We start from the raw sequence: 227,753 nt of genomic DNA on the forward strand, positions 1-227,753 counted from the left end.
GAGAAGAGGTTCCAGGGGGTCACGACGAGCGCCGCCACGGTGCTGATCATGCCGCCGACCTTGAAGGTGATCTTCTGTGGCCAGACGTTGGCCAGGTCGTACGCCGGTGAGACGAAGTTGGCGACGATGTTGACGCCCATGGTGGCGATGGCGAAGGTGAGCGCCGCCAGGACCAGAACCCAGGTGTTGCCGACCTTGGCCACCAGCTCCGCGGGGTCGGTGATCGCCTCGCCGAACACCTCCAGCGAACCGGCCGTGACGATCACCGAAACGACCACGAACGCCGTCGAGTTGATGGGCAGGCCCCAGAAGTTGCCGCGCTTGACGGTCCGGTAGTCGGGGGCGAAGCGCGAGAAGTCGCAGAAGTTGAGCATCAGCGTGCCGTAGGTGGCGAGGATCAGGCCGATCGCGCCGAACCACTGCCGCCACTGCTCGCCGACGGACACCGGGTGCGGAGTGGTCGTCAGCGAGATCGTCCAGCCCGCCTTGGCGAGGACCCACACCGCCAGCGCGATCATCACCAGCCAGATCGCCGGGCCGCAGAAGTCCTGGAACTTGCGCACCGACTCCATGCCCTGGCTGATGATCGCCGCCTGGATCAGCCACAGCGCGATGAAGGAGACCCAGCCGAGCGCGTCCAGGCCGAGGAAGGAGCTGTGGGTCCAGGACTCCAGGCCCGGCCAGGCGGCCAGCAGCATCACGTTCACGGCGACGGACGCGAGGTAGGTCTGGATGCCGTACCACATGATGGCGATGACGGCCCTGATCAGCGCCGGGATGTTGGCGCCCCAGACGCCGAAGCTGATGCGGCTGACCACGGGGAACGGGACGCCGTGGCGCTGGCCGATGCTCCCCATCCAGTTCATGCCGATGTAGATGAGCACGAAGCCGACGAGCAGGGAGGTGAAGACCTGCCACACATTCATGCCGAGGACCAGCAGACCGGCCGCGAAGGTGTAGTTGCCGAGGTTGTGGACGTCGGACATCCACATGGCGAAGAGGTCGAAGACCTTCCAGTTGCGCTTGCCCGCGGGCGCGAGGTCTTCGTTGGTGAGCCGGGGATCGGGGACGAACGCTGGTGCGCCGGTGACTTCGGCACGGTCGGCGAGGGACACGGGGCCTCCAGGAGCCAGGGGACGGAGGACTGCTTGTGGAGGGTGTTTGGTATACCAAACTGCGGACATAGTCCTCCCGTCAACCATTCCGACGGATGTCGCTCCTGTTAACGCTTCGTAAAACAGACCCGGAGTCGGCGAAGATGGCCCCATGAGCTCCACGACGAAGATCGAACCCCTGGGCGCGGTCCGCGAGCGCGTACTGGCCGACCTGCGGCAGGAGATCATCGCGGGCCGTCTGCGCCCCGGCGACCGACTGGTCGAGCGGGAGCTGGCCGACCGCTTCGGCGTCTCCCGGGTACCGGTCCGCGAGGCGATCCGCGCACTGGTCGCCGAGGGGTTCGTCCACTTCGAGACGCCCCGCCGTGCGGTCGTACGGCGGCTGACCCCGAACGACGTCAAGGAGCTCTTCGAACTGCGCGAGGCGTTGGAGGTGTACGCGGCGGGACTGGCCGCGTCCCGTGCGACGCCGGATGACCTGGCCGAGGCGGAACGGCTCCTCGACCAGGCCGCCGCCGCGACGGAGGCGGGTGACGCGGAAGCGATCACGGACGTCAACAGCCGGCTGCACGACCGCATCGTGGCCATGGCGGGCAACAGCCTGCTGATCGAGGCCCTGGAACCGGTCGCGGGCCGTCTGCGCTGGATGACCCGGCGGAACGAGGAGTGGCCCCAACTCCTCGTGGAACACCGTGAGTTGTATGAGGCGATCGCCTCCGGCGACCCGAACCGCGCCCGTGCGCACGCCCTCGCGCACGTGCGCACCAACTACCGGTCGACGGTACGGCAGCTGTTCGGCGATGCGGCGGCCGAAGAAGCCCTCCGGACGCCCGTGGGACACGAGTAGGCCCCCGGTCCTGGGGCACGAGTGGGCCTCCGGCCCTGGGGCACGAGTAGGCCCCGGCCCCGGGGCACCACCAGCCCCCGCCCTTAGGGCACGGCTAGGCCCCGGAACCTGCCCGCAGGACGGCGAAGACAGCATGGACACGGCTGCCGTCGGGCGTGCCCCAGGCGCCGGCGACATGGCCAACGGCTCCCTGGGGCGGGACGGCCGGGGTCGCGGGGCGCAGGATCCGGTGCAGGCGGAGGGTCGCGCCGCCCGTGAGGGACAGCTCGGTGCCGTCCTGGTCGTCGGTGACCGCGGGGACGTCGGGCGCGGAAGGCAGACCGTCACCGGTGTAGGAGCGCGTGACCTCCCGGTCCGGGGTGTCGGTGACGCTCTGCGCCTGGGCCTGGGCCCGCCCCTCCACCAGGGCCAGCAACTGGGCGACCAGCACCGGGTCGTGGCAGCCGTCGTAGGCCCAGCGCTTGCCCAGCACGCCATGCTCCATGGTGCCGACCAGGGCGTGCTCCGCGCCGTCGAGCGGTGCGCCGCGGTAGGTGAGCGGCACCAGGTAGGAGATCGGGGCGGGGCCGGAGGCATCGGTGGCCACCATGAACTCGATACCCACCTCGCCCTCCGGGTCGTCCAGCCGGAAGCCGCCCGCCTTGGTCAGCTCCGGCCGGCTCCCGCCGCCCTCGTACCAGGGGCGGGTGGGCAGCCAAGCGGTGAGCAGCTCCAGCTTGGTCGGCTTGAGAGTGGTGTGGTGAATGAGTGCCATGTGACACAGTCTCCTTACTCGTACGCGTACTTGTCCGTCGCCGCCACCAGCGCCTCGGTCACCCCCGGCGCCCCGGCGTCGTGCCCGGCCTCGTCGACCACGGCCAACTCGCTGCCGGGCCAGGCGTGGTGGAGCCGCCACACGATGCCCAGCAGGTTGCCGAAGTCGAGGCTGCCCTGCACCAACGTGCCGGGAATGCCCTTGAGCGAAGGCGCGTCCCGCAGGACGACACCCTCGTCGTTGCCCTCGCCCAGGAAGTGGTCGTTGCCGAAGTAGTGCGTGACGATGCGGGCGAACCCCATGCGGAACACCGGGTCCTCGAACCACTCCACCGAGCGCGGCGCCGCCGGGATCGTCGCCGTCTCCCAGTCCGTCCAGGCCCGCGCCGCCCGCGCCCGCACCGCGGGGTCGGGCGACTCGATCAGCCGGTTGTAGGCGGCGGCGAGGTTGCCGTCCCGCTCAGCGGGCGGCAGCTCGCCGACGAAACGCTCGAAGGCCTCCGGGAAGATCCGCCCCAACCCCCTGGTCAGCAGGGCCACTTCGGCGTTCGACCCGGTCGCGGCCCCGGTCAGCACCAGCTCGGACACGACACCCGGGTGCGTCTGCGCATACCGCAGCCCCAGCACCGACCCCCACGACAGGCCCCACACCAGCCACCGCCCGATCCCCAGCCGCCGCCGCAGCAGCTCCAGATCGGCGAGGACATGAGCGGTCGTGTTGACGCTCATGTCCGTCTCGTACGCGCTCGCATGCGGCGTCGAACGCCCGCAGCCGCGCTGGTCGAGCAGCACGATCCGGTAGGCGGCGGGATCGAACAGCCGCCGGAAGTACGGGGTGCAGCCGGAGCCGGGCCCGCCGTGCAGCACGAGCGCGGGCTTGCCGTGCGGGTTGCCGCAGGTCTCCCAGTACACGCGGTTGCCGTCACCGACGTCGAGCAGCCCGTGGTCGTACGGTTCGATCTCCGGGTAGAGGGCCATCCGGGCACCGTAACGTCGCCACGGACGTCCCGTCGCCTCAATTAGAGCCGGATGCGCGGGGCAGCACCCCGGCCGCGTCGGCCGCCGTACGCAGCACCTCCCGCACCATCGCGGGTGTGAGCCGGCCGGTGAAGGTGTTGCGCTGGCTGACATGGAAGCACCCGAAGAGTTCGAGCCCGTCGAGCGCGACCCGCGCCCCGTGCCCGAAGGCGGGCCGCGGCCGGGGCACGCTCCACCCCGCCTCGACCAGCGCGGGCAGCGTCGCCTGCCAGCCGAAGGCGCCCAGTGCGACGACCGCGCGCAGCGTCGGCCGCAGCAGCCTCAGCTCCTGCACCAGCCAGGGCCGGCAGGTCTCCCGCTCACCCGGTGTGGGTTTGTTGGCGGGCGGGGCGCAGTGCACGGGCGCCGTGACGCGCACGCCGTACAGCTCCAGGCCGTCGCCGACGGCGACCGAGGTGGGCTGCGAGGCGAGGCCCACGTCGTACAGCGCCTCGTAGAGCACGTCCCCGGAGCGGTCCCCGGTGAACATCCGGCCGGTGCGGTTGCCGCCGTGCGCGGCCGGGGCGAGCCCGACGATCAGCAGGCGGGCGTCCGGCGGGCCGAAGCCGGGCACCGGGCGGCCCCAGTACGTCTGGTCGGCGAAGGCGGCGCGCCTGGTGCGGGCCACCTCCTCCCGCCAGCCGACCAGCCGCGGGCAGGCCCGGCAGTCCGCGATCCGCCGGTCGAGATCAGCGAGGGCGTCCACAGCTCCACCGTAAGGCCGACCGGTCCCCGTACGGCGACCGAGGTCTCCCTGCGGGGACTAAGGTCGAGGCATGGCTTTGGAGGATGACGAGGAGAAGAGCGGCAGCACGGCCGAGGGCCGGCCGGACGCCGCGAACGCCGAGCAGGCCGTCGACCCGAAGATCACGAACGCCGAGCAGGCCGTCGACCCGAAGATCGCGGCCGCCGAGGCCGCCGGTCCGCAGAGCGGCGAGAACGTACGGATCGACAGCTGGATCTGGGCCGTACGTCTGGTCAAGACGCGCTCCATGGGTGCCACCGCCTGCAAGGGCGGGCATGTGCGGGTGAACGGCCAGAACGTGAAGCCCTCCCATTCCCTGCGGATCGGCGACGAGGTGCGGCTGCGGCAGGAGAACCGGGAGCGGATCGTCGTCGTCAAGCGGCTCATCCGCAAACGGGTCGGCGCGCCGGTGGCGGCCCAGTGCTATGTCGACAACTCGCCCCCTCCCCCGCCGCGCGAGGCCGTCGCCCCGGCCGGCATCCGGGACCGCGGCGCGGGCCGGCCGACCAAGCGGGACCGCCGCGAGCTGGAACGGCTGCGCGGGCTCATGGGCGGCGGAGCGGGACGGCCGGGCGGCCGGTGACATACGACGGGGGTGGCGTCCGGCCCGGGCCGCTCGGCCCGCCGGACGCCGCCCCTGCCGTACGGCTGTGTCAGTCCCGTCGGCGCACCAGCCGCAGCAGCTCCGCGTTGGAATTCCGCCGCGCCCATGCAATGAGGGCGAGCGGCAGGATGAGGACGAGCGGCGTGACGGCGTACTCCCCGTCGAAGTAGGTCATCTGGACGACGAACGCGCCCACCATCAGCGCGCCGAGGGCGACGGCCGCCACCGACTGCAGCACCGGGATCAACAGGGCGACGGCTCCGGCCAGTTCGAGAACACCGATGGCGTACATGCCCGTGCTGCCCCAGCCCATCTCCTGGAATCCGTCGGCGGCCGAGGGGTGCGCGATCAGCTTGGGCAGCGCGCTCGCGATCGCGTAGAAGAGGGCGAGCAGGATCTGCAGGCCGCGCAGGGCGATGCGGGCCCCTCGGCCGCGCGGGGCCGTGGACTCGGCGACGACGGTGCCGGACGTGGCGGAGGCGGCGGCGGTGACGGAGGCGGTGACGGAGGCGGTGGTCTCGGACATGGAGGTCTCCTGGGGGAAGCGGTCCGTGGTGCTGTCACCGAGGTAGACCGGGCGCCGCTCCGGAACTCATCGCCGTACCAAAGGAATTTCAGCCGCCCGCGTCGAACGGCAGCCACCCGTGCCCGATGTACCAGTGGCCGCCCGCCCGCAGGTGGTCGCCGACGGCCCGCTCCACGGCCGTACGGCGCGGCAGCCGTTCGAGCGGCAACTCCGGGTCCCCGAAGACGAACTTGACCGGCTCGGTGTCAGCCGGCTCGGTGTCCTCGTGGGCGACGCGGAAGCGCTCCTGGAACCGGACGATGTTGGAGTCCGCGGTGAGGTACTGCCTGAGCTGCGGGTCGAGCAGCCAGGAGTGGCAGGTCACCGCCCGGTACCGCTCCTGAGGAAAGTGCCGGGCGAAGAACTCCCCGGCCAGCACGAGCGACCGGTCGACGGCGGCCGGCGACAGCGGCCCGTGGAAGTCCGGGATGTGCAGGTTCAGACAGAGCGAGCCAGGCCCCACATCAAGACCGGCCGCCGCCAGCCCCGCCCCCGTGCGCTGCCCGAGCCGCGCCCGCTCGAACTGCAGCCGGCCCAGCTGGTACAGCTCGCCGCGGAAGTGACGGGTGAGCCACCGAGGAGCCTGCACGCCCGGCCGGCCGTACCGCCTGCGGTGCACGGCCATGTTCCGCCCCAGGTCGGCGAGGGTGCGTCGGGAGACGTCGGCCGGGATGCCGCGTTCGCGGTGGTACGCGCGCGTGCGAGGCAGCGCCGCCACGAACACGTACACGGGGAAGCAGCGCCGCAGGGCGCCCGAGGCCCAGTCGAGTCCGGGCAGGTCGACCGGGCCGCCGACCTCCCCCATCCCCTCGACGAGCGCGCCGACGGACCGCTCCAGGAAGTGCCGCAGCTCCGGATCGTCCGTCACCCGCCGGCCCATCCGGACGAGGTCGTCGATGTCCTCGTGGGGTACTCCGAGGTCGAGCAGCACTACGGCCAGTTCATCGGTGTCCGGCAGCACGAAGCCCCCTGTGCGCGGTTCGAGGAGTACGTTTCAAAGAGGAGTGGTGATGGCGATGCGTACGGGCAGTGAGCCGATGACAGCGCGCAGTGCGCTGCGGTTCCGCTTCTGGCTGTGCGTGTGGGGTATGGTCTGGACGATCTTCGGCACGGCCGCGTTCGCGCTCGCGGGACGCCCTGGCTGGGCGGCGGCCTGCGCTGCACTGTGGCTGGTGATCACCGTCGACATGGCCGTGGTCCTCAGGCACATCCGCCAGGGCCCGCATTACCAGCCGGGCCGCGACATACCGCCGTACCGCCCGCCCGACAACCACCCGTACCCGCCGCCCCCGCAGAACCGCCACCCCTAGGCTCTGCCGTTTGGATCATCCCCGCGTCGCGGGGCCTAGCCGCGCCGCAGAACCCCCGCCCCCGGTCACCGCTCACGCGTCGAACCGTGCCGCCCTGAGGTACTCCGGGTTCGGATCGAGCGCCGCCGCCAGCCGGAAGTGACGCTTGGCCTGGTCGTGCCGCCCCTGGCGCTCATAGGTCCGGGCGAGCGCGAAGTGCGCGAACGCGTTGTCCGGCTCGCGCTCCAGGACGATGGTGAACTCCAGCTCGGCGGGCCGCAGTTGGGCGGCCGCGAAGAAGGCACGCGCGCGCAGCAGCCGGGCGGCGGTGTTCTCCGGGTGCGCGGCGACGACTCCGTCGAGCAGCTTCACCGCACCCCTCGGATCCCGCGCGGCGAGCAGTTGCTCGGCGGCACGGAAGTCGATGACATGCGTCTCCGGAGTACGTCCGGTGGAACCGCTGGTCTCGGGCACGGCAGAGTCCTTCCCTCACTGGAAGGCCTAAACGCGCGAACGCGCCGGCGCTATTCCTGAGGCATCTGGGACTGCCGGCTCCCCTGTGCCCCGTGGGCTCGGCGCACGAGCTCGTCCCAGACGTCCTTCACGCGCCGCTGAAGCTCTTCCCGCGGTACGTCGTTGTCGATGACGATGTCGGCGATCTCCCGGCGCTTGTCACGCGTCGCCTGCGCGGCCATACGCGCGCGTGCGTCCTCCTCCGTCATGCCGCGCAGCCTCACCAGCCGGTCGAGCTGGGTCTCGGGGCTGGCGTCGACGACGACCACCACGTCGTACAGCGGGGCGAGGCCGTTCTCCGTGAGGAGCGGGACGTCGTGGACGACGACGGCGTCCTCGGCGGCGGCCTCTTCGAGCTCTCGGGAGCGGGCGCCGACCAGGGGGTGCACGATCGAGTTCAGTACGGCGAGCCGGTCCGGGTCGGCGAAGACGATCGAGCCCAGCTTGGGCCGGTCCAGGCTGCCGTCCTCGGCGAGCACGTCCTCCCCGAACGCCTCGACGACGGCGGCGAGACCGGGGGTACCGGGCGCGACGACCTCGCGCGCGATGCGGTCCGCGTCGATCAACACGGCTCCGTGCTCCACGAGCAGCCGCGACACCTCGCTCTTACCGGCACCGATGCCGCCGGTCAGGCCCACCTTCAGCATGACCGGCAGCTTAGGCCCTGCCACTGACATCAACACCCGGCAGGCCCGCTCGGCGCTCAGTTCTCGCCCTCACGCTCCGCCAGGAACCGCTCGAACTCGCGCCCGATCTCGTCCGCCGACGGGATGTCGACCGGCTCGGCGAGCATGTTGCCGCGGCTCTCGGCGCCGGCGACCGCGTCGTACTGGTGCTCCAGGCCCTCGACGAGGTTGGTGAGCTCCTCGTCGCCCTCGCGGATCTGGCGGTCGATCTCGTTCTGCGTGCGGTGGGCTTCCGTGCGCAGGGCGTGCGCGATACCGGGCAGGACCAGGCCGGTCGCCGCCGTAACGGCCTCCAGGACGGTCAGGGCCGCGTCCGGGTACGGGGAGCGGGCGATGTAGTGCGGCACGTGCGCGGCCACGCCCAGCACGTCGTGCCCGGCCTCCAGCAGCCGGTACTCGATCAGCGCCTCCGCGCTGCCGGGCACCTGCGCCTCCTCGAAGGGGCTGCGGTGGCCCGGGACGAGGTCGGTGCGGTTGCCGTGCGGGGTGAGGCCGACCGGGCGGGTGTGCGGGACGCCCATGGGGATGCCGTGGAAGTTCACCGACAGGCGCACCCCGAGCCGCTCCACGATCTGCTTGACGGCCGCGGCGAAGCGCTCCCACTCCACGTCCGGCTCGGGCCCGGACAGCAGCAGGAAGGGCGCCCCGGTGGCGTCCTGGACGAGCCGTACCTCGATGGCGGGTTCCTCGTAGCCGGTCCAGCGGTCGCGCTTGAAGGTCAGCAGCGGTCGGCGGGCGCGGTAGTCCACCAGTCGGTCGTGGTCGAAGCGGGCGACGAGCTGGTGGGGCAGCGAGTCGAGGAGCCGGTCGACGATCTGGTCGCCGGTCTCACCCGCGTCGATGTATCCGTCGAAGTGGTAGAGCATGACAAGACCGGCCGACTCCTGGGCGAGCGCCATGTCGACGACGGCCAGGCCCTTCGGCTCCCATGCGTACAAACCCTGCGGATCAAGCACTGTGACCGCTCCTCCTTGTGTCCATATGTCACAACGCCCTTACGGGCGTGGGCATTCCCAAAGGAGGAGGCCATGATCTTGAGAACGGATGGACAACGCCGCAAAGGGGGCGCGGGGAACTGCGCGACAAGCCCCCACCGGCCCGCGGCCGAACAACGTCCTGCACACCCCAGGAAAACTCTGAGGGGCCGTACCTCGTAAGGTACGGCCCCTCAGTAAGCGGCTAAGCCTCAGCGGCTAGCGTTCAGCTCTGGCCACCCGCGAGCTTCTCGCGAAGCGCGGCCAGCGCCTCGTCCGAGGCCAGCGCACCGGAGGTGTCCGCACCCTCGGAGGAGTACGAACCGCCACCCGCGGCCGGAGCCGCACCCGCAGCGTCGCCGCCCTCGGCGGCAGCCGCAGCGTCCGCCTCGCGGGACTTGATGACCTGCTGCTGGTGCTGCTCGAAGCGGGACTGCGCCTCGGCGTACTGGCGCTCCCACTCCTCGCGCTGCTTCTCGTAGCCCTCGAGCCAGTCGTTGGTCTCGGGGTCGAAGCCCTCGGGGTAGATGTAGTTGCCCTGGTCGTCGTAGGACGCGGCCATGCCGTACAGGGTCGGGTCGAACTCGACCGAGGCCGGGTCGGCACCGAAGGACTCGTTGGCCTGCTTCAGCGAGAGGCTGATGCGACGGCGCTCGAGGTCGATGTCGATGACCTTGACGAAGATCTCGTCGTTGACCTGGACGACCTGCTCCGGGATCTCCACGTGGCGCTCGGCCAGCTCGGAGATGTGGACCAGACCCTCGATGCCCTCGTCCACGCGGACGAACGCACCGAACGGAACCAGCTTCGTGACCTTGCCGGGCACGACCTGGCCGATCTGGTGGGTGCGGGCGAACTGCTGCCACGGGTCTTCCTGGGTCGCCTTCAGCGACAGGGAGACACGCTCGCGGTCCATGTCGACGTCGAGGACCTCGACGGTGACTTCCTGGCCGACCTCGACAACCTCGGAGGGGTGGTCGATGTGCTTCCAGGAGAGCTCGGAGACGTGGACCAGACCGTCGACGCCACCCAGGTCCACGAAGGCACCGAAGTTGACGATCGAGGAGACGACGCCGGAACGGACCTGACCCTTCTGGAGGGTGGTGAGGAACGTCTGGCGGACCTCGGACTGGGTCTGCTCCAGCCAGGCACGGCGGGACAGGACCACGTTGTTGCGGTTCTTGTCCAGCTCGATGATCTTGGCCTCGAGCTCCTTGCCCACGTAGGGCTGGAGGTCGCGAACGCGGCGCATCTCGACCAGGGAGGCCGGGAGGAAGCCACGGAGGCCGATGTCGAGGATGAGACCACCCTTGACGACCTCGATGACGGTACCGGTGACGATCCCGTCCTCTTCCTTGATCTTCTCGATGGTGCCCCAGGCACGCTCGTACTGGGCGCGCTTCTTCGAGAGGATCAGGCGGCCTTCCTTGTCCTCCTTCTGGAGAACAAGGGCCTCGATCTCGTCACCGACGGCGACGACCTCGTTGGGGTCGACGTCGTGCTTGATCGAGAGCTCGCGGCTCGGGATAACGCCTTCGGTCTTGTAACCGATGTCGAGCAGGACCTCGTCCCGGTCGACCTTCACGATGACGCCGTCGACGATGTCGCCGTCGTTGAAGTACTTGATCGTCTCGTCGATCGCGGCGAGGAAAGCTTCCTCGTTACCGATGTCGTTGACCGCTACCTGCGGGGTGGTGGCGGTGGTCTCGGTGCTGCTCGTCATGTGGGAAAGGGCTCCGGTACGGACATTGAAGTCGTAGGTACTGCTTACGCCGGGAGCCCGTTTCGCTCTGCAGAAGCCGGACAGCCAAGGAAGCGCCACACGAAAAACCTGGTGGCGCCTCGACAACCGAGGGGACATACAACAGATGCGAGCGCAGCCTGCTACGTCTGAGGTGCGCAGGCCCGCAGCGCAACTTGTAGCATACGGGGGCAGCCGGACAGGGTCAATGCGCGAAGGCGCACACCCGGGGCGGATCACCCCATACCCGGCACAAAACCTGTCTCCTGAGGCCACGCAGGCCGCAAGGCGTCCCTTTCGCGACACCGCCATACGGGTGATGCCAGCGAGGTGACGGAAGAGTACGACGAGGGAGCCGATCATCCAAGAGCCCGTATCGTCCGAGTCCGCCTTCCGGTCCGCTTCCGAGTCGGCCCTCGAACCGGAGGCCACCCGGCGTGCTGCCGGTACCGCGGAGAGCTCCCGCGCGAACCGGGGCTGGTGGGACCGCAACGCGGACGAGTACCAGACCGAGCACGGCACCTTCCTCGGGGACGACCGTTTCGTGTGGGGCCCGGAGGGTCTGGACGAGGCGGAGGCCGAGCTGCTCGGCCCGCCGGAGGAGCTCAAGGGCAGGGACGTCCTGGAGATCGGCGCCGGCGCGGCGCAGTGCTCGCGCTGGCTGGCCGCGCAGGGGGCCCGCCCGGTCGCCCTGGACATCTCCCACCGTCAGCTCCAGCACGCCCTGCGCATCGGCGGCTCCTTCCCGCTGGTGTGCGCCGACGCGGGCGCCCTCCCCTTCGCCGACGCCTCCTTCGACCTGGCGTGCTCGGCGTACGGGGCGCTGCCGTTCGTCGCCGAGCCGGTGGAGGTGCTGCGGGAGGTGCGACGGGTGCTGCGGCGCGGGGGCCGTTTCGTCTTCTCCGTGACCCACCCGATCCGCTGGGCGTTCCCGGACGAGCCCGGCCCGGAGGGCCTGTCCGTCTCCGGCTCGTACTTCGACCGCACGCCGTACGTCGAGCAGGACGAGGAGGGCCGCGCGGTGTACGTCGAGCATCACCGGACGCTCGGCGACCGCGTCCGGGACGTCGTCGCGGCGGGTTTCCGGCTGGTGGACCTGGTGGAGCCGGAGTGGCCGGCGTGGAACACCTCGGAGTGGGGTGGCTGGTCGCCGTTGCGCGGAAACCTGATCCCGGGGACGGCGATCTTCGTGTGCGAGCGGGACTGAGAAAGGGAGCACGCGCGCGTGGGGGGCGGTTTCGCGGTCGTACGACACTAGGAGCGTGATCCGTTACGACGCCCTGGACGCGCTGCCCGTACGCGGTGCCCTGCCCGGTCTGCACGACGCCCTGGAGGGCCACGGCACCGCCGTGCTGGTGGCGCCGCCCGGCACCGGCAAGACGACCCTGGTGCCGCTGGCGCTGGCGGGGCTGCTCGGGGAGGGTCCGGCCCGGCGGGTCGTCGTCGCCGAACCGCGGCGGATCGCGGCCCGGGCCGCCGCGCGGCGGATGGCGTGGCTGCTCGGCGAGAGGGCCGGCGGGAGCGTCGGGTACACCGTGCGCGGGGAGCGGGTCGTCGGGCGCCACGCGCGCGTGGAGGTCGTCACGACCGGTGTGCTGCTCCAGCGGTTGCAGCGCGACCAGGAGCTGACGGGCGTGGACGTGGTGGTGCTCGACGAGTGCCACGAACGGCATCTGGACGCCGACACGGTGGCGGCGTTCCTGTGGGACGTACGTCAGACGCTGCGGCCGGAGCTGCGGCTGATGGCCGCGTCGGCGACGACGGACGCGCAGGGGTGGGCGCGGCTGCTGGGGGACGCGCCGGTGGTCGAGGCGGCGGGCGTCTCGTATCCGGTGGAGGTGGTGTGGGCGCCGCCCGCGCGTCCGGTACGGCCGCCGCACGGGATGCGGGTGGATCCGGCGCTGCTGACGCATGTGGCGTCGGTGGTGCGGCGGGCGCTGGCCGAGCGGGCGGGGGACGTGCTGTGTTTCCTGCCGGGTGTCGGGGAGATCGCGCGGGTGGCCGGTCAGCTCGGCGGGCTGGACGGTGTGGAGGTGCTCCAGGTGCACGGGCGTGCCCCGGCGGCCGTGCAGGACGCGGTGCTGGCGGGCGGGGAGCGGCGCCGGGTGGTGCTGGCGACGTCCGTGGCGGAGTCGTCGCTGACGGTTCCCGGGGTCCGTGTGGTCGTCGACTCCGGGCTGGCCCGGGAGCCCCGGGTGGATCACGCGCGCGGGCTGAGCGCGCTGACGACGGTTCGGGCCTCGCAGGCGGCCGGGCGGCAGCGGGCGGGGCGGGCCGGGCGTGAGGCGCCGGGGGCGGTGTACCGCTGCTGGGCGGAGGCGGAGGACGCGCGTCTGCCACGGTTCCCCTCCCCCGAGATCAAGGTGGCCGACCTGACGGCGTTCGCGTTGCAGGCGGCGTGCTGGGGGGATCCGGAGGCGACCGGGCTCGCGCTGCTGGACCCGCCGCCGGCGGGCGCGATGGCGGCGGCGCGTTCGGTGCTGACGGCCATCGGGGCGGTCGACGAGGCCGGGCGGGCCACGGAGCGGGGAGTGCGGCTGGCGGGGTTGGGACTGCACCCGCGGCTGGGGCGGGCGCTGCTGGACACCTCCGGTGAGGGGGCCGAGTGGGTGGCGCTGCTGTCCGAGGAGGCGCCGCGGGAGTACGGGGACGACCTGGTGGCCGCGGTGCGTGCGGCCCGGCGCGGGGGTGACGCGTACGCCGGGCGGTGGCGTGCGGAGGTGCGGCGCCTGCGGAACCTCGGCGGAGGGCCCGCCGTGGAGTCGGGCGCCGGGGACGACGCCCTGGCCGGGGCCGTTGCCGCGCTGGCCTTTCCCGAGCGGGTGGGCAGGGTCGAGGGCGGGTCGGTTCTCCTGGCCTCCGGGACCCGGGCGCAGCTCAGGGACGGCTCGCCGCTGCGCGGGGCGCCCTGGCTGGCGGTCGCCGTGGCGGACCGTCCCGTAGGCAAGGGGCACGCGCGCGTGCAGCTCGCCGCCGTGGTGGACGAGGAGGTGGCCCGGACGGCGGCCGCTCCTCTGTGCTCGCAGGGCGAGGAGGTCCACTGGGCGGACGGGGACGTGGTCGCCCGGCGGGTCGAGCGGCTGGGGGCGATCGAGCTGACGGTACGCCCGCTGACGAACGCCGACCCCGCCCTCGTACGCGCTGCCCTGCTGGAGGGGCTGCGGCAGGAGGGGCTCGGGCTGTTGCGGTGGTCCCCGGAGGCTGTCGTACTGCGGCAGCGGCTGGCCTTCTTGCGGGCGCACCTCGGAGAGCCGTGGCCGGATGTGTCCGACGACGCTCTGCACGCGCGCGTGACGGAGTGGCTGGAGCCGGAGCTGAGCCGGGCCCGGCGGCGGGCCGATCTGGGACGGATCGATGCCGGGGCCGGCCTCGGCCGGTTGCTGCCCTGGGCCTCCGGAGAAGCGGCCCGGCTGGACGAGCTGGCGCCCGAGCGGCTCACCGTACCGAGCGGGTCCAGGATCCGGATCGACTACGCCAATCCCGAACAGCCCGTCCTTGCCGTCAAGCTGCAGGAGATGTTCGGACTGCACCGGTCGCCGTCCGTCGCGGGCGTGCCGGTCCTGGTGCACCTCCTCTCCCCCGCCGGCCGGCCTGCCGCCGTCACCGCCGACCTCGCCTCTTTCTGGCAGGACGGCTACAAGGGGGTACGCGCGGAGCTGCGCGGCCGCTACCCGAAGCATCCGTGGCCCGAGGACCCGGCCACGGCCGAACCGACCCGGCACACGGCGGCTCGGGCCCGGCGTCAGGCGGGCGGGAGCTGAAGGCAGAAGGCCACTTCGACGTCGTCGAGCCTGAGGGTCGGCGCGTCTGCCGCCCGCAGGCCGTCCAGCAGGGCGGGCGCGCCGCCTCCGTGCAGGGTGTGGGGTCCGAGGTACTGCTTCCCGAGGCCGTGTACGACGACCCCCTTGGCCATGACGACGGCCTCCCCCGGTGCTGCGTACGTCATGCGGATTCGTACAACTCGGGGGCCGCGCTCAGGCGTTGAGCGGTTCAGGTTCGGCGGCCTGGGTGGGGCCGGGGTCCGCCGGGCGGCGACCGCGTGCCTCCAGGCAGAGGGCGAGGGAGAGCAGGAGGATGCCGAGGCCGAGGAAGCCCCACGGCAGATACGACGTCATCAGCAGGACCAGGGTGCGGTTGGACTTGACCAGGTCCACGGTGTGGTCGATGTAGTCCTCGCGCATCTTCACGTGCCCGGCGAACGCGGTCACCTTCTCGCGGTCGCCGAGGAGGGTGCCGCCGCGCAGTTCCTCCTTGTGGATCTCCTCGCCGTAGACGGGCGCTCCGGTGAGGGGTTCGACCCAGAACTTGCGGACCGTGGTGTACCAGCGGGTCGTGCCGGTCTTGGCGACCGACTCCGGGGTGATGCCCTCGACCGGCATCGTCCTCGGGAACTTCACCTTGGTCCACGGGATGGTCTGCTCGAAGTAGTAGACCTCGACGCCCCGGAAGTCCCGCGTGCCCTTGTAGTGGATGGGGGCCGTCACACGCGCCTGCGCGTCGAAGTACTCGTAGTCGCGTTTCTCCGTCAGGAAGGGCCACTTGAACTCGATGCCCTCCCGCCTGACCGGGTCGCCGTCGACCATCTCGCCGGTGGCGTGGACGGGTTCCTGGGTGTGGGCGTCGAAGATGTAGCGCTCGGGGATCTTGGAGACCATCTTGCCGTCGGGGCCGACGACATAGGACAGGCCGTCCCAGACGACGACGTCCTTCCCGGCCGTCTTCTCGATCTTCTCGGACGCTTCGACGTTGCCCTTCAGCGTCTGCACGATGGTGACCTTGGAGACCTTGCGGGCCTTCATCGTGCCGTAGTCGAGGAGGGTCGCGTCCTTCGCCTCCAGGACCATGTCCTGGTACTGGTGGGCCGGGATCTTGGCCAGGCGGGGGAAGGCGTACCAGCGCAGCAGCGGGGACAGCGCCGCGAAGAACACGGCGAGGGCGAGCAGGATCAGACTGGCCTTGCGGCGCATCTCGGCCTCCCTCCCGGGCGGGCGGTCACGGATGTGCGGGCACCGTCGTCAGCAGCGGCTTGGGGGACGTCTCGCCGGTCGGTGAGCCCATCGCGGTGATCGTGAGGACCAGGGCGAGCGCGACGGCGAGTCCGGTCGCGGCGGCGATCAGGGCGCGCATGCGGGCCTCCCGACGGACTGGAACTGATAGGTCGTCAGGTCCGGCACCGTAGCAACGGGCGGGCGAGATGAGAACACGTCGCACACGACGGCGGCGGCGCCCCTTTGCGAAGGGGCGCCGCCTTGGTCGTACGAGTGATTACGCGCTGGGACTGGCCGACGGGCTCGGCGACTCGGTCGGCTCGGCCGCCGCCACGGTCAGCTCGACGGTCAGGGTCGCGCCGCCCGCGGTGTTGATGCGGAGCAGGAACGTGCCGCTGGTGTCGTCGGCGTAGAGCTTCGGCAGCGTCAGCAGGCCGTGCTCGTCCGTCTCCAGGTCCTTCAGGGTGCGTACCGGGTTGCCGTCGGCGTCCTTGAAGTAGGGGCCCTTGTCGTTCTCGGCCGGGTCGTCCGCCGACTTGACGAGGGTGGCGGTGGCCGCGACCTTGTCCGCGACGGCGCCCTTGTAGGTCGCCTTCACCTCGACCTGCTCGGCGAACTCGCCGCCCGGCGTGCAGGTCAGCTCGGTGTCGCTGGTGCGGGTCAGGGTGTCGGCGGCGCGCTCGGTGACCGTGGCCGTGTAGTCGAGGCCGGCGATCGCACGGCCGACGACGGTGGCGCGGACGACGAACTCGCCCGTGTCCTCGCCCGCCTTGAGCGCGGGCGCCACCGCCTCGCCGGCGCTGTCGGTGAGGAGGGTGGCGTACTTCTCGCCGGTGCTGAAGGTGGCGCCGGTGGCGCCGGTGATCGTGAAGCGGACCCGGACCTTGGCGACGCCCTTGCCGGCCTCGGTCTCGGCGCGGGTGCTGATCCTCTTGGTGAAGGTGTCGCCCGCCATCGCGGTCAGCTTCGCGGTGCCCGCGTCCTCCAGGTGGTCCACCGTGTCGGTGGGGGTGGGCGCAGGGGGCGTCGTGCCCGGCGGGGTGGGGCCGGGCGGGGTCGGCTTCGGGCTCGTGGAGCCGCCGTTGCCGTCGGGCTTGGCCGGGGCGCTGGGCGTCGTCGGCGCCCTGGGCGGGGTGGGCGACGGCGAGGGGGCGGCTCCGGCGTTGTCGTCGCTGCGGTCGGACGGGAGGGTGCCGGTGCCGTCCGGGATCTCGTGGGTGCCCTTGCGGTAGTACTCCACCCACCTCATGACGAGGTTCAGGTAGTCCCGCGAGTTGTTGTAGCTGAGGATCGCGCGGTCGAGGTCGCCCTGCGTGGACAGGTCCCAGCCGTTGCGACACAGGTAGTGGCCGGCGGCGAGGGCGGCGTCGTAGATGTTGTTGGGGTCCTTCTTGCCGTCGCCGTTGCCGTCGCGGCCGGCCCACTCCCAGGTGGAGGGGATGAACTGCATGGGGCCCACGGCACGGTCGTAGGAGCTGTCGCCGTCGTAGGCACCGCCGTCGGTGTCGCTGATGCTCGCGAAGCCGTTGCCGTTGAGCTGCGGGCCGAGGATCGGGGAGAGCGTGGTGCCGTCGGCGCCGACCCGCCCCCCGCGGGCCTGGCCCGACTCGACCTTGCCGATGGCGGCGAGGAGTTCCCATTCCAGGTTGCAGCCGGGCTTGGCCTCCCGCAGCGCCGCCGCGGCCTTCTTGTAGGCGTCGAGGACGGTCGCGGGGATGCCCGCCTCGGTCTGGGTCGGGATGTCGGGCGTGCCGGTGGTCGGCGAGGGGTTGGGGCTGTTGAGCGGCGGCAGATCCGTGTAGTACGGCGAATTGCCGGTGGCGCTGTCCTCGGCGGACGCGTCCGGTGAGGGCTGGGTCCCGGTGGTGACCTTTCTGCCGGCGTCGTCGGTCGTCACTCCCGGAGCCTGGGACGCGGCCAGTGCCGCGACCACGACCGCGGCCACCGTGGTGTTCACCGCCCCCTTGCGCAGCCTGCCGAATTGCGCCGCCATAGAGCGAACCCCTCCCGTGGACGCCCGAGCGCCCGTCTCTGTCTGTCCCGAGCCCGCCGTCCTGGGCTCGCGCCTGTTGTGACGATCGACTTGCCGCGACAGTTGCCCTCGCGGCGCGTTTTCATGCCTGTTCGGGTGCTCGACCACGCTCCCCGCGCGGTGACCCAGGCGACCCTACGACAACTTCTTTGGCCGGGGCACCCGTTGGTGCCCGATTTTTACCGGTTGGCCAGATGCGATCCGGCCTCTCACCGGTCCCGCATACTGGCTTCACCGACGACCGGGGCCGGCCGGCCCTGCCAACATCGCGCGCGAGGAGCCCCGTTGCCGTTCACGCTCAGCCATGCGGCGGCCGTACTGCCGGCCGTGCGTACCGACGGAACCGGCCGGGGCACGCTCGTACCGACCGTGTTGGTGGCGGGTTCCTTCTCTCCCGATATGACCTACTACGCGGCAAGTGCTCTGCCGGGGGCCATGGAGTTCGGCGAGGTCACCCACTCCTTCGCGGGCGTGTTCACGGTCGACGTGGTGGTCACCTGGGCGCTGGTGGGCCTGTGGCTCCTGCTGCGCGAACCGCTGGTGGCGCTGCTGCCGGTGCGGCGACAGCCGCGGGTGGCCACGCTGCTGCGCTGCGGGGCGCCACGCGCGCGTGTCCGCCTTTCGCCGGCGGTGCGCTGGTACGTCTCGGCGGCGCTCGGGGCGCTGACGCATGTGGTGTGGGACGCCTTCACACATCTGGACCGCTGGGGGATGCGGCTGTTTCCCGTCCTGGGTGAGGAGATCGCGGGGTCGCCGCTGTACTGGTATCTGCAGTACGGCGGTTCGGCCGTCGCCGCGCTCGCCATCGCCGCGTTCGTGGTCGTGGCGCTACGGCGGACGCCGGCGGACGCGCCGGTCGGGGTCGCGCTGCTGTCGGTACGGGACCGGTGGTGGGCCGGTGCGGTGATCGGCGGGTGCGCCGCGGTGGCGGCGGTGCAGCGGGCGTCGCGCTGGTGGGACTACTGGGGGTCCACCGCGAAGTACTGGGAGCTGATTCCGACGCTGTGCTTCGGGGCGGGCGCGGGGCTCGTCCTGGGGCTGCTGCTGTACGCCGTGGGCGTCAGGGTGTGGCGTCCGGTCCGGGGCGCCGGCAGTGCGGGTACGGCCGGTAAGGAGCCGAGCCGTCCGGCGGCTCGCTGATGGGGCCTACGGTCGCGACGGACACGGTGACGGTGCGGGTGGGGCGGGGGCGTGGGAGCAGGGTGAGGGCGAGGGCCAGATAGCTGCGGGCCAGCTCGGCCCACCCTTGTGCCCGGGAGGCGAGGCGGCGGCAGAGGCCGGCGGCCGTGTGCCACAGCGCGGTCCTGAGGCCGACGGGGATGCGGGCGGTGCTTGCGCCGGCGGCGAGGGGCGGGGCCGAGGGCGGCGCTGGGGAGGGGGCGGCTTCGGTGTCCACGTTCGCCTGTGCCGGGGCCGTCCGGCGGTGGAGCGTGCGTATACCCATGCCCGCATCCTTACGGGCGGCGGGCGTCCGGGGCCTTTTTGCGGGGGCCACGCGAGTGACGGTCCCTCCGGGGGAGGAGCCGGGGCCCCCGTACGTGCCGGGTTTCGGTGGTTTTCGGGACTGCGGGTGGGTTGTGGCTGGTCGCGCAGTTCCCCGCGCCCCTTCAGGGGCGTTGCAGTCCCGCCCGTCCAAAGGCGTCGGGATGCCGGGCCGATCGAGAAACCGGCCCGGCGTCGGGACGTGGTGTTGTGCCGGAGCTAGTGGGCTGCAGACTCCCAGTCCGGGCCCGACCCGACCGAGACGCCCAGCGGGACACTGAGGTGGACGGCGTCGGACATCTCCCGGCGGACCAGCTCCTCCGCGGCCTCGCGTTCGCCGGGGGCGATTTCCAGGACGATTTCGTCGTGGACCTGGAGGAGGATGCGGGAGGTGAGGTTCGCCTCGCGCAGGGCCTTGTCCACCTTGAGCATGGCGATCTTGACGATGTCCGCCGCGGTGCCCTGGATGGGGGCGTTGAGGGCCATGCGCTCGGCCGCCTCGCGGCGCTGGCGGTTGTCGCTGTTGAGGTCGGGGAGGTAGCGGCGGCGGCCGAAGAGGGTCGCCGTGTAGCCCGTCGCCCGTGCCTCGTCGACGGCGCGGCGCAGGTAGTCCCGTACGCCGCCGAAGCGCTCGAAGTAGGCGTCCCTCAGGGCGCCGGCCTCACCCGCGTCGATGTTCAGCTGCTGGGAGAGGCCGAACGCCGACAGGCCGTAGGCGAGGCCGTACGACATCGCCTTGATCTTGCGGCGCATCTCCGCGTCCACCGCGGACGGCTCCACGGCGAACACCTGGGAGGCGGCCGTGGTGTGCAGGTCCTCGCCCGAGGTGAACGCCTCGATCAGGCCCTCGTCCTCGGACAGGTGGGCCATCACACGCAGTTCGATCTGGCTGTAGTCCGCCGTCATCAGGGACTCGAAGCCCTCGCCGACCACGAAGCCCCGGCGGATCGCCCGGCCCTCGTCCGTGCGGACCGGGATGTTCTGCAGGTTGGGGTCCGTCGAGGACAGGCGACCGGTCGCCGCCACCGTCTGGTTGAACGTGGTGTGGATACGGCCGTCCGTCGCGATCGTCTTGATCAGGCCCTCGACGGTGACGCGCAGCTTCGCCTGCTCGCGGTGGCGGAGCATGATGACCGGCAGTTCGTTCTCGGTCTGGGTGGCGAGCCAGGCCAGGGCGTCGGCGTCCGTCGTGTAGCCCGTCTTCGTCTTCTTCGTCTTGGGCAGGGCGAGTTCGCCGAAGAGGACTTCCTGGAGCTGCTTGGGCGAGCCCAGGTTGAACTCGTGGCCCGCCGCCGCGTGCGCCTCCTTCACGGCCTGCTGCACGGCGCCCGCGAACATCTGCTCCATGGCCTCCAGATGGGCCCGGTCGGCCGCGATGCCGTGCCGCTCCATCCGGGCCAGCAGGGCGGAGGTCGGCAGCTCCATGTCCCGCAGGAGGTCCGCGGCGCCGACCTCCTGAAGGCGGCCCTCGAAGGCCTCACCCAGGTCGAGGACCGCGCGGGCCTGGATCATCAGCGCCTCTGCCTCGGCGCCGTCGTCCGTGCCGAAGGCCAGCTGGCCGTCGGCCGCGGCGGCCGGGGCCAGCTCGCGGTGGAGGTACTCCAGGGACAGCGCGTCCAGGTCGAAGGAGCGGCGGCCCGGCTTGACCAGGTAGGCGGCGAGCGCGGTGTCCATGCGTACGCCCTCGATGCTCCAGCCGTGCTCGGCGAAGACCCGCATCGCGCCCTTGGCGTTGTGGAAGACCTTCGGCTTGTCGGCATCGGACAGCCAGGCCGCGAACGCCTTCTCGTCGGCCTCGTCCAGCTGCGACGGGTCGAACCAGGCGGCCGCGCCGTCGGCCGCGGCGAGCGCGATCTCCGCGACCGAGCCGGTGCCCAGCGCCCAGGCGTCGACGGTGGCCACGCCGAGGAGCTCGCCGCCGTGCTCCGCCAGCCAGGGGGCCAGCTCGCCCGTGCCGAGCACCGAGCCGTCCAGCTCCACGCCGTCGGTCGAGATCGGGGTCGCCTCGGCCTCCTCGGCTCCGGGGTCGATGCCGAAGAGCCGCTCGCGCAGGGAGGGGTTACGGATCTCCAGGGTGTCCAGGATCATCGCGACGGCCTTGCGGTCGTACGGGGCGCGTTCGAGGTCGGTGACGGTCTTGGGCAGCTCGACGCCCCGCTCCAGCTCGGTCAGCCGGCGGTTGAGCTTGACCGCCTCCAGGTGGTCGCGGAGGTTCTGCCCGGCCTTGCCCTTGACCTCGTCGACGCGCTCGACGAGCTGCGCGAACGAGCCGAACTGGTTGATCCACTTCGCGGCCGTCTTCTCGCCGACGCCCGGGATGCCCGGCAGGTTGTCGGACGGGTCGCCGCGCAGGGCCGCGAAGTCGGGGTACTGGGCGGGCGTCAATCCGTACTTCTCGAAGACCTTCTCCGGGGTGAACCGGGTCAGCTCGGAGACGCCCTTCGTCGGATACAGCACCGTCGTGTGCTCGCTGACCAGCTGGAAGGAGTCCCGGTCGCCGGTGACGATCAGCACCTCGAAACCGTCGGCCTCGGCCTGGGTGGCGAGCGTGGCGATCACGTCGTCCGCCTCGAAGCCGTCGATCGCGAACCGCGAGACGTTCATCGCGTCGAGCAGCTCGCCGATCAGCTCGACCTGGCCCTTGAACTCGTCCGGGGTCTTGGAGCGGTTCGCCTTGTACTCCGTGAACTCCTGCGAGCGCCACGTCTTGCGGGACACGTCGAAGGCGACGGCGAAGTGCGTGGGCGCCTCGTCACGGATCGTGTTGGCCAGCATCGACGCGAAGCCGTAGATCGCGTTCGTCGGCTGGCCCGTCGCGGTCGTGAAGTTCTCCGCGGGCAGCGCGAAGAACGCACGGTAGGCCAGCGAGTGCCCGTCCATGAGCATCAGGCGGGGCCGGCTGCCGCCGGGGTTGTTGTCGGTCTGCTTCGATGCTGTCTCTGCCACGCCCCCGATCCTGCCACGCCCCACTGACACTCGGTCCCCATCGGGGGCCCCGGCCGGTCCGGCACGGCTGGGCTCCGCCGTTGTCGCCGATCGCCATGGCGCGGAAAAGAGGAGGGTGGCGGCGGCGAGAGGGGAGGGGCAGCCGCGGGAAGAACGCCGCGGGAAGAACAGGGGGCAAGCGGCGGGCGAAGTGGAAGCGGCAAAGACCAGCCCAGGCGGTGAAGGCGACCAGCCCTGGCGGACGCGGGCCCCGCGTCGAGGCGGCCGTGGAGGAGCGGGAGCAGGGCACGCCCGCCGAGCAGCGACGCCGACCGGGCCCAAGCCGCGCGTAAGAGGCGGCGGCGCGCGGCGCCGGGGTGGCCGGAAGGGCGTCGCGAGCAGGACGGCGCTGCGGATCGCATAGGGCGCGCGAGAGCCGCGCGTCCAGCACGGACCAGGCGCCCGCCTCGCAGCCCGCGACGGCGCCGTCCGCACACCCGCCCCGAGCCCCCCTTCACCACACGGCCGTCCCGGGCTCACCCCCACCCCGCCACCACGCCACCACGCCAAGCCCACCGCCGGCCAGCACACGGCCGCCCCAAGCCCACCGCCCCGCCACCACCCGACCACGCCGACCCCAACCCCATCCCCTCTCCCCCACACCCCGTCCCAGGCCCGCCCCCTCTCCCCCCGCCCCGTCTCCCAATCCCACCCTCCTCACTCCCCACCCCCCCATGCGAGGATCGGAGACGTACCTCACACGTGTCACGAAGGAGAGCGCGCGATGGCCACCAAGCCGCCCAAGGGTGATCCGGTTCAGGACGCGCCGCAGGTCGCCGAGCCGAAGCATGCGGCGGCGGGGCTGCCGGCCATCGGGCACACCTTGCGTATCGCCCAGCAGCAGATGGGTGTGAAGCGCACGGCGTTGACGTTGCTGCGGGTCAACCAGAAGGACGGCTTCGACTGCCCGGGGTGCGCCTGGCCGGAGCCGGACCACCGGCACAAGGCGGAGTTCTGCGAGAACGGCGCCAAGGCGGTCGCCGAGGAGGCCACCCTGCGCCGGGTCACCCCGGAGTTCTTCGCCGCGCACTCCGTCGCCGACCTCGCGAGCAGGAGCGGTTACTGGCTGGGGCAGCAGGGGCGGCTCACCCACCCCATGTATCTGCCCGAAGGGGGCACGCACTACGAGCCGGTCACCTGGGAGCGCGCCTTCGACATCGTCGCCGAGGAGATCACCGCCCTCGGCTCCCCCGACGAGGCCGTCTTCTACACCTCCGGGCGCACCAGCAACGAGGCCGCGTTCCTCTACCAGCTCTTCGCACGCGAGCTCGGCACCAACAACCTGCCGGACTGCTCGAACATGTGCCACGAGTCGTCCGGGTCAGCACTCTCCGAGACGATCGGCATCGGCAAGGGCAGCGTCCTGCTGGAGGACCTCTACAAGGCCGACCTGATCATCGTCGCCGGGCAGAACCCGGGGACCAACCACCCGCGCATGCTCTCCGCCCTGGAGCAGGCCAAGGCCAACGGCGCGAAGATCATCAGCGTCAATCCGCTGCCCGAGGCGGGCCTGGAGCGCTTCAAGAACCCGCAGACCCCGCAGGGCATGCTCAAGGGCGCCTCCCTCACCGACCTGTTCCTGCAGATCCGCATCGGCGGCGACCAGGCTCTCTTCCGCCTCCTCAACAAGCTGATCCTGGAGACCGAGGGCGCCGTCGACGAGGAGTTCGTCCGCGAACACACCCACGGCTACGAGGAGTTCGCCGAGGTCGCCCGTGCCGCCGACTGGGACGAGACGCTGACGGCGACGGGCCTCACGCGCGCGGACATAGAAAAGGCCATGGCGATGGTCCTCGCCTCGCGGCGCACCATCGTCTGCTGGGCCATGGGCCTCACCCAGCACAAGCACTCCGTGCCGACCATCCGCGAGGTGGTCAACTTCCTTCTGCTGCGCGGCAACATCGGCCGCCCGGGCGCGGGCGTGTGCCCGGTGCGCGGTCACTCGAACGTGCAGGGCGACCGCACGATGGGCATCTTCGAGCGGCCCGCACCGGCGTTCCTGGACGCCCTGGAGAAGGAGTTCGGGTTCGCCCCGCCGCGCGAGCACGGATACGACGTCGTACGGGCCATCCGCGCGCTGCGTGACGGCGAGGCGAAGGTCTTCTTCGCGATGGGCGGCAACTTCGTCTCCGCGACGCCGGACACCGACGTCACCGAGGCGGCCATGCGGCGGGCCCGGCTCACCGTGCATGTGTCGACGAAGCTCAACCGCTCGCACGCCGTCACGGGCGCCCGCGCGCTGATCCTGCCGACGCTGGGCCGGACCGAGCGCGATCTGCAGGGCGGCGGTGAGCAGTTCGTGACCGTCGAGGACTCCATGGGCATGGTGCACGCCTCGCGGGGCCGTCTGGAGCCGGCGAGCCCGCACCTGCTGTCGGAGCCGGCCATCGTCTGCCGCCTGGCCCGCCGTGTGCTGGGCGAGGGCAGCGCCACGCCCTGGGAGGAGTTCGAGAAGGACTACGCGACGATCCGGGACCGCATCGCGAGGGTGATCCCCGGCTTCGAGGACTTCAACGCGCGCGTGGCCCGCCCCGGCGGCTTCACGCTCCCCCACGCCCCGCGCGACGAGCGCCGTTTCCCGACGGCCACCGGCAAGGCCAACTTCACGGCGGCCCCGGTCGAGTACCCGGAGCTGCCGGAGGGGCGGCTGCTGCTGCAGACGCTGCGGTCGCACGACCAGTACAACACCACGATCTACGGCCTGGACGACCGCTACCGGGGCATCAGGAACGGCCGCCGGGTGGTCATGATCAATCCCGAGGACGGTCAGCGGCTGAACATCGCCGACGGCTCGTACGTCGACCTGGTCAGCGAGTGGCAGGACGGGGTCGAGCGGCGGGCGCCCGGCTTCCGGGTCGTGCACTATCCGACGGCCCGGGGCTGTGCGGCCGCGTACTACCCGGAGACCAACGTCCTCGTCCCCCTGGACGCCACCGCGGACACCAGCAACACCCCGGCCAGCAAGTCCGTCGTGGTGCGTCTGGAACAATCGGCCACCGACTGAGCGTTTGCTCAGTCGACCTTCGACCGACTGAGCACGACGAACGGAGCCGGGCCCATGGGTGAGCAGCAGCATGTGACGTTCCCGCAAGAGGTCATCGACGAGTACGCCGCCCTCGGCGTCGATCTGCCTGCCCTGTTCTCCGCCGGGCACCTCGGGATGCGCATGGGCGTCCAGATCGTGGAGGCGTCCGCCGAGCGGGTCGTCGGCACGATGCCGGTGGAGGGGAACACACAGCCGTACGGACTGCTGCACGGCGGCGCCTCCGCGGTCCTCGCCGAGACCCTCGGGTCGGTGGGCTCGATGCTGCATGCCGGCAGCTCCAAGATCGCGGTCGGCGTCGACCTCAACTGCACCCACCACCGCGGCGTCCGCTCCGGCCTCGTCACCGGCGTGGCCACTCCCCTGCACCGGGGCCGCTCGACGGCGACGTACGAGATCGTGATCAGCGACGAGGCAGGCCGGCGGGTGTGCAGCGCACGGCTGACCTGCCTGCTGCGGGACGTGAACCCGGGCGACGGGGAGCACCTGCGGACGACGGACTGACACCGGCGCCCCGACGACAACGCCGTTCCGGCCAACACCCTTGTCTTTCACCGCCGTTGAACCCGAGCGCCCGGCGGCATAACGTCGAGCCATGACGACGGGAGCAGCCCGCCCGCCGGGCGCTCGGGGCCGCACCCCGCCCCCGGGCGAGCGAAGGCTCGCCCCGCCCGTCGGCGACTCCGGCCGCCCGGACCGAGGAGCGGTGCCGGAACGGCGAGTCGACCGGAGACCCATGGGGCTGACCGGGATCCCACCCCCCAATTCGATTTTCGTGCCCCTTACACGAAAAGGCGAGGCACCCGAGAACACCTTTCACAGCCGTAACTCTGCGTAATACGACTGCAATGCAAACCGGCCGCTCTCTTTGGCGAGCACCTTTCCCACAACTGGACAGAGGCCTCCTGGTAGCCTTCAGCAACGACCCGGGTAATCACCAAAACCTGTAAACGCTCGTGAAGAAGCTACGCGCGAACGCTGCGAGTTCTCACTATGTGGACAGGGCGAATCGGCCGGAAATCCGCTCTTCCCCCCACGGAGTACCGCTCTGTGTTACCCCGTGTCATAACAAGAGCGTCACAGCCTTGGTCAGAGCCTCCTCCATGTTCCCTTCACGCGCTTAGAGTCACCGCCAGTCACCGAGCCACCGGATTCGAAGCCACTTCGGCCCAGCGCTCGACTCGGCGAGTTCCACGGGGAGCCGCCGTGCCAGGGAAAGGACCTGATTCGTGCGTCAACGTTCGATCATCGCTATAACCGCCGCGCTCGCGGCGGGATCGCTGACACTCACGGCTTGTGGGTCGCGTGACGAGGGCGGCAACAGCAGCAACGGCGACAAGACCACTGTGGTGATCGGCGTCGACGCCCCGCTGACCGGCGACCTGTCCGCGCTCGGCCTCGGCATCAAGAACTCCGCCGACCTGGCCGCCAAGACGGCCAACAAGAAGGAGTACGTCAAGGGCGTCGAGTTCAAGATCGAAGCCCTCGACGACCAGGCCCAGCCGTCCGTCGGCCAGCAGAACGCCCAGAAGTTCATCAGCAACAAGGACGTCCTCGGCGTCGTCGGCCCGCTGAACTCCAGCGTCTCGCAGCAGATGCAGAAGCCGTTCAACGACGCCGGCCTGACCCAGGTCTCCCCGGCCAACACCGGCACCGAACTGACCCAGGGCGACGGCTGGAAGACCGGAAACTCCGTCCGCCAGTTCAAGACCTTCTTCCGCACGGCCACCACGGACGAGATCCAGGGTGCCTTCGCGGCCGACTACCTCTACAACCAGGCCAAGATCAAGAAGGTCTACCTGATCGACGACCAGAAGACCTACGGCGCGGGCCTCGCCGCCTCCTTCAAGACGAACTTCACCAAGTTCGGCGGCCAGATCGTCGGCAGCGACCACATCAACCCCGACGACCGCGACTTCAACGCCGTCGTCGCCAAGATCAAGAAGACCGGCGCCGAAGCCCTCTACTACGGCGGCGAGTACCCGGCGGCCGCCCCGCTGAGCCAGCAGCTCAAGGACAGCGGCCAGAAGATCCCGCTCATGGGCGGCGACGGCATCTACTCCGCCGAGTTCCCGAAGCTGAACAAGAAGGCCGAGGGCGACCTCGCCACCTCCGTGGGCAAGCCGGTCGAGCAGCTCGACTCCGCCAAGACCTTCATCAAGGACTACGAGGCGGCGGGCTACGAGGACGACTACGAGGCCTACGGCGGCCTCACCTACGACGCCACCTGGGCCATCATCGAGGCCGTCAAGCTGGCGGTCGAGGGCAACGACGGCAAGGTCCCGTCCGACGGCCGCAAGGCGGTCCTGGACGCCATGGCCAAGGTCAAGTTCGACGGCGTCACCGGCACCATCTCCTTCGACGAGTTCGGTGACACCACGAACCACACCATGACCGCGTACAAGGTCAAGAACAAGGCATGGGCGCCGGAGTTCAGCGGCGAACCCAAGCTGGGCTGAGCAGAGGACGAGTAAAGAACACTCCCCCATCACACATTGATCCAGGCCGCGCGGGAACGCCCACCAGCGCTCCCGCGCGGCGCCATATCCGAACCACTCCACGGAGGCCCTGCGGTGAACGAACTGCCGCAACAGCTGGCCAATGGACTCATCCTCGGCGCGATGTACGGACTCATCGCGATCGGCTACACGATGGTCTACGGCATCGTCCAGCTCATCAACTTCGCCCACGGCGAGATATTCATGGTCGGGGGCTTCGGGGCCCTCACCGTCTGGTTGGTACTCCCCGAAGGCTTCGCCCTCGGCGCCGCGATCCCCCTCATGATCGTCGCCGGCGTCATCGTCTCCGTCGCCGTCGCCACCGCGGCGGAACGCTTCGCCTACCGACCACTGCGCACCGCGCCACGCCTGGCACCCCTCATCACCGCCATCGGCCTGTCCATCGTCCTCCAGCAGGCCGTATGGATGTGGTACCCGGACGCGAAGAAGGACCAGACCTTCCCGCAGTTCGAAGGCGGCCCCATCGACATCCTGGGCGCCAACATCCAGCGCGGCGACCTCTTCGTGCTCATAGCCGCCCCGCTGTGCATGTTCGCCCTCGGCCTCTTCGTCACCAAGACGCGCTCCGGCCGCGGCATGCAGGCCACCGCCCAGGACCCCGACACCGCCAAACTGATGGGCATCAACACCGACCGCATCATCGTCATGGCCTTCGCCATCGGTGCCGCGTTCGCCGCCATCGCCGCCGTCGCCTACGGCCTGAAAAACGGCCAGGTCGGCTTCCGTATGGGCTTCCTGATGGGCCTCAAGGCCTTCACCGCCGCCGTCCTCGGCGGCATCGGCAACATCTACGGCGCCATGCTCGGCGGTGTGGTCCTCGGCGTCGCCGAGTCCCTCGCCACCGGCTACATCGGCGACATCCCCGGCATGGACCTCTTCGGCGGCGGCGCCTGGAAGGACGTATGGGCGTTCGCCCTCCTCATCCTCGTCCTCCTGTTCAGGCCACAAGGCCTGCTCGGCGAACGCGTCGCGGATCGGGCGTGATACCCATGACCACCGAGACCCCCATGGACAAGACCACCGACACCACCAAGGTGTCCACCGCACCGGCCACCCCCATCATCCCGCTGCCGCACACCGCGGCACGCGCGCTGACCGTCGCCGGCTCCGCCCTCGCCCTCGCAGGCACCTTCCTCGCCTGGACCTGGACCGACGAATTCCCGGGCAAACTCACCATCACCGGCTACCCCGGCGGCCTCCAGGTCCTCACCCTCGTCGGCTCCGTACTCACCCTGCTGTTCGCCCTCTCCGGCTACGGCATCCGCGGCCTCGGCTGGCTCACCCCCGGCGGCAAGAACAGCCCCGTCCTGCTCGCCGCCCTCGGCGTGTTCGGCACCACGGGCTACGCCATGGGCGCCATCAGCTACGAACTCGGCGGCCTCGTCAACCTGGAGCCCGGCGCCTGGGTCTCCGGCATCGGCGCCCTCGTCGCCGTCATCGGCGCCCTCGGCCTCCCGGTCGACCAGCCCTACGACGCGGCGGACCCCACCCCCAACCTCTGGGGCCGGATCCGCCACTCCCTCACCGCCCCCGAACCCGGCCGCGCCAAGGACCTGCCCTCCTGGGCGGAAATCCTCATCATCGCCGCGGGCTTCGGCGTCGGCCTGTACGTGTTCGCGTACGGCATCGGCACCGAGTACTCCGAGCTGTTCATCGGCTTCCTGATCATCACGGGCTTCGGCTTCACCGCCGTCACCCGCGCAGGCCTCCTCAAGCGGCTCTCGGCACTCACCGCCAAACACCGCAACGTCGCCATGGCCGCAGCCTTCGTCGCGGCGATCTGCTTCCCGTTCACCCAGACCAACGACCAGTTCGCCCTCATCGGCGCGAACATCCTCATCTTCGCCACGGTCGCCCTGGGCCTCAACGTCGTCGTCGGCCTCGCCGGCCTCCTCGACCTCGGATACGTCGCCTTCCTCGGCGTCGGCGCCTACGCCGCCGCCCTGGTCTCCGGCTCCCCGCAGTCGAGCATCGGCGTCGAATTCCCGTTCTGGGCGGCCGTCCTCACCGGCGCCGCCGCCTCGCTGATCTTCGGCGTGGTGATCGGCGCCCCCACCCTGCGACTGCGCGGCGACTACCTCGCCATCGTGACGCTCGGCTTCGGTGAGATCTTCCGCATCACCATGAACAACCTGAACGGCAACAGCGGACCGGACGTCACCAACGGCTCCAACGGCATCCCCAACATCCCGGACCTGGAGATCTTCGGGTTCAACCTCGGACTGCCGCACAACGTCCTGGGCACCGAACTCACCCGCTCCGGCAACTACTACCTGCTGATGCTGCTGTGCACGGCCATCGTCGTCCTGGTCTTCCGCCGCTCCGCGGAATCCCGCATCGGCCGCGCCTGGGTCGCCATCCGCGAGGACGAAACCGCCGCCACCGCGATGGGCATCAACGGCTTCCGCCTCAAGCTCCTCGCCTTCGCACTCGGCGCCGCCCTCGCCGGCCTCGCCGGCACCGTCCAGGCACACGTGTCCTACAGCGTCACCCCCGAGCAGTACCAGTTCGCCGGCTCCGTACCCCCGAACTCGGCCTTCCTGCTCGCCGCCGTCATCCTCGGCGGCATGGGCACCATCAGCGGCCCGCTGATCGGCGCCGCACTGCTCTACCTGATCCCGGCCAAGCTCCAGTTCATGGCGGAGTACCAGCTGCTCCTCTTCGGCGTCGCGCTGATGCTGCTGATGCGCTTCCGCCCCGAGGGCCTGGTCGCCGACCGCAGGAAGCAGCTCGAATTCCACGAGACCGGACAGCTCGACGTACCGGAGGACAAGCCATTGCCCGAAGGCGCGACCGGCGTCGCCAAGGCAGGGGCGTGACCGCCATGACCACCACCACGACCGCACCCACCGCCACGACGGTGCTCGACGCCAGCGGTGTCACCATGCGCTTCGGCGGCCTCACCGCCGTACGCGACGTGAACCTCACCGTGAACACCGGCGAGATCGTCGGCCTCATCGGCCCCAACGGCGCCGGCAAGACGACCTTCTTCAACTGCCTCACCGGCCTGTACGTGCCGACCGAGGGCAAGGTCGCCTACAAGGGCACCGTCCTGCCGCCCAAGCCGCACCTGGTCACCCAGGCCGGCATCGCCCGTACGTTCCAGAACATCCGGCTCTTCGCCAACATGACCGTCCTGGAAAACGTGCTCGTCGGACGGCACACCCGCACCAAGGAAGGCCTCTGGTCGGCCCTCCTGCGCCTGCCCGGCTTCAAAAAGGCCGAGGAGGAGTCCCGCGCCCGGGCCATGGAACTCCTGGAGTTCACCGGCCTCGCCGCCAAGGCCGACCACCTCGCCCGCAACCTGCCCTACGGCGAACAGCGCAAGCTGGAAATCGCCCGCGCGCTCGCGAGCGAGCCCGGCCTGCTCCTCCTCGACGAGCCCACCGCCGGCATGAACCCGCAGGAAACCCGGGCCGCCGAAGAACTCATCTTCGCCATCCGGGACCAGGGCATCGCCGTCCTCGTCATCGAGCACGACATCCGGTTCATCATGAACCTGTGCGACCGGGTCGCCGTGCTGGTCCAGGGCGAGAAGATCGTCGAGGGCCCCGCCGAGGTCGTCCAGGCCGACGAGCGCGTCATCGCCGCCTACCTGGGCACGCCCTTCGAGGGCGAGCCCGGCACCGCGGAAGCCGCCGAAGTCGAGGCTGCGGAGGCCGACGCGCAGAGCACCACGGAAGGGGACGACAAGTGACCGCACTGCTCGAGGTCGAGGACCTCAGGGTCGCTTACGGCAAGATCGAGGCCGTCAAGGGCATCTCGTTCAAGGTCAACGCGGGCGAGGTCGTCACCCTCATCGGCACCAACGGCGCCGGCAAGACCACGACCCTGCGCACCCTGTCGGGCCTCCTCCAGCCCCTGTCCGGCGAGATCAAGTTCGACGGCAAGTCACTGAAGAAGATCCCCGCCCACAAGGTCGTCTCCCTGGGACTCGCCCACTCCCCCGAGGGGCGGCACATCTTCCCCCGCATGACGATCGAGGACAACCTCCGCCTCGGCGCCTTCCTCCGCAACGACAAGGAAGGAATCGAAAAGGACATCCAACGCGCCTACGACCTCTTCCCCATCCTCGGAGAGCGCCGCAAGCAAGCCGCGGGCACCCTCTCCGGCGGCGAGCAGCAGATGCTCGCCATGGGACGGGCACTGATGTCCCGGCCGAAACTGCTCATGCTCGACGAGCCCTCCATGGGCCTCTCCCCGATCATGATGCAGAAGATCATGTCCACCATCCAGGAGCTCAAGTCCCAGGGCACCACCATCCTGCTCATCGAGCAGAACGCCCAGGCCGCGCTCTCCCTGGCCGACCACGGCCACGTCATGGAGGTCGGCAAGATCGTCCTCTCCGGCACCGGACAGGACCTCCTGCACGACGAATCCGTACGAAAGGCATACCTGGGCGAGGACTGACCGCCCACCCGCCACACGAATGAGGCCCGCGTCCCCAGCAGGGGACGCGGGCCTCACTCACACGCTACTCATACGCCCAAGCGCAGGGCGGTCAGCCCTTGGCAGCCTTCTTCTCCTCGGCATCCTGAATCACGGCCTCGGCCACCTGCTGCATCGACATCCGACGATCCATGGACGTCTTCTGGATCCACCGGAACGCCGCAGGCTCGGTCAACCCGTACTCCGTCTGCAGCACCGACTTCGCCCGGTCCACCAGCTTCCGCGTCTCCAGCCGCTGCGTGAGGTCGGCGACCTCCTTCTCCAGCTCCTTCAACTCCGTGAACCGCGACACGGCCATCTCGATCGCCGGCACGACATCACTCTTGCTGAACGGCTTCACCAAATACGCCATCGCACCGGCGTCCCGAGCCCGCTCGACCAGATCCCGCTGCGAGAACGCCGTCAGCATCAGCACCGGCGCGATGCTCTCCTCAGCGATCTTCTCCGCCGCCGAAATACCATCCAGCTTCGGCATCTTCACATCGAGGATCACCAGGTCCGGCCGGTGCTCACGGGCCAGCTCCACGGCCTGCTCACCATCACCGGCCTCACCGACGACGGTGTACCCCTCCTCTTCGAGCATCTCTTTGAGATCGAGCCGGATCAGCGCCTCGTCCTCGGCAATGACGACACGGGTCGTCAGCGGAGGCACGTGCGACTTGTCGTCGTCGGGCGCGTCTACGGGCTGGGGCGACTCGGGGGCGGTCACGGGGGCTCCTCGTTCAGGGGCAGGGGTGCTGCTGACATGAGGGTACCTAGCTGCGGTAAGGTGGGTGCACGGCGGGTGACTGCCAACCTTCGTTTTAGAGGAAGCCCCGGTAGTCCAGCGGGAGAGACACGGTGCTCAAACCACCGACAGCGTGGGTTCGAATCCCACCCGGGGCACTTTTCCTTCGATTCCAAGGTCGACGCTAGCAAGCGGATGTCCACGTTCTCGTGAACATCCGCTTTTTGCTGCGTGTCGCCGCGATCACTCTCACAGAGTGATCGCATGGAACAGCACAACTCTTCGATTCGCGCCCAAGCTGTCGCACTCATGCGCCAAGGCATCCCGAACCGCATAGTCGCGGAGCAGCTCAACATCCCGCGAGGAACCGTCGGCTGGTGGCGCAGCGAAGATCGCAGGGCGCGCGGCGAGGCATACGAGCAACCCACAGACTGCCCCCGGTGCACCGGCCGCGAGTTCGACCAGGTTGCGTACGCCTATCTGCTCGGCCTCTACCTGGGTGACGGCCACATCGTCTCGAAGCGCAAGCAGCACCACCTGTCCATCTTCTGCAACGCCACGCAGACGGGCCTGATCGCCGCCGCCGCAGAAGCGATGCGCAAGGTGATGCCACTGCCGAGCGTCAAGCAGCGCTACACGCCAGGCTGCGTCGAGGTGAAGTCGTACACCAAGCACTGGACCTGCATGTTTCCCCAGCATGGCCCCGGCAAGAAGCACGAGCGCGCCATCGCCCTCGAACCCTGGCAGCAGGACATCGTCGATGCTCACCTTTGGGAGTTCATCCGCGGCCTCATCCACTCCGACGGCTGCCGCATCACCAACTGGACGACCCGCATGGTCGCCGGTGAGCGCAAGCGCTACGAATACCCCCGGTACTTCTTCACCAATGTGTCCGACGACATCCGGCGGCTCTACACCGACACCCTCGACAAACTCGGCATCGAGTGGACCCACTGCACTCGCAACGGCAACCCGTACAACATCTCCGTCGCCAAGAAGGCCTCCGTAGCCCTCCTCGACACTCACGTAGGCCCCAAGCACTAACCACGAAGGGCCCCTCCCCAAGAAGGGCCCTTCGTCTGCTACTTGGGGCTGTCGTCCTCGCCGATGTGATGTACCCGGACCATGTTCGTCGAGCCCGAGACTCCGGGCGGCGAACCCGCCGTGATGACGACCGTGTCGCCCTTCTTGCAGCGGCCGTACTTCAGCAGCAATTCGTCCACCTGATCGACCATCGCGTCCGTCGACTCCACGTGCGGCCCGAGGAACGTCTCCACACCCCACGTCAGATTCAGCTGCGAGCGCGTGGCCGGCTCCGGGGTGAACGCCAGCAGTGGGATCGGTGAGCGGTAGCGGGACAGGCGGCGGGCCGTGTCGCCGGACTGGGTGAAGGCGACGAGGAACTTGGCGCCCAGGAAGTCGCCCATCTCCGCCGCCGCCCTGGCGACGGCGCCGCCCTGGGTGCGGGGCTTGTTGCGTTCCGTCAGCGGCGACAGGCCCTTCGCGAGGATGTCCTCCTCGGCCGCCTCGACGATCCGGGCCATCGTCCTGACCGTCTCGATGGGGTACTTGCCGACGCTGGTCTCCCCCGACAGCATGACCGCGTCCGTGCCGTCGATGACCGCGTTCGCCACGTCGCTCGCCTCCGCCCTCGTCGGGCGGGAGTTGTCGATCATCGAGTCGAGCATCTGCGTTGCGACGATCACCGGCTTGGCGTTGCGCTTGGCCAGTTTGATGGCGCGTTTCTGGACGATCGGGACCTGTTCGAGGGGCATCTCGACGCCCAGGTCGCCGCGCGCGACCATGATGCCGTCGAAGGCGGCCACGATGTCGTCGATCGCCTCGACGGCCTGTGGTTTCTCCACCTTGGCGATGACGGGGAGGCGGCGGCCTTCCTCGTCCATGATGCGGTGGACGTCCTCGATGTCGCGGCCACTGCGCACGAAGGACAGCGCGATCACGTCGAAGCCGGTGCGCAGGGCCCAGCGGAGGTCGGCCTCGTCCTTCTCGGACAGGGCGGGGACCGAGACGGCGACGCCGGGGAGGTTGAGGCCCTTGTTGTCGGAGACCATGCCTCCCTCGACGACCGTCGTGTGGACGCGCGGGCCGTCGACGGAGGTGACTTCCAGGCATACCTTGCCATCGTCGACGAGGATGCGTTCGCCGGGGGTGACGTCGTCGGCGAGGCCGGTGTAGGTGGTGCCGCAGATCTCCCGGTCGCCCTCGACTCCCTCCTCGACGGTGATGGTGAAGGTGTCCCCGTGTTCAAGGAGTACGGGTCCTTCGGTGAAGCGGCCGAGGCGGATCTTCGGGCCCTGAAGGTCGGCGAGGACGCCGACGCTGCGGCCGGTCTCGTCGGAGGCCTTGCGGACGTGCTGGTAGCGCTCCTCGTGGTCGGCGTAGCTGCCGTGGCTGAGGTTGAAGCGGGCGACGTCCATGCCGGCGTCGACCAGTGCCTTTATCTGGTCGTAGGAGTCGGTGGCAGGGCCCAGGGTGCAGACGATTTTCGCTCGGCGCATGTTTCGACTCTATGACTTACCGGCGGGTAGAGATTTGGTGGGGCGTGACCACTCAACAACCTTTACATGAAGGGTTGTTGACAAGGGTTGAATTGTGCGGCGGGGTGCTCCGATGAGCAATTCGTAGTACCCCGCCGGGGTGCTCACAGTTGCGGCGGCGCCATGGTGAACCGGGCGTTCACCTGGGCGTGGACGTGTTGGCGTTGGGGTTCGAGGTCGAGGGGGGCTGCTGCGGAGTCCTCTGCGGTGGCGTAGGCCATGGAGCGCATGCGGCCGGCGGGGGCGGCCAGGGCGGGGGGCTGGGGGTTCTCCGCGCCGATGTCGGCGAGTTCCACGAGTGCGGCCAGTGATGTTCCCAGGGCTTCGGCGTACTCGCGTGCCCGCTGTACGGCTTCTCGTACGGCCTGTTGCCGGGCTTCGCGGTAGGCCGGTGAGTCGGGGCGCAGGGCCCACCAGGGGCCGTCCACGTGGGTGAGGTCCATGTCGGCGAGTCGGGTGGTGAGTTCGCCGAGGGCGGTGAAGTCTGTGAGTTCGGCGGTGACGTGGACGCGGCCGTGGTAGGCGTGGATGCGTTCGCCGCGGCCTTTTTCCTTGAGTTCGGGGGTGATGGAGAAGGAGCCGGTTTCGAGGCGTTCGACGGCGTCGCCGTAGGTTTTGACGAGGTCGAGGACGGTGGTGTTGCGGCGGGTGAGGTCGTCGAGGGCGGCGCGGCGGTCTTTGCCGCGGGCGGCGACGGTGACGCCGATGCGGGCGATCTCGGGGTCGACTTCGAGGTGGGCCTCGCCGCGGACGGCGATGCGTGGTGCGGTGGGGGTGCCGTAGGGCACTGCGGGCGGGGGTTCCTGTGAAGGGGCGGTCATACGTCCCACTCTGTCATCGCTTGCTCGGTTACGGCCCTCGTAGGTCATCAGATCGAAACGTGCGGGGTCTGTTCGCCCTGGACATGGCCAGGTCAGAATCTACGCGCGTCCGCATGTGTGGCGGACGTATCTACGCGCGTTGTTGACCGTTCCCCCGGGAGAAGCACTCATGCCGTTGAACCGCCGGAAGTTCCTGAAGAAGTCCGCCGTGACCGGGGCGGGGGTGGCGGTCGCCGGTGCGGCGGCGGCTCCGGCGGCGCAGGCCGCGGAGGCGACGACGGCCACGGCGGCGAAGAAGCGTGTGAAGCGGTACTCGCTGACGGTGATGGGCACGACCGATCTGCACGGCAACATCTTCAACTGGGATTACTTCAAGGACGCGGAGTTCTCGGACGCCAAGGGCAACGCGAAGGGTCTGGCGCGTGTCTCGACCTTGGTGAACCAGGTGCGGGAGGAGAAGGGCCGCCGCAACACGCTGCTCATCGACGCGGGCGACACGATCCAGGGCACGCCGCTGACGTACTACTACGCGAAGGTGGACCCGATCACCGCGGAGGGTGGTCCGATCCACCCGATGGCGGCGGCGATGAACGCGATCGGGTATGACGCGGTGGCGCTGGGCAACCACGAGTTCAACTACGGCATCGGGACGCTGCGGAAGTTCGAGGAGCAGTGCGATTTTCCGCTGCTGGGTGCGAACGCGCTGGACGCGAAGACGCTGAAGCCGGCCTTCCCGCCGTACTTCATCAAGAAGTTCTGTGTGCCGGGTGCGCCGCCGGTGAAGGTGGCGGTGCTCGGTCTGACCAACCCGGGTATCGCGATCTGGGACAAGGCGTACGTCGACGGCAAGATGGTGTTCCCGGGTCTGGAGGAGCAGGCCGCGAAGTGGGTGCCGAAGCTGCGGTCGATGGGTGCGGACGTGGTGGTCGTGTCGGCGCATTCGGGTTCGTCGGGGACGTCGTCGTACGGTGACCAGCTGCCGTACATCGAGAACTCGTCGGCGCTGGTGGCTCAGCAGGTGCCGGGTATCGACGCGATTCTGGTCGGGCACGCGCACACGGAGATCGCGGAGCTGCTGGTCACGAACGAGAAGACGGGCAGGACGGTCGTGCTGTCGGAGCCGCTGTGTTATGCGCAGCGGCTGACGCTGTTCGACTTCGAGCTGGTCCTCGAGAAGGGCCGCTGGTCGGTCGAGTCGGTGAAGGCGACGGTGCGTGACTCGAAGACGGTCGCGGACGACCCGAAGATCACCAAGTTGCTGAAGGACGACCACGACATCGTTGTGGAGTATGTCAACCAGGTGGTGGGCACGGCGACAGAGAAGCTGACGACGGTCGAGGCGCGCTACAAGGACGCCCCGATCATCGACCTGATCACCAAGGTCCAGGAGGACGTGGTGAAGGCGGCGCTGGCGGGCACGGAGTATGCCGCGCTGCCGGTGATCTCCCAGGCGTCGCCGTTCTCCCGGACGTCGGAGATTCCGGCCGGGGAGGTGACCATCCGGGATCTGTCGAGTCTGTATGTGTACGACAACACGCTGGTCGCCAAGTTGATGACGGGTGCGCAGATCAAGGCGTACCTGGAGTACTCGGCGGAGTACTTCGTGCAGACGGCCGCCGACGCGGCGGTCGATGTGAACAAGCTGACCAACGCGAACGGGCGTCCGGACTACAACTACGACTATGTGTCGGGGCTGTCGTACGAGATCGACATCGCGCAGGCGGCGGGGTCGCGGATCAAGAACCTGGCCTACAACGGTGCCGCGTTGGACGACGCTCAGAAGTTCGTGTTCGCGGTGAACAACTACCGGGCCAACGGCGGTGGCGCGTTCCCGCATGTGGCGGCGGCGCAGGAGCTGTGGTCGGAGTCGACGGAGATCCGTACGCGGATCGCGGAGTGGGTGACCGCGAAGGGTGTGCTGGACCCGAAGGAGTTCGCGTCGGTGGACTGGAAGCTGACGCGGAACGGTACGCCGGTGTTCTAGGCCGGACGGAACGAAGGCCGGCGGTCGGTCGCCGGCCTTCGTTCGGAGGTGGTGGGCGGCGCGGGGAGTGGGGTCCCGTGCCGCCCGGGTGTGGTCACAGCAGGCTGTTCACGCTGGTCTGGATGGCCGCCACGTCGCCGGCGATCGCGGCCGTGGCCTGTACGCCGGGGGCGATGAATCCGAGCCAGCGCAGCAGGACGTTGCGGCGCGGCTCCTCCTGGGCGAGTTCCTCCTCGATGTGCCCGGCGGCGTCGACGAGTTCCGCGCCGTCCTCGTACTCGTCCTGGTGGGCGCGGAGTTGTTCGCGCAGCAGCCGTGCGGCTTCGCGGAGTTCGGCGATGGCGGCCTGGTGGTCGGCCGTCGTCTGGGGGCCGGTGCTGGCCGTGGAGTGGTCGAGGGCGACCGCGCTGTTGTCGATGCTGACGTTTCCGCCGGCGCTGATGCCGCTGTTGTTTGCCCTGCCGGTGTCTGACATGGCGTCACCTTCCTCTGTTCCTGGGTGCTGCGGGCGGGGTGGGGGCGGAGGGTCCGGCGGGGCCGGGGGTCACGGGGGTGCCGCCGCCCGTCTGGCCGCGGCGGAACATCTGGGCGAGGCTGCCGCCGACGCCGACGGCGGAGTCGTTGACGGTCACGTTTCCGCCCGCGTACAGGCCGGAGTTGTAGATGGTGGTCTGGCGCTGGACGAGGTCGCTGGAGTCGATGTTGTGGTCTTCCATGAACTGCACCAGGGCGTCCAGGACGCGGTGTTCGACCGTCTTGGCGTACAGCTCGCGGTCGAGTTGCTGGAAGTAGCGGTAGTAGAGCTGGTCGCTGGCGGCGTCGCGGATGCTGAAGGACGCTCCGTAGTTGAACTGGCGGTGGCGGATCTCGCGGGCCTGGCGGCGTTGCTTGCTGTGCTCGATGAGGGGGGAGAACAGGCCCGCGATGGCGGAGAAGGGCGACCCGATCAGCAGTGCGGGGGTGCGGAACCCGGCGCTGCTCACCAGGCCCAGGAACTGTCGGAAGGTGGGCGAGTCGAGCAGTTGGTCCGCGATGCGGTAGCGCTCGCGCACCGGGGCGAGCAGGGAGCTGCTGCCTTCGATGAAGAGCATTTTGCGGTCGGACAGCAGCGCGCACCGCAGGAAGAGGGTGGCGGCTAGTTCGCCGCTCCAGCCTGTGACCCGGATGGCCAGGTAGGGGCGGGCCCGGCCCTTGCCGTCCTCGCGCAGTTCCCGCAGGAGGTCGGGGGAGACTTTCTCGCTGGGTGGCCCGGCGGGGTCGGGCAGCAGCTCGGCCCGGGTCCGGTCGTCCACTCCGTACAGCAGGTCTCCGCCGTTGACCAGCAGAAGGTTTTCCACGTGGACGCCGGGCAGTTTCAGGTCTCCGACCCGGGCGGCGAGGTGGTCGTTGAGCTCGTGGACGGTGAAGGGCACGACCTGCTCGCCCTCTTCGGGGCGTGAGGTGTCGAGTGCGAAGGACCAGGTGCTCGTTGCCTGTCCGTGGCCGACGAAGGGGGCGTAGAGGGAGAAGACCACGACGTTGCCCCGGTCTCGTCGCTCTATCTCCTCGATGCGCCGTCGCTTGTCGGCGGTGAGCGGCTGGGGGGCTTGGTCGGGGGCGAAGTTCTCTCGTCTGAGCTGCCGGGCGACGACGCCGTAGTGCACGGTGAGGGATTCGACGGCGACGATGGCCCAGGCCACGAGGAAGCCCAGGAACAGTGAGGCGCCGAAGGCGAAGGGCAGCGTGACCAGGATGACGAAAAGGACCAGGGCGAGCAGGACGTCCCGTCCGGCCTGGCGGCGTCGGGCTGCCAGCGCGTGCCGCAGTACGCAGGCGAGGTCGACGCCCGGTGAGGAGGCGACGGCGCGGCGCGGTTCCTCCAGGATCTGTTCGACGGCCTGGCGGGCGAACTTGGTGTCGGTGTGGACGGCGGTGCACAGGTACCGGGTGACGTCGCGGGCGAAGCGGGGCGCCGATGTCGGCTGCGGGGCCGGGGAGGGCGCGGTCGGTGCGGGGACGATGGGGCGCGGCGGGGCGGTGGGGGTTGTGGTGGGGCGGGGTGGGGCGGCGGGTTTGGTGGTCACGGACGGGTTCGCCCCGTCCATCGGGTTGAAGACGCGTACGGTGCCGCAGTCGGAGCAGGTGGTGTAGTTGCGGTCGTTGGCGGCTCCGCAGCGCGGGCACTGGAGTGTGGGTGCGGTCATGGTCGTCTGCCTCCTCTCGGGGAGCGGGAGTGTGCGGTGGTTCGGGGCCGCGTCGGTTCCGGGGTGCCGGTCACTGGTCGGCCGGCAGGCCGGCCGGGGGCTGCTGCGGGTGCGGGGGCGGCTGCGTGTCGGGCCGGGTGGCCGATGCGGTGGGGGTTTCGTGGGGGGTGGAGCGGGTGGGGGAGGTGGGCCGCGGGGCCGGGGTGCTTGGGGTTGTTTTGTGGTGTGTGGAGCGGGTGGGGGTGGTGCTGTGCGTCGGCTCGGGTGCTGCTTCGGTCTCGCCGTCCGGGGAGAGCAGCCGCAGGAGGACGGCCGCCGCCGCGCAGGCGGTGGCGGTGAGCAGGAGCCGGTTGTGCGACCGGGTGGTGTGGCGGGCGGACACGGTCGCTCCTCGCGGTCGGGGCGCTGGGGGACGGTGGGTGGTGCGGTGGCGGGTTCTGGTTCGTGGTGGCGGCCATGGTGGTCAGTCCATGTACTCGGCCGAGACCGTGAGGTACTCCTCGCTGACCGGCTGGGCGGTGAACCCGGGGGCGGAGCGCGGGATCTGCATCTCCCCCGCGCGGGAGGAGGCGACCAGTGAGTTGAGCAGGCTGCCGAGTGCTTCCAGCAGGGCGTGGTCCTGGTCGGTGCCCGCGTCGGCGAGGAAGGCGGCCTTGGTGGCGACCTTGCCGAGGACGTCCGGGTTGGCGGCGCCGAAGCCGTAGCTGATGACGTGCGGGTAGCGGGGCCAGGAGCGGTTGACGAGCCGTCGGAACGCGTCGTGCCAGCCGTCGTCGGTCGGGGCGCCGTCGGTGAGGAGGAACATGACCGGGCGCAGTACGGCCATGCCCATGCCGCGCAGCTCGTCGACGTCCGTTTCGATGCGGCTGTGTACGAGGTCGAAGGCCGCGGAGTAGTTGGTCAGTCCGTTGCACACGACTTCCGGCATCATCTGGATGCGGTCGAGGTCGGTCATTTCGATGATCAAATGCGCGTCGGTGGAGAATGCGATGAGGGACATGTGCGCGAATTCGGAGACCCGGGGGCTCTCGGAAATGGTGGCGTGGAGCTGCGCGAGGGTGCGGTTCAGGGTGTTCTGGTGGGGTTCCATGGAACTCGACGCGTCGATCACGAGATACGTCGGCAGGCATTTCTGCCGCAGGTGGTAGACGTGGGGGTCCTGGCCGGGAACCGCGTCACCGTGGTTGCTCATCTGCGTTCCTCTTCCGCTGTTCGACTGGGGGGTGGGCGTTCGCCCGGGAGCACGGTCCGTCTCGGAACCGGCTTCAGGAGGCGTTCGCCGCGATGATCACGATCAACAGGACGGTGACGAACAGGGCCACGAGAGCCCACGTCACGTTTTCCTTGGACCGTTCGGGCCGCTGGGGCTGTTTGGGCTGTGTCCCGGTGGCGGGCTTGCCGGTCCTGGTGAGGGCGGTCTGCCGCGGCTGCTGGGTCGTGTCGCCGCGCCGGACGGCGGGCCGGGCGGGCAGCGGGGACCGGGCGACGGGCGAGCGGACCAGGGGGCCGTCGTCCAGCGCGGCGAGCAGTGCCGAGCTGCGGGGCCTTCTGTCGCGGTCCTGGGCCCAGAGCATGTCGAGCAGCAGGTCCGCCGCGCCGCGGGGGACGCCGGCCGGCGGGTCAGCGAGGGTGTGCAGCACTTCCGCGAGGTTGCGGGTCCCGGTCAGGCAGCGGGCGGTGAGCAGCGCGACGCGGTAGCGGTCGGTGTGCAGGTCGGCGGGGGTGCCGGGCGGGGCCAGCGGGTCCTCCCAGCCGGGCTGGTACACGTCGTCGCCGGTGTGCTGGGCGCAGCCGTCCATGTCGATGAGGTAGACGGAGTAGTCGCCCGGGTTCCAGAAGGCGTTGGCGTAGTTCCAGTCGGAGTAGACCAGCTTGCGTTCCTCCAGCGCGGCGGCGATGCCGACTAGGCAGCGGCAGGCGGTGAGGCGCTGTTCGGGGGTGGGCGGGGTGCCGTTTCTCGCGAAGCGTTCGTCGGAGCGGGCGAGGGTGTCGATCTCGCGGAATCCGCCTCCGGGCAGCGCGAAGGCGTCCGGGGCCGTCGGGATGAGGCAGCCGATGGCGGCCGAGGTGTCGTCGGTGACGCGGGCGACGGGCCAGGAGGTGCGGCTCAGCAGCACTTCGCGGGAGGGGCGTCCGGCGGCGGCATCCGAGCGGCCGAAGGCGACGAGCCGGTCCAGCCGGTCGGCGTCGGTGTCGTCGAGCGGTTTCTTGTACCGCTTGAACAGCAGGTCGGGTCCGCTGCCGGGTGTGCTGACGCGGGTCACCGCGGAGCTCTGGCCGTTGTTGGTGGCGATCTGTTCGCCGAGGCTGCCCAGTGCGGTCAGTGGGGTGACCGGTGGCAGGGCCCACGCCGACCGGTCCGCGGTCATGACGCCCACCCGCCGGGCCCGGTGAGCGGTTCGCCTGCCGGGCCGGGGCCCCGCTCGGGTGGCCCGGTACGGGCGTCGGGGTCGATCCAGACGGTGACCGACGTACGGTCGTCCAGGAAGCGTTCGGCGTCGAAGCCGACGTCGTTGAGGTAGGAGGCGACGGGCAGCGGCAGCCGCCAGCGGTCGGCCAGGTAGGTGTTGAGTTCGTCGATGGTGGCGAGGCCGTCGCCGACGCCGTCGGACACGAGGGAGACCACGTCGCCGGGGCGCAGGGCGAGTCGGGTCTCGCGGGCGGCGTGCGGGTCGGCGGGGAGGGTGTGGGTGACGGCGTTGGTGTCGTAGTCGGCGGTGGCGCCCTTGCGGTCGCCGGCGGCGTACTGCCAGCGCTTGTCGTCGAGCTGCCACAGGGAGGCGTCGCCGAGCCAGGCGGCCCACATGGTGCGTTCGCCGGACGGGCCCGCCGGGCGGGCGGGGATCACCGCGACGAAGAGGACGGCGCAGACGTCGGCGGGGTCGAGCCCGCGCCGGGCCGCCTCGCGGCGCATGGCGGTGGCTGCCTCTTCGAAGAGCTCCGCCGCCGACAGCCGCACCGGCGCGCCGGGGTCGTCGAGTTGGCGTCTGAGGTGGTTGACGGCCGTGCTCGCCGCGACGGCGGCTCCGAGTTCGGCGTGCTCACTGCTGGAGACGCCGTCGGCGACGGCCAGCAGCAGGTGGTCGCCGGACGCGTCGCGTGTCATGCGGTAGGCGTCCTGGCGGGCGGTGGCGGGTTCCTGGCAGCGGTGGCCCGGGCCGACGAGTGAGGCGGCCCGTACGGCGAGGTCGCCGAGCCGTGCCTCGTCGGCGGCGACACCGGAGGCGGCCGGCCGTAACGGCAGCAGCCAGGGGAAACGCTGGGCCTTCGAGCCGGCTCCGAAGCGGGGCACGCAGGTGGGGGCCGGTGCGCGGGCGGCGAGAGCGCGGCCGGCGGCGGGCGCGGGGCGGGTGAGGGGCGGGCGGTACGGCTCGTCGGGCAGGAGCAACGGGTCCCGGGGGACCGGCGCGGGAGTGCCCGCGGGCTCGTACTCCGCGGCACGTAACGCCAGGAACAGTAATCCCGTGGCGAGCAGGACCAATAAGTCGATCACCAAGCGAAAGAAAAGATCGTCCGCCGGGAAATAGATCACGAGGAACATGCCCCCGAAAAGAACCATCGCCCAGATCAGACGCCCCCGTTGCAGCGACATGCCCGGGACGGTATCAGCGCTTCCGGGCGCACGGGAGGGACATGGAATATTCTCGTGGCCTTTTTTTGCGCCCCCTCCCGTAATTCTTCACGGCGGTCGCACAGATATCCGTAACGGTTGATCCTGGAGTGACGGCGAATTTCAGCCAGGAGTTCGACAGGTGTACGTCTTTTCCGGCGGCGGCCATGTCCTGGCCGTGTCGGGGCCGTCGCGACCGCCGCCGGGTTCCTGCGCTGTCTGCGGTCGCCTACCGCCCTTCGACCAGTGGGGTGAGTACCTTCGCCTGGCGTGCGGACGGGATCTGCGGCTGGGCTTCGAGGCCGAAGGTGGTGAAGGCCGTACGGGAGGGCAGGGGGTAGGCCTCCTTCCCGGTGAGGGAGTTGAGGATGGTGGCGCTGCGCCAGGCCGCGAGGCCGAGGTCGGGGGTGCCGATGCCGTGGGAGTGGCGTTCGGCGTTCTGGACGTAGACGTGACAGCCGGAGCCGGTGACGGACGGGTCCATGACCAGGCGGTACTGGTCGTCGATACGGGGGCGTTCCTGGCTGTCGAGGCGCAGGTAGGGGTCGAGGCCGGCGAGGATGCGGCTGAGGGGGCGCTCGCGGTAGCCGGTGGCCAGGACGACCGCGTCGGTGGTCATGCGGGAGCGGGTGTCCTGCTGGACGTGCTCCAGGTGGAGTTCGACCTTGGTCGTGGCGACCCGGCCGGCGGTGCGGACGCGGACGCCGGGGGTGAGGACGGCGTCGGGCCAGCCGCCGTGCAGGGTGCGGCGGTAGAGCTCGTCGTGGATGGCGGCGAGGGTGCCGGCGTCGATGCCCTTGTGGAGCTGCCACTGGGAGGCCGCGAGCTGGTCGCGGACCGGTTCGGCGAGGGCGTGGAAGTAGCGCGTGTAGTCGGGGGTGAAGTGCTCCAGGCCGAGCTTGGAGTACTCCATGGGTGCGAACGCCTCGGTGCGGCCGAGCCAGTGGAGCCGCTCGCGTCCGGCGGGGCGGTGCCGCAGCAGGTCCAGGAAGACCTCGGCGCCGGACTGTCCCGACCCGATGACGGTGATGTGCTCGGCGGCGAGGAGCCTCTCGCGGTGGTCGAGGTAGTCGGCGGCGTGGATGACGGGGACGGTGGGCGCGTCGACGAGGGGCCTGAGCGGGTCGGGGACGTAGGGCTCGGTGCCGATGCCGAGGACGATGTTCTTGGTGTACGTACGGCCGAGGGCCTCGGCCTCGCCGTCCGGGGCGAGCTGGGTGAAGTCGACCTCGAAGACGTCGCGTTCGGGGTTGAAGCGGACGGCGTCGACCTGGTGGCCGAAGCGCAGGGCGGGGAGGTTCTCGCAGACCCAGCGGCAGTAGGCGTCGTACTCGGCGCGCTGGATGTGGAAGCGCTCGGCGAAGTAGAAGGGGAAGAGCCGGTCGCGGGTCCTGAGGTAGCTGAGGAAGGACCAGGGGCTGGCGGGGTCGGCGAGCGTCACCAGGTCGGCGAGGAAGGGGACTTGGATGCGGGCGCCGTCGATGAGGAGCCCCGGGTGCCAGGCGAAGGCCGGGCGCTGTTCGTAGAAGACGGCGTCGAGTTCGGCGAGGGGGTGGGCGAGGGCGGCGAGGGAGAGGTTGAAGGGTCCGATGCCGATGCCTACGAGGTCGCGGGGGGCGTCGGGATCCTGGCGTTGGGGGTGGGGGTGCGGGGGTGTCTTGCGCGCTGTTCGAGGGCCGGCGTCGGGGGCCGGCCGGGGGCTCGGGCAGGCGGGGGTGCCGGTGTGGGGGATCGTGCGGGGGCTCGCGTGGGGGCCCGTGTGCGGGAGCTTCTGCGGGGCCGGGTGGGGGCCGGTGTACTGGTTCGGCTGCACGCTTGCGTGAGGGCCGGTGTGGGGGTTCGGCTGCGGGATCATCCGGGGGTGTTTCCTTCCACCAGTTTCAGGAGGGCGGCCAGGTCGTCCGGGCGCGTGTGCGGATTGAGGAACGTGGCCTTGAGCCACAGGCGCCCGTCTAAACGGGCCCGGCCGAGGACGGCACGGCCGTCGGTGAGGAGCCTTCGGCGTACGGCGGCGACGGCGGCGTCGGTGGCGTGCGCGGGCCGGAACAGGACCGTGCTGATGGTGGGCGGGTCGTAGAGCTCGAACCCGGGGTGGTCGTGGACGAGGGCGGCGAACTCCGCTGCCCGCTCGCAGACCTGCTCGACGAGCCGGCCGAGGCCACTGCGGCCGAGCGTCCCGAGAGTGACGGCGATCTTGAGAACGTCGGGCCTGCGGCTGGTGCGCAGGGAGCGGCCGAGCAGGTCGGGCAGGCCCGCTTCGGTGTCGTCGTCGGCGTTGAGGTAGTCGGCACGGTGGTGGAGCACGGCGAGGTCGCCCGGGTCCCGGACGGCGAGAACACCCGCCGCGACGGGCTGCCAGCCGAGCTTGTGCAGGTCGAGAGTGACGGTGTCGGCGGCGTCGAGGCCGGTCAGCGGGGCCCGGTGCCGGTCACTGAAGAGGAGGCCTCCGCCGTAGGCGGCGTCGACATGGAGACGGGCCCCATGGGCCGCGCACAGGGCGGCGATCTCGGGCAGGGGGTCGATGAGCCCGGCGTCGGTCGTACCGGCGGTGGCGGCGACGATGTGCGGGCCGGGTAGCTGCCTGAGGGCCTCGTCCAGGCAGGCGGGGTCGAGGACACCGGCCGGGGCGGGCACGACGACGGGCTCGGGCAGCCCGAGCAGCCAGGCGGCGCGGGGCAGCGAGTGGTGGGCGTTGGCCCCGTGAACGAGCCGGACTCCGGCGCCGTGCGCTTCTCGGGCGAGGAGCAGGGCGAGTTGATTGGATTCGGTGCCGCCGGTGGTGATCAGGGCGGACGGGGGGTTTCGGGGTGGGGTGGGTGCGGGGGTGGGCGTGGTCCCAGTGGTGGTGTGGGGCGGGGCGGCTTGCGGGGCCGGCGTGACGGGGGCGGTGCGCCGCCTCTCCCCTCCCCCGTCGCCGAAGACCTCGCCCGCGAGTGCCCCCGTCACCAGTGCCTCCAGTTCCGCCGCGCCGGGGCCCTGGTCCCAGGAGTCCAGGGAGGGGTTGAGGGTGGAGGCGGCGAGGTCGGCGGCGGTGGCGAGGGCCAGGGGTGGGCAGTGGAGGTGGGCGGTGCAGAGGGGGTCGGCGGGGTCCGCGGCGTTCTCCGCCAGGGCGCGGACGAGGCTGTGGAGGGCGTGGGGATCGCCCTGGTCCGGCAGTACGTCGCCGACGGCGTCCCGCATGCGCGCGGCGACCGCGTCCGGGCCGCCAGAGGGCAGTGGTCCCCCGCGTGCCCGGGCACCCTCGTCCAGTGCCCGGAGCACGGTGTCGAGCAACGGCCGCAGGGCGCGGGGACCTTCAGGGCCTGAAGCGAGCGACGGCGGCGTGCTCATCGTGTCCTCCCGGGCGCGGGGCAAGAAGGACTTCCAGCTTGTACGCGAATACGTCGTCGCGCCCGAAAAGCCCAACGATCGGAACCCGAAAGGGGGTACTTGCGTGCGGGGAAAGCGTGTCGCAGGAGCGTGCCGGCGGAGGCGGAGTAGAGGAGGCCGGGTCCTCAGTGCCGGAAGTCGTCCACGTGGTCCTCGGCCCACCGGGCGAAGCCGCGGGCGGGGGTGCCGGTGATCCGCTCCACCGTGTCGGTGATCTCCGGGGTGACGCCGACGGTGGCCTCGAAGGCCTTGATCAGGGCCTGGAGCATGTGCGGCGGCACGGCCGGGAAGAGCTCGGGGCCCGCCTGGTCCGGCGGTACCTCGACGAACCGGAGGTCATGGCCGACGGCCCGGCCGATCGCCTGGACCTGCCCGGCGTTGGAGATCGCCTCGGGCCCGGTGAGCCGGTGGACGGCGCCCTCGTGGCCGTCGTCGAGGAGGACGCGTTCGGCGACGGCGGCGATGTCGTCCTCGTGGATGGGCGCCGTCAGCCCGTCGGCGAAGACGCCCCGGACCGTGTGCCCGGCGCGGATCTGCTGGGCCCACTGGAGGGCGTTCACGGCGAAGGCGTTGGGGCGCAGGAAGGTCCACGCCAGGCCGCTGTCGCGGATCTGCCGCTCGACGGTGGCGTGCATGACGTGGATGGGGTGGGTCTCGTCGGCGCCGTCCTGGATGATCCCGGAGGACAGCAGGACGACGTGCCGGACCCCGGCCGCACGGGCCGCCGCCAGCAGGGCCGCGGTCTGCTCGCCGGCCGCCTGGATGTACAGGAACAGCTTGGTCGCGCCCGCGAACAGGGCGGCGGGCCGGTCGGGTTCGAACCGGACCACCTCGGCGCCTGCGGGCAGTCCGGCCCGCTGTGGGTCGCGGGTCAGCGCCCGCACGGGCCGGTCCGCGGCGGCGAGACGTTCGACGAGGGCACGGCCGACGTTGCCGGTGGCGCCGGTCACTACGATCACGGGTTTCCTCCTGGGCCGAGGGCTGATCGTCCTGGGGCCCGTCGAGCCTAGGAAGACCGATCAGCCCGCCGCATCGGCCGGAGGAACCAGTGGCGCCCTACGTCGGAAGGACTAGCCCTCCCTCACCCGCAACGCCCGTGCCAGGTCGTCGAGTTGGTCGATGAGCTTGCGCCGGAGCGCCGGGATCGGCTCGCCGTCACGCAGACACTCCTCGCCCAGCCGCAGGGTGTCGGCGTCGACGGCGTACACCGGGAAGGCGTAGCGGCCGGCGGCGTCGGCGATGGCGGGACCGCGGCGGGCGGCGACGGCGACCGCGTCCTCGTAGTAGCGCGGAACGTAACTCCGGACGAGGTCGGCCTGCTCGGGTTGCCAGAAGCCGTGGGCGGTGGCGGTGAAGAGGTAGTTGGAGAGGTCGTCGCCTGCGAACATGGCGTCCCAGGCCTTCGCCTTGGCCTCCGGGTCGGGCAGGGCGGCCCGGCAGCGGGCGGCGCCCTCCTGGCCGGTGGCGCTCGGGTCGCGCTCCAGCTCGGCGGCGATGGCGGCCTCGTCGACGGCGCCGAGGACCGCGAGCCGGCCGAGGACCCGCCAGCGCAGCTCGGGATCGAGTTCGGGTCCGCCGGGCACGGTGCCGTCGGCGAGCCAGGCGGCGATGGTGTCGGGATGGGCGGCGACGTCGATGAAGTGGCGTACGGCGATCAGGCGCAGGCCGGGGCTGTCGCCGTCCTCGGTGCGGCGGATGAGGTCGCGGCACAGCGCGGTGAGGGTGGCCAGGGCGGCGGGCCGCTCCTCGGGCGGGAGGTAGCGGTCGGCGACCTGGGCGGTGGCGAAGGCGAGGACGCCCTGGACGATGGCGAGGTCGGTCTCGCGCGGCAGGTGGGTACGGGCGGCCTGCAGATAGGAGGCGGCGGCCAGTTCGCCGTCGCGGACGGAGTCGCGCAGGGCGTTCCAGACGACCGCGCGGGTGAGCGGCTCGGGCAGGCCGGCGAGGCTGTCCCGGACGGACTCGAAGGATTCGGGGTCGAAGCGGACCTTGGCGTAGGTCAGGTCGCCGTCGTTGAGCAGCAGCAGGGCCGGGCGCTTGCCGATGGGCTGCGGGGTGGTGTGCGGGATGTCGAGGTCGAGGCGTTCGCGCAGGGTGAGGTGGCCCCCGTCGTCGCCGAGGTCCTGGTCGTACAGGCCGACGGCGATGCGGTGGGGGCGGCTGCCGGCGTGGTCCACCGTGAGGGTGCAGGTGCCGTTCTCGCCGGGGGTGACGGAGGGGGTGAGGGTGTCGACGCCGGTGGTGCGCAGCCAGCTGTCGGCCCAGGCGTGGGGGTCGCGTTCGGTGGCGGCGGAGAGGGAGTCGATGAAGTCGGCGAGGGTGGCGTTGGCGAACTTGTGGCGGGCGAAGTGGGTGTTGATGCCGGCGAGGAAGTCCTTCTCGCCGAGCCAGGCCACCAGTTGGCGCAGCGCGGAGGCGCCCTTGGCGTAGGAGATGCCGTCGAAGTTGAGCTGGGCGGTGGCGGTGTCGTCGACGGCCTCGGGGGCGACGGGGTGGGTGGAGGGGCGTTGGTCGGCGTCGTAGCCCCAGGCCTTGCGGGCGATGCCGAAGTCGGTCCAGGTGTCGTTGAAGCGGGTGGCTTCGGCGCAGATCTGGTAGCCCATGTACTCGGCGAAGGACTCGTTCAGCCAGATGTCGTCCCACCAGCGCAGGGTGACGAGGTCGCCGAACCACATGTGGGCCATCTCGTGGGAGATGACCATGGCGCGGGTCTGGCGCTCGGTGTCGGTGACGGCGGAACGGTAGACGAACTCGTCGCGGAAGGTGACGAGTCCGGGGTTCTCCATGGCGCCGGCGTTGAACTCGGGCACGAACGCCTGGTCGTAGGAGTCGAAGGGGTAGGGCTCGTCGAACTTCTCGTGGTAGCGGTCGAAGCAGGCGCGCGTGACCTCGAAGAGCTCGTCGGTGTCCGTGTCGAGGTAGGGGGCGAGCGAGCGGCGGCAGTGCAGGCCGAAGGGCAGGCCGCGGTGTTCGGTGCGCACGGAGTGCCAGGGGCCGGCGGCGAGGGCGACGAGGTAGGTGGAGATCAGCGGCGTGGGGGCGGCCTGCCAGCGGCCGTCGCCGAGGTGTTCGGTGATGCCGTTGGCGAGGACGGTCCAGCCCCCGGGAGCCTTGACGGACACCTCGAAGACGGCCTTGAGGTCGGGCTGGTCGAAGGCGGCGAAGACGCGCTGGGCGTCGTCCATGCACAGCTGGGTGTAGAGGTACGTCTCGCCGTCGACGGGGTCGGTGAAGCGGTGCATGCCCTCGCCGGTGCGGGAGTAGCGCATGGCCGCCTCGACGCGCAGTTCGTGCTCACCGGCGGTGAGGTTCTTCAGGGGCAGCCGGTTCTCGTCCAGGGTCTCCGGGTCCAGGGGTTGTCCGTCCAGCGTGACGGAGCGCAGCTCGGCCGGCTTGATCTCGACGAACGTGTCCGTGTCCGCTTGGTCCTCGCGCGTGGTGAACCGGATGACGGTGCGGGAGTCGAAGGTCTCGTCGCCGGTGGTCAGATCGAGTTCGATCGTGTAGCGGTGGACGTCGAGGAGCTGGGCACGAGTCTGCGCTTCGTCGCGCGTGAGTACGGACATGCAGGACATGCTGCCTGATGCCGCCGACCAGGCACAGGGGTGGATCAGTACGTGCGCTATGTCTGGTTCTTGGCGTGTGTCACGTCTCGCGCTCGGCCGATGTCATGTCCGGTCCTCGGCCGATGTCACGGCCGGTCCTGGGCCGGCGTCGCCGCCGGGCCGTCGCGCTGTGGCGGCACGCGGGCGTCGGGGTGGGGCAGGGCGGGGCGCGGGCGGGGCGTGTGGGCCTCGCCCTCGCCCTTGACCAGGGCGCGTAACTCGCGGATCTCCTGCTCCAGGGCGCGCTGGCGCCGGTAGGAGTCGTACAGGAAACGGACCTTCGTGCGCAGTGCCCAGGGGTCGATGGGTTTCAGGACCAGGTCGGCGACGCCGAGTCCGAAGGCGGTGGCGGTCAGTTCGTGGTCCGCGCCGAAGCCGGTGAGCAGGATGACCGGTATGTGCTGGGTCTGTTCCAGGCGCCGCATGTAGCGCACCACCTCAAGGCCGCTGACGCCGGGCATCCGTACGTCCAGGAGCAGGAGTCCGACCTGCCCGCGGAGCACCTGCTTGAGCGCCTCGTCTCCGCTGGTGGCACTCGCGAGCCGGTAGCCCAGCGGGGCCAGGGCGCTCTCCAGCGCGTACAGCGTGTCCTCATGGTCGTCGACGATGAGGATCTTGGCATCCGACGGCATGGCCCGACGTCCCTCCCGCGTGGACATCCAGGGTACGTCCGGGGGCGCTGACGGGGAGTGCGTGTCAGCTGACATGGAGTGCACAGCGCAGCATGCCCGGCGCGGGCCGCCGTGTCACTCCCCCGGGAGGGCCCGCATGGGTGGGTTCGCCGTGGGCGCAGCGCCGTTGACCGTGTCCTCGGCGATGCTCTCGTGGTGCCTGATCACCTCGGCGATGATGAAGTTCAGGAACTTCTCGGCGAACGCCGGGTCCAGCTTGGCGTTCTCCGCGAGGGTGCGCAGACGGGCGATCTGGCGGGCCTCACGGGCGGGGTCGGCGGGCGGGAGCTGGTGCTGGGCCTTGAGGTGGCCGACCTGCTGGGTGCACTTGAAGCGCTCGGCGAGCATGTGGACGACGGCGGCGTCGATGTTGTCGATGCTGTCGCGCAGCCGGGCGAGCTCCTCGCGGACGGCGGGGTCGACATCGCCGGGGGACGTGTTGCTGGTGGTCATGAGGGCCCAGCCTACGGGGCCCGTTCAGGCGGTCGTTCGTTCGATCACGGGTGGGTCGTCGGGGTCGGGGACCTGGTTGCTCCAGCCGCCGGGGACGGCGCGGCCCTGCTGGGCGCGGAAGCGGACGGGGGCCATGCCGACGCGGCGGGTGAACAGGCGGGAGAAGTAGGCGGGGTCGGCGTAGCCGACGCGGCGGGCGACGGCGGCGACGGGGAGTTCGGTGGCGGCGAGCAGTTCCTTGGCGCGGCCGAGGCGGATGCCGAGCAGATAGTCCTTGGGGCTGCAGCCGGCGCCGCGCCGCACGGCGGTGCGCAGTTCGGCGAGGGTCATGCCGTGCCGGGCGGCGTGGTCGGCGACCGTGAGCGGCAGGCACGCGTCGCGGGCCAGCGCCTTGAGGACGGCCTCGCCGTCGGGGGCGAGGTCGGCGCGGGCACGGCGCAGGGCGACGAGGAGTTCGTGGACGGCGGCGCCGGTCTCCACTTCCAGCAGGGGGTTGTCGCGGCGGGCGGCGCGCGCCATGCGTCCGATGACGGCGCGGGGGCCCGAGGCGTCCGACAGGGGCACGACCGGCCGGCCGGGTTCGATGTAGCCGAGTTCGGTGTACGTCCCGGTGGCGGGCCCGGTGAAGTCGACGAAGCCCTCGTCCCAGCCGGTGCCGGGGTCGGGCGCGTAGTGGTGCGGTACGCCGGGGGTCAGCCACAGCAGCGCGGGCGCGGTGACGGTGGTACGACGGCCGTCGGGGCTCTCGTACCAGCCGCCGCCCGCGCTGATGACGACGGCGACGTGGTGGTCGAGGGTGCGGGGGCCGACGGTGGGCAGGGCGCCGTACTGGAGGCCGACGCCGAGGCAGACCAGGCCGAGCCGGTGGTGGGCGGGGCCGGGCGTGAAGAACCGCATCCAGGTGTGGTACATCCGCGGTCCTTCCGCTCGCTTCCGCGTCGTTTCGGTCCAAGCAGCGCCGATCTTTGTCCATGGACCTGATCGCCGCCAGAGGTGAGGGTGGGCGCATGAGCGAGTTCACGGTGGGGGACACGGACTTCCTGCTGGACGGGCGGCCGGTGCGGCTGCTGTCCGGCGCGCTGCACTACTTCCGGGTGCACGAGGCGCAGTGGGGGCACCGGCTGGCGATGCTGCGGGCGATGGGCCTCAACTGTGTGGAGACGTATGTGCCGTGGAACTGGCACGAGCCGAGGCCGGGGCACAGCCGGGACGTGCAGGCGCTCGGCCGGTTCCTGGACGCGGCCCGTCGGGCGGGGCTGTGGGCGATCGTACGACCGGGGCCGTACATCTGCGCCGAGTGGGAGAACGGCGGGCTGCCGTACTGGCTGACGGCCGAGGTGGGCGCACGCGCGCGTACCCGTGACGAGCGCTATCTGGGGTACGTGGCGAGCTGGTTGTGGCGGCTGCGGCACGAGATCGTGCCCCGGCAGATCGACCGCGGCGGACCGGTGATCATGGTGCAGGTCGAGAACGAGTACGGCAGTTACGGCTCGGACGCGCAGTACCTGCGCCGCCTGGCCGGCCTGCTGCGCGAGTACGGCGTCACGGTCCCGCTGTTCACCTCGGACGGCCCCGAGGACCACATGCTCTCCGGCGGCTCGGTCCCGGGGGTGCTGGCGACGGTGAACTTCGGCTCCCACGCGCGCGAGGCCTTCGAGACGCTGCGCCGGCACCGCCCGGACGGCCCGCTGATGTGCATGGAGTTCTGGTGCGGCTGGTTCGACCACTGGGGTGGCGAGCATGTCGTGCGGGATCCCGGGGACGCGGCGGCGGCCCTGCGGGAGATCCTGGAGTGCGGGGCCTCGGTCAACCTGTACATGGCGCACGGCGGCACGAGCTTCGCCGGCTGGGCGGGCGCCAACCGGGGCGGCGGCGCGCTGCACGACGGCCCGCTGGAGCCCGACGTCACGTCGTACGACTACGACGCCCCGATCGACGAGTACGGCCGCCCCACGGCGAAGTTCTGGGCCTTCCGCGAGGTCCTCGCCGAGTACGCCGACGGCCCGCTGCCCGAAGTGCCGCCCGCGCCCGTGCCGTTGGGTGCGCCGGCCGAGGCGGTCCTGACCGGCTGGGCACCCCTGGGCGACGTACTGGAGACGCTGGGCGGCCCGGAGACGTCCGGTCCCGTCCCGCCCACCTTCGAGGAACTGGGGGTCGAGCGGGGTCTGGTGCGGTACGAGGTGACGGTGCCGGGGCCGCGGCAGCCGTACCCGCTGACCGTGCGCGGGCTGCGGGACCTCGCCGTGGTGTACGTCGACGGGGAGCGGGCCGGGGTGCTCACCGAGGACGACGCGTGCCTGAAGGAGCCTGTCGCCGGGTACGCGCGCGTGGAGCTGTGGGTGGAGTCCCTGGGGCGGGTCAACTACGGGCCGCGGCTGGGCGAGGCCAAGGGGATCACCGGGGGCGTGCTGCACGAGCGGCAGTATCTGCACGACGTACGCGCGCGTGGGCTGCGGCTGGAGGCGCTGGACGATGCCGAGCGGGTCCGGGCGGTGCCGTCGCGGGCGCTGCCCGAGGACGGCGCCGCGGGGTTGTACCGGGGCACCGTCACGGTGCGGGGCGCCGGTGACGCCCGCCTGGAGCTGCCGGGCCGTACCCGCGGGTTCGTCTGGGTCAACGGCTTCAACCTCGGCCGTTACTGGTCCACGGGCCCGCAGAGCTCGCTGTACGTCCCGGGGCCCGTCCTGCGCGAGGGCGGCAACGAGATATGGGTGCTGGAGCTCGCGGAGACGGCCCGGCCCGGGTCCGGCGAGGCGGGTGCCCCGGTCCTCCGGGCCGTCTGACGCACCCCTGGTGCGGCGGACGCCTACAGCGCGTTCGCCGCCCGGGCTATGTCCTTGGCGAAGTGGCTGACCTCGGTGTAGACGCCGGGCACACCCGCGCGGGCGCAGCCGTCGCCCCAGCTGACGATGCCGACCTGGATCCACTTGCCCGCGTCGTCCTTACGGAACATGGGGCCGCCGGAGTCGCCCTGGCAGGTGTCGATGCCGCCGCTCTGCCAGCCGGCGCACAGTTCCTCCTTCGACACCAGCCGGTTTCCGTAGTGGCGCTTGCACACGCGGTCGGCGACGAAGGGAACGGTGGCCTTACGGAGCTTGGTCGTGCCCGTGCCGGCTCCCTCCTCGGTGTCGCCCCAACCGGCGATCGTGAACATGCCGCGGTTGTAGCGGTCCGTGGTGGCGATCTTCAGCGTCGGCTTGTCGATGGGCCGGGCGAGCTTGATCAGCGCCCAGTCCTTGCCGGTGCCGTTGTAGCCCGGGGCCACCTTGACCTTGGTCGACTTGACCTTGATCGCGGCGGAGGAGTTGAGGTCGTTGGCGCCGGCGGTGACGGTGATGCTGGTGTTGTTGCCGGAACCGTCCATGCAGTGGGCCGCCGTCAGGACGACGTCCTTCTTGTAGAGCGCCCCGCCGCAGCCCATGGAGAGATGGACCATGAACGGGAACTCGTTCTGTGCGGCGGGCGTTCCTCCGACGACGCGGGTGGACGCGGCGTTCGCAGTGAGGGGATGGAGGGAGGCCACCGCGAGCGCGACGGCACCGACCGCCGCAGCCCTTTTGACCAGGGTTATGCCGCTTCTCTTCGGCGAGCTCTGAGTCAACATACGTCCTTTCATGGCGTGTTGAGCGGCCCGCAGTATGAAGATCAGATGGGGTGTATGACAAGGACGGATCTCACGTCCCGCGCATGGAACCTCGCCAGGGAAAATCCCCTCACATCCCCGTAGAGTGGAATCGGGTTCAAGGCGTCTTGGGGGTACGGGCGTGGCGAACGGCGGACCGGTCCAGCACGGCTTCCCACACCTTCAGACGGTGCGGGCCTCGATCACGGCGCTCTACAGGCGGCTGTCCTACGACACCATCCAGACGTTCGCGACCAGCGTGGCCCCCGCCGACGTGGCCTTCTGCGACACGGACGACCTGTATCTGGGCGCGCAGCGGGTGGCCCGCGAGCTGGTACGGCACTACCGTCTCCCGGACGCCCGTCTGATCGTCGGCTTCCGGGAGATGACACATGCGGCGAACGTCGAACTCGCCGCCGGGCCGGAGTACTTCGTCGAGCTGAACGACCGTTTCCGCACCCATCGCCGGGACATCGGGGCGGCGCTCGCCCACGAGGTGATGCACGTGTATCTGCACCGCCTCGGGCTCTCCTTCCCCGGCACGCGGGACAACGAGATCCTCACGGACACGGCGACGACGTATCTGGGCGCGGGCTGGCTGCTCCTCGACGCCTACCGGGAGGACGCGGCGTCCTCGCAGAAGCTGGGGTATCTGACGCCGGAGGAGTTCGGGTACGTCCTCGCCAAGCGGGCGCTGGTCTTCGCGGAGGACCCGTCGGTGTGGTTCACCAGTCCGCAGGCGTACACGGCGTATGTGAAGGGCCTCGCCGAGGCCCGGCGCGACGAGCAGCAGCCTCCGCTGACGGCGGCCGGCTGGGCGGGGCGACGGCGGTACGCCCGCGATCGGCGGCATGCCCAGGACCATGGTGCCGGTGCCGGTGCTGCTGCCCGTGCCGGTGCGCGGCCGGGGGTGCCGTACGCGTTCACGCCGGACGGGCGGGGGCCGTTGCGGGTGTCGTTTCCGTGTCCTACATGTCAGCAGCGGATCCGGGTGCCGGTGCGGGGGCGGGTCCGGGCGCGGTGCGGGTTGTGCCGGACGGTGCTGGAGTGCGACACGTAGGCCCCGCTCCTCAAACGCCGGCGGGGCTGACTCACCAGCCCGTCCGGCGTCTGAGCACGAGCCCTCACGACCCGTACACCGCCCCCGGCACCTCCGCCTCCCCCACCAGCTTCAACGCCGCCTCCCCCGCCTCCCCCGGCGTCCAACGCGCCCCCTTGTCCACCGTCGGCCCCGCCCGCCACCCCTCCATGACCGTGATCCGCCCGCCCTCCGCCTCGAACACCCGCCCGGTGACCCCCGCGCTCGCCGCCGAGCCCAGCCACACCACCAGCGGGGAGACGTTCTCCGGAGCCATGGCGTCGAAGCCGGTGACGGGGGCCGCCATGGTCTCGGCGAAGGTGCGTTCCGTCATGCGGGTGCGGGCCGCCGGGGCGATCGCGTTGACCTGGACGCCGTAGCGGGCGAGTTCGGCCGCCGCCACCAGGGTGAGCCCGATGATTCCGGCCTTCGCGGCGCTGTAGTTGCCCTGGCCGACCGAGCCCAACAGACCGGCCCCGCTGCTCGTGTTGACGATCCGGGCGTGCGGGGTGCGGCCCGCCTTCGCCTCCGCCCGCCAGTGCGCCGCCGCGTGCTTCAGGGGGAGGAAGTGGCCCTTGAGGTGGACGCGTACGACGGCGTCCCAGTCGTCCTCGTCGAGGTTGACCAGCATCCGGTCGCGCAGGAAGCCGGCGTTGTTGACGAGGGTGTCGAGGCGGCCGTACGTCTCCAGCGCGGTCGCGACCAGGGACGCCGCCCCGGCGCTCGTCGCCACGTCGCCGCCGTGCGCGATCGCCTCGCCGCCCGCCGCGCGGATCTCTTCGACGACCTGCTGCGCGGGGCTGTCGACGGCGACCTGCTGCGCGGAGCTGGCGACGGCGATCTGCTGGACGGGGCGGTCGGCAGTCGACCGCCGGGATGAGCTCTCGGCAGCCGACCTCCAGTCCGGGCTGCCCGCCGTCACCCCCCGGCGTGAACTGTCGGCGGTCGATCCCCCGGCCGGGCCCCCGGGAGCCGCTCCCCGGTCCGGGCCGTCCGCCGTCGACCCCTGGGGCGAACCATCGGCAGCCGCCCCCCGGGCCGGACTCTCGGAAGTCGCCCCCCAAGCCCGGCACTCCTCAGTCATCCCCCGGCGCGAACCGTCGGCAGTCGACCCCCCGGCCGGGCTCCCGGAACTCGCCCCCCGCCCCGACACCCCGGCGCCCACCGTGCCGTCGAGGCCGACCCCGAGGTCGTTGACGACGACCTTCGCCCCCTCGGCGGCGAACGCGAGCGCGTGTGCCCGGCCGAGGCCGCGGCCCGCACCGGTGACGATCACGACCCGCCCCTCACAGATCCGGCTCATGTCATGCCTCCTTGTTGACCGTCGCGGCGTCCAGGAATGCGGGGCGCTCGCCCCCGCCGTGCACGAGCAGGCTCGCCCCGCTGATGTAGGCGGCGGCGTCGGAGGCGAGGAAGACGGCGGCCGCGCCGACGTCGGCCGGTTCGGCGAGGCGGCCGAGCGGGACGGTGCGGGAGACGCCCGCGATGCCGTCCTCGCCCCCGTAGTGGAGGTGGGCCAGTTCGGTGCGGACCATGCCGACGACCAGCGTGTTGACGCGAACCTCCGGCGCCCACTCCACCGCCATCGAGCGGGCCAGGTTCTCCAGCCCGGCCTTGGCCGCCCCGTACGCCGCCGACCCGGGCGACGGCCGGCTGCCGCTGACACTGCCGATCATCACCACCGAGCCCCCGGCCCGCCGCAGGTGCTCGTACGCGGCGAGCGAGGCCGTCAGCGGGGCGACGAGGTTCAGCTCGATCACGCGCGCGTGCCGCTCGGCGTCCGTGTCCGTCAACCGTCGGTACGGGGTGCCACCCGCGTTGTTGACGAGGACGTCCAGGCGGGGCAGGGCGGCGAAGAAGGCCCGTACGGCTTCGGGGGCACGGAGATCCAGCGCCCCGAACTCGACGCCCGGCAGCGGGACATCGGGCGGTCTGCGCGCACACACCACGACGTCCGCGCCGGCCTCGGCGAAGGCCCGCGCCACCCCGGCACCGACGCCGCGCGTACCGCCCGTGACGACCACGACCTTCCCGTCCAGCCCCATCCCCGGCTACCCTTCACCTAACAAACGTTTGGTGGAAAGGTAGCTGATGCGGCCATGGGTGTCTCCACCTCGTCCCCGGAAAAGGGGCCCGGAACGAACGGCATCGCCGTCGTCACGGTCGACTTTCCGCCGGTGAACGCCCTGCCGGTGGCCGGCTGGTTCGCCCTGGCCGACGCCGTGCGGGCGGCGGGCCGTGACCCGGAGGTCCGGTGTGTCGTCCTCACCGCCGAGGGGCGCGGGTTCAACGCGGGCGTGGACATCAAGGAGATACAGAAGGACGGAGCCGGAGCACTGATCGGCGTCAACCGGGGCTGCGCGGAGGCCTTCGCCGCGGTGTACGACTGCGAGGTGCCCGTCGTGGCGGCCGTGCACGGCTTCTGCCTGGGCGGCGGTGTCGGCCTGGTGGGCAACGCGGACGCGATCGTGGCGAGCGAGGACGCCACGTTCGGGCTGCCCGAGCTGGACCGGGGAGCGCTGGGCGCGGCCACCCATCTGGCCCGGCTGGTCCCCCAGCACCTGATGCGCGCCCTGTACTACACCTCGCGCACGGCGACCGCGGCCGAGCTGCACGCGCACGGCTCGGTGTGGCGGGTCGTGCCGCGCGAGCAGCTGCCCGCCGCCGCGCTGGAGCTGGCCCGCGAGATCGCCGCGAAGGACGGGCAGCTGCTGCGGCTGGCCAAGGCCGCGATCAACGGCATCGACCCGGTCGACGTGCGCCGCAGCTACCGCTTCGAGCAGGGCTTCACCTTCGAGGCCGACCTGAGCGGGGTGGCCGACCGGGTCCGTGACAGGTTCGGAAGGGACGGTGGCTGAGTGAGCGACAAGACGATGACCGCGCAGGAGGTCGTGTCCCGGCTGCACAGCGGCATGACCCTGGGCATCGGCGGCTGGGGCTCGCGTCGCAAGCCGATGGCCCTGGTGCGCGCGCTGCTGCGCTCCGACGTCACCGACGTCACGATCGTCTCGTACGGCGGCCCCGACGTCGGCATGCTCGCCGCCGCCGGACGCGTCCGCAAGCTGGTCACGGCGTTCGTCACCCTCGACTCGATCCCGTTGGAGCCGCACTACCGCGCGGCCCGCGAACGCGGCGCCTTCGCCCTCATGGAGATCGACGAGGCCATGTTCATGTGGGGACTGCACGCCGCCGCGAACCGGCTGCCGTTCCTGCCGGTGCGGGCGGGGATCGGTTCGGACGTCATGCGGGTCAACCCCGGCCTGCGGACGGTGACCTCGCCGTACGACGACGGGGAGACGTTCGTGGCCATGCCCGCCCTGCGTCTCGACGCGGCCCTGGTCCACGTCAACCGCGCCGACCGGCAGGGCAACGGCCAGTACCTGGGCCCCGACCCCTACTTCGACGACCTCTTCTGCGCGGCGGCGGACACGGCCTATGTCTCGTGCGAACGGATCGTCGACACGGCCGAGTTGACCAAAGAGGCGGCCCCGCAGTCGCTGCTGATCAAGCGGCACACGGTGACGGGGGTCGTCGAGGCCCCGAACGGAGCGCACTTCACGTCCTGCGCGCCCGACTACGGCCGGGACGAGGCCTTCCAGAAGACGTACGCGACCACGCCCTGGCCGCAGTTCGCGGCGCGGTTCCTCGGCGGGGACGAGCAGGCGTACCGGTCGGCGGTCAGGGAGGGGTCATGACGGAGGGCACCGGCACGCCCCTGCTCCCGCCCACCCGCGCCGAGTACTGCGTGATCGCCTGCGCCGAGGCCTGGCGTGACGCGGGGGAGATCCTGGCGAGCCCGATGGGTGTCATCCCGTCCCTGGGCGCCCGGCTGGCCCGGCTCACCTTCGCGCCGGACCTGCTGCTGACCGACGGCGAGGCGATGCTCGTCCGCCCGGACGGCACGGTCGAGGGCTGGCTGCCGTACCGGCAGCACCTGGCCCTGGTCACCGGTGGCCGACGGCACGTGATGATGGGCGCGAGCCAGATCGACCGGTTCGGCAACCAGAACATCTCCTGCATCGGCGACTGGGAGCGGCCGAAACGGCAGCTGCTCGGGGTGCGGGGCGCACCGGTCAACACCCTGAACAATCCGACCAGTTACTGGATCCCGAGGCATTCCCGCCGCGTCTTCGTCGAGAAGGTCGACATGGTCTGCGGAGTCGGCCACGACCACGCGGGCGGGGCCCGCTACCACCGCATCCCCCGTGTCGTCTCCGACCTCGGCGTCTTCGACTTCGCCACGCCCGACCGCACCATGCGTCTGGCCTCGCTCCATCCCGGCGTCACGCTGGAGCAGGTCGGCGAGGCGACCGCCTTCGCGCTGACCGTCCCGGACGCCGTGCCGCCGACCCGTGAACCCACCGCCGAGGAGCTGCGGCTCATCCGTGAGGTGCTCGACCCGCAGAGCACCCGCGCCGGGGAGGTCGGTACGTGATGGAGACGCCGCTGACCCGGCTGGTCGGGGTCCGCCACCCGATCGTGCAGACCGGGATGGGCTGGGTGGCCGGCCCGCGCCTGGTGTCGGCGACGGCGAACGCGGGCGCGCTGGGCATCCTGGCCTCCGCGACGATGACCGCCGACCGGCTGCGCGAGGCGATACGGGAGGTCAGGTCCCGTACGGACGCGCCCTTCGGGGTCAATCTCCGGGCCGACGCGGCGGACGCGGCCGAGCGGGTGCGGATCATCGTCGAGGAGGGGGTCCGGGTCGCCTCCTTCGCGCTGGCCCCCTCCCCCGCGCTGATCGCCGGGCTCAAGGAGGCCGGTGTCGTCGTCATCCCCACCGTGGGGGCCCGGCGGCATGCCGAGAAGGTCGCCGCCTGGGGTGCGGACGCGGTGATCGTGCAGGGCGGGGAGGGCGGCGGGCACACCGGCGAGGTGGCGACGACGGTGCTGCTGCCGCAGGTGGTCGACGCCGTGGACGTACCGGTCGTGGCGGCGGGCGGCTTCTTCGACGGCCGGGGACTGGTCGCGGCGCTGGCCTACGGGGCGGCCGGCGTCGCCATGGGCACACGGTTCCTGCTCACCTCGGACTCGACGGTCCCGGACGCGGTCAAGGCGCGGTATCTGGCGGCGACCGTACGGGACGTCACGGTCACCAGGGCCGTGGACGGTCTGCCCCACCGCATGCTGCGTACGGACCTGGTCGACGCCCTGGAGCGGTCCGGTCGCGCGAAGTCCCTGCTCCAGGCGGTGCGCAGGGCGGCCGGTTTCCGGAAGCTGTCCGGGACGAGCTGGCGCCGGATGATCCGGGACGGCCGGGCGCTGAAGCACGGCGGGGAGCTGAGCTGGAGCCAGGTCCTGCTGGCCGCGAACACGCCGATGCTGCTCAAGGCGTCCATGGTGGACGGCCGTACGGATCTCGGTGTGATGGCCTCAGGGCAGGTCGCCGGAGTGATCGGCGACCTGCCCACGTGCGCGGAGCTGGTGGAGCGGATCATGAAGGAGGCCGAGGACACCCGGCGGCGACTCACAGCCTCTCGATGATCGTCACATTGGCCTGTCCCCCGCCCTCGCACATCGTCTGCAGCCCGAACCGGCCGCCGGTGCGCTCCAGTTCGTGCAGCAGGGTCGTCATCAGCTTGACGCCGGTGGCGCCCAGGGGGTGGCCGAGGGCGATCGCACCGCCGTTGACGTTGACCTTGTCGGGATCGGCGCCGGTCTCCTTCAGCCAGGCCAGGACGACCGGCGCGAAGGCCTCGTTGATCTCGACGAGGTCGATGTCGTCGATCGACAGGCCGGTCTTCTTCAGGGCGTGGGCGGTGGCGGGGATGGGGGCGGTGAGCATGCGGATGGGATCCTCACCGCGCACCGAGAGATGGTGCACCCGGGCCCGGGGCGTGAGCCCATGCTCGCGCACGGCCCGCTCCGAGGCCAGCAACATCGCCGCCGCGCCGTCGGAGACCTGTGAGGAGCAGGCGGCGGTGATCGTGCCGCCGTCGAGGACCGGCTTCAGCCCGGCCATCTTCTCCAGGGAGGTGTCCCGGCGCGGCCCCTCGTCGACGGTGACCTCCCCATAGGGCACGGTTTCCCGCTCGAAGCGCCCCTCGTCGATCGCCCGCAGCGCCCGCCGGTGCGAACGCAGCGCGAACTCCTCCTGGTCCCGGCGGCTGATCCCCCACTTGGCGGCGATCATCTCGGCGCCGACGAACTGGTTCACCGGCTTCTCCCCGTACCGCGCCCGCCAGCCCTCGCTGCCCGCGAAGGGCCCCGCCGTCAGCCCCAGCGGCTCGGCGGCCTGCCGGGTGGCGAAGGCGATGGGGATCATCGACATGTTCTGCACGCCGCCCGCGACCACCAGGTCCTGGGTGCCGGACAGCACGCCCTGCGCCGCGAAGTGCACGGCCTGCTGCGAGGACCCGCACTGCCGGTCCACGGTGACGCCCGGCACTTCCTCGGGCAGTCCGGCCGCCAGCCAGCAGGTCCGCGCGATGTCCCCGGCCTGCGGCCCCACTGCGTCGAGGCAGCCGAAGACGACGTCCTCGACGGCGGCCGGATCCACGCCCGCGCGCGAGACGAGCGCTTTGAGCACATGTGCGCCCAGGTCGGCGGGATGGACCCCGCTGAGCCCTCCTCCGCGCCGCCCGACGGGCGTACGGACCGCTTCGACGACGTAGGCCTCGGCCATGGCAACTCCCCAATGCGTCAGGTGCGTACGGCGATCCCGTCCAGCACCATCGACAGGTACTGCCGGGCGATCTCCTCCGGGCTGTGCTGTCCGCCGGGCCGGTACCAGGACGCGGCGACCCACACCGTGTCCCGCACGAACCGGTAGGTGAGCCGGACGTCGAGGTCGGAGCGGAACACCCCGGCCGCGACCCCGCGCTCCAGCGTGGACAGCCACGCCTTCTCGAATCTGCGCTGTGACTCGGCGAGGAACGCGAAGCGCTCCTGCGCCACCAGCTGTTTGTTCTCCTTCTGGTAGATCGCGACGGCGGCGCGGTGCCGGTCGATCTCCCGGAAGGACTCGGTGACCAGGGCTTCAAGGGTCTCGCGGGGTCCGAGCTCGGCGCCCAGGACGGCGTCGTAGCCGCCCCAGAGCTCGTCGAGGAAGGACCGCAGGATCTCCTCCAGCATCGACTCCTTGGAGTCGAAGTGGTAGTAGAGGCTGCCCGCGAGCATGCCCGCGTGGTCCGCGATCTTGCGTACGGTCGTGGCGTTGTAGCCCTGCTCGGCGAAGACCTCGGCGGCGGTGTCGAGGAGTTCGCGGCGCCTGGCGGCTGCGGCGGTCACCTGGGGCTTCTTCTTGGTCGGCACGGTTCCATTGTGGTGCTAGGGGTGCTGGCTGCTGACCGAGACGATCTCGCCGGTCAGATACGACGAGTAGCGCGAGGCCAGGAAGACGATCACGTTGGCCACCTCCCAGGGCTCGGCGTACCGCCCGAAGGCCTCGCGGGCGGTGAGCTCCCGCAGCAGTTCCTCCGTCGTCACCTTGGCCAGATGGGGGTGCATGGCCAGGCTCGGCGCCACGGCGTTCACCCGTACCCCGTACTCGGCGGCCTCCACCGCCGCGCACCGGGTCAGCGCCATCACCCCCGCCTTCGCGGCGGCGTAGTGCGCCTGGCCGGCCTGGGCGCGCCAGCCGACGACGGAGGCGTTGTTGACGATCACGCCTCCGGCCCCGGCCGCCTTCATCGACCGCAGCGCCGCCCGGGTGCACCGGAAGGTGCCGTTCAAGGTCACGTCGAGCACTCTCGTCCACTGCTCGTCGGTCATGTCGACGAGCGCCGACGTCCCGCCGAGGCCGGCGTTGTTGACGACGACGTCCAGCCGCCCGTGTTCGCGCACCGCCGCTTCGAACAGCGTCCGCACCTGGGTCTCGTCGGTGACATCGCAGACGACCGCCGAGACGGCACCCGGGAACTCCCGGCTCAGCTCGGCCTCGTGCTCCTTGAGCCGCCGCGCGTGCGCGTCGCTGATCAGCACGCGCGCGCCCTCCTCCAGGAAGCGGCGCGCAGTGGCCCCGCCGATCCCGGCGCCGGCGGCCGCGGTGACGACGGCGGTACGTCCCGCGAGCAGCCCGTGTCCGGGCACGTACGCCGGACTCTCGACGTCTGTCATGACCTCACGCTAACCTACCAAACACTTGTTAGGGAAGGTGGGGAAGGGGGTCGCCGTCGATGGATCTCACCTTCAGCGCGGAGGAGGAGGCCTTCCGTGCCGAGGCGCGCGCCTGGCTCCGCGCCCATGTGCCGGCCGAGCCGCTGCCTTCCCTGGAGACCGAGGAGGGCTTCGCCGCGCACCAGGTGTGGGAGGCGGAGCTGGCGGCGGACCGCTGGTCGGTGGTGAACTGGCCGGCGGCGTACGGCGGGCGGGGTGCCGGTCTGGTCCGGTGGCTGCTCTTCGAGGAGGAGTACTACGCGGCGGGCGCGCCGGGCCGGGTGAGCCAGAACGGCATCAGTCTCCTGGCGCCGACGCTGTTCGACTTCGGTACGGAGGAACAGCGGGCGCGGGTGCTGCCGCCGATGGCGTCGGGCGAGGTGGTCTGGGCGCAGGCCTGGTCGGAGCCGGAGGCGGGTTCGGACCTGGCGTCCCTCACCTCGAAGGCGGTGCGCACGGCGGGCGGCTGGCTGCTGTCCGGCCAGAAGACCTGGTCGTCGCGTGCCGCCTTCGCGGATCGCGCGTTCGGCCTGTTCCGCAGCGATCCGGACGCCCCGCGGCCCCACCAGGGCCTGACGTACCTGATGTTCGACCTGCGCGCCCCCGGTGTCACGGTCCGCCCCATCTCCCGCCTCGACGGCAGGCCCGCCTTCGCCGAGCTCTTCCTGGACGAGGTGTTCGTGCCGGACGAGGACGTGATCGGCGAGCCCGGCCAGGGCTGGCGCATCGCGATGTCCACCGCGGGCAACGAACGCGGCCTCATGCTCCGCTCCCCCGGGCGTTTCCTCGCGAGCGCCGACCGACTGCGACGGCTCTGGGCGGACCGGGGCCGTCCGGAGCACGCGCGCGACCGCGTGGCCGACGCCCTGATCGGCGCCCGCGCCTACCAGCTCTTCACCTTCGCCGCCGCCTCCCGCTTCCTGGAGGGCGAGTCGATCGGCCCGGAGTCCAGCCTGAACAAGGTCTTCTGGTCGGAGTACGACATCGCGCTGCACGAGACGGCCCTCGATCTCCTGGAGGCCGACGGCGAGCTGGCCGACACCGACTGGTCCGAGCGCTACGTCTTCTCCCTCGCCGGACCCATCTACGCCGGCACCAACGAGATCCAGCGCGACATCATCGCCGAGCGCCTGCTCGGCCTGCCGAAGGGGCGACGCTGATGCGGGAAGGCTCCGCCGGGACGCGAGAGAAGACGCCGTTCACCCCGACGCCCCGCGGGGCGACCCCGCCCACGAGGGGGTCTCGCTGATGCGGTTCCTCCTCGACGCCGAGCAGCGGGCGTTCGCCGCCTCGCTGGACGCGATGCTGACGGCGGCGGACACACCGTCGGCCGTGCGGGACTGGAGCCGGGGCGAGCATGCCGGGGGCCGTGCGCTGTGGTCCCGTATCGCCGAGGCCGGGGTGTTCGCGCTGGCGGTTCCCGAGGTGTACGAGGGGCTGGGCCCGCGGCCCGTCGAACTCGCCGTCGCCTTCGTGGAGCTGGGCCGCCATGCCGTGCCGGGGCCGCTGGTGGAGACGGTCACGGCGGCGGCACTGCTCGCCGGTCTGCCGGACCCCGGCCCGGCCAAGCGGCTCCTGCCGGCGCTGGCGACGGGCGAGGCGACGGCGACGCTGGCGTGGACCGCGCCGGACGCGCCGTCGACGCCGGCGTGTACGGCTGTGGGGGCGCCGCACTCGCCGCCCCCACAGCCGTACGCGTCACCGCCCTGCGCCCCGTCCGGCGGGCAGCCGTACGCCCTGGACGGCGACGTGGCCACCACCCGCCTCGCTCTCACCCCCGAGGGTCTGCGCCTGTCCCCCGGCCACGGCCCCGTGCGCCCCTCCCTGGACCCGGCCCGCCGCCTGACCCTCCTCCAGCCCGGCGGCGAACTGCTGAGCCCCGATCCGCCGACCGCGCAGGCCCTCGCCCACGCCCGTCTGGTCACGGCCGCGCAGGCGCTCGGCGTCGGCGAGGCCCTCCTCGGGAAGACCGTCGCCCACGTCAGGCGGCGCACCCAGTTCGGCGCCCCCATAGGGTCGTTCCAGGCCGTCAAGCACCGCCTGGCCGACGCGAGGATCGCCCTGGAGTTCGCCCGGCCCCTCCTCTTCGGCGCGGCGCTCACCATGGCTCCCGCGGATGTCGCCGCGGCCAAGGTCATCGCCTGCGAGGCCGCGTACGCGACCGCCCGTACCGCGCTCCAACTGCACGGCGCGATCGGCTACACGGCGGAGTACGAGCTGTCGCTGTGGCTGACCAAGGCCCGTGCGCTGCGCACCGCCTGGGGCAGCCCGCAGGCGTGCCGGGCCGAAGTCCTCGACGCGGGCCGCCTCAGTGGTGATCGCCGCTGGTGAGCTCGCGGTACTCCGCCTCCGTCGGCTTGGCGATCCGTGTGTGGGGCCCGAACATGGCCCGCGCCAGCCTGGCCCGCACCCGCTCGGACGGTCTGACCCGGCGGCGGACGCCGTGGGCGTCGACGAGCGGGCCGATCTCGTACGGCGGGTGCTGCTCGTGCTGGGTGAGGGTGAACAGCTGCGCCTGCGAGAGGGGCTCGTGGACCTCGATGTACTCGCCGTTCGGGAGCCGTTTGATGGCGCCCGTCTCCCGGCCGTGCAGCACCTTGTTCCGGTCCCGGCGCTGCAGCCCGAGACAGATGCGCTTGGTCACCATGAAGGTGACGACCGGCACGACGAAGACCGCGATCCGCACGAACCAGGTGATCACGTTGATGGACAGATGCAGATGCGTGGCCACGATGTCGTTGCCGCCGCCGATCAGCAGCACCGCGTACAGGCTCAGCCAGGCCGCGCCGAGGGCGGTGCGCACGGGCATGTTGCGCGGCCGGTCGAGGATGTGGTGCTCGCGTTTGTCGCCGGTGACCCACGCCTCCAGGAAGGGGTACACGCCGATCGCGAGAAGGATCAGCGGGAAGAGCGAGAAGGGAATGAAGACGCCCGGTTCCAGGGTGTGGCCCCAGGCGTTGATCTCCCATCCCGGCATCACCCGGATCAGCCCCTCGGAGAAGCCCAGGTACCAGTCGGGCTGGGCGCCCGTGGTCACCAGGTCCGGGCGGTAGGGCCCGAACGCCCACACCGGGTTGATGCTGGCGATGCCACCCATGATCGCCAGCACGCCGAAGACGAGGAAGAAGAAGCCGCCCGCCTTGGCCATGTACACCGGAAGGAAGGGCATGCCGACGACCGACTTCTCGTCGCGGCCGGGGCCCGGGAACTGCGTGTGCTTGTGGTAGAAGACCAGGATCAGATGGGCGGCCACCAGGCCGAGCATGATCCCGGGCAGCAGCAGGATGTGGATCGGGTACAGCCGCGCGATGAAGTCCTCACCGGGGAACTCTCCGCCGAAGAGGAAGAACGCCACGTACGTCCCGACGATCGGGATGGACAGGATCGCACCGTGGGCGAAGCGCAGGCCGGTGCCGGACAGCAGGTCGTCGGGGAGGGAGTAGCCGGTCAGACCGGTGATGATGCCGAGCATCAGCAGGGTCCAGCCGAACACCCAGTTGAGCTCGCGTGGCTTGCGGAAGGCGCCAGTGAAGAACACCCGCATCATGTGCACCATCATGCCGGTGATGAAGACCAGCGCCGCCCAGTGGTGGATCTGCCGCATGAGCAGCCCGCCGCGCACGTCGAAGCTGATGTCGAGCGTGGACTCGTAGGCCCTGGTCATCAGGACACCGTTGAGCGGCTCGTAGGAGCCGTTGTAGACGACCTCGTGGGTGCTCGGATCGAAGAACAGGGTGAGGTAGACGCCGGTGAGGATCAGGACGAGGAAGCTGTAGAGGGAGACCTCGCCCAGCATGAAGGACCAGTGGTCCGGGAAGACCTTGCGCATGTTGGCCTTGGCCACCGCGTAGATCCCGAGCCGGCCGTCGGCCCAGTCGGCGACCCTCTCGCCCTTGCCGGGAGCCTCCCTGCGCGCGGCTTTCGCCCTGTCGTTCCCCGCTCGTGCGCCGTCCATACGTCGTCGCCTCCCCGTCGGATCAACCACAGGGTTACATGGCCCCACCGGCTGAGCCAACGGGGCGAGCAGCCGGGTGAGCGGGCGCCGCGAGCCCCCGGCGTGGCCGGACCCGGCCCGCTGTCGGACGCCGCCGCGCCGGGTGCGCCGCTACCCCCGGACGATCCCCCGCGCCCGCGCCTCCCCCAGCCACTTCGGGAACTCGCCGACCAAGCGGTCGTACAACTCGCTGTCGGACACCTTCCGCGGCTCGGAACCGGCGTGGAAGAACCCGGCGTTGTCGACGACCCGCTTGTCGGGAACGGACAGCTCGTCGAGCTTGCGCAGGTACTCGAACTGTCTGCTTCCCGGGTCCCCGAACCCGATGAACTGCCAGAACAGCGGCAGCCGCGCCGCCTTGCACAGGTACCGTTCCGCGGCGAGCTTGTTGACGGGCCCGCCGTCGGTCTGGAACACGACCAGGGCGGGAGCCGTCGACCCGCTGTCCAGGTAGTGGTCGATGACGGCGTCCATGGCCAGGTGGTAGCTGGTCTTGCCCATGTGCCCGAGGCCGGCCACGATCCGCTCGATCCGCCCCCGGTGATCGGCCAGCGCGATGTCGGTCACGGCGTCGACGTCGGTGGAGAAGAACACCACCGGCACGGTCCCGTCGTCGTCGAAGTGCGCCGACAGCCCGAGCACCCGGTCGGCGAGCGCCTGCACGCTGCCGTCCTTGTAGTACGGCTTCATCGACCCGGAGTAGTCGACCACCAGGTAGACCGCTGCCCGCACCCCGTCCAGCCCGTGCTTGCGGAGCGACACCCCGGCGCTCTTGTACAAGCTGACCAGCGCGGGCGCGGCCTCCTCCACCTTGCTGAGACTGATCGCGGCCATACGGTCTCCCCCCTCGCGCATCTCACCGACTGTGAGGTTACGACACCTCCGGCCCCGCCTCCCCGTCCGTCCACAGGTGACCGCGCCGGCCCGGCAGGTGCGGGCGGGTCTCGGTCCGGGAAAGGCGACGGCGCCCGCCCATTCGTCCGGTCGGGGACAAGGGGCAGGCGCCGTCAGTGTTCCGTACGCCGTTGTACGGGACGTAGGTGAGTGACCGTCAGGTCACCGTTGTCGGACCGCTCAGACCATCAGCGCGCGGTCCGTCGGCCGGATCGGGGCCGGCAGGTCGCTGGCGCCGGTCAGGAAGCGGTCGACCCCGCGGGCGGCCGAGCGGCCCTCCGCGATCGCCCAGACGATGAGCGACTGGCCACGGCCCGCGTCACCGGCGACGAACACGCCCGGCACGTTGGTCTGGAAGTCGGCGTCGCGGGCGATGTTGCCGCGCTCGTCGAGGTCCAGGCCGAACTGGTCGACCAGGCCGTTCTCGCGGTCGGTGCCGGTGAAGCCCATCGCCAGCGTCACGAGCTGGGCGGGGATCTTGCGCTCGGTGCCCGGCTTCTGGGTCAGCTTGCCGTCGATGAACTCCACCTCGGTGAGGTGCAGCCACTGGACGTTGCCGTCCTCGTCGCCCTCGAAGTGGGTGGTGGAGACGGAGTAGACCCGCTCGCCGCCCTCCTCGTGGGCCGAGGTGACCTTGTAGAGCATCGGGAAGGTCGGCCACGGCTGGGAGACCGGGTTCCGCTCGTCGTTCGGGCGGGGCATGATCTCCAGCTGCGTCACCGAGGCCGCGCCCTGGCGGTGGGCGGTGCCCACGCAGTCGGCGCCGGTGTCGCCACCGCCGATGACGACGACGTGCTTGCCCTCGGCCGAGATCGGGGGCGCCACGAAGTCGCCCTCCTGGACCTTGTTGGCCAGCGGCAGGTACTCCATGGCCTGGTAGATGCCCTTGAGCTCGCGGCCGGGGACCGGGAGGTCACGGGCGGTCGTCGCGCCGACGGCCAGGACCACGGCGTCGTACCGCTTCTTCAGGTCGGTCGCCTTGAGGTCGCGGCCGATCTCGATGCCGGTACGGAAGCGGGTGCCCTCCGCGCGCATCTGCTCGATACGGCGGTTGATGTGCCGCTTCTCCATCTTGAACTCGGGGATGCCGTAGCGGAGGAGGCCCCCGACGCGGTCCGCGCGCTCGTAGACGGCGACGGTGTGACCGGCCCGGGTCAGCTGCTGGGCGGCGGCGAGACCCGCCGGGCCCGAGCCGATGACCGCGACCGTCTTGCCGGACAGGCGCTCCGGGATCTGCGGCGCGACATCGCCGCTGTCCCACGCCTTGTCGATGATCGAGACCTCGACGTTCTTGATGGTGACGGCCGGCTGGTTGATGCCGAGCACACACGCCGACTCACAGGGAGCGGGGCACAGACGGCCCGTGAACTCCGGGAAGTTGTTCGTCGCGTGCAGGCGCTCGGAGGCGGCCGCCCAGTCCTCGCGGTAGGCGTAGTCGTTCCACTCGGGGATCAGGTTCCCGAGCGGGCAGCCGTTGTGGCAGAACGGGATGCCGCAGTCCATGCACCGGCTGGCCTGCTTGCTGATGATCGGCAGCAGGGAGCCGGGGACGTAGACCTCGTTCCAGTCCTTGACGCGCTCACCGACGGGGCGGGACTTGGCGACCTCGCGACCGTGGTTCAAGAAGCCCTTCGGGTCAGCCATTGATCGCCGCCTCCATCATCTTCTCGTGGGTCTCGGTCTCGGAGAGACCGGCTCGCTCGGCGGCGTCCTTGGCGGCGAGCACTGCCTTGTACGTGCTGGGGATGATCTTGCTGAAGCGGTCCACGGCGGTGTCCCACTCGGCAAGCAGCTTCTCGGCGACCGTCGAGCCGGTCTCCTCCTGGTGGCGGCGCACGACGTCGTGCAGCCACTGCTTGTCGGCGTCGTCCAGGGCCTCGATGGCGCCCAGGTTGCCGACGTTGACGTTGTCGCGGTCCAGGTCGATGACGTACGCGACGCCGCCGGACATGCCGGCCGCGAAGTTGCGCCCCGTCTCGCCCAGGACCACCGCGTGACCGCCGGTCATGTACTCGCAGCCGTGGTCGCCCACGCCCTCGGAGACGACCAGCGCGCCGGAGTTGCGGACACAGAAGCGCTCACCGGTACGACCGCGCAGGAACAGCTCGCCGCCGGTCGCGCCGTACGCGATGGTGTTGCCCGCGATCGTCGAGTACTCGGCGAGGTGGTCGGCGCGCCGGTCCGGGCGGACGACGACACGGCCGCCGGAGAGGCCCTTGCCGACGTAGTCGTTGGCGTCGCCCTCCAGGCGCAGCGTGACACCGCGCGGGAGGAAGGCGCCGAAGGACTGGCCGGCGGAGCCGGTGAAGGTGATGTCGATGGTGTCGTCGGGCAGGCCCGCGCCACCGAACTTCTTCGTCACCTCGTGGCCGAGCATGGTGCCGACCGTGCGGTTGATGTTGCGGATGGCGACCTGGGCGCGCACCGGCTGGGCGTCGGTCGCGGAGTCCGCGGCGAGCGCGTCGGCGGCGAGCTTGATGAGCTCGTTGTCGAGCGCCTTCTCCAGGCCGTGGTCCTGCGCGATCAGCTGGTGGCGCACCGCGCCCTCGGGCAGCTCGGGCACGTGGAACAGCGGGGCCAGGTCCAGGCCCTGCGCCTTCCAGTGGTTCACCGCGCGGGTCACGTCGAGCGCCTCGGCGTGGCCGACGGCCTCCTCGATGGAGCGGAAGCCCAGCTCGGCGAGGAGCTCGCGGACCTCTTCGGCGATGAACTGGAAGAAGTTCACGACGTACTCGGCCTTGCCGGAGAACCGGTCGCGCAGCGTCGGGTTCTGGGTGGCGATGCCGACCGGGCAGGTGTCCAGGTGGCAGACGCGCATCATGACGCAGCCGGAGACGACGAGCGGCGCGGTCGCGAAACCGAACTCCTCGGCGCCGAGCAGCGCGGCGATGACGACGTCACGGCCGGTCTTCAGCTGGCCGTCGGTCTGCACGACGATGCGGTCGCGCAGGCCGTTGAGCAGCAGGGTCTGCTGGGTCTCGGCGAGGCCGAGCTCCCAGGGACCACCGGCGTGCTTCAGCGAGGTCAGCGGGGAGGCACCCGTACCGCCGTCGTGGCCGGAGATGAGCACGACGTCCGCGTGTGCCTTGGACACACCCGCGGCGACCGTGCCGACGCCGACCTCGGAGACCAGTTTGACGTGAATCCGCGCCTGCGGGTTCGCGTTCTTCAGGTCGTGGATCAGCTGGGCCAGGTCCTCGATGGAGTAGATGTCGTGGTGCGGCGGCGGGGAGATCAGACCGACACCCGGCGTCGAGTGACGGGTCTTGGCCACCCACGGGTAGACCTTGTGGCCGGGCAGCTGGCCGCCCTCGCCGGGCTTGGCGCCCTGGGCCATCTTGATCTGGATGTCGTCGGCGTTGACCAGGTACTCGGACGTGACACCGAAGCGGCCGGAGGCGACCTGCTTGATGGACGACCGGCGCGCCGGGTCGTACAGACGCTCCGCGTCCTCGCCGCCCTCACCGGTGTTGGACTTGCCGCCCAGCTGGTTCATGGCGATGGCGAGGGTCTCGTGCGCCTCCTTGGAGATGGAGCCGTACGACATGGCGCCCGTGGAGAAGCGCTTGACGATCTCGCTGGCCGGCTCGACCTCGTCGATGGAGATCGGCTTCCGGTCGGACTTGAAGCCGAAGAGCCCGCGGAGCGTCATGAGCCGCTCGGACTGCTCGTTCACGCGCTCGGTGTACTTCTTGAAGATGTCGTAGCGACCGGTGCGCGTGGAGTGCTGGAGGCGGAAGACCGTCTCCGGGTCGAACAGGTGCGGCTCGCCCTCGCGGCGCCACTGGTACTCGCCGCCTATCTCCAGCGCGCGGTGCGCGGGAGCGATGCCGGAGGCCGGGTAGGCCTTGGCGTGGCGGGCGGCGACCTCCTTGGCGATGACGTCGATGCCGACGCCGCCGATCTTGGTGGCCGTGCCGTTGAAGTACTTCTCGACGAAGGCCTCGTCGAGGCCGACGGCCTCGAAGACCTGGGCGCCGCGGTAGGAGGCGACGGTCGAGATGCCCATCTTGGACATGACCTTCAGCACGCCCTTGCCGAGGGCGTAGATCAGGTTCTTGATGGCCTGCTCGGGCTCCATGCCGTTCAGGAAGGTGCCCGCGCGCAGCAGGTCCTCGACGGACTCCATCGCCAGGTACGGGTTGACGGCGGCGGCGCCGTAGCCGATGAGCAGGGCGACGTGGTGTACCTCGCGGACGTCACCGGCCTCGACCAGCAGGCCCACGTGGGTGCGCTGCTTGGTGCGGATGAGGTGGTGGTGGACGGCCGCGGTGAGCAGCAGCGACGGGATCGGCGCGTGCTCGGCGTCGGAGTGGCGGTCCGACAGGACGATCAGGCGGGCGCCGTTCTCGATGGCGGCGTCGGCCTCGGCGCAGATCTCCTCGATGCGCGCGGCCAGGGCTTCGCCGCCGCCGTGCACCCGGTACAGACCGGAGAGGGTCGCGGCCTTGAAGCCGGGCATGTCGCCGTCGGCGTTGATGTGGATGAGCTTGGCCAGCTCGTCGTTGTCGATCACCGGGAAGGGCAGGGTGACCGAGCGGCAGGACGCGGCCGTCGGCTCCAGCAGGTTGCCCTGCGGGCCGAGGGAGCTCCTGAGCGAAGTGACGAGCTCCTCGCGGATGGCGTCCAGCGGCGGGTTGGTGACCTGCGCGAACAGCTGCGTGAAGTAGTCGAAGAGCAGACGCGGGCGCTCGCTCAGCGCGGCGATCGGCGAGTCGGTGCCCATGGAACCGATCGGCTCGGCGCCGGCCTTGGCCATCGGCGCGAGGATGACCCGCAGCTCCTCCTCGGTGTAGCCGAAGGTCTGCTGGCGGCGGGTGACCGAGGCGTGGGTGTGCACGATGTGCTCACGCTCGGGCAGGTCGGACAGCTCGATCTCGCCGGCCTCCAGCCACTCCGCGTACGGCGCCTCGGCGGCGAGCTGGGCCTTGATCTCGTCGTCCTCGATGATGCGGTGCTCGGCGGTGTCGACGAGGAACATACGGCCGGGCTGCAGACGGCCCTTGCGGACGACCTTCGAGGGGTCGATGTCGAGGACGCCGACCTCGGAGCCGAGGACGACGAGGCCCTCGTCGGTGACCCAGTAGCGGCCGGGGCGCAGACCGTTGCGGTCGAGCACGGCGCCGACCTGGGTGCCGTCGGTGAAGGTGACACAGGCCGGGCCGTCCCAGGGCTCCATCATCGTGGCGTGGAACTGGTAGAAGGCGCGGCGGGCCGGGGCCATGGAGTCGTGGTTCTCCCACGCCTCCGGGATCATCATCAGCACGGAGTGCGGCAGGGAACGGCCGCCGAGGTGGAGCAGCTCCAGCACCTCGTCGAAGGAGGCGGAGTCGGAGGCGTCCGGCGTGCAGACCGGGAAGATCCGCTCCAGCTTCTCCTGCGGGCCGAACAGGTCGGAGACCAGCTGCGACTCGCGGGCGACCATCCAGTTGCGGTTGCCCTTGACGGTGTTGATCTCACCGTTGTGCGCGACGAAGCGGTACGGGTGCGCGAGCGGCCACGACGGGAAGGTGTTCGTGGAGAACCGGGAGTGCACGAGCGCGATCGCGGAGGCGAACCGGCGGTCGGACAGGTCCGGGAAGAAGGGCTCCAGCTGACCGGTGGTCAGCATGCCCTTGTAGACAATCGTGCGGGCCGACAGCGACGGGAAGTAGACACCGGCCTCGCGCTCGGCGCGCTTGCGCAGCACGAAGGCCTTGCGGTCGAGGGCGATGCCCTTGCTGGCGCCGTCCGTCACGAAGATCTGACGGAAGGCGGGCATGGTCGACCGGGCGGTGGCACCCAGCAGCTCGGGCGCGACGGGGACTTCGCGCCAGCCGAGGACGGTCAGGCCCTCGTCGGCCGCGATCGTCTCGATCTGCGAGACGGCGTCCTCGGTCCCCTCCTCCGGCAGGAAGGCGATACCGACGGCGTAAGCACCGGCCTCGGGCAGTTCGAATCCGGCCACCTCACGGAGGAAGGCGTCCGGCACCTGGGAGAGGATGCCCGCGCCGTCACCGGAGTCCGGCTCGGAGCCGGTGGCGCCGCGGTGTTCGAGGTTGCGCAGAACGGTCAGCGCCTGCTCGACCAGCGTGTGGCTCGCCTCGCCGGTGAGGGTCGCCACGAAGCCGACGCCACAGGCGTCGTGCTCGTTGCGGGGGTCGTACATACCCTGCGCAGCAGGGCGAGCATCCATGAACGACCAGTTCTGGCCATTCGCGGAGTGCTGGGACGGCTGGCGCGGCGTACGCATCGGCTCTCCCGTCGTCGTCATGTGGCATATACAAGGTGCCGAGGGACGACGTTGGCCCTCTGCGTGATCGCAAAATTTCGTGCAGGTTACATGATGGAACGGTTCTCGGGAACCGGGATACTCCGTTCCAACATGCGGACGCCACGGCTTACGGCGGGGGTCCCGCGCACATGGCTTGAAGTATGTGGGGACCGAGCGGGACAGGTCTATGTCCGTCGATCCGAGGTGACGGAGGGGGCGTCGTCGCCCACCCCGCGAGTGCGCCGCAGGCGTCATTGCCCACAGCGCTTACGGCTCATGCCCGGTGGTTAAGCACTCGAAACCAGCGAGTAACGGCTACTTATGCGGCCCAACGCATAAGTTCCAGCCGAACTATCCTACGGCCGTTCCGAACAAGCTGCCCAGGGCGTACGTCACACCGGCCGCGGCACCACCGAGCGCGAGCTGACGCAGCCCGCTGAACCACCAGGTCCGCGCCGTCACCTTGGCCACGACCGCACCGCACAGGAACAGCCCGAGCAGCGCGAGCAGTACGGCCGGCCACAGCGCGGTCGCCCCGAGCAGATACGGCAGTACGGGCAGCAGGGCGCCCAGCGCGAAGGACCCGAACGACGACACCGCCGCGACCAGGGGCGACGGCAGATCGCCGGGGTCGATGCCGAGCTCCTCGCGGGCATGGATCTCCAGGGCCAGCTCGGGATCGCGGGAGAGCTGCTCGGCCACGGCACGGGCGAGCTTCGGCTCCACGCCCCGGCTCTCATAGAGGGCCGCGAGCTCGGCCTGCTCGTCCTTCGGGTGCTTTCTCAGCTCGCGACGCTCGACCTCCAGCTCGGCCTCGACGAGCTCGCGCTGCGAGGCGACGGAGGTGTACTCACCGGCGGCCATGGAGAAGGCACCGGCGGCGAGCCCGGCGAGCCCGCTCAGCACGACGGTCTGATGACTGACCGACCCGCCCGCGACACCGGTCATCAGGGCGAGGTTCGAGACCAGGCCGTCCATCGCACCGAAGACCGCGGGGCGCAGCCAGCCGCCGTTCACATCCCGGTGCGTGTGGTTGTCGCGGTGCGCCTCATGCAGCGCCGCCTCGGTCTCGATGATGGCCATGAAGTCCCCCTGGGAGCTTAGGAAAGGCTGCCTTTAGACAATTTCTACTCTTGGACAACACCCAATCTATGCCGGGAAATTCCCTCCCGCCAGCAAGGAAAGGCTGCGCTAACCTGCGCTTTTACCTAGAACGCTCATTCGTAGCCCTCACCGCTCAGATGCCGACCGGGTGACACTGAGGCCTCCGAGGCTCAGGTCAACCGCCGACGGTGGGACACATCCGCAAAGGGCTCCGCGCCCTGGGCGGAGCCCCCGGAGGAGAGGCCGCGCATGCCATCGATCGCCCGCATCCCCTCGGTCCCGGCGCCCGGGGACGCCGCCGAACTCCGCGAACGGGCACGCGGCGCGCTGCTGGGCCTCGCGGTCGGTGACGCGCTGGGCGCCCCGGCGGAGAACATGAAGCCCTCCGAGATCCGCGCCCGCTGGGGCCGCATCACGGGATTCGTCACCGAGAGCCCGGCCGGCACGGACGACACCGAGTACGCGATCTTCTCGGGCCTCCTCCTCGCCCGCCACGGCTCGGCCCTCACCCCGGCCCATGTGGAGACGGCCTGGCACGAGTGGATCGCGGACCGCGCGGAAGGCCCCTTCCGGGGCGCGGGCTTCAGCGAACGCGGCACGCTGGAGAACCTCCGCCGGGGGCTGGCGGCCCCCATCTCGGCCCAGCACCGCCACGCCTGGAGCGACGGACTCGCCATGCGGGCGGCCCCCTTCGGGGTCTTCGCGGCGGGCCGCCCGGCGGAGGCCGCCCGCCTGGTGGCGATCGACGGCTCGGTGAGCCACGACGGTGAGGGCATCTACGGCGGCCAGGCGGTGGCGGCCGGTGTCGCGGCGGCGATGGCGGGCGCCCCCACGATCGCCGTGGTCGCCTCGGCCCTGGCGGTCGTTCCCGACGACTCCTGGACGGCCCGCTCCCTGCGCCGCGCCGTGGCGGTGGCCCACCGCGGCGAACGCGCGGTCCGCTCGGCGGTGGTCATCGGCGGCTACCCCTGGACCGACCTGGCCCCCGAGGCCGTGGCGCTGGCCTTCGGCGCCTACGCGGCGGCGGACGGCGACTTCGTCCAGGCCGTACTGACGGCCGTGAACATGGGCCGGGACGCGGATACGACGGCGGCGGTGGCGGGAGCGCTGGCGGGTGCGACGCAGGGGGCGTCGGCGATCCCCACGGAGTGGGCGTCGGCGATCGGCCCGGCGCGCGGCAGCTGCCTGCCGTCGATGGCCGGGCACCACGTACTGGAGGTGGCGGAGTTGCTGGTGCCGGAGGAGGGCGGGAAATGGGGGGCGGGGGGACTCGTACCGGGTGAGGCTCCGGCACCGCGCGAGGGAGTACGACGATGAGACCGCCCACGCCGTGGGACGAGGGCACGCCGACGGCGGCACCCCCGGACGCCGATCCCATGCCCCTCACACAGCCGAACGAACCCGCACCCGCCGACGGCGAAAACACCCCACCAGGCCCACCCGCACCCGACAACAACGAACACACCCCACCCACTCCCCACCACAAAGCCGCACCCGCCGACGGCGAGAACACCCCACCAGGCCCACCCGCACCCGCCGACGGCGAGAACACCCCACTGGGGCCACCCGCACCCGACGACGAAAGTCGCACGGGTGGTGCGGGTGGGAAACAACCGGCCGAAGGCGAAGCCGAGGCCGGACAACGCGTCCTGGGCCTCCTGCTCGGCCTGGCCGCAGGCGACGCCGCCGGCTGGCCCGCCGCCCGCCACCGAGCCGCCCGCATGCCCGACTGGACCCGCCGCCTCACCCGCGAACTCGACACCTTCGCCGAACACAACGCGACCACCACCCTCCCCGTCCCCATCGCGCTCAACCAACCCCCCGAGCCCCTCCGCCTGGGCCCCTCCGACGACGCGGAATGGGCGGCCTTCGCCGCGGAGGCCGTACTCCGCGCCGGCGACGACTCCGCCCTCGGCGACCTGAGCCGAGAACGCCGCACCCGAGCCGCGATCGACCTGACCTGGACCGCCGTGGCCGACGAAGTCGCCGCCGCGGCGGACCGCGCCCCCGAGGTCGAGTCGGCGATCCTCCCCCTGCGCGCCCGCATCTCCGTCCGGGCCGGTCTCGGCAACCTCGCCACCGGCCTGCGCCCGCCCGCCACCGGCCACGACAACCCGCACTACTTCGACGACGCGGCCTGCGTACGGGCCTGCGTCCTGGCCGTCGCCCACCCGGGCGACCCCCGGGGCGCCGCCGACCTCGCCGAGTTCGACGCCCGCTACACCCAGGACGGCGACGGCGTCCACGGCGCGCGGGCGATGGCGGCGGCGATCGCGCTGGCCCTGACCGGCGTGAACACCGAGGCCTGTGTGGCGGCGGCACTCGCCGAGCTCCCGGAGGAGACGGAGATCGGCCGCAACGCCCGCCACGCGCTGCAGCTCGCCCGGGACGCCGACAGCGCCTTCGCCCTGATCCCCCTCCTCGAACACCAGATCGTCGACCACGTCTACAGCTACGGCATCGCCGCGGCGGAAACGGTCCCGGTCGCCCTGGCCCTCGCGGTCGCGGCGGACGGCCGTATCGCCGAGGCGGTCCCCGCCGCCGCGTGCCTGTCCCGGGTCGCGGACTCGGCGCCGGCCCTGGTGGGCGCACTGACGGGCGCACTGGGCGGCGGCGCGTCGATCCCGGCGACCTGGCGCGACACCTGCCGGACCCTCTCCGGCTGCGTACTCCCCCGGCTCACCGGCACGGACCTGGTGGAACTCGCCGAACTCCTGGAAGCCACGCAACCGGCCCGACCAGAGGGATGATTCGGGCATGACGCCCAATGGAGAAGAAAGCAGTGGGCCGCGTCTCGACGAGCGGATCACCGGCGCCCTGGTCGGCGCGGCGGTCGGCGACGCCCTCGGCGGCCCGGTGGAGGGCTACTCCCCCGACCAGATCCTCGAACGCCACGGCGGCCGCGTCCACGGCATCGTCGGCCCCTGGAACGGCGACGCCTGGCGCACGGCCCGCCCCCTCGCGCCGTACCACAAGGGCGACGGGCACGTCACCGACGACACCTTGATGACGCACGCCCTGGTCCGCGTCTACGCGACGGTCCGCGACCACCTCGACGCGTACGCGATCGCCGACCACCTGGTCCCGGACCTGATGACGAACCCGCGCTGGATCCCGGAGCTGGAGACGGCGGCGCTCCCGCTCCAGCGGATCTTCCTGGCGGAGAAATGGCTGGTGGCGAGGCTCCACTACGGCCATGTGGACCCCCGCGAGGCGGGCGTCGGCAACATCGTCAACTGCGGTGCGGCGATGTACATGGCCCCGGTCGGCCTGGTCAACGCGGCCGATCCGAGGGCCGCGTACGCCGAGGCGCTGGACATCGCGGGCGCCCACCAGTCCTCGTACGGCCGTGAGGCGGCGGGCGTCTTCGCGGCGGCGGTGGCGGCGGCGTGCGCCCCCGGAGCGACACCGGACTCGGTCGTCTCGGCCTGCCTGTCGCTGGCGAAGGACGGCACGCGGGCGGCGATCGAGAAGGTCTGCGCAGCGGCGAGCGGCCACACGGACTTCGAGTCGGCGCTGGGGCCGCTGCGGGCGGCGGTCACCCCGTACGACACGGTGGGCCCCGACTACCGACAGCCTTCCCTGGGCGCCCGCCGCCCCTCCCGCCTGCACGCGATCGAGGAACTCCCCGTCGCGCTGGGCATGGTGGTGGTCGCGAACGGCGACTACCGGCAGGCCGTCCTGGGGGCGGTGAACTACGGCCGCGACTGCGACTCCATCGCGACGATGGCGGGCGCCCTGGCCGGCGCCCTGGGCTCACCGGTCCCGGAGGACTGGGCGAAGACGGTCGCGGAGGCCAGCCGCCTGGACCTGTGGGAACCGCCCCGCACCCTGACAGAGGTCACGCGGGAGATCCACGCCCGTGACGTACGCCGCCGCCGGGCGCACGAGGCGGCGTTCACCGCACTGGAGGGCCGAGAATGCTCCGACTGACCTGGGTCCAGCCGGAGGACCTCCTGGGCCACGAACTCCGCCAAGCGGCCCTGGACGGCCGGGAGCCGTCGAGGATCGCGGAGCGGTGGCGGGCAGCGGGGGGAAGTGAGGCACCGCCGCGGGCGGGGGCGTCACCGGAACCGGCGTCACGCTATCTGCGCCAACTGGCAGAGGACCTGCTGGACGAACTGGCGGACCTGCCCAGCGTCTTGAAGGACGTCGAGCCGACGGACCTGGAGAAGATCAAGGCCGTGTGCCCGAACTGGCCCTCACCACCTGCGGGCAGGGGAGCCGCACAGCCTGCCCGCCACGAAGCCGCCTGGCTGGGCCGAGCGGTCGGCTGCCTCCTCGGCAAACCCGTCGAAAAGCTCCCCCTCGAAGCCATCCGCCAACTGGCCGAAGCAACCGGCAACTGGCCCCTGAACACGTACTTCACAGCAAAGGGAGTCCCCGCGGACCTCCTCACCGCCCACCCCTGGAACCGCCGCTCGGCCGGCACCTCCCTCGCCGAGAACATCGACGGCATGCCCGAGGACGACGACCTCAACTACCCCCTCCTCAACCTCCTCCTGCTCAGGCGCCACGGCAAAGCCTTCACCACCACCGACGTGGCCCGCCTCTGGCTGGACGAACTCCCGCCCGGCCGCACCTTCACCGCCGAACGCATCGCCCACCGCAACCTCCTCCTCGGCATCGAACCCCCGCACACGGCCCGCCACCGCAACCCCTTCCGCGAATGGATCGGCGCCCTCATCCGTGCGGACGTCCACGGCTGGACCAACCCCGGCGACCCGGCCGCCGCCGCCGAACAGGCCCACCGGGACGCCACCCTCACCCACACCGCCAACGGCGTCTACGCGGCGATGTTCACGGCGGCAGTCATCGCGCGGGCAGCGACAGGGACAGGCCCTGACGCCATCCACACCTGCCTGCGCACCGGCCTGAAGGTGATCCCCCCGCACTCCCGGCTGTCCCACGCCGTCCGCCACGCCATCCAACTCGCGGGGACCCACGAGGACTTCGACACGGTCGTCGACGAACTCCACGCCACCTACTCCCCCGCCCACCACTGGGTCCACGCCATCCCCAACACCGCCCTGATCACCGCCGCCCTCACCCACGCGAACGGCGACTTCACCGGCTCCGTCTGCCGTGCGGTCTCGGGCGGTTGGGACACCGACTCCAACGGCGCGACCGCGGGCAGCGTCGCCGCCCTCCTCGCCGGCGCCCCGACCGCCCTCCCGGACCGCTGGACGGCCCCCCTCAAGAACCGCCTCGCCACCTCCGTCGCCGACTTCAACGGCACCGGCTTCGACACGCTGGCCCGGCTCACCCAGGAACTGACCCACGGACCCGACCACTTGGAGGCCACTCGCCCATGACCGACATCGTCGTGCTCGGCAGCACGAACATGGACCTCGTCACCTACGTCGAAAAGGCCCCCCAGCGCGGCGAGACCGTGACGGGACGGGAGTTCCGTACGATCCCGGGCGGCAAGGGCGCCAACCAGGCGATCGCGGCGGCCCGCGCGGGCGGCGACGTCTCGATGATCGGCGCGGTCGGCAACGACGCCTTCGGCACCCGGCTGCGCTCCACCCTCGAACACTCCGGCGTGGACACCGACGACCTCCGCACGGTCGAGGGCCCTTCCGGCACCGCGCACATCGTCGTGGACGACGAGGGCGGCAACGCGATCGTCGTGATCCCCGGCGCGAACGGCACCCTCGACCACCTGAGTCCCGGTGACGAGGGCGTCATCGCCTCCGCCGACCTCCTGCTGCTCCAGCTGGAGATCCCGCTGCCCGCGGTCGTCGCCGGCGCCCAGGCGGCCCGCCGCCACGGCGTCCGTACGGTCCTCACCCCCTCCCCCGCCCAGCCGCTCCCGGACGAACTGCTCATCGCCGTCGACCTGTTGGTCCCCAACGAGCACGAGGCCACCACCCTCACCGGCCGCACCGACCCCCGCGAGGCGGCCATCGGGCTGCTCGACCTGGTGCCCGAGGTGGTCGTCACCCTGGGCGCGGCCGGCAGCCTGTACGTGGCCCGCGGCGCCGATCCCGTGACCGTCCCCGCCCCGAAGGTGGCCCCCGTCGACACCACCGGCGCGGGCGACACCTTCGTCGGCGCCCTCGCGGTGGCACGCGGCGAAGGGCGCCCGATGCGGGAGGCGCTGGCCTGGGCGGCGGCAGCGGCCGCGCTGTCGGTCCAGCGGGAGGGCGCCTCGGCGTCGATGCCGTACCGCCCCGAGATCGAGGCACGGTACGCCTCATGAGCACGCCCGGAACCCAGCCCGGCACCACGCCCGGCACCCAGCCCCACACCGCACCCGGCACCCAGCCCCGCACCTCGCCCGGCACCCAGCCCAGCACCGCACCCGGCACCCCACCCCGTCCCACCGCCCCCCTCACCGGCCTGCGCGTGCTCGACCTGGCCACCCTCTTCGCCGGCCCCCTCGCCGCGACGATGCTCGGCGACTTCGGCGCGGAGGTCATCAAGGTCGAGCACCCCGAGAAACCGGACCCCTCCCGCGGCCACGGCCCGTCGAAGGACGGCGTGGGCCTGTGGTGGAAGGTCCTCGGCCGCAACAAGCGCACCCTCACCCTGAACCTCTCCAGACCGGGCGGCCGAGCCGCCCTCCTCAAGCTGGCCGCGACCGCGGACGTCGTCATCGAGAACTTCCGCCCGGGCACCCTGGAGAAATGGGACCTGGGCTGGGCGGAACTCTCCGCCGCCAACCCCCGCCTGATCCTGGCCCGCGTCACCGGCTTCGGCCAGTTCGGCCCGTACGCCCACCGCCCCGGCTTCGGCACCCTCGCCGAGGCGATGAGCGGCTTCGCCGCGCTCACCGGCGAACCGGACGCGCCCCCGACGCTCCCGCCCTTCGGCCTGGCCGACTCGATCGCGGGCCTGGCGACCGCGTACGCGGTGCTGACGGCACTGGCCGCCCGCGACCGCACCGGCGAGGGCCAGGTCGTCGACATGGCCCTGATCGAGCCGATGCTGATGGCGATCGGCCCCCTGCCGACCTGGTACGACCAGCTCGGCTATGTGCAGGAGCGCACCGGCAACCGCTCCGCCAACAACGCCCCGCGCAACACCTACCGCACCGCGGACGGCACCTGGGTCGCCGTCTCCACCTCCGCCCAGTCGATCGCCGAGCGCGTGATGCGCCTCGTGGGACGCCCCGACCTGATCGACGAACCGTGGTTCGCGACGGGCGCCGAGCGGGCCCGCCACGCCGACGTCCTCGACCGGGCGGTCGGCGACTGGATCGCCCGCCACACCCGCGCCGACGTGCTCGCGGCCTTCGAGAAGGCGGAGGCGGCGGTGGCCCCGATCCAGGACGTGCGGGACGTGATGACGGACCCCCAGTACGCGGCACTGGGCACGATCACCACCGTCGACGACCCCGAGCTGGGCCCGCTGCGCATGCAGAACGTCCTCTTCCGCCTCTCCGCCACCCCCGGCACGATCCGCTGGGCAGGCCGCCCGCACGGCGCGGACACCGAAGAGATCCTCGACGAGCTGGGCCTGACCCCGGCCGAACGGGCCGCCCTGCGCGAGGAGGGCGCCCTGTGACGAGCCCGGCTACGACCGCCCCCTACCCCCTGACCTGGCTGTACGCCCCGGGCGACCGCCCCCGTGTGGTGGCCAAGGCCCTGGCGTCGGGCGCCGACATCGTCATCGTGGACCTGGAGGACGCGGTGGTCCCGCACCGCAAGGACTACGCCCGTGCGGCCACGGCCGACCTGCTCTCCGAACCGGAGCACCCCGTCCCCGTCCATGTCCGGGTGAACGCCCTGGGCTCCCCACCGGCGGCGAAGGACCTGGAGGCACTGGCCGCCCGCCCCGGCCTGTCCGGCCTCCGCCTTCCGAAGGTGACCTCCGCCGAGCAGATCATCCACCTCGCTCAGACCACCCCGCCCACCGCCCCGGGGACCCTCCCCCTGCACGCCCTCCTGGAATCGGCCCTGGGCATCGAGCGCGCGCACGCGATCGCCTCCGCCCACCCCTCGCTCCACGGCATCTCCCTCGGCGAGGCGGACCTACGCGCCGACCTCGGCGTACGAGGCGACGCGGGCCTCGACTGGTCTCGCTCCCGCGTCGTCGTGGCCGCGCGGGCGGCGGGCCTGCCCCCGCCCTCGCAGTCGATCCATCCGGACATCCGCGACCTGGAGGGCCTGGTGGCGTCCTGCGCCCACGGCCGCACCTTGGGATTCCTGGGCCGGGCGGCCATCCACCCCCGCCAGCTCCCGGTGATCGAACGGGCCTATCTCCCCACCCAGGAGGAGCTGGAACAAGCGGAGACGATCATCAAGGCGGCGGCGACGGGAGACGGCGCCCAGGCCTTGCAGGACGGAACCTTCATCGACGCGGCGGTGGTGGCAGCGGCGCACAGGACCCTGTCCCTGGCCCGCCGGCGCTGACCCTCACACAACGGAGGGCGCCCGGCCAGTGCCGAGCGCCCTCATCGTCGTAGAACCAAGCCTCAGGTCTTCTTCGTCGGCTCCGCCTCGCCCTTGACGTCGTCCTTCACGTCGTCCTTCACGTCGGCCTCGGCCTCAGCGGCGTCGGAGGCCTTGGCGTCACCGGAAGCCTCGTCCGCACCGTCGGGTTCGTCACCGGAGGCGCCCGGCTCGACCACGGGTTCCCTGCCCGGCCGCTTCTTCGCCGACACCACGATGTACGCCACCGCGAGCAGGAACACGATCAGCGCGGTCCAGTTGTTCAGCCGCAGGCCCAGGATGTGGTGGGCGTCGTCGACCCGCATGTACTCGACCCAGAACCGGCCCACGCAGTACGCGGCGACGTACAGCGCGAACGCCCGCCCGTGCCCCAGCTTGAAGCGGCGGTCGGCCCAGATGACCAGCAGCGCGACGCCGATGCACCACAGCGACTCGTACAGGAACGTCGGGTGGTAGGTGCCCGGCACCCGCCCGTCCGCGGAGGACGTGATCTCCAGGGCCCACGGGACGTCCGTCCGCCGCCCGTACAGCTCCTGGTTGAACCAGTTGCCCCAGCGCCCGATGGCCTGCGCGAAGGCGATTCCGGGTGCGACGGCGTCGGCGTACGCCGGCATCGGGATGCCGCGGCGCCGGCAGCCGATCCAGGCGCCCAGCGCGCCCAGCGCGATCGCGCCCCAGATACCGAGGCCGCCCTCCCAGATCTTGAAGGCGTCCACCCAGTCACGGCCCTCGCTGAAGTACAGCTCGTAGTCCGTGATCACGTGGTAGAGCCGACCGCCGACCAAGCCGAACGGCACGGCCCAGACCGCGATGTCGGCCACCGTGCCGGCCCGCCCGCCCCGGGCGATCCAGCGTTTGTTGCCGAGCCAGACGGCTACGAAGACACCGAGGATGATGCAGAAGGCGTAGCCGCGCAGCGGAATGGGACCGAGGTAGATCACCCCGCGCGACGGGCTGGGAATGTAGGCAAGTTCCATGGCAAGGTCGACGCTACCCTGCCGGGCGGCGCCGATGGCAGGCGGCCCGGCTACGGGTCCATAACGGGCAGCAACGGGCAGCGCCTTCATGAGGCCCTGCCCTGCGCAGTTCATCCCTTGGCGGCCGCCTCCACCATCTGCTTCAGCTTCGCCGGCGTCATCGTCTGGTCCTGGTAGATGTTCTTGTCGTTCAGCAGCACCGTCGGAGTGCCGCTGAAGCCGCCCTTCTGGAACGCCTTGTTGGACTTGTCGACCCAGCTGTTGTGGGTGCCGTCCTCGACGCACTTGCGGAAGGCGGGCGTGTCCAGGCCGTCGACCTTGGCCGCGAGCTCCAGGAGCTTGCTGTTCTTGGCGAAGGCGTCCTCGATCTCGGGCGGCTGGTTCCGGTACAGCACGTCGTGGTACGGCACGAACTTTCCGACGTCCTGGGCGCAGGCCGCGGCGTTGGCCGCGTTGCGGGAGCCGGTGCCGCCCATGTTGCCGTCGATGATCGTCGCCAGGTGGTACTGGACCTTGAGCTTGCCGGAGTCCGTCAGCTCGTGGATCGTCGAGCGGTAGGCGTCCTCGAAGGACTTGCAGGCCGGGCAGCGGAAGTCCTCCCAGACGGTGAGCGTCGACTTGGCGCTCTCCTTGCCCACCGGGATCGCGAGTCCGTCCTTGCCCTGCGCCCCCGAAGGCCCCACCACGGGTCCCGACGACTCACTGCCGTCGTCCATGCCGGCGTTCGCCGCGACGACTCCGACCACCGCCGCGAGTCCCAGCACGCAGACGACGCTCGCGCCCACGATCAGCGCACGGCGCCGCTTGTCCGCGGCCTTCTGCCGCTCACGCTCGACCGCCAGCCGCTCCCGGGCGGTCCGCTTTCCCTCACGATTCTTTTCGCTCACACCCGCAGAACGAACCGGGGAGGCGCACCGCGCCTCCCCGGTCACAGGTCCACCCGTTCGAGCGACTCGTACGGAAGGACCTTCTTCTGAAGATGTCCCCTACCGCTCCTACGCCTGCCCGCGCACGCCCTTCGCCAGCTCACCGGCGAGCGTGCGCACGGCCTCGACACCGGCCGGGTGGTCCGGCGCGTCCAGCATCCGCTTGACGAAGGCCGAGCCGACGATCACGCCGTCGGCGAAGCCGGCGACCTCGGCGGCCTGCTCGGCGTTGGACACGCCGAGCCCGACGCAGACGGGCAGCTCGGTGCCGGTGGCGCGGGTGCGCTCGACCAGGTCCTGGGCCTGCGCGCCCACGGACTCACGGGTGCCCGTGACGCCCATCAGCGAGGCGGCGTAGACGAAGCCGCTGCCCGCTGCGGTGATTCGCGCGAGCCGCTCGTCCTTGCTGCTGGGCGCCACGACGAAGACCGTCGCGAGCCCGTGCTTCTCGGCGTGCTCCCTCCAGAGCTGCGACTCCTGCACGGGCAGGTCGGGCAGGATGCACCCCGCGCCGCCCGCCTCGGCCAGCTCGGCGGTGAAGCGCTCGACGCCGTAGCGGTCGATGGGGTTCCAGTACGTCATGACGAGGACCGGCTTCCCGGTGGCCTCGTAGGCCTCGCGGACCGTACGCATGACATCGGCGATCTTGACCCCGCCCCGCAGGGCGATGTCGTCGGCGGTCTGGATGACGGGGCCGTCGAGGACGGGGTCGCTGTGCGGCAGACCCACCTCCACGACATCGGCGCCCCCGTCGAGCACGGCCTTGATCGCCTCGATGCCGCCATCCACGGTCGGGAACCCGGCCGGGAGGTAGGCGATGAGGGCGGAGCGGCCCTCGGCCTTGGCACCGGCGAGGGTGTCCGTCAACAGCTGGATGTTGCCGCTCACTTGGCGTCCCCCTCGATCTCCGCGACATCGGCTGCGTTGGCGGCGACTTCGGCATCGGTGTCGTACAGGCCGAAGTAGCGCGCGGCGGTGTCCATGTCCTTGTCGCCGCGCCCGGACAGGTTGACCACGATCAACCCGTCCTTGCCCAGTTCCTTGCCGACATCGAGGGCGCCCGCGAGGGCGTGGGCGCTCTCGATGGCCGGGATGATGCCCTCCGTCCGCGACAGCAGGCGCAGTGCCTGCATCGCGGCGTCGTCGGTGATCGCGCGGTACTCGCCGCGGCCGCTGTCCTTGAGGTAGGAGTGCTCGGGGCCGATGCCGGGGTAGTCCAGACCGGCCGAGATCGAGTACGGCTCGGTGATCTGGCCCTCCTCGTCCTGCAGGACGTAGGAGCGGGAGCCGTGCAGGATGCCGGGCTCGCCGGCGGTCAGGGTGGCCGCGTGCTCGCCCGTCTCGACGCCGTGCCCGGCGGGTTCGCAGCCGATGAGGCGTACGTCCGTGTCGGGGATGAAGGCGTGGAAGAGGCCGATGGCGTTGGAGCCGCCGCCGACGCAGGCGATGGCGGCGTCGGGGAGGCGTCCGGCGCGCTCCAGGAGCTGGCGGCGCGCTTCGACACCGATGACGCGGTGGAAGTCGCGGACCATGGCGGGGAAGGGGTGCGGTCCGGCGACGGTGCCGAAGAGGTAGTGCGTGTGGTCGACGTTGGCGACCCAGTCGCGGAAGGCCTCGTTGATGGCGTCCTTCAGCGTGCGGCTGCCCGACTTCACGGCGATGACCTCGGCGCCGAGCATGCGCATACGAGCCACGTTGAGGGCCTGGCGCTGGGTGTCGATCTCGCCCATGTAGATCGTGCACTCCAGGCCGAACAGCGCGCAGGCGGTGGCCGTCGCGACGCCGTGCTGCCCGGCGCCGGTCTCGGCGATGACGCGGGTCTTGCCCATGCGCTTGGTGAGCAGGGCCTGGCCGAGCACGTTGTTGATCTTGTGGGAGCCGGTGTGGTTGAGGTCCTCGCGCTTGAGGAACACCCGGCAGCCTCCGGCGTGCTCGGCGAAACGAGGCACCTCGGTGAGGGAGCTGGGGCGGCCGGTGTAGTGGACCAGCAGGTCGTCGAGCTCTCGGGCGAACTCGGGGTCGTGCTTGGCCTTGTCGTACTCGACGGCCACCTCGTCGACGGCGGCGACGAGCGCCTCCGGGATGAACTTGCCGCCGAAGGCGCCGAAGTAGCCTTCGGCGCTCGGGACCTGACCCTCGGGGTCAGGGATGAAGAACTCGCTGGGCATGCGAAAACCTCACGGTGAGATTGTGGAAAGACACTCATCGCCGTGGGGGCGGGGCTTGTCAGGCGGCCGCGGGCCGTCCATGGTTGCTCGCGCAGTTCCCCGCGCCCCCAAAGGGGCGCTGCCATCGACGGCCGTTCACCTGGCCGGGCTCGTCTCCGATGACGTACCGCACTCGTCGACCATGCACCCTGCGCGCGGGCGCGCGGCAGCCCCGGGGCCGGCAGCCGCGCGCGAGGCGGGCGTACGGGTCCCGAGTCGTCAGGGTGATCGGGAGGGTCATCGCCGCTCAGCTTACCGGGTGATCAGCCTCTGCCGTGCCGCAATGCGGGGTGCTCGCCCGCTGCCACCAGGTCGGAGACGGCGGACTTCGGGTCCTTGCCGGTGACCAGGGACTCGCCGACCAGGACCGCGTCGGCTCCGGCGTTGGCGTACGCGATGAGGTCGTGGGGGCCGCGGATGCCGGACTCGGCGATCTTGACGATGCCGTCCGGGATCTCCGGGGCGACCCGCTCGAACGTGGAGCGGTCGACCTCCAGGGTCTTGAGGTTGCGCGCGTTGACGCCGATCACCTTGGCGCCGGCGTCCACCGCGCGCTCGACCTCGTCCTCGTCGTGCACCTCGACGAGGGGCGTGAGGCCGATGGACACCGCGCGCTCGATGAGGGACTCCAGGGCCGGCTGGTCGAGGGCCGCGACGATCAGCAGGGCGAGGTCGGCGCCGTACGCCCGGGCCTCCCACAGCTGGTACGACGTGACGATGAAGTCCTTGCGCAGGACTGGGATGTCCACGCGGGCGCGGACGGCCTCCAGGTCGGCCAGCGAGCCGCCGAAGCGGCGCTGTTCGGTGAGGACGGAGATGACGGCCGCGCCGCCCGCCTCGTAGTCGGCGGCGAGCCCGGCCGGGTCGGCGATCGCGGCCAGCGCGCCCTTGGAGGGGCTGGAGCGCTTGACCTCGCAGATGACCTTGACGCCGTCGCCCTTCAGCGCGGCCACCCCGTCCTTGGCCGCGGGAGCCTTGGCCGCGCGCTCCTTGAGCTCGTCGAGGCTGACGCGCGCCTGCCGCTCCGCGAGGTCGGCACGGACTCCGTCGATGATCTCGTCGAGCACACTCACGCGAGCGGCCCCCTTCCAGACGGCTGGTTATGAAAGCGGTACGAAAACCTATGGTCACTGCGATGGTATCCGGAGGAGGGCGTAGGCCTCGCATCCGGTTGACGCCGGTCCCACTACCTGGACGTTCCGCAGTTGATCAAGGGTGGAGCCAGCCACCGAACGGCAGGTTCCGGACAACGGTGAAGTCCAGCACCAACGCCCCGGCGGCCCACAGCTGCGCCGGCCCGAGATCCACCCGCAGCGGCCGTCCGCGCACCGCACGGACCACCCAGACGGTCCACAGCACGGCGAAGAGCACATAGCCGACGACGGCCACCGCGTTGTCCTGGAGTGCCGCCAGGAAGTCGCCGTGGACGACGGCGTGCGCACTGCGCAGTCCGCCGCAGCCCGGGCAGTAGAGGCCGGTGTGCTGCAGGAGCGGGCAGGGGGGGTAGTGGCCGGGCTCGTTCGGGTCCACCGCCCCCACGTACGCGAAGGCGCCGGCGACGGCCGCGAGGACGCCTGCCGGAAGGACCAGCCGGCCCGGCACGGCGCCGGGCTGCGTGGTCCTGGTGCTGTCGGCGTTCACGTCCCGCATTGTGCCCCGTACGCGCGTGAGGGGCGTCCCCTGGCAGCCATCGGTGCCGGGTCGCCCCTCAGCGAAGTACGCGTCGTCTCAGCTCTTGGTGCTCGCCGTCTCGCGCTCCTGCGTCGTGAGCAGCGCCTTGTGCGCGTCCTTCGGCTGGCCCATGCCCATGGCGCTCATGATCCAGCCGACGATGCCGCCGAGGACCACGACGCCCATGCCGCCCCAGAAGCCCGCGGGCTGGTCCATCACCATGAAGGCGCCCGCCACGCAGAAACCGATGAAGGCGATCGTGACACCGGTCCAGGCGGCCGGGGTGTGACCGTGGCTGCTGCCCGCCATTGCTTGCTCCTCGTTGCTGTGTACGTGTTGTACGTGGGTGAGCCGGACGCTCGCTGTCATTGTCCCGCACGCGTGAGCATGCGGTGATCGGGGGTAGCCCTCACGAGTCGACGCCGAGGCCACGCCCAGGAGGGGCGCGCTATGCCCCCGTCGGGTCCTCGCCCCGGTCGAGGGCCTTCCAGAGTTCCTCGGGCCGGTCGGGGTCGGCGGCCGGGGCCTTGCGGCGCGGCCCGGAGACGCCGCCGCGCTCGTAGCGGCCGGACATGCCGGGCCACAGCCGGCCGTAGCGCAGGGCCAGCAGTCCGGCGAGCAGGATCAGGACGCCGCCGACGGCCGCGACATACGGCCAGGCCGTATGGGTGAGGGCGTGGACGGTGGCCGAGGTGTCACCGGAGGCCCGGGCGGCCTTCTCGTCGAGCGCGGAGCTGTCGGAGGCGCCGAGCAGGGCCGCGGCGACCGTGCCGGCGCCGGAGAGCGCGAGCAGGCCGGCGACGACGAAGCGGCCGGCCCGACGGACGGCGAAGACGGCGACGAGGGCGGCGAGCCCCACTATGGCCAGGGCCGCGGGGACGCCCGTGACGTCGCTGCCCCTGGCGGTGAGGGGGAACGGGCCGCCGGCCACCGTCGCGGTGCCCTCCGACCAGCGCTGCCGGGTGGCGAGCAGCGCGACGGCCGCGCCGAGCGCACCGCACAGCAGCGCGAGGGCGAGACTCATACGGCCGGCCCGGGCGGAACCGGGGGCTTCGGAACGGGGGTGAGGTGCAGCAGTCACGACTCCACTATCACCCGGAGCCCGAACGATCAGTCACCCGGGGTTCACGTGGGACGGCCCCCGCAGGTCACCCGAGCCGGTTCGCCGTGTGCACCGCCCGCAGTACCGCCGCCGCCTTGTTCCGGCACTCGGTGTCCTCGGCGACCGGGTCGGAGTCGGCGACGATGCCCGCGCCGGCCTGGACGTACGCGGTCCCGTCCCGCAGCAGGGCCGTACGGATGGCGATGGCGGTGTCGGAGTCGCCCGCGAAGTCGAGGTAGCCGACGCAGCCGCCGTACAGGCCGCGCCGGGACGGCTCCAGTTCGTCGATGATCTGCATGGCGCGGGGCTTGGGGGCGCCGGAGAGCGTGCCGGCCGGGAAGCAGGCCGTCAGGACGTCGAAGGCCGTGCGGCCCGGCGCGACCCGTCCCGTCACCGTCGAGACGATGTGCATCACGTGGGAGTACCGCTCGATGGACATGAAGTCGACGACCTCGACCGAGCCCGGCTCGCAGACCCTCCCGAGGTCGTTGCGGCCGAGGTCGACCAGCATGAGGTGCTCGGCGCGCTCCTTCGGGTCGGCGAGCAGTTCGTCGGCGAGGGCCTGGTCCTCCTGCGGGGTGGCCCCGCGCCACCGGGTGCCGGCGATGGGGTGGACCATCGCCTGCCCGTCCTCGACCTTGACCAGGGCCTCGGGGGAGGAGCCGACGACGTCGAAGCCGTCGAAGCGGAACAGGTACATGTACGGGGAGGGATTGGTCGCCCGCAGCACCCGGTAGACGTCCAACGCGCTTGCCGTGCAGGGCGTTTCGAAGCGCTGGGAGGGGACCACCTGGAAGGCCTCGCCCGCGCGGATGCGCTCCTTGATGTCCTCGACGGCTTCCTGGAAGTCCTCGCCGCCCCACAGGGCGGTGTACTCGGGCAGTTCGGAGGGCGGGAGCACGGCCGGGGGCTGGGCGACCGCGCGCGAGAGGTCGGCCTCCATGGCGTCGAGGCGGGCGATCGCGTCCGCGTAGGCCTCGTCGACGCCGGTGTCGAGGTCGTTGTGGTTGATCGCGTTGGCGATCAGCAGGACGGAGCCCTCCCAGTGGTCCATGACGGCGAGGTCACTGGTGAGCAGCATGGTCAGCTCGGGCAGCCGGAGGTCGTCCCGCTCGCCGGGGCCGATCTTCTCCAGGCGGCGCACGATGTCGTAGCCGAGGTAGCCGACCATGCCGCCGGTGAAGGGCGGCAGGTTCAGGTCGTGGGCGAGGTCACGGGGGGTGTGGAGGGCCTCGATGGTGGCGCGCAGGGCGGCCAGCGGGTCGCCCTCGACGGGGACGCCGACGGGCGGGGCGCCGAGCCAGTGGGCCTGTCCGTCGCGCTCGGTGAGGGTCGCCGCGGAGCGTACGCCCACGAACGAGTAGCGGGACCAGGACCTGCCGTTCTCCGCGGACTCCAGCAGGAAGGTGCCGGGGCGCTCGGCGGCGAGCTTGCGGTAGAGCGCCACCGGGGTGTCGCCGTCGGCGAGGAGCTTGCGGGTGACCGGAATGACGCGGCGGTCGGTGGCCAGCTTGCGGAACGTCTCGAGGTCCATGGCGGCCGACCTTACTGATCCGAGACCGGTACGCCGGAATCGGCGCCCTCGGTCTCCTTGACGAGCACATCCACGTCGAAGCAGGTGCGCGCGCCCGTGTGGCAGGCGGCGCCGACCTGGTCGACCTTGACGAGCACGGTGTCGGCGTCGCAGTCCAGGGCCACCGACTTGACCCACTGGAAGTGGCCGGAGGTGTCGCCCTTGACCCAGTACTCCTGGCGGCTGCGCGACCAGTAGGTGCAGCGGCCGGTGGTGAGCGTGCGATGCAGCGCCTCGTCGTCCATCCAGCCGAGCATCAGCACCTCTCCGGTGTCGTACTGCTGGGCGATGGCGGGCAGGAGGCCGTCCGGGCTGCGCTTGAGGCGCCCGGCGATCTCGGGGTCCAGCCGGCTGGGCTGACGGGGCGTGCTGGTGGTCATGCCTGCCATTGTGCCGCGCGCCACTGACAGTGACCGTCAGGTGTCCACTGGGCGGACCTGTGGACCGGTCGTAGGCTGACTGCATGTCGACCTTCGCCAAGCGTGAACGACTTCTCCTGGCCGATCTCCTGGAGGCCGCGGGCCCCGACGCCCCCACCCTCTGCGAGGGCTGGCGGACCCGTGACCTCGCCGCGCACGTGGTCGTGCGCGAGCGCCGCCCCGACGCCGCCGCCGGCATTCTGATCAAGCCGCTCGCACCGCGCCTGGACAAGGCGATGGAGGAGTTCGCGGCGAAGCCGTACGAGGAGCTGATCCAGCTCATCCGTACCGGCCCGCCGCGCTTCTCGCCGTTCCAGCTCAAGCAGATCGACGAGGCGTCGAACACGATCGAGTTCTACGTCCACACGGAGGACGTCCGCCGCGCCCAGCCGGACTGGACGCCGCGCGAGCTCGACCCGGTCTTCCAGGACGCCCTCTGGTCCCGCCTGGAGCGCTCCGCGCGGCTGATGGGCCGCGGCGCGCCCACGGGCCTGGTGCTGCGCCGCCCGAACGGCCAGACGGCCGTGGCCCACCGGGGCACGCCGGTCGTCACGGTGACCGGCGAGCCGTCGGAGCTGCTGCTGTTCTCCTACGGCCGGCAGAGCGCCGCCGACGTCGAGCTGGACGGCGACAAGGACGCGATCGCCAAGCTGCACGAGACCAAGCAGCTGGGGATCTAGGGACCGGCTGCGGGCCGAGGGCGGTCAGCGGGGCAGTTCGGCCCGGCGCAGGTCTCTCGCGCACAGGCCGACCGCCCCGGCCAGCCCGCAGACGACAGCGCCGGCGACGAAGACCGGGCCGGTGCCCCACAGGCCGATCGCGGCGCCGGTCAGGGGGAAGGTGAGCGGGGCGACGCCGAGGCTGAAGAAGTTCGACACGGACGTGACCCGGCCGACGTAGGCAGGGTCGGACTCGGCCTGCAGAAGCGCCCCGCACAGGACGCCGTTCAGCCCCGAGACCAGCCCGATGGACAGGGCCACGGCGACGGCGGCCCCGACCTGCGGCACCTGAGCGAGAGCGGCGATCGCGACCGCGCTGACCACGCCGGACAGGGACAGCACCAGCCCCGCGCGCGGGACGCGTCCACGGGCCGTGAGCAGCAAGGAGGCCGCCCCCGCGCCGGTGCCGAACCCCGCGAGCACCCATCCGATGCCTCCGGCTCCCCAGCCGCGTTCGTCGGCGAGCAGGGTCAGGCCGACGTTGAGCGGGCCGACGAAGCCGAGGTCGCTGAGCGCGATGACGACGATCAGCGGGCGCAGGACCCGGTGGCCGCGTATGTAGCGCAGACCGCCGGTCAGGTCGCTCCACGCGCCGCCACGCGCGCGCGTGTCGTCCGCGGGGTGCTTTCCCACGCGGACGGCGACCAGGAGCGGCAGGGAGGCCGCGAACAGCAACCCGGCCAGCCCGAACGCCGCCGCGGTGCCACCCAGGGCCACGCCGAGGCCGCCGAGCGGGGCGCCGACGACGCTGGCCAGGCGGATGACGAGGCCGCGCATGCCGTGCACTCGGGCGAGCTGTCCGCGTCCGGTGATCCGGGTCGGGAGGGCGCCCAGGGCGGGCATCATGAGGGCGTCGACCGCCCCGAAGACCAGCGCGAGCGCGGCCAGCGGCCACAGGCCCGGGCGACCCACGAGCAGCAGCCCCGCGACCGCGAGGACCGCCGCGCAGCGCACGGCGTCGCTGCTGATCAGCACCCTGCGGGGGCCGAACCGGTCGGCGATCACTCCTCCGCCCAGCATCAGCACGGCCCGCGGCACCGCGCTGAGCGCGGTCACCAGACCGGCCTGGGCGGGCGTACCGGCCTGGACGGCGGTCCAGGACAGCGCGAGGTAGTAGACGTTGTCCCCGATGGCCGACGAGGCGTAGGCGCCGAGCCAGCGCAGCACGTTGGGGTCGCGGTGAGCGGCGCGCTCCGCCATGGCGGCGGGCGCGGGGCCGGTCCGGGTCGACGGCACGTCGGTCCTCTCAGGTCCGGAAGGGGAAGGCGTACGTGTGCACGGCGACGTTCTCGCGGCCCTCGGTGTCACCGGCGGCGTCGGCGACCCGGTTCCACTCGTCGCCCCAGTGCGTGCGCTCGTCGAGCCAGCGCCGGTACAGGGCCGTGCGCTGCTCGGCGAAGAGCCTGCTGGCCGCCGTGTGCGCGGCAGCCTTCTCGGGGGCGTCCCGGAAGTCCTCGTCGCGGATGCGCACACCCTCGGACGCGGGCTGCCACCAGCGCTCCCGGCCGTCCGCGCTGCGCGGCTCGGCCTCCTCGATCAGTCCGTGCTCGGCGAGCTTGCGCAGGTGGTAGCTGACCAGCGAGACGGCCTCGTCGACCTGCTCGGCCAGCTGGGACGCCGTCGCCAGGAGAAAGCCCCGGCCACCACTCGGCGACCGGGGCTCGCGCCTCAGTGGGGTGTCACCGCACGGGGTGTCACCACACGGGGTGTCACCACACGGGGTGTCACCACACGGGGTGTCACCACACGGGGTGTCACCGCACCGGGTGTCCCGCCGCCCGCAACGTCTCCTTCACCTCGCCGATCCGCAGATCACCGAAGTGGAACACCGACGCCGCGAGCACCGCGTCCGCCCCCGCCTCGATGGCAGGCGGGAAGTCGGCGAGCCTGCCGGCACCGCCGGAGGCGATCACCGGAACCGTCACGTGCTTGCGTACCGCCCGGATCATCTCCAGGTCGTAGCCGTCCTTCGTGCCGTCCGCGTCCATCGAGTTGAGCAGGATCTCGCCCGCGCCCAGCTCGGCGGCCCGGTGTGCCCACTCGACGGCGTCGATGCCGGTGCCCTTGCGGCCGCCGTGCGTCGTCACCTCGAAGGAGCCCGACTCGGTACGCCGTGCGTCGACCGACAGGACCAGGACCTGCCGCCCGAACCGCTCGGCGATCTCACGGATCAGGTCGGGCCGGGCGATGGCCGCCGTGTTGACGCCCACCTTGTCCGCGCCCGCGCGCAGCAGCTTGTCCACGTCCTCGGCCGTACGGACGCCGCCGCCGACCGTGAGCGGGATGAACACCTGCTCGGCGGTGCGCCGCACGACGTCGTAGGTCGTCTCGCGGTTGCCCGACGAGGCGGTGATGTCCAGGAACGTCAGCTCGTCGGCGCCCTCGGCGTCGTACACCTTGGCCATCTCGACGGGGTCGCCCGCGTCGCGCAGGTTCTGGAAGTTGACACCCTTGACGACCCGGCCGTTGTCCACGTCCAGGCAGGGGATGACTCGGACCGCCAGGGTCATGAATCCACGGCTCCTCTAAACGCCTCTGAATGCTTCTATCTCGACTTCGACCAGGATGCGCGGGTCGACGAAACCCTCCACGACCACCAGGGTCGAGACCGGGCGCACGAAGTCGAAGAGTTCCTTGTGCGCCCGGGCCACCTCGTCGACGTCCCGCTGATGGCTCAGGTACATCCGGGTCCGGACCACCGACTCGGGGCCCAGCCCGAACTCGGCGATCGCCTCCAGCGCGCCGGTGAAGGCCACCTTCGCCTGCTCGTACGGGTCGCCCTCCCCGTAGAGCACATCGCCCTTGAAGGACGTCGTGCCCGCCACCAGCACACGATCGCCGGCCGCGACGGCGCGTGCGAACCCGAAGGACTCTTCCCAGGGACTTCCGCTCTGCACGCGCCGCACGGCATCGGACGTCATGACACTGTGTCCATTTTCACGACGTGGCCTCCAAGGCCTCTTCCAGGGTGAACGCCTTCGCGTACAGGGCCTTCCCGACGATGGCGCCCTCGACACCGAGCGGGACGAGCCCGGCGATGGCCCGCAGGTCGTCCAGGGAGGAGACGCCGCCGGAGGCCACGACCGGGCGGTCCGTCGCCGCGCAGACGTTCTTCAGCAGCTCCAGGTTCGGGCCCTGGAGCGTGCCGTCCTTGGCGATGTCGGTGACGACGTAACGCGCGCAGCCCTCGTTGTTGAGGCGCTCCAGCGTCTCGTAGAGGTCGCCGCCGTCACGGGTCCAGCCGCGGCCGCGCAGGGTCGTGCCGCGTACATCGAGACCGACGGCGATCTTGTCGCCGTGCTCGGCGATGACCTTGGCGACCCACTCGGGGGTCTCCAGGGCGGCCGTACCGAGGTTCACGCGGGTGCAGCCGGTGGCGAGGGCGGCGGCCAGGGAGGCGTCGTCGCGGATGCCGCCGGACAGCTCCACCTTGATGTCCATCGCCTTGGTGACCTCGGCGATCAGCTCACGGTTGTCGCCGGTGCCGAAGGCGGCGTCCAGGTCGACCAGGTGCAGCCACTCGGCGCCCGCGCGCTGCCAGGCGAGGGCGGCCTCCAGCGGGGAGCCGTAGGAGGTCTCGGTGCCGGACTCGCCGTGCACGAGGCGGACGGCCTGGCCGTCGCGGACGTCGACGGCGGGGAGGAGTTCGAGCTTGGCCATGTCTCTACAGGGTTCCGATCCAGTTGGTGAGCAGCTGCGCTCCGGCGTCGCCGGACTTCTCGGGGTGGAACTGGGTGGCCCACAGGGCGCCGTTCTCCACCGCGGCCACGAAGGGCTTGCCGTGCGTCGACCAGGTGACCTTGGGAGCGGTCATGGTCGGGTTGTGCGTCTCCAGGTCCCAGTCGTGGACCGCGTAGGAGTGCACGAAGTAGAACCGCGCGTCCGCGTCGAGGCCGGCGAACAGCTCGGTGCCGGGCGCCACGTCCACGGTGTTCCAGCCCATGTGGGGCACGATGTCGGCCTGCAACGGCTCGACCGAGCCCGGCCACTCGCCGAGGCCCTCGGTCTCGACGCCGTGCTCGATGCCGCGCGCGAACAGGATCTGCATGCCGACGCAGATGCCCATCACGGGACGTCCGCCGGACAGCCTGCGGTCGATGATCCAGTCGCCGCGGGCCTCCTTCAGCCCCTGCATACAGGCGGCGAAGGCGCCGACGCCCGGCACCAGCAGGCCGTCGGCGTTCATGGCCCTGTCGAAGTCACGGGTGATCTCGACGTCGGCTCCCGCGCGCGCGAGGGCGCGTTCCGCGGAGCGGACGTTCCCGAAGCCGTAGTCGAAGACGACGACCTTCTTCGCGACGGTGCTCATCAGTTCCACACCTCCAGCCTCATGACGCCCGCGACCAGACACATCGCGGCGCCGATCGAGAGCAGCACGACGAGGCTCCTCGGCATCTGCTGCTTGACGAAGGAGATGATCCCGCCGACGAGGAAGAGGCCGACGACGATCAGGACGGTCGACGTGCCGTTCACAGCGCGCCCTTCGTGGAGGGCAGGATGCCGGCCGCGCGCGGGTCGCGCTCGGACGCGTAGCGCAGTGCCCGCGCCAGCGCCTTGAACTGGCACTCCACGATGTGGTGCGCGTTGCGTCCGTACGGCACGTGCACGTGCAGCGCTATCTGGGCCTGGGCGACGAAGGACTCCAGGATGTGCCGGGTCATCGTGGTGTCGTACTCGCCGATCATCGGCGCCATGTTCTCCGGCTCGGTGTGCACGAGATACGGGCGGCCACTGAGGTCGACCGTCACCTGGGCCAGCGACTCGTCCAGGGGGACCGTGCAGTTGCCGAATCGATAGATCCCCACCTTGTCGCCGAGCGCCTGCTTGAAGGCGGCACCCAGCGCGAGGGCGGTGTCCTCGATGGTGTGGTGCGAGTCGATGTGCAGGTCGCCCTCGGTCTTCACGGTCAGGTCGAACAGACCGTGCCGGCCGAGCTGGTCGAGCATGTGGTCGTAGAAGCCGACGCCGGTCGACACATCGACCTGGCCCGTGCCGTCGAGGTTGATCTCGACGAGGACCGAGGTCTCCTTGGTCACCCGCTCCACGCGTCCTACGCGGTTCATGCGCTCTGCTCCTTCTTCAGTTCACGTACCGCGTCGAGGAACGCGTCGTTCTCTTCGGGGGTTCCGGCGGTGACCCGCAGCCAGCCGGGCACGCCGTTGTCCCGGACCAGGACGCCCCGGTCGAGGATCTTCTGCCAGACGGCGTGCGCGTCGTCGAACCGGCCGAACTGCACGAAGTTGGCGTCCGACGCCGTGACGTCGTAGCCGAGGGCGAGCAGCTCGCTCACCAGCCGGTCCCGCTCCGCCTTCAGCTGCTCGACGTACTTCAGCAGCGTGTCGGTGTGTTCCAGGGCGGCCAGGGCGGTCGCCTGGGTGACGGCCGACAGGTGGTACGGCAGCCGTACGAGCTGGACGGCGTCCACCACCGCCGGGTGCGCGGCGAGATAGCCGAGGCGCAGGCCGGCGGCGCCGAAGGCCTTCGACATCGTGCGGGAGACGACGAGATTCGGCCGGCCTTCGAGCAGCGGCAGCAGTGAGTCGCCGTGGCTGAACTCGATGTACGCCTCGTCGACCACGACCATCGACGGCTTCGCCGCCTGTGCGGCCTCGTACAGCGCGAGGACCGTCTCGGGCGGCACCGCGGTGCCCGTGGGGTTGTTGGGCGTGGTGATGAAGACGACGTCCGGCCGGTGCTCGGCGATCGCCTTCTCGGCGGCGGCGAGGTCGATGGTGAAGTCCTCGTTCCGGGGGCCGGAGATCCATCCGGTGCCGGTGCCGCGCGAGATGAGGCCGTGCATCGAGTACGACGGCTCGAAGCCGATGGCCGTACGGCCCGGTCCGCCGAAGGTCTGCAGCAGCTGCTGGATGACCTCGTTGGAGCCGTTGGCGGCCCACACGTTGGCCAGGCCCACCTCGTAGCCGGACGTGTCCGTCAGGTACCTGGCGAGCTGGGTGCGCAGCTCGACCGCGTCCCGGTCCGGGTAGCGGTTGAGGTTCCGGGCCGCCTCGCGGACACGCTCGGCGATCCGCTCGACCAGGGGCTCGGGCAGCGGGTAGGGGTTCTCGTTGGTGTTCAGCCGTACGGGCACGTCGAGTTGGGGCGCGCCGTAGGGGGACTTGCCGCGCAGCTCGTCCCGTACGGGGAGATCGTCGATGCCAGTCACTTGCTTCCGGGTACCTTCCAGCCGAACCTCGCCTTGATCGCCGCGCCGTGCGCCGGCAGGTCCTCCGCCTCCGCCAGCGTCACCACGTGGTGCGCGACCTCGGCCAGCGCGTCCTTCGTGTAGTCGACGATGTGGATACCGCGCAGGAAGGACTGCACGGACAGCCCGGAGGAGTGGCAGGCGCAGCCGCCGGTGGGCAGTACGTGGTTGGACCCGGCGGCGTAGTCGCCGAGCGAGACCGGCGCCCAGGGGCCGATGAAGATCGCGCCGGCGTTCTTCACCCGGTCGGCCACGGCGGCCGCGTCGGCCGTCTGGATCTCCAGGTGCTCGGCGCCGTACGCGTCGACGACCCTGAGGCCCTCGTCGACGCCGTCCACCAGGACGATCGCGGACTGCTTGCCCTTGAGGGCCGGGACGATCCGGTCGTCGATGTGCTTGCTGGCCGCGACCTGCGGCTCCAGCTCCTTCTCCACCGCGTCCGCGAGCTCCGGGGAGTCGGTGACGAGGACGGCGGCGGCGAGCGGGTCGTGCTCGGCCTGGCTGATCAGGTCGGAGGCGACGTGCACCGGGTCGGCGGTGGCGTCGGCCAGGATCGCGATCTCGGTCGGACCCGCCTCGGCGTCGATGCCGATCTTGCCGGTGAAGTAGCGCTTGGCGGCGGCGACCCAGATGTTGCCGGGGCCGGTGACCATGTTGGCGGGCGGGCAGGACTCGGTGCCGTACGCGAACATCGCGACGGCCGTCGCACCGCCGGCGGCGTACACCTCGTCGACGCCGAGCAGCGCGCAGGCGGCGAGGATCGTCGGGTGCGGCAGGCCGTTGAACTCGGCCTGGGCGGGCGAGGCGAGGGCGATCGACTCGACGTCGGCCTCCTGGGCCGGGACGACGTTCATCACCACGGAGGACGGGTAGACCGACCGGCCGCCGGGCGCGTAGAGCCCGACGCGCTCGACCGGCACCCACTTCTCGGTGACCGAGCCGCCGGGCACGACCTGGGTGGTGTGCGTCGTACGGCGCTGCTCGCGGTGGACGAGCCGGGCGCGGCGGATGGACTCCTCCAGGGCCGCGCGCACGGCCGGGTCGAGCTCCTCCAGCGCGCGCGTGAGCGCCGCGGCCGGCACCCGCACCTGGTCGAGCTTGACCCCGTCGAACTTCTCGGCGAAGTCGATCAGCGCCGCGTCGCCCCGATGATGCACGGCCTCGCAGATCGGACGCACCTTCTCCAGGGCGGCCTGAACGTCGAACTCGGCTCGGGGCAGCAGGTCGCGCAGGGCGGGGCCCTCGGGAAGGGCGTCGCCGCGCAGATCGATTCGGGAGATCACGGGCTCAATTCTCGCAGACCCGGCTCGTGACCCGTGGGCGCGTTCCAATGGCTGATACGAGTCGCCGCAGGAACCTGGAAGATCTCCTTCACGTCTGGCGTTCGGGGCGTTACTCAGCGGGCATGAACGGTTGTACGAGGCAAACGACCCGCGAGTAACCGGGGAGGAAGGAAAAGCTGTGACCGAGGGGGCCGGCATCCCGGACGGGGACCTGCCGGACGGACTGACCGCGGCCGAGGCCGGGATGTGGCAGGCCTTCCGCAACGGCAGCGTGTACGACCTGAGCAGCGGGGACACGACCGTCGACGATCCGCACGGCGGGCACCCCTGGGGAGACGAGCGGACCGTACGCGCGCGGATCATCTGCTGGCTGCTGCTGGACGGACCGCCCGCCCTCGCGGGCCGGGTGTCCTCGCTGAAGCTGGTCGGCGTGCGGATCAGCGGCACGATGGAACTCGCCGGCGGCACGGTGGTGCCGTATGTCGAGATGCGCGGCTGCCGCTTCGACCGGGAGATCCTGCTGCCGGAGGCCCGCTTCACGACCGTACGGCTGGTGGACTGCGCGGTGCCGCGGCTGGAGGCGGCCCGGGTGCACACCGAGGGCGATCTGCATCTGCCGCGCTGCCGCTTCCACAACGGGGTACGGCTCACCGACGCCCACATCGGTACGGACCTGCTGCTCAACCAGGCGATCGTCTACCGCGACCGCAGTGGCCGCTCGATCGCCGGGGACGGCATGAACGTCGGCCAGGACCTGCAGGCCGAGATGCTGGAGTCGCACGGCGAGCTGAGCCTGCGGGGCGCGAACATCGGCGTGTCGCTGAGCCTGCGGGGCGCGCGGCTGGTCAACCCGTACACGCGGCTCGCGCTGAACGCCCCTCAGCTGACGGTCGGGCGCACGCTGTATCTGACCCCGGCGGGCGTGGGCAACCCATTACTGAGCGGCCGCACCCCCGCGCGCGGGACGCGCATCCAGCGGTTCGAGTGCCAGGGCGGGGTGCGGCTGGACGACGGGCGGTTCGGGGACGCGGTCGACCTGGAGCGGGCCCGGTTCACCTTCACCGGCGAGCAGGAGCTGTCGCTGCGCCGCGTCCAGACGCCCGAGCTGCGCTTCCTCGGGGAGCGGCCGGAGCGCGGCGGGGTGGTGCTGTCGGGGGCGCGGGTGGTCAACCTGATGGACCGGGCGGACGCCTGGCCGGGCCCCGGCCTGCTGCACATGGGCGGCTTCAGCTACGAGAACCTCGTGCCGCGCGGCCCGTTCCCGCTGGAGCGGCGGCTGGAGTGGGTGGCCGCCGCGACCGCCGAGTACAACCCGGAGCCGTACGAGCGGCTGGCCACCGTGCTGCGGGCCGGCGGCGAGGACGAGGACGCGCGCGAGGTGCTCCTCGCCAAGCAGCGCCGCCGCCGCGAGACGCTCCCGCTCGCGGCCAAGCTCTGGGGGTACGCGCAGGACTGGATGGTGGCCTACGGGTACCGGCCGGGCCGGGCGGCCGTCTGGATGGCGGTGCTGTGGGCGGCGAGTTCCGTGGCCTTCACATACGCCGAGCACCCGCCGCTCAAGGGCGGCGAGCATCCGACCTGGAACCCGGCCCTCTTCGCCCTCGACCTGCTGCTGCCCGTCATCGATCTGGGCCAGGTCGGTTTCTGGCAGCTGAGCGGCGGCTGGCAGTGGCTGGCCGCGGCGATGATCCTGCTGGGCTGGGTCCTGGCGACGACGGTGGCGGCCGGGGCGACGCGCCTGCTGCGACGCAGCTGACCCACTGAGATCGCTGACATCTTGTGCGGTCGGTGAGGGCTCTGAGCTGAACTTATGAATGTAGGACAGTTGTTGAACCATTGACCTTTTACCGTTTCTTGACCCATCCGCGTACAACTTTCCACGGGTTGCCCGAACCCTCTGGCGCGGGCGTGACCAGCGGTCCTTCAATGGTCGACACCATGGCTCTGCTGCTCCCCTTCGGCCGTGCGTCCCGGACGCCAAGGACCGTAGAACACCCCGCCGCCGGACTCCCCGCCGACGACGAGGTGCTCCTCGACGCGCCCGACGACCGCCTCGGACCCGCGCTGGTCGCGGCCGGCCGGGGCGCGTACGAGGCCGCCGCCGAGCTGCTCGCCGCCACCCGGCGGACCGCGCAGTGGGAGTACCGCGACGGGTACGCGCTGCGTCTGGCGGCCTTCGCGCACTCGCGGCCGGAGTGGCTGGAGGCCTGGTGCGCGGCCGCCCCGCACGATCCCGACGCCCTGCTGGTCAAGGCCCAGCTCGCGGTGGACCGCGCCTGGCGGTCCCCGGCCCGGGCCGAGCTGCTGCGCGAGGTGAGTCCGCTGATCACCGCCGCCGCGCGGGCCGACGACCGCGACCCGGTGCCATGGCGGATCGCGCTGGACCACGCGCGCGGCTCACGGGCCGGACACACCTACTTCGGGGAACTGTGGGAGGCGGCCGTGCGCCGCGCCCCGCTGCACTACGGCTGCCATGTGGCGGCCCTGCGCTACCTGGCCTCCTCCTGGCAGGGCTCGCACCGGGAGTGCTTCGACTTCGCCGACCGGGCCGCGCAGGACGCCCCGGCCGACTCCCTGCTGCAGGCCCTGCCCACCCGGGCCGCCCTCGCCTGCCTGACCGACGGCTGCGGTCCGGGCGTGCCGCCCGAGCGGCTTCAGGCGGCGGTCGACCGGGCGATCGGGCTCTCCTCCCGGTTCCCGGCGGCCGACCTCTGGCCGGCCGCGATCCGCAACAAGCTGGCGTACGTCCTGGTCCGCCTGGGCCGCTGGGAGGACGCCCTGGAGCAGCTGCGGCTGATCGGCCCGTACGCCACCTCGTTCCCCTGGGGCCGGTTCTCGGACGATCCGCTCGGCAGTTTCCTGGACGTGCGCGACGAGGTACGGCTGCGGACGGCCGCCGCCACACCGCGCGGCGCGCGCCCCGGCCATCCACGAAGTGGGCGCGCCGGACGCGTCCACTCGGGCGACGACTAGGCTTTGGCGCCGTGACCGTCCGCCTTCCGCTCTTTCCCCTGAACTCGGTGCTGTTCCCGGGGCTCGTGCTCCCGCTGAACGTCTTCGAGGAGCGCTATCGCGCCATGATGCGCGAACTGCTCAAGACCCCCGAGGAGGAACCGCGCCGTTTCGCCGTCGTGGCGATCCGTGACGGCCACGAGGTGGCCCCGAGCGCACCCGGCATGCCCGACCCCACGGCCCTCCCCGAGCGCGGCCCCGCGGCGGGGTTCGGCCCGGACCCGGTCAAGGCGTTCCACGGGGTGGGCTGTGTGGCGGACGCGGCGACGATCCGGGAGCGGGCCGACGGCACCTTCGAGGTACTGGCGACGGGAACGACCCGCGTACGCCTGGTCGCGGTGGACGCGTCGGGCCCGTTCCTCACGGCGGAGCTCCAGGAGCTGCCGGAAGAGCCGGGTGACGAGGCGGGAGCGCTGGCGGAAGGGGTGCTGCGGGCGTTCCGCCAGTACCAGAAGCGCCTGGCAGGCGCCCGCGAACGCTCCCTGTCCACGGCGGCCGACCTCCCGGACCAGCCCTCGGTCGTCTCCTACCTGGTGGCGGCCGCCATGGTGCTGGACACCCCGACCAAGCAGCGCCTGCTCCAGGCCCCGGACACCGCATCCCGCCTCCGTGACGAACTGAAACTCCTTCGCGCCGAGACCTCGATCATCCGTACGCTGCCGTCGCTGCCGGCGTCGGACCTGACACGCGGCCCGACGAACCTCAACTGAGCGGGCAAGACTGAGCGGTCGAAACCGAGCGGGCAGCGAGCGGGACGCACCGGTAACCGGCGGAACCTGGCAGGACGGCATGGCGAAGAAGTCGAAGAAGCAACAGCAGCAGTCGGGCGGCACGCCGGCGACGGTGGCGCTCACGGCCGCCGGCGTCGCGTACACGACCCACTCCTACGACCACGATCCCGCCCACCCCTCCTACGGCGAGGAGGCGGCGGAGGCGATGGGCGTGTCACCGGACCGCGTCTTCAAGACACTGGTGGCGGACGTGGACGGAAACCTCACGGTGGCCGTCGTCCCGGTGGCGGGCCAGCTGGACCTGAAGGCCCTGGCGTCAGCGGTCGGCGGCAAACGCGCGACCATGGCCGACCCCGCCCTGGCCGAACGCACCACGGGCTACGTCCGGGGCGGCATCTCCCCCCTGGGCCAGCGCAAGAAGCTCCCCACGGTCCTGGACGAGTCGGCCTGCGCCCACCCCACGATCTGCGTCTCGGCGGGCCGCCGCGGCCTGGAGGTCGAACTCTCCCCCGACGACCTGACCAAGCTCACGAACGCGACCCTGGCCCCCATCGGGCGTGCGTGACCCCTCGACGAACCCGGTGTCCTCGATTAACTACGAGGGACATGTCGAAGAAAACGCGGAAGCGCAAGTGGCGCATCAAGAAGGGCCGCTCCAACCACGGACGACGCCCGGCGTAGCAACGAGCAGCGGCATCATTCAACCCGTCCGGCGTCTGGGAACGAGGCCCGTTCAGGGCCGACAGCGGGGGTCTGGGGGCCGCGGGCCCCCAGACAGCCCGGGGTCGAAGGGCAGCACCCTTGGAGGACGGGACGGCAGGGGCGGCGGGGGCGAGAACCCGGCGCGACCACCGAGCCACCCAAGCCCTAGACCGGCGGAGCCCCCAGCTGCTGCGCCTCCAACTGCCGCTGATACGGATCCGCGTCCCGAGGCCCGAACAGCGCCGTCAGCCCCAGATGCACCACCAACGCGCCCAGCGGCCAGGCCAGCCACGCCCCCTTGGCCCCCAGCTTCAACGGCGCCGAGAAGGTGACCCCCTTGCCCGCCTCCTTGGCGTGGGCGATCACATCCTCCGCGGGCCCGAGCCACACCCCGACCCGCCAGGCCAGCAACGACCCGAGGAACCCCCCGAGAGCCAGCGCGACCACCAACGGCACGCCCCCACGCCGCCGCCAGAGAAAGACGGCAACCGCACTCACCAGCCCGAACGCGAGCGCGAGCAGAGTGAACGTTCCGTCCACCCCGACGGCCTGCTCCCCCTCGGAGTCCTTGAAGTAGACGACCCAGCTCTTGTCGACGACGTCCCCGACGAGCGGCACACTCGGCGCCAGCCACCACCACAGCACCCCGAGCAGCACTCCACCGAGCGCCACCACCACCGCGACCACGGCGGCCTCTCGCACTTCGGTCTTCATTCCGGGACCGTCCTGTTCGTACGAGCCATATATGCCGTACGTGCCGTACGCGCCGTAAGAGCCATGCGGACCGCCTGAGCCCGGGGGAGCGTCGGGTACGCCGTCATGCGGCGTGGCAGACGTGTACCCGGCAGCGGGCGACTGCCATGCCTGGTTCGGGGACTGGTCACGTGGCGGCGGCGGAGGAGTCAGCGGAGCGGTCACCCTGCCATCGTGCCAGGCCGGCCTGTGCGGCGCGTCACCGGACGGCCGCCCGGCGGTACGCCCAGGTGGCGACGGCCAGCGAGACGAATCCGACCACCCCGCACACGGCGAGGTCCCCGAGCACGAACGCCCAGTCGGGCCGCTCCCCGAAGGTCCGCGCGATGGCCTCCACGCCGTACGTCGACGGCAGCAGATCCCGCGTGAACCGCACGACCTCCGGCATCCGGTCGGCCGGCAGCACGCCCAGCAGCAGCGCCGCCGACATACCCAACTGCCCGAGCAGCGTGGCCAGTTCCGGCCGCGGCGCGAGCAGCCCGAGGGCCGCCCCCAGCCCGGCGAGCGCGGCCCCCGCCAGCGGGATCACCGCGACCAGCACCCACAGATGCGCCATCGGCAGCCCGAACAGCACACACCCGAAGACGGCCGTCACGATGGTCCCCGGCACGGTGAAGGAGGCGTACGCGCCCGCCGCCCCCAGCACCACCGCCGCAGGCGGCACGGGCAGCGTGGCGTAGTGATCGAGCCCGCCGCTCGCCCGCAGCTGCCCGAAGTACTGCGCGAGCAGGTTCAGCGCGACGAAGGCGACCACCAGCACCGACGATCCGGCCACCACGGCCCGCGCCTCGCCCCCGCCGTCCACGACCCCGCGCATCAGGATCATGATCCCGATCGACTGGAAGGTCGCCACGAACAGCAGCGGGATCCGCGCGACCCGCGCACGGGACAGCTGTGCCCGGTACACGGCGCACAGCGACGGCCACAGCCGCGCACGCGGCCCGAGCTCGGCCGCGCCGACGGCGGCCGTCTCGTCCACGGCCAGGGCACTGCCCGGCAGAACCTCGGCGGGTACGACACTCACGTGGCGCTGCTCCCTTTCACACGGGGGATCACTGGGGAGGTGGCCCTGTTCCGTACGGTGGCCCTGTTCCGCACGGATACCGATACGGATACGGCGGTCTGCGTGCTCAAGCCTTCACCAGCCCCTGCTGCGCGGCCCCGCCCAGCGCCAGATAGACGTCCTCCAGGCTCGGTGTGGCCAGCGTGAAGTCGTCCAGCGCGGCGAAGGCGGCCCCGCCGGTGACGGTGGCGACGACCGCGCGGGCCTCCTCGGGGGCGAGCCGCAGCGTCCAGCGCCGCCCGGACTCCACGGCCCGGTCCCGCAGGGCGGCGACCTCGGGGACGTCCAGGGGCGCCCGGTCCCGCCACAGCAGTTCCACCCGCACCTCGCCGGCGACCCGCTCCTTGAGCCCGGACGGCGTGTCACAGGCGATCACGCGGCCCCGGTCGAGCACCGCGACCCGGTCGAGCACGGTCTCGGCCTCGATGACGTTGTGGGTGACGAGCAGCACGGTCGTCCCGCGCTCGGCCCGCCGCCGGTCCACGGCCGACCACACGGCCCGCCGCGCCACCGGGTCCATCGCGGTGGTCGGCTCGTCGAGCACGAGCAGCGGCCGCTCGCCCACCAATGCGGCGGCGAAGCAGGCCAGCCGCCGCTGTCCGCCGGACAGCTTCTTCAGCGGACGCGCCGCGAGCGGTGTGAGTCCCAGCTCGTCGAGTACGGCGTCCCGCTCGGCCCGCGCCTGCCGTACGTCCAGGCCGCGCAGCCGCCCGGTCGTCTCGGCGGCGAGCGACACGGTCAGCTCGTCGAGGGCGGTGGCCTCCTGCCCGAGGTAGGCGAGGATGCGCGCGGCCCGCTCCGGGTGCCGCACGATGTCGTGCCCGAGGATCTCGACACTCCCGGCGTCGGGCCGCATCAGCCCGGTGAGCTGCCGTACGAGGGTGGTCTTCCCGGCGCCGTTCGGGCCGAGCAGCCCGAAGATCTCGCCGCGCCGGATGTCCAGCCGTACGTCGTCGGTGGCCCGTACCTCGGGAGTTCCGGGTGCTCCGCGCCGTCCTCGGACGGGCGGATAGGTCTTGGTCAGCCCGCGCACGGCGCACACGACATCACCACTGTGCCGAAGTGCCTGTGCCACGCGCGTACTCACAAGGGACGAGCCTACGGGGTCCGGGACCCGCATCCGCCCTCGGGTCGGCCACTCGGCACAAACCGACAGCTCGCGGCCACAAATCTCCCGGTGATGACAAATCCGCCGTAATGACGCCCGCCCACGTCGGCGCGCCCCGGCGGCGGGCTCACCGCGAAGCCACTCGGCTCACTCGCCGGCAGGCGCGTGCTCCGCAGCCGTCCGCACATCGATCTCCCGCCAGAATCCGGCCCGGATCGCATACCGGTCGTGCTCGTCGATCTGGTCGTCCTTGTGCGCGAGCAACCCGAAGCGAGCCGCGTACCTGAGCAGCTCCCCGTCGATGCGGTGCGGAATCCGCGGGTACATCCCGGACAGCTTCTGCAGATGGCTCTGGTCCCCCAGCCGCTCCATCCACCGCCGCGCGAAGACCTGCCCCACCTCGTACGGGTCACCGCCGACCGTCGTGATGTCCTCCTCCCGGTCGGCCCACCGCTGCTCCGCCGTGGTCAGCTGCGCGAGCGTCGGCATCGAGGCGGCGTCGGGCGGCTCGGCCGCGACGCCGGGCCGGTCCACCCACCCCTTGTCGGAGGACCAGCGCAGCGTCGCGCTCGCGGGGTGCGGGGCCGGCTGGACGCCGGGCGCGCGCAGGGCGGCGAGGTCCTTCGGCGTGGGCACGCCCTTGGGCGCCGGCACGCGCTCCTGCGCGCCGTTCTCCGAGGCGGCGACCGCCGGGGCGTGCCGGCCCTCCTCGGCGGACCGCTCGGCCGTCGCGCCGAGCGCGGAGTCGGGCAGCGGCGCCGACAGGATCGCGGCGATCTCGGGCCGGGGCGCGGGCGGCGGCGCGCACACCCCGGTGAGCTCCTTGGCGCGTACGGCCTGGGTGATCCACGTACGGTCGAGCACGCGCCGTTCGTCGGCCTCGGCGACCAGGTCCTCGGACTGGTTGTAGTCCCCGTCGGCGGCCTGCACGGCCCACAGGTGTACGGCGACGCCGTGCTCCTTGGCGGCCATCATGCCCGGCAGCAGGTCGCCGTCCCCGGTCACCAGGACCACGTCCGAGCAGGCGCGGTTGCGGGCCAGCTCGGTGAGCTCGGCGTGCATCGCGGCGTCCACGCCCTTCTGGGCCCAGCGGCCGTCGCTGCGGGTCAGGGCGCCGAGCCGGACGGTCACCCGGGGCATCACGCGCAGCCTGCGGTGCTCGGGCTGGGGGACGCGGTCGGGGGCGCCGTCGAACCAGTAGATCCGCAGCAGGGGCTGCTGGGTGTCGGACTCGGCGCGTTCGCGCAACCCCTGGATGAGGGCGGTGTGGTCGACGGTGATCCGGGACCGGGAGGGCTCCCCGGCGAGGAGGCTCGCGGCGGCCCCCAGCAGATACCCGGCGTCCACCAGGACGATGCAGCGGTCCACGCGACTCACCCTCTTCCTGGGAGGTTTGCTTCGGGCTTCCTTCGAGTCTGCCCGACCACGCGAGGGTTAACGGGCCGAACTCGATCTTCGGCGTGGCGTTTCGGGGCATCGCGGCCCCGGCGCGCCACGCCTCACGCCCCGACAACCGCTGTTACACACGGTAATTATCCGAAATGCACTCTTGGTCAGCCTATGTGAATCTGGTCCCGGCCCTGGCCCCTAGATCCCCCACAGGAGGCAGATCACCATGGCCAAGAACAAGAAGCAGGACCGCAAGCAGCCGCAGCCCGAGCGTGGGCAGCAGCAGGCCCAGCCGTCCTCGATGGAGACGCAGGCCGAGCAGCGCATCACGCAGGTGACGCCGGGCGACATGGCCCGCAAGGGCCGGCAGAAGCGCTTCGGTCACAACTGACATCTGCATAACGGGTTGTTGAGACCCAGGCACAGGAAGAGGGGCGCACCCCGCGCGGGGTGCGCCCCTCTCACCTTCGGTGCTCTGCCGTTCAGCCCGCCAGACAGGACGGCCCGAGCAGCACCTTCAGGTCGCCGAACAGCGCCGGGTCGGGCTTCACGCGGTGCCGGTCCAGCCGTAGCACCGTCGTCTTGGTCGGGCCCTGGAGCTTGATGCGGACCTCACTGTCGCCCTTGTGGTGGCTGAGGATCTCGCCCAGGCGGCTGACCATGGGCGGGGTGACCTTGACCGCGGGGATGGTGAGCACCACGGGCGCGTTGGTGCCGGCGTTCGACAGGTCCGGGACCATCAGCTCCATCGCGACGAGCCGGGGCACGTCCTCGCGCTTGTCGAGGCGGCCCTTGACGAACACGACGGCGTCCTCGACGAGTTGGGTGGAGATGAGCTGGTACGTCGCCGGGAAGAACATGCACTCGATGGAACCGGCCAGGTCCTCGACCGTGGCGATGGCCCAGGCGTTGCCCTGCTTGGTCATCTTGCGCTGCAGGCCCGAGATGATGCCGCCGATGGTGACGACCGCGCCGTCCGCGTGCTCGCCTCCGGTGAGCTGGGCGATACCCGCGTCGGCCTTGTCGGACAGGACGTGCTCCAGACCGAAGAGCGGGTGGTCGGAGACGTACAGACCGAGCATCTCCCGCTCCTGGGCGAGCAGATAGGTCTTGTCCCACTCCTCGTCCGTGAACTGCACGTCGAGTCCGAAGCCGGGCTCGTTGCTCTGCTCCTCGCCCATGCCGCCGAAGAGGTCGAACTGGCCCTCGGCCTCCTTGCGCTTGACCGCGACCACGTTGTCGATCATCGGCTCGAAGTGCGCGGTAAGGCCCTTGCGGGTGTGCCCCAGGCTGTCGAAGGCGCCCGCCTTGATCAGCGACTCCGTGGTGCGCTTGTTGCAGGCAGCCGCGTCGATCTTGTCGAGGTAGTCGGGGAAGGAGGCGTACTTACCCTTGGCCTTGCGGGCCTTGATGATCGACTCGACCACGTTCGTGCCGACGTTGCGTACGGCTTCGAGGCCGAAGAGGATCACGTCGTCGCCCTGGGCGGCGAAGTTGTGCACCGACTCGTTGACGTTCGGCGGGAGCACCTTGATGCCCATGCGGCGGCACTCGTTCAGGTAGACGGCCGACTTGTCCTTGTCGTCCTTGACGGAGGTCAGCAGCGCGGCCATGTACTCGGCGGGGTGGTTCGCCTTGAGGTAGGCGGTCCAGTACGAGACCAGGCCGTACGCGGCGGAGTGCGCCTTGTTGAAGGCGTAGCCGGCGAACGGGACCAGCACGTCCCACAGGGCCTGGATCGCCTCGTCGCTGTAGCCGTTCTTGCGGGCGCCGGCCTGGAAGATGACGAAGTTCTTCTCCAGCTCCTCCGGCTTCTTCTTGCCCATCACCCGTCGGAGGATGTCGGCCTCGCCGAGCGAGTAGCCCGCGATGATCTGGGCGGCCTTCTGCACCTGCTCCTGGTAGACGATCAGGCCGTAGGTGACGTCCAGGACCTCCTTGAGGGGCTCTTCGAGCTCCTTGTGGATCGGCGTGATCTCCTGCTGGCCGTTCTTGCGAAGGGCGTAGTTGGTGTGGGAGTTCATGCCCATCGGGCCCGGGCGGTACAGGGCCGACACGGCGGAGATGTCTTCGAAGTTGTCCGGCTTCATCAGCCGCAGCAGCGAGCGCATCGGGCCGCCGTCGAACTGGAAGACGCCGAGGGTGTCGCCGCGCTGGAGCAGTTCGAAGGTCGTGGGGTCGTCCAGCGGAAGGCTGAGGAGATCGATGTCGATCCCCTTGTTGGACTTCACCATCTTGACGGCGTCGTCCATGATCGTCAGGTTGCGCAGGCCCAGGAAGTCCATCTTCAGCAGGCCGAGCGACTCACAGCTCGGGTAGTCCCACTGCGTGATGGTCACGCCGTCGGTGTGCCTGACCCAGACGGGGACGTGCTCGGTGATGGTCTCGCTGGACATGATCACGCCGGCGGCGTGCACACCCATCTGCCGGACCAGGCCCTCGACGCCCTTGGCGGTGTCGATGACCTTCTTCACGTCGGGCTCGTTCTCGTACATCGCCCGGACCTCGCCCGCCTCCGAGTACCGGGGGTGGTTCGGGTCGGTGATGCCGGACAGCGGGATGCCCTTGCCGAGGACGTCGGCGGGCATGGCCTTGGTGATGCGGTCGCCCATCGCGTACGGGTAGCCCAGCACGCGCGCGGAGTCCTTGATCGCGTTCTTGGCCTTGATGGTGCCGTACGTGCCGATCATGGCGACCTTGTCGGCGCCGTACTTCTCGGTCACGTACCGGATCACCTCGACGCGCCTGCGCTCGTCGAAGTCGATGTCGACATCGGGCATCGAGATGCGCTCGGGGTTGAGGAACCGCTCGAAGATCAGGCCGTGCGGGATGGGGTCGAGGTCGGTGATGCCCAGGGCGTAGGCGACGATCGAGCCGGCCGCGGAGCCTCGGCCGGGGCCGACGGCGATGCCCTGCTTCTTGGCCCACATGATGAAGTCGGCGACGACGAGGAAGTAGCCGGGGAAGCCCATCGAGATGATGGTGTCCATCTCGTAGTCGGCCTGCTTCTGGCGGTCCTCGGGGATGCCGTCCGGGTAGCGGCGCTCCATGCCGCGGCGGACCTCCTCCTTGAACCAGGTGACCTCGGTGTAGCCCTCGGGGATGTCGAACTTGGGCATGAGGTCGCGCTTCTCGAACATGCCGGTGGTGTCGACCATCTCGGCGACGAGGAGCGTGTTGGCGCAGCCCTGCTGCCAGGCGTCCGAGGAGTCGATGGCGTACATCTCGTCCGTGGACTTCAGGTAGTAGCCGGTGCCGTCGAACTTGAAGCGGTCCGGGTCGGAGAGGTTCTTGCCGGTCTGGATGCACAGCAGGGCGTCGTGGGCGCCCGCCTCGTGCGCGTAGGTGTAGTGCGAGTCGTTGGTGACCAGCGGCGGGATGCCGAGCTTCTTGCCGATCTCCAGCAGGCCCTCGCGGACCCGGTGCTCGATCTCGATGCCGTGGTCCATCAGCTCCAGGAAGTACTTGTCCTTGCCGAAGATGTCCTGGTAGTCCGCGGCGGCCTTGAGGGCCTCGTCGAACTGGCCGAGGCGCAGCCGGGTCTGCACCTCGCCGGAGGGGCAGCCGGTGGAGGCGACGATCCCCTCGGACCACTGGGAGATGGTCTCCTTGTCCATCCGGGGCCACTTCTGGAGCCAGCCCTCGGCGTACGCGTCCGAGGACAGCCGGAAGAGGTTGTGCAGGCCCGTCTTGTTCACGGCCCACATGGTCTTGTGGGTGTAACCACCGGAACCGGAGACGTCGTCCCGCTTCTGGTGCGGCTGGCCCCACTGGATCTTGCGCTTGTTGCGCCGCGACTCGGGGGCGACATAAGCCTCGATCCCGATGATCGGGGTGATTCCGGCCTTCTGCGCGGAGTGGAAGAAGTCGTACGCCCCGTGGAGGTTGCCGTGGTCGGACATGGCGATGTGCGTCATGCCCATCTCGTTGCACGCGTTGAACATGTCCTTCAGCCGCGCGGCACCGTCCAGCAGCGAGTACTGGGTGTGGACGTGCAGGTGCGTGAACGGCGGCTTTGACACGGTTTCGGCCTCCAATGAGCAGGTGCGGCGCGAAGCGCCTCGTTTGAGGGGCGGTGGTCGGGTGACGGGCGGGCGGACGTCGACAGGATCCGGACGGGACCCCGACGGGCTGCGGACAGTCTGGGGGACAGCGTCGAAGTCTATGCCTCGGCACTGACACTCGGGCCGCTTCCCCGCGTACCTTCATGCGGAGGACGCGGGCACTCCCTCGCACGCTCGTACGTTGCCGGGGAGGGGACGGTCCGCCCCACACGTCATGCACCACCTGCACCAGGAGGCACCCAGCGATGTCGGTCCCCCAGCTCAACGACGAGCAGCGCGGCGACGAGATCCTCGCCGTCTTCGACACCGCCTTCGGCGAGCTCCTGGCCGCCGACCCGGCCGCGTTCCGCGTGAAGTTCCGGAAGATGGCGGCCTCGGCCTTCGCGTTCTACCGCGGCACGGCGTGCCTCTTCTACCACGACCTCGACCCGGAGAAGCGGGGCGGCCCGTACCTGGACGAGCGCACCTCGCGGGTGTGGATCCACGGCGATCTGCACGCGGAGAACTTCGGCACGTACATGGACGCCCACGGCCGCCTGGTCTTCAACGTCAACGACTTCGACGAGGCGTACGTCGGCCCCTTCACCTGGGACCTCAAGCGCTTCGCCGCCTCGGTCGCCCTCATCGGGTACGCCAAGGCGCTCAGCGACGAGCAGATCACCGAGCTGGTGCGGATCTACGCGGGCGCCTACCGCGAGCGCGTGCACGCCCTGGCGACCGGCGCCAAGAGCGACGAGGTGCCGCCGTTCACGCTGGACACCGCCCAGGGGCCGCTCCTGGACGCGCTGCGGGACGCCCGCGCGCTGACCCGCTTCGGGCTGCTGGAGTCGATGACCGAGATCCGCGACTTCGAACGCCGCTTCACCTCGGGCGGCGGCGCCATCGAGCTGGACGCTGCCACCCGCTACAAGGTGCTCGCGGCCTTCGACGGCTATCTGGAGACGCTGCCGGACGCCTCGCTGGCCCGCCCGGACTCCTACCGGGTGAAGGACGTGGTCGGCCGCCGCGGCATCGGCATCGGATCGGCCGGACTGCCGTCGTACAACATCCTGCTGGAGGGCCACACCGACGCCCTGGAGAACGACGTCGTGATCTACATCAAGCAGGCCCAGACCCCGGCCGTCTCCCGGCACATCACGGACCAGGCGCTGCGCGACTACTTCCAGCACGAGGGGCACCGCACGGTGATCTCCCAGCGCGCCCTGCAGGCGCACGCCGACCCGTGGCTGGGCTGGACCGAGCTGGACGGCGCGGGCCAGCTGGTCGCCGAGGTCTCGCCGTACGCCGTGGACCTGGACTGGGGCGACATCGACGACCCGGAGGAGATCGCGGCGGTCGTCGCCGACCTCGGCCGGGCCACGGCCACCATGCACGCGGCGGCGGACGACACCTCCGGCGAGTCCCTGGTTCCGTTCTCCACCGAGCGGGCCATCGACGCGGCGATCGCGGCGGACGAGGACGGCTTCGGGGAGCTCCTGGTGGACTTCGCGCACGACTACGGCGCACGCGCGCGTGCCGACCACCAGATCTTCGTGGACCTGTTCCGCAACGGCCGCATTCCGGGTCTGTGACGGAAAGGCCGCTCACCGGCGCTCTCCGGCCCCTCTCCGGCACCCTTTAAGGGTCTCTTACAGGACTACGTGGCACACTCTCCTCCGCTATGGACATATCCGGGACCCAGCTCCGAGCCGTACGCGCGGCGCTCTTCACGGCACTCGTCGTGACGCTCAGCACCGCGTCGCACGTGCTGCTGTCCCGGGCGCCGCTGCCGTTGAACACGGTGGCCCTGGTAGCGGCCGGCGTGTTCGTGTTCGCGTACGTCCTGGCGGGCCGGGAGCGGAGTTTCGGGCGGATCGCCGCCCTGCTGATCCCGCTGGAGCTGGCGGCCGACACCATCCTCACCACCGGGCAGCACGTCTGTTACGGCAGGGCGGGCGGCCCGGTCGCCGGCCCGCTGCGGTCCGTCGGCTTCGACGTGCTGTGCGGCGACGACACCGCCGTGGGCGCCCCGCTGGCCGGGGTGACCGGTGCCGACCCGCACCGGGTGGCCACGCTCCTCGCCCATGCCGACCCGGCGACGCCCTGGCTGCTGCTCGGCGCGCACATCGGCGTCGGCCTGATCGCCGCCGCCTGGCTGCGCCGCGGCGAGCGGGCCCTGGCCCAGCTGGTGGGGGCGGTGGCGGCCACCACCTTCCGCCCGCTGCTGCTGGCGGTCGCCGCGGTGACGGTGCGCCGGACCGCGCGGGTCCGCCGCCTGCCGCGCCCCGCCCGCCGTACGGCCACCTCCCGCAGCCGCCTGCTCGTGCACTCCCTGGGACGGCGTGGACCGCCGTGCTCGCCCGCCTTCACCTGCGCGTGAACGGCACCTGAGCACCCAAGGCCACCCCTACGTACGTATCCCGCACACGACGTGTGCGCGTCCCCATGGAGATCAACAACATGAGCAAGCGGAACAGCCAGGCGGCGAAGACGGCGGCCCGGGAGCGGCTGCGCGCCGAGCGCGAGCGCGAGGCCAAGCGGGCGAAGGTCAAGCGGCAGATCATCGTCGCCTGCTCCATCGTCGGCGTCCTCGCGATAGCCGGCGGCATCAGCTACGCGGTCGTCCAGGGCAACAAGCCCACGAAGTGGGAGGAGGCCGCCGACGCCAAGGTCGTCGCCCCCGCCCACACCTCCGGCAAGAACGGCACGACCGTGGTGATCGGCGAGTCCAAGTCCGACAACGTGGTCCACCTCTACGAGGACCCGCGCTGCCCGGCCTGCGCCACCTTCGAGCAGACCGTCGGCGAGACCGTCGACAAGGGCATGGAGGACGGCGACTACAAGCTCTCCTTCACCATCGGCACCTTCCTCGACGACCGGCTCGGCGGCGAGGGCTCCAAGAACGCCCTGAGCGCGCTCGGCGCCGCGCTGAACGTCAGCCCCGAGGCGTTCCTGGACTACAAGGCCGCCCTGTACTCGGCGAAGTACCACCCGGAGGAGACCACCGACGAGCTCGCCAAGGACAGCTACCTGCTCAAGGTGGCCGACACGGTGGACGCGCTGAAGAACAACAAGAAGTTCCAGGACGCCGTCGAGAAGGGCACGTACGACGCCTGGGCCATGAAGATGAGCCAGTCCTTCGACGACACCAAGGACGTCCAGTCGACCCCGACCATCAAGATCAACGACAAGGTGATCGAGAACCCGACGACCGTCGCCGCCTGGGAGACCGCGCTCAAGAACGCGGGCATCACCAAGTAACGCGGGCATCGCCAGGCAACGCCGGGCATCGCCAGGTAACGCCGGGCGGCCCCGGCGACGCGTGGTCAAGAGCGGGCGAACTTTTGCCAGTTCGCCCGCTCTTGTTCATACCGATCAGTAACCTGATCGTCTGTGACCAGTCGATACAGATCACCAGAGCAGCTCAACTCCCTTGCCCCGCGCCGCCGTACGGTCGTCAAGGCCGCGGCGGCGACGGCCGGCGCTGCGATCGTCGCAGCCCCGCTCGCCGCCGCGGTGCCCGCCGGTGCCGCCGAGGCGGCCCCCGCCTTCCTGCACGGCGTCGCCTCCGGCGACCCGCTGCCCGACGGCGTCCTGCTGTGGACCCGGGTGACGCCCACCGCCGAGGCGACCCCCGGCTCCGGGCTCGGCCCGGACATCGAGGTCAGCTGGATCGTCGCCCTGGACAGGGAACTGACGAACATCGTCACCAAGGGCTCGACCACCGCGACCGCCGCCTCCGACCACACCGTCAAGGCGGACATACGAGGCCTGGAGCCGGCCACCGACTACTGGTTCCGCTTCTCGGCCGGCGGGACCGACTCCCCGGTGGCGCGTACCCGCACCGCGCCGGCGGCGAGCGCGTCCGTGGCCGGCCTGCGCTTCGGCGTGGTCTCCTGCGCCAACTGGGAGGGCGGCTACTTCTCCGCGTACCGCCATCTCGCGGCCCGCGGCGACCTGGACGCCTGGCTCCACCTCGGCGACTACATCTACGAGTACGGCACCGGCCAGTACGGCACGCGCGGCACCGTCGTACGCCGGACCGCGCCCACCCACGAGATCCTCACCCTCGCCGACTACCGCGTCCGGCACGGCACGTACAAGACGGACCCGGATCTGCAGGCCCTGCACGCCAAGGCACCCGTCATCGCGATCTGGGACGACCACGAGATAGCCAACGACGCCTGGTCGGGCGGCGCCGAGAACCACACCGAGGGCGCCGAGGGCACCTGGGCCGCGCGCCAGGCCGCGGCGAAGCAGGCCTACTTCGAGTGGATGCCGGTGCGTCCGGCGCTCGCCGGCACCACCTACCGCCGGCTGCGCTTCGGCAAGCTCGCCGACCTCTCCCTGCTCGACCTGCGCTCGTTCCGCTCACAGCAGGTCTCGGTCGGCGACGGCGAGGTCGACGACCCGGACCGCACCCTCACGGGGCGCGCCCAACTGGACTGGCTGAAGGCCGGGCTGACGTCCTCCGACACCACCTGGCGGCTGGTCGGCAACTCGGTGATGATCTCGCCGTTCGCGATCGGCTCCCTCACCGCGGACCTGCTGAAGCCGCTGGCCAAGCTGCTGGGCCTGCCGCAGGAGGGGCTCGCCCTCAACCCCGACCAGTGGGACGGCTACACGGACGACCGCCGGGAGCTGCTCGCCCATCTGCGCTCGCACGCGATCCGCAACACCGTGTTCCTGACCGGCGACATCCACATGGCGTGGGCCAACGACGTGCCGGTGGACGCGGGTACGTATCCGCTGTCCGCCTCCGCCGCCACGGAGTTCGTCGTCACCTCGGTCACCTCCGACAACCTCGACGACATCGTGAAGGTCCCCGAGGGCACGGTCTCCGCGATCGCCGCGCCGATCATCAAGGCCGCCAACCGCCATGTCCACTGGGTCGACACGGACCGCCACGGCTACGGCGTCCTGGACATCACGGCCGACCGCGCGCAGATGGACTACTACGTCCTGTCCGACCGCACGAAGGCGGACGCGACCGCGAAGTGGGCCCGTTCGTACCGCACCCGCAGCGGGACGCAGAAGGTCGAGCGGACCTACGACCCCGTGTAGGGGCCTCGCCCGAGGGTCGATTTTCGGCCAATGCCGGGCTGATTGAGGACCACCGACCGGAGATCACATCGCTACGGCGGGTGGTGTGAGGCACGTTCCGAATCCGGACACACCACCCGCCCGGGCGGCGGAACCCGTTACGCCGCGATCTCACACTCCGGACGGTTGATCATTCACTTACCCCAATCCTCCCCCTATGCCGGGTAATTGATTGGGCCTGATCGATTCTCTTCGGACATGGACATGTCCACGTAATCTCCGGGCGGTGGCCAGGAAGACCCCTGTGCCCTTCTCCCCAACGCAGCAGCTAGGAGTCAGCATGCGTGCGCTTGCCCGGATATCACCCCATACGCGCAGACGCGTTCTCGCCACGGCCACGGTGGCCGGAACCCTGATGCTCGCTCCCCTCTCGGCGCCCACCACAGTCGCGGCGGCCCCGGCTCCGGCCGCCGACTGCGCCGAGGAGGCCGGCCACTCCACGGCCCGCGAGGCCCACCCCGGACACAGCGGCGAGGCCGTCGCCGAGCCCAACGAGATCAGCGCCGCCAAGGCCCAGGCGATGGACACCGAGCTGCGCGCGAAGCTCGACAAGCTGCCCGCCTCGGGCAGCCGCAGCCTCGCCGCGGCGGCCTCGACCACCATCCCGGTCTACTTCCACGTCATCCACGACGGCGCGACCGGCCAGCTCAGCTCCGCCGACATAGGCGCCCAGATGAACGTCCTGAACTCCGCCTTCGGCGGCCAGGGCACCGGCAACGCCGACTCCGGCTACCAGTTCACCCTGGCCGGGACGGACTACACCGACAACGCGGCCTGGTACAACGTCGGTTACGGCTCACCGGAGGAGAAGGCGATGAAGACCGCCCTGCGCAAGGGCGGCGCGAACGCGCTCAACATCTACACCGCCAACCTCGGCGACGACCTCCTCGGCTGGGCCACCTTCCCCAGCTCCTACAAGTCCAGCCCGTCCATGGACGGCGTGATGCTCCTCGACGCCTCGCTGCCGGGCGGCTCGGCGGCCAACTACAACGAGGGCGACACCGCCACGCACGAGGTCGGCCACTGGATGGGCCTCTACCACACCTTCCAGGGCGGCTGTAACGGCAACGGCGACTACGTGGAGGACACCCCGGCCGAGAAGAGCGCCGCCTACCAGTGCCCGGAGGGGCGGGACACCTGCACCCGGAAGGCGGGCGTGGACCCGATCCACAACTTCATGGACTACACGTACGACTCCTGCATGTACCAGTTCACCGCCGGCCAGGTGACGCGCATGCAGCAGAACTGGGCAGCGTACCGGGCCGCAGGCTGAGGCTAGAGGGTCTCCAGGAAGCCGAGCGTCACCCGCCAGGTGGCCTCGGCGGCCTCCTCGTCGTAGTCCGGCAGGCCGGGGTCGGTGTACAGATGGCCGGCCCCGGCGTACCGGTACACCTCGACGTCGGCGCCCGCTCTGCCCATCTGCAGATACCAGGCGCTCAGCCAGTCGTCCGTCTCGAACGGGTCCGGCTCCGCGACATGCAGCTGCACCGGCAGACCGTCCACCGAGGCGTTCGGCGCGATGTCCGACGTGCCGTGCAGGAGCAGCAGCCCGCGCGCCTTCTCGTCGCCGAGCGCGAGGGTCTGGGCGATGGAGGCGCCGAGCGAGAACCCGGCGTACACCAGGCCGCGCTCCGAGTAGGGCGCGGCGGCGAGCACGGCGCGCTTCAGCAGCTCGTCCTTGCCGACCTGCCCGTTGTACTCCATGCCCTCCTCGACCGTCTCGAACGTGCGCCCCTCGAAGAGGTCCGGCGTCCACACCTCGTGTCCGGCGGCGCGCAGCCGGTCCGCGGCCTGGCGCACCGCGGGCCTGAGGCCATAGGTCGAGTGAAAGAGCATGATGTTCATGAGGCCATCGTGCCAGCCGGGTACGACAACGCCGTGACCACCGCCTCACGGACGCACATGTTCATGACCCCCCTCGGCTGGTTACGTTCGAGGGCATGGAGAACATACTCCGACCGCTGATCGTGATCGGCGGCTCGGTCCTGCTCACCCTGATCATCGGGTGGGCCACCGACCGCCTGTTGCGCAAGGCCGACGACCGGCACAGTGAGACACCGCTGTGGGGTCTGCTGCGCCGCGCCCGCATCCCCTACCAGCTCGTGCTGTGCACGGCCCTGCTCAGAGGGTCGTACCACGAGGCCGATCTGCTCCCCGAGCACCGGGTCGCCGTCGGCCGGGTGCTGACGCTGGTGCTGATCGGGGCGACGGCCTGGCTGGCGATCCGTATCGCGGCGGCGGTGGTGGAGACGACGTACACCCGCTACGCCCGTGCCCACCATGACGCGGCCCGGGTCCGGCGGGTGCGCACCCAGGTGTCGCTGATCATGCGCGTGGTGTCGGCGGTCGTCGGCGTGGTGGCCGTGGCGGCGATGCTGCTGACGTTTCCGGCGTTCCGCGCGGCCGGCGCCTCTCTGCTGGCCTCGGCCGGCATCCTCGGCATAGTCGCCGGTGTCGCGGCCCAGTCCACGCTGAGCAACATGTTCGCCGGGTTCCAGATCGCCTTCGGCGACATGGTGCGCCTGGGTGACACGGTCGTGGTGGACGGCGAGTGGGGCACGGTCGAGGAGGTCACCCTGACGTTCCTGACGGTGCGGACATGGGACGAGCGCCGGATCACGATGCCGGTGTCGTACTTCACCTCCAAGGCCTTCGAGAACTGGTCGCGCGGCGGTGCCCAGATGACCGGCACCGTCTACCTCCACATCGACCACTCGGCGCCGATGGACAAGATGCGCGACAAGCTCCGCGACATCCTGCGGGACTGCCCGGCGTGGGACGGCCGCGCCTTCGGCCTGGACGTCACGGACTCGACGCCGAGCACCATGCAGGTCCGGGCCCTGATCACGGCCAAGGACCCGGACGACCTCTGGACGGTACGGGTCACGGTGCGCGAGCAGCTGATCCGCTGGCTGGCCGACGAGCACCCGTACGCGCTGCCGCGCGTCAACGCGGCGGACGCGGCCCTGCCGCCCGGCTTTCCCGCCTCCGGCCGCATCCCGGCCCGCCGGGCGTTCCAGCACGACCATCAGCCGGCGGCGCGCCCGGACCGTCCCTGACCGTTCTCGGCCGGCTCAGTGGCCGCGCTCGGCGCCGCCGTTGACCTGGATGATCTGCGAGGTGATGTGCCCGGCGGCGTGCGACGCAAGCCAGTGCAGGGTCGCGGCCACGTCGCCGGGCGTGGCGGCACGTCCGGTCGAGGTCTCCGCGATGAGCCGCCGGCGCCGCTCCTCGTCCATCGTGTCGCCGAAGAAGTCGGTGTCCTCGACGTACCCGGGCGCGACCACGTTCACGGTGATCCCGCGCGGCCCCAGCTGCCGGGCCAGATCATGGGCGTACGGATGCAGGGCCGCCTTGGACCCCGCGTACGCCCCGCTGCCGGACCCCCGGAAGGCGGCGATGGAGCTGAGGAACAGCACCCGCCCGCCGGGGTCGGCGAGCCGGTCCTTCAGCGCCTCGGTGAGCAGGGCCGCGGTCAGGGTGTTGAGCCCGAAGTTGAGGGTCCAGTTGTGCAGGACGACGTCGAGCGGCTCGTCGCTGTCCACCTCGGGCTCCAGATAGCCGGCGCCTCCGGCACTGTGGATCAGTACGTCCACGGTGCCGAGCTCCGCTGCCACGAACCGCTCCACACCGCGCACGCCGCGCGGTCTGCTCAGGTCCGCCGCGTAGGTGAGCGCTCGGGGCACGCCGGCCTGCTCCAGCACCTCGGCGCGCCGCCCGAGCAGCAGCACCTGATCCCCGTCCGCCGCGAACAGCTGCGCCGCCGCGAGCCCGATTCCCGTACCTCCACCACTGATGACCACGTTGCGAGCCATGATCAGATCGTACGAAAAGACAGCGTGCCGCGCCGAGCTCAGCGGAGGCTGCGCACGTCAAGGTGTCGCAAAACCCGGTCCACCACCTCGGGGTCCGCGCCCGGCTCACTGCGCGCCGCCAACACCTCGTGCCGGGCCGCGCTCAGCATCTCGCCCTGGATCCGCCGCACCCGCTTCAGCCGCCGCACCCGCTGCTGATGTGCCTCCCGGCGCTCCTCCTCGGCCATCTCCGGGCTGATCCGCACCCCGATCTCGAACGCCCGCCGCAGCATCTGCTCGGACAGCTCCTCCGGCAGCTCCTCGACCGACTCGATCTCCTTCAGCCGCCGCTTCGCCGCCTTCGCCGCCCGCACCGCCAGCTCCTTCTCGAACTTCTTCTCCCGCTCGCTGTCGGCGCGCACCCCGAGCCGTCTCACCAGCCACGGCAAGCTCAGCCCCTGCACCACCAGCGTCGCCATGATCACCCCGAACGCGATGAACACGATCTCGTCCCGGTCGGGGAAGGCGGCGCCCGAGTCCGTCTTCAGCGGAATGGCCAGCGCCAGGGCCACCGAGGCGACGCCGCGCATCCCGGACCACCACATCACCACCGTCTCGCGCCAGCTCATCGGGATCTCCTCGTAGTCCCGCCTGGCGTGCATCCGCTTGGCCAGCCAGGTGGCCGGCAGCAGCCACAGCAGCCGCACCAGTACGACGACGCCGACCACCGCGGCCGCCCACGCGAGCATCTCGCCCCACCGCCCGGACGCGGTGCGCACGGCGTTGTGCAGTTCGAGCCCGATCAGCCCGAACGCGACACCGGTGACCAGCGTGTCGACGATGTCCCAGAAGGTGTGGCCGGCGAGCCGTGTCATCACGTCGTCGGGGTCGGTGGCGTACTCGGCGAGGAACAGGGCCGTGACGAGCACGGACAGCACTCCGGAGCCGTGGAGCTCCTCGGCCAGCACGTAGGAGGCGTACGGCACGAGCAGGGTCAGTCCGATCTGCAGGGTCGCGTCGCCCAGGATGTCCATCAGCTTGTTGGCACCCCATCCCAGGGCGAGCCCGACGGCCAGCGCGACCACGGCGGACAGCAGCAGATCGAGTCCGGCTCCCCACGGCGAGAAGGTGCCGCTCACGGCGGCCGCGATCGCCACGTGGTACAGCACGATGGCCGTCACGTCGTTGAAGAGCCCCTCGCCCTCCAGGATGGACACCAGCCGCCGCGGCAGCCCGAGTTGCCCGGCAACGGCGGTCGCCGCGACCGGATCGGGCGGCGCGACGAGCGCGCCCAGCGCCACCGCGGCGGCGAGCGGCAGCCCCGGCACGATCGCGTGGGCGACCGCGGCCACGCACACCGTCGTGACGAACACCAGCGCCACGGCCAGCAGAAGGATGGGCCGCAGGTTCGCCGCGAACTGCCGCCACGACGTCCGCCGTACGGCGGCGTACAGCAAGGGCGGCAACAGCAGCGGCAGGATGAGGTCCGGCGGAATGTCGACGTTCGGCACGAAGTCGAGCAACGCGAGGACGATCCCGAGCAGCGTCATCAGCACCGGCGCCGGCAACCCGAGCCGGTCCCCCACCGGGACACTCACCACGGCCCCGAGCAACAGCACGAACAGCAGGGCCAACTGATCCACGGTCAGCGCTCCGGTGAGATCGGCGTCCACAGGGCAGACCTCAAGCCTGCCACGACACCTGTCTCACCAGCCCCCGCGGCCCCCTCGGCTACAGAGCGCGCCGCATTGCCCGGTGCGGCATCCCCGCGTCGGGGAACTCCGGCCCGTACGCCACGTAGCCCAGTCGCTCGTAGAAGCCCAGCGCGTGCGTCTGCGCGTGCAGGTCCACGGCCGCGAGCCCACGCGCGCGTGCCGCCTCCTCGATGGCCCGCACCAGCGCCGCCCCGACGCCGAGCCCGCGCGCCGTCCGGGTCACGGCGAGCCGCCCCAGCGATCCCACCGACGGATCACCGCCGGCCTTCGCCGCGGCCGCCTCTCCGTACAGCAGCCGCCCGGTCCCGAGCGGCACGCCGTCCTCCCGGGCCGCCAGCACATGCACGGCACCGGCGTCGTAGGCGTCGTACTCGATCTCCTGCGGGACGCCCTGCTCGACGACGAAGACCTCCTTGCGCACCGCGAAGCACGCCTCACGGTCGGCAGGGTCCTCGGCGACGCGCACGGCATACGCCGGGGAGCTCATGCCCAGGTCTCCTCGCGGACCTGGTCCAGGGCCTTCTGCAGGTCGGCCGGGTAGTCGCTCTCGAACTCCACCCACTGCCCGTCCCCCGGGTGCTCGAAGCCGAGCCGTACGGCGTGCAGCCACTGGCGGGTCAGATGCAGCCGCTTGGCGAGCGTCGGGTCGGCGCCGTACGTCAGGTCGCCGACGCAGGGGTGCCGGTGGGCGGCCATGTGGACGCGGATCTGGTGGGTGCGGCCGGTCTCCAGCTTCACATCGAGCAGCGAGGCCGCGCGGAACGCCTCGATGAGGTCGTAGTGCGTGACGGACGGCTTGCCCTCGGCGGTGACCGCCCACTTGTAGTCGTGGTTGGGGTGGCGGCCGATGGGCGCGTCGATGGTGCCGCTGGTCGGGTCGGGGTGGCCCTGGACGAGGGTGTGGTACCGCTTGTCGACCGTGCGCTCCTTGAACTGGCGCTTGAGCGACGTGTACGCGTACTCGGACTTGGCGACGACCATCAGCCCGGACGTGCCCACGTCGAGCCGGTGCACGATGCCCTGGCGCTCGGCGGCGCCGGACGTCGAGATCCGGTAGCCGGCCGCGGCCAGCCCGCCGATGACCGTCGGTCCGCTCCAGCCCGGCGACGGATGCGCGGCGACGCCGACGGGCTTGACGATCACGACCACGTCATCGTCGTCGTGCACGATCTCCATGCCCTCGACCGGCTCGGCGACGACCTGCACCGGCGCGGGCGCCTGCGGCATCTCCACCTCAAGCCAGGCGCCGCCGTGCACGCGCTCCGACTTGCCGACCACCGACCCGTCGACCGTGACCTTCCCCGCGGCGGCGAGCTCGGCCGCCTTGGTCCGGGAGAAGCCGAACATGCGGGAGATGGCGGCGTCTACGCGCTCGCCCTCCAGGCCGTCGGGCACGGGCAGGGTACGGATCTCGGGAATCGTGCTCACCCGTCGAGTATGCCGGACGGGGCCGACAGCCCCGTACCGAGCCTGTGGACAACCCTCGCGGACGCCTCGCAGGCCCCTCGCGGGGTCTCAGTCCTTGTGGACGGTCCCGTCGGGGTCCAGCCCCTTGAACGACAGCAGCACGATCAGGATGCCGCCGCACACGATCGCCGAGTCGGCGAGGTTGAACACCGCGAAGTGCTTGGGCGCGATGAAGTCCACGACCGCGCCCTCAAAGACGCCCGGCGAGCGGAAGATCCGGTCGGTGAGGTTGCCGAGCGCACCGCCGAGCAGCAGACCGAGCGCGATCGCCCAGGGCAGGCTGTAGAGCTTGCGGGCGAGCCGGGCGATCACCACGATCACGGCCGCCGCGATCACCGTGAAGATCACGGTGAAGGCCTCGCCGAAGCCGAAGGCCGCGCCCGCGTTGCGGATCGCCTCGAACTTCAGCCAGTCCCCGATGATCTCGATCGGCGGGTGGTGCTCCAGCTTGGCGACCACGATCATCTTGCTGACCAGGTCGAGTACGTACGCGAAGGCGGCGACCCCGAACAGCACGGCGATACGGCGCCTGCCCCGGGGCCGCTCGGACCCGGCGTCCGTCGCCTTCTCGTCGGACTGCTCCGGCTCCGCTCCCGCCGCCTCTGGGGTATCCGGCGTACCGATGATGCGCTCCGCCTCTGCCACGTGAGTCCCTCGACCTAGATACCTGACTGAGGACGAGAGTACGGCACGTCCATCGGCAGCCGGGTACCGGTCATCACCGCCGTTCCTGCTTCTGCTTGCACTCGACGCACAGGGTCGCGCGCGGGAAGGCCTGCATCCGCGCCTTGCCGATCGGGTTGCCGCAGTTCTCGCACAGGCCGTACGTGCCCGCGTCCAGCCGCTCCAGGGCGCGCTCGGTCTGGGTGAGCATCTCGCGCGCGTTGGCGGCGAGCGCCAGTTCGTGCTCGCGCGTGATGTTCTTGGCGCCGGTGTCCGCCTGGTCGTCGCCGGCGCCGTCCCCGGAGTCCCGCATCAGGCCGACGAGGGACTGCTCGGACGACGCGATCTCGTCCCGCAGCCGCATCGCCTCGTCCAGCAGCTCGGTCCGTGCCTCCTCGACCTCCTCCAGGGTCCAGGGGTCCTCACCGGGGCGCACCGCGAGCTCGCCCGGCTCCACCGCCGCGGCGATGCGTGCCTTGGGAACGGCGGTCTTGGCCGCCGTGGCCGTGCCAGGAGTCTTCTTCGCAACCACCGTCGTGGCTCCCGTCTGCTCCGCGGCCTGCGCCGCGCCCGCCTTCTTGGCCCTGCTCTCGGCGACCGCACTCTTCTCGGCCGTCTCCTCCGCGACCCCGCCCTTCCCGGCCGCGCTCTCCATCACAACGCCGCCCTCCGCGACGCCCCCCTCCACACCGACGCCCTTCCTCTGTGCCGCCTCCTTACGGGCCGCCTCCTTACGGGCCACTGCCTTCTCGGCTGTTTCCTTCCCGGCCGCTGCCTTCGCCGCCGTTTCCTTCCCGGCCGCTGCTTTCCCGGCCGTTTGCTTCCCCGCCGTTTCCTTCGCGGCCGTTTCCTTCCCCGCCGCTGCCTTCGCGGCCGTTTCCTTCGCGGCCGTTTCCTTCCCGGCCGTTTCCTTCCCGGCCGTTTCCTTCCCCGCCGCTGCCTTCCCGGCCCCCTCCTTCCGGACGGCTTCCTGCCCGGCCGCCTCCTTCCCGGCGGCTTCCTTCCCGACGGCCGCTTTCACAGCCGCCTTCTTGCCGGCGCCCGTCTTGGGTGCGGGCCTCTTGGCCACGCCTTCTTCAGCTGCCGTCGTGGCCGAGGCCGCCTTGGCCGCCGCCTTCTTCGCCGCAGCTTCCTTGACCGCCGCCGCCTTCTTGACCGCCGCCGCTGCCTTTGCCGCGCCCCCCTTGGCGACCGCCTTCTCGGCAGTCGCCCCTTCGTCCGCTGCTTCCCTGGCCCTCTTGCCCTGGGCGGCACCCTTCCCGGAGCCGGCCTTCTTGACCGCAGGCTCTCTGGCCGCCGCCTTCCTGGCCGCTACCTTCCGGGCCGCCGCTTCCTTGACCCCAGGCCCTCCGACCCCCGCCTCCCTGACCGCAGGCCCTTTACCCGCCGCCTTCCCAGCCGCCAACTCCCTGACCGCCGCTTCCTTGCCCCCAGGCCCTCCGACCCCCGCCTCCCTGACCGCGGGCCCCTTACCCCCCGCCGTCTTCCTGGCCGCCGCCTCCTTGCCCCCGGGCTCTCCGCCCCCCGCCTTCCCAGCCGCCGCCTTCCTGACCGCGTTCTTCTCGGTGCCGCCCTTCTTCCCGACCGTCGCCGAGGGCTTCTCCTCAGCCCCTCCCCCGACACCTCCCTGCACCGTCTTCACGGGCTTCCCGCCGCGCGCCCCCGCAGAACCTCCCCGCGCGTTCTTCTTTCCGCCCACGTCCTTGGCCGCACCGCCGGAGGCACCCGCACCACCGGAGGCACCCGCATGTGTGGACCTGCCCGACGCCGACTGCTGTACGGCGGTCTCTTTCGCCACCATGCCGCGGCCCCTTCACATATTGTGATCTTGCTCGCGAATCGTGCTGGGACGATAAATCGACTTGAGTCCCGCGGCAACGGGGCACACCGCCCGATTCGCCCGCCTCGCGCATGCCGCGCGGCGGACCTGCATCCGTTGTGCCCAGCTCCCCGCGGGGTATGCCGCCGAGCCGGACGTCCCAGAATCCGAACACACGTACCGCGCCATTCAGGTCATCGCGGCCCGAACCCGGCCCCCGCCCCGGGGGCCGGAAAACCGGTCGGCCGCTGTCCCCGCGGCGCCGTACACTGGGCGGAGCGAAAAGCGTGGATGGGGACGAGTAGCGGCGTACGCAGCCCACAGCGACCCGGGGACGGTGGAAGCCCGGGGGCGAGCGCGACGTGAAGATCACCCCGGAGCCGTCGGAAGAACACCGCAGCCATGGGCAGCGGCCAGTAGAACCGGCATCGCGACCCCAATGAGGGGGCTCACCGACGCACACCCAGTGTCGGGGGGCCAAGGAGGGTGGTACCGCGGGAGCGCGCCGAAACCGGCGTAAGGAATGACACGGCTCTCGTCCCTCCGGACGGAAGGCAGCAAGTCCGCCGGAGGAAGCTCGCTGATGACAACGCCGACGTACCGCCAGGTGCCCGCCCAGGTCGACCTGCCCGCGCTCGAACACGCGGTGCTCGACTTCTGGCGCGAGCAGAAGATCTTCGCCAAGAGCCTGGAGCAGTCCGAGGGCCGCCCCGAGTGGGTGTTCTACGAGGGCCCGCCCACCGCCAACGGCATGCCCGGCGCCCACCACATCGAGGCCCGCGTCTTCAAGGACGTCTTCCCCCGCTTCCGCACCATGCGCGGCTACCACGTGGCCCGCAAGGCCGGCTGGGACTGCCACGGCCTCCCGGTGGAGCTGGCGGTCGAGAAGGAGCTCGGCTTCTCCGGCAAGAAGGACATCGAGGCGTACGGCATCGCCGAGTTCAACGCCAAGTGCCGTGAGTCCGTGCTGCGCCACACCGACGCGTTCTCCGACCTGACGACCCGCATGGGCTACTGGGTCGACCTCGACGACGCCTACGTCACGATGGAGCCCGAGTACATCGAGTCCGTCTGGTGGTCGCTGAAGGAGATCTTCAACAAGGGCCTGCTGGTCCAGGACCACCGCGTCGCCCCCTGGTGCCCGCGCTGCGGCACCGGCCTGTCCGACCACGAGCTGGCGCAGGGCTACGAGACGGTCGTCGACCCGTCCGTGTACGTCCGTTTCCCGCTCACCTCCGGTCCGCTCGCCGGCGAAGCCGCGCTCCTGGTGTGGACGACGACGCCCTGGACCCTCGTCTCCAACACGGCCGTGGCCGCGCACCGCGAGGTCACCTACGTCGTCGCGACCGACGGCGAGGAGAAGCTCGTCGTCGCCGAGCCGCTTCTCGCCAAGGCCCTCGGCGAGGGCTGGGAGACCACCGGCCAGTCCTTCACGGGCGCCGAGATGGAGCGCTGGACGTATCAACGTCCGTTCGAGCTCGTGGAGTTCCCGGCGGAAGCCCACTTCGTGGTCAACGCCGAGTACGTCACCACCGAGGACGGTACGGGCCTGGTCCACCAGTCCCCCGCCTTCGGTGAGGACGACCTCAAGGTCTGCCGCTCGTACGGCCTCCCCGTCGTCAACCCCGTCCGCCCGGACGGCACCTTCGACGAGGACGTCCCTCTGGTCGGCGGCGTCTTCTTCAAGAAGGCGGACGAAAAGCTCACCGAGGACCTCCAGCAGCGCGGCCTGCTCTTCAAGCACATCCCGTACGAGCACAGCTACCCGCACTGCTGGCGCTGCCACACCGCGCTCCTCTACTACGCGCAGCCGTCCTGGTACATCCGCACCACGGCGATCAAGGACCGTCTCCTCGAAGAGAACGAGAAGACGAACTGGTACCCGGAGACCGTGAAGCACGGCCGCTTCGGCGACTGGCTGCAGAACAACATCGACTGGGCCCTGTCCCGCAACCGCTACTGGGGCACCCCGCTGCCGATCTGGCGCTGCGAGGACGACCACCTCACCTGCGTCGGCTCCCGCGCCGAGCTCACCGAGCTCACCGGCACCGACCAGTCCGGGCTCGACCCGCACCGCCCGTACATCGACGACGTCACCTTCGCCTGCCGCCACGACGGCTGCGGCCAGACGGCCACGCGCGTGCCGGAGGTCATCGACGCCTGGTACGACTCGGGCTCGATGCCGTTCGCGCAGTGGGGCTACCCGTACAAGAACAAGGAGCTGTTCGAGAGCCGGTACCCGGCGCAGTTCATCTCCGAGGCGATCGACCAGACCCGCGGCTGGTTCTACACGCTGATGGCGGTCGGCACGCTGGTCTTCGACAAGTCGTCGTACGAGAACGTCGTGTGCCTCGGCCACATCCTCGCCGAGGACGGCCGCAAGATGTCCAAGCACCTGGGCAACATCCTGCAGCCGATCCCGCTGATGGATCAGCACGGCGCGGACGCGGTGCGCTGGTTCATGGCGGCTGGCGGCTCCCCGTGGGCGGCCCGCCGTGTCGGCCACGGCACGATCCAGGAGGTCGTCCGCAAGACGCTCCTGACGTACTGGAACACGGTGGCCTTCCAGGCCCTGTACGCCCGTACGGCGAACTGGGCCCCGTCCGAGGCCGACCCGGCCCCGGCCGACCGCCCGGTCCTGGACCGCTGGCTGCTGTCCGAGCTGCACGCGCTGGTCGACCAGGTGACCCAGTCCCTGGAGGCGTACGACACCCAGCGCGCCGGCAAGCTGCTCTCGGCGTTCGTCGACGACCTGTCGAACTGGTACGTCCGCCGCTCGCGTCGCCGCTTCTGGCAGGGCGACAAGGCGGCGCTGCGCACCCTGCACGAGGTCGTCGAGACGGTCACGAAGCTGATGGCCCCGCTGACCCCGTTCATCACCGAGCGGGTCTGGCAGGACCTGATCGTCCCGGTGGCCCCGGGCGCCCCGGAGTCGGTGCACCTGGCGTCCTGGCCGGAGGCGGACCTCACCGCCATCGACCCGGAGCTGTCCAGGCAGATGGTCCTGGTCCGCCGGCTGGTCGAGCTGGGCCGCGCCACGCGCGCGGAGTCCGGCGTCAAGACGCGCCAGCCGCTGTCCCGGGCGCTGGTGGCGGCCGCGGGCTTCGAGACCCTCGACCCCGAGCTGCACACGCAGATCACCGAGGAGCTGAACGTCTCGTCGCTGGCGTCCCTGTCCGAGGTCGGCGGCAGCCTGGTCGACACCACCGCCAAGGCCAACTTCCGCGCCCTGGGCAAGCGATTCGGCAAGCGCGTCCAGGACGTGGCGAAGGCCATCTCGAACGCGGACGCCGCCGCCCTGTCACTGGCCCTGCGCGAGGGCACGGCGTCGGTGGAGGTCGACGGCGAGACGGTCACGCTCGCCCCCGACGAGGTGATCATCACGGAGACCCCGCGCGAGGGCTGGTCGGTGGCGTCCGACTCGGGTGCGACGGTCGCCCTGGACCTGGAGATCACGGAGGAGCTCCGTCGAGCGGGCCTGGCCCGTGACGCGATCCGTCTGATCCAGGAGGCCCGCAAGAACAGCGGCCTGGACGTGGCCGACCGGATCGCTCTGCGCTGGACGGCGACGGACGCGGCGACGATCGCGGCCCTCGGCGAGCACGCCGAGCTCATCGCCGACGAGGTCCTGGCGACGGACTTCGCCCAGGGCGAGGCGGACGACAGCTACGGCAACCCGTTCACGGACGAGGGCCTGACGCTCACGTTCCGCCTGCGCAAGGCGTAGCGAGGCTCGGCCGGACGATCGAAGGCCCGGAACCGCCAAAGAATCTTGGTGGTTCCGGGCCTTCGGCGTTGTGTACGTCGGACACCGCACCCAGCACCGAACAAACGCCGCAAACACCGTGAACACGCGTAGCAAAAGGGCGGGGCCCCGGATCGAAATCCGGGGCCCCGCCCTGAACGCTGCCGACGCCTACGGCGTACTACCAACCGTCAGTTGTCGTCCTCGTCGATCAGGAACCCACGCATCGGCGAGGGAGCCTGGCCCATCGGGGACGGACCCTGCGGGCGGACCGGTGCCATCGGCTGGGTCATCGCCGGGGACATCTGCTGCTGACCGCCGTAGGACGGGCCGGCCGGAGACGGGGCGCCGCCCATCGTCTGGTTGCCGCCGTACGACGGGGCGCTCGCGCCGGCCGGTGCCATGGAGGGCGCCGGGGACGGCGGGAGAGACGCCGTGGCCGGGGTGCGCGGCGGGGCGAGCGAGTCGTCCGCCTGCGTCTCCAGCTGGCGCAGCTGGGACTCCAGGTAGGACTTCAGCCGCGTGCGGTACTCGCGCTCGAAGCCACGCAGGTCCTCGACCTTGCGCTCCAGCGTGGCGCGGGCGGACTCCAGGGAGCCCATCGCAACACGGTGCTTCTCCTGCGCGTCCCGCTCCAGGGCGTCCGCCTTGGCACGGGCGTCACGCTCAAGACCCTCGGCACGCGAACGCGCCTCGCCGACGATCTTGTTGGCCTCGGAACGGGCCTCGGCGATCGCCTGGTCGGCGGTCTGCTGGGCCAGCGACAGAACGCGCGCGGCGCTGTCGCCACCGGGGCCGCCCTGACCGGGACCGCCCATGGGGCCGCCCATCGGACCACCCATCGGGCCGCCCATCTGCTGCATGGGGGGCTGGCCCATCGGCCCCGGACCCTGGCCCATCGGACCGGGACCCTGCGGACCACCCTGACCGCCGGGACCGGCGGGCAGCTGCGGGGCACCGCTCGGCAGCTGGGGCGGGCCACCCATGGGGCCGCCCATCTGCTGCTGCGGCGGGCCCGATATCCCGGCGGGGACGGGAGCACCCGGACCGCGCATGCCCTGCTGCTGGTCCTGAGGACCGCCGGGGCCCTCCGGAGGCTTGCGCATGTTCTGCTGGTTCTGGGCAGCAGCACGCGTGGCCGCGGCCAGCTTGGCGCGCAGGTCCTCGTTCTCGCGGAGCAGGCGGGTCAGTTCGGCTTCGACCTCATCGAGGAAGGCATCGACCTCGTCCTCGTCATAGCCTTCTCGGAGGCGGACGGTCGTGAACTGCTTGTTCCGCACGTCCTCGGGGGTCAACGGCATCTCTTCACCTCAACGTAGTCGTCGGCAGTCGGCAAGACCGTATCTGTCACATCGCTCACATCGCGCTCCGTACGAGCGTGATCAGGATGTAGACGATGATCATCAGTACGAAGAAGGACAGGTCGAGCGCCACGCCCCCGAGACGCAGCGGCGGGATGACCCGCCGCAGAAGCTTGAGCGGTGGATCAGTGACAGTGTAGGTGGCCTCCAGAACGACCACCATCGCCTTGCCGGGTTGCCATGAGCGGGCGAACTGGAAGACGTAGTCCATGACCAGCCGGAAGATGAGCACGATGAGGAAGACCATCAGCGCGATGTAGAGAACTTGCAGGACCACGCTCATGACTGGTGCTTCCCTCTCCCCTGTTCCCTGTTCCGTGCGGTCGTTTCCGGTGGTGCGTCTCAGCTCTGGTTGAAGAACCCGCCCTCTGCGATGCGGGCCTTGTCCTCCGCCGTGACATCGACGTTAGCAGGCGACAACAGAAACACCTTCTGCGTCACCCGCTCGATGCTGCCGTGAAGACCAAACACCAAACCAGCCGCAAAGTCGACAAGTCGCTTCGCGTCTGTGTCATCCATCTCAGTCAGATTCATGATCACCGGGGTGCCCTCACGGAAGTGTTCCCCGATAGTACGGGCCTCGTTGTAGGTCCGCGGGTGAAGCGTGGTGATCCGATAAGGCTCTCGTTCCGACACGACCTTGGGCATGATCACCGGTGCGTTCTTCTCCAGGCTTGCGCGTTCTTGTGTGATGGATGCCACGGGCGCGATGCGCGCCGGGCGGCCGGATTCCGCGGCTAGCGAAGTCGCTCGGGCGACCGGCTCGCGAGGCGCGGGTGGTTGAATGATTCGCACCTCTTCGTCCCTTTGGGACTGATGTGCGCTGTGCGACTGGTGGGACGGCTCGTGCCGTCGGTGGTCCCGCTCGGGCTCCGGGTCCAGTTCGGGCTCGAAGTCGTCATCGGGGTCGAACCCCCGGCCGTCGTACCCATCGTCCTCCACGAGGCCGAGGTAGACCGCCATCTTGCGCATCGCGCCGGCCATGCTCTGAGTCCTCCGCTCTGTGGTGGATCGGCTGACGACTGCCAAGTGCCCGCGATCCACGCGGTCGTTACGCCCGCCTTTCGACGGCATTGACCATATATTCTGCTGTGGTCCGACTTCCTGGCGACGTTACCCGAGCCTGGGGCGGACTCCGAGTACCGCAGTGCCGACGCGCACATGTGTCGCACCGGCCGCCACGGCCTCTTCGAGGTCCGCACTCATCCCTGCCGACACCATGTTCGCAGCCGGATGTGCTCGGCGCAGGTCGGTCGACAAATCCATCAACCGCTCGAACGCCGCCTGTTGGCGCCCCGCGTACTCCCCGGTGAGCGGAGCGACGGTCATGAGACCGTCCAGCCGCAACCCCGGAGCCTTCGCGACGAGATCCGCCAACTCCTCGACTCCGCCCGGCGCCACGCCTCCCCTCTCGCCCCGCCGGCTCTCTCCCGCATCCAGCGCCACCTGGATGAGGCAGCCCACCTCGCGCTCCTGCCGTACGGCCTCCTTCGACAGGGCCGTCACCAGCTTGGAACGATCGACGGACTGCACGAGATCCGCGTAACCGACCACAGATCGCACCTTGTTGGTCTGGAGCTGACCGACAAAATGCCAAGTAAGGGGCAGATCCGAGCATGCGGCGGCCTTCGGTGCCGCGTCCTGGTCCCGGTTCTCGGCGACATGGCGGACACCGAGTTCCGACAGGATCCGCACATCGCTCGCGGGATAGGTCTTGGTGACCACGATCAAGGTCACTTCCGCCCGGTCCCGCCCGGCGGCCGCGCATGCCGCGGCGATTCGGTTCTCCACCTTCGCCAGATTTGCGGCGAGTTCGCCCTTACGGTCCGTCATGTCCATTCAGTCCAGCCAGACATAGCCCGCGAGCCGACCGGTCGTGCGGTCGCGGCGGTACGAGAAGTGATCGGTCGACTCCCGCGTGCACACCGGCGACTGCTCCCGGTCGCGCACTCCGAGTCGTGCGAGCTGTGCGTGCACTCCTGCGCCCACATCGACCGCGGGAGTGCCCCAACTCGTCTCGGCGTGCGCCGTCGGCTCCACGGCGGCCACCTCGGCGCGCATCGTCTCCGGCACCTCGTAGCACCGGCCGCAGACGGCGGGGCCGGTGCGGACGACGATCCGGGCGGGGTCGGCGCCGAGCGACCGCATCGCGTCGACGGCGGCGGGCACGATCCCCTTGACCAGTCCGGGGCGTCCGGCGTGGGCGGCGGCGACCACTCCGGCGACCGGATCGGCCAGGAGGACCGGCACGCAGTCGGCGGTCAGCACGGCGAGGGCGAGTCCCCGGGCGGCGGTCACCAGGGCATCCACCTCCGGGGGCGGCCCGGTGACCCACGGTCCCTCGACCTCGGCGACGTCGTCGCCGTGCACCTGGTTCATCCAGACCACCCGGGCCGGATCGAGGCCGAGCGACTTGGCGGCCAGTTCCCGGTTGGTCCGTACGGCCTCGGGGTCGTCGCCGACCGCTCCGCCGAGATTGAGCTCCTCATACGGAGCGGCGCTCACCCCGCCCCACCGGTCGGTGAAGGCGAAGTGCGCGCCGCTCACGGTGTCGTGCTGTCCTATCACGTCGGAAGGATCACTTGAGGAAGTCCGGGACGTCCAGCTCCTCCGCCGCGCTGTCGGCGTAGGTCCGCGACGGCGGCACCGGCGGGGCGACCGGGATGTCGGCCACCGGCTCCGGGTCGGGCTCGGGGTCCTCCTTCGGCGTGACGCTGCCGAGCGAGCCGAAGGACGGGCGGCTCTCCGGCTGCTGCCGTACCGGAGTGGGCTCCTCGCGGCGGGCCGGGGAGGACGAGGTCGAGCCGAGGACGTTGTCCCGGCGGGCCGGCGGCTGGCCCCCGTCGAAGCCGGCTGCGATCACGGTGACCCGCACCTCGTCGCCGAGGGCGTCGTCGATGACCGCGCCGAAGATGATGTTGGCCTCGGGGTGGGCGGCCTCGCTGACCAGCTGGGCGGCCTCGTTGATCTCGAACAGGCCGAGGTCGGAGCCGCCGGAGATGGAGAGCAGCACGCCCCGGGCGCCGTCGATGGACGCCTCCAGGAGCGGCGAGGAGATCGCCATCTCGGCCGCGGCCACCGCACGGTCGTCGCCGCGGGCCGAGCCGATGCCCATGAGGGCCGAACCGGCCTCGGACATGACCGACTTGACGTCGGCGAAGTCGAGGTTGATGAGGCCAGGCGTGGTGATGAGGTCGGTGATGCCCTGGACACCGGAGAGCAGGACCTGGTCCGCGGACTTGAAGGCGTCGAGGACCGAGACCTGGCGGTCCGAGATGGACAGCAGCCGGTCGTTCGGGATGACGATGAGGGTGTCGACCTCTTCGCGGAGTTCGGCGATGCCGTCCTCGGCCTGGTTCGCGCGGCGCCGTCCCTCGAAGGTGAACGGGCGCGTGACCACGCCGATGGTGAGGGCGCCAAGGGAGCGTGCGATGTTGGCCACGACGGGCGCGCCGCCGGTGCCGGTGCCACCGCCTTCACCGGCCGTCACGAAGACCATGTCGGCCCCCTTGAGGACCTCCTCGATCTCCTCGCGGTGGTCCTCGGCGGCCTTGCGGCCGACGGCCGGGTTGGCTCCGGCGCCGAGTCCGCGGGTGAGTTCACGGCCGACGTCGAGCTTGACGTCGGCGTCGCTCATCAACAGAGCTTGCGCGTCGGTGTTGATAGCGATGAACTCGACGCCCTTGAGACCGACCTCGATCATCCGGTTGATGGCATTGACACCACCGCCGCCGACACCGATGACTTTGATGACTGCGAGGTAGTTCTGCGGTGCTGCCACGTCGAAGGCCTCTCGCCTCGAGTTACGGGTCGTCGGATCACGGGAAGCGCTCAGCCTTCGTGAACCGGCGACAGATGCCGAATGGGACGGTCCGTAGCGCCGACCCGAACCCTAACCCTGAAGTTTAGGGTTACCAGTGTGTCTGTTCCTTGAAGTCTTCTGAACAGGACACTAAGTCGACAAGTGGCGCACGTTCAACGAACACGCCGAACCTCCCGTTTTTCTTTTCACCCTATGTGATCAGCCGTGTCGCTGCCCAACCAGGGTGCTGGCCTGCGCAGATGTGCGTCAACTCCCCGATGACGCAGGGGCGGTGGGAACGCTGACGTCGAAGTGCCCTGCATCCGGCGAGGCTTTCATGAGAGCGGTGAGCGCGCGAGCCTTCGCGGCGCCCTTCTCGCCACTCCCCCATGCGACGATCCGGCCGTCGTTCAACTCCAGCGAGATGTCGTCGTAGGAGCGGACCTTGACGACCTGGGTGTTCCGCGCGACGGCGGCCGGAAGCGCGTCCGCGACACGCACCGCCTCCCGGACCAGACGGACCTCGCCGAAGCGGCGCAGGCTGGCCGCGGCGGAACTCGACCGGGACAGCGCCAATTCCAGTGCGGGGACCCCTTTCGGGGGCTCGGAAACCGTGGCGAATCGGACACCTTTCTTGTCCACTTCGACGAAGTTTCCGCCCTTTTGGACAACCAGAACCGGAGCACGCTCCGTCACTTTCAGGCTGATTCCATGGGGCCAGGAGCGGGCCACGTCAACCACGTCAATTCGGGGCAATTTCTGGCGCAGTCGTGCCTCAATCGCCTCGATGTCGACGGAAATCAGCGGTGCCCCGACCGGGACGTCGGCCGCCTCGCGGACCTGTGCGGGCGTCAGGACCCGGGTCCCGGCGACCGACACCCGCTCGACACGCAGCCACTGTGAGCCGTACAACAGCCAGCCGGCGCCCGCGCCGATCAGCACGAGGGCGACCGCAAGAATGATGATCACACGAAGGCGCGACAGCCTCGATCGCCGCCGGGCGAGGGGCGGGTCGGACGACTCCTGCTGCCGTTCACCGCGCTCGGCGGTAGTCGGTCCGGCCACGCTCCCTGCCCTCCGTCAACGGTCCTAACGTCGATGCGAGGCGATCGCCTCGTACACCATGCCGACGAGCAGGTCGTCGGCGTCCCGGCGGCCGAACTCGCCGGCGGCGCGGGACATCTCGTACAGCCGGTGCGGGTCGGCGAGCACGGGCAGGACGTTCTGCTGCACCCACTCGGGGGTGAGTTCCGCGTCGTCGACCAGCAGCCCGCCGCCGGCCTTGACCACCGGCTGGGCGTTGAGCCGCTGCTCGCCGTTGCCGATGGGCAGCGGGACATAGGCGGCCGGGAGTCCGACGGCGGAGAGTTCGGCGACGGTCATCGCGCCCGCGCGGCAGAGCATCATGTCGGCCGCGGCGTACGCGAGGTCCATCCGGTCCAGGTAACTTACCGGGATGTAGGGGGGCATTCCCGGCATCTGGTGGACCTGCGGCAGTTCGTTCTTCGGTCCGACCGCGTGCAGGATCTGGATCCCGGCCTGCTGGAGGTAGGGCGCGACCTGCTGGACGACCTCGTTGAGGCGGCGGGCGCCCTGCGAACCGCCGGAGACCAGCAGCGTGGGCAGGTTCGGGTCGAGCCCGAACATCGCGCGGGCCTCCGGGCGGACCGCGGCCCGGTCGAGGGTGGCGATGGAGCGGCGCAGCGGGATGCCGATGTAGCGCGCGCCCCGCAGCTTGCTGTCCGGGGTGGAGACGGCGACCTGGGCGGCGTACCGCGAACCGATCTTGTTGGCCAGGCCCGGGCGGGCGTTGGCCTCGTGGATGACGATCGGCACCCCGAGGCGCTTGGCGGCGAGGTAGCCGGGCAGGGCGACATAGCCGCCGAAGCCGACCACGGCGTCCGCCTTGGTGCGCTCCAGGACCTGCTCGGCGGCCTTGATCGTGCCGCGCAGCCGGCCCGGGACGGTGATCAGCTCGGGCGTCGGCTTGCGCGGCAGGGGTACGGCGGGGATCAGCGCGAGCTCGTAGCCCCGCTCTGGCACGAGCCGGGTCTCAAGGCCGCGCTCCGTGCCCAGGGCCGTGATCCCCACGGTCGGGTCCTGCCTGCGCAGGGCGTCCGCGAGGGCGAGCGCGGGCTCGATGTGGCCGGCGGTCCCCCCACCGGCGAGTACGACATGCACCGAAATTCACCGCTCTCCGGACGAACGCGCCGCCGAGGCACGCCGTCGCATCGTGTTCCATCTCCGAGGCTCCCGGCCGCGGCCGGCGCCTCCCGCACGCTTTCTACCAAAGCGGGGTTGCCGCCCCGAAAGCGCCGCCCGCGCAGCGGGCTCGTCGCGCGCGAAGGCGATCAGCAGCCCGATGGCGAACATGGTCGGCAGCAGGGCGGACCCTCCGTAGGAGAACAGCGGGAGGGGGACGCCGGCGATCGGCAGCAGGCCGAGCACCGCACCGATGTTGATCACGGCTTGCGCGGTGATCCAGGTGGTCACGCCTCCCGCGGCATACCTCACGAAGTGGTCCTCCGTGCGTCCGGCCACGCGGATACCCGCATAGCCTAGAGCCGCGAAGAGGGCGAGCACCGACAGCGTCCCCGCCAGGCCCAGTTCCTCACCGGTGACGGCGAAGATGAAGTCGGTGTGGGCTTCGGGGAGTTGGCCCCATTTCTCCACACTCGCACCGAGGCCGGAGCCGAAGATTCCGCCGGAGGCGAGCGCGTAGATGCCGTGCACGGCCTGCCAGCAGTCGACGGCACCGCTGCGCGGCTCGGTGGCGCCGAGGCACTGCAGGCGGGCCATGCGGTTCTCACTGCTCTTGATGAGGAGCACGCCGATCGAGCCGGCGACCGACAGTACCCCCACGAAGAGCCGGGTCGGCGCCCCCGCCAGCCACAGCAGGCCGAACAGGATCGCCGACAGGATGATCGCCGTACCCATGTCGCCGCCGAGCATGATCAGTCCGAGCAGCATGAAGGCGACCGGCACGAGCGGCACCAGCATGTGCTTCCACTGGCTCAGCAGCCGCTTGTCCTCCTTGCGGGCGATCAGGTCGGCGCCCCACAGCACCAGCGCGAGCTTGCCGAACTCGCTGGGCTGGATCTGGAAGGAGCCGCCGAGGGCGATCCAGTTCTGGTTGCCGTTGACCGCGACTCCTATCCCGGGCACCTGCACGAGCGCCATCAGGAAGACGGCGCCCGCGAGGATCGGATAGGCCAGCGCCCGGTGCAGCTTCACGGGCATCCGGGAGGCGGCGAACAGCAGCCCGGCGCCGATCACCGCGGCCAGCAGCTGCTTGCGGAAGAAGTACGAACCGGGCAGCGACATCTGCAGCGCGGTGATCTGGGAGGCCGAGTAGACCATCACCAGCCCGAGCACGGTGATCAGCAGACTGCCGCCGAGGATCAGGTAGTACGCGGTGAGCGGCCGGTCCCATGCCCGGTGCAGGCGCGTGTACAGGCGTCGTACGGCGCTGTCGCGCGGCGGCCGGAGCGGGGCGGGGCGCCGAACGGCCCGCTGGGCGGGAGGCCGTCCCGTACGGCTACCGGGCATCGGCGCTCACCGCCTCGCCGGGCGAGTACCTGCCGTCCGGCCACATCCGAGTCACGCGTCCCTCCACTTCACGGCGGGGTCCCGAAGCACCCGCAGTGGCCGAGACCCGCCGTCAGGCGCCCGCGCCGAGTTCGCGAACCGCCTCCGCGAACGCGTCACCGCGCTGGTTGTAGTTGGCGAACATGTCCATCGAGGCACAGGCCGGGGCAAGGAGCACCGTGTCACCGGGCCGCGCGAGCCGCTGCGCCTCCTGGACCGCCGCCGGCATCGCCCCAGTGTCGGTCCGGTCGAGGTCGACGACGGGTACTTCCGGCGCGTGTCGCGCGAGGGCTTCCCGGATCAGGCCGCGATCCGCGCCGATGAGCACGGCTCCGCGAAGCCGCTTCGCCGACTTGGCGACCAGCTCCTCGAAGACGGCTCCCTTGGCGAGTCCGCCCGCGATCCAGACGATGGACTCGTACGCCGCCAACGAGGCCTCCGCCGCGTGCGTGTTGGTGGCCTTGGAGTCGTCGACGTAGGCGACCCCGTCCACGTCCGCCACGTGTGCGATGCGGTGGGCGTCCGGGGTGAAGGCCCGCAGGCCGTCCCGTACGGCCTTGGGGGGCACCCCGTAGGCCCGGGCGAGGGCCGCCGCCGCGAGGGCGTTGGCGATGTTGTGCGGGGCGGGCGGGTTGACGTCGGAGACCTCGGCGAGCTCCTGGGCGTTCTTCTGCCGGTTCTCGACGAAGGCGCGGTCGACCAGGATGCCCTCCACCACGCCGAGTTGGGAGGGGGCCGGGGTGCCGAGGGTGAAGCCGATGGCGCGGCAGCCCTCCTCGACGTCGGCCTCGCGCACCAGGTCCTCGGTGGCCTTGTCGGCGACGTTGTAGACGCAGGCGACGCGGTTGCCCTCGTAGATGCGGCCCTTGTCGGCGGCGTACGCCTCCATGGAGCCGTGCCAGTCGAGGTGGTCCGGGGCGATGTTCAGCACGGCCGCCGAGTGTGCCCGCAGCGAGGGGGCCCAGTGGAGCTGGTAGCTGGACAGCTCCACGGCCAGGACGTCGTACTGCTCCTCGCCGAGCACCGCGTCGAGCAGCGAGACGCCGATGTTGCCGACGGCGGCGGTGCGCAGGCCCGCCGCTTGGAGGATGGAGGCGAGCATCTGGACCGTGGTGGTCTTGCCGTTGGTGCCGGTGACGGCGAGCCACGGTGCGGCGTCGGGCCCGCGCAGCCGCCAGGCCAGCTCGACGTCGCCCCAGACCGGGACGCCGGCCTGCTCGGCGGCGGCGAACAGCGGCTTGTCCGGCTTCCAGCCGGGCGTGGTGACGATCAGCTCGGTACCTTCGGGCAGGGTCGCGCCGTCGCCGAGGCGGACGGCGATGCCGAGCGCCTCCAGCTCCTCGGCCTGGGCACGCGCGCGTGCGTCGTCGCCGTCGTTGACGACGGTGACGTTCGCGCCGAGGCCGTGCAGCACCTTGGCCGCCGGGATCCCGGAGACGCCGAGCCCGGCGACGGTGACGTTCTTTCCCTGCCAGTCGGTCACTTGTCCGCTGCCCATCCCGCGTAGAAGAGGCCCAGTCCGACGATCACACAGATGCCCTGAATGATCCAGAAACGGACCACGACGAGCACTTCGGACCAGCCCTTGAGTTCGAAGTGGTGCTGGAGTGGCGCCATGCGGAAGACGCGCTTGCCGGTGAGGCGGAAGGAGCCGACCTGGATGACCACCGACATGGTGATCAGCACGAAGAGACCGCCGAGGATGGCGAGCAGCAGCTCCGTGCGGGAGCAGATCGCCAGACCGGCCAGCGCGCCGCCCAGGGCCAGCGACCCGGTGTCGCCCATGAAGATCTTGGCGGGCGAGGTGTTCCACCACAGGAAGCCGAGGCAGGCGCCCATCAGCGCGGAGGAGACTACGGCGAGGTCGAGTGGATCGCGCACCTCGTAACAGGCGGTGGGGTTGGCCAGCGTCTGCGCGTTGGCGCAGGACTCCTGGAACTGCCAGACGCCGATGAACGTGTAGGCGCCGAAGACCAGCACGGAGGCGCCGGTGGCGAGGCCGTCCAGGCCGTCCGTCAGGTTCACGCCGTTCGACATGGCGAGGATCATGAACAGCGCCCAGACGACGAACAGCACCGGGCCGATGGACCAGCCGAAGTCCTGCACGAAGGAGAGCTTGGTGGAGGCCGGGGTGTTGCCGCGGTTGTCCGCGAACTGCAGCGAGAGCACCGCGAAGGCGATACCGCCGAGCAGCTGGCCGGCCATCTTGGCCTTGGCCCGCAGACCCAGCGAACGACGCTTGACGATCTTGATGTAGTCGTCCAGGAAGCCGACCAGACCCATGCCGGCCATCAGACCGATCACCAGGATGCCGGAGAACGTCGGCGGCTTGCCGGTGATCAGCTTGGACAGGAAGTACGCGGCGATCGTCGCCAGGATGAAGGCGATGCCACCCATGGTCGGCGTACCGCGCTTGCTGTGGTGCTCGCGCGGGCCGTCGTCCCGGATGTACTGGCCGTAGCCCTTGCGGGCCAGCAGCTTGATCAGCAGCGGGGTGCCGACCAGGGTCAGGAAGAGGCCAATGACTCCTGAGAACAGGATCTGATTCATCATCGGGCGGCAACCTCACCCTCGGTACCGCCCGCGAGCAGCGCCTCGGCGACGCTCTCCAGACCGACCGAACGGGACGCCTTCACGAGTACGACGTCTCCTGGGCGCAACTCGCTGCGCAACAGGTCGACCGCCGCCTGTGCGTCGGACACGTGCACCGACTCCTCACCCCACGAACCCTCGTTATATGCGCCCAGTTGCAGCCAGGACGCTTCCCTGCCCCCGACCGCGACGAGCTTGCTGACGTTGAGCCGGACGGCGAGCCGTCCGACCGCGTCGTGCTCGGCGAGCGCCTCGTCCCCGAGCTCGGCCATCTTGCCGAGCACCGCCCACGTACGGCGCCCCTTGCCCATGGCCGCCAGCGCCCTGAGGGCAGCCCGCATGGACTCGGGGTTCGCGTTGTAGGCGTCGTTGACGATGGTCACGCCGTCCGGGCGCTCGGTGACCTCCATACGCCAGCGGGAGAGGGAGCCCGCCTCGGAGAGCGCGGTGGCGATCTCTTCCGCGGACATGCCCAGCTCATGGGCGACGGCGGCCGCGGCGAGCGCGTTCGACACGTGGTGCTCACCGTACAGGCGCATGGTCACATCGCTGCACCCGGAGGGTGTGTGAAGCATGAAGGACGGCTGTCCGCTGTCCGTGAGTCGCACGTTCTCGGCGCGTACGTCCGCTTCGCCTGACTCTCCGAAAAGGATCACCTTCGCCTTCGTACGGGACGCCATGGCCCGTACGAGGGGGTCGTCGGCGTTGAGGATCGCGGCGCCGTCCTCCGGAAGGGCCTCCACGAGCTCGCCCTTGGCCTGCGCGATCTGCTCACGGCCGCCGAACTCGCCGATGTGGGCGGTGCCGACGTTGAGCACGAGGCCGACCTTCGGGGGCGTCAGATCGGTGAGATAGCGGATGTGGCCGATGCCGCGGGCGCCCATCTCCAGGACGAGGAACCTCGTCTCCTCGGTGGCGGTGAGCGCGGTCAGCGGCAGCCCGATCTCGTTGTTGAGCGAGCCCGGCGTCCACACGGTGGGCGCCTTGCGCTGAAGCACCTGGGCGATCAGGTCCTTGGTGCTGGTCTTGCCGGCCGAGCCGGTCAGGGCCACGAGGGTCGCGCCGAGCCGTCGTACGACATGCCGGGCGAGGGCGCCGAGCGCCTTCTGGACGTCGGCCACGACGATCGCGGGCACGCCGACGGGGCGCGACGCCAGTACGGCGACGGCGCCCGCTTCGACGACCTGCCGGGCGAAGTCGTGGCCGTCCACGCGCTCGCCGACGAAGGCGGCGAAGAGGGTGCCGGTCTCCACTTCCCGGGAGTCCCGGACGACGGGTCCGGTGACCTGGACGGACGGATCCGGTATGTCGTGCGTCTGCCCGCCGACGACTTCTGCGATCTCGGCGAGAGAGAGGGCGATCACAAGTTCATCCCTGGGTCTTCTGGATAGCTTCGCGAAGCACCTGGCGGTCGTCGAAGGGACGGACCACTCCGGCGATGTCCTGGCCCTGCTCATGGCCCTTGCCGGCGACCAGCACGGTGTCGCCGGGCTGTGCGCGGGCGACGGCCGCGGCGATCGCGGCGGCCCGGTCCTCGAAGACCTGCACCTCGCCACGCTCGTGCACGGGCACGGACGCCGCGCCCTGCAGCATGGTCGCGAGGATCGCGAGGGGGTCCTCGGAGCGGGGGTTGTCGGAGGTCAGTACGGCGGTGTCGGCGAGCCGGGCCACGGCGGCGCCCATCGGCGCGCGCTTGGTCGTGTCGCGGTCCCCGCCGCAGCCGAGCACGACGTGCAGCTTGCCCTCGGTGACCTTGCGGAGCGCCTTGAGCACCGACTCGACCGCGTCGGTCTTGTGGGCGTAGTCCACGACCGCGAGATACGGCTGCCCGGCGTCCACGCGCTCCAGCCGGCCCGGCACGCCCGGCACGGCGGCGATGCCGTCGGCGGCGGCCTGCGCGTCGAGGCCGGCGGCGGCCAGGGCGGTGATGGCGGCGAGGGTGTTCGCCACGTTGAAGGGGCCCGCGATCGGCGACCTGGCGGCGATCCGCTCGCCCTTGGGCCCGAGCACGGTGAACGTCGAGTCCATGGGTCCGATCTCGACGCCCTCGGCGCGCCAGTCGGCGTCGGGGTGGCCCTCGGCCGAGAAGGTGATGACCGGGACGGTGGCCTCCTTGGCGAGCCTGCGGCCGTACTCGTCGTCGAGGTTGACGACGCCGAGTTTGCTGCGTTTCGGGGTGAACAGCTGCGCCTTGGCCCGGAAGTAGTCCTCCATGTCGGAGTGGAACTCCATGTGCTCCGGGCTGAGGTTGGTGAAGACGGCGATGTCGAAGACGCACCCGTCGACCCGGCCGAGGACCAGCGCGTGGCTGGAGACCTCCATGGCGACCGCCTCGACGCCGCGTTCGCGCATGACGGCGAACAGGGCCTGGAGGTCGGTGGCTTCGGGGGTAGTCCGCTCGGACTTGATGCGCTCGTCGCCGACGCGCATCTCCACCGTGCCGATGAGTCCGGTGGTGCGGGCCGTCTTGAGGGCGCCCTCGACGAGATACGCGGTGGTGGTCTTGCCCGACGTGCCGGTGATGCCGATCTGCAGCAGGTCGCGGCCGGGGTGGCCGTAGATCGTGGCCGCCAGCTCGCCCATCCGCCCGCGCGGGTCCTCGACGACCAGGACCGGCAGGCCGGTCGCGGCGGCGCGCTCGGCCCCCGTCGGGTCGGTCAGCACGGCGACGGCGCCGAGGCCGGCGGCCTGCGTGACGAAGTCGGCGCCGTGCAGGCGGGCGCCCGGGAGGGCGGCGTACAGGTCGCCGGGGCGGACGGCGCGCGAGTCATGGGTGATGCCCGTGACGGCGGCGCTTTCCGCGGGTTCCGGCGCGGGGACACCCAGCTGATCGGCGAGCTCCGCGAGGGGTGTGGCGGAGACCTGGACCGGCCTGGGCGGCCCCGGATACGTCACGGGATGCCCCTTCTGGGTGGTTTGGGACTGATCAGCGTGTGGCACGGCGGTGAGCGTACCGGGCGCACCCGCCTGGGAGCGAAGTGAGGGGCGGGGTGCGCTCTGGTTCCCGGAGTCGGGGGTGATCGTTGTCACGAGGTGGTTCCTGGCTGCTCGGTGCTGATCAGGGTGGTCAGTTGTAGGCGACCGGGAGCTTCGCGGGCCTGGCCCCGGTCGGCGGGATCTGGAGGGTCTTCAGGGCGAACTCCATCACCTGCTTGTAGATGGGCCCGCAGATCTGGCCACCGAAGTAGTTGCCCGCGGTGGCGTTCTGGATCGCGCAGTAGACCGTGACACGCGGCTTGTCGGCGGGCGCGAAGCCGGCGAACGACGACGTGTAGCCGCGGTACTTGCCGGTGGCCGGATCCACTCGGTTCGCCGTACCCGTCTTGCCCGCGACCCGGTAGCCGGGGATGCGCGCCTTGGTGCCGGTGCCCTCCCGGTCGTCCACGACCGACTCCAGCATCTGGGCGAGGGTCTTCGCCGTCTTCGCACTGATGACCCTGGTCTTCTTGGGCGCGGGGGCGGGGGTGAACTGCCCGTCGGGTCCCTTGGTGCCGCGCACGAGCGAGGGTTCGACCCGGACGCCGCCGTTGGCGATCGTCGAGTAGACGGAGGCCGCCTGCATCGCGTTGATGGACACGCCCTGGCCGAAAGGAATCGTGTACTGCTGCGAGGTGGACCACTTGTCCGGGGCGGCGAGGATGCCCGGGGTCTCGCCGGGGAAGCCGAGCCCGGTGTAGCTGCCGAGGCCGAACTTGCGCAGGTAGTCGTAGAGGACCCTGTTGGCCTGCGGCTGGGTCCTGCCCAGCTGGCCGGTGGCGAGAATGGTGCCGATGTTGCTGGACTTGGCGAGCACGCCGTTGAGCGTGAGATACCAGGTCTCGTGGTCGATGTCGTCCTTGAAGAGCCGGTCGCCGCGGTGCAGCCGGTTGGGCACGACGACATGCGTGCCCGGTGTGGCCACGCCCTCCTCCAGTACGGCGGCCATGGACATGACCTTCGCGGTGGAGCCGGGCTCGAAGGCGTCCTGGACGGCCGCGTTGCCCATGTTCTCGCCGCTGGCCTCGGCGAGGTCGTTCGGATCGAAGCCGGGCGAGTTGGCCATGGCGAGGACCTGGCCGGTGCGGGCGTCCTGGACGATCACATAGCCGCGGTCCGCCCTGGACTTCTTCACCTGCTCGCTGATCGCGTTCTGCGCGGCCCACTGGATGTCGCGGTCGATGGTGAGCTCGACGTCGCTGCCGGGGACGGCGGGCGTCTCGGTGGCGCTCACGGTGGGCACCTGGCGTCCGCCGGACTGGGCGTAGCGGATCTCGCCGTCCTTCCCGGACAGCTCCTTGTTCAGCTGCTGCTCGATTCCTCCGCCGCCCTTGCCGTCGGCGTTGACCCAGCCCAGTATCCCGGCGGCGAGGTCGCCGTTCGGGTACACGCGCTTGCTGCTGGCGACCGACAGGACGCCCGCGAGGACGTTGACCGTGCTCTTGTCCTTCTCGGCCTTGGTGGCCAGCGCGTTCTTCAGGTCCTTGATCTGCTTCCAGACCTGCGGGGTCTGGCGGCGCGCCAGCAGGGTGTAGCGCGAGTTCTTGTTCTCGGGCCGCAGCTTCCTGACGATCGTCTCCTGCTCCTGACCGAGGATCGGCGCGAGGAGGGCCGCCGCCTGCTCGGGGCCGTCGTCGATCTTCAGCTGCTCGCGGCTGAACAGCGTGGGGTCGGCCGTGATGTCGTACGCGTCCACACTGGTCGCCAGCGCCACGCCGTTGCGGTCGGTGATGCCGCCGCGCTCTGCGGCCAGGGTGTAGCCGACGTACCGGTTCTTCTCCGCCTTGGCGGCGTAGGTGCTCGCGTCGACGGCCTGGACCTGGAGCAGCCGTACGACGAAGGCGCTCAGGACGAGGGTCAGGGCCAGGCCGACCATGCGCAGCCGGGGGCGGGGGCTGCCCAGCCGGATGATCCGGGCCGCGGGGCGGGGTGGTGCCGGGCGGCGGGCCGGGCGGGCGCCGGGGCCCTGGCGCCGCTGGGCGCCGCCGGAGCGGGCGGGCTTCGCGGGTCCGGGCACGCGGCGGCGCGGCGGTTCCCTGTCGGACACTTCCGTCACCTGCCGGGGGTCGGGTATGTGGAGGACTGGGCGGACGGGATGGACTGCTGCGCCGGGGGCGCGTACTGCGGCGCGGCGGGGGCGGCCTGCGGGGGCGCGTATCCAGGCGCGGGGGAGGTGGCCCCGGACGGTGCGTAGGGATCGGAGGGTGCGTCCTGCGGCGCCGCCACGCCGGCCACGCCGGCCCCGGTGGCCGGCGTGGCGGGCGTCGGGCTGGGTGCCGGGGGCACCGTGGGCTCGCTGACGAGGGCCTCGGGGGCGAGGACGAGGGGGGCGTACGCCGCGTTCGGATCGGCCGGCGCCGGGGAGGGGACGCCCTTGACCGTGCCGTCGGGGCCGAGGAAGGCCGGGTCGCCGCCGGGGACCATGCCGAGTTCGCGGGCGCGGCGCTGGAGGGCGTCGGGGGCGGAGTAGGCGTCGATGTCCCGCTGCAGGGACTGCTCCTCGTCGGTGAGGGCCTTGGTCTCCCTCTCCAGGTCGTCGAGTTTGAACGCGCCCTCGCTGAGGGCGGAGTTCAGCATGAGGAGGCCGATGAGGCCGCCGCCGAGGAGAAGGACGACGAGGAGGACGAAGGGGGTGCGGGCGGCTTGCCCGGCCCCGGTGGGGAAAAGCCGCGCGAGCCGGGCGGCACGCCCCCTCAGTTCGGGTTTCCTACTCACTCACCCTCCCTTGAGTCCGGTTCTCCCACTGGCGAGTTTGAATCCTGGACCCCGGCGACCGCCTGTGCCGCACGCCCTTCATTCGATGGACTCCCTGATGCGCTCGGCCCCGCGCAGGCGCGCCGGTGCCGCGCGCCGGTTCTCGGCGACCTCTTCCTCGGTGGGAAGTTCGGCACCGCGCGTCAGCAGCTTGAGCCGGGGCTGGTAACGCTCGGGGACCACGGGCAGCCCGGGCGGGGCGGTGCTGGCGGCGCCGGCCGCGAACACCTGCTTGACCAGCCGGTCCTCCAGCGAGTGGTACGACAGCACCGCGATCCGCCCGCCGACGTCGAGGGCCTCCACGGCGGCCGGGATGGCCCGCTCCAGGACGGAGAGCTCGCCGTTGACCTCGATGCGCAGCGCCTGGAAGGTGCGCTTGGCCGGGTTGCCGCCGGTGCGCTTGGCGGCCTGCGGAAGGGCGTCGCGGATCAGCTCCACGAGCCGCGCGCTGTTGCTGAACGGCTCCTTCTCCCGCTCGCGCACGATCGCGGCCACGATCCGCTTGGCCTGCTTCTCCTCGCCGTACGTGCGCAGGATCCGGACGAGTTCGCCGGCCGGGTAGGTGTTGAGGACCTCGGCGGCGCTGATGCCGGTCGTCTGGTCCATGCGCATGTCGAGCGGGGCGTCCTGGGCGTAGGCGAAGCCTCGGTCGGCCTCGTCGAGCTGCATGGAGGAGACGCCGAGGTCGAACAGCACGCCCTGCACGCGCGCGATGCCGAGCCGGTCCAGGACCTCCGGGAGCTCGTCGTAGACGGCGTGCACGAGGGTCGCGCGCTCGCCGTACGGGGCGAGCCGCTCGCCGGACAGGCGCAGGGCCTCCTTGTCGCGGTCGAGGGCGACCAGCCGGGCCTCGGGGAACTGCTGCAGGAGGGCCTCGCTGTGGCCGCCGAGGCCGAGCGTGCAGTCGACGACCACCGCTCCCGGCCGCTGCAGGGCGGGGGCCAACAGGTCCAGGCACCGCTGGAGCATCACCGGGACATGTCGACTCTGACTCAAGGGGCCCTCTCAGATCCGGCGCGGCCGTACGCACCGCCGGGTCCCCGCCCGCTCGTGAAGGGGAGGCCTGCCGGCGCCGGAAGCGTCAGCCGACCGGGAGCGGGAGGAGGCCGAGCCGTACGTACGCGCCGCGCACGTGGGGAGATCTCCGGCAAAAGCGCCGGGGTCTCCGGGGGAAATCAGTCCAGCAGGGAGAGTCGCCTCCCGCTTCGCGTCACTTTAGTCCACCGAGTCCCGCGGTCAATCAACCGGCCTGCGCGTCGCCGCTTCGGGTTCCGGCGACGCCGCACAGCAGGGGAAATCGCTCGTATGGGTGCACTCACGCCACCCCTGTGGGTTAGCTCACAACAAGGCTCATTGATGTTCTTTGTCCCCCCTCACAGCAGGACCATTTCGGCCGTGACCAGTACCGTCATGGGTATGACGACTTCTGCATCGGTTCCCGCTGGTCCGGAAAGCGCGATAGCCCGCGGCGGCACGGTCACCGACCGCCTCGTCGAGGCGAACGAGCGATACGCCGCCGCCTTCACCGACCCCGGCATGGACGCCCGTCCCGTCCTGCGCGTCGCCGTCGTGGCCTGCATGGACGCCCGGCTCGACCTGCACGCCGCGCTCGGTCTGGAACTCGGTGACTGCCACACCATCCGCAACGCCGGCGGCGTGGTCACCGATGACGTGATCCGCTCGCTCACGATCAGCCAGCGCAAGCTCGGCACCCGCAGCATCGTTCTGATCCATCACACCGGCTGTGGCCTGGAGGCGATCACCGAGGACTTCCGCACCGAGCTGGAGATGGAGGTCGGCCAGCGCCCAGCCTGGGCCGTGGAGGCCTTCCGGGACGTCGACCAGGACGTACGCCAGTCGATGCAGCGCTTGCGCACGTCGCCGTTCCTGATGCACACCGACGACGTCCGCGGCTTCGTCTTCGACGTGCGGACCGGTCTGCTGCGCGAGATCGACCCCGCGTAACCGTTCACGCCGCCCCGGTCCGGCCTCCCGCAAGCCCGCGTAACCATCCGCCGTAGCTGTCGTTTCGCTGTCAATTCCGGCTCTGGCGTGCCCAAAAGGCCGTAAGACCCGACATATCGCAGGCAGTTGTCCACAGGCGAGTGACACGAATCGGTAACGGCAGCAAGAATGCGGGTGTGGCAACACGCGGAACCTTTCCCGCGTGGTGTCCGTGTTCCAGGGGTGGGCCGGTCCGCAGCGCAGAGCGGCGGCCCGGAAAGAACGGGCCGAGGAGGGCCGGGTGACGACCTATGACGATCGAGCGAGCCTCACTGATCTGACCGCCACTGTGGAGCGAGTCCGCAGTTCGGTGGAGGAAGTGATCGAGGGCAAGCCCGAGGTCGTACGGCTTTCGCTGACCGTGCTGCTCGCCGAGGGGCATCTTCTGATCGAGGATGTCCCGGGCGTGGGCAAGACGATGCTCGCGAAGGCCCTGGCGCGGTCCATCGACTGTTCGGTGCGGCGCATCCAGTTCACGCCCGACCTGCTGCCTTCCGACATCACGGGCGTGTCCATCTGGGACCAGCAGCGCAAGGACTTCGAGTTCAAGCCCGGCGCGATCTTCGCCCAGATCGTGATCGGTGACGAGATCAACCGCGCGTCGCCGAAGACGCAGTCCGCGCTGCTGGAGTCCATGGAGGAGCGCCAGGTCACCATCGACGGCCAGACCTACGAGCTGCCGAGCCCCTTCATGGTGGTGGCCACGCAGAACCCGGTCGAGATGGAGGGCACCTACCCGCTGCCCGAGGCCCAGCGCGACCGCTTCATGGCCCGCGTCTCCGTCGGCTACCCCAGCGTGGAGGCCGAACTGCAGATGCTGGACGTGCACGGCGGCGTCTCGCCGCTGGAGGACCTCCAGCCGGTGGCGCACGCGCACGACATCGTGAAGCTGATCGACGCGGTCCGCGGTGTCCACGTCGCCGAGCCGGTCCGCCGGTACGCGGTGGAGCTGGTCGCGGCCACCCGCACCCACCCGGACCTCAGACTCGGCGCCTCCCCGCGCGCGACCCTGCACCTGCTGCGCGCGGCGAAGGCATCGGCGGCCCTGAGCGGCCGGGAGTACGCGCTGCCCGACGACGTGCAGGCCCTCGCCGTGGCCGTCCTGGCCCACCGCCTGCTGCCCACCGCCCAGGCCCAGCTGAACCGCCGGACGTCCGAGCAGGTCGTCCAGGAGATCCTCCAGCGCACCCCGGTGCCCGCCGCGCCCCAGCAGCAGAGCGGCTTCGGGGGCCTCGGCCGGGGCACTCCGGCGTACGGCCAGCAGCCGCCGCGGAGGCTGTGATGGCCTCCGGCGCGACAGGCCAGGCCGAGGCCGACCGCGGCGACGCGAGCGGGCTGCGCACGGCACTGGCCGGTCTGACCACGCGCGGCCGCTCCTTCCTGGCCGCCGGGGTCGCGGCCGCCGTCTGCGCCTATGTCCTCGGCCAGAGCGACCTGCTGCGCGTCGGGCTGCTGCTCGCCGTCCTGCCGCTGGTCTGCACGACCGTGCTGTACCGCACGCGCTACCGGGTCGCGGGCAGCCGCCGGCTCTCCCCCGCGCGCGTGCCCGCCGGCAGCGAGGCCCGCGTCCATCTGCGGATGGACAACGTCTCCCGGCTGCCCACCGGCCTGCTGATGCTCCAGGACCGGGTGCCGTACGTCCTCGGCCCGCGCCCGCGCTTCGTGCTGGACCGGGTGGAGGCGGGCGGCCGGCGCGAGGTGTCCTACCGCGTGCGCTCCGACCTGCGCGGCCGCTACCCGCTGGGCCCGTTGCAGCTGCGCCTGACCGACCCGTTCGGGATGTGCGAGCTGACCCGGTCCTTCTCCACGTACGACACCCTGACGGTCATCCCGCGCGTGGAGCCGCTCCCGCCGGTCCGCTTCAGCGGGGAGGCGAAGGGCTACGGCGACGGACGGCAGCGCTCGCTGGCGCTGGCCGGCGAGGACGACGTGATCCCGCGCGGCTACCGCTACGGCGACGACCTGCGCCGCGTGCACTGGCGCTCCACCGCGCGCTACGGCGAGCTGATGGTGCGCCGCGAGGAGCAGCCGCAGCGCGCCCGCTGCACGGTGCTGCTGGACACCCGGGGCCTGGCCTTCCAGGGCGCGGGCCCGGACTCGGCCTTCGAGTGGGCCGTGTCGGGCACCGCGTCCGTGCTGGTCCACATGCTTGAGCGGGGCTTCTCCGCACGGCTGCTCACCGACACCGGCAGCTCGGTGCCCGGCGAGGGCGCCGACGGCTTCGCGGGCGCGAGCCAGGGGTCGGCGGACGCGGCCGGGCTGATGATGGACACCCTGGCGGTGATCGACCACTCGGACGGCACGGGACTGTCGCGGGCGTACGACGTCCTGCGCGGCGGCAACGACGGGCTGCTGGTCGCCTTCTTCGGCGCCCTCGACGAGGAGCAGGCGGCGGTTGCCGCCAAGATGCGGCAGCGCAGTGGGGGCGCGGTGGCCTTCGTGCTGGACAGCGCGGCCTGGGTGCGGGAACCGACCGATGTGCCGGGTGCGTTGGACAGGAGCGAGGAGCGGCTGCGGATGCTGCGCGAGGCGGGCTGGACGGCCCTGAGCGTGCCGCGGGGCGCCTCGCTGAACGAGCTGTGGCGCCAGGCGGACCGAGCGCGTACGGACGCCGCCGCGACAAGTGGCGCCCGGGGCGAGGGGGGACCGGCATGAGCGGGCGGACACGGATGGCGCTGTGCGCCGCGGCGGCCACACTGATGGCGGCCTGCGCCCTGCTGCCGCTGGTGTCCCCGGTCACCTGGTACCTGCAGGCGATCTTCCTGCTGGCGATCCAGACCGGCGTGGGCATGGCGACCCGGCGGGTGCCGCTGGCCCGGCCCGTGACGGTGGCGGCGCAGGCCCTCGCGGCGTTGATGCTGCTCACCCTGACCTTCGCCAACCAGCAGGCGATCTTCGGAGTGCTTCCCGGCCCGGACGCCTTCCGCCACTTCGCCGACCTGTTGCAGGCCGGCGCGGACGACGTCAGCCGGTACTCGATCCCGGCGCCGCTGTCCGACGGCATCCGGCTGATGCTCATCGGCGGCGTCCTGATCATCGGCCTGGCGGTGGAGACCCTCGCGGTGACGTTCCGCAGCGCGGCCCCGGCCGGGCTGCCGCTGCTGGCGCTGTACTCCGTGGCGGCGGGGCTGTCCGACGGCGGCGCGGACTGGCTGTGGTTCCTGATCGCCGCAGCGGGCTATCTGATGCTGCTCCTGACCGAGGGGCGCGACCGGCTCTCGCAGTGGGGCCGCATCTTCGGCGGAGCGCCACGCACGCCCGGCGGGGAGCCGAGCGGCGCGGTGGCGCCGGTCCGCACCGGGCGGCGCATCGGCGTGGTCGCGCTCGGCATCGCCCTGGTGGTCCCGCTCGCGCTGCCCGCGATGAACAGCGGCCTGCTGGACGCGGCGGGCGCGGGGGTGGGCTCCGGCACCGGCAGCGGGGGCACGATCTCCGCGGTGAACCCGCTGGTGTCGCTGCGCGACAGCCTGAACGTGGACGAGGACCGCGAGGTCATGTCCCTGAAGACCAACACGGACGACATCTCCGACCTGTACCTGCGGATCGTGTCCCTGGACGACTTCGACGGCACCACCTGGCAGCCGTCCAAGCGCGACATCCAGGCCGTGCCGGACCGGTTCCCCACGCCCTTGGGTCTCGGCCCCGACGTGCGGCGGGCGGAGGTCGAGACGACGATCTCGGCCGCCGACTGGTACGGCCAGAACTGGCTGCCGATGCCGTATCCGCCCAGCGGTGTGAGCATCGAGGGCAGGTGGCGGTACGAACCGCTGGGCATGACGGTCGTCGGCGACCGCCGGCAGACCACACGCGGGGCGACGTACACCGTGCGCAGCCTCGATGTGCAACCGACGGCGGAGCAGCTCGCGGGCGCGCCGGAGCCGCCCACCGCCCTGAAGCGCGAGTTCACCGAGCTGCCCGACTCGCTGCCCGCGGTGGTCTCCCGGACCGCGCGCGAGGTCACCAAAGGCTCGACCAGCCACTACGAGCAGGCGGTCAAGCTCCAGGAGTACTTCGCCGTCACGGGCGGCTTCCAGTACGACACCAACGTCAAGGTCGGCAGCGGCCGCCAGGCGATCGCCCGCTTCCTGCGGGACAAGCAGGGCTTCTGCGTCCACTTCTCCTTCGCGATGGCGGCGATGGCCCGCTCGCTCGACATACCGGCCCGGGTCGCGGTGGGCTTCGCGCCCGGTACGCCTCAGGGCGACGGGTCGGTCTCGGTAGGGCTGAAGGACGCGCACGCCTGGCCCGAGCTGTACTTCGAGGGCGTGGGCTGGACCCGCTTCGAGCCGACGCCGACCCGGGGTTCGGTCCCGCCGTACACCCAGTCGGACACGCCCGGCTCCACGCTCCCGGACATCGCGCGGCCCACGCAGTCGGCGAGCACGGGGCCCTCCGCCTCGCCGTCGACGAGCGAGAGCTGCGCGGGGCAGAACCCGGAGCTGTGCGCGAGCGAGTCCCCGCAGGCCGCGCTGACCACGGATGACGACGGCCCGAAGTGGTACGCCGTCCTGGCGTGGGTGCTCGGCGGGCTGGCGGCGCTGCTGATCCCACTGGCGCCGATGCTGTGGCGGCTGCGGACCCGGGCGGTGAGGCTGGGCGCGCATGGCCGCACGGAGGCGGACGTGTCGCTCCACACGTTGGCGGTCTGGGGGGAACTGACGGACCTCGCCTGGGACTTCGGCATCCCCCCGGACCACTCCCAGACACCCCGCAAGGCCGCCGCCCGCATCGTCCGCCTGGCCCATCTCGACCCGCCGGCCGCGGCCTCGGTGCACCGGGTGGCCGACGCGGTGGAACAGGTCCTGTACGCCCCCAGCCCCCACCCGCCGGCCGGACTCGCGGAGGACGTCCGCCGCGTCCTGTCCGACCTGGAGGCCAAGGTCAGCTGGACGACGAACCTGCGCGCCCTGCTGGCCCCGCGCTCCAGCGTGCGCGTGGCATGGGCCCTGTGGGACTGGTGGGCGGCCCTCAAGCAGCGTGCCGCCGCCTCCCGACCGACGCTGCGCAAGCCGTCCGCGCCGGGGCAGCGGGGGTGACGGGTCGCCGGGGGTCCGCAGGGACGCCGATAGCCGGAACGCCGAGACGCCGGTAGCCGGAGGACGGCCTTGGGCTGGAGCGGCGGCCTCGGGCTGGAGCGGCGGCCTCGGGGGGGCATCTCCCCCCCACCCCGGCTCCCCAGCACCTACGAGGGCATACGTCAGGGGGTGACCACCCAGTCGGTGGTCACCCCCTGCGTATGTTCAGGAGCTGCTCGACGAGCTAATGGCCGCCCTGTTCGTCACGGCGGCGCTGCCAGCGCTGTTCGATCCGGTCCATCATGGAGCGCTTCTGGCGGGGCTGACGGTGGGCGTGCGGGCCGCCCGCGGGCTGTTCGCCCGGCTTGGGGGCCTTGCGCCAGCCGGTCACGGCGAGTACCGCACAACCCAGCATGACGAGGAAGCCCACCACGCTGAGCCATACCTGCTTGGCGACCATTCCAGCCATGAGGAGCGCAATACCAACGAGGAAGCCCGCGACCGCCTGGTAGACCCGCCGCCGGGTGTACGTACGCAGCCCGCTTCCCTCAAGCGCCGACGCGAACTTGGGATCTTCGGCGTACAGCGCTCGCTCCATCTGCTCGAGCATTCGCTGCTCGTGCTCCGAGAGCGGCACGGAGTCCTCCTCATCGTGCAGTCGCCGGGGCGACCCGGGGGGTCCCTTCAGGATAGGCAGGGAATCGCCCCCGTGAAACCCGCCCCTCTACGCCAATTGGCCAACCGGGATCCGCCATGGACGTCCCGGCTCGCTGAGATCTGCATTCCCCAGCAGCCGACCCGTCATGCCGGAACGGTCTCCCTCGATCATACGGCGCACAGCGCCCGATCGGGGGGCCTGTGGCGTACTCCATGTGCAGCCAAGTCCCTGATCAACGGCGCGCCCTCGCGGTCCGCTCACGGAGGGCGGCTCAGGCCTCGGCGGCCTCTCGTGTCTCGCCGAGCACATGGAGCTGCGTGGCCACCGAGTGGAAGGCGGGCAGCTCGGCCGCCGCCTCCTCCAGCTTCAGCAGCGCCTCCAGGGCCCCGGGCTCGGTGTCCACCAGCACACCGGGGACCAGGTCGGCGAAGACCCGCACCCCGTGCACGGCACCGACCCGCAGGCCGGCGCCCTCGACGAGCTCGGTGAGCTGCTCGGCGGTGAAGCGGCGCGGCACGGGGTCACCCTGGCCCCAGCGGCCGTCCGGGTCCTGCAGGGCCTGCTTGGCCTCCTTGAAGTGTCCGGCGAGGGCCCGCGCCAGCACCGCACCGCCCAGACCGGCGGCGAGCAGGCTGAGCACGCCCTCGGCGCGCAGAGCGGCCACCGCGTTGCGGACACCCTCGGCGGGGTCGTCGACGTACTCCAGGACGCCATGGCACAGCACGACGTCGTAGGCGCCGCGCTCGACCACGTCGAACAGGCCGTGGGCGTCTCCCTGCACGCCGCGCACCCGGTCGGCGACGTCGGCCTCGGCGGCGCGCCGCTCCAGGGCGAAGAGCGCGTTCGGGCTGGGGTCGACGACGGTGACGCGGTGGCCGAGGCGGGCGAGGGGCACCGCGAAGTTGCCGCTGCCGCCTCCGGTGTCGAGGACGTCCAGCGCCTGCCGGCCCGTGGCCTTGACCCGACGGTCCAGGGCGTCCTGGAGGACCTCCCAGACCACGGCGGTACGGAGAGAGGCTCGGGGGCGCATCGGGTCCGACACGGCAGTTGACTCCTCGGCACGGCACCGCCACTTGCGGGGCGGAGCGAACGGGCTGCCTCCCTGGCCCGGGGTACCGGAACGGGAAGGCTTCAGGCGCCCTCCACCCTATTGCCTACGACGGCCCACTCGGCCCGCGCGGTTCCACGGGAGGCCGCCTGTCCCGTCCGGCGGACGGGAAGGGCGGGCCCGCCCCTGGGCCGATGCGCCTTCAGCCCGCGTCGGGCATGTCGGCGCGCGGGGGACGTGGGCCGTCGGTCTCCTCCGCGTCCGGCTCGGGTCGCGGCTGCGGCAGGACCGGCTGGAGCACCAGCATCCGCTCGACGAGGCGTAGGAACATCGCCACGTCGCGTATCAGGTCGTCGGCGTCCCGGCGGCTGGCCGCGCCCTGGATGCCCGCCTCGGCCCGGGCGCGGCGCCGGGCGCCGGAGGCGAACAGCGCGCTCCACTCGGTGAGTTCGGGCGCGATTTCGGGGAGCACTTCCCAGGCGCTCCTGATCCGGGCCCGGCGCCTGGGCGAGAGCTCCGGCCGCCCCCGCGCGGCGAGTACAGCGGCGGCGGTGCGCAGGGCGGCGAGATGGGCCGTGGCATAGCGCTCGTTCGGTGTCTCCAGAACGGCGGCCTCGTCCAGTCCCGCGCGGGCCTGGGCGAGCAGGTCGAGGGCGGCGGGCGGGGCCGTGGCCCGGCGGAGCACAGGGTGCACATCGCTCGCGGGGCCGGTCAGTGAGGGGGCAGGGCCGGTGGCGCGGCGCCGGCGGGCGGCTGCTGCGTGGTAGCTGGCCATGACGAACCTCCTGTCGTCTCTGTGACGGCACGCCCGATACGGGATGCCGTATGTGCCCATCGTGGGGTATGGCACTGACAATCCGTTCTGACCTGCGCTTTTGCTTCGCTCGCGAGTTCGGGCTAGTTTTTGCACTGACCAGTCAGTTCAAATTCGAGGGATGGGGGGACCGTGGCCGCAGTCGGCGTCACGGCCCAGGGCCTCGGGCTCGAAGGTCCCCGCGGATGGGCGTTCCGCGGGGTCTCCTTCGAGGCGGAGCCCGGCTCGCTGATCACGATCGAAGGACCTTCCGGCACCGGCCGCACGTGCCTGCTGCTCGCACTCACCGGACGGATGAGGCCCACCGAGGGAGCCGCCGCCGTGGGCGGAGCAGAGCTGCCCAAGCGCATGACGGCGGTACGGCGCGTCAGCGCCGTGGCCCACGTCCCGGGGGTGACCGACCTGGACCCGGCCCTGACCGTCGCCGAGCACCTGCGCGAACGGGCACTGCTGCAGCGGCGCTTCGGCGACTCGCTGCGCGGGCTGCTGCGACCGCGTGCCGAGCACAGGTCGGAGGAGAAGCTGCGGATCGACGCCGCGCTGGCGGCAGCGGGTCTCGACCTGGACGCCCTGCCCAAGGGCTCCCGTACGGCCGTACGCGATCTGGAGCGTCTGGAGGGCCTGCGGCTGTCCGTCGCGCTGGCCCTGATCGGGCGTCCGCGGCTGCTCGGTGTCGACGACACCGATCTCAAGCTCTCCGACGCCGAACGGGCCGAGGCATGGGCCCTGCTGAAGTCGATCGCCGAGGCCGGGACCACGGTCGTGGCGGTGTGCAGCGAGGCCCCCGACGACACGGTCAGGGTGTCCACGCAGGCGACCGGCGAGCCGGCCACGCCCCAGGAGAGCGACGAGTCCGCGGAAACCGACGGGAAGGAGGCCACCGATGCGCTCGCCTAGGCTGGCCGCGCTGGAGCTGCGCCGCTTCGGCCGGGGGAAGCTGCCGCGTGCCGCGCTGGTCGCGCTGCTGGTGCTGCCCCTGCTGTACGGCGCCCTGTACCTGTGGTCGTTCTGGGACCCGTATGGCCGTCTCGACCGCATCCCGGTGGCGCTCGTGAACGACGACAAGGGGGCGACGGTCGAGGGCAAGAAGCTCACGGCCGGTGACGACATCACCGAGGGGCTGCGCGAGAGCGACGTCTTCGACTGGCGTGAGGTGAGTGCCGCCGAGGCCCGGGAGGGTGTCGAGGACGGCACGTACTACCTGTCGCTGACCATGCCGGCCGACTTCAGCGCGCGGATCGCCTCAAGCGCCGGCGAGTCGCCGGAGACGGGCGCCCTTCAGGTGCGTACGAACGACGCGAACAACTACATCGTCGGGCAGATCTCGCGGACGGTCTTCAGCGAGGTGCGCGAGGCCGCGTCCACGAAGGCGTCCCGGTCGTTCCTGGACCGGATCTTCGTCTCGTTCTCCGACATCCACGGCGCGACCGTGAAGGCCGCGAACGGTGCGGACAAGCTGGAAGGCGGCATCGGGAAGGCGGAGAAGGGCTCCAAGGACCTCGCGGACGGGCTGAAGGACGCCAAGGAGGGCAGCGGCAAGCTGTCGACGGGCCTGAAGAAGCTCAACAAGGGCGCGGGCGATCTGGAGGACGGCTCCAGGCGGGTCGCCGAGGGCACCCGGGCCCTGGCCGACCGGGTCAACGGCGTCGACCAGAAGATCGGCCCGTTCCTGAAGGACAACGAGAAGACGATCGGGGACACCGCCCGGCTGGTCGCCGACGCGTCGGCAGCGATCCGGAACAACCTCGACGACCTCGTGGAGCGGGCTCCGGTCGCCGCCAAGGGCGCCCACAAGGCATCCGACGCGCTGGACGCCTTCTACAAGGCGCACTGCGAGGACGCCGTACTGCCCGACCCGGCCTGCGCCGACCTGAAGAAGGCGAAGGAGTCGGCCGCGGACGTGGCGACCATCGCCGACGACCTCAACACGCTGATCGCCGACCACGACGGCGATCTGAAGCGGCTCGACAAGAACCTCGCCACCCTCCAGAAGCAGTCCCAGGAGCTCGCCGAGCGCGCGCCCCACCTCTCCGAGGACCTCGACGACGCGGTCACCAGGATCAACAAGCTCAACGACGGAGCCGCCGAGGTCGCCGCGGGTGCCAAGAAGCTGCACACGGGGCTCGGCGGGGCCAAGACGGGCGCGGCGGACCTGGACACGGGCCTCGGCAGGCTGAAGACGGGTGCCTACGACCTCAACGGCGGCATCTACAAGCTCGTCGACGGCTCCGGGAAGCTCTCGGACGGGCTGCACGACGGGGCGAAGCAGATCCCCGACTACGACAAGAAGTCCCGCGACCAGCGCACCGAGGTCATGGCCGACCCGGTCCAGCTCGTCTCCAGGGACCTGCACAAGGCGGCCAACTACGGCACCGGTTTCGCCCCGTACTTCATCCCGCTGTCCCTGTGGGTGGGCGCGATGGTGGCGTACATGGTGATCACGCCGATGAACCGGCGCGCGCTCGCCGCGGGCGCCTCGGCATGGCGGATCGCGCTGGCCGGCTGGCTGCCCGTGGTGGCGATCGGGGTGCTCCAGACGGTGGCCCTGATGTCGGTGCTGCACTGGGCGATCGGGCTGGAGATGGCGCGGGCGGCCGGGACGGTGGGCTTCCTGTTCCTGGTGACGGCGTGCTTCGCCGCGATCGTGCAGTGGCTGAACGCGCGCTTCGGTGCGGCGGGCCGGATCCTCGTCCTGGCCTTCCTGATGCTCCAGCTGACGTCGGCGGGCGGCACCTACCCCGTCCAGACCAGCCCGGGCTTCTTCAACGCGCTCCACCCCTTCCTGCCGATGAGCTACGTGGTGGAGGCGCTCAGGAGGCTCATCACGGGCGGCGGTCTGGAACCGGTGTGGCACGCGTGCGTGGTGCTCGCCGCCTTCACCGCGGGCGCCCTCGCGCTGACCGCGGTGGCGGCCCGGCGCCGACAGGTGTGGACGCTCGACCGGCTGCACCCGGAGCTGACCCTGTGAGCGCGCGCGGGACAATCGTGGCCATGGAAAGCAGCAGTGCCGCGTCGGGCGGCAGCACACGCCGTGAGGCCACCCGGCAGAAGCTCTACGAGGCGGCCGTCACCCTCATCGCCGAACAGGGCTTCTCCGCCACCACGGTCGACGAGATCGCCGAGCGGGCCGGGGTGGCGAAGGGCACGGTCTACTACAACTTCGCGAGCAAGTCGGTCCTCTTCGAGGAGCTGCTGCGGCACGGAGTGGGGCTTTTGGCCGCCTCCCTGCGGGAGGCGGCCGAGCAGACCGCCCGGGACGGCGGCAGCAGGGTGGACGCCCTGGACGCGATGATCCGCGCGGGCCTCGTCTTCATCGACCGCTATCCGTCGTTCACCCAGCTGTACGTCGCCGAGCTGTGGCGTACCAACCGGGCGTGGCAGTCCACGCTGATGGTGGTCAGGCAGCAGGCCGTGGCGGTCGTCGAGGGGGTGCTGCGCGAGGGCGTGGAGCAGGGCGAGTTCAGCGCGGAGATCGACGTACCGCTGACCGCCGCCGCACTGGTCGGCATGGTTCTGGTGGCCGCGCTGGACTGGAAGTCCTTCCAGCCGGAGCGCTCCCTGGACGACGTGCACGCGGCGCTGTCGCGGCTGTTGCAGGGCCGGGTCAGCGGCCGCGGCTGAAGCCGGCCGGCGTACACAGGCGAAAGCGCCGGTCCGAGGTGGCCGCGTCCCCCGCGGGCCACTGTCGAACCGGCGCCTTCTCCTGCTCCCCCGTTTCCCCCGTTCCCCCGTACTCCCCCGTGTCCCCCTTGGACCCCCGTTCGGTCGTTCCCCCGGGTCCCCCGTCTCGCTCCCGCCGACGCCGGGTCGGCGGAAGGAGCGGATCCGGGGCCGCTCCGTTCCGGCGCCCCGTGTCGCCGGTGCCGGAGCCGATCCCCTTCTCCGTGCCTCCACTCTCTCGTTCACGCAGGCCGGGCCCCATCCGCGCGCGTACTCATCTCACCGACTAGGTACGCGTACTCAGACCTGCGCACTCATCCCCAGGACGCTCGGTTGCCGACTGGTTACGATCGCGTCCGTGTCCATACTTCCCTTGATCTTCACCAGCGGCTGGGCCAGCGGGGTTAACGCCTACGCCGTGGTGCTGCTGCTCGGCGTGTTCGGCGCGACGGGGCTGAGCGACGAGGTGCCCGAGGCGCTGCAACGCCCCGATGCCCTGATCGCGGCCGGGGTGCTGTTCCTCTGCGAGGCCGTCGCCGACAAGATCCCGTACGTGGACTCGGCGTGGGACGCGGTGCACACCGTGATCCGGCCGGTGGCGGGCGCGGTCGTCGCGGCGCTGCTCGCCGGGCAGAGCGGGTCGCTGCCCGAGCTGACGGCGGGCGCGGTGGGCGGTTCGACGGCCTTGGTGAGCCATCTCGTCAAGGCGGGGACGCGGATGGCCGTCAACACCTCGCCCGAGCCGTTCAGCAACATCGTGGTGAGCCTCGCGGAGGATCTCGGGGTCGGCGCCCTCATCACCCTCGCGGTCTTCCACCCCGTCGCCGCGGCGGTCGTCGCGGGCATCCTGCTGCTCGCCGGTCTGCTGCTGCTCCTCTTCCTGGTCTCGCGGATCCGCCGCTTCCTGCGCCGCAGGGCCGAGCGCCGGGAGGAGAAGCGGCTCGCGCAAGCGGTGGGGCAGCGGCCCGGCTGAGCCTTCGCCCGAGGTCAGCGAGCCGGTTGTCAGTGCCGGCCGATAAAGTCCCACGCATGGCAAGGATTGCGGTGATCGGCGCCGGGATGGGCGCGATGGCGGCCGCTGCCCGGCTGGCCGTCGCGGGCCACCGGGTGTCGGTGTACGAGCGTACGGAGACGTACGGCGGAGCGGTGCGCCGCTTCGAGCGCGACGGCTTCGGTTTCGACACGGGCCCCGGGCTGCTGTCCCTGCCCGCCGTGTACCGCGACCTGTTCATCAAGACCGGCAAGGAACCGCTGGAGGCGTGCGTCGAGCTGGTCCAGGTCGACCCGTCCGCGCGGCACGTCTTCGCGGACGGCACCGAGGTCTGTCTGCCGAACGCCTCGCGCGCGGGGGTGGTGGCCGCCCTGGACGAGGCGCTGGGCGCCGGGAGCGGGGGCCGCTGGGGCGACTTCCTGGTCCGCGCCCGCGAGGCCTGGGACCGGACGCGCAGACCGCTGCTGGAGGAGCCCCTGTGGCCGAACTGGCAGGTGCTGGCCGAGCGTGAGCCCTATCCGTCGGTCCCCCACAAGCGACTCCTGCGCACCCGCCGGGCCGGCACGCTCGCCGAGGTCGGCGCCTGGGAGCTGCGCGATCCGCGTCTCGTCGCCCTGCTGGAGAGCCACGCCCTCGTCTACGGCCTGGATCCGCGCGAGACCCCGGCGAGCGCGGCGGTGCTGCCGTACATGGAGCACGCCTTCGGGACCTGGTATGTGCGCGGTGGCATACGGGAGTTGGCGCGCGCGGTGTACGAGCGGTGCGTGGCCAGGAAGGTCGAGTTCCACTTCGGGGCGGAGGTCACCGGGGTTCTGGAGAAGGACGGCCGGGCTGCGGGGCTGGAGTTCGCCGACGGATCGGTGGTGGAGACGGACCTGGTCGTCGGCACCGGACCGGTGCGCCTGGCCGACCTGCTGAACGGCCGTGCGCTGTACGGGGCGGAGGAGGTCGCGCCCCGCCCCGAGAGCGCGGCGCGGGGCCGGGTCGTGGTCTGCCTGGCGCTGCGCGGCGCGCGCGAGGCGGACGCCGCCCACCGCACCGTGGTGCACACCGGCGACCGGCAGGCCGAGCTGGACGCCTTCGGGCCGGGCGAGCCGCCCGCGGATCCGACGGTCCGGATCGACCGCCCGGACGACCCGGCCCTGCGCCCCGACGACGCGCACGAGTCGGTGGTCCTGACGGCCACGGTGCCTTCTCAGACGCGGTACGACTGGACCGCGGCCGGTGCCGCCGACGCCTTCGCGGACCGGATGGTCGCCGCCGCCGGGCGCGCCCTGCCCGGTCTGCGGGAGCGAATCCTGTGGCGCGAGGTCCGCACGCCGGCGCACACCGAGCGGGAGACCGGCGCCGCGGGCGGCGGGGTGCCCGCACCCGCGCTGGCGGCGGCGGAGGGAGCCTTGCTGCGCCCGTCCAACAGCACCCGTATACCGGGCCTGTTCACCGTCGGCGGCTGGTCCCACCCCGGCGGCGGTCTTCCGCACGCGGGTATGTCGGGCGCGCTGGTGGCCGGGCTGATCGTCGAGGGGCCGGAGTTCCGGGGCTCGCAGTGATCCCCGCGTAGCAGGACCGGCGCGGACCGTCAGAAGCGGTACTGCTCGTCGTACCCGTTCCCCTGCCCCTGCCCCTGGCCACTGCCCTGGTGCGGGTACTGCTGCTCCGGCGGGAGTTCGCCGCCGTACGCCTCGTCGGTGCGCTGCTGCGGGACCCAGACGCCGCCCGGCGGGGTCTCGCCGTAGGTGCCGGTGGCGTACTGGTCCTGGCCGTACTGCTGCTGGCCGTACTGCTGCTGGCCGTAGGCGTCGTACGAGGTGTCGCCGTAGGTCTGGGTGCCGATGTACGGGTCGGAGTAGGCGGCGTACTGCTGCTGGCCGGTGGCGTCGTAGCCGTACTGCTGCTGGCCGGTGGTGTCATAGCCGGAGTAGCCGTCGTACGCGTAGCCCTGGTCGGCCGTCGCGTACTGCTCCTGGGGCTGGTCGGCGGACGCGTAGTTCTGGTGGGCGGCGTAGGCGTTGTCGTTGTATATGCCGTACGAGCCGGTGTCCTCCGGCATGGGCTGCGGCTCATAGACGGCGGTCGTCTCCGCGGCCGTGGGCTGGGCCGGGCGCGAGGGTGTGAAGACGTCGTCGCGGTCGTAGTCGTCGCCGTAACCGACGCTGTCCTGGCCGTACTTGCCGTCGTCCGGGCCGTACCTGCCGTCGTCGTGGCCGTACGCGCCGTCGCCGCCGGTGAATCCGCCGTCGCTCGCCTGGAGATCGGAGACCTCCAGGGTCGGCTTCTTGCGGTCGGGCTCGCCGCGGCGGCGCTTGACGCCGCCCAGGGGGCCCAGGGCCGGCGCGGGGACCGCCCAGCCGGACGAGAAGCCGCTGCGGAACGACAGCGTGACGTAGGTCTGGCCGACCGCGAACGCGGCCGCGCCCAGGCCGATGACGATGACGGACGGGATCAGCACCCCGACCACGACGCCCAGGAAGCCGACGAAGGCGAGCAGTCGCCAGCGCAGCCGTGCCTTGTACTGCAGCAGCACCTCGCCCAGCAGCCACAGCGCGACGATGCCGAACGCGATGTAGAGGACCGTCCAGCCCATGTACGCCCCTCTCCCAGTGGCCGCCTACGCAGTGTGACGTATATCAGTACGGCCGGTCTAGGCCTGCGGTGGGTGGTGCAGGCCCAGGTTCTCGTGGATTTCCAGCGTCGCCGTGGAGTTGTTGAGCGTGATGAAGTGCAGTCCGGGCACTCCCTCGGCCAGCAGCCGCGCGCAGAACTCCGTGGCGAATTCGATGCCAATGGAGCGTACAGCGGTCGGATCGTCCTTTGCTGTGAGGATCCGCTCTTTCAGGGCGGCGGGGAAGGCGGCGTTGGTGAGGGACGGGATCCGCTCCAGCGTCTTCACGCTGGCGATCGGCATGATCTCCGGGATGATCGGGGTGTCGCAGCCGGCGGCCGACACACGGTCGCGCAGCCGCAGGTAGTCCTCCGGTTCGAAGAACATCTGCGTGATCGCGTAGTCCGCGCCGGCGCGGCACTTGTCGACGAAGCGCCGGACGTCGGTCTCCCAGTCCGCGGAGCGCGGGTGCATCGCGGGGAAGGCCGCGACGCCCACGCAGAAATCGCCGGACGCCTTGATCAGTTCGACGAGTTCGGCGGCGTAGGTGAGGCCCTGGGGGTGCGGTACCCACTCACCCAGCGGGTCGCCGGGCGGGTCGCCGCGCAGCGCCAGCATGTTGCGGATTCCCGCGTCGGCGTACTGCCCGATAATGTTCCGCAGGTCGGCCACCGAGTGGTCGACCGCGGTGAGGTGGGCGATCGGCGTGAGCGTGGTGTCCGAGGCGATCGCCTCGGTCGCCTTGACCGTGCCCGCGCGGGTGGAACCACCCGCGCCGTAGGTCACGGAGACGAAGTCGGGCCCGACGGCCTCGACCCGGCGCAGCGCGTTCCACAGGTTCCGCTCGCCCTTCGGGGTCTTGGGGGCGTAGAACTCGAAGGAGTACGTCGTCTTGCCGGTCGCGAGCATCTCGCGCACGGTACGAGCGTGGTCCGACCTGATGGATGCGGTGCCGAGGGCCATACTCGCAGGTTAACCAGGGGCCCCCGGTCCCCCAACCGAGCGCCGGACATTTGCCCGATTTGTCGGGTTGTTGTCCACTCCTTGGACAACAACGGCCCAAACCGGTGCCGATCACTGGCTGAGACACAGCGGGCCGGAAACCGGGACGCTGCGGTTCGGAGCCGCCGGAGCGGCCTGGCCCTGCCTACAGGCCTGGCCCTGCCTACACCTGCCGCAGCCGCTTGGCGAACTCCGCCGCCGCGGCGGCCGGGTCGTCGGCCTCCGTGATCGCCCGTACGACGACGACACGGCGGGCGCCCGCCTCCAGCACCTCGTCGAGGTTGGCGAGGTCGATGCCGCCGATGGCGAACCACGGGCGGTCGGTGCCGAGGGCGGCGGTGTGGCGGACCAGGTCGAGGCCGGGGGCGTGGCGGCCGGGCTTGGTGGGGGTGGGCCAGCAGGGACCGGTGCAGAAGTAGTCCACGCCCTCCTGGACGGCGGCCGCGTCGGCCTCGGATTCGGAGTGGGTGGAGCGGCCGATGAGGACGTCGTCGCCGAGGATCGCGCGAGCGGCCGGGACCGGGAGGTCGCCCTGGCCGAGGTGCAAAACGTCGGCACCGGCGGCGTGCGCGACATCGGCGCGGTCGTTGACCGCGAGGAGCTTGCCGTGCCGGGCGCAGGCCTCGGCGAAGACCGCCAGGTGCTCCAGTTCCTCGGCCGCCTCCATGCCCTTGTCGCGCAGCTGCACGATGTCGACGCCGCCGGCCAGGACGGCGTCCAGGAACTCCGCGAGATCGCCCTGCTGCCTGCGGGCGTCGGTGCAGAGATAGACCCGGGCGTCGGCGAGCTGGGTACGGGCGGTGCCTGCGGTGGCGCTGTCGGACATGCGGTGCCCCCTGTGATCGGGTTGCCGGGCGGGCGGCGTCGGGCGGGTGCCGGACCGTGGCACACGGTAGCCGGAGCCGGGCGCGGCGTCGCGGACCGGTCCAGGGCAGGCCGGGTGGGGGCAGTGGCCGCACGGGCCCGCGGTCGGAGTTCGGGGCGGCGCGCCGCCTGGCGCCCGTCACGGCGTGGAAGCCGGCGCCCGGCGGGACGCACGCAGTACGTGCCGCCACCCTGCGGGATGCAGTACGTGCCGCCACCCGGCGGGATGCACGTACCGGCCGCCGACGGGACGCATGTGCCAGCCCTCGGTGCCGCCGCGCCCCGAGCCCGAAACAGCACCCCGGCGCCTGCGACACCGCCATGCCCGGCCCCCGCGACGGCACGGTGGCCACCGCCGGACGGTCGGGCGGACGGCCGGCCGGCTGGCCGCAGGACCAGCGCCCGCCCCCGCGTCCTCATGACGATGGCGTGCGGGCCGGACCCGAGTACCGGGGCGTGCCGGTGCGGCAGGCGCTTCCGCCGCTCACACCAGCTCATCCCGCGCGCCTCGGCTCCGGCCCGTACGCCGGACGGTGTTCGGATCAGGGCGTTCGGGTCAGACGGCGAGCGCCTGGGCGCGGCGCTTCACCTCCGTGCCGCGATTCTCGCTCAGCGCCTGCGCGGGGGTGCCGGGCAGGCTCGGGTCGGGGGTGAAGAGCCACTCCAGCATCTCTTCGTCCGTGAAGCCGTCGTCCCGCAGGAGCGTCAAGGTCCCGGACAGGCCCTTGACGACCTTGTCCCCGTCGATGAAGGCGGCAGGGACGTGCAGCGCGCGGTTCTCGCCACGGCGTACGGCGATGAGCTGGCCCTCCTTGACCAGCTGCCGGACGCGTGTCACCTCGACGCCGAGCATTTCGGCGATGTCGGGGAGGGTGAGCCAGGCGGGCACGAGAGCATCGATCTTTGCGTCAATCTCGGTCACGGAATAAAGCCTGCCATCTGCCACTGACAGTCGGAAGTCAGGCCGGTCCGCCTGGAGGCCCTGACCGGGTGACGCGCTAGGCCACCGCCGCCTTCATCGGCCGCGCCGGGTCCGCCAGCAGTTCGGGGTTCATCGGCGTGCCCGCCTCGATCAGCCGGCGCCCCTGCGCCAGGTCCCTCGGCCGGCCCACCGCCAGCAGGGCGACCAGCCGGTTGTCCTTCAGCCAGCAGACGGTCCAGGCGGGGCCCGACGGGTCGCCGCGCCACAGGGTCGTGTCGGCGGCGGGGTGGTGGCCGGCGTACTGCACGAAGCGGCCGAACTGCTCGGACCAGAAGTACGGCACGGGGTCGTAGACCACGGGGGCCTCACCGAGGATGTCGGCGGCGACCGTACGCGGGCCCTGCAGGGCGTTGTCCCAGTGGTGGACCAGCAGGCGTTCGCCGTACCTGCCCGAGGGGAAGGAGGCGCAGTCGCCGACCGCGTAGACGTCGGGCACCGAGGTGCGCAGGTGGTCGTCGGCGACGACCTCGCCGTGCACGCCGAGTTCGATGCCCGAACCGGCGAGCCAGGCCGTGGCGGGCCGGGCCCCGATGCCGACCACGACGGCGCCCGCGGGCAGCCGTGAACCGTCGTCGAGGATCACCGCGCCGGGCTCGACGCGCTCCACGCGCGCGTGGGTGCGCAGCACCGCCCCGCTGTCCTCGTACCAGGCGGTCATCGGCGCGGCCACCTCCGCGGGCAGCGCACCCGCGAGCGGCCGGTCCGCGGCCTCCACGACCGTCACCGCGCAGCCCGCCTCGCGCGCGGCCGTGGCGAACTCCGCGCCGATCCAGCCCGCGCCGACGACCACGATGTCGTGCTGCCGGGCGAGCACCGGCCGCAGCCGCTCGGCGTCGTCCAGGGTGCGCAGCAGATGCACGCCGGGGACGCCCTCCGCGCCCGGCAGCCGGATCGGCTCGGCGCCGGTGGCGATCACGAGGACGTCGTACGGAACGGGCCCGGCCTCGGTGTCCAGTTCGTGGTCGGCGAGGCGCACGCCCAGCACCTCGCGCCCCAGCCGGAGTTCGATGCCGAGCGCCTCGAAGTCGACGTCGAAGGCGGAGCCCTCGGCCTTGCCGAGCAGCACGGCCTTGGACAGGGGCGGCCGGTCGTAGGGCTGGTGGGGCTCGGCGCCGATCAGTGTGACGGGGCCGGTGAAGCCCTGTTCGCGCAGGGCGACCGCCGTCTGCACACCGGCCATGCCCGCGCCGGCGACGACCACGCGCCGCGCCTGTGACGTGCCCCGTTGCTGCGTCTGCTCGCTCACCTGATCACCATAGACAACTGACGAACTGTCAGTCAGGGGGCATGCTCAGTGACCTGCTCCACAACGCTGGTTCCCGCGCCCGCCTGCGACTCCCACTCCCAGGTCTCCGCCAGGCGCACCCGTCCGTCGGGAAGCTCGGTCACCGTCGACACACAGTGGCCCGACGACGTCGTCCCGTCCCGCTTCAGCTGCACGTACCGGAAGTCCAGCCGGTCGCTTTCCCTGGTGCCCACCAGATGCCCGCGTACGACATCGCCGCCCGCGTACTCGGCCCAGATCTCGCCGTCCTTCTCGTGGTAGGTGAACCGGGTGCGCGTACCCACCTGACCTGGGGCTTGATCGGCCACAGGGGCAAGGACGAGACCGTCGAGCGAGCGGGCCACAGGCGGAGGCTCCCTTACTGAGACGTGTGACGGCGGGCTAGGGTGGCCACCGTAGAGCACTCGCGGGAGCCCGGACGTACCGGGCTGAGAGGGAGGCTGGCGGCCTCCGACCGTACGAACCTGATCCGGGTCATGCCGGCGAAGGGAGGGGCTGGACGCCCATGTCGCGTACGCGAACGTCAGACGTCCTTGTCATCGGGGGCGGAATCATCGGCCTGGTCACGGCGTGGCGGGCCGCGGGGCGCGGGTTCACCACGACCGTCGTGGACCCCGAGCCGGGCGGCGGGGCCGCCCAGGTGGCGGCCGGGATGCTGGCCGCCGTCACGGAACTGCACTACGGCGAGCAGACACTGCTCGGCCTGAACCTGGCCTCGGCCCGCCGCTACCCGGACTTCGCGGCCGAGCTCACCGAGGTCACCGGCCACGACCTCGGTTACCGGCGGTGCGGCACGCTCGCCGTCGCCCTGGACGCCGACGACCGCGCCCATCTGCGCGAACTGCACGCCTTGCAGCGCCAGTCGGGGCTGGACTCCGAGTGGCTGTCGGGGCGGGAGTGCCGGCGCCTGGAGCCGATGCTCGCGCCGGGGGTGCGCGGCGGGCTGCGGGTGGACGGCGACCACCAGATCGATCCCCGGCGCCTCGCCCGGGCGCTGGTGGCCGCGTGCGAGCGGGCCGGTGTGGTCTTCCACCAGGCGTGGGCCGAGCGCTTCGACGTCGTACGGGAGCGGGCCGCCGGCGTCACCACGGCGGACGGCACCGAGCTGCGCGCGGGTCAGGTCGTCCTCGCGGCCGGGAGCCTCAGCGGGCGGCTGGCGGGCGTCCCGGACGACGTACTGCCGCCCGTACGGCCCGTAAAGGGCCAGGTGCTGCGGCTCACCGTGCCGAAGCGGTACGCGCCGTTCCTGAGCCGGACCGTGCGGGCCGTGGTGCGGGGCAGCCAGGTGTATCTGGTGCCGCGTGAGAGCGGGGAACTGGTCGTCGGGGCGACGAGCGAGGAGCTGGGCTGGGACACGACGGTGACCGCGGGCGGGGTGTACGAGCTGCTGCGCGACGCGCACGAGCTGGTGCCGGGCATCACGGAACTGCCGCTCACCGAGACCCGGGCCGGTCTGCGCCCCGGCTCGCCCGACAACGCGCCGCTGCTCGGCCCGACCGAGCTGGAGGGGCTGCTGCTGGCCACCGGGCACTACCGCAACGGCGTGCTCCTGACGCCGGTCACCGGCGATGCCATGGCGCACGTCCTGACCACCGGTGAACTCCCGGAGGAAGCCCGGCCGTTCACGCCCAGGCGGTTCAGCGCCGCCGCACTCACGGAGCATCCCGCATGAACAACCCGGTCACCATCTCGGTCAACGGCGAGCGTCGGCAGATCGAGCCGGGCACGGCTCTCGACACGCTCGTGAAGTCCCTCACCGCGGCGCCCTCCGGGGTGGCCGCCGCCCTCAACGAAACCGTCGTACCGCGCGCGCAGTGGTCGTCGACGCCCCTGTCCGAAGGGGATCGCGTCGAGGTCCTCACCGCCGTCCAAGGAGGCTGAAACCATGGCCGACGATCCCTTTGTCATCAGCGGTACGTCCTTCACGTCCCGCCTGATCATGGGCACGGGCGGAGCTCCCAGCCTGGAGGTGCTGGAGCGGGCGCTGGTGGCGTCCGGGACGGAACTGACGACGGTCGCGATGCGGCGGGTGAACCCGTCGGTGCACGGGTCGGTGCTGTCGGTGCTGGAGAAGCTCGGGATCCGGGTGCTGCCCAACACGGCAGGGTGCTTCACGGCGGGCGAGGCCGTGCTGACGGCCCGCCTCGCGCGCGAGGCGCTCGGCACCGATCTGATCAAGCTGGAGGTCATCGCCGACGAGCGGACGCTGCTGCCGGATCCGATCGAGCTGCTGGACGCGGCCGAGACGCTGGTGGACGACGGATTCACCGTGCTGCCGTACACGAACGACGATCCTGTGCTGGCGCGGAAGCTGGAGGACGTCGGGTGCGCGGCGATCATGCCGCTCGGGTCGCCGATCGGGTCCGGGCTCGGCATCCGCAACCCGCACAACTTCCAGCTGATCGTGGAGCACGCGCGCGTGCCGGTGATTCTGGACGCGGGTGCCGGTACGGCGTCGGACGCGGCGCTCGCGATGGAGCTGGGGTGCGCGGGTGTGATGCTCGCCTCGGCGGTGACGCGGGCACAGGAGCCGGTGCTGATGGCCGACGCGATGCGGCATGCGGTGGAGGCGGGGCGGCTGGCCCACCGGGCGGGAAGGATCCCGAAGCGGCACTTCGCGGAGGCGTCGTCTCCGGTCGACGGCATGGCACGGCTGGACCCGGAACGACCCGCGTTCTGAACGCACGTTCGATGAAAGCCTTCACTCGATGAGGCGTCCGTCACAGCTCGGCTGCAGTCCCGCCCCGATCGCGGCCGAACCGGCAGGCGTGTCAGCGTCGGCTCGTAGACTCACCTGCGTGGATACGACCCTTCAGGACCCTCTGGTCGGGCAGGTGCTCGACGGCCGGTATCGCGTGGACGCGCGGATCGCGGTCGGCGGGATGGCCACGGTCTACCGGGCCCTGGACACCCGCCTCGACCGCGTGCTCGCACTCAAGGTGATGCATCCCGCGCTGGCGGTCGACGGGGCGTTCGTCGAGCGGTTCATCCGTGAGGCGAAGTCCGTGGCGCGGCTCGCGCACCCCAATGTCGTGCAGGTCTTCGACCAGGGCACCGACGGGTCGTACGTCTACCTCGCCATGGAGTACGTCGCGGGCTGCACCCTGCGCGACGTCCTGCGCGAGCGCGGGGCACTGCAGCCCCGTGCCGCCCTGGACATCCTGGAGCCGGTGCTCGCCGCGCTCGGCGCCGCGCACCGCGCCGGGTTCGTGCACCGGGACATGAAGCCCGAGAACGTGCTCATAGGGGACGACGGGCGGGTCAAGGTCGCCGACTTCGGGCTCGTGCGGTCCATGGACACCGTGACCAGCACCACCGGTGCCGTGCTCGGCACCGTCTCCTATCTCGCGCCCGAGCAGATCGAGCAGCCCGGCGCCGCCGACGCCCGCGTCGACGTGTACGCGTGCGGTGTCGTCCTGTACGAGATGCTCACCGGCGACAAGCCGCACGACGGGGACTCCCCCGCCGTGGTGCTCTACAAGCACCTCCACGAGGACGTCCCACCGCCCTCGGCGAGCGTGCCGGGCCTGGCGTACGAGCTCGACGAGCTGGTCGCGTCGGCCACCGCGCGCACCCCGGACCTCCGTCCGTACGACGCCGTGGCGCTGCTCGCGCAGGCCCGTGAGGCGCGCGCGGCGCTGAGCGCGGATCAGCTGGACGCGGTGCCGCCGCAGGCGCTCACGGCGGCGCACAGCAACGCCGAGGACCGTACGAGCGTGATCCCGCGCGCGCTGACCGTGCAGCGGCCGCTGCCCGTGAACGAGGACGACGCCGAACCCGAGGCGGTGTTCAACAGAACCAGCCGGCTGGCGGCTCCGCCGCCCGCGCCGCCCCGGTCCCGGTCCCGGGGCCCGCGTGCGCCGCGCGGCCCGCTCGTCATCGTCACCGCCGTCCTGCTGGCCCTCGGCCTCGGCGCCGGCGTCTGGTACATCAACTCCGGCCAGTTCACCAAGGTCCCGCCACTGCTGGCCAAGACCCAGGCACAGGCCCAGGAGCGGCTGGCGGAGGCCGGGCTGGAGGTCGGCAAGGTGGAGCGCGCCTACAGCGACACCGTCCGGCGCGGCACCGTCATCAGCACGGACCCGGCGACGGGCGCCCGCATCCGGCACAACGACTCCGTGAACCTCGTCATCTCGGCGGGTCCGGAGACCGTGAAGGTGCCCGATCTGCAGGGCTACAAGCTGGACAAGGCGAGGACCGTCCTGAAGGACAGCGGCCTCCAACCGGGCATGGTCACCCGGGAGTTCAACGACGAACTGTCGCCGGGCTTCGTGATCTCCTCGGAGCCCGCAGACGGCACCAAGGTCCGCTCGGGCTCCGCGGTCGCGCTCACCGTCAGCAAGGGCAGCCCGGTGGACGTCCCGGACGTCACCGGCGAGAGCCTGGCCGACGCCAAGGCCGAGCTGGCGGAGGCCGGCCTGAAGGTGAAGGTCGCCTCCGTGCGGGTCCACTCCGACTTCGACGCGGGGCAGGTCGCCCGGCAGTCGCCGGTGGAGGGCAGGCAGGCCGCGGAGGGCGACACGGTGACGCTGACGCTGTCCAAGGGCCCGGAGATGATCGAGGTCCCGGACGTGGTCGGCGACAGCGTCGACGACGCCACGGACGAGCTGAAGGCCGCCGGCTTCGAGGTCGACGAGGACCGCGGCCTGCTGGGGCTGTTCGGCGACACGGTCAAGAGCCAGTCCGTGGCGGGCGGCGACAGGGCACCCAAGGGGTCGACGATCACGATCACCATCCGGTAACCGGGGCACGCGGCGGCCATGACACCCTGAACGGGTGAAGAGTCAGCAGCCCGCCGCTCCCCGAACCACCCCCGGCCCCTCCCGCAACCCCGTCGGCGGTCACGTCCCCGTGGCCGGCGGTCTCCACTCCGTCGGCCTCACCTACGCCCACGACCTCAAGGCCGAGACGGTCCAGGTCTTCGTCGCCAACCCGCGCGGCTGGGCCACGCCCGCCGGCAATCCGCGGCAGGACGAGGCGTTCCGCGCGGTGTGCGAGGCGGAGTCGATCCCGGCGTATGTGCACGCGCCGTATCTGATCAACTTCGGTTCGCACACCGAGGCGACCGTCGAGAGGTCGGTGGAGTCGCTGCGGCACTCGCTGCGGCGGGGGCGGGAGATCGGGGCGCTGGGCGTGGTCGTGCACACCGGCAGCGCGACCGGCGGCCGGGAGCGGTCGGTGGCCCTGAAGCAGGTGCGCGAGCACATGCTGCCGCTGCTCGACGAGCTGACCCACGACGACGACCCGTATCTGCTTCTGGAGTCCACCGCCGGGCAGGGCGCCTCGCTGTGCTCGCGGACCTGGGACTTCGGGCCGTACTTCGAGGCGCTGGACGCCCATCCGAAGCTGGGTGTGTGCCTGGACACCTGCCACATCTTCGCCGCCGGGCATGATCTGACCGGCCCGTCCGGCATGCACCAGACGCTGGACCTGCTGGTGGACACGGTCGGCGAGGGCCGGCTGAAGCTGATCCACGCCAATGACTCCAAGGACGTCGTCGGCGCGCACAAGGACCGGCACGAGAACATCGGCGCCGGTCATATCGGCGAGGACCCGTTCCGGGCGCTGATGACGCACCCGGCCACGGCGGGCGTGCCGCTGATCATCGAGACACCGGGCGGGAAGGAAGGACACGCGGCGGATGTGGAGCGGCTGAAGAAACTTCGGGACGCGTAACCCGTTCAGGAATGGGCCATGGCCGTCCAGGCCACCCTCCACTGCCTCACCGGCTGTGCCATCGGCGATGTGCTCGGCATAGTGATCGGCACCGCGCTGGGCTGGGGCGACGTACCGACGCTGGTGCTGGCGATCGCGCTCGCGTCCGCGTTCTTCTTCGGCTACGCGCTCACCCTGCGCGGCGTACTGAAGGCGGGTGTCGGCTTCCGGGCGGCGGTCCGGGTGGCCCTGGCCGCGGACACGCTGTCGATCGCCGTGATGGAACTGGTCGACAACGGCGTGCTCGTCCTGTGGCCCGGCGCCATGGACGCGGGCCTGGACGACCTGCTGTTCCGGGGCGCGCCGGCCTTCGCTCTCGCGGTCGCCTTCGTCGTCACGGCGCCGGTCAACAAGTGGATGATCGGCCGCGGCAAGGGCCACGCGGTGGTGCACCAGTACCCCCACTGACCAGCCCGGTCACCAGGAGTCAGAGCTCGGGGCCGTCCCCGGGCTCCTCCTGGTACGAGTAGCGCTGTTCCTTCCACGGGTCGCCGATGTTGTGGTACCCGCGCTCCTCCCAGAAGCCGCGCCGGTCGGTGGTCATGTACTCCACGCCGCGGACCCACTTGGGCCCCTTCCAGGCGTACAGATGGGGGACGACCAGACGGAGGGGGAAACCGTGCTCCGCCGTGAGCAGCTCCCCGTCCTTGTGGGTGGCGAAGATCGTCCGCTCGGAGGCGAAGTCCGTCAGGCGCAGGTTGGAGCTGAAGCCGTACTCGGCCCACACCATCACATGGGTGACGGCCGGTGCGGGCGGGGCGATCTCCAGGATCGTACGGGCCGGAATGCCGCCCCACTCCGCGCCGAGCATGCTGAACTTCGTGACGCAGTGCAGATCGGCGACGACGGTGGTGTACGGCAGGGCCGTGAACTCCTCATGGGTCCAGCAGTGCTTCTCGCCGTCGGCGGTGGCGCCGAACACCCTGAACTCCCAGCGTTCGGGGCGGAACTTGGGGACCGGGCCGTAGTGCGTGACCGGCCAGCCGCGCTGCACTCGCTGCCCCGGCGGAAGCTCGGAGTGTGCCGCTGCTCCAGTTTCTCGCTCCACCGGCTGACCCATGACTCCATCCTGACAGACCCGGGACAGTGCACCCGACCACACCCCCCTTAATTCAGCTCAAATTGGACTAAGCATGCCCTTACTTACTAAGTGAAGACTTACTGGACGATCTTCATCACCGGTGCAATCATGCGGCGCATCCTGCCAGTTCCCCCGCGCGGAAGGAGCCTCTGCGATGCAGGGCGACCCCGAGGTCCTCGAATTCCTGAACGAACAGTTGACCGGCGAGCTGACGGCGATCAACCAGTACTGGCTGCACTACCGGATCCAGGACAACAAAGGCTGGACGAAGCTCGCCAAGTACACGCGTGAAGAATCCATCGACGAGATGAAGCACGCGGACAAGATCACCGAGCGCATCCTGATGCTGGACGGCCTGCCCAACTATCAGCGCTTGTTCCACGTACGGGTCGGCCAGACGGTCACCGAGATGTTCCAGGCCGACCGGCAGATCGAGGTCGAGGCGATCGACCGCCTCAAGCGAGGTATCGAGGTGATGCGCACCAAGGGCGACATCACGTCCGCGAACCTCTTCGAGTCGATCCTTGAGGACGAGGAGCACCACATCGACTACCTGGACACGCAGCTGGAGCTCATCGACAAGATCGGCGAGGCGCTCTACATCGCGCAGCAGATCGAGCAGCCGAGCTAGGCCGCGTCTTCCAGTTCGGCGAGCACCGGCTTGCCCTGCTCGGCCAGCTCACGGCGGGGGCACGCGCCCCGGCCCAGGAGCGCCTGGATGCGGCGTACGCACGACCCGCAGTCCGTGCCGGCCTTGCAGGCCGAGGCGATCTGGCGGGGGGTGCAGGCACCGTTCTCCGCGTGCTGTTTCACTTGCTGCTCGGTGATCCCGAAGCAACTGCAGACGTACACGCGGTTCACCTCCCGGCGGGATCGATGTGCCATCCCCTTGATCGGTGAGGCTAACCTAACCTTACCCGCCGCACAGGTGCCGCAAAAGTGGAGTGGGGCGCGGATCGTATGTGATCCGCGCCCCACTTCAGGACACTGAAACAACCTGTAACAGGCGCGTCGGCTACTGGTCCCTGTACATCTCCGCGACGAGGAACGCCAGGTCGAGCGACTGGCTGCGGTTGAGCCGCGGGTCGCAGGCCGTCTCGTAGCGCTGGTGCAGGTCGTCGACGAAGATCTCGTCGCCGCCGCCCACGCACTCGGTGACGTCGTCACCGGTGAGCTCCACGTGGATGCCGCCCGGGTGAGTGCCCAGCGACTTGTGGACCTCGAAGAAGCCCTTGACCTCGTCCAGCACGTCGTCGAAGCGACGGGTCTTATGACCGGAGGCCGCCTCGAAGGTGTTGCCGTGCATCGGGTCGGTGACCCAGGCGACCACGGCGCCGGACGCCGTGACCTTCTCGACCAGCTCGGGAAGGCGGTCGCGGATCTTGTCCGCGCCCATCCGGACGATGAAGGTCAGCCGGCCGGGCTCCCGCTCCGGGTCCAGGCGGTCGATGTACTGCAGCGCCTCCTCGGCCGTGGTGGTCGGGCCGAGCTTGATGCCGATCGGGTTGCGGATCTTCGAGGCGAACTCGATGTGGGCATGGTCCAGCTGCCGGGTGCGCTCACCGATCCACACCATGTGCGCCGAGACGTCGTACAGCTGCCCGGTGCGCGAGTCGACCCGGGTCAGCGCCGACTCGTAGTCGAGCAGCAGCGCCTCGTGCGAGGAGTAGAACTCGACGGTCTTGAACTCCTCCGGGTCGGCCCCGCAGGCGTGCATGAAGTTCAGCGCGTTGTCGATCTCGCGGGCGAGCTGCTCGTAGCGCTGGCCGGACGGGGACGACTTCACGAAGTCCTGGTTCCAGGCATGCACCTGGCGCAGGTCGGCGTAGCCGCCGGTGGTGAAGGCGCGCACCAGGTTGAGCGTGGAGGCGGAGGCGTTGTACATCCGCTTCAGCCGCTCGGGGTCCGGGACGCGGGCCTCTTCGGTGAAGTCGAAGCCGTTGACGGAGTCGCCCCGGTACGTCGGGAGCGTCACGCCGTCGCGGGTCTCGGTCGGCTTGGAGCGCGGCTTGGAGTACTGGCCGGCGATACGGCCGACCTTCACCACGGGCACGGACGCGGCGTACGTCAGCACGGCGCCCATCTGGAGCAGGGTCTTGAGCTTGTTGCGGATCTGGTCGGCGGACACCGCGTCGAAGGCCTCGGCGCAGTCGCCGCCCTGGAGAAGGAACGCCTCTCCCTTGGCGACGGCCGCCATCCGGGCGCGCAGCTGGTCGCACTCGCCCGCGAAGACGAGCGGCGGATACGACTCGAGGTCCGCGATCACTGCGCGCAGAGCCTCGGTGTCGGGGTACTCGGGCTGCTGCGCCGCGGGCAGGTTTCGCCAGGTGTTGCCAGCGCTCGCGCTGGTCTTAGCGTTCACGGTCACGACGTCAACATTACGGGGTCGTGTCGGGCGTCCTGCCCCATGCCCAGCAATTGAGACAAGGGGTACACGCCTCGGACATGCGGTAGGGTGCCTGCCATGTTCGCGCACTCGATCCAGAACTGGTGGTGGACCGCTCACCCGGCGGCCCACTGACTGCGCGTACCCAAGACTTCGCGAAGGCCGCCCGAGGGGCGGCCTTCGGCGTTTGTCGGGGTCCGTTCCTCCCAGTGAACTCCCAGCGAGAAGGAAACGGACCCATGCATCTGCGCGACCTGCTCGACGACCCCCGCCCGTTCGCCCTGCTGCGCCGCCGCGCGCCGGGCCGCGACGAGAACACCGTGGAGGTGTTCCGCGGCCCGGTCGCCACCTACGACCGCCTCGCCGACCTCCCCGACGAGGGCCTCGCCCTCGTCCCCTTCCGCCAGATCCGCGAGCGCGGCTTCGACGTCCGCGACGACGGCACCCCGCTGGTCGTGCTGACGCCCGAGGAGTCGTACGACCTCCCGCTCGCCGACGCTCTCACCCAGTTGCCGGCGCACGAGGTGCGCGTCGAGGGCGGTGGCTTCGACGTGGCCGACGCGGAGTACGCGCAGCTCGTCGGGCGGGTGCTGCGGGAGGAGATCGGGCGGGGCGAGGGCGCGAACTTCGTGATCCGGCGGACGTACGAGGGGGAGATCCCGGGGTTCGCACGCGCCGACGCGCTCGCGCTGTTCCGGCGGCTGCTGGAGGGTGAGCGCGGCGCGTACTGGACGTTCGTCGTGCACACCGGCGAGCGGACGCTGGTCGGGGCGAGCCCCGAGGTGCACGTGCGGATGTCCGGCGGCACCGTCGTGATGAACCCGATCAGCGGGACGTACCGCTATCCCGCCGAGGGCCCGACGCCCGAGCATCTGCTCGGCTTCCTCGCCGACGGCAAGGAGATCGAGGAGCTGTCGATGGTCGTCGACGAGGAGCTCAAGATGATGTGCTCGGTCGGCGACATGGGCGGAGTGGTCGTGGGTCCCCGGCTGAAGGAGATGGCGCACCTCGCGCACACCGAGTACGAGCTGCGCGGGAAGTCCTCGCTGGATGTGCGGGAGGTCCTGAAGGAGACCATGTTCGCGGCCACCGTCACCGGCTCGCCCGTGCAGAACGCCTGCCGGGTGATCGAGCGGCACGAGGTCGGCGGACGCGGATACTACGCGGGGGCGCTGGCACTCGTCGGCCGGGACGCGGGCGGCTCCCAGACGCTCGACTCCCCCATCCTCATCCGCACCGCCGACATCGACGCGGCCGGACGGCTGCGGGTGCCGGTCGGCGCCACGCTCGTACGCGGCTCGGACCCGGCGAGCGAGGTCGCGGAGACCCACGCGAAGGCGGCGGGCGTACTGGCGGCTCTCGGCGTACGGCCGTCCCGGCCCAGTGAGGAGCACGCGCGTGTACGTCTCGCCGACGACCCACGCGTGCGTGCCGCGCTCGACGGGCGCCGGGGGGCGCTGGCTCCCTTCTGGCTGCGGATGCAGGAGCGGTCCGCGGAGCTGAGCGGACACGCCCTGGTCGTGGACGGGGAGGACACCTTCACGGCGATGCTGGCGCACGTGCTGCGGTCGAGCGGCCTGGAGGTGACCGTCCGGCGGTACGACGAGCCGGGGCTGCGGGAGGCGGTGCGCACGCACGAGGGCCCGCTGGTGCTGGGTCCCGGTCCCGGCGACCCCTCCGATCTGGAAGACCCGAAGATGCGGTTCCTGCGTGAGCTCACCGCCGAGGTCGTCCGCAGCCACCGGCACGGCGTCCTCGGCGTCTGCCTCGGGCACGAGCTGATCGCGGCCGAGCTGGGGCTGGAGATCGTACGCAAGGAAGTGCCGTACCAGGGGGCGCAGACGACGATCGACCTGTTCGGGCGTCCGGAGACGGTCGGTTTCTACAACAGCTTCGTGGCGCGCTGCGACGACGAGGTGGCCGAGGAGCTGGGCGCGCACGGCATCGAGATCAGCCGGGCCGGCAATGCGGAGGTGCACGCCGTACGGGGGCCCGGGTTCGCCGGGGTGCAGTTCCACCCGGAGTCGATCCTGACGCTGAACGGGGCGGCGGTCGTACGGGAGTTGGTCGGACAGCTGCGGAACACGACCGTTTAGCGGACCACGACCGCTTGGTCGTCCGGGGGCTGCCGCCCCCGGACCACCGCTCCGGCCGACGGTCAGCCGAAGAAGACCCCGACCTCCTCGTACAGCTTCGGGTCCACCGTCTTCAGCTTGGCCGTGGCCTCCGCGATCGGGACGCGGACGATGTCCGTGCCGCGCAGGGCGACCATCTTGCCGAAGTCGCCGTCGCGGACGGCCTCGATGGCGTGCAGCCCGAAGCGGGTGGCGAGCCAGCGGTCGAAGGCGCTGGGGGTGCCGCCGCGCTGGACGTGGCCGAGGACCGTCGTACGGGCCTCCTTCCCGGTCCGCTTCTCGATCTCCTTGGCCAGCCACTCGCCGACGCCGGACAGCCGGACGTGCCCGAAGGAGTCCAGCGACCCGTCCTTGAGGACCATGTCGCCGTCCTTCGGCATGGCGCCCTCGGCGACGACCACGATCGGGGCGTACGACGCCTTGAAGCGCGAGGTCACCCAGGCGCACACCCGGTCGACGTCGAAGCGCTGCTCGGGGATGAGGATGGCGTTGGCGCCACCCGCCAGACCGGAGTGGATGGCGATCCAGCCCGCGTGACGGCCCATCACCTCGACGACGAGGACCCGCATATGGGACTCGGCGGTGGTGTGCAGCCGGTCGATCGCCTCGGTCGCGATGCCGACCGCGGTGTCGAAGCCGAAGGTGTAGTCGGTGGCGGACAGGTCGTTGTCGATCGTCTTCGGCACGCCGACGCAGGGCACGCCGTACTCGCCGGACAGGCGGGTGGCGACCCCGAGGGTGTCCTCGCCGCCGATGGCGATGAGCGCCTCGACCTCCTGCTTGGCGAGGTTCTCCTTGATCCGGCGGATGCCGTCCTCCTGCTTGAGGGGGTTGGTGCGCGAGGAGCCGAGGATGGTGCCGCCGCGGGGCAGGATGCCGCGCACGGCGGGGATGTCGAGACGGACGGTGTCGTTCTCGAGCGGACCTCGCCAGCCGTCCCGGAAGCCGACGAAGTCATAGCCGTACTCCTGCACGCCCTTGCGGACGACGGCCCGGATGACGGCGTTGAGACCGGGGCAGTCGCCGCCTCCGGTCAGTACTCCGACCCGCATGGAAATGTCCCTTCGCCGCGGTTGCCTGGTGAGGCCACGCTAATGGTGAGCCAGGTCACAACGGGATGGGTCGGAACGGCAATTCCGGTGAACCGCCGGGTGTTTGGTTTACGCGCCGTCAAGCGGTCGGCTGGTGGATCACTCGTCGTCGAGGCCGCGCTCTATCGCGTACCGCACCAGCTCCACCCGGTTGTGCAGCTGGAGCTTGCCGAGGGTGTTCTGGACGTGGTTCTGGACCGTGCGGTGGGAGATGACCAGCCGCTCGGCGATCTGCTTGTAGCTCAGGCCCTTGGCGACCAGGCGCAGCACCTCGGTCTCCCGCTCGGTGAGCTGCGGGGCCCCCGGCTGGTCGGCGTCGGGGGCGGCGGGTGCCGGTTCGGAGGCGAGGCGGCGGTACTCGCCGAGGACCAGCCCCGCCAGGCCCGGCGTGAACACCGGGTCGCCGACGGCCGTACGGCGCACCGCGTCCAGGAGCTCCTCGGTCGAGGCCGACTTCAGCAGGTAACCGGTGGCGCCGGACTTCACGGCCTCCAGTACGTCGGCGTGCTCGCCGCTCGCGGACAGCACCAGGACCCGCAGGGCGGGGTTGTGGGCCACCAGCTCCTTGCAGACCTGGACGCCGGGCTTGGCGGGCAGGTTGAGGTCCAGCACGAGGACGTCGGGGGCGGCGGCCTTGGCGCGGCGTACGGCCTGGTCGCCGTCGCCGGCGGTGGCGACCACCTCGAAGCCGGACTCGGTCAGGTCGCGGGCGACCGCGTCGCGCCACATGGGGTGGTCGTCGACCACCATGACCTTGATCGTGCCCTGCTGTCCGCTCGTGGTGTCCGTCATCGCTGCTCCGCCTTCCCCCGTGAAGCGCTCTCGTCCTTCGGTACTTTCAGTTCGACTTCGGTGCCCTGCCCCGGCACCGAGATGAGCTCGGCGGTGCCGCCGATGTCGCGCAGCCGCCCGCGGATGGACAGGGCGACGCCGAGCCGGCCCTCGCCCTCGGCCTGCGCGAGCCGGCCCTCGGGGATGCCGGGGCCGTCGTCCCGTACGGTGACGATCACCTCGTCGGGCTCGTCCTCGACGAGGATCCACGCGCGCGCGTGCTCCCCCGCGTGCCTGCGCACATTGTCCAGGGCGGCCCCCACGGCCGCGGCCAGCTCCCGGGCGGCGACCGGGGCCAGCGACACGGGCGCGCCGGGCTCGGCCAGGCTCACCCTGGCGCCGGCGTACGGGGCGAGCAGCGCACGCAGATCGACGGGACCGGTGGGGTCGTCCGGCTCGTCCACGGCCCGTACGACGGCCCCCTCGGCGGCGTCCTCCGACACCCGCGGCACGGGCACCAGACCGCCCGAGACCAGGGTGCGCAGCGCCACCTCCTGCTCGCCGGCCATCCGGCCCAGCTCGGCCGCCTCGCCGCCGATCACGGCGCCGCGCCGCTGCACCATCGCCAGCACCTGGAGCACGCTGTCGTGGATGTCCCGGGCGAGCCGCTCCCGCTCACGGGTCGCCGCCTCGATCTCCAGGGCGCGGGCCAGGGTGCGCTCGGAGGCGCGGGCGACCTCGACGACGTAGCCGATCGCGATGGAGGCGATCCAGACGAGCAGCACCATGTGGATGGTGTCGCGGGTCGGTACGCCGGCGCGCTCGACCAGGTTGGCGGCGGCGACCAGCGTGGAGGCGAAGGCGGCCCAGCGCCAGCCGCCCTTGATGGCGAAGGCGAGCACCGCGCCCGCGGTCCATATCGAGGGCAGGGTCGGGGCACCGGCGTCGATCCGCTCGGGTGTCTCGGCGAGCAGGGTGAGCAGGATGCCGGCCAGCGCGATGGTGAGGTCCACGGCGAGGAAGGGCTTGGTGCAGCTCGCGGCGTTCGCGACCCTGGGCAGGGTGGCCAGCGTCCACACGCCCAGTACGGCGAAGTAGGCGATGGCCACCCAGGGGCGGGCGACCTCGTCGTGGGCGCTGACGAAGAGACCGATCGCGTACACCAGGGTCAGCACCCGGTAGCCGGCGAGCGCACGCCAGAGCGGCAGCTCGACGGACATCCTCATGACCCGTTCACGCCTGGCCATGCCCCCACCCCCCTTGTTGTCGGGTCGTTCCCGGCCGCACTGCCCCGCCTAGTCCCCGGACTGCTCCTCGTCCGCCTTCTTCGCCTTCTTGGCCTGCTCCTTCTCGGCCTTCGCCGCCTCCGCGATCTGCCGCTTGGCGGCGGTCGCGTACATGTCGACATACTCCTGGCCGGAGAGCTTCATGATCTCGTACATGACCTCGTCGGTCAGCGCGCGGAGCACGAAACGGTCGTGCTCCATGCCCCGGTACCGGCTGAAGTCCATGGGCTTGCCGATCCGGATGCCCGGCCGCATCAGCTTGGGCATGACCTTGCCCGGCGGCTGGATCTTCTCCGTGTCGATCATGGCGACCGGGATGACCGGTGCGCCGGTGGCGAGCGCCACGCGCGCGAGGCCGCCGGGCTTGCCCCGGTAGAGCCGCCCGTCGGGCGAGCGGGTGCCCTCCGGGTAGATGCCGAACAGCTCACCGCGCTCCAGGACCTCGATGCCGCTCTTGATGGCCGCCTCGCCCGCTCCGCGCGCCCCGGAGCGGTCCACGGGCAGCTGGCCGACGCCCTTGAAGAACGCGGCCGTCAGCCGGCCCTTGACGCCCGGGGTGGTGAAGTACTCGGCCTTCGCGATGAAGGTCACCTTGCGGTCGAGCACCGCGGGCAGGAAGAACGAGTCGGAGAAGGAGAGGTGGTTGCTCGCCAGGATCGCGGGGCCCTCGGCGGGAATGTTCTCAAGGCCTTCCACCCAGGGCCTGAAAGCGACCTTCAGCGGTCCCCCGATGGCCACCTTCATCGCGCCGTACAACAACCGAGTGCCTCCTGTGTCTGTGGATCAGACCTTAACCCGGAGCACTGTCAAAGAGTCCGACGGCCCTGGTCGGTGTCAGTGCGGTCGCGTACGGTGATGCACACCTGGCTGTATCCATTACGGCATCCATGTACGGCTGCGCCGCGTGGGTGCGCAGTCGTCCCGCTCGTTCATGTCGTCCTTCTCACGAACAGGAGACCGTAAGGTGCCGGTCCTTCCTGGAGCCGAGCCGTACCGCCACGCGGGCGGGGAGGTCGGGGTCCTCCTCTGCCACGGCTTCACCGGTTCCCCGCAGTCGCTGCGCCCCTGGGCGGAGTATCTCGCCGAGCGCGGGCTCACCGTCTCGCTGCCGCTGCTGCCGGGGCACGGCACCCGTTGGGAGGACTTGCGGCTGACCGGCTGGCAGGACTGGTACGCCGAGGTGGACCGCGAGCTGCGCAACCTGCGCGACCGCTGCGCCCGGGTCTTCGTCGCCGGCCTGTCGATGGGCGGCGCCCTGGCGCTCCGGCTCGCCGCGAAGCACGGGGAAGGCGTCGCCGGTGTCATGGTCGTCAACCCGGCGAACAAGGTGCACGGCCGGTACGCCCGCACCCTTCCGGTCTCCCGCCACCTCGTCCGTACGGTGAAGGGCATCACGGGTGACATCGCGAAGGGGGGCGTCGAGGTCGGGTACGACCGGGTGCCGCTGCACGCGGCCCACTCCCTGCGGAACTTCTTCCGTCTGGTCGACGGCGAGCTGCCGCAGGTCACCCAGCCCCTGCTGGTGCTGCGCAGCGCGCAGGACCACACGGTGCCGGCGGCGGACTCGGCCCGGATCCTCAGCCGGGTGTCGTCGACGGACGTGACGCAGATCGTGCTGGAACAGAGCCGGCACGTGGCGACGTTGGACCATGATGCGGACCGGATCTTCGAGGAGAGCCTCGGCTTCATCGGCCGGCTCGCCCCCTCCGTCGGCAAAGAAGGGACGACCGCACGTGGCTGAGCACGACTCCGACCGCGAAAGGCGCGAGGACCGCGACGATCGCGAGCCGGAAGAGCAGCACGTCCCGTTCGACGAGGACGCCGCCTGGGCCGCGATCGTCGCCGGATACGGCGAGGAGCCGCCGGACCCGCCGGGCGCGAAGCCGTTCAAGTCGGTGGAGGACCTGGCGCTGCCGGAGTCCGGCACGAACGACGAGGCGAGCGGCGGGCCGGACCGCAAGCCGACGGCCGACAAGGGCAAGAAGGACCCGAAGGACCAGAAGGACCAGAAGGACGACGAGCCCGCGAAGCCGGAAGAGCCCGAGGCGGACAAGCCGGTCAAGCCCGTGGGCAGCTCCGTCTCCTTCGCGCCCGGCGTCGGCCCCCGCGACTACAGCCTTCCCGAGCCGTCCGAGGACGACTTCGACACCGACGACGAGGGCCACTTCGTACCGCCTGAGCCGCCGCCGCTGCCGGCTGCCGACGCGACCGCGAAGTTCGCCTGGCTCGCGGTGATCGGCGGGCCGATCCTGCTGCTGCTCGCCGTCGTGCTGGGCTGGGACATGACGTGGTGGCTGGCCACGCTGGGCATCGGCGGCTTCGTGGGCGGATTCGCCACGCTGGTGATGCGGATGAAGACGGACGACGACGAGGACGACGACCCGGGACGCGGCGCGGTCGTCTGACGCACCTTCCGTGAGGGCCCGCCCGGAGTGTTCGGGCGGGCCCTCACGTGTCCCCGCAGTCGGCCACGGAGGCCTGCGCGCCGAAAAGGGAACTCGATTCCGCCGAGCGGCGAAGGAGAGATGAACAACCCGAACGAGCCCAAGCCTTCGAGGCGTTCAGACGAACGAAAGGAGCCCCGATGACCGTCGGACCACCGGGCGTCGGCACCCGCGACGAGGATCGCGAGGAGAGTGATGCCCGCGTGATCGCGCGGTCCCGGGATGAGCCCGAGCTGTTCGCCGTGCTCTACGACCGGTACGCCGACGCCGTGCATCGTTACGCGGCCCGGCGGCTCGGTCCCGAGGCGGCGGAAGATCTGATGGCGGAGACCTTCATCACCGCTTTCCAGCGGCGCCACACCTACGACCAGGGGCGGGACGACGCCCGCCCCTGGTTGTTCGGCATCGCGACGAACCTCGTGGGCCGGCACCGCCGGGCCGAGGCGCGCCGGTTCAAGGCGCTCGCGCGGCTGCCGGAGCCGGTGCAGCACGAGGAACCGGTCGCGGACCGGGCGGTTTCCAGAGCCGGTGCTACGGGGGTGCGCCGGGAACTGGCAGCCGCGCTGGGCGGGCTCTCCGCCCGGCACCGCGATGTCGTGCTGCTGGTGGCCTGGGCCGACCTCGACTACGAGGAGGCGGCCCAGGCCCTCGGCGTGCCCGTCGGCACCGTCAGATCACGGCTGCACCGGGCTCGCGGCAGATTGCGCGAAGCACTGGGCGGATCCGATCCGACGGCATTCCGAGAGGCAGACGCCCATGCGTGACATCGACGACCCGCGAGAGCTCGACGAACTACGAGAACTGAGGGACTTCGCCCCAACGGCACCCCCCCTCGACGACTCCACCCGGCACCGGGTGCGGGGGCGCCTGCTCACCGCGATGGACGAGCCCGCCCCGGTGGTCCGGCCGCGACGCCCCGTCCTGCGTATCGCCCTGACCGGCGCGCTCGCCGCGGCGGTCGCCGCCGGGGTCCTGGTCGCCGTACGCGACGACGACGGTGCGGGCCGGGGCCGTACGGCCCAGCCGCCCGCCACCAGCGCCCCCGCCATGCGCAACGTGAGCGCGCAGACGGTGCTCAACGGGGCCGCCGCCTATGAGCGCAGGCACGAGCGGACGGTCACCCCGCGCGACGACCAGTTCATCTACACCAAGGAGATCATCAAGGAGACCGAGCAGAAGACCGGCGAGACGAAGAGCTACGTCGACGAGAACTGGCGCTCGGTGGACGGCTCTGAGCCGTCCTGGATCATGGAGATCGGCAAGGGGTGGTGGTCGCCGCCGCTCAAGGAGAACGAGAGCAGCTGGCCTCCGCAGGACTGGGGGACGCTGCGCAAGCTGCCGACCGACCCCGAGAAGCTGATCCTCTCGATCCAGGGCGACTGGGGACTGGGCGGGAAGGTCGACTCGCTGGACGACATCGGCGACCAGGAGTGGTCGCACATCCACTTCAGCCTCGCCGGACTGCTCAAGCTGGTCCCGGTGATGCCGGAGGGGCTGCGTCCGGCGGCGTACGAGGCGCTCGGCATGGTGCCCGGCGTGAAGGCCGTGCCGAACCAGCAGGACGCGAAGGGACGCACCGGCGTGGCCATCACCTACGACGACCCCACGCTTCCGGAGGGGGCCGGGGGCTTCGGCGGCTACTTCATCTTCGACCCGAAGACGTACGCGTTCCTCGGTTTCCGTGACCAGCGCACCTCGGGCGACGGCCCGAAGATGAAGACGTACACCCAGCTCTCGTATCTCGACAGCTGGGCGGTCGTGGACAAGGCGAAGCAGCGGCCGTAGCTACGCGGTGGCGGGCACCCTGAGGGCGGCCAGGACCGGAAGGTGGTCCGTGGCCGCCCTCAGGTCTGTCTCCGTCACGCCGGGGTGCCCGAGGGGCACTCCGCAGCCGAGCACCTCGACGCCCTCGGTGGCGAAGATCGCGTCGATACGTTGATGGGGGTCGGCCGGGGTCGAGGTGTACTCGCTGCCCCAGGGGGCGGTGGCCCAGCAGTCCTGGAGGTTCTCGGCGAGCCGGACGAAGGTGCGGCCGCCGGGGCGTTCGTTGAGGTCGCCGCCCGCGATCGCGTGCTCCACCCCCATTGCGGCGAGCCGGTCCAGGAGCATGCCGCCCTGGTCGTGGCGCTCGTCCCGCTGCAGGGAGAGGTGACAGCTCAGGACGCCGAGGCGGGCGCCGCCGAAGCGGACCACGGCCGTGGCGAAGCCGCGCCTGTGAAGACCGGGGGTGAGAGGGAGGAGTACGTCCTCTGTTCGCTCCACGGTCGCCCTCAGGTTGCACAGGATCGCCGGGCCTGCGGCTGTGGCGCCGCCGGTGAGGATGACGAGGTTGGATGCGCGGGCCAGGCGGGAGAGCTTCTTGCGCCAGCGGAAGAAGCGGGGGGCTTCCTGGAGCAGGACGAGGTCGGGGTGGCAGGCGGTGATGACGCGGGCGAGGGCGGCTGTGTCGTCGCGCATCGAGCGGATGTTGTAGCTCAGGACCCTGATGACCGCGGAACCGTCGGGCTCCGTGCGGGATTTGGGGAGCAACTCCATGTGGATCAATCTACGCCCAATGGCTCGGGGCGCGAGGTTCGTGTGCGACTGCCGGTTGTCCGTGGCTGGTCGCGCAGTTCCCCGCGCCCCTGGGTGGGCATGGCCGCCGCATCCCAAGAATGCACCGTCACATGATCGGGTCGGGCTCCCGGGCCAGGTCCGCCGCGCCCACCAGGCCCGCCTTGTTGCCCAGCTGGGCGGCGATGACGTCGGCCACCGGGCGCCAGTTGCCGCCCACCAGCCAGCGCTTGTAGGACTTGCGGATCGGGTCGAGGACCAGTTCGCCCTCGTCGGAGAGGCCGCCGCCGACGATGAAGGCGGACGGGTCGAAGAGGGAGGCCAGGTCGGCGAGGCCGGCGCCGGCCCAGCGGGCGAGCTCGCGGTAGGAGTCGACGGCCACCGGGTCGCCCTGGCGGGCGGCCATGGAGATGTGCTTGCCCTCGATGCCGTCGGGGGTGCCGTCGCCCATGCCGAGGAGGATCTCGGCGTTCTCCGGGGTGGCGTTGGCGCGCTGCTTGGCGTAGCGGACCAGGGCGCGGCCGGAGGCGTACTGCTCCCAGCAGCCCTGGCTGCCGCAGCCGCACAGCAGGCCGTCCGGCACCATGCGGATGTGCCCGAACTCGGCGGCCACGCCGTAGTGCCCGCGGCGCAGCTTGTTGCCGATGATGATGCCGCCGCCGAGGCCGGTGCCGAGCGTGATGCAGATGACGTTGCGGTGGCCCTTGCCCGCGCCGAACTTGTACTCGCCCCAGGCGGCCGCGTTGGCGTCGTTCTCCACGACGACCGGGAGACCCACGCGGGCCTCGACCTTCGCCTTCAGCGGCTCGTTGCGCCAGTCGATGTTGGGCGCGAAGTAGACCTCCGAGCGCTGACGGTTGACGTAACCGGCCGCACCGATGCCCACGCCGACGATCTCGTGCCCGGCGTGCGCGCCGTCCACCGCCGCAGCGATGGCGTCCACGATTCCCTCGGGCGTGCCCGGGGTCGGCACCTTGTGGGTCGAGAGGATGTTGCCTTCCTCATCGACCACGCCGGCCGCGATCTTCGTGCCACCGATGTCGACGCCGATGGTGAGTCCCATGAATCCCTCAGTTTCGGTCGAGCCCCGCTACGGCCAACCGTACCCGAGGCCCCGCCGTCGGGGTCCCGTCGTCCGCCCGGCGGACAGGGCGGGCGGCGGCCCGGGGGCACGGGCTGCGCTCATGCGGGGCTCCTGGGGATCAGTCCAGGTCGATCCGCTCCCCGGGGCCGGTGTCGTCGCCCCGGTCCCGGCGCTCGTCCAGGTCGTGCCCGCCGGTGTCCCGGGCGGTCCAGCGGCGCTCCTGGGCCTGGACGGCGGAGCGGTAGGCGGCGAGGAGTTCGGTGCCGGCCGCGGCCAGGTGGTCGAAGACGTCCGGGTTGCGCTCGATGACGGGCTCGACGGCGGCCTTGGCCTGCTCCACGACCTGCTTGACCACCTGCTGGGCGGCGGGTCCGGCGACCGCGCCGAGCAGCGGGGACTGGATGGTCGACAGCTTGTCCGCGACGGCGTCGACGAGTTTGCGCAGCTCCTCGGCGGCCGAGCCCGGGGGCGGGCCGTGCTCGGCTCGGCGGCGGGCCTTCTCCGCCGCGAGGTCCTCGGCGCACGCCGTCGCCCAGGCGTCGGCGTCGGCGGCCCGCTCCTCGTCGATCGCCTTCTCTTCCGCGGCGTCGGACGGGGGGAGCTCTTCGCTCATGACGGACTCCTGACTACGGTTCGTCTCTACGACGTTACCCGAACGGGCGTACCTGCTTCACGGGGTCCGCGGCCACAGGGCCGGATCCGGCGCGAACCGGATCCGCAGCTCGCCGTCCCGCAGCGCGGCCCCGTCCACAGCGCAGCGGCGCAGGGCGGACGGCAGGGGCACGATACGCCGGAACTGTCCCGCGGTGACGACGAGTTCGTCGCCGCGCCGGAAGAGGTCGAGCTCGTCGCGGGCGGCGCCGGGCAGGGGGAGGTGCCAGACGAGGACGCCGTCGTCGGCGAGCCGGTCGGTGACGGGCCACTCGACGGTGGACGACGTGTCGTTGACGGCGGGCACGGCGAGGGCGGCCAGATCCTCGACGCCACGAGGGTCCCGCCCGAGGTGCGCGACCCGGCGGATGTCGTACTCGTCCCCCCACTCCTCCAGCACCTTGCGCTGCTGGGCGACGGGCCCGGCGAGCCAGCTGCCCGCCGTCGCCTCCGCCTCCGGCAGGACGCGGTTGGCGATCAGCAGGTCGGGGCGCAGGCCGCGCAGGGCCAGGGCGAGGGTGGCGGACCGCACGGCGTCGGCACCGCCCGGCCCCGGCTCGGCGACCAGCCGTACGACGGTGTCGCGGTCGGCGACGACGGCCTCTACGGCGGCGAGCTCGACGTCCCAGCGGGCCGCGGTCTCGTACAGCCACTCCGCGGGCATCGGAACGCCGGCCAGCCGCCCCAGCACGGGCCGCAGGGCCCGGGCCGCCTGCCGCTCCGGCGGGAGCAGCCGGCGCAGGTAGCGGCGCAGCTCCTCGGGGAGGGAGAGCAGGGCGAGGGCGTGCGGGGTGGCGGGCAGGTCGACGACGAGCAGGTCATGCGCCTCGGCGAGCGCGGCGTCCCGCAGCGCCCGCAGCAGCGCGAGCTCCTCGGCGCCGGGAAGGGGGGTGACCTCTTCGGGGTCGAGCCGGGAGGCGCCGAGGAGGTCGAGGGCGGCGGTGGCACGCTCCTGGAAGCCGGCGAGGTCCTCGCGGAAACCGCGGGTGGCGTCGGGGCGCCAGGCGGTGAGGGTCGCGGTGACCTGTGTGGGGGTCGCGCCGGTGGTGACGCCGAGGGCGGCACCGAGGGTGTCGGTGCGGTCGGCGCTGAGGACCAGGGTTCTGGTGCCGTTGGTCGCCGCCGAGAGCGCGGTGGCGGCGGCGACCGTGGTACGGCCACTACCGCCCGGGCCCGTGATCAGGATGGTGCGCATGGGGGTGAACCGTAACGGACGTCGGGGTTCACCCTGCTTGCGAGGTGCCGGGCGTTGCGGCTGGGGGTGGGAACGCTCGCCCGCGCCGGCGGGGTGCCGCCTGCCCAGGGGCGCGGGGAACTGCGCGACCGGCCACGACGGCGCCGCACCCGGCGAAGCACAGCACCCCTACGGCGCGACCCTACTTGCCCGATTCCACCCGCTTCTTCAGACCCGCCAGCGCCCGGTCGATGATGACCTTCTCTGCCTTGCGCTTGATCATCCCCAGCATCGGGATCTTGACGTCCACCGTCAGCCGGTAGGTGACCTCGGTCGCCCCGGCGCCCGCCGACTTGAGGAGGTACGACCCGTCGAGCGACCGCAGCATCTGGGACTTCACCAGCGTCCAGGACACCTCGTGCTCGCCGCTCCAGGTGTACGCCAGCACCTGGTCGTCCTTGATCGCGCCGGCGTCCATGACGAGACGGACCTGCTCGGCGCGGCCCTCCCCGTCGGTCTTGAGGACCTCCGCCTCCTTCACCTCACCGGTCCAGTCCGGGTAGCGGGCGAAGTCGGCGATCACCCCCATGACGTCGGCCGGTGCCGCCTCGATCGTGATGCTCGAGCTGGTGTGTTCCGCCATCGCCGTGGCTCCTCCAGATGCGGGCCGGTAAGAAGTCGTGGTGCGCACGCGTGTGCAGCGTGAAGGCTACCGCGCGTCCGACCAGCCGACTTCACCCCCACCCGCGCCCCGCGACCGGAAAACACCCACCGCGCCGGAAATGGCTCACCACTCCAGCACCCACGGCTTCCCGGACCCCGCGAAGTGCCCCACGTTCACACACTCCGTCGCCCCGATCCGCATCCGCCGCGCCAGCGGCTGGTGAACATGACCGAACAGCGAGTAACGCGGACGGGTACGGCGAATCGCCTCCAGCAACGCCCGGCTCCCGCGCTCGAAGCGCCGCGCGACGGTGTCGTACACCAACTCCGGGACCTCCGGGGGGATGTGCGTGCACAGCACGTCCACCTCCCCCACGGCCTCGATCTTCGCCGCGTACTCCTCGTCGCCGATCTCGTAGGGGGTGCGCATAGGCGTCCGCAGCCCCCCGCCCACGAAGCCGAAGACCCAGCCCCCGATCTCGACCCGCTCCCCGTCCAGCACCATCGTGCCCGGCCCGGCGTACTCCGGCCACAGAGGCGGCATGTCGACATTGCCGTACGTGGCGTACGTCGGCGTCGGGAACGCCGCGAACATCTCGGCGTACTGCTTGCGCACCGCCTTCTCGATCACCGTGCGCCGGTCCGAGCCGATCTGGGCCCACAGCCGCGCCCCGAACTCACGGGCCTCCTCGAAGCGCCGGGCGGTGCGCAGCTCCACGATGCGGTCGGTGTTCTCCACGCCGAACAGGTCGGGGAAGATGCCGCGCGAGTGGTCGGCGTAGTCCATGAACAGCACCAGGTCGCCCAGGCAGATCAGGGCGTCGGCACCCTCGCCGGCCCGGGCCAGGTCGCGGGCGTTGCCGTGCACATCGCTGACCACATGAACGCGTGTCCTGCGGTTTCCCGTCGGTGTGGGTGCCATGGCGATCAAGGGTAGGCGTGTGCGGCATACGTGAACAGTGGCGGCCGGACCGATGGTTACTGGCCAGTCGTCAGACCGCTCGACTACTGTGCGCGCAGAAACACCAATCCGTGTGACGCAGCGAACATCTCGCCGGGACCCCCTGTCGAAGAAGCCATACCGGCGGGTAACGTCCGGTCGGTCCAGTCGTGCTCAGGATTTCAACATGTGAATCCCCGAGCACTTGCCCGAGCCTTGGACCGCACCGTCGCATCACACAACGTCGTGGCGCCGGCGCCCTATGAGGAGCAGCAGTCTTGCGCGAGTTCAGCCTTCCGGCTTTGTACGAGGTCCCTGCGGACGGCAATCTGACCGACATCGTCCGCAGAAACGCCGCGCAGCACCCTGACGTCGCCGTCATCGCCCGCAAGGTGGGCGGCGCCTGGCAGGACGTGACCGCCACCGCCTTCCTCGCCGAGGTGCACGCGGCCGCGAAGGGGCTCATCGCGGCCGGGGTCCGGCCGGGCGACCGGGTCGGCCTGATGTCCCGCACCCGCTACGAGTGGACCCTGCTCGACTTCGCGATCTGGTCGGCGGGCGCGATCACCGTGCCGGTGTACGAGACCAGCTCGCCGGAGCAGGTCCAGTGGATCCTCAGCGACTCGGGCGCGACCGCGGTCATCACGGAGCTGGACAACCACACGGCCGCCGTCGAGTCGGTGCGCGACCGGCTGCCCGCGCTCAAGCACGTCTGGCAGATCGAGGCCGGGGGCGTGGAGGAGCTCGGGCGGCTCGGGCAGGACATCAGCGACGCGACGGTCGAGGAGCGCAGCTCGATCGCCAAGGCCGACGATCCGGCGACCATCGTGTACACCTCCGGTACCACCGGGCGCCCCAAGGGCTGTGTGCTCACCCACCGCAGCTTCTTCGCCGAGTGCGGCAACGTCGTCGAGCGCCTGCGCCCCCTCTTCCGCACCGGCGAGTGCTCGGTCCTGCTCTTCCTCCCGCTCGCGCACGTCTTCGGACGGCTCGTGCAGGTCGCGCCCATGATGGCGCCGATCAAGCTGGGCAACGTCCCGGACATCAAGAACCTCACCGACGAGCTCGCCGCGTTCCGCCCGACCCTGATCCTGGGTGTGCCGCGCGTCTTCGAGAAGGTCTACAACTCGGCGCGCGCCAAGGCCCAGGCCGACGGCAAGGGCAAGATCTTCGACAAGGCGGCGGACACGGCGATCGCCTACAGCAAGGCGCTGGACACCCCGTCGGGCCCGTCGGTCGGTCTGAAGATCAAGCACAAGGTCTTCGACAAGCTCGTCTACAGCAAGCTGCGGGCCGTGCTCGGCGGCAAGGGCGAGTACGCCATCTCCGGCGGCGCCCCGCTGGGCGAGCGGCTCGGCCACTTCTTCCGCGGCATCGGCTTCACGGTCCTGGAGGGCTACGGCCTGACCGAGTCCTGCGCCGCGACCGCCTTCAACCCCTGGGACCGCCAGAAGATCGGCACGGTCGGCCAGCCGCTGCCGGGCTCGGTGGTCCGTATCGCCGACGACGGCGAGGTGCTGCTGCACGGCGAGCACCTGTTCAAGGAGTACTGGAACAACCCGGGCGCGACCGAGGAGGCGCTGGCCGACGGCTGGTTCCACACCGGTGACATCGGCACCCTCGACGAGGACGGCTACCTCAGGATCACCGGCCGCAAGAAGGAGATCATCGTCACCGCGGGCGGCAAGAACGTCGCCCCGGCCGTGATCGAGGACCGGATCCGCGCGCATGCGCTGGTCGCGGAGTGCATGGTGGTCGGTGACGGGCGGCCGTTCGTCGGCGCGCTGGTCACCATCGACGACGAGTTCCTGGGCCGCTGGTGCGCCGAGCACGGCAAGCCGGCGGGCTCCACCGCGGCGTCGCTGGCCGGCGACGCGGACCTGCTGGCCGCGATCCAGTCGGCGGTCGACGACGGCAACGCCGCGGTGTCGAAGGCGGAATCGGTGCGGAAGTTCCGCATTCTGCCCTCCCAGTTCACGGAGGAGTCGGGCCATCTGACGCCGTCGCTGAAGCTCAAGCGCAACGTCGTGGCGAAGGACTTCGCGCACGAGATCGAGGCGATCTACCAGAAGTAGCGGACCCCGGTCGTACGACGGCGGCTCATGGCGCGGTGTCCTCGGCGAGGACCCGCGCCATGGTGCGTTCGGCGAGCGCGGTGATCGTCACGAACGGGTTCACCCCGATCGACCCGGGCACGAGCGAGCCGTCGGTGACGTACAGCCGCGAGTACCCCTTCACCCTGCCGTAGTCGTCGGTCGCCTTCCCCAGCACACAGCCGCCCAGCGGGTGGTAGGTGAAGTCGTCGGCGAAGACCTTGTTGGACGAGCCGAACAGGTCGTACCGGTAGATCGTGGAGTTCGCCGAGTTGATCCGGTCGAACAGCTTCTTCGCCATGCCCACCGACACGGCACTCTGCGCGGCGCTCCACCCGAGGCGCACCGCGCCGCTCCCCGAGTCGTACGAGAACGACGCGCGCTCCCGGTTCTTGGTGATCGCCAGGTAGAGGCTGACCCAGTGCTCCAGCCCTGTCGGCAGAGGCGCGATCTCGGCGAAGACGGGATTGGCGGCGTTGCCCCAGTCGTCGATGCCCATGACCGGCATGGTCGACTGGTTCTCCCCGACCGTGTCCCACAGGTGGTTGGCCCGGCCGAGCATCACGTTGCCGTTGGTCCCCCACCCGGTGCCGACGCTCGCGTCCAGGGCGGGCAGCGTGCCCGACTCGCGGGCGCGGACGAGGAGTTCGGTCGTGCCGAGGCTGCCGCCGCCGAGGAAGAGGTACGTACAGCCGTACTCCTTGGTCCCGACGACCGTGCCGGTGTCGTCGATCCGGTCGGCGGTCAGGACGTACGTCCCGTCGGGCGCCCTGCTGATCGCCTTCACCCGCTCCAGGGTGTGGAGGGTGACGTTCCCGGTGCCGACCGCGGCGGCCAGATACGTCTTGTCCAGGGTGCGCTTGCCGTGGTTGTTGCCGTAGATGACCTCACCGGCCAGCGCGGACTTCGTCGCCGTACCGGCTGCCTCGCGCTGCATGTGTCCGAAGTCGTAGACGTTGGGCACGAAGGTGGTCTTCAGACCGGTGTTGGCCGCGTGCTTGCGGGAGATCCGGGTGAAGCGGTACCACTCCGTGGACTCGAACCACGCGGGGTCGACGGTGTTGACGCCCAGCATGGAGCGGGCGCGCGGGAAGTAGGTGCGGTACATCTCCGCGGTGTCCACGGCCGGGAACTGCTCGGCGAAGTAGGACTGGAGCGGGGTGACCGCCATGCCGCCGTTGACCAGGGAGCCGCCGCCGACGCCTCGGCCGACGTAGACGGACATGTGGTCGTAGCGGACACGGTCCAGGACGCCGGGGTAGGGGCCGATGTCCTTGTTGACCACGTCCAGCCACAGGAAGGTGGCCAGGGGTGCCTCGGTGCGGGTGCGGAACCACATGGAGCGCCGGTCGGGGGTGCGGGTGGAGCAGAAGACCCTGCCGTCGGGGCCGGGGGTGTTCCAGAGGCGGCCCATTTCGAGGACGAGGGTGCGGATGCCCGCCTGGCCGAGGCGGAGGGCGGCGACCGCGCCGCCGTAGCCGGAGCCGACGACGATGGCGGGGGCGGACTCGACCGCGTCGGGCTCGGCCGCGTGGGCGGACTTGAGGCCGATGCGGGTGAAGCCGAGGGCGGCGGCGGTTTGCAGTGCCGCCATTCCGAGGATTTGACGTCTTGTCAACTGACGCTGCATCAGGTTTGATGTCATGTGCGCAGCATGTGCGGATTTTGGGGTTCCGCCTAGTGGGGTGCCGCGTATTCGTCGTGGGCGGCTGCGGCTTGTTTGTGGTTGGTCGCGCCAGGCGGCGGAGCCGCATATCGACACAGCCCCGCGCCCCTTCAGGGGCGTTGCACTACAGCAATCGCTTCAAGTGCTCCGCCAACAGGTCCCAGCGCCACTTCTCCTCGACCCACTCCCTGCCCCGCTCCCCCATCCTCCGGCGCAGCTCGGCGTCGCCGAGGAGCGTGACGATGCGGTCGGCGGCCTCCTCCGGGGAGCCGCCCCGCACCACCCAGCCCGTCTCGCCGTCCAGCACCGCGTCCGGCGCCCCACCCGAGTCACCGGCGACAACCGGCAACCCGGTAGCCGACGCCTCCAGGTAGACGATCCCGAGGCCCTCCACATCGAGTCCCCGCCGCCGCGTCCGGCACGGCATCGCGAACACGTCCCCGGCGCCGTAATGCGCGGGCAGCTCGGACCACGGCACCGGACCCGTGAAGCGGACCGAGTCGGCGACCCCCGTCTCGTGCGCCATCCGCCGCAGGTCCTTCTCGTACGGTCCGCCCCCGACGATCAGCAGCACGGCCTCCGGCTCGGCGGCCAGGATGCGGGGCATCGCCCGGATCAGGGTGTCCTGGCCCTTGCGCCGCACCAGCCGGGACACGCACACCACCACCGGGCGGTCCGTCAGGCCCAGCCGCGCCCGGATCTCGTCGCCGCCCGATCCGGGGTGGAAGGTCTTCTCGTCCACCCCCGGCGGCAGCTGCACCATCCGCGCGGCCGCCTCCGGCGTCAGGGCGGTCGCGATCCGCGAGCGGGTGTACTCGCCGAGGTAGGTGATCGTGTCGGTCGACTCCCCGATACGGCACAGCAGCTGCCGGGCCGCGGGCAGCTGGGCCCAGCCCGCCTCGTGGCCGTGGGTGGTGGCCACCAGCCGTTCGGCGCCGGCCTTCCTGAGCGCGGGCGCCATCAGACCGAGCGGTGCCGCCGCCCCGAACCACACCGACGTGCACCCGTGCTCGCGCAGCAGCCCCACCGCCCGCCGGGTCGCCCCGGGCGTCGGCAGCAGCATCGTCGTACGGTCCCGTACGACCGTGAAGGGCTGCTCGGCGTCGAAGGCGGCCGTGGCCTCGACGCCCTCGCGGCCGCGCTTCCAGGTGGAGGCGTAGACGACCAGCCGCTCCGGGTCCAGCCGCAGCGCCATGTTGTGCAGGAAGGCCTGGATGCCGCCGGGGCGGGGCGGGAAGTCGTTGGTCACGATCAGGGTCTTGTGCATCGCCGCCGACCTTACCGAAGGCGCCGCTCACAGCCGGACGCGGCCACGTTTATGGCCCGCACACAGCCGGAGAGGACATCATGTTCCCCTGGAGGCGGGACGCGAACGGCAGGGGATCGGGTGGAGACGACGGGCACGCGGCGGTCCCTGGCGTGGCTTGGGGGCGTCTGGGCGCTGACCAGGGCGGCTCTGCTGCTCTTCGTGTTCAAGGTGTACGTCTTCCCCGGCCCGGACGTCACCAGCGACGTGTCGGTGATCTACCAGGGCTGGTACGAGGTGCTGCGCACCGGAACGTTCCCGCTCGACGACGTCACCTGGCAGTACCCGCCCGCCGCGGCCTTCGCCGTCCTCTCCCCCTCGCTGCTGTTCTGGCTGGACTACCCCTCGGCGTTCTTCGTCCTCGCCTTCGCCGCCGACCTGGCCGTGCTCCTGCTCCTGCGGTACGCCGGCCGGCGCCCCGGCCGACCGCTGCGCGGCGCCTGGGTGTGGGTGGCGGGCGTACCGCTGCTCGGGCCGACCGTGTACGCCCGCTACGACGTGATGGTGACCGCCGTGGCGGTTGCCGCGCTGCTCGCGGGCGCCCGGCACCCCCGGGTGATGGGCGCGCTGACGGGCTTCGCGGCGATGCTGAAGGTGTGGCCGGTGCTGCTGCTGATCGCCGCCCGCAGGCGCAGCGCCTGGGCGTCGGCCGCGCTGACCGTCGGTGCCCTGTCGGCACTGTTCGCCCTCACCATGCCCGGCGCGTTCGCCTTCCTGACCTTCCAGCGCGACCGCGGCACCGAGGTGGAGTCGCTGGGCGCGCTCGTCTTCCATGTGGCCCGGCAGTACGGCTGGGACGGCCAGGTGCTGCTCAACTACGGCTCGGTGGAGTTCCTCGGCCCCTACGTCGACGTCGTCAGCAGGGCAGCCCTCGCCCTCAGCGCACTCGCCTTCGGCTGGCTGCTGCTGTGGCGGCTGCGGGCGAAGCGGTTCGAGCCGCACACGCTCGCGGACGCGTCCTTCGTGGCGGTGCTGATGTTCACGACGACCAGCCGCGTGATCAGCCCGCAGTACATGGTGTGGCTGGTCGGCCTCGCGGCCGTGTGCCTGTGCTTCCGGGGCAGCCGTATGACGCTGCCCGTCGGCCTGGTCCTCGCGGCCTGCTTCGTGACGGTCCTGGAGTTCCCCGTCTGGTTCGCGCACGTCGTCGCCAGTGACGCCCTCGGCGTCACCCTGCTGTTCCTCCGCAACGGCCTGCTGGTCCTCGCCACACTCCTGGCGGCCCGCACGCTCTGGCGCGCGACGGTGACCGAGACCGCCCTCCTCACCGTCCCGGCTCAGACGCCCCGCACCAAGGAAACGTCACTGCCCTCCTGACACCGGGCCCACCGCAGCAGCACCAGGGACGGCGGCACACTGCGCTCCGGCACGGCGCCCGCGGGACCTGCGCCGAAGGTCGCCGTGATCCAGGGTGCGGTCCTGCCCGGCAGGACGGCGTAGCAGGCCAGGGTCGCGGCGTACAGCACCGTGTACGCGATCGAGTACGCGGCCACCGCCGTCACCCCCAGCCGTGCCACGACCGCGACCAGCACCAGCACCAGCACCAGCGCGCGGGCCTGCCGCACGGTGAAGTCCTCGATCAGCCGAGCTGAGCCCGCAGATACTCCCGCCACTCCCCCGTGAACTCCTCCAGCGACGTCCCCAGCACGTCCTTCAGCGCGTCCTCGACCGCCCCCGCCCGCCGCTCGTGCGCGCCCACGGCCCGGTAGAACTCCACGAGTCCGACCTCGCCCCAGCGGTCCGCGATCATCCGGCAGGCCATCCACCCGCTCTCGTAGGCCCGCGCCAGCCTGCCCGCGTCGCCGCTGAAGCCGAAGTCCGCGTCGGACGGGAGCGCCTTCGGCACCCGCCCCTCGGTCACCGCACGCCACAGCTCGGGCGCGGCCTGGGACGGGGAGCGGCCGCTGCCGAGGTAGCCGACCCAGTCGGCGTAGCCTTCGGAGAGCCACAGCGGGGTGGCGGCGCCGGTGTGGGCGCGGGTGGCGACATGGGTGGTCTCGTGGGTGAGGACGACCTGTCTGCCGACGTCCCCGAGGACGCCGTACGCGTCGGGGTTGACGATGATCCGGTCCGCGGGCGCGTTCGCCGGGGCGCCGGTCTCGCCGGTGGTGACCGCGGCGATCCCGCGGTAGGAGGACGCGGGCGCGCCGAGCAGCCCCGCCATGCCGGCCAGCGACTTCGGTACGAGGACCACGACCCGCCGGGGCCAGTCGGTGCCCCACGCCTGCGACACGGCCGGCACCGCGCGGTCCGCCAGCGCCGCGTACGAACGCAGCGCCGTGCCGGACTGCCCGACGCCCAGGACGAGGCTGTCGTCGCCGCGTACGACGCTCACCTCGCCCTGGTCCCACAGCTGCTCGGCGGAGCCCTTCGCGGGCCGCTCGGACTCGATGTACCACCCGCCCGCGGCGTCCAGGCTCAGCGTCAGGGTGCGCCCGGCACTGACGGGAGCCCGGTCGTAGCCCTGGACGCGGTAGCGGAGCTCGGCCTCGGCGACGGCGCTGTCGCCGGTGCGCCGCAGGCCGGTCAGCCGGTACGACCAGTCGGCGAGGGGCACCGCACGCAGATTGCCGAACCGGTCCTGGGCGCCGGTGCGCAGATACGCCGCCTCGTCATGGCCGAGTATCGCGGCCGCCCGCCGGTCGAGGAGGTGCTGCACCTCGGCCTTCGCGCCGTCGGTGGCGGGCCGCCCGCCGCAGCCCACCAGCCAGACGAGCAGCAGACAGAGCGCGAGGACGACTCTCGTACCCGACGTCCGCCTTCGACCAGCCATTTCCCGATCGTACGGCGGCGCGGGCGCGAAGGTCAGACCCGCGTCGGACCGGCGTCAGACCCGGGTGACGGTCGCGCCCGGCATCATGCCCACCGGGTCGTAGCGCACGGGTGCGCCGGGGTAGGGCGCGTGGATCACCTGGCCGTTGCCCACGTACATCCCGACATGGCTGGCGTCGTCGCGGTAGGTGACCACGTCGCCGGGCTGGGCCTCGGAGATCGGGACCTGCCGGCCGGCGTACCGCTGCGCCTGTGAGGTGCGCGGCAGGGAGACGCCGGCCTGGGCGTACGACCACTGGATCAGACCCGAGCAGTCGAAGCCGGAGGGGCCGCTGGCGCCCCACACGTACGGCTTGCCCAGCGCGGAGTGGGCGGCGGCGAGGGCGGCCGCCGCGCGGCCCGAGGGCGGGACGGCGCTGCCGAAGTCGGGCATGAAGTCGCGGCCGGAGCGGGAGGCGCGGCCGTAGGCGGCGCGGTCGGCCTCCGTCAGGGAGTTGAGGAGCCTGCGCGCCTGGGCGAGTTTGCGCTCGACGATCCGCTTGTGCGAGGCGACGGCCTTGCGGCTCTTCTCCAGTTCGGCGAGGGTCCCGGCCACCTCGGCACGGTCCTGGGCGAGTTCCCGCATCGCCTCCTGGAGGTCCCTGAGCTCGCCGGCCTGGCGGGCGCTGATCCGGGCGAGCGTGGCGGCCTTGTCGAGGTAGTCGGCCGGGTCGTCGGAGAGCAGCAGGGCGAGGGAGGGATCGAGGCCGCCGGACCGGTACTGGGCGCCCGCCAGCGAACCGACGGCGTCCCGCATGGAGTTGATGCGCTCCTGCTGCCGGGCGATCCGGTCCTGTGCGGCACCGACCTGGTCGCGGAGTTTGTCGGCGCGTTCGTCGGCCTTGTTGTAGGCCTCGGTCGCCTTCTCGGCCTCCTCGTAGAGGCGGTCCACCTTGGCCCGGGTGTCGTCGTGCGGCGCGGCCGTGGCCGGTGCGACCCCGAGGGCCGCGGCGGCGGCCGACATGACGCAGAGCGCTGTGCCGGCGCCCCGGTCGAACCCGGATGGTGCAAGGCGGCGATGGGACCCCACGTGTGCCGCTCTCCTTCCGCTGAGGGACAGGGACTTGCCCCCTGCAGTGGGGGAAACGCGGCAGACAGTAGCTCCGTGCCGGGGTGACGACCAACGACCGTCGCGGGCACACAACGTGACGCCCCGCCTATGACGCAGGTCATGGGCGGGGCGTGGGGTCAGTCGGGGTGCCGTAATTCGCTCGTTCGGGCGGTGCGCTGTGTTGATCTTGGCGAGGCCGGATCAGACCCGGACGCCCCACATGAACGGGCCGCCGATGGTGTTCATCGACTCGTACCGGACGACGGTGCCGGTGCGCGGGGCGTGGATGATCTGGCCGTTGCCAGCGTAGAGGCCCACGTGGTGCAGGTCGTTGAAGAAGAAGACGAGGTCGCCGACCTGGAGATCGCTCTGCGAGTAGATGCGCGTGCCGATGCTGGACTGCGCCTCCGAAGTGCGCGGTATGGAGACACCGGCCTGCGCGTACGCCCAGGAAGTCAGGCCGGAGCAGTCGAAGGAGGACGGGCCGGTGGCGCCGTAGACGTAGGGCGAGCCGAGCTTGCTCTGGGCGGCGGAGAAGGCCGCGGCGGCCCGGCCCGAGGCGGCGCTGGTGTTGCCGAGGTCCACGCGGTCGGCGGAGGAGCGGCTGGCGCGGGCCTCCTCGGCGGCGAGGGCGGCCTTCTCGGCGGCCGTCAGGCTGTTGAGCAGCTTCTGGGCCTCGGCGAGCTTGCCCTGGACTTCCTTCTTCTTCTTGCCCAGTTCGGTGCGGGTGGAGGAGAGGTCCTTGAGCTTGTCGGCGGCCTCGGCGCGCTGCTGGGCGAGCTCGCGCTGCTTCTCCTGGATCTTCTTCAGCTGGTCGACCTGCTGAGCGCTGAGCTGGTCGGCGGTGGAGGCCTTGTCCAGGTAGTCGTCCGGGTTCGACGACAGGAACAGCTGGAGGGAGGAGTCGATGCTGCCCGTGCGGTACTGGGCGGCGGCGGCCAGGCCCATCGCGTCGCGCAGCTCATTGAGCTCTTCCTGGCCGCGGGCGACGTTGTCCTGGATGGTGGAGATCTCCTTCTGGAGCTTCTCCTGCTTCTCCTTGGCCCCGTTGTACTTCTCGGTGGCCTGCTCGGCCTGCTCGTAGAGCTTGTCGACCTTGGCCTTGACCTCGTCCTTGCTCGGCTTCTCGCTGGGAGCCGCGTTGGCGGCCTGAGAACTGATGGCCACGGCAGCAGCGGCAGCGGTGGTCAGCACGGTCACACGGGCCCGGCTCGGCTGCTTGGGTCGACGGTGGGACGCCACGGAGGTGAAACCCTTCTTCTGAGTGATCACCCGCTCGGAGGTTCGGCGCTGACCCTAGTGACCTTCCTGTGATCAGATCAAATCCTCAGAAGAAAAATCTCGTCACACCCTGCATTCTTTACACACAACTCACATGCGGTGACGCGTGCCTGACCCTACGTTGCGTGACGGTTCCGCCAATTCGGGCATTGCGCCTGCACGTTGACCATTCAGGACAGGCGCTTGAGAAGCACCGCAGAAGCCACCGGCCGGGCCCCGGCCCGGGCCACCCCGTCGGCCACCTCGCGGTCGGTGGAGGCGACGATGACCGGACGGCCCGGCGGCTCGGCGCGCACCAGCTGGCGGATGAGTTCGTCGGCGGTCACACCGGGCTTGGAGAACAGCACCCGCACGCCGCGCGGCGGCGCGAGCAGCACCGGCGCGGCGAGCTCGGCCCCGTCGAAGACACAGGTCACCTCGGCGCCGGTCTGCGCGGCGAGCTGGGAGAGCTGGCCGAGCAGCCGCAACCGCTGCTTCTCCAGCGGCATCTGGGGATAGCCGGTCTTGGTGACGTTGTAGCCGTCGACCACGAGATGCGCCTGCGGCAGGGCGAGGAGCTGGTCGAGGATCGCGGGGTCGTTCTCGGACAACGCCCGGGCGGCGATGTCCTTCGGGGTCATACGGCCCGGTTCGACCGCGTCCACGGTCTCGGCGGGCCGCACGGACACCGGCGGCAACGCCAGCTCCCGGCGCAGCCCTTGGGTGGCGTCCAGCAGGGTATCCAGCAGCAGCCGTACGCGCATGTCCTCGACGCTGCGCCCCTCGCGTGCCGCTCTGCGCGTGGCCTCCAGGGCCGCCTCGGCCTCCCCGAGCCGCGCCTTGAGCCGCCGCGTCTCGCTCTCGGCCGCGGAGATCTGGGCCTGCCCCTCCGCCCGTACGGCCTCGATCTCGCCCTGGATCTTGCGCAGGGCGGCCTCACCGCGCTTGACGTCGCTGAGGGCGGAGCGCAGCTTTCGGTGCAGCGATTCGGCTTCCTTCTTCGCCGCCTCCAGCTCGGTGCGCAGCCGCTCGGTCTCGGCCCGGGTGTGCTCACGGGCCTGGGCGAGCTCCTCGCGCAGCCGCTCCAGTTCGGCGCGGCTCTCCTCGTCGGCGCGCTCGGCGTCGGCCCGCTGGGCCTCCTCGCCGGCCGCGGTGACCAGCTTGACCCAGCCGGTGGGCCGCAGAACATAGGCCGCGGCCGCCACGTCGAGCGGGTCCGCGGCCGCAGGCGCCGAGCCGGAGTCGAGGGCGCCGGACAGCTCCGGCTGGGCCTCTCTGAACTTCTCCCCGATGCGCTGCCGGAACAGCGGATCGGTCTCCAGCGCCGCCGCCATGGCGTTGCCGGCGAACTTGGCCCGGCGGTTCGGGGCGAACCGGGCGTACTGCCGAAGCTGCGCGGGCAGTTCGCCGACGGTCAGCCCGCCGAAGCCGTCGGACACGATCTGTACGACCTTGCGGCGTACCCCGTCGGGCAGCGGACGGTCGAGCACCTCAGCGGCGCCGTCGCCCGGCCCCCCGCCTTGTGTCTCCACCATCCGTCACACCACCAATGCTGTGCGGGACCCTCCCCACTCCCGATTTCGAATCGAGCGGGGGATCCCCATCGTCAGGAGCCGGCGCCCGGCCTGTCCACGAGTTCCACCTTGTCCGCGGCGTTGCACCAGCGGCAGCGCACGGACTCGATGGTCTCACTGAGCACCTCGCGCTCCTCGATCTTGGGCTCGCCGGCCAGATCGAGGTGGACGTACTCCACGACCTTGGACGAGCGCGTCACGTCGAAGCGCGTGAGGTTGCCGCAGAGGGTGCAGCGCCACCGCGTCGTGGCGGTCGGCAGGGGAACCGTCATCGTGACCGTGCTCTTTCCTTCTAGGCCTTCTATTGTCAGTGACGCCCCGGACTACCCGGCGCGTGTGGCTCGTAACCCTACGGCCTGGCGGGTACTCGTCGCTCGGCCGTCCAAGGCGGCGAGGCAGTCTGCACGAGTACGTCCCGTTACGCCATGCTCTGTGTTCATGATCGGCAACTGGAGCGTGGCGCACATCTCGGCTCGGTTCGGCAGCGTGGTCCGGGGGCCGTCGGCGCCGGTGACCCACGGGCTGATCGCCGTGTGCTGTCTGCTGTTCCTGACGGGCCCGGCGGCGGGGCTCGATCCGGCGTACGGCTCCGGTGACGGGCTGCTCGCCGCGCAGCGGGCTTACTTCCACCGCTGGGGCGTGGTGCCCGCCGAGCTGTTCGAGGGCTCGGCCCGGGCCGCCCTCACCCCGGCCACGGCCCTGTTCGTACACGGCAGCTGGGTGCACCTGCTCGGCAACATGCTCTTCCTCTACGTCTTCGGTGTGATGACCGAGGAGCGGATGGGCCGCGTCCAGTTCACCCTCTTCTACCTGGGCTGCGGCTATCTGGCCCTGCTGGGCTACGCGGCCGCCAACGACGGCTCGACGCAGTCCCTGGTCGGCGCCTCCGGGGCGATCTCGGCGGTCCTCGGTGCGTTCCTGTTCCTCTTCCCCGGGGCGCGGGTGACCAGCCTGCTGCCGTTCCTGCTGTTCCTGCCGCTGCGCTTCCCGGCCTGGGTCGTGCTGTCGTTCTGGGCGGCCCTGCAGTGGGTGGCGGCGGGGCGGGCGGACCAGGGGCCGGGGGTGGCGTATCTGGCGCACCTGGTGGGCTTCGGCCTGGGCTTCGCCTTCGCGTGGGCGCGGTTCGGGCGGCCTACTAGAGTGAGGTCCGCCCCTGCTCCGGCCTCCGAGGGAGAGAACCAGCCGTGATCACCGCGATCGTCCTCATCAAGACCAGCGTGGACCGGATTCCCGAGATCGCGGAGCGGATCGCTTCGCTGGAGAGCGTCAGCGAGGTCTTCTCGGTCACCGGCACCTACGACCTGATCGCCATGGTGCGGGTGAAGCAGCACGAGGATCTCGCCGAGGTCATCCCGGGCCGGATCAGCAAGATCCCCGGCGTGGAGGCGACGGACACCCACGTGGCGTTCCGCACCTACTCGCAGCACGACCTGGAGGCGGCGTTCTCCATCGGGCTGGACAGCTGAGGGCCCGCCCCGCCGACCGGACGTCCGACGGCCCAGATGAAGAGTTCTTCATCCGGGCCTCATCCTTGTCGTCAGGTGCCCGCCGCAGACTCGGGCACATGGCTTTCTCTCGTCGTATGGCGGCCCTGTCCGCCGTCGTGCTGATCCCCCTGGGCATCGCCGCGACCAGCTTCGCCCTCACCGACCGTCCCGAGTCGCCCAAGGTCCCTTCGAAGGTGGTGCTGGACAGCGACTCCCCCACACCCACCCCCGCACCCGCCTCCGAGCCCGACCGGTCCGAGCCGACCCCGACCGACGAGGTCGTCTCGCGGCCACCGGTGATCGACAGCCCCACGAGTGATGACGATGACGACGACCGCGGCAAGGGCGACGCAGACGACCGACCCGGTGACGACGACCGAACCGGCGCGGACAACTGATCGGGGCCGTCGCCGGATCACCGCACGGGGCCGCATCCTGCTGTGGCTGCTGCTCCTCATGGCGGTCGCGCTGGTTGAGGTCGCCACGACCACGCGCTCGTTCCTGATGCGGGACGTCGACAACCGGATCAACCGCCTGCTGACCCAGGAGACCGGCGAGTTCGCCAACTTCGAGGAGCGCGGCGGCGACCCGGAGACGGGTCGTCCGTTCACCAGCGCGTCCCGGCTGCTGACCGTCTTCCTGGAGCGGCAGTACCCCGACCCGGACGAGGAGCTGATCGGCCTGGTGGGCACGGCGGGCGGCGACCCCGCGCACATCAGACAGCCGCACGACATCCCCGGCACGCTGCCCCTGTACCGGGACGCCGACGCCCGCCGCCGCATCTTCGACTCGCCCGACTCCACCGGCGTCCTGCACCGGCCGCAGGGCGAGATCCGCTGGGCCAAGGTCACCATCGCGCGGCCGGGCGGGGAGCCCGACGCCGCGTTCGTGGTGGCCATCCACCCGGAGCGCGAGCAGGAGCGCGTGAACAGCGTCTTCCGCACCCTGCTCATCATCTCGGGGGTGGCCCTGCTGCTGACCACGGGCATCGCCTGGGCGGCGGCCGGACGCATCCTCAAACCCGTGCGGGTGGTACGCCTGGCGGCCGCGCAGCTCACCGAACAGGACCTCACCCGCCGGATCCCGATCCGCGGCAGCGACGACATCGCCGCCCTCGCCGAGACCTTCAACGCCATGCTCGACCGGCTGGAGCGGGCGTTCGCCGCCCAGCGCGAGTTCGTCGACGACGCGGGCCACGAACTGCGCACCCCCATCACCATCGTGCGCGGCCATCTGGAGGTGATGGGCGACGACCCGGCCGACCGCGAGGAGACCCTCCGCCTGGTCACCGACGAACTGGACCGGATGAGCCGGATCGTCGAGGACCTGCTGATGCTCGCCAAGACCGCCCGCCCCGACTTCGTCACCCCGCAGCCGGTCCAGGTCGCCGAACTGACCGCCGACGTCTACGTCAAGGCCCGCACCCTCGGCGAGCGCGACTGGCAGCTGACCGAAGTGGCCGATCTGGAGGCCGAGTTGGACTCCCAGCGGATCACCCAGGCGCTGGTCCAGCTCGCCCAGAACGCCGTACAGCACACCACGCCCGGCCAGACCGTCCGCATCGGCTCCCGGGCCGTCGGCGGGCAGCTGGAGCTGTACGTCGCCGACTCGGGCCCCGGTGTCCAGCCGCAGGACGCCGAGATCATCTTCGAACGCTTCCGGCGCGGCACGGCCCGCCGCGGCGCGCGCGGCTCCGGCGCCGGACTCGGCCTGTCGATCGTCAAGGCGATCGCCGAGGGACACGGTGGACAGGTCCGGCTGGACGACACACCCGGCGGCGGAGCCACCTTCACCCTCGTTCTGAACGTTCCGAACGCAGCCCCGGCACTGGAAGGTGACCTCACGTGAACCGCATCCTCATCGTCGAGGACGAGGAGCGCATCGCCTCCTTCGTCGAGAAGGGCCTGCGTGCCAACGGCTTCACCACGACCGTCGTCGACGACGGCGACGCGGCCTACGAGTACGCCCTGACCGGCGGCTTCGACCTCGTCGTGCTGGACATCAACCTGCCCGGCCGGGACGGCTTCACGATCCTGCGGGAACTGCGCGAGGCCCGGGTGACGGTCCCGGTGATCGTGCTGACCGCACGGGACTCCGTACGGGACACGGTGGCCGGCCTGGAGGGCGGCGCCGACGACTGGATGACCAAGCCGTTCCGCTTCGAGGAACTGCTCGCCCGGGTGCGCCTCAGACTGCGTACGGCGGCCCGGGCGCCGGAGGTGACGGTGCTGAGGTCGGGCTCGCTCTCGCTGGACCTGCGCACGCGCAGGGCCCGCGCCGACGACCGGACCGTCGATCTGACGGCACGTGAGTTCGTGCTGCTGGAGCTGTTCCTGCGGCATCCCGGGCAGGTGCTGTCCCGCGAGCAGATCCTGTCCCATGTGTGGGGCTACGACTTCGACCCCGGCTCCAACATCGTGGAGGTGTACGTCCGCACGCTGCGCAAGAAGCTCGGCGCGGAGCGGGTGGAGACGGTGCGGGGGATGGGGTACCGGCTGCCCGCCCGGTGAAGCCTTGCCCCCGGGGAAGCCCTGCCCCCGGGAAGCCCTGCTCGCCGGGCAAAGCCCTGGGTGAAGTTCCTTTCATCTTCGGCTCATCGACGGCTCACCGCCCGGGTGAACCCTCGATGACGTGACATTGAACCCGCGAGCCATCACCGCCCTGTGCGTGGCGCTGACCCTGTGCGCGTTGCTGGCGCTGCCCGGCAACTTCCCGGGGCTCGGCGCCGACGCCCGTTTCACTCTCGCCGTGTTCGTCCTGGCGACCTGCGCCTGGATCGGCACGTCGATCGACGACACCTACATCGCGCTGGGCGCCGCACTGGCCCTCACGGTGACGGGCGTGATCAGCAACGACACCCTGTTCGGCACCCTCGGCGACTCCACGGTGTGGCTGCTGATCTGTGCCTTCGTGCTGGCGGCGGCGGTGACCCGGACCGGGCTCGCCGGGCGGGCGGCGGTCTTCCTGGTGAGCGGCGCCCGCACCGTACGGCAACTCGTGCACCTGACCACGGCGGCCCTGGTCGTCACCGCGTTCGCGGTTCCCGCCACCTCGGGCCGGGCCGCGCTCGCCCTGCCGGTGTTCCTCGCCCTCGCCAAGGTCCTCGCCGACCGGAAACGACTGGTCGTGATGCTGGCGCTGCTGTTCCCGACGGTCATCCTGCTGTCGGCGGTGGCGACCCTGATCGGGGCCGGCGCCCATCTGATCACCGTCTCGGTGCTGTTCGAGGCGACCGGGCAGCACATCGGCTTCACCGAGTGGCTGCTGCTGGGCCTGCCCCTGGCGGTCACCTCCTCGCACCTGGCCGCCGAGTTGGTGCTGCTGACGACGACCCGGCGAGCCGACCGCCGAGGCCCGGTCCACATCACCGCCGAACAGATCCAGGAACACAGCGAGCAGCCGGTCACCGGCCCTTGGACGCAGGCCGAGAAGCGCTGTGCCCTGCTGCTCGCCACCGTCGTGCTCCTGTGGTGCAGCGAGCCCCTGCACCATCTGCCGCCCGCGATCGTGGCGCTGATCGGCGCGGTCGTCGCCTCCTCGCCCGCCCTCGGCACGGTGCGCCTGAAGGACGCGCTGAAGACCGTCCCCTGGTCGCTGTTGCTCTTCATGGCGGCGACGATGGCGATGGGCGTCGCGCTCGCCGACTCGGGAGCGGCGAAGTGGCTGGTCTCCGGGCTGCCCACGGGTGAACCCCCGGTGGTGTTCCTGGCGCTGGTCATCGCGATCAGCACGGCGGCCCACCTGGTCCTGCAGTCGCGCTCCGCCCGCTCGTCCGTCCTGGTCCCGCTGGTGGTGGCCGCCTCCGTCGGCGTCGGGGTCAACCCGGTCGCCGCCGCGCTCGCCTCCACCGCCGCCGCGGGCTTCTGCCACACGCTGCCCGCCTCCGCCAAGCCGGTCACGCTCTTCTCGCAGCTCCCCGGCACCCCCACCTACACCCCGCGCGACCTGCTGCGGCTGTCCGCGTTCCTGGCACCGCTGACCGCCGCGCTCGTCCTGCTCTTCGCCGTCGCGGTCTGGCCGCTGCTCGGCGTGTCCGTCACCCGTTAAGGAGCCCCACCCATGCTGACCCGTGTCGTCGTAGCCCCCAGCGGCTTCAAGGAGTCCCTGTCCGCCGAGGCGGCGGCGGACGCCATCGCGGCGGGCGTACGCCGCGTCCTGCCCGACGCCGAGCTCGACCTGGTCCCACTGGTGGACGGCGGCGAGGGCACGGCCGTCGCCCTGGCCGCCGCGACCGGGGGCCGGCTGGTCACCGTGCCCGCCACGGGCCCGGTCGGGGAGACCGTCGGCGCCCACTTCGCCCTGCTGGGCGACGGGGACACCGCGGTGGTGGAGATGGCCGCGGTGGCCGGTCTCTCCCTCGTCCCGCGCGACCTGCGCGACCCCGGTGCCACCACCACCTACGGCGTCGGCGAGCTGATCCGCTCCGCCCTCGACTCGGGCGCCCGCCGGATCCTCGTCGGCTGCGGCGACTCGGGCACCTCGGACGGGGGCGCCGGCGCGCTGCAGGCGCTGGGAGCCCGCCTCCTGGACGGGAGCGGCCAGGAACTCCCCCACGGGGGCGCCGAGTTGGCACGCCTGCACCGCATCGATCCGACCGGCCTGGACCGCCGCCTGGCGGACGTGGAGCTCCTCGTCGCCTGCAACCCGTACAACGTCCTGTGCGGCGCGCGGGGCGTGGCCCGGGTCTTCGGCCCGCAGAAGGGCGCGACCCCGCAGCAGGTCGAGGAGCTGTCGGCCGGCCTGGAGAACTGGGCCTTCGTCCTCACCCGCGACGTGGCCGCCGCCGACACCGACCTCCGCCACGGCCCTGGAACCGGAGCCTCCGGCGGGCTGGGCGCCGGCCTCGCCGCCCTCGGCGCCCGGCTCCTGCCCCGCTTCGACGTGCTGCTGGACCACCTCGACCTCGACGCCCGGCTGGCCCGCGCCGACCTGGTGATCACCGCCGAGGGCGCCCTGGACCACCAGACACCGCGCGGCAAGGTCCCGGCCGAGGTGGCCCGCCGCGCCAAGCTGCACGGCCGCCCGGTCCTGGCCCTGGCCGGCACACTCGGCGAGGGCGCGCAGGAAGTACCGGGTGTGGACGCCTGCCACGGCATCCTGCCCGCCCCGATGGCCCTGGCCGAGGCGCTCGTGCGCGCGAGCGAACTGCTCACGGACGCCACCGAACGGGCCCTGAGGATGATCGTCCTGGGCGCCCGGCTACCGGTCGTGATGGCCGACGAGGTGCCCCAGGCGGCACCTCAGACCGACGTGGCGGGCACGCGACGCCCGTCTCAGGCCGACGTGGCCGGCACGCAGCGCCCGTCCTCCGTGCGGTAGCTCCACTTGGCCCCGTCCGCCACGAGCTCCTTCACGGCGTTCACGAACCGCTCGACGTGCTCGTCGGGGGTGCCGGCCCCGAAGCTCACCCGGATCGCGTTGAGCGACTTCTCGCCCGGAGCGGCCTCCGGGGCGCCGCACTCGCCCTGGGCCTGCGGGTCGCTGCCCAGCAGGGTGCGCACGAGCGGGTGGGCGCAGAACAGGCCGTCCCGTACGCCGATGCCGTACTCGGCGGAGAGCGCGGCGGCGAAGTGGGAGCTGTTCCAGCCGTCGACGACGAAGGAGATCACGCCGACGCGCGGGGCGTCGTCGCCGAAGAGGGACAGGATCCGCGCCTCGGGGACTTCGGCGAGGCCGGCGCGGACCTTCTCGACGAGGTACTGCTCGCGCGCGACCAGGTTGTCGAAGCCCGCCTCGGTGAGGGCCTTGCAGGCGGAGGCGATGGAGTAGGCGCCGATGACGTTCGGGGAGCCGGCCTCGTGGCGGGCGGCGCTCTCGTGCCACTCGACGTCCACCCCGCCGTCCTCACGCCGGGTGACCTTGCGGCTGGCACCGCCGCCCGCGAGGTACGGCTCCGCCGCGCGCAGCCAGTCGGCACGGCCGGCCAGGACGCCGGAGCCGAAGGGGGCGTACAGCTTGTGGCCGGAGAAGGCGACCCAGTCGACGTCGAGGTCCTTGACGGACACCGGGTGGTGCGGGGCCAGTTGGGCGGCGTCCAGGACGATCCGGGCGCCGTGGGCGTGGGCCGCCGCGGCCAGTTCCCGTACGGGCCACAGTTCGCCGGTGACGTTCGAGGCGCCGGTGACGCACACCAGGGCGGGGCCGTAGGGGTCACGGTCGGCGAGGGCGCGCTCCAGGGTCTCCACGGCCTGGCGCGGGGTGCGGGGCGCGTCGAGGTAGCTGACGCGGGCGTCGCGCCAGGGCAGCAGGGAGGCGTGGTGCTCGGTCTCGAAGACGAAGACCTGGCAGTCGGCCGGGAGGGCGGCGGCGAGGAGGTTGAGCGAGTCGGTGGTGGACCGGGTGAACACCACCTGGTCCGTGTCCCGGCAGTCGAGGAACTCGGCCACCGTCTTGCGGGCGTTCTCGAACAGGTCGGTGGAGAGCTGCGAGAGGTAGCCGGCGCCGCGGTGGACGCTGCCGTAGTACGGCGCGTAGGCGGCGACGTCGTCCCAGACGCGCTGCAGCGCCGGGGCGCTGGCGGCGTAGTCGAGCGCGGCGTACGTGACCTCGCCACCGGTGACGAGCGGCACGGTGACATCCCGGCCCAGAACGGGCAGCGGAGCACAAACGGACTGGGCGGCGGCAAGGGTGGAGACGGACATGGGTGAACTCCCGTGAAGGCAGCCGGAAGCGCCGGCGAAGAAAGAAAAAAGGGGTGTGCGGAGGCGGGGCTCTGCGGCCCTATCGCATTCGCTTGCTCACGGAAGACTCCCTCGAACGACCAGGACCCCTGGCCCCACACTTTTCACAAGCGTGCGAGGGGTCCGCGCTTGCCGTAGACCTCGCTGCCTACGGCCTGGTCTTCACCCGGGGCACCCCGCCACGGACGGAGGGTTGCCGGACAGTCGGCCGGGGCCTCACGACTGTCACTCATGACCTGCACAGGAACGTACGTGAAGTGATCGATGTCCCGCAACCCGTGTCCGGATCGCGGGACATCGCCACGAGGTGCGCTACTTGTTGCTCGCGGCCACCCAGCGGTCCAGCGTCCGCTTGGCCGCCCCCGAGTCGATCGACTCCGCCGCCTTCGCCATACCGAGCCGGATCTGCTCGGTGAGCGGAGCGCCCGTCGGCTCCAACGCCACGAGCGCCGCCGCCGAGTTGAGCAGTACGGCGTCCCGTACGGGCCCCGTCTCGCCGTCCAGCAGGCGCCGGGCGACCTCGGCGTTGTACGACGCGTCTGCGCCGCGCAGCGCCTCCACCGGCACCAGCTCGATCCCGACGTCGCGCGGGTCGAAGGACTCCTCGGTCACCTTGCCGTCGCGGACGACCCACACCCGCGAGGTGGCCGTGGTCGTCAGCTCGTCGAGGCCGTCGTCGCCGCGGAACACCAGCGCGGACGAGCCGCGCTCGGCCAGTACGCCGGCGATGAGCCCCGCCATCCGGGTGTCGAAGCAGCCGACCGCCGAGGCGGTGACCCGGGCCGGGTTGGTGAGCGGGCCGAGGAGGTTGAACGAGGTCGGGATCCCCAGGTCGCGCCGGACGCCGCCGACGAACCGCATCGAGGGGTGGAACCTGGCCGCGAAGCAGAAGGTGATCCCGGCCTCCTCCGCCACCTGCGCCACCCGCTCGGGCGACAGCTCCAGATTGATGCCGAGCTTCTCCAGCACGTCGGACGAACCGCTCGCCGAGGACGACGCCCGGTTGCCGTGCTTGACGACCTTGGCCCCGGTGCCCGCGATCACGATGGCGGACATCGTGGAGATGTTGACCGTCTTGGCCCGGTCGCCGCCCGTACCGACGATGTCGACGGCCGGTCCGGGGATGTCCAGCGGCTGCGCGTGCGCGTACATCGCCTCGACGAGGCCGGTGATCTCCTCGACCGTCTCGCCCTTGGCCCGCAGAGCCACCATGAAGCCCGCGATCTGGGCGTCCGAGGCCTCACCGCTCATGAAGCGGTCCATGGCCCATGCGGTGTCGCCGGCGCTCAGGTCCGCTCCGCCGAGCAGGGCGCTCAGTACCTCGGGCCAGGAGCGGCCCGCCGCGGTGTCGCCTCCAGCGGGGGTCACAGCGCTCATAAGCCGCTCCAGGGTCAGGTGTCCCGCACTACGGGACACGAGTCTCAACGAGGTCCACCCTATCCAGCCACGGGACACGGAGAAGGGCCCCGTCCGAAGACCGGACGGAGCCCTTCTGCCGTGGCGTGGCGCGCGCAGTGATCAGTGGTGGCCGTGGCCGCTCGTGATCTCCTTGTACTCCTCGACCGTCGGCTTGGCGATCTGGCTGTCGTCGCCGAAGTACGCCTTGCTGAGCTTGGCGCGCAGCTTCTCGGAGCCCTTCACCTTGCGCTCGACGCCGTTCACGTCGACCGTCGGGCCGATCTCGAGCGGCTTGTACTGCTCGTGCGCGGTGAGGGTGTGCAGCTGCTCCTGGCTGAGCGGCTCGTGCACCTCGATGAACTCACCGTGGGGCAGGCGCTTGATGATGCCGGACTCGCGGCCGTGCAGCACCTTGTCCTTGTCCCGGCGCTGCAGGCCGAGGCAGATCCGCTTGGTGACGATGAACGCGAGGACCGGTCCGGCGAAGAACCCGATCCGGACGAACCAGGTGACCGCGTTGATCGACAGATGGAAGTGGGTGGCGACGATGTCGTTGCCACCGCCGATCAGCATGATCATGTACGCGGTCACCCAGGCGACACCGAACGCCGTCCGGGTCGGGGCGTTGCGCGGCCGGTCGAGCAGGTGGTGCTCACGCTTGTCCCCGGTGACCCAGGACTCGATGAACGGGTAGAGGGCGATCGCCCCGAGGAAGAGACCGAAGACCACCAGCGGGACGAACACACCCAGGACAAGCGTGTGACCCCAGAAGTTGATCTCCCAGCCCGGCATGGCACGGACCAGACCCTCGGCGAAGCCCATGTACCAGTCGGGCTGGGCGCCCGTCGACACGTGGTCGGGACGGTACGGGCCCATGGCCCAGATCGGGTTGACGGACGCGATGCCGGCGAGGGCCGCGATGACACCGAAGACCAGGAAGAAGAAGCCTCCGGCCTTGGCCATGTAGACCGGCAGCAGCGGCATGCCGACGACGTTCTTGTTGGTCCGTCCGGGGCCCGCGAACTGCGTGTGCTTGTGGTAGAAGACCAGGATCAGGTGGCCGACCACGAGTCCGAGCATGATGCCCGGCAGCAGCAGGATGTGGATCGAGTAGAACCGCGCGACGAAGTCGCCGCCGGGGAACTCTCCGCCGAACAGGAACATCGAGATGTACGTGCCGACGATCGGCATGGACAGGATCGCGCCCTGGGTGAAGCGGACACCGGTGCCGGAGAGCAGGTCGTCCGGGAGCGAGTAGCCGGTGAAACCGGTGAACATGCCGAGGACGAACAGCAGGAAGCCGAACAGCCAGTTGATCTCACGCGGCTTGCGGAACGCGCCGGTGAAGAACACGCGCATCATGTGCACGAACATGCCGGCGAGGAAGATGATCGCCGCCCAGTGGTGGATCTGCCGGATGAGCAGACCACCGCGCACGTCGAAGGAGATGTGCAGCGTCGAGCTGAACGCCTCACTCATCAGCTGTCCCTGCATCGGGACGTAACTGCCGTGGTACTCCACCTCGTTCATCGACGGGTGGAAGAACAGCGTCAGGTACACACCCGTGAGGATGATGATGATGAAGCTGTAGAGGCAGACCTCACCCAACATGAACGACCAGTGGTCGGGGAAGATCTTGCGCATGTTGGCCTTGGCCAGGGAGTAGATCCCCAGTCGGCCGTCGGCCCAGTCGGCGACACGCTCGCCGGCCGGTGCCTTCCCGCGAGAGCGGGACGTGGTCGTCTCTGTAGTGCTCATCCGCGCTCCCAGAATGCAGGACCGACGGGCTCTTCGAAGTCGCCAAGCGCCTGAAGGTAGCCCTCGTCGTTCACGCCGATGCGCAGCTGCGGCAGGGCGTGGCCGGCCGGGCCGAAGATCACTCGGGCACCGTCGGAGAGGTCGAAGGTGGACTGGTGGCAGGGGCAGAGCACATGGTGCGTCTGCTGCTCGTACAGGGAGATCGGGCAACCGACGTGGGTGCAGATCTTCGAGTACGCGACGATGCCCTCGTGCGACCACTCGAGTTCGCGCTTGTCCTTGATGTCGTCGGGCTGGAGCCGGACGATCATCAGGGCCGCCTTGGCGATCTCGGTCTGGAAGTCGTGGTCGTGCTCCTCCAGGCCCTCCGGCTTGGCGAAGGTGAGGGAGCCGACCGCGACGTCCGAGGGACGCAGCGGCTCGTTGGTGTTCATGTTGACGAGCAGCTTGCCCTTGGACCACAGGGTGTGGCGGAGCTTGGTCCCGGGCAGCGGACCGAGGTCACGCAGCAGGACGACGCCGGAGAGCGGGAACAGGGCCAGCGCACCGAACATCGTGTTGCGGATCAGCTTGCGGCGGCCCAGCGCCGACTCCTTGGCGCCCTGCCGGAAGTCGGCCATGACCTTGGCCTTGACCTCGGGCGACGCCTCGATCGGGTGCCGGTCGTCCGCGACCTCCACGTCGGACATCAGGGTGCGGGCCCAGTGGACCGCGCCCGCGCCGATGCAGAACAGCGCCGCGCCGAGGGTCAGGCCCAGCGCGAAGTTCATCGCGTTGATGTGACCGATCGGGAAGACGAAGATCGACTTGTCGTGCGGGATCGCCACGAACGAGGCGATGAAGCCGATGGTGGCCAGCATCGACACCGTGAACAGCAGGGCGACCGCGCGCTCGGACCGCCTGGCGGCCCGCTCGTCGATGTCCTGGATCCGGTGCTCGTGGGGCGGCAGCCCGGGGTCGGCGAACGGGTGCTTCTCGTCCGCGACGGTCACCGCGCCGTGCGTGGTGTCCTGCTCGGCCGGCAGGTTCTCTTCGGGAATGTCTTGGCTACTCATGACTTCTTGGCCTTTGCGGTCCGGGCGGCGACCCACACGGCGATGGCGATCAAGCCGCCGAGTCCGAAGATCCAGCCGAACAGGCCCTCACTGACCGGCCCGAGGCCGCCCAGCTCCAGACCGCCCGGGTTCACCGTCTCGTCGCTGTTGACCGCGTTCAGGTACGCGATGATGTCCTTCTTGTTCTGCTCCGACAGCGTGGTGTCGGGGAACGACGGCATGTTCTGCGGGCCGGTCTGCATGGCCTCGTAGATGTGCTTCGGGTCGACGCCCTCGAGCGTCGGCGCGAACTTGCCGTGGGTCAGGGCGCCGCCCTTGCCGGTGAAGTTGTGGCACTGGGCGCAGTTGTTGCGGAAGAGCTCGCCGCCCTTGGCGATGTCCGCTCCCCCGGGGCCGTACTGCTCCTCGGTCGGGATGGACGGGCCGGCGCCCAGCGAGGCGATGTACGCCGCGAGCTGGTCGATCTCGGCCTGCGAGTAGATGTTCTTCTTCCGCGGGACCTGGGCGCCCTGGGAGGTGGCGGCCGGCATACGGCCCGTCGCGACCTGGAAGTCGACGGCAGCGGCGCCGACGCCCACCAGGCTCGGACCGTCGGAGGTGCCCTGACCGCCGGTTCCGTGGCAGCTGGCGCAGCCGACGGTGTAGAGCTTCTTGCCCTCCTCGATGGTGAGGGACTGGGCGGTTTCCTCGGCCTGCGCCTTGTCCGCGGGCGCGAACACGGCGTACAGCCCCCCCGTGCACGCCAGCGCGAGGAGTAGGACGACGACCGCCGCCAGCGGATGGCGTCGTCGTGCGGAGAGCTTTTTCACGGATTACCCCGGTGTCAGGATCTTCTGCGTCGATGCTTCTGGAAGGTGCGTTGTGGAACGCGCGCGGGATCGGGCCCGGCTACTTGATCATGTAGATCGTGGCGAAGAGGCCGATCCAGACGACATCGACGAAGTGCCAGTAGTAGGACACGACGATCGCGGCGGTCGCCTGCTCGTGCGTGAACCTCCGGGCCATGTACGTGCGGCCGAGGACCAGCAGGAAGGCGATGAGACCGCCCGTCACGTGCAGGCCGTGGAAGCCGGTGGTCAGGTAGAAGACCGAGCCGTACGGGTCGGACGAGAGCGAGAGGCCCTCGTGCTTGACCAGCTCGGTGTACTCGTACACCTGACCGCCGATGAAGATCGCACCCATGATGAAGGTGACGATGAACCAGCCCCGGAGCTTCTTCACGTCACCGCGCTCGGCGGCGAACACGCCGAGCTGGCAGGTGAGGGAGGAGAGCACCAGGATCGTGGTGTTCGTCGCCGAGAACGGGAAGTTCAGGGCGTCCGCCTTCTCGTGCCAGAAGTCCGGACCCGTCACCGATCGCAGGGTGAAGTACATCGCGAAGAGGGCCGCGAAGAACATCAGCTCGGAACTCAACCAGATGATGGTTCCGACGCTGGTGAGGTTCGGTCGATTGACCGACGGGTGCGCGTGACCCTTGTCTACTGTCGTTGCTGTCGCCACGACCGACATTATGTCGGTCGCTTATCCCGCCCTCACTCCGGGGGGTGCCGTTCGGAGTGTCTTGGCCGTTCATACCGGTGTTGACGTGGTGTTCAAGGGAGTAGCATCCGGCCCAACAGGCCTGTCCTTACGACGCTGACGTCACGGAGGAACAATGCAGCCGACCGCCACGGTGCTGGTCTACAGCGACGACTCCAACACCCGCGAGCAGGTGAGGTTGGCGACGGGACGGAGGCCTGCGCCGGATGTCCCGGTGGTGGAGTTCGTGGAGTGTGCCACTCCGGCCGCTGTCATCAAGGAGCTGGACAAGGGGGGCATCGACGTCTGCGTCCTGGACGGTGAGGCCGTGCCGATGGGGGGCATGGGGATGTGCCGCCAGATCAAGGACGAGGTGTTCAACTGCCCGCCGGTGCTGCTGCTGATCGGGCGGCCCCAGGACGCGTGGCTGGCCACGTGGAGCCGGGCCGAGGCGGCGGTGACGTTGCCCGTGGAGCCGGTGGAGTTCGCGGCGGCGCTGGCGTCCCTGTTGCGGACGAAGAGGCTTCAGAGCGCCTAGGAGCTCGGTTCGGCATGCAGTCCGGCGCCTGCGGGTCGTGGGGGCTGATCGCGCAGTTCCCCGCGCCCCTTCAGGCCGGCTGCCGTCCCGTTGGTCTAGACGGTCTGTGGCCTCAGTCTTGCGCGCTCGGAAAGGCTCGGCCCGTCCGGTGTGCCGCCCACCAGGGCGCTGCCGCTGCGCCAGTTCTTCCAGGTGAGGTTCCAGTCGCCGAAGCCGTTGCCGAACGGTTCCATCGTGTTGCCGTACGAGTTGATGACCTTGACGATGTCGCCCTCGCGGACGTTGTCGAAGAACCACTCGGCGTTGGCGGTGCTCATGCCGGTGCAGCCGTGGCTGACGTTGGCGTAGCCCTGGGAGCCGACGGACCAGGGGGCGGCGTGGACGTACTCGCCGCTCCAGGTGACGCGGGTGGCGTAGTAGACCGGTAGGTCGTAGGAGTCCGCGGAGCCCTCCGCTATGCCGATGCTCGTGCCGCGCATGCGTACGAAGTACTCCTTGGCCAGTACGACCTTGACGCCGTTGCGGGTCTCGAAGCCGGGCTTGCCGGTCGTGACGGGGATCGATCTGACCTCCTCGCCGTTGCGGTAGAGCGTCAGCTGGTGGGACGCGGCGTCCGTGACGGCGATGACCTGGTCGCCCGTGGTGATCTTCAGGGGCTTGACCTTGCCGCCCCAGATGCGGTCGCTGATCTTGACGCCTTCGAGGTTGCTGCGGGCCCGGATGGTGGCGTGGGTGGGCCAGTACTCCTTGGGGCGGTAGTGGAGTTCCTTGTCGTCCACCCAGTGCCAGGTGCCCTCCACGGCGGGCGTGGAGTCGACTTTCAGGGCCCGCTCCACTATCGCCCGCTGGTTTCTGTCCTGGACGGGCCGGTTCAGCTCGGCCGTGATGGGCTGGCCCACGCCGTATGTGCCCGCCTTGGGGCCGAACTCCACCGTCAGGTGCTTCTTGGTGGTCGGCTTGCTGGTGTGGAAGGTGAGGACCTTGCGGCCGGGGGCGCCGTCCTCGTCCTCCGTGCTCACGCGCACCGTGTAGCGGGCGTTGGCGGCCAGCGGGGAGGTGCTGTGCCAGCGGGTGCCGTCGGCGGAGAGTTCGCCCGCGACATAGCGTCCTGCGGCGTCCTTGGCGGTGACGTCGGTGATACGGCCGTCGGAGTCGTCCGTGGTGACTTCCAGGGGCTTGTCGGGGTCGGCCTTCCCGCCCTTGCCCGCGGGGCCGTTGAAGGCGATCTGGTCCGCCGCGTCGTACGGGTCGGCGGACAGCGGGTTGCCGTCGCTGCCGCAGCTGGTGACCCCCGCGGCCAGGGCGATCGCCAGCAGCGTGCAGCCGGCGACGGTGTGCGGTGTGTGGCTCATGGCTTCACGCTAGGAAGCCGCGTCAACGGCGGCGCGTCAGGAGACACGTTCGAGTGATTGGGATTACGGCAAAAGAGGGAGCCCGGACCTCCTGACGGAGTGTCCGGGCTCCTGCTGAGCTCAGCTCGTGTTACTGGGTGCGGTTCTCACCGCGGTAGTACTCGAAGACCCAGCCCCAGATGCCGACCAGGATCAGCGGCGCCGAGAAGTACATCAGCCACCAGCCGATCGCGACCGACAGGAAGGCGAGGGCGCCACCGATCGCGAGGGAGAGCGGCTGCCAGCTGTGCGGGCTGAAGAACCCGACCTCGCCGGCGTCGTCCGCGACGTCCGCTTCCTTGTTGTCCTGTGCACCGGCGTCCACCCGCTTGGCCGTGAAGCCGAGATAGAAGCCGATCATGATGGCCAGCCCGAAGGCCAGGAAGAGGGCCGTGGTACCGGCCGGCTCCTTCGACCACACGCCATAGACGATCGCCATGGCGAGGATGAAGACGCTCAGCCACATGAACATCCGGCCTTGGATCTTCACTTGCCGGCCTCCTTGGCGCCGTTGCCGGCCAGAGCCTTGCCCCCGTGCGGGGCGTTCTCGAGCTCGTCGAGCGCGGCGATCTCAGGGTGGTGCAGGTCGAACGCCGGGGATTCGGAACGGATCCGCGGCAGGGTGAGGAAGTTGTGCCGCGGCGGCGGGCAGGACGTCGCCCACTCCAGGGAGCGGCCGTAGCCCCACGGGTCGTCGACGCCGACCGGCTTGCCGTACTTGGCCGTCTTCCACACGTTGTAGAAGAAGGGCAGCAGCGACGCGCCGAGCACGAACGAGCTGATCGTCGAGATGGTGTTCAGGGCGGTGAAGCCGTCGGCCGCCAGGTAGTCGGCGTAACGACGCGGCATGCCCTCGGCGCCCAGCCAGTGCTGGACCAGGAAGGTGCCGTGGAAGCCGATGAACAGCGTCCAGAACGTGATCTTGCCGAGCCGCTCGTCGAGCATCTTGCCGGTCATCTTCGGCCACCAGAAGTGGAAGCCGGAGAACATCGCGAAGACGACGGTTCCGAAGACGACGTAGTGGAAGTGCGCCACGACGAAGTACGAGTCGGAGACGTGGAAGTCCAGCGGCGGCGAGGCCAGGATGACGCCGGTCAGACCACCGAAGGTGAAGGTGATGAGGAAGCCGGTCGCCCACAGCATCGGCGTCTCGAAGGACAGTGAGCCCTTCCACATGGTGCCGATCCAGTTGAAGAACTTCACGCCGGTCGGTACGGCGATGAGGAACGTCATGAAGGCGAAGAACGGCAGCAGCACACCGCCGGTGACGTACATGTGGTGCGCCCACACCGTCACGGACAGACCCGCGATCGCGATGGTCGCCGCGATCAGACCCATGTAGCCGAACATCGGCTTGCGGGAGAAGACCGGGATGACCTCACTGATGATGCCGAAGAACGGCAGCGCGATGATGTACACCTCTGGATGGCCGAAGAACCAGAAGAGGTGTTGCCACAGCAGCGCTCCGCCGTTGGCCGAGTCGAAGATGTGCGCGCCGAACTTGCGGTCCGCCTCCAGCGCGAACAGCGCCGCCGCCAGGACCGGGAAGGCCAGCAGGACCAGCACCGCGGTCAGCAGCACGTTCCACACGAAGATCGGCATGCGGAACATCGTCATGCCCGGGGCGCGCATGCAGATGATCGTGGTGATGAAGTTGACCGAGCCGAGGATGGTGCCGAAGCCGGAGAAGGCCAGGCCCATGATCCACATGTCGGCGCCGATGCCCGGGCTGCGGACCGCGTCCGACAGCGGGGAGTAGGCGAACCAGCCGAAGTCGGCCGCGCCCTGCGGGGTGAGGAAGCCGCCGACCGCGATGAGCGAGCCGAACAGGTACAGCCAGTAGGCGAACATGTTCAGCCGGGGGAAGGCCACGTCCGGCGCGCCGATCTGCAGCGGCATGATCCAGTTCGCGAAGCCCGCGAACAGCGGCGTCGCGAACATCAGCAGCATGATCGTGCCGTGCATCGTGAACGCCTGGTTGAACTGCTCGTTCGACATCATCTGCAGGCCCGGACGGGCCAGCTCGGCACGCATGAGCAGCGCCATCACGCCACCGATCACGAAGAACGCGAACGACGTGACGAGGTACAGCGTTCCGATCGTCTTGTGGTCGGTGGTGGTGAGCCACTTGACCACGACGTTGCCGGGCTGCTTGCGCCTGACCGGCAGCTCGTTCTCGTACGAGTCCTCAGCTGCCGCGGCACCCTGGGGTTCGTTGAGGATGCTCACAGGTTGTTCGTCTCCCGGTTCTTCTCGTGGCTCGTCTGCGCGATGCCGGCGGGAACGTAACCGGTCTGCCCCTTCTTGGCGAGGTCCTTGAGGTGCTGCTCATAGCGCTCGGGGGAGACGACCTTCACGTTGAACAGCATCCGGGAGTGGTCGACGCCGCAGAGTTCGGCGCACTTGCCCAGGAAGGTGCCCTCCTTGTTGGGGGTCACCTCGAAGGCGTTGGTGTGGCCCGGGATGACGTCCTGCTTCATCAGGAACGGCACCACCCAGAAGGAGTGGATGACGTCACGCGAGGTGAGGACGAAGCGGACCGTCTTGCCCTTGGGCAGCCACAGGGTCGGGCCCGGGTTGCCCGTCTGCGGGTTCCGGGTGCCGGGGGTGCCGCAGTCGTACACACCGCCGGCGTTCGCCGGGAAGTCTTCCTTGTACCGGTCCGGGATCGCGTCCAGTTCCCTGGCGGTCTTGGCGTCGCCGGTGGAACCTTCGACGTTCTCGATCATGTTGAAGCACCAGCTCCACTGGAAGCCGACGACGTTGACGGTGACGTCGGGCTTGTCCTTGAGGCTGAGGAGCTTCGACTCGTCGCGGGCCGTGAAGTAGAACAGGACCGAGACGATGATGAGCGGAACGACCGTGTACAGCGCCTCGATGGGCATGTTGTACCGCGTCTGCGGGGGAACCTCGACCTTGGTGCGGCTGCGCCGGTGGAACATGGCGCTCCACAGGATGAGGCCCCACACCAGCACGCCGACGGCGAGCGCCGCGGCCCAGGAACCCTGCCACAGGGAGAGGATCCGCGGAGCCTCTTCTGTGGTCGGGGTGGGCATACCAAGGCGGGGGAAGTCTTCCCAGTTGTACGAGCAACCGGTGGCTGTCGCCAGGACCAGGCCCGCAGTCAGTGCCTGCAGCAGCTTCCGCCGCATCGGGCGCCGCGGCGAGCGGTCGGAGCCGTTGGGACTCACGTAGCGCCTTCCCGAGAGTCTCGCCCGCGCGGATTGGCTGCGGCCTGCCTTCTCGCTGGTCGGTCGCCGCCCTGCGTCGGGCAGGGGTTTGGATGTTTATGCGGACCAAACCCTACTGGACGCTCTTGGAGGGTTCGCGGGGAGGGGTGCCTATGGGGTGGGGTGGTTCGCTGGTTTGGCGGCGGCGGGTGGTTTGCGGCTGGTCGCGCCCCACGGCGGAGCCGCTGACGTCACAGCCCCGCGCCCCTTTGGGCGTTGCGGCGAGGGGCGGTTTAGCGTTGCTGTGTGGGCTACTTCGACGCTGCTTCCAGTGCTCCTCTTCATCCTGTCGCGCGGCAGGCTCTGCAGGCCTCCCTCGATGAGGGGTGGGCCGATCCCGCACGTCTTTATCGGGAGGGGCGGCGGGCCCGGATGCTGCTGGACGCGGCTCGGGAGGCGGCTGCCGAGGCTGTGGGGTGCCGGGCGGACGAGTTGGTCTTCACCTCCTCCGGGACGCGGGCCGTGCACTCGGGGATCGCGGGGGCGTTGGCGGGGCGGCGGCGGGTCGGGCGTCACCTGATCGTGTCCGCGGTCGAACACTCCTCTGTGCTCCATGCGGCTGATGCGCACGAGGCCGCGGGCGGGTCGGTCACGCAGGTCGCGGTGGACCGTGCGGGGGCGGTGAGTGTGCAGGCGTACGCGGATGCCCTTCGGGCGGACACCGCGCTGGCCTGTCTTCAGTCGGCCAACCATGAGGTGGGGACCGAGCAGCCCGTCGCCGAAGTGGCCGCCGTGTGCCGGGAGGCCGGGGTGCCGTTGCTGGTGGACGCGGCGCAGTCGCTGGGGTGGGGGCCGGTCGAGGGCGACTGGTCGGTGTTGACCGGGAGTGCCCACAAGTGGGGTGGTCCGTCGGGGGTCGGGCTGCTCGTCGTACGGAAAGGGGTGCGGTTCGCCGCGCAAGGGCCCGCGGACGAGCGGGAGTCGGGGCGGGCGGCCGGGTTCGAGAACATCCCGGCGATCGTCGCGGCGGCGGCCTCGCTGCGTGCCGTGCGGGCGGAGGCGGCCCA

The 227,753-nt window shown here is 71.0% G+C and carries 207 protein-coding genes, 1 tRNA gene, 1 pseudogene and 2 riboswitches (2 of these 211 running past the window's edge); of the genes and pseudogenes, 77 read left to right on the forward strand and 132 right to left on the reverse strand.

Translation table 11 applies throughout. From position 1 onward, the window contains the following. On the reverse strand, positions 1-1,115 hold the 5' portion of the coding sequence (locus AQI70_RS01285; RefSeq protein WP_062142803.1) for an NCS1 family nucleobase:cation symporter-1. It extends 346 nt beyond the left edge of the window; only the first 1,115 of its 1,461 coding nucleotides appear in the window; the start codon lies at positions 1,113-1,115; its stop codon lies off the left edge, out of view. Positions 1,116-1,266: 151 nt separating this feature from the next. On the opposite strand from AQI70_RS01285, the gene AQI70_RS01290 reads away from it, so the two are divergent. Continuing rightward, positions 1,267-1,962 (forward strand): GntR family transcriptional regulator, encoded by a 696-nt coding sequence (locus tag AQI70_RS01290; RefSeq protein ID WP_062142806.1) that lies wholly within the window; start codon positions 1,267-1,269, stop codon positions 1,960-1,962. 94 nt (positions 1,963-2,056) lie between these two features. On the opposite strand, the gene AQI70_RS01295 is transcribed toward AQI70_RS01290, so the two are convergent. The 3 genes from AQI70_RS01295 to AQI70_RS01305 are packed head-to-tail and all read right to left on the reverse strand — an operon-like array spanning position 2,057 to position 4,438. Continuing rightward, positions 2,057-2,716, reverse strand: a complete 660-nt coding sequence (locus AQI70_RS01295; protein ID WP_062142809.1) for a maltokinase N-terminal cap-like domain-containing protein — start codon at positions 2,714-2,716, stop codon at positions 2,057-2,059. A 14-nt stretch (positions 2,717-2,730) separates the two neighbouring features. Next, positions 2,731-3,693, reverse strand: a complete 963-nt coding sequence (gene pip, locus AQI70_RS01300; protein WP_062142812.1) for a prolyl aminopeptidase — start codon at positions 3,691-3,693, stop codon at positions 2,731-2,733. Positions 3,694-3,730: 37 nt separating this feature from the next. Further along, on the reverse strand, positions 3,731-4,438 hold the full coding sequence (locus AQI70_RS01305) for a uracil-DNA glycosylase (RefSeq protein WP_062142815.1): 708 nt from the start codon (positions 4,436-4,438) through the stop codon (positions 3,731-3,733). Positions 4,439-4,508: 70 nt separating this feature from the next. Between AQI70_RS01305 and AQI70_RS01310 the strand changes: the two genes are divergently transcribed. Continuing rightward, a complete protein-coding gene (locus AQI70_RS01310; RefSeq protein WP_062142820.1) occupies positions 4,509-5,060 on the forward strand; it encodes an RNA-binding S4 domain-containing protein in 552 nt (183 codons plus the stop codon). Between the two features lie 70 nt (positions 5,061-5,130). Here the strand turns inward: AQI70_RS01310 and AQI70_RS01315 are convergent, their stop codons facing one another. Both AQI70_RS01315 and AQI70_RS01320 read right to left on the reverse strand, forming a co-directional pair. Beyond that, on the reverse strand, positions 5,131-5,607 hold the full coding sequence (locus AQI70_RS01315; protein ID WP_062142823.1) for a DoxX family protein: 477 nt from the start codon (positions 5,605-5,607) through the stop codon (positions 5,131-5,133). Positions 5,608-5,695: 88 nt separating this feature from the next. Then, complete coding sequence (locus tag AQI70_RS01320; protein ID WP_062142827.1) at positions 5,696-6,607, reverse strand: acyltransferase domain-containing protein; 912 nt, start codon at positions 6,605-6,607, stop codon at positions 5,696-5,698. A gap of 55 nt (positions 6,608-6,662) precedes the next feature. On the opposite strand from AQI70_RS01320, the gene AQI70_RS01325 reads away from it, so the two are divergent. After that, on the forward strand, positions 6,663-6,956 hold the full coding sequence (locus tag AQI70_RS01325; RefSeq protein WP_208607289.1) for a DUF6343 family protein: 294 nt from the start codon (positions 6,663-6,665) through the stop codon (positions 6,954-6,956). 72 nt (positions 6,957-7,028) lie between these two features. Here AQI70_RS01325 and AQI70_RS01330 read toward each other — a convergent pair whose 3' ends face one another. The 4 genes from AQI70_RS01330 to rpsA all read right to left on the reverse strand — a co-directional run bounded on the left by AQI70_RS01330 (position 7,029) and on the right by rpsA (position 10,831). Then, a complete protein-coding gene (locus tag AQI70_RS01330; protein WP_062142832.1) occupies positions 7,029-7,409 on the reverse strand; it encodes a tetratricopeptide repeat protein in 381 nt (126 codons plus the stop codon). A gap of 50 nt (positions 7,410-7,459) precedes the next feature. Beyond that, complete coding sequence (gene coaE, locus AQI70_RS01335) at positions 7,460-8,095, reverse strand: dephospho-CoA kinase (protein WP_062142836.1); 636 nt, start codon at positions 8,093-8,095, stop codon at positions 7,460-7,462. Positions 8,096-8,151: 56 nt separating this feature from the next. Next, entirely contained in the window at positions 8,152-9,090 is a 939-nt protein-coding gene (locus tag AQI70_RS01340) for a PAC2 family protein (protein WP_037889762.1), read from the reverse strand. Between the two features lie 244 nt (positions 9,091-9,334). Further along, a complete protein-coding gene (gene rpsA / locus AQI70_RS01345; protein WP_062142840.1) occupies positions 9,335-10,831 on the reverse strand; it encodes a 30S ribosomal protein S1 in 1,497 nt (498 codons plus the stop codon). Positions 10,832-11,207: 376 nt separating this feature from the next. Between rpsA and AQI70_RS01350 the strand changes: the two genes are divergently transcribed. Beyond that, entirely contained in the window at positions 11,208-12,056 is an 849-nt protein-coding gene (locus AQI70_RS01350; RefSeq protein ID WP_079051101.1) for a class I SAM-dependent methyltransferase, read from the forward strand. A 55-nt stretch (positions 12,057-12,111) separates the two neighbouring features. Next, positions 12,112-14,610 (forward strand): ATP-dependent helicase HrpB, encoded by a 2,499-nt coding sequence (hrpB, locus tag AQI70_RS01355; RefSeq protein ID WP_062142845.1) that lies wholly within the window; start codon positions 12,112-12,114, stop codon positions 14,608-14,610. Here the strand turns inward: hrpB and AQI70_RS01360 are convergent. From AQI70_RS01360 to AQI70_RS01370, 4 genes are all read right to left on the reverse strand, one after another. After that, on the reverse strand, positions 14,592-14,795 hold the full coding sequence (locus AQI70_RS01360) for a hypothetical protein (RefSeq protein WP_062142848.1): 204 nt from the start codon (positions 14,793-14,795) through the stop codon (positions 14,592-14,594). The genes hrpB and AQI70_RS01360 overlap by 19 nt on opposite strands. A gap of 28 nt (positions 14,796-14,823) precedes the next feature. Beyond that, entirely contained in the window at positions 14,824-15,816 is a 993-nt protein-coding gene (gene pgfA, locus AQI70_RS01365; RefSeq protein ID WP_062142851.1) for a cell envelope lipid trafficking protein PgfA, read from the reverse strand. Between the two features lie 25 nt (positions 15,817-15,841). Next, a complete protein-coding gene (locus tag AQI70_RS38305) occupies positions 15,842-15,976 on the reverse strand; it encodes an SPW_0924 family protein (RefSeq protein WP_107116887.1) in 135 nt (44 codons plus the stop codon). 138 nt (positions 15,977-16,114) lie between these two features. Further along, a complete protein-coding gene (locus AQI70_RS01370) occupies positions 16,115-17,830 on the reverse strand; it encodes a lytic transglycosylase domain-containing protein (RefSeq protein ID WP_062142855.1) in 1,716 nt (571 codons plus the stop codon). Between the two features lie 324 nt (positions 17,831-18,154). Here AQI70_RS01370 and AQI70_RS01375 point away from each other — a divergent pair, with 324 nt between their 5' ends. Further along, complete coding sequence (locus AQI70_RS01375) at positions 18,155-19,009, forward strand: DUF4184 family protein (RefSeq protein ID WP_062142859.1); 855 nt, start codon at positions 18,155-18,157, stop codon at positions 19,007-19,009. Here the strand turns inward: AQI70_RS01375 and AQI70_RS36925 are convergent. Together AQI70_RS36925 and polA are read right to left on the reverse strand one after the other, a co-directional pair. Continuing rightward, the gene (locus AQI70_RS36925) at positions 18,930-19,313 is read right to left on the reverse strand and encodes a hypothetical protein (protein ID WP_079051102.1); all 384 of its coding nucleotides are present in this window, start codon (positions 19,311-19,313) and stop codon (positions 18,930-18,932) included. The genes AQI70_RS01375 and AQI70_RS36925 overlap by 80 nt on opposite strands. Before the next feature lie 257 nt (positions 19,314-19,570). Further along, positions 19,571-22,297 (reverse strand): DNA polymerase I, encoded by a 2,727-nt coding sequence (polA, locus tag AQI70_RS01380; protein ID WP_062142862.1) that lies wholly within the window; start codon positions 22,295-22,297, stop codon positions 19,571-19,573. A gap of 763 nt (positions 22,298-23,060) precedes the next feature. Here polA and AQI70_RS01385 point away from each other — a divergent pair. The 7 genes from AQI70_RS01385 to AQI70_RS01415 all read left to right on the forward strand — a co-directional run bounded on the left by AQI70_RS01385 (position 23,061) and on the right by AQI70_RS01415 (position 32,308). Beyond that, positions 23,061-25,340, forward strand: a complete 2,280-nt coding sequence (locus AQI70_RS01385) for an FdhF/YdeP family oxidoreductase (protein WP_062142865.1) — start codon at positions 23,061-23,063, stop codon at positions 25,338-25,340. Between the two features lie 54 nt (positions 25,341-25,394). Beyond that, entirely contained in the window at positions 25,395-25,883 is a 489-nt protein-coding gene (locus tag AQI70_RS01390; RefSeq protein WP_062142868.1) for a hotdog fold thioesterase, read from the forward strand. 725 nt (positions 25,884-26,608) lie between these two features. After that, positions 26,609-27,838, forward strand: a complete 1,230-nt coding sequence (locus AQI70_RS01395; RefSeq protein WP_425264593.1) for a branched-chain amino acid ABC transporter substrate-binding protein — start codon at positions 26,609-26,611, stop codon at positions 27,836-27,838. Positions 27,839-27,952: 114 nt separating this feature from the next. Continuing rightward, positions 27,953-28,882, forward strand: coding sequence for a branched-chain amino acid ABC transporter permease (locus AQI70_RS01400; RefSeq protein ID WP_062142871.1), 930 nt, complete (start codon positions 27,953-27,955; stop codon positions 28,880-28,882). A gap of 23 nt (positions 28,883-28,905) precedes the next feature. Continuing rightward, positions 28,906-30,717, forward strand: coding sequence for a branched-chain amino acid ABC transporter permease (locus tag AQI70_RS01405; protein WP_062144918.1), 1,812 nt, complete (start codon positions 28,906-28,908; stop codon positions 30,715-30,717). A 5-nt stretch (positions 30,718-30,722) separates the two neighbouring features. Further along, positions 30,723-31,595: an ABC transporter ATP-binding protein gene (locus tag AQI70_RS01410; RefSeq protein WP_062144916.1), complete on the forward strand. Its 873-nt coding sequence runs from the start codon at positions 30,723-30,725 to the stop codon at positions 31,593-31,595. Next, positions 31,592-32,308, forward strand: a complete 717-nt coding sequence (locus AQI70_RS01415) for an ABC transporter ATP-binding protein (RefSeq protein ID WP_062142875.1) — start codon at positions 31,592-31,594, stop codon at positions 32,306-32,308. Before AQI70_RS01410 ends, AQI70_RS01415 begins: the two co-directional genes overlap by 4 nt. A 91-nt stretch (positions 32,309-32,399) precedes the next feature. On the opposite strand, the gene AQI70_RS01420 is transcribed toward AQI70_RS01415, so the two are convergent. Then, a complete protein-coding gene (locus tag AQI70_RS01420) occupies positions 32,400-33,056 on the reverse strand; it encodes an ANTAR domain-containing response regulator (RefSeq protein WP_062142879.1) in 657 nt (218 codons plus the stop codon). A 103-nt stretch (positions 33,057-33,159) separates the two neighbouring features. Between AQI70_RS01420 and AQI70_RS01425 the strand changes: the two genes are divergently transcribed. Together AQI70_RS01425 and AQI70_RS01430 are read left to right on the forward strand one after the other, a co-directional pair. After that, a tRNA-Leu gene (locus tag AQI70_RS01425) sits at positions 33,160-33,232 on the forward strand. 106 nt (positions 33,233-33,338) lie between these two features. Beyond that, complete coding sequence (locus AQI70_RS01430; RefSeq protein ID WP_062142882.1) at positions 33,339-34,118, forward strand: hypothetical protein; 780 nt, start codon at positions 33,339-33,341, stop codon at positions 34,116-34,118. Positions 34,119-34,156: 38 nt separating this feature from the next. On the opposite strand, the gene pyk is transcribed toward AQI70_RS01430, so the two are convergent. Further along, positions 34,157-35,593, reverse strand: coding sequence for a pyruvate kinase (gene pyk / locus AQI70_RS01435; protein ID WP_062142885.1), 1,437 nt, complete (start codon positions 35,591-35,593; stop codon positions 34,157-34,159). A gap of 143 nt (positions 35,594-35,736) precedes the next feature. Continuing rightward, positions 35,737-36,453, reverse strand: coding sequence for an SIMPL domain-containing protein (locus AQI70_RS01440; protein ID WP_062142889.1), 717 nt, complete (start codon positions 36,451-36,453; stop codon positions 35,737-35,739). Positions 36,454-36,622: 169 nt separating this feature from the next. Here AQI70_RS01440 and AQI70_RS01445 point away from each other — a divergent pair, with 169 nt between their 5' ends. Continuing rightward, positions 36,623-38,437, forward strand: coding sequence for a bifunctional metallophosphatase/5'-nucleotidase (locus tag AQI70_RS01445; protein ID WP_062142892.1), 1,815 nt, complete (start codon positions 36,623-36,625; stop codon positions 38,435-38,437). A gap of 94 nt (positions 38,438-38,531) precedes the next feature. On the opposite strand, the gene AQI70_RS01450 is transcribed toward AQI70_RS01445, so the two are convergent. The 13 genes from AQI70_RS01450 to AQI70_RS01510 all read right to left on the reverse strand — a co-directional run bounded on the left by AQI70_RS01450 (position 38,532) and on the right by AQI70_RS01510 (position 53,240). After that, positions 38,532-38,912 carry a hypothetical protein gene (locus tag AQI70_RS01450; RefSeq protein WP_062142897.1) on the reverse strand — a complete coding sequence of 127 codons (381 nt, stop codon included), beginning with the start codon at positions 38,910-38,912 and terminating at the stop codon, positions 38,532-38,534. Between the two features lie 4 nt (positions 38,913-38,916). Then, complete coding sequence (locus AQI70_RS01455; RefSeq protein WP_062142900.1) at positions 38,917-40,620, reverse strand: TFIIB-type zinc ribbon-containing protein; 1,704 nt, start codon at positions 40,618-40,620, stop codon at positions 38,917-38,919. A gap of 70 nt (positions 40,621-40,690) precedes the next feature. After that, on the reverse strand, positions 40,691-41,002 hold the full coding sequence (locus AQI70_RS01460; protein ID WP_062142903.1) for a hypothetical protein: 312 nt from the start codon (positions 41,000-41,002) through the stop codon (positions 40,691-40,693). 81 nt (positions 41,003-41,083) lie between these two features. Then, positions 41,084-41,812 (reverse strand): vWA domain-containing protein, encoded by a 729-nt coding sequence (locus AQI70_RS01465; protein ID WP_062142907.1) that lies wholly within the window; start codon positions 41,810-41,812, stop codon positions 41,084-41,086. 73 nt (positions 41,813-41,885) lie between these two features. Next, positions 41,886-42,989 (reverse strand): hypothetical protein, encoded by a 1,104-nt coding sequence (locus AQI70_RS01470; RefSeq protein ID WP_159042600.1) that lies wholly within the window; start codon positions 42,987-42,989, stop codon positions 41,886-41,888. Beyond that, positions 42,986-44,212 carry a protein phosphatase 2C domain-containing protein gene (locus AQI70_RS01475; protein WP_062142912.1) on the reverse strand — a complete coding sequence of 409 codons (1,227 nt, stop codon included), beginning with the start codon at positions 44,210-44,212 and terminating at the stop codon, positions 42,986-42,988. The genes AQI70_RS01470 and AQI70_RS01475 overlap by 4 nt, the downstream gene beginning before the upstream one ends. 247 nt (positions 44,213-44,459) lie before the next feature. Next, positions 44,460-46,085, reverse strand: a complete 1,626-nt coding sequence (locus AQI70_RS01480) for a lysine N(6)-hydroxylase/L-ornithine N(5)-oxygenase family protein (protein ID WP_244181428.1) — start codon at positions 46,083-46,085, stop codon at positions 44,460-44,462. Further along, positions 46,082-47,560, reverse strand: coding sequence for a pyridoxal phosphate-dependent decarboxylase family protein (locus AQI70_RS01485; RefSeq protein WP_062142915.1), 1,479 nt, complete (start codon positions 47,558-47,560; stop codon positions 46,082-46,084). The genes AQI70_RS01480 and AQI70_RS01485 overlap by 4 nt, the downstream gene beginning before the upstream one ends. 164 nt (positions 47,561-47,724) lie before the next feature. Next, positions 47,725-48,558 carry an NmrA family NAD(P)-binding protein gene (locus tag AQI70_RS01490; RefSeq protein WP_062142918.1) on the reverse strand — a complete coding sequence of 278 codons (834 nt, stop codon included), beginning with the start codon at positions 48,556-48,558 and terminating at the stop codon, positions 47,725-47,727. 111 nt (positions 48,559-48,669) lie between these two features. Further along, entirely contained in the window at positions 48,670-51,165 is a 2,496-nt protein-coding gene (gene pepN / locus AQI70_RS01495; RefSeq protein ID WP_062144923.1) for an aminopeptidase N, read from the reverse strand. 125 nt (positions 51,166-51,290) lie between these two features. After that, a complete protein-coding gene (locus AQI70_RS01500) occupies positions 51,291-51,836 on the reverse strand; it encodes a response regulator (protein WP_062142921.1) in 546 nt (181 codons plus the stop codon). A gap of 114 nt (positions 51,837-51,950) precedes the next feature. Continuing rightward, complete coding sequence (locus AQI70_RS01505; RefSeq protein WP_062142924.1) at positions 51,951-52,328, reverse strand: chorismate mutase; 378 nt, start codon at positions 52,326-52,328, stop codon at positions 51,951-51,953. Positions 52,329-52,352: 24 nt separating this feature from the next. Continuing rightward, a complete protein-coding gene (locus AQI70_RS01510) occupies positions 52,353-53,240 on the reverse strand; it encodes a helix-turn-helix domain-containing protein (RefSeq protein ID WP_062142927.1) in 888 nt (295 codons plus the stop codon). A 95-nt stretch (positions 53,241-53,335) separates the two neighbouring features. Here AQI70_RS01510 and AQI70_RS01515 point away from each other — a divergent pair, with 95 nt between their 5' ends. Continuing rightward, positions 53,336-55,111 (forward strand): glycoside hydrolase family 35 protein, encoded by a 1,776-nt coding sequence (locus tag AQI70_RS01515; protein WP_062142930.1) that lies wholly within the window; start codon positions 53,336-53,338, stop codon positions 55,109-55,111. A gap of 23 nt (positions 55,112-55,134) precedes the next feature. Here the strand turns inward: AQI70_RS01515 and AQI70_RS01520 are convergent, their stop codons facing one another. Further along, a complete protein-coding gene (locus AQI70_RS01520; RefSeq protein ID WP_062142932.1) occupies positions 55,135-55,932 on the reverse strand; it encodes a S1 family peptidase in 798 nt (265 codons plus the stop codon). 160 nt (positions 55,933-56,092) lie between these two features. Here AQI70_RS01520 and AQI70_RS01525 point away from each other — a divergent pair, with 160 nt between their 5' ends. Continuing rightward, positions 56,093-57,010 (forward strand): hypothetical protein, encoded by a 918-nt coding sequence (locus AQI70_RS01525; protein WP_062142936.1) that lies wholly within the window; start codon positions 56,093-56,095, stop codon positions 57,008-57,010. Between the two features lie 64 nt (positions 57,011-57,074). On the opposite strand, the gene AQI70_RS36930 is transcribed toward AQI70_RS01525, so the two are convergent. Together AQI70_RS36930 and AQI70_RS01535 are read right to left on the reverse strand one after the other, a co-directional pair. Continuing rightward, the gene (locus AQI70_RS36930; protein WP_079051103.1) at positions 57,075-58,331 is read right to left on the reverse strand and encodes an SDR family oxidoreductase; all 1,257 of its coding nucleotides are present in this window, start codon (positions 58,329-58,331) and stop codon (positions 57,075-57,077) included. A gap of 1 nt (position 58,332) precedes the next feature. Next, positions 58,333-59,073 carry an SDR family oxidoreductase gene (locus AQI70_RS01535; protein ID WP_062142938.1) on the reverse strand — a complete coding sequence of 247 codons (741 nt, stop codon included), beginning with the start codon at positions 59,071-59,073 and terminating at the stop codon, positions 58,333-58,335. Positions 59,074-59,127: 54 nt separating this feature from the next. On the opposite strand from AQI70_RS01535, the gene AQI70_RS01540 reads away from it, so the two are divergent. From AQI70_RS01540 to AQI70_RS01555, 4 genes are read left to right on the forward strand one after another with little or no spacing between them, the layout of a single operon-like run. Beyond that, positions 59,128-59,886, forward strand: a complete 759-nt coding sequence (locus AQI70_RS01540) for an enoyl-CoA hydratase family protein (RefSeq protein ID WP_062142941.1) — start codon at positions 59,128-59,130, stop codon at positions 59,884-59,886. Continuing rightward, positions 59,887-60,723: a CoA transferase subunit A gene (locus tag AQI70_RS01545; RefSeq protein WP_062142944.1), complete on the forward strand. Its 837-nt coding sequence runs from the start codon at positions 59,887-59,889 to the stop codon at positions 60,721-60,723. Continuing rightward, entirely contained in the window at positions 60,720-61,463 is a 744-nt protein-coding gene (locus AQI70_RS01550) for a CoA-transferase subunit beta (RefSeq protein ID WP_062142947.1), read from the forward strand. The genes AQI70_RS01545 and AQI70_RS01550 overlap by 4 nt, the downstream gene beginning before the upstream one ends. Then, the gene (locus tag AQI70_RS01555; protein ID WP_062142950.1) at positions 61,463-62,512 is read left to right on the forward strand and encodes an NAD(P)H-dependent flavin oxidoreductase; all 1,050 of its coding nucleotides are present in this window, start codon (positions 61,463-61,465) and stop codon (positions 62,510-62,512) included. The genes AQI70_RS01550 and AQI70_RS01555 overlap by 1 nt, the downstream gene beginning before the upstream one ends. Here the strand turns inward: AQI70_RS01555 and AQI70_RS01560 are convergent. Genes AQI70_RS01560 through AQI70_RS01570 form a run of 3 tightly spaced genes read right to left on the reverse strand, consistent with a single transcriptional unit; the run spans position 62,496 to position 65,086 of the window. Next, positions 62,496-63,653 (reverse strand): acetyl-CoA C-acetyltransferase, encoded by a 1,158-nt coding sequence (locus AQI70_RS01560; protein ID WP_004002011.1) that lies wholly within the window; start codon positions 63,651-63,653, stop codon positions 62,496-62,498. The genes AQI70_RS01555 and AQI70_RS01560 overlap by 17 nt on opposite strands. Before the next feature lie 17 nt (positions 63,654-63,670). Beyond that, positions 63,671-64,282, reverse strand: coding sequence for a TetR/AcrR family transcriptional regulator (locus AQI70_RS01565; RefSeq protein WP_004002010.1), 612 nt, complete (start codon positions 64,280-64,282; stop codon positions 63,671-63,673). Positions 64,283-64,297: 15 nt separating this feature from the next. Then, positions 64,298-65,086: an SDR family oxidoreductase gene (locus AQI70_RS01570; RefSeq protein ID WP_062142953.1), complete on the reverse strand. Its 789-nt coding sequence runs from the start codon at positions 65,084-65,086 to the stop codon at positions 64,298-64,300. A gap of 59 nt (positions 65,087-65,145) precedes the next feature. Here AQI70_RS01570 and AQI70_RS01575 point away from each other — a divergent pair, with 59 nt between their 5' ends. Both AQI70_RS01575 and AQI70_RS01580 read left to right on the forward strand, forming a co-directional pair. After that, positions 65,146-66,285 carry an acyl-CoA dehydrogenase family protein gene (locus tag AQI70_RS01575; protein WP_062142956.1) on the forward strand — a complete coding sequence of 380 codons (1,140 nt, stop codon included), beginning with the start codon at positions 65,146-65,148 and terminating at the stop codon, positions 66,283-66,285. 88 nt (positions 66,286-66,373) lie between these two features. Next, a complete protein-coding gene (locus tag AQI70_RS01580; RefSeq protein ID WP_062142958.1) occupies positions 66,374-67,456 on the forward strand; it encodes an acyl-CoA dehydrogenase family protein in 1,083 nt (360 codons plus the stop codon). Here the strand turns inward: AQI70_RS01580 and qcrB (AQI70_RS01585) are convergent. The 5 genes from qcrB (AQI70_RS01585) to AQI70_RS01605 form a co-directional block, all read right to left on the reverse strand. Next, on the reverse strand, positions 67,434-69,080 hold the full coding sequence (gene qcrB, locus AQI70_RS01585) for a cytochrome bc1 complex cytochrome b subunit (protein ID WP_062142961.1): 1,647 nt from the start codon (positions 69,078-69,080) through the stop codon (positions 67,434-67,436). The two genes, AQI70_RS01580 and qcrB (AQI70_RS01585), sit on opposite strands and share 23 nt — an antisense overlap. A 150-nt stretch (positions 69,081-69,230) precedes the next feature. Continuing rightward, positions 69,231-69,953, reverse strand: a complete 723-nt coding sequence (locus AQI70_RS01590; protein ID WP_062142964.1) for a vWA domain-containing protein — start codon at positions 69,951-69,953, stop codon at positions 69,231-69,233. A gap of 240 nt (positions 69,954-70,193) precedes the next feature. Continuing rightward, positions 70,194-71,657, reverse strand: coding sequence for a glutamate synthase subunit beta (locus AQI70_RS01595; RefSeq protein WP_062142968.1), 1,464 nt, complete (start codon positions 71,655-71,657; stop codon positions 70,194-70,196). Beyond that, entirely contained in the window at positions 71,650-76,245 is a 4,596-nt protein-coding gene (gene gltB / locus AQI70_RS01600) for a glutamate synthase large subunit (RefSeq protein ID WP_208607290.1), read from the reverse strand. The genes AQI70_RS01595 and gltB overlap by 8 nt, the downstream gene beginning before the upstream one ends. A 372-nt stretch (positions 76,246-76,617) precedes the next feature. Further along, on the reverse strand, positions 76,618-77,349 hold the full coding sequence (locus AQI70_RS01605; protein ID WP_062142973.1) for a VIT1/CCC1 transporter family protein: 732 nt from the start codon (positions 77,347-77,349) through the stop codon (positions 76,618-76,620). A gap of 270 nt (positions 77,350-77,619) precedes the next feature. On the opposite strand from AQI70_RS01605, the gene AQI70_RS01610 reads away from it, so the two are divergent. The 7 genes from AQI70_RS01610 to AQI70_RS01640 are packed head-to-tail and all read left to right on the forward strand — an operon-like array spanning position 77,620 to position 85,730. Beyond that, complete coding sequence (locus AQI70_RS01610; protein WP_062142976.1) at positions 77,620-78,687, forward strand: ADP-ribosylglycohydrolase family protein; 1,068 nt, start codon at positions 77,620-77,622, stop codon at positions 78,685-78,687. After that, positions 78,684-80,120, forward strand: coding sequence for an ADP-ribosylglycohydrolase family protein (locus AQI70_RS01615; protein WP_079051104.1), 1,437 nt, complete (start codon positions 78,684-78,686; stop codon positions 80,118-80,120). The genes AQI70_RS01610 and AQI70_RS01615 overlap by 4 nt, the downstream gene beginning before the upstream one ends. Before the next feature lie 7 nt (positions 80,121-80,127). Then, a complete protein-coding gene (locus tag AQI70_RS01620; RefSeq protein WP_062142981.1) occupies positions 80,128-81,303 on the forward strand; it encodes an ADP-ribosylglycohydrolase family protein in 1,176 nt (391 codons plus the stop codon). After that, the gene (locus AQI70_RS01625; RefSeq protein ID WP_062142984.1) at positions 81,291-82,685 is read left to right on the forward strand and encodes an ADP-ribosylglycohydrolase family protein; all 1,395 of its coding nucleotides are present in this window, start codon (positions 81,291-81,293) and stop codon (positions 82,683-82,685) included. The genes AQI70_RS01620 and AQI70_RS01625 overlap by 13 nt, the downstream gene beginning before the upstream one ends. Then, positions 82,682-83,575, forward strand: a complete 894-nt coding sequence (rbsK, locus tag AQI70_RS01630) for a ribokinase (protein WP_062142987.1) — start codon at positions 82,682-82,684, stop codon at positions 83,573-83,575. The genes AQI70_RS01625 and rbsK overlap by 4 nt, the downstream gene beginning before the upstream one ends. Next, positions 83,572-84,882: a CaiB/BaiF CoA transferase family protein gene (locus AQI70_RS01635; RefSeq protein ID WP_244181429.1), complete on the forward strand. Its 1,311-nt coding sequence runs from the start codon at positions 83,572-83,574 to the stop codon at positions 84,880-84,882. Before rbsK ends, AQI70_RS01635 begins: the two co-directional genes overlap by 4 nt. Beyond that, complete coding sequence (locus AQI70_RS01640; RefSeq protein ID WP_062142990.1) at positions 84,879-85,730, forward strand: HpcH/HpaI aldolase/citrate lyase family protein; 852 nt, start codon at positions 84,879-84,881, stop codon at positions 85,728-85,730. Before AQI70_RS01635 ends, AQI70_RS01640 begins: the two co-directional genes overlap by 4 nt. A 62-nt stretch (positions 85,731-85,792) precedes the next feature. Here the strand turns inward: AQI70_RS01640 and lgt are convergent, their stop codons facing one another. The 11 genes from lgt to hisI all read right to left on the reverse strand — a co-directional run bounded on the left by lgt (position 85,793) and on the right by hisI (position 94,614). Beyond that, complete coding sequence (gene lgt, locus AQI70_RS01645; protein ID WP_062142993.1) at positions 85,793-86,746, reverse strand: prolipoprotein diacylglyceryl transferase; 954 nt, start codon at positions 86,744-86,746, stop codon at positions 85,793-85,795. A gap of 110 nt (positions 86,747-86,856) precedes the next feature. Beyond that, the gene (locus AQI70_RS01650) at positions 86,857-87,633 is read right to left on the reverse strand and encodes a DsbA family protein (RefSeq protein ID WP_062142997.1); all 777 of its coding nucleotides are present in this window, start codon (positions 87,631-87,633) and stop codon (positions 86,857-86,859) included. A 108-nt stretch (positions 87,634-87,741) separates the two neighbouring features. Continuing rightward, positions 87,742-88,560 (reverse strand): tryptophan synthase subunit alpha, encoded by an 819-nt coding sequence (gene trpA, locus AQI70_RS01655; RefSeq protein WP_062143000.1) that lies wholly within the window; start codon positions 88,558-88,560, stop codon positions 87,742-87,744. Continuing rightward, positions 88,557-89,840, reverse strand: coding sequence for a tryptophan synthase subunit beta (gene trpB / locus AQI70_RS01660; RefSeq protein WP_062143004.1), 1,284 nt, complete (start codon positions 89,838-89,840; stop codon positions 88,557-88,559). The genes trpA and trpB overlap by 4 nt, the downstream gene beginning before the upstream one ends. A gap of 58 nt (positions 89,841-89,898) precedes the next feature. Beyond that, on the reverse strand, positions 89,899-90,120 hold the full coding sequence (gene trpM / locus AQI70_RS40855; protein ID WP_079051105.1) for a tryptophan biosynthesis modulator TrpM: 222 nt from the start codon (positions 90,118-90,120) through the stop codon (positions 89,899-89,901). A 22-nt stretch (positions 90,121-90,142) separates the two neighbouring features. After that, complete coding sequence (gene trpC / locus AQI70_RS01665) at positions 90,143-90,952, reverse strand: indole-3-glycerol phosphate synthase TrpC (RefSeq protein ID WP_062143007.1); 810 nt, start codon at positions 90,950-90,952, stop codon at positions 90,143-90,145. A gap of 136 nt (positions 90,953-91,088) precedes the next feature. Beyond that, positions 91,089-91,529, reverse strand: a complete 441-nt coding sequence (locus AQI70_RS01670) for a DUF2752 domain-containing protein (RefSeq protein ID WP_062143009.1) — start codon at positions 91,527-91,529, stop codon at positions 91,089-91,091. A gap of 78 nt (positions 91,530-91,607) precedes the next feature. Beyond that, the gene (locus tag AQI70_RS01675) at positions 91,608-91,859 is read right to left on the reverse strand and encodes an HGxxPAAW family protein (RefSeq protein ID WP_062143012.1); all 252 of its coding nucleotides are present in this window, start codon (positions 91,857-91,859) and stop codon (positions 91,608-91,610) included. 139 nt (positions 91,860-91,998) lie between these two features. Next, positions 91,999-92,574 carry a TIGR02234 family membrane protein gene (locus tag AQI70_RS01680; RefSeq protein ID WP_244181460.1) on the reverse strand — a complete coding sequence of 192 codons (576 nt, stop codon included), beginning with the start codon at positions 92,572-92,574 and terminating at the stop codon, positions 91,999-92,001. A 124-nt stretch (positions 92,575-92,698) separates the two neighbouring features. Beyond that, the gene (locus AQI70_RS01685) at positions 92,699-94,186 is read right to left on the reverse strand and encodes an anthranilate synthase component I (RefSeq protein ID WP_062143018.1); all 1,488 of its coding nucleotides are present in this window, start codon (positions 94,184-94,186) and stop codon (positions 92,699-92,701) included. Positions 94,187-94,197: 11 nt separating this feature from the next. After that, positions 94,198-94,614: a phosphoribosyl-AMP cyclohydrolase gene (gene hisI / locus AQI70_RS01690; protein ID WP_062143020.1), complete on the reverse strand. Its 417-nt coding sequence runs from the start codon at positions 94,612-94,614 to the stop codon at positions 94,198-94,200. Between the two features lie 74 nt (positions 94,615-94,688). Between hisI and AQI70_RS01695 the strand changes: the two genes are divergently transcribed. Continuing rightward, entirely contained in the window at positions 94,689-95,324 is a 636-nt protein-coding gene (locus AQI70_RS01695) for a TIGR03085 family metal-binding protein (protein ID WP_062143023.1), read from the forward strand. Between the two features lie 24 nt (positions 95,325-95,348). Here the strand turns inward: AQI70_RS01695 and AQI70_RS01700 are convergent, their stop codons facing one another. The 10 genes and pseudogenes from AQI70_RS01700 to hisD form a co-directional block, all read right to left on the reverse strand. After that, complete coding sequence (locus tag AQI70_RS01700) at positions 95,349-96,599, reverse strand: MFS transporter (RefSeq protein WP_244181430.1); 1,251 nt, start codon at positions 96,597-96,599, stop codon at positions 95,349-95,351. A gap of 10 nt (positions 96,600-96,609) precedes the next feature. Continuing rightward, positions 96,610-96,987 (reverse strand): annotated as a pseudogene (locus AQI70_RS01705) (helix-turn-helix domain-containing protein); the annotation flags it as partial. Positions 96,988-97,117: 130 nt separating this feature from the next. Then, positions 97,118-97,873 carry an imidazole glycerol phosphate synthase subunit HisF gene (gene hisF, locus AQI70_RS01710; protein WP_062143029.1) on the reverse strand — a complete coding sequence of 252 codons (756 nt, stop codon included), beginning with the start codon at positions 97,871-97,873 and terminating at the stop codon, positions 97,118-97,120. A gap of 15 nt (positions 97,874-97,888) precedes the next feature. Next, positions 97,889-98,284 (reverse strand): RidA family protein, encoded by a 396-nt coding sequence (locus AQI70_RS01715; RefSeq protein ID WP_062143032.1) that lies wholly within the window; start codon positions 98,282-98,284, stop codon positions 97,889-97,891. Between the two features lie 16 nt (positions 98,285-98,300). Then, positions 98,301-99,023, reverse strand: coding sequence for a bifunctional 1-(5-phosphoribosyl)-5-((5-phosphoribosylamino)methylideneamino)imidazole-4-carboxamide isomerase/phosphoribosylanthranilate isomerase PriA (priA, locus tag AQI70_RS01720; protein WP_062143035.1), 723 nt, complete (start codon positions 99,021-99,023; stop codon positions 98,301-98,303). A 4-nt stretch (positions 99,024-99,027) separates the two neighbouring features. Then, complete coding sequence (gene hisH, locus AQI70_RS01725) at positions 99,028-99,672, reverse strand: imidazole glycerol phosphate synthase subunit HisH (protein WP_062144931.1); 645 nt, start codon at positions 99,670-99,672, stop codon at positions 99,028-99,030. After that, positions 99,672-99,836 carry a hypothetical protein gene (locus tag AQI70_RS39460; RefSeq protein WP_004001975.1) on the reverse strand — a complete coding sequence of 55 codons (165 nt, stop codon included), beginning with the start codon at positions 99,834-99,836 and terminating at the stop codon, positions 99,672-99,674. The genes hisH and AQI70_RS39460 overlap by 1 nt, the downstream gene beginning before the upstream one ends. Beyond that, positions 99,833-100,426: an imidazoleglycerol-phosphate dehydratase HisB gene (hisB, locus tag AQI70_RS01735; protein WP_037889654.1), complete on the reverse strand. Its 594-nt coding sequence runs from the start codon at positions 100,424-100,426 to the stop codon at positions 99,833-99,835. The genes AQI70_RS39460 and hisB overlap by 4 nt, the downstream gene beginning before the upstream one ends. Further along, entirely contained in the window at positions 100,423-101,529 is a 1,107-nt protein-coding gene (locus AQI70_RS01740; protein ID WP_062143038.1) for a histidinol-phosphate transaminase, read from the reverse strand. The genes hisB and AQI70_RS01740 overlap by 4 nt, the downstream gene beginning before the upstream one ends. Then, positions 101,526-102,851: a histidinol dehydrogenase gene (gene hisD / locus AQI70_RS01745; RefSeq protein ID WP_062143041.1), complete on the reverse strand. Its 1,326-nt coding sequence runs from the start codon at positions 102,849-102,851 to the stop codon at positions 101,526-101,528. The genes AQI70_RS01740 and hisD overlap by 4 nt, the downstream gene beginning before the upstream one ends. A gap of 178 nt (positions 102,852-103,029) precedes the next feature. Between hisD and AQI70_RS01750 the strand changes: the two genes are divergently transcribed. The 4 genes from AQI70_RS01750 to ybaK all read left to right on the forward strand — a co-directional run bounded on the left by AQI70_RS01750 (position 103,030) and on the right by ybaK (position 107,159). Beyond that, on the forward strand, positions 103,030-104,607 hold the full coding sequence (locus AQI70_RS01750) for a hypothetical protein (protein ID WP_062143043.1): 1,578 nt from the start codon (positions 103,030-103,032) through the stop codon (positions 104,605-104,607). Between the two features lie 170 nt (positions 104,608-104,777). Then, complete coding sequence (locus AQI70_RS01755) at positions 104,778-105,824, forward strand: hypothetical protein (protein WP_062143046.1); 1,047 nt, start codon at positions 104,778-104,780, stop codon at positions 105,822-105,824. Positions 105,825-105,835: 11 nt separating this feature from the next. Further along, on the forward strand, positions 105,836-106,573 hold the full coding sequence (locus AQI70_RS01760) for an LON peptidase substrate-binding domain-containing protein (RefSeq protein ID WP_062143049.1): 738 nt from the start codon (positions 105,836-105,838) through the stop codon (positions 106,571-106,573). Between the two features lie 79 nt (positions 106,574-106,652). Continuing rightward, positions 106,653-107,159, forward strand: coding sequence for a Cys-tRNA(Pro) deacylase (ybaK, locus tag AQI70_RS01765; protein ID WP_062143052.1), 507 nt, complete (start codon positions 106,653-106,655; stop codon positions 107,157-107,159). 302 nt (positions 107,160-107,461) lie between these two features. On the opposite strand, the gene AQI70_RS01770 is transcribed toward ybaK, so the two are convergent. From AQI70_RS01770 to AQI70_RS01785, 4 genes are all read right to left on the reverse strand, one after another. Continuing rightward, the gene (locus tag AQI70_RS01770; RefSeq protein ID WP_079051106.1) at positions 107,462-108,214 is read right to left on the reverse strand and encodes a DUF2567 domain-containing protein; all 753 of its coding nucleotides are present in this window, start codon (positions 108,212-108,214) and stop codon (positions 107,462-107,464) included. A 34-nt stretch (positions 108,215-108,248) separates the two neighbouring features. Next, on the reverse strand, positions 108,249-109,073 hold the full coding sequence (locus AQI70_RS01775; RefSeq protein ID WP_062143057.1) for an ABC transporter permease: 825 nt from the start codon (positions 109,071-109,073) through the stop codon (positions 108,249-108,251). Between the two features lie 106 nt (positions 109,074-109,179). After that, a complete protein-coding gene (locus tag AQI70_RS01780; RefSeq protein WP_037889652.1) occupies positions 109,180-110,154 on the reverse strand; it encodes an ABC transporter ATP-binding protein in 975 nt (324 codons plus the stop codon). A gap of 213 nt (positions 110,155-110,367) precedes the next feature. Continuing rightward, entirely contained in the window at positions 110,368-111,588 is a 1,221-nt protein-coding gene (locus AQI70_RS01785) for an NYN domain-containing protein (protein ID WP_062143060.1), read from the reverse strand. Between the two features lie 247 nt (positions 111,589-111,835). Between AQI70_RS01785 and AQI70_RS39465 the strand changes: the two genes are divergently transcribed. Beyond that, entirely contained in the window at positions 111,836-112,000 is a 165-nt protein-coding gene (locus AQI70_RS39465; RefSeq protein WP_167358876.1) for a hypothetical protein, read from the forward strand. Between the two features lie 91 nt (positions 112,001-112,091). Here AQI70_RS39465 and dnaE read toward each other — a convergent pair whose 3' ends face one another. Then, the gene (gene dnaE, locus AQI70_RS01790; protein ID WP_062144934.1) at positions 112,092-115,631 is read right to left on the reverse strand and encodes a DNA polymerase III subunit alpha; all 3,540 of its coding nucleotides are present in this window, start codon (positions 115,629-115,631) and stop codon (positions 112,092-112,094) included. A 287-nt stretch (positions 115,632-115,918) separates the two neighbouring features. On the opposite strand from dnaE, the gene AQI70_RS01795 reads away from it, so the two are divergent. The 5 genes from AQI70_RS01795 to AQI70_RS01815 all read left to right on the forward strand — a co-directional run bounded on the left by AQI70_RS01795 (position 115,919) and on the right by AQI70_RS01815 (position 122,028). Further along, positions 115,919-117,244: a DUF2252 domain-containing protein gene (locus AQI70_RS01795; RefSeq protein ID WP_062143063.1), complete on the forward strand. Its 1,326-nt coding sequence runs from the start codon at positions 115,919-115,921 to the stop codon at positions 117,242-117,244. 89 nt (positions 117,245-117,333) lie between these two features. Further along, positions 117,334-118,032 carry a hypothetical protein gene (locus AQI70_RS01800; protein ID WP_062143066.1) on the forward strand — a complete coding sequence of 233 codons (699 nt, stop codon included), beginning with the start codon at positions 117,334-117,336 and terminating at the stop codon, positions 118,030-118,032. 80 nt (positions 118,033-118,112) lie between these two features. Continuing rightward, the gene (locus tag AQI70_RS01805) at positions 118,113-118,913 is read left to right on the forward strand and encodes a DsbA family protein (RefSeq protein WP_062144937.1); all 801 of its coding nucleotides are present in this window, start codon (positions 118,113-118,115) and stop codon (positions 118,911-118,913) included. 132 nt (positions 118,914-119,045) lie between these two features. Further along, positions 119,046-120,716 (forward strand): alkaline phosphatase D family protein, encoded by a 1,671-nt coding sequence (locus tag AQI70_RS01810; protein WP_062143069.1) that lies wholly within the window; start codon positions 119,046-119,048, stop codon positions 120,714-120,716. Between the two features lie 319 nt (positions 120,717-121,035). Further along, positions 121,036-122,028, forward strand: a complete 993-nt coding sequence (locus AQI70_RS01815; RefSeq protein WP_062143072.1) for a zinc metalloprotease — start codon at positions 121,036-121,038, stop codon at positions 122,026-122,028. Between the two features lie 2 nt (positions 122,029-122,030). On the opposite strand, the gene AQI70_RS01820 is transcribed toward AQI70_RS01815, so the two are convergent. After that, entirely contained in the window at positions 122,031-122,600 is a 570-nt protein-coding gene (locus AQI70_RS01820; protein WP_062143075.1) for a dienelactone hydrolase family protein, read from the reverse strand. 95 nt (positions 122,601-122,695) lie between these two features. Between AQI70_RS01820 and AQI70_RS01825 the strand changes: the two genes are divergently transcribed. Further along, positions 122,696-123,814 (forward strand): mechanosensitive ion channel family protein, encoded by a 1,119-nt coding sequence (locus tag AQI70_RS01825; RefSeq protein WP_062143078.1) that lies wholly within the window; start codon positions 122,696-122,698, stop codon positions 123,812-123,814. Positions 123,815-123,829: 15 nt separating this feature from the next. Here AQI70_RS01825 and AQI70_RS01830 read toward each other — a convergent pair whose 3' ends face one another. The 6 genes from AQI70_RS01830 to AQI70_RS40860 all read right to left on the reverse strand — a co-directional run bounded on the left by AQI70_RS01830 (position 123,830) and on the right by AQI70_RS40860 (position 129,463). Next, positions 123,830-124,570, reverse strand: a complete 741-nt coding sequence (locus tag AQI70_RS01830; protein WP_037889650.1) for an SDR family NAD(P)-dependent oxidoreductase — start codon at positions 124,568-124,570, stop codon at positions 123,830-123,832. 38 nt (positions 124,571-124,608) lie between these two features. Continuing rightward, complete coding sequence (locus AQI70_RS01835; RefSeq protein WP_062144940.1) at positions 124,609-126,192, reverse strand: Na+/H+ antiporter; 1,584 nt, start codon at positions 126,190-126,192, stop codon at positions 124,609-124,611. Between the two features lie 88 nt (positions 126,193-126,280). Then, the gene (locus AQI70_RS01840) at positions 126,281-126,751 is read right to left on the reverse strand and encodes a GNAT family N-acetyltransferase (protein ID WP_062143081.1); all 471 of its coding nucleotides are present in this window, start codon (positions 126,749-126,751) and stop codon (positions 126,281-126,283) included. Then, positions 126,748-127,692, reverse strand: coding sequence for an RluA family pseudouridine synthase (locus tag AQI70_RS01845; RefSeq protein WP_062143084.1), 945 nt, complete (start codon positions 127,690-127,692; stop codon positions 126,748-126,750). The genes AQI70_RS01840 and AQI70_RS01845 overlap by 4 nt, the downstream gene beginning before the upstream one ends. An 87-nt stretch (positions 127,693-127,779) precedes the next feature. Further along, a complete protein-coding gene (gene lspA / locus AQI70_RS01850) occupies positions 127,780-128,376 on the reverse strand; it encodes a signal peptidase II (RefSeq protein ID WP_062143087.1) in 597 nt (198 codons plus the stop codon). Between the two features lie 73 nt (positions 128,377-128,449). Beyond that, a complete protein-coding gene (locus AQI70_RS40860; RefSeq protein ID WP_425264600.1) occupies positions 128,450-129,463 on the reverse strand; it encodes a TraR/DksA family transcriptional regulator in 1,014 nt (337 codons plus the stop codon). A 1,333-nt stretch (positions 129,464-130,796) separates the two neighbouring features. Between AQI70_RS40860 and ileS the strand changes: the two genes are divergently transcribed. Further along, positions 130,797-133,940: an isoleucine--tRNA ligase gene (gene ileS, locus AQI70_RS01860; protein ID WP_062143090.1), complete on the forward strand. Its 3,144-nt coding sequence runs from the start codon at positions 130,797-130,799 to the stop codon at positions 133,938-133,940. A 209-nt stretch (positions 133,941-134,149) separates the two neighbouring features. Here ileS and AQI70_RS01865 read toward each other — a convergent pair whose 3' ends face one another. The 16 genes from AQI70_RS01865 to rsmH all read right to left on the reverse strand — a co-directional run bounded on the left by AQI70_RS01865 (position 134,150) and on the right by rsmH (position 152,027). Continuing rightward, complete coding sequence (locus AQI70_RS01865) at positions 134,150-135,259, reverse strand: DivIVA domain-containing protein (RefSeq protein WP_062143093.1); 1,110 nt, start codon at positions 135,257-135,259, stop codon at positions 134,150-134,152. 55 nt (positions 135,260-135,314) lie between these two features. Further along, a complete protein-coding gene (locus tag AQI70_RS01870; protein ID WP_004001943.1) occupies positions 135,315-135,602 on the reverse strand; it encodes a YggT family protein in 288 nt (95 codons plus the stop codon). A 59-nt stretch (positions 135,603-135,661) separates the two neighbouring features. Beyond that, the gene (locus AQI70_RS01875) at positions 135,662-136,303 is read right to left on the reverse strand and encodes a cell division protein SepF (protein WP_062143098.1); all 642 of its coding nucleotides are present in this window, start codon (positions 136,301-136,303) and stop codon (positions 135,662-135,664) included. A gap of 129 nt (positions 136,304-136,432) precedes the next feature. Next, on the reverse strand, positions 136,433-137,152 hold the full coding sequence (locus AQI70_RS01880) for a YggS family pyridoxal phosphate-dependent enzyme (RefSeq protein ID WP_062144946.1): 720 nt from the start codon (positions 137,150-137,152) through the stop codon (positions 136,433-136,435). 6 nt (positions 137,153-137,158) lie between these two features. Further along, on the reverse strand, positions 137,159-137,887 hold the full coding sequence (gene pgeF, locus AQI70_RS01885) for a peptidoglycan editing factor PgeF (RefSeq protein WP_062143101.1): 729 nt from the start codon (positions 137,885-137,887) through the stop codon (positions 137,159-137,161). A 10-nt stretch (positions 137,888-137,897) separates the two neighbouring features. Next, positions 137,898-139,100 (reverse strand): cell division protein FtsZ, encoded by a 1,203-nt coding sequence (gene ftsZ, locus AQI70_RS01890; RefSeq protein WP_004001939.1) that lies wholly within the window; start codon positions 139,098-139,100, stop codon positions 137,898-137,900. A gap of 288 nt (positions 139,101-139,388) precedes the next feature. Next, positions 139,389-140,186 (reverse strand): cell division protein FtsQ/DivIB, encoded by a 798-nt coding sequence (locus AQI70_RS01895; RefSeq protein ID WP_062143105.1) that lies wholly within the window; start codon positions 140,184-140,186, stop codon positions 139,389-139,391. 24 nt (positions 140,187-140,210) lie between these two features. Continuing rightward, positions 140,211-141,302 carry an undecaprenyldiphospho-muramoylpentapeptide beta-N-acetylglucosaminyltransferase gene (gene murG, locus AQI70_RS01900; RefSeq protein ID WP_062143108.1) on the reverse strand — a complete coding sequence of 364 codons (1,092 nt, stop codon included), beginning with the start codon at positions 141,300-141,302 and terminating at the stop codon, positions 140,211-140,213. Between the two features lie 6 nt (positions 141,303-141,308). Further along, positions 141,309-142,670: a putative lipid II flippase FtsW gene (ftsW, locus tag AQI70_RS01905; RefSeq protein WP_062143111.1), complete on the reverse strand. Its 1,362-nt coding sequence runs from the start codon at positions 142,668-142,670 to the stop codon at positions 141,309-141,311. 112 nt (positions 142,671-142,782) lie between these two features. Next, positions 142,783-144,207: a UDP-N-acetylmuramoyl-L-alanine--D-glutamate ligase gene (murD, locus tag AQI70_RS01910; protein WP_062143114.1), complete on the reverse strand. Its 1,425-nt coding sequence runs from the start codon at positions 144,205-144,207 to the stop codon at positions 142,783-142,785. Continuing rightward, on the reverse strand, positions 144,189-145,262 hold the full coding sequence (gene mraY, locus AQI70_RS01915; protein WP_004001934.1) for a phospho-N-acetylmuramoyl-pentapeptide-transferase: 1,074 nt from the start codon (positions 145,260-145,262) through the stop codon (positions 144,189-144,191). The genes murD and mraY overlap by 19 nt, the downstream gene beginning before the upstream one ends. After that, the gene (locus tag AQI70_RS01920) at positions 145,259-146,665 is read right to left on the reverse strand and encodes a UDP-N-acetylmuramoyl-tripeptide--D-alanyl-D-alanine ligase (RefSeq protein ID WP_062143117.1); all 1,407 of its coding nucleotides are present in this window, start codon (positions 146,663-146,665) and stop codon (positions 145,259-145,261) included. The genes mraY and AQI70_RS01920 overlap by 4 nt, the downstream gene beginning before the upstream one ends. Positions 146,666-146,669: 4 nt before the next feature. Next, positions 146,670-148,196, reverse strand: coding sequence for a UDP-N-acetylmuramoyl-L-alanyl-D-glutamate--2,6-diaminopimelate ligase (locus AQI70_RS01925; RefSeq protein WP_062143120.1), 1,527 nt, complete (start codon positions 148,194-148,196; stop codon positions 146,670-146,672). Positions 148,197-148,368: 172 nt separating this feature from the next. Continuing rightward, complete coding sequence (locus AQI70_RS01930) at positions 148,369-150,324, reverse strand: peptidoglycan D,D-transpeptidase FtsI family protein (protein WP_279616738.1); 1,956 nt, start codon at positions 150,322-150,324, stop codon at positions 148,369-148,371. A gap of 5 nt (positions 150,325-150,329) precedes the next feature. Next, positions 150,330-150,992 (reverse strand): cell division protein FtsL, encoded by a 663-nt coding sequence (ftsL, locus tag AQI70_RS01935; protein WP_062143124.1) that lies wholly within the window; start codon positions 150,990-150,992, stop codon positions 150,330-150,332. A gap of 78 nt (positions 150,993-151,070) precedes the next feature. Further along, positions 151,071-152,027 (reverse strand): 16S rRNA (cytosine(1402)-N(4))-methyltransferase RsmH, encoded by a 957-nt coding sequence (gene rsmH, locus AQI70_RS01940; protein ID WP_079051107.1) that lies wholly within the window; start codon positions 152,025-152,027, stop codon positions 151,071-151,073. Between the two features lie 420 nt (positions 152,028-152,447). On the opposite strand from rsmH, the gene AQI70_RS01945 reads away from it, so the two are divergent. The 4 genes from AQI70_RS01945 to AQI70_RS01960 all read left to right on the forward strand — a co-directional run bounded on the left by AQI70_RS01945 (position 152,448) and on the right by AQI70_RS01960 (position 158,071). Then, positions 152,448-152,996 (forward strand): beta-class carbonic anhydrase, encoded by a 549-nt coding sequence (locus tag AQI70_RS01945; protein WP_062144949.1) that lies wholly within the window; start codon positions 152,448-152,450, stop codon positions 152,994-152,996. Between the two features lie 280 nt (positions 152,997-153,276). Next, a complete protein-coding gene (locus tag AQI70_RS01950) occupies positions 153,277-154,317 on the forward strand; it encodes an AAA family ATPase (protein WP_037889621.1) in 1,041 nt (346 codons plus the stop codon). After that, the gene (locus tag AQI70_RS01955; RefSeq protein ID WP_062143130.1) at positions 154,317-155,690 is read left to right on the forward strand and encodes a DUF58 domain-containing protein; all 1,374 of its coding nucleotides are present in this window, start codon (positions 154,317-154,319) and stop codon (positions 155,688-155,690) included. Before AQI70_RS01950 ends, AQI70_RS01955 begins: the two co-directional genes overlap by 1 nt. Then, a complete protein-coding gene (locus AQI70_RS01960) occupies positions 155,687-158,071 on the forward strand; it encodes a transglutaminase TgpA family protein (RefSeq protein WP_062144952.1) in 2,385 nt (794 codons plus the stop codon). The genes AQI70_RS01955 and AQI70_RS01960 overlap by 4 nt, the downstream gene beginning before the upstream one ends. A 223-nt stretch (positions 158,072-158,294) precedes the next feature. On the opposite strand, the gene AQI70_RS01965 is transcribed toward AQI70_RS01960, so the two are convergent. The 3 genes from AQI70_RS01965 to AQI70_RS01975 form a co-directional block, all read right to left on the reverse strand. Next, positions 158,295-158,687 carry a DUF3040 domain-containing protein gene (locus AQI70_RS01965; protein WP_062143133.1) on the reverse strand — a complete coding sequence of 131 codons (393 nt, stop codon included), beginning with the start codon at positions 158,685-158,687 and terminating at the stop codon, positions 158,295-158,297. Positions 158,688-158,979: 292 nt separating this feature from the next. Then, positions 158,980-159,750 carry a methyltransferase gene (locus AQI70_RS01970; protein WP_062143136.1) on the reverse strand — a complete coding sequence of 257 codons (771 nt, stop codon included), beginning with the start codon at positions 159,748-159,750 and terminating at the stop codon, positions 158,980-158,982. A gap of 208 nt (positions 159,751-159,958) precedes the next feature. Continuing rightward, positions 159,959-160,531 carry an SAV_6107 family HEPN domain-containing protein gene (locus tag AQI70_RS01975; RefSeq protein ID WP_062143139.1) on the reverse strand — a complete coding sequence of 191 codons (573 nt, stop codon included), beginning with the start codon at positions 160,529-160,531 and terminating at the stop codon, positions 159,959-159,961. A 171-nt stretch (positions 160,532-160,702) separates the two neighbouring features. Between AQI70_RS01975 and AQI70_RS01980 the strand changes: the two genes are divergently transcribed. The 5 genes from AQI70_RS01980 to AQI70_RS02000 all read left to right on the forward strand — a co-directional run bounded on the left by AQI70_RS01980 (position 160,703) and on the right by AQI70_RS02000 (position 166,771). Continuing rightward, a complete protein-coding gene (locus tag AQI70_RS01980) occupies positions 160,703-161,467 on the forward strand; it encodes an ATP-binding cassette domain-containing protein (RefSeq protein ID WP_062143142.1) in 765 nt (254 codons plus the stop codon). Beyond that, positions 161,454-163,538, forward strand: coding sequence for a YhgE/Pip family protein (locus tag AQI70_RS01985; RefSeq protein ID WP_062143145.1), 2,085 nt, complete (start codon positions 161,454-161,456; stop codon positions 163,536-163,538). The genes AQI70_RS01980 and AQI70_RS01985 overlap by 14 nt, the downstream gene beginning before the upstream one ends. Before the next feature lie 23 nt (positions 163,539-163,561). Further along, positions 163,562-164,191 carry a TetR/AcrR family transcriptional regulator gene (locus AQI70_RS01990; RefSeq protein ID WP_062143147.1) on the forward strand — a complete coding sequence of 210 codons (630 nt, stop codon included), beginning with the start codon at positions 163,562-163,564 and terminating at the stop codon, positions 164,189-164,191. Positions 164,192-164,588: 397 nt separating this feature from the next. Further along, complete coding sequence (locus tag AQI70_RS01995; protein ID WP_062143150.1) at positions 164,589-165,203, forward strand: DUF4126 domain-containing protein; 615 nt, start codon at positions 164,589-164,591, stop codon at positions 165,201-165,203. A 56-nt stretch (positions 165,204-165,259) separates the two neighbouring features. Next, complete coding sequence (locus AQI70_RS02000; protein ID WP_062143154.1) at positions 165,260-166,771, forward strand: phytoene desaturase family protein; 1,512 nt, start codon at positions 165,260-165,262, stop codon at positions 166,769-166,771. Between the two features lie 29 nt (positions 166,772-166,800). Here the strand turns inward: AQI70_RS02000 and AQI70_RS02005 are convergent, their stop codons facing one another. From AQI70_RS02005 to AQI70_RS02030, 6 genes are all read right to left on the reverse strand, one after another. Next, complete coding sequence (locus tag AQI70_RS02005; protein ID WP_062143157.1) at positions 166,801-167,805, reverse strand: SCO2102 family sporulation regulator; 1,005 nt, start codon at positions 167,803-167,805, stop codon at positions 166,801-166,803. A gap of 57 nt (positions 167,806-167,862) precedes the next feature. Then, positions 167,863-168,786, reverse strand: a complete 924-nt coding sequence (gene metF, locus AQI70_RS02010; protein ID WP_062143160.1) for a methylenetetrahydrofolate reductase [NAD(P)H] — start codon at positions 168,784-168,786, stop codon at positions 167,863-167,865. Positions 168,787-168,988: 202 nt separating this feature from the next. Continuing rightward, positions 168,989-169,651, reverse strand: a complete 663-nt coding sequence (gene thiE, locus AQI70_RS02015; protein WP_062143163.1) for a thiamine phosphate synthase — start codon at positions 169,649-169,651, stop codon at positions 168,989-168,991. A gap of 594 nt (positions 169,652-170,245) precedes the next feature. Then, positions 170,246-170,611, reverse strand: a complete 366-nt coding sequence (locus AQI70_RS02020; protein ID WP_004001914.1) for an Rv2175c family DNA-binding protein — start codon at positions 170,609-170,611, stop codon at positions 170,246-170,248. A gap of 76 nt (positions 170,612-170,687) precedes the next feature. Continuing rightward, positions 170,688-171,917: an NAD(P)/FAD-dependent oxidoreductase gene (locus AQI70_RS02025; protein WP_062143166.1), complete on the reverse strand. Its 1,230-nt coding sequence runs from the start codon at positions 171,915-171,917 to the stop codon at positions 170,688-170,690. Positions 171,918-171,949: 32 nt separating this feature from the next. Next, entirely contained in the window at positions 171,950-172,300 is a 351-nt protein-coding gene (locus AQI70_RS02030; protein WP_079051109.1) for an avidin-fold protein, read from the reverse strand. A 52-nt stretch (positions 172,301-172,352) separates the two neighbouring features. After that, positions 172,353-172,464: riboswitch (TPP riboswitch) on the forward strand. On the opposite strand from AQI70_RS02030, the gene thiO reads away from it, so the two are divergent. From thiO to AQI70_RS02060, 6 genes are all read left to right on the forward strand, one after another. Beyond that, a complete protein-coding gene (gene thiO, locus AQI70_RS02035) occupies positions 172,462-173,628 on the forward strand; it encodes a glycine oxidase ThiO (RefSeq protein ID WP_062143172.1) in 1,167 nt (388 codons plus the stop codon). Its footprint overlaps the riboswitch before it by 3 nt. Then, positions 173,625-173,837: a sulfur carrier protein ThiS gene (gene thiS / locus AQI70_RS02040; protein WP_062143175.1), complete on the forward strand. Its 213-nt coding sequence runs from the start codon at positions 173,625-173,627 to the stop codon at positions 173,835-173,837. The genes thiO and thiS overlap by 4 nt, the downstream gene beginning before the upstream one ends. Before the next feature lie 4 nt (positions 173,838-173,841). After that, entirely contained in the window at positions 173,842-174,636 is a 795-nt protein-coding gene (locus AQI70_RS02045) for a thiazole synthase (protein ID WP_062143178.1), read from the forward strand. Between the two features lie 118 nt (positions 174,637-174,754). Continuing rightward, on the forward strand, positions 174,755-176,698 hold the full coding sequence (gene pknB / locus AQI70_RS02050; protein WP_062143181.1) for a Stk1 family PASTA domain-containing Ser/Thr kinase: 1,944 nt from the start codon (positions 174,755-174,757) through the stop codon (positions 176,696-176,698). Between the two features lie 34 nt (positions 176,699-176,732). Beyond that, entirely contained in the window at positions 176,733-177,632 is a 900-nt protein-coding gene (locus AQI70_RS02055) for a deoxyribonuclease IV (RefSeq protein ID WP_062143184.1), read from the forward strand. Between the two features lie 18 nt (positions 177,633-177,650). Beyond that, on the forward strand, positions 177,651-178,079 hold the full coding sequence (locus tag AQI70_RS02060) for a DUF4396 domain-containing protein (protein ID WP_062143187.1): 429 nt from the start codon (positions 177,651-177,653) through the stop codon (positions 178,077-178,079). 19 nt (positions 178,080-178,098) lie between these two features. Here AQI70_RS02060 and AQI70_RS02065 read toward each other — a convergent pair whose 3' ends face one another. Further along, on the reverse strand, positions 178,099-178,731 hold the full coding sequence (locus AQI70_RS02065) for a sulfite oxidase-like oxidoreductase (RefSeq protein WP_062143189.1): 633 nt from the start codon (positions 178,729-178,731) through the stop codon (positions 178,099-178,101). A gap of 175 nt (positions 178,732-178,906) precedes the next feature. Here AQI70_RS02065 and bfr point away from each other — a divergent pair, with 175 nt between their 5' ends. Then, positions 178,907-179,383 carry a bacterioferritin gene (gene bfr / locus AQI70_RS02070; RefSeq protein WP_004001903.1) on the forward strand — a complete coding sequence of 159 codons (477 nt, stop codon included), beginning with the start codon at positions 178,907-178,909 and terminating at the stop codon, positions 179,381-179,383. Here bfr and AQI70_RS02075 read toward each other — a convergent pair. Both AQI70_RS02075 and AQI70_RS02080 read right to left on the reverse strand, forming a co-directional pair. Then, positions 179,380-179,613 carry a (2Fe-2S)-binding protein gene (locus tag AQI70_RS02075; RefSeq protein WP_004001902.1) on the reverse strand — a complete coding sequence of 78 codons (234 nt, stop codon included), beginning with the start codon at positions 179,611-179,613 and terminating at the stop codon, positions 179,380-179,382. The two genes, bfr and AQI70_RS02075, sit on opposite strands and share 4 nt — an antisense overlap. A 154-nt stretch (positions 179,614-179,767) precedes the next feature. Further along, positions 179,768-181,120 (reverse strand): class II 3-deoxy-7-phosphoheptulonate synthase, encoded by a 1,353-nt coding sequence (locus AQI70_RS02080; RefSeq protein ID WP_062143197.1) that lies wholly within the window; start codon positions 181,118-181,120, stop codon positions 179,768-179,770. A gap of 96 nt (positions 181,121-181,216) precedes the next feature. Here AQI70_RS02080 and AQI70_RS40865 point away from each other — a divergent pair, with 96 nt between their 5' ends. Next, positions 181,217-181,273: a trp operon leader peptide gene (locus AQI70_RS40865; protein WP_076973970.1), complete on the forward strand. Its 57-nt coding sequence runs from the start codon at positions 181,217-181,219 to the stop codon at positions 181,271-181,273. A gap of 104 nt (positions 181,274-181,377) precedes the next feature. Next, positions 181,378-183,234, forward strand: a complete 1,857-nt coding sequence (locus AQI70_RS02085; RefSeq protein ID WP_062143200.1) for an anthranilate synthase family protein — start codon at positions 181,378-181,380, stop codon at positions 183,232-183,234. Between the two features lie 62 nt (positions 183,235-183,296). Here the strand turns inward: AQI70_RS02085 and AQI70_RS02090 are convergent, their stop codons facing one another. The 4 genes from AQI70_RS02090 to AQI70_RS02105 form a co-directional block, all read right to left on the reverse strand. After that, on the reverse strand, positions 183,297-184,325 hold the full coding sequence (locus tag AQI70_RS02090; protein ID WP_062143203.1) for a 6-phosphofructokinase: 1,029 nt from the start codon (positions 184,323-184,325) through the stop codon (positions 183,297-183,299). A gap of 138 nt (positions 184,326-184,463) precedes the next feature. After that, on the reverse strand, positions 184,464-185,156 hold the full coding sequence (locus AQI70_RS02095; RefSeq protein ID WP_062143206.1) for a response regulator: 693 nt from the start codon (positions 185,154-185,156) through the stop codon (positions 184,464-184,466). Beyond that, complete coding sequence (macS, locus tag AQI70_RS02100) at positions 185,153-186,382, reverse strand: MacS family sensor histidine kinase (RefSeq protein ID WP_062143209.1); 1,230 nt, start codon at positions 186,380-186,382, stop codon at positions 185,153-185,155. The genes AQI70_RS02095 and macS overlap by 4 nt, the downstream gene beginning before the upstream one ends. A 48-nt stretch (positions 186,383-186,430) precedes the next feature. Further along, positions 186,431-187,165 (reverse strand): lysophospholipid acyltransferase family protein, encoded by a 735-nt coding sequence (locus AQI70_RS02105; protein ID WP_062144955.1) that lies wholly within the window; start codon positions 187,163-187,165, stop codon positions 186,431-186,433. 220 nt (positions 187,166-187,385) lie between these two features. Here AQI70_RS02105 and AQI70_RS02110 point away from each other — a divergent pair, with 220 nt between their 5' ends. The 4 genes from AQI70_RS02110 (at position 187,386) to AQI70_RS02125 (ending at position 190,650) form a co-directional block, all read left to right on the forward strand. Further along, positions 187,386-188,162, forward strand: a complete 777-nt coding sequence (locus AQI70_RS02110; protein ID WP_062143212.1) for an alpha/beta hydrolase — start codon at positions 187,386-187,388, stop codon at positions 188,160-188,162. Continuing rightward, the gene (locus AQI70_RS02115; RefSeq protein WP_062143215.1) at positions 188,155-188,826 is read left to right on the forward strand and encodes a hypothetical protein; all 672 of its coding nucleotides are present in this window, start codon (positions 188,155-188,157) and stop codon (positions 188,824-188,826) included. Before AQI70_RS02110 ends, AQI70_RS02115 begins: the two co-directional genes overlap by 8 nt. Positions 188,827-189,005: 179 nt before the next feature. After that, complete coding sequence (locus AQI70_RS02120; protein ID WP_004001891.1) at positions 189,006-189,629, forward strand: RNA polymerase sigma factor; 624 nt, start codon at positions 189,006-189,008, stop codon at positions 189,627-189,629. Further along, positions 189,622-190,650: a CU044_5270 family protein gene (locus tag AQI70_RS02125; protein WP_062143218.1), complete on the forward strand. Its 1,029-nt coding sequence runs from the start codon at positions 189,622-189,624 to the stop codon at positions 190,648-190,650. Before AQI70_RS02120 ends, AQI70_RS02125 begins: the two co-directional genes overlap by 8 nt. Here AQI70_RS02125 and AQI70_RS02130 read toward each other — a convergent pair whose 3' ends face one another. From AQI70_RS02130 to AQI70_RS02155, 6 genes are all read right to left on the reverse strand, one after another. After that, a complete protein-coding gene (locus AQI70_RS02130) occupies positions 190,651-191,400 on the reverse strand; it encodes an endonuclease/exonuclease/phosphatase family protein (protein ID WP_062143222.1) in 750 nt (249 codons plus the stop codon). Positions 191,401-191,527: 127 nt separating this feature from the next. Next, a complete protein-coding gene (locus AQI70_RS02135; RefSeq protein WP_062143229.1) occupies positions 191,528-192,481 on the reverse strand; it encodes an ROK family glucokinase in 954 nt (317 codons plus the stop codon). Positions 192,482-192,620: 139 nt separating this feature from the next. Then, the gene (locus AQI70_RS02140) at positions 192,621-193,115 is read right to left on the reverse strand and encodes a DUF5304 domain-containing protein (RefSeq protein ID WP_062143232.1); all 495 of its coding nucleotides are present in this window, start codon (positions 193,113-193,115) and stop codon (positions 192,621-192,623) included. 57 nt (positions 193,116-193,172) lie between these two features. Then, positions 193,173-194,348 (reverse strand): ArsA family ATPase, encoded by a 1,176-nt coding sequence (locus tag AQI70_RS02145; protein WP_062143235.1) that lies wholly within the window; start codon positions 194,346-194,348, stop codon positions 193,173-193,175. A 181-nt stretch (positions 194,349-194,529) separates the two neighbouring features. Next, positions 194,530-194,970 (reverse strand): SRPBCC family protein, encoded by a 441-nt coding sequence (locus tag AQI70_RS02150; protein WP_004001885.1) that lies wholly within the window; start codon positions 194,968-194,970, stop codon positions 194,530-194,532. Between the two features lie 144 nt (positions 194,971-195,114). Next, positions 195,115-195,912, reverse strand: a complete 798-nt coding sequence (locus AQI70_RS02155; RefSeq protein ID WP_079051110.1) for a metallophosphoesterase family protein — start codon at positions 195,910-195,912, stop codon at positions 195,115-195,117. A 296-nt stretch (positions 195,913-196,208) separates the two neighbouring features. Between AQI70_RS02155 and AQI70_RS02160 the strand changes: the two genes are divergently transcribed. Then, complete coding sequence (locus tag AQI70_RS02160) at positions 196,209-198,005, forward strand: AMP-dependent synthetase/ligase (RefSeq protein ID WP_062143240.1); 1,797 nt, start codon at positions 196,209-196,211, stop codon at positions 198,003-198,005. A gap of 25 nt (positions 198,006-198,030) precedes the next feature. On the opposite strand, the gene AQI70_RS02165 is transcribed toward AQI70_RS02160, so the two are convergent. Further along, a complete protein-coding gene (locus AQI70_RS02165; protein WP_482255584.1) occupies positions 198,031-199,653 on the reverse strand; it encodes a GMC oxidoreductase in 1,623 nt (540 codons plus the stop codon). A gap of 160 nt (positions 199,654-199,813) precedes the next feature. After that, on the reverse strand, positions 199,814-200,956 hold the full coding sequence (locus AQI70_RS02170) for a glycosyltransferase family 4 protein (protein WP_062143244.1): 1,143 nt from the start codon (positions 200,954-200,956) through the stop codon (positions 199,814-199,816). Between the two features lie 120 nt (positions 200,957-201,076). Here AQI70_RS02170 and AQI70_RS02175 point away from each other — a divergent pair, with 120 nt between their 5' ends. Next, on the forward strand, positions 201,077-202,312 hold the full coding sequence (locus tag AQI70_RS02175; protein WP_062143245.1) for a glycosyltransferase family 87 protein: 1,236 nt from the start codon (positions 201,077-201,079) through the stop codon (positions 202,310-202,312). Here AQI70_RS02175 and AQI70_RS40870 read toward each other — a convergent pair. The 6 genes from AQI70_RS40870 to AQI70_RS02205 form a co-directional block, all read right to left on the reverse strand. Next, on the reverse strand, positions 202,273-202,608 hold the full coding sequence (locus AQI70_RS40870; RefSeq protein ID WP_425264594.1) for a hypothetical protein: 336 nt from the start codon (positions 202,606-202,608) through the stop codon (positions 202,273-202,275). The genes AQI70_RS02175 and AQI70_RS40870 overlap by 40 nt on opposite strands. Then, entirely contained in the window at positions 202,575-203,768 is a 1,194-nt protein-coding gene (locus AQI70_RS02185) for a hypothetical protein (protein WP_062143248.1), read from the reverse strand. The genes AQI70_RS40870 and AQI70_RS02185 overlap by 34 nt, the downstream gene beginning before the upstream one ends. Positions 203,769-203,822: 54 nt before the next feature. Continuing rightward, positions 203,823-204,836 (reverse strand): C40 family peptidase, encoded by a 1,014-nt coding sequence (locus tag AQI70_RS02190; protein WP_062143252.1) that lies wholly within the window; start codon positions 204,834-204,836, stop codon positions 203,823-203,825. 222 nt (positions 204,837-205,058) lie between these two features. Beyond that, positions 205,059-206,099, reverse strand: coding sequence for a C40 family peptidase (locus AQI70_RS02195; RefSeq protein WP_062144958.1), 1,041 nt, complete (start codon positions 206,097-206,099; stop codon positions 205,059-205,061). A gap of 209 nt (positions 206,100-206,308) precedes the next feature. Continuing rightward, positions 206,309-207,652 (reverse strand): NYN domain-containing protein, encoded by a 1,344-nt coding sequence (locus tag AQI70_RS02200; RefSeq protein WP_062143255.1) that lies wholly within the window; start codon positions 207,650-207,652, stop codon positions 206,309-206,311. A gap of 71 nt (positions 207,653-207,723) precedes the next feature. Then, on the reverse strand, positions 207,724-207,963 hold the full coding sequence (locus AQI70_RS02205; protein ID WP_004001875.1) for a hypothetical protein: 240 nt from the start codon (positions 207,961-207,963) through the stop codon (positions 207,724-207,726). A gap of 166 nt (positions 207,964-208,129) precedes the next feature. Here AQI70_RS02205 and AQI70_RS02210 point away from each other — a divergent pair, with 166 nt between their 5' ends. From AQI70_RS02210 to AQI70_RS02240, 7 genes are all read left to right on the forward strand, one after another. Then, a complete protein-coding gene (locus AQI70_RS02210; protein WP_062144962.1) occupies positions 208,130-208,879 on the forward strand; it encodes a rhomboid family intramembrane serine protease in 750 nt (249 codons plus the stop codon). Next, the gene (locus AQI70_RS02215) at positions 208,876-209,157 is read left to right on the forward strand and encodes an Lrp/AsnC family transcriptional regulator (RefSeq protein WP_004001873.1); all 282 of its coding nucleotides are present in this window, start codon (positions 208,876-208,878) and stop codon (positions 209,155-209,157) included. Before AQI70_RS02210 ends, AQI70_RS02215 begins: the two co-directional genes overlap by 4 nt. A 98-nt stretch (positions 209,158-209,255) precedes the next feature. After that, the gene (locus AQI70_RS02220; protein WP_062143258.1) at positions 209,256-209,576 is read left to right on the forward strand and encodes a hypothetical protein; all 321 of its coding nucleotides are present in this window, start codon (positions 209,256-209,258) and stop codon (positions 209,574-209,576) included. After that, positions 209,503-211,026 carry a sensor histidine kinase gene (locus AQI70_RS02225; protein ID WP_208607267.1) on the forward strand — a complete coding sequence of 508 codons (1,524 nt, stop codon included), beginning with the start codon at positions 209,503-209,505 and terminating at the stop codon, positions 211,024-211,026. The genes AQI70_RS02220 and AQI70_RS02225 overlap by 74 nt, the downstream gene beginning before the upstream one ends. Continuing rightward, positions 211,023-211,688, forward strand: coding sequence for a response regulator transcription factor (locus tag AQI70_RS02230; protein WP_062143261.1), 666 nt, complete (start codon positions 211,023-211,025; stop codon positions 211,686-211,688). Before AQI70_RS02225 ends, AQI70_RS02230 begins: the two co-directional genes overlap by 4 nt. Before the next feature lie 121 nt (positions 211,689-211,809). After that, positions 211,810-213,225, forward strand: coding sequence for an SLC13 family permease (locus tag AQI70_RS02235; protein WP_062143264.1), 1,416 nt, complete (start codon positions 211,810-211,812; stop codon positions 213,223-213,225). Between the two features lie 12 nt (positions 213,226-213,237). Beyond that, positions 213,238-214,497, forward strand: coding sequence for a glycerate kinase (locus AQI70_RS02240; RefSeq protein WP_062143267.1), 1,260 nt, complete (start codon positions 213,238-213,240; stop codon positions 214,495-214,497). On the opposite strand, the gene AQI70_RS02245 is transcribed toward AQI70_RS02240, so the two are convergent. The 6 genes from AQI70_RS02245 to ctaE form a co-directional block, all read right to left on the reverse strand. Next, complete coding sequence (locus AQI70_RS02245; RefSeq protein ID WP_062143270.1) at positions 214,452-215,819, reverse strand: aminotransferase class V-fold PLP-dependent enzyme; 1,368 nt, start codon at positions 215,817-215,819, stop codon at positions 214,452-214,454. The two genes, AQI70_RS02240 and AQI70_RS02245, sit on opposite strands and share 46 nt — an antisense overlap. Positions 215,820-215,978: 159 nt before the next feature. Then, positions 215,979-216,095: riboswitch (SAM riboswitch) on the reverse strand. A 75-nt stretch (positions 216,096-216,170) separates the two neighbouring features. After that, on the reverse strand, positions 216,171-217,235 hold the full coding sequence (gene trpD, locus AQI70_RS02250; protein WP_062143273.1) for an anthranilate phosphoribosyltransferase: 1,065 nt from the start codon (positions 217,233-217,235) through the stop codon (positions 216,171-216,173). Between the two features lie 141 nt (positions 217,236-217,376). Next, on the reverse strand, positions 217,377-219,014 hold the full coding sequence (gene qcrB / locus AQI70_RS02255; protein ID WP_062143276.1) for a cytochrome bc1 complex cytochrome b subunit: 1,638 nt from the start codon (positions 219,012-219,014) through the stop codon (positions 217,377-217,379). Then, positions 219,011-220,069, reverse strand: coding sequence for a cytochrome bc1 complex Rieske iron-sulfur subunit (qcrA, locus tag AQI70_RS02260; RefSeq protein ID WP_062143279.1), 1,059 nt, complete (start codon positions 220,067-220,069; stop codon positions 219,011-219,013). The genes qcrB (AQI70_RS02255) and qcrA overlap by 4 nt, the downstream gene beginning before the upstream one ends. Next, entirely contained in the window at positions 220,066-220,878 is an 813-nt protein-coding gene (gene qcrC, locus AQI70_RS02265; protein WP_062143281.1) for a cytochrome bc1 complex diheme cytochrome c subunit, read from the reverse strand. The genes qcrA and qcrC overlap by 4 nt, the downstream gene beginning before the upstream one ends. A gap of 79 nt (positions 220,879-220,957) precedes the next feature. Then, the gene (ctaE, locus tag AQI70_RS02270) at positions 220,958-221,578 is read right to left on the reverse strand and encodes an aa3-type cytochrome oxidase subunit III (RefSeq protein ID WP_062143284.1); all 621 of its coding nucleotides are present in this window, start codon (positions 221,576-221,578) and stop codon (positions 220,958-220,960) included. A 145-nt stretch (positions 221,579-221,723) separates the two neighbouring features. On the opposite strand from ctaE, the gene AQI70_RS02275 reads away from it, so the two are divergent. After that, complete coding sequence (locus AQI70_RS02275) at positions 221,724-222,125, forward strand: response regulator (RefSeq protein ID WP_062143286.1); 402 nt, start codon at positions 221,724-221,726, stop codon at positions 222,123-222,125. A 95-nt stretch (positions 222,126-222,220) separates the two neighbouring features. Here the strand turns inward: AQI70_RS02275 and AQI70_RS02280 are convergent, their stop codons facing one another. From AQI70_RS02280 to ctaC, 4 genes are all read right to left on the reverse strand, one after another. Then, a complete protein-coding gene (locus AQI70_RS02280; protein ID WP_062143289.1) occupies positions 222,221-223,477 on the reverse strand; it encodes a L,D-transpeptidase in 1,257 nt (418 codons plus the stop codon). Between the two features lie 130 nt (positions 223,478-223,607). Then, positions 223,608-224,006 (reverse strand): cytochrome c oxidase subunit 4, encoded by a 399-nt coding sequence (locus tag AQI70_RS02285; RefSeq protein WP_062143291.1) that lies wholly within the window; start codon positions 224,004-224,006, stop codon positions 223,608-223,610. Further along, positions 224,003-225,745: an aa3-type cytochrome oxidase subunit I gene (ctaD, locus tag AQI70_RS02290; protein ID WP_062143294.1), complete on the reverse strand. Its 1,743-nt coding sequence runs from the start codon at positions 225,743-225,745 to the stop codon at positions 224,003-224,005. Before ctaD ends, AQI70_RS02285 begins: the two co-directional genes overlap by 4 nt. Continuing rightward, entirely contained in the window at positions 225,742-226,707 is a 966-nt protein-coding gene (gene ctaC / locus AQI70_RS02295; RefSeq protein WP_062143297.1) for an aa3-type cytochrome oxidase subunit II, read from the reverse strand. The genes ctaD and ctaC overlap by 4 nt, the downstream gene beginning before the upstream one ends. Before the next feature lie 285 nt (positions 226,708-226,992). Between ctaC and AQI70_RS02300 the strand changes: the two genes are divergently transcribed. Next, on the forward strand, positions 226,993-227,753 hold the 5' portion of the coding sequence (locus AQI70_RS02300) for a cysteine desulfurase/sulfurtransferase TusA family protein (protein ID WP_079051111.1). It continues 616 nt past the right edge of the window; the window shows 761 of its 1,377 coding nt (coding positions 1-761); the start codon lies at positions 226,993-226,995; its stop codon lies off the right edge, out of view.

Origin of the sequence: Streptomyces curacoi (assembly GCF_001513975.1) — a bacterium.
In the GTDB taxonomy this organism is placed as follows: domain Bacteria; phylum Actinomycetota; class Actinomycetes; order Streptomycetales; family Streptomycetaceae; genus Streptomyces; species Streptomyces curacoi.

Excerpts from the sequence above, each read along its gene's own strand:
- AQI70_RS01535 (WP_062142938.1), bottom strand. The coding sequence starts at position 59,073 with ATGGGGCTGGACGGGAAGGTCGTGGTCGTCACGGGCGGTACGCGCGGC.
- AQI70_RS02130 (WP_062143222.1), bottom strand. The coding sequence starts at position 191,400 with ATGGAGTTGCTCCCCAAATCCCGCACGGAGCCCGACGGTTCCGCGGTC.
- AQI70_RS01560 (WP_004002011.1), bottom strand. The coding sequence starts at position 63,653 with ATGGCCGAGGCCTACGTCGTCGAAGCGGTCCGTACGCCCGTCGGGCGG.
- AQI70_RS01445 (WP_062142892.1), top strand. The coding sequence starts at position 36,623 with ATGCCGTTGAACCGCCGGAAGTTCCTGAAGAAGTCCGCCGTGACCGGG.
- bfr (WP_004001903.1), top strand. The coding sequence starts at position 178,907 with ATGCAGGGCGACCCCGAGGTCCTCGAATTCCTGAACGAACAGTTGACC.
- AQI70_RS01945 (WP_062144949.1), top strand. The coding sequence starts at position 152,448 with ATGACGACTTCTGCATCGGTTCCCGCTGGTCCGGAAAGCGCGATAGCC.
- AQI70_RS01985 (WP_062143145.1), top strand. The coding sequence starts at position 161,454 with ATGCGCTCGCCTAGGCTGGCCGCGCTGGAGCTGCGCCGCTTCGGCCGG.
- AQI70_RS01505 (WP_062142924.1), bottom strand. The coding sequence starts at position 52,328 with ATGACCACCAGCAACACGTCCCCCGGCGATGTCGACCCCGCCGTCCGC.
- AQI70_RS01360 (WP_062142848.1), bottom strand. The coding sequence starts at position 14,795 with ATGACGTACGCAGCACCGGGGGAGGCCGTCGTCATGGCCAAGGGGGTC.
- hisB (WP_037889654.1), bottom strand. The coding sequence starts at position 100,426 with ATGAACCGCGTAGGACGCGTGGAGCGGGTGACCAAGGAGACCTCGGTC.
- AQI70_RS02090 (WP_062143203.1), bottom strand. The coding sequence starts at position 184,325 with ATGCGGGTCGGAGTACTGACCGGAGGCGGCGACTGCCCCGGTCTCAAC.
- AQI70_RS01635 (WP_244181429.1), top strand. The coding sequence starts at position 83,572 with ATGAGCACGCCCGGAACCCAGCCCGGCACCACGCCCGGCACCCAGCCC.
- hisF (WP_062143029.1), bottom strand. The coding sequence starts at position 97,873 with ATGACCCTGGCGGTCCGAGTCATCCCCTGCCTGGACGTGGACAACGGC.
- AQI70_RS02000 (WP_062143154.1), top strand. The coding sequence starts at position 165,260 with ATGGCAAGGATTGCGGTGATCGGCGCCGGGATGGGCGCGATGGCGGCC.
- AQI70_RS01325 (WP_208607289.1), top strand. The coding sequence starts at position 6,663 with ATGCGTACGGGCAGTGAGCCGATGACAGCGCGCAGTGCGCTGCGGTTC.
- AQI70_RS01475 (WP_062142912.1), bottom strand. The coding sequence starts at position 44,212 with ATGTCGCTGCAACGGGGGCGTCTGATCTGGGCGATGGTTCTTTTCGGG.
- coaE (WP_062142836.1), bottom strand. The coding sequence starts at position 8,095 with ATGCTGAAGGTGGGCCTGACCGGCGGCATCGGTGCCGGTAAGAGCGAG.
- AQI70_RS36930 (WP_079051103.1), bottom strand. The coding sequence starts at position 58,331 with ATGAGCCGGATCTGTGAGGGGCGGGTCGTGATCGTCACCGGTGCGGGC.
- AQI70_RS02275 (WP_062143286.1), top strand. The coding sequence starts at position 221,724 with ATGCAGCCGACCGCCACGGTGCTGGTCTACAGCGACGACTCCAACACC.
- AQI70_RS38305 (WP_107116887.1), bottom strand. The coding sequence starts at position 15,976 with ATGCGCGCCCTGATCGCCGCCGCGACCGGACTCGCCGTCGCGCTCGCC.
- AQI70_RS02205 (WP_004001875.1), bottom strand. The coding sequence starts at position 207,963 with ATGACGGTTCCCCTGCCGACCGCCACGACGCGGTGGCGCTGCACCCTC.
- AQI70_RS01870 (WP_004001943.1), bottom strand. The coding sequence starts at position 135,602 with ATGAGCGTGGTCCTGCAAGTTCTCTACATCGCGCTGATGGTCTTCCTC.
- AQI70_RS01450 (WP_062142897.1), bottom strand. The coding sequence starts at position 38,912 with ATGTCAGACACCGGCAGGGCAAACAACAGCGGCATCAGCGCCGGCGGA.
- AQI70_RS39465 (WP_167358876.1), top strand. The coding sequence starts at position 111,836 with ATGGCCAAGAACAAGAAGCAGGACCGCAAGCAGCCGCAGCCCGAGCGT.
- AQI70_RS02220 (WP_062143258.1), top strand. The coding sequence starts at position 209,256 with ATGGCTTTCTCTCGTCGTATGGCGGCCCTGTCCGCCGTCGTGCTGATC.
- AQI70_RS02145 (WP_062143235.1), bottom strand. The coding sequence starts at position 194,348 with ATGCGCACCATCCTGATCACGGGCCCGGGCGGTAGTGGCCGTACCACG.
- AQI70_RS02095 (WP_062143206.1), bottom strand. The coding sequence starts at position 185,156 with ATGACGGACACCACGAGCGGACAGCAGGGCACGATCAAGGTCATGGTG.
- ileS (WP_062143090.1), top strand. The coding sequence starts at position 130,797 with ATGACAACGCCGACGTACCGCCAGGTGCCCGCCCAGGTCGACCTGCCC.
- AQI70_RS01610 (WP_062142976.1), top strand. The coding sequence starts at position 77,620 with ATGCCATCGATCGCCCGCATCCCCTCGGTCCCGGCGCCCGGGGACGCC.
- macS (WP_062143209.1), bottom strand. The coding sequence starts at position 186,382 with ATGGCCAGGCGTGAACGGGTCATGAGGATGTCCGTCGAGCTGCCGCTC.
- AQI70_RS01580 (WP_062142958.1), top strand. The coding sequence starts at position 66,374 with ATGCGGTTCCTCCTCGACGCCGAGCAGCGGGCGTTCGCCGCCTCGCTG.
- trpD (WP_062143273.1), bottom strand. The coding sequence starts at position 217,235 with ATGAGCGCTGTGACCCCCGCTGGAGGCGACACCGCGGCGGGCCGCTCC.
- AQI70_RS01795 (WP_062143063.1), top strand. The coding sequence starts at position 115,919 with ATGTCGGTCCCCCAGCTCAACGACGAGCAGCGCGGCGACGAGATCCTC.
- AQI70_RS02245 (WP_062143270.1), bottom strand. The coding sequence starts at position 215,819 with ATGTCCGTCTCCACCCTTGCCGCCGCCCAGTCCGTTTGTGCTCCGCTG.
- lgt (WP_062142993.1), bottom strand. The coding sequence starts at position 86,746 with ATGGAACTTGCCTACATTCCCAGCCCGTCGCGCGGGGTGATCTACCTC.
- ctaE (WP_062143284.1), bottom strand. The coding sequence starts at position 221,578 with ATGTCGGTCGTGGCGACAGCAACGACAGTAGACAAGGGTCACGCGCAC.
- AQI70_RS02280 (WP_062143289.1), bottom strand. The coding sequence starts at position 223,477 with ATGAGCCACACACCGCACACCGTCGCCGGCTGCACGCTGCTGGCGATC.
- ftsW (WP_062143111.1), bottom strand. The coding sequence starts at position 142,670 with ATGCCCGGTAGCCGTACGGGACGGCCTCCCGCCCAGCGGGCCGTTCGG.
- rbsK (WP_062142987.1), top strand. The coding sequence starts at position 82,682 with ATGACCGACATCGTCGTGCTCGGCAGCACGAACATGGACCTCGTCACC.
- thiE (WP_062143163.1), bottom strand. The coding sequence starts at position 169,651 with ATGTCCGACAGCGCCACCGCAGGCACCGCCCGTACCCAGCTCGCCGAC.
- pyk (WP_062142885.1), bottom strand. The coding sequence starts at position 35,593 with ATGCGCCGAGCGAAAATCGTCTGCACCCTGGGCCCTGCCACCGACTCC.
- AQI70_RS01310 (WP_062142820.1), top strand. The coding sequence starts at position 4,509 with ATGGCTTTGGAGGATGACGAGGAGAAGAGCGGCAGCACGGCCGAGGGC.
- priA (WP_062143035.1), bottom strand. The coding sequence starts at position 99,023 with ATGGCCAAGCTCGAACTCCTCCCCGCCGTCGACGTCCGCGACGGCCAG.
- hisH (WP_062144931.1), bottom strand. The coding sequence starts at position 99,672 with ATGAGCACCGTCGCGAAGAAGGTCGTCGTCTTCGACTACGGCTTCGGG.
- murD (WP_062143114.1), bottom strand. The coding sequence starts at position 144,207 with ATGGGCAGCGGACAAGTGACCGACTGGCAGGGAAAGAACGTCACCGTC.
- AQI70_RS02225 (WP_208607267.1), top strand. The coding sequence starts at position 209,503 with ATGACGACGACCGCGGCAAGGGCGACGCAGACGACCGACCCGGTGACG.
- AQI70_RS01695 (WP_062143023.1), top strand. The coding sequence starts at position 94,689 with ATGTCGACCTTCGCCAAGCGTGAACGACTTCTCCTGGCCGATCTCCTG.
- AQI70_RS01555 (WP_062142950.1), top strand. The coding sequence starts at position 61,463 with ATGGAGACGCCGCTGACCCGGCTGGTCGGGGTCCGCCACCCGATCGTG.
- mraY (WP_004001934.1), bottom strand. The coding sequence starts at position 145,262 with ATGATGAATCAGATCCTGTTCTCAGGAGTCATTGGCCTCTTCCTGACC.
- AQI70_RS01830 (WP_037889650.1), bottom strand. The coding sequence starts at position 124,570 with ATGGCTCGCAACGTGGTCATCAGTGGTGGAGGTACGGGAATCGGGCTC.
- AQI70_RS01715 (WP_062143032.1), bottom strand. The coding sequence starts at position 98,284 with ATGACGTCCGATGCCGTGCGGCGCGTGCAGAGCGGAAGTCCCTGGGAA.
- AQI70_RS36925 (WP_079051102.1), bottom strand. The coding sequence starts at position 19,313 with ATGGGTATACGCACGCTCCACCGCCGGACGGCCCCGGCACAGGCGAAC.
- AQI70_RS01620 (WP_062142981.1), top strand. The coding sequence starts at position 80,128 with ATGACGCCCAATGGAGAAGAAAGCAGTGGGCCGCGTCTCGACGAGCGG.
- AQI70_RS01295 (WP_062142809.1), bottom strand. The coding sequence starts at position 2,716 with ATGGCACTCATTCACCACACCACTCTCAAGCCGACCAAGCTGGAGCTG.
- AQI70_RS01955 (WP_062143130.1), top strand. The coding sequence starts at position 154,317 with ATGGCCTCCGGCGCGACAGGCCAGGCCGAGGCCGACCGCGGCGACGCG.
- AQI70_RS02165 (WP_482255584.1), bottom strand. The coding sequence starts at position 199,653 with ATGCAGCGTCAGTTGACAAGACGTCAAATCCTCGGAATGGCGGCACTG.
- AQI70_RS01820 (WP_062143075.1), bottom strand. The coding sequence starts at position 122,600 with ATGAACATCATGCTCTTTCACTCGACCTATGGCCTCAGGCCCGCGGTG.
- thiS (WP_062143175.1), top strand. The coding sequence starts at position 173,625 with ATGAACAACCCGGTCACCATCTCGGTCAACGGCGAGCGTCGGCAGATC.
- AQI70_RS01455 (WP_062142900.1), bottom strand. The coding sequence starts at position 40,620 with ATGACCGCACCCACACTCCAGTGCCCGCGCTGCGGAGCCGCCAACGAC.
- pepN (WP_062144923.1), bottom strand. The coding sequence starts at position 51,165 with ATGTCCGTACTCACGCGCGACGAAGCGCAGACTCGTGCCCAGCTCCTC.
- AQI70_RS01670 (WP_062143009.1), bottom strand. The coding sequence starts at position 91,529 with ATGCGGGACGTGAACGCCGACAGCACCAGGACCACGCAGCCCGGCGCC.
- trpB (WP_062143004.1), bottom strand. The coding sequence starts at position 89,840 with ATGCCCAGCGAGTTCTTCATCCCTGACCCCGAGGGTCAGGTCCCGAGC.
- AQI70_RS01605 (WP_062142973.1), bottom strand. The coding sequence starts at position 77,349 with ATGGCCATCATCGAGACCGAGGCGGCGCTGCATGAGGCGCACCGCGAC.
- AQI70_RS02210 (WP_062144962.1), top strand. The coding sequence starts at position 208,130 with ATGATCGGCAACTGGAGCGTGGCGCACATCTCGGCTCGGTTCGGCAGC.
- AQI70_RS01470 (WP_159042600.1), bottom strand. The coding sequence starts at position 42,989 with ATGACCGCGGACCGGTCGGCGTGGGCCCTGCCACCGGTCACCCCACTG.
- AQI70_RS01500 (WP_062142921.1), bottom strand. The coding sequence starts at position 51,836 with ATGCCGTCGGATGCCAAGATCCTCATCGTCGACGACCATGAGGACACG.
- AQI70_RS01540 (WP_062142941.1), top strand. The coding sequence starts at position 59,128 with ATGGGTGTCTCCACCTCGTCCCCGGAAAAGGGGCCCGGAACGAACGGC.
- AQI70_RS02155 (WP_079051110.1), bottom strand. The coding sequence starts at position 195,912 with ATGGCACCCACACCGACGGGAAACCGCAGGACACGCGTTCATGTGGTC.
- AQI70_RS01465 (WP_062142907.1), bottom strand. The coding sequence starts at position 41,812 with ATGAGCAACCACGGTGACGCGGTTCCCGGCCAGGACCCCCACGTCTAC.
- AQI70_RS02135 (WP_062143229.1), bottom strand. The coding sequence starts at position 192,481 with ATGGGACTCACCATCGGCGTCGACATCGGTGGCACGAAGATCGCGGCC.
- AQI70_RS01960 (WP_062144952.1), top strand. The coding sequence starts at position 155,687 with ATGAGCGGGCGGACACGGATGGCGCTGTGCGCCGCGGCGGCCACACTG.
- AQI70_RS02140 (WP_062143232.1), bottom strand. The coding sequence starts at position 193,115 with ATGAGCGAAGAGCTCCCCCCGTCCGACGCCGCGGAAGAGAAGGCGATC.
- AQI70_RS02045 (WP_062143178.1), top strand. The coding sequence starts at position 173,842 with ATGGCCGACGATCCCTTTGTCATCAGCGGTACGTCCTTCACGTCCCGC.
- AQI70_RS01625 (WP_062142984.1), top strand. The coding sequence starts at position 81,291 with ATGCTCCGACTGACCTGGGTCCAGCCGGAGGACCTCCTGGGCCACGAA.
- AQI70_RS01875 (WP_062143098.1), bottom strand. The coding sequence starts at position 136,303 with ATGGCCGGCGCGATGCGCAAGATGGCGGTCTACCTCGGCCTCGTGGAG.
- AQI70_RS01570 (WP_062142953.1), bottom strand. The coding sequence starts at position 65,086 with ATGACAGACGTCGAGAGTCCGGCGTACGTGCCCGGACACGGGCTGCTC.
- thiO (WP_062143172.1), top strand. The coding sequence starts at position 172,462 with ATGTCGCGTACGCGAACGTCAGACGTCCTTGTCATCGGGGGCGGAATC.
- AQI70_RS01370 (WP_062142855.1), bottom strand. The coding sequence starts at position 17,830 with ATGGCGGCGCAATTCGGCAGGCTGCGCAAGGGGGCGGTGAACACCACG.
- AQI70_RS02005 (WP_062143157.1), bottom strand. The coding sequence starts at position 167,805 with ATGGGCTGGACGGTCCTCTACATCGCGTTCGGCATCGTCGCGCTGTGG.
- AQI70_RS01880 (WP_062144946.1), bottom strand. The coding sequence starts at position 137,152 with ATGACGGACCGTAAGGGCGAACTCGCCGCAAATCTGGCGAAGGTGGAG.
- AQI70_RS01440 (WP_062142889.1), bottom strand. The coding sequence starts at position 36,453 with ATGACCGCCCCTTCACAGGAACCCCCGCCCGCAGTGCCCTACGGCACC.
- pgfA (WP_062142851.1), bottom strand. The coding sequence starts at position 15,816 with ATGCGCCGCAAGGCCAGTCTGATCCTGCTCGCCCTCGCCGTGTTCTTC.
- metF (WP_062143160.1), bottom strand. The coding sequence starts at position 168,786 with ATGGCCCTCGGCACCGCATCCATCAGGTCGGACCACGCTCGTACCGTG.
- AQI70_RS01805 (WP_062144937.1), top strand. The coding sequence starts at position 118,113 with ATGAGCAAGCGGAACAGCCAGGCGGCGAAGACGGCGGCCCGGGAGCGG.
- AQI70_RS01755 (WP_062143046.1), top strand. The coding sequence starts at position 104,778 with ATGGTCGACACCATGGCTCTGCTGCTCCCCTTCGGCCGTGCGTCCCGG.
- AQI70_RS01675 (WP_062143012.1), bottom strand. The coding sequence starts at position 91,859 with ATGGCGGGCAGCAGCCACGGTCACACCCCGGCCGCCTGGACCGGTGTC.
- gltB (WP_208607290.1), bottom strand. The coding sequence starts at position 76,245 with ATGCGTACGCCGCGCCAGCCGTCCCAGCACTCCGCGAATGGCCAGAAC.
- AQI70_RS01865 (WP_062143093.1), bottom strand. The coding sequence starts at position 135,259 with ATGCCGTTGACCCCCGAGGACGTGCGGAACAAGCAGTTCACGACCGTC.
- AQI70_RS01680 (WP_244181460.1), bottom strand. The coding sequence starts at position 92,574 with ATGAGTCTCGCCCTCGCGCTGCTGTGCGGTGCGCTCGGCGCGGCCGTC.
- AQI70_RS01385 (WP_062142865.1), top strand. The coding sequence starts at position 23,061 with ATGGCCACCAAGCCGCCCAAGGGTGATCCGGTTCAGGACGCGCCGCAG.
- AQI70_RS02120 (WP_004001891.1), top strand. The coding sequence starts at position 189,006 with ATGACCGTCGGACCACCGGGCGTCGGCACCCGCGACGAGGATCGCGAG.
- AQI70_RS01315 (WP_062142823.1), bottom strand. The coding sequence starts at position 5,607 with ATGTCCGAGACCACCGCCTCCGTCACCGCCTCCGTCACCGCCGCCGCC.
- AQI70_RS02125 (WP_062143218.1), top strand. The coding sequence starts at position 189,622 with ATGCGTGACATCGACGACCCGCGAGAGCTCGACGAACTACGAGAACTG.
- AQI70_RS02085 (WP_062143200.1), top strand. The coding sequence starts at position 181,378 with ATGCATCTGCGCGACCTGCTCGACGACCCCCGCCCGTTCGCCCTGCTG.
- AQI70_RS02170 (WP_062143244.1), bottom strand. The coding sequence starts at position 200,956 with ATGCACAAGACCCTGATCGTGACCAACGACTTCCCGCCCCGCCCCGGC.
- pip (WP_062142812.1), bottom strand. The coding sequence starts at position 3,693 with ATGGCCCTCTACCCGGAGATCGAACCGTACGACCACGGGCTGCTCGAC.
- AQI70_RS01430 (WP_062142882.1), top strand. The coding sequence starts at position 33,339 with ATGGAACAGCACAACTCTTCGATTCGCGCCCAAGCTGTCGCACTCATG.
- rpsA (WP_062142840.1), bottom strand. The coding sequence starts at position 10,831 with ATGACGAGCAGCACCGAGACCACCGCCACCACCCCGCAGGTAGCGGTC.
- AQI70_RS01685 (WP_062143018.1), bottom strand. The coding sequence starts at position 94,186 with ATGGACCTCGAGACGTTCCGCAAGCTGGCCACCGACCGCCGCGTCATT.
- AQI70_RS02105 (WP_062144955.1), bottom strand. The coding sequence starts at position 187,165 with ATGAAGGTGGCCATCGGGGGACCGCTGAAGGTCGCTTTCAGGCCCTGG.
- AQI70_RS01520 (WP_062142932.1), bottom strand. The coding sequence starts at position 55,932 with ATGTTGACTCAGAGCTCGCCGAAGAGAAGCGGCATAACCCTGGTCAAA.
- AQI70_RS01595 (WP_062142968.1), bottom strand. The coding sequence starts at position 71,657 with ATGGCTGACCCGAAGGGCTTCTTGAACCACGGTCGCGAGGTCGCCAAG.
- AQI70_RS01405 (WP_062144918.1), top strand. The coding sequence starts at position 28,906 with ATGGACAAGACCACCGACACCACCAAGGTGTCCACCGCACCGGCCACC.
- AQI70_RS02150 (WP_004001885.1), bottom strand. The coding sequence starts at position 194,970 with ATGGCGGAACACACCAGCTCGAGCATCACGATCGAGGCGGCACCGGCC.
- trpM (WP_079051105.1), bottom strand. The coding sequence starts at position 90,120 with ATGACCCTCCCGATCACCCTGACGACTCGGGACCCGTACGCCCGCCTC.
- AQI70_RS02060 (WP_062143187.1), top strand. The coding sequence starts at position 177,651 with ATGGCCGTCCAGGCCACCCTCCACTGCCTCACCGGCTGTGCCATCGGC.
- AQI70_RS01575 (WP_062142956.1), top strand. The coding sequence starts at position 65,146 with ATGGATCTCACCTTCAGCGCGGAGGAGGAGGCCTTCCGTGCCGAGGCG.
- qcrB (WP_062143276.1), bottom strand. The coding sequence starts at position 219,014 with ATGAGCACTACAGAGACGACCACGTCCCGCTCTCGCGGGAAGGCACCG.
- AQI70_RS01410 (WP_062144916.1), top strand. The coding sequence starts at position 30,723 with ATGACCACCACCACGACCGCACCCACCGCCACGACGGTGCTCGACGCC.
- qcrA (WP_062143279.1), bottom strand. The coding sequence starts at position 220,069 with ATGAGTAGCCAAGACATTCCCGAAGAGAACCTGCCGGCCGAGCAGGAC.
- AQI70_RS01840 (WP_062143081.1), bottom strand. The coding sequence starts at position 126,751 with ATGAGCTCCCCGGCGTATGCCGTGCGCGTCGCCGAGGACCCTGCCGAC.
- AQI70_RS02065 (WP_062143189.1), bottom strand. The coding sequence starts at position 178,731 with ATGGGTCAGCCGGTGGAGCGAGAAACTGGAGCAGCGGCACACTCCGAG.
- AQI70_RS01815 (WP_062143072.1), top strand. The coding sequence starts at position 121,036 with ATGCGTGCGCTTGCCCGGATATCACCCCATACGCGCAGACGCGTTCTC.
- AQI70_RS01615 (WP_079051104.1), top strand. The coding sequence starts at position 78,684 with ATGAGACCGCCCACGCCGTGGGACGAGGGCACGCCGACGGCGGCACCC.
- AQI70_RS01290 (WP_062142806.1), top strand. The coding sequence starts at position 1,267 with ATGAGCTCCACGACGAAGATCGAACCCCTGGGCGCGGTCCGCGAGCGC.
- AQI70_RS01390 (WP_062142868.1), top strand. The coding sequence starts at position 25,395 with ATGGGTGAGCAGCAGCATGTGACGTTCCCGCAAGAGGTCATCGACGAG.
- AQI70_RS01975 (WP_062143139.1), bottom strand. The coding sequence starts at position 160,531 with ATGGCCAGCTACCACGCAGCAGCCGCCCGCCGGCGCCGCGCCACCGGC.
- qcrB (WP_062142961.1), bottom strand. The coding sequence starts at position 69,080 with ATGGACGGCGCACGAGCGGGGAACGACAGGGCGAAAGCCGCGCGCAGG.
- AQI70_RS02240 (WP_062143267.1), top strand. The coding sequence starts at position 213,238 with ATGCTGACCCGTGTCGTCGTAGCCCCCAGCGGCTTCAAGGAGTCCCTG.
- AQI70_RS02200 (WP_062143255.1), bottom strand. The coding sequence starts at position 207,652 with ATGGTGGAGACACAAGGCGGGGGGCCGGGCGACGGCGCCGCTGAGGTG.
- AQI70_RS01990 (WP_062143147.1), top strand. The coding sequence starts at position 163,562 with ATGGAAAGCAGCAGTGCCGCGTCGGGCGGCAGCACACGCCGTGAGGCC.
- AQI70_RS01485 (WP_062142915.1), bottom strand. The coding sequence starts at position 47,560 with ATGAGCACGCCGCCGTCGCTCGCTTCAGGCCCTGAAGGTCCCCGCGCC.
- AQI70_RS01800 (WP_062143066.1), top strand. The coding sequence starts at position 117,334 with ATGGACATATCCGGGACCCAGCTCCGAGCCGTACGCGCGGCGCTCTTC.
- AQI70_RS01590 (WP_062142964.1), bottom strand. The coding sequence starts at position 69,953 with ATGGCCGCGATCAGTCTCAGCAAGGTGGAGGAGGCCGCGCCCGCGCTG.
- AQI70_RS01550 (WP_062142947.1), top strand. The coding sequence starts at position 60,720 with ATGACGGAGGGCACCGGCACGCCCCTGCTCCCGCCCACCCGCGCCGAG.
- AQI70_RS02185 (WP_062143248.1), bottom strand. The coding sequence starts at position 203,768 with ATGGCTGGTCGAAGGCGGACGTCGGGTACGAGAGTCGTCCTCGCGCTC.
- ybaK (WP_062143052.1), top strand. The coding sequence starts at position 106,653 with ATGGCGAAGAAGTCGAAGAAGCAACAGCAGCAGTCGGGCGGCACGCCG.
- AQI70_RS01825 (WP_062143078.1), top strand. The coding sequence starts at position 122,696 with ATGGAGAACATACTCCGACCGCTGATCGTGATCGGCGGCTCGGTCCTG.
- AQI70_RS01480 (WP_244181428.1), bottom strand. The coding sequence starts at position 46,085 with ATGATCCCGCAGCCGAACCCCCACACCGGCCCTCACGCAAGCGTGCAG.
- AQI70_RS01515 (WP_062142930.1), top strand. The coding sequence starts at position 53,336 with ATGAGCGAGTTCACGGTGGGGGACACGGACTTCCTGCTGGACGGGCGG.
- AQI70_RS01510 (WP_062142927.1), bottom strand. The coding sequence starts at position 53,240 with ATGTACCACACCTGGATGCGGTTCTTCACGCCCGGCCCCGCCCACCAC.
- hisI (WP_062143020.1), bottom strand. The coding sequence starts at position 94,614 with ATGGCAGGCATGACCACCAGCACGCCCCGTCAGCCCAGCCGGCTGGAC.